Raw genomic sequence first — 177,446 nt, forward strand, 5'->3', positions numbered from 1 at the left:
ATTTGTTTTATTTCGTCATTTGAGTGATAAAAACTCTGTCCCATTCCAACTGCTTGGGAACCTTGTCCCGGAAACATAAATACAATTTTCTTCACGTTATTCCTCCTCGACCTGATGAAGTTCTGCCATGGTTTCTGCAATTGTTTCGGTAACCCGGTGTTCCACCATTGTTACTGTCTGTCTAATTGCACTAAAGATCGCTCGTGGGTTGGAAGAGCCATGCGCCTTTACAACAGGTGCTTTTAAACCAAATAATAAGGCACCACCGTATTCTGCATAATCCAATTCATTTTTCAATGCCTTTAAATCCTTTTTTAACACAAGGGCTGCTATTTTAGTTTTTAACGATGACATAAATGTTTTCTTAAGCATTGAGAACATCATCATCGCTGTACCTTCAACAGTTTTTAATGCAACATTGCCACTAAAACCATCCGTGACAACAACATCAAATTGACCACTCAATAGGTCGCGCGCTTCAACATTCCCAACAAAATTAATGGGTGCCTCTTTTAATAAATCAAACGCTTGTTTCGTTAATTCTGTACCTTTTCCATCTTCAGTTCCCACGTTCAGCAAACCTACTCTTGGTTTGTTGACGCCTCTCACCTTTTCGGCGTAAATAGACCCCATGATGCCGTATTGCATCAAATGTTTTGCTTTTGCTTCAACATTTGCACCAACATCCAATAAAACAAATCCTTTTTTATCAACAGTCGGTAAGGTTGGACTTAGCGCAGGTCTTTCAACCCCTTTTATCCGACCAACTTGGAAGAGACCCGCACTCATAAGTGCTCCTGTGTTCCCAGCTGAGATACAAGCATCCGCACGTTTTTCTTTCACTTCTTTCGCCATTAATACCAGTGATGCATCTTTCTTTTTCCTTACCGCACGCACGGGCTCATCATCGCTTGAAATTACTGTTGTCGTATGTATAATATCTATTCGTGTTTTATCTGTTAGAAAGGGATTAATTTTTTCTTCATCACCCACCAAAGTTATTTCCAATTGTTCAAAGGTCTCAATTGCCATCATGGCACCCTCAACAATTGCTTTTGGCGCATGATCACCACCCATTGCATCAATCACTATTTTCATCAGGTTTACCTCCCTTGTAATCCTTATTATTTTTCTTCTTGTCGATACATGATAAACTGCCCGCTAAAGACCCGTTCAGATTCGACAAAACTGTCCACAATAACCTCTGTACGATGCGGCTTATCTGTTTCAATAATTTGCGCTTTAGCAACCACCCGTTCACCTTCTCTTACTTGGCGGGTAAACTTAATTTCGGCTTTTTCCGTTAAAGCTAGCTCGTTGTCAATAACTGCGACCGCCAATGAGTTTGCTTGCGCAAATAAATGATGGCCCCTTGCAATGTCATTGCGGGTAAACACATGATCTTTCGTAATGTCTAATATCGAGATGGCCCGTTTATCTAACTCAAGGTCAATAATCTCACCAATCACATCATCTAATGGCAAAGCTTTCACCGTTTCATTCCATTGAACGGTGGCGACACTTTTAATTCGCTCCCGAAGTTCCGGGATCGATAGTTCCATCCGGTCAAGTCGAATGGTTTGGATACTGACCTTAAAAAAATCAGCCAGTGCCTCATCTGTAATAAATGGTGTCTCCTCAATTTTATCTTTTAATCGTTCTTGTCTAATTTTTTTAGGTAAACGCATTTTTTCACCACCTAAGTTAGTCCGTTTCATTCATCCTATGACTAGGTACTAATAGTAATATATATGTTTTCCTCGGGTTTTGCAAGTCTAAATTAATCAAAACCCTGTTCGTGCTTGGTCAGGACATCGTTAATGTACTGGCTCAGCGCTTGATATTCAGGATCTGATGTTAATTTATCATGGTGAATAATCAGCGCAGCATCTTTTCTTGCTGTTTCCAGTGCGCGGTAATCTTCAACAAGGTCAGCGATTTTGAATTCAGGTAAGCCGCTTTGCTTACGACCGAAGAAATCTCCAGGTCCGCGGAGCTTTAAATCATATTCTGCAAGTTCAAAACCATCGGTAGTTTCGGTCATGATACGCATGCGTTCCTTCCCAGTTTCCCCTTTAGGATCAGCAATTAAAATACAATAGCTTTGTACATCACTACGCCCCACGCGTCCCCTTAATTGGTGAAGTTGTGAAAGACCGAAGCGTTCAGCATCGTAAATGACCATGACTGTGGCATTTGGCACATTAACGCCTACTTCTACGACTGTCGTTGAAATTAAAACTTGACTTTCATTCTGACTAAACCGACGCATCACTTCATCTTTTTCATCATTACTCAGACGCCCGTGCATTAAATCCAGTTCAATTCGTCCATCATAAAAGACAGATAGTTGTTGAAACAAATCAACAGCATTTTGGATGTCCATTTTGTCTGATTCTTCAATTAACGGAGTCACCACATACGCTTGATGCCCTTTATTTACTTCCTTTTCAATAAACGTTAAGATACGTTTTAACATGTTTTGCTTCACCCAAAATGTTTCAACTGGTTTTCGTCCAATGGGCATTTGATCGATAATTGATACATCCATATCTCCAAAAGCAGTAATTGCAAGTGTTCTAGGAATTGGCGTAGCTGTCATAAACAAGACATCTGGGTCCATCCCTTTTTCTCTAAGCACCTTGCGTTGATTCACACCAAACCGATGCTGCTCATCAATAATCACGAGCCCTAACGCTTTGAAATCGACATCATGTTGAATTAAAGCATGCGTCCCAATTAAAATGTCAACCTTACCTGCTTTTAAGTCATCAAGTAATGCTCTTCGTTTTTTGCCCTTTATTGAACCGGTCAATAATTCAACCTGAAGCACACCCTCAAATAACTCCGATAAAGATTGAAAGTGCTGTTCAGCGAGTATTTCTGTTGGAACCATCAGCGCCCCTTGCTGCTTAGATAGCACGGTTGCATAAAGAGCAATCGATGCCACAACGGTTTTCCCAGAACCAACATCACCTTGCAGTAACCGGTGCATCCGATGCGGTGCGGCTAAGTCACCGAGAATTTCTTGTAATGTTTTATTTTGAGCATCTGTTAACTGAAAGCTTAAACGATCAATGAACATTTGTAGCGTTGACTGTTCGTACTGTTTTTGGTTACCCTTCGTCCGTTCACGATGATAACGCCTAAGGGCTTGCATCTTCAATTGAAATAGCAACAACTCTTCATAAATCAATCGTCGCTTCGCTTGTTTCAAATGACTAAAATCACTCGGGAAATGCATTTGCTTATAAGCAAAACTTCGCGAAAACAATTTGTATTCCGTTAAATAATCAGTAGGCAACAACTCCGTAATTTCTACTTCATATTGTGAAAATGCTTGTTCAATCAATTTTCTAAATCGATTAGAAGGGATAACTTGGCGCAACAAATACACTGGCTCAATTGGTGCATCTTCTTCTTTAATCGCTAATTGATGGTGCTCTACTGTTAGTTGTTGACGGTATTGGTCCCATTTGCCCGTTAATGTGATCTGTTCTCCTTTAATCAGCTGCTTTTTTAAAAAAGCACGGTTAAAAAAGATTGCTTTTACAATGACACCATTGATATTAACCGGAACGGTTAACCGCGACTTCTTTTTGCCGTAAAACGTAACCACACCATCAGCAACAATTTCACCAGCGACAGTTGCTTTTTGGTCGTGAATCACTTCAGCTAGAGGTAAAACTTCATAATGGTCATAGCGTGAAGGAAAGGTCATGACTAAATCCAATACCGTTTCAATTCCGAGCATATGTAATTTTTCAAGTAGTGCATCACCAACGCCCTTCACATTGGACACATTAATATTTTTCATTTATTATTCACTTCTTTCACGACTGTTTTGCGAAAATTTCTTGTTCTAACCGACGGGCTGTTGGCGTATTAGCCAATCCCCCTTCAGCAGTTTCTTTTAATTGCGGCGACATCTGTTTACCAATTTGATACATTGCACCAATGACTTCATCAGCAGGGATTTTACTTTCAACACCGGCTAACGCCATATCAGCAGATACAATTGCCTGTGAAGCCCCCATAGCATTTCGCTTCACACAAGGCACCTCAACAAGACCAGCAACAGGGTCACATACAAGTCCTAACATATTTTTCATCGTGATGCTAAATGCGTGGGCACTTTGCTTTGGTGTTCCCTTTGCCATTTCAACAACTGCGGCGGCTGCCATCGCCGCTGCTGAACCAACTTCTGCCTGACAGCCCCCGCGTGCGCCAGAAATAAAGGCTTGATTTGCTACAACATAACCAAATGCCCCAGATGTAAACAAGAAGTCAAGCATCTCTTCACGCGTGCGCTTCAGTTGCGTTTTCACTGCATCATACCCGGTTAATCCAGAAATTGATGCAACACCTTTAAGTCCGCGATCAATCGCTTCTTCCATTACCGTTAATTGTTCATCCATTCTATTAACGACAGCCTTACGTGATAAACTAAAAACATCCATTTCTCGACGAATCATTATTTCAGCTATTTTCACTTGCTCTTTTTCTGCTAAATCAACCAGTTCTTCTACCGTTCGAAAAACGATCATAACTTCACCTTCACTTATCTCTATTTATCTTCCTTATCCAACAATTTTTGCAACATTAACAATATGCGCCTGTGCGCTTAGTTCCTGTTCCACTTCTTGATCAATGTTTTGATCAAGTTCAATCGTCATTAATGCTTCTTTACCAACATCTCTTCGATTAACTTCCATTCGCCCAATATTGATTTCATATTTAGCCAGAATTTTTGTTACTGCAGCAATTGCACCGAAGCGATCATTGTGTAACACACAAATCGCTGGATGATTACCCGATAAGTGTAAGGCAAATCCATTTATTTCTCGAATTTCTACCTTTCCCCCTCCTAAGGACACACCCAAAAGTTCAAAACTTTGTGTTTGATTGATTAATTCTATTCGCACAGTATTCGGCTCTTCTACAGCCGTATGCGCTTCAATAAATTCATAGCTTAATCCCACTTCTTTCGCAAGCGCAAGTGCATCAATTATCCGCACATCATCAGTCTCAAAACCTAATATCCCAGCAATTAAGGCTCGGTCTGTTCCGTGTCCTTTATACGTTTTTGCAAAGGAGCCATACAAATAAATACGCGCGTGTTGAACCGATCCATTAAAGAGATGTTTGGCCGCTTTTCCAATCTTCACTGCACCAGCGGTATGTGAACTAGATGGTCCAATCATCGAAGGACCAATAATATCAAAAACCGAATGAAATACACTCATCAATATCTCCCTCATTCTTTTAATCATTACTACTGTATCATAATTCTTCAAACTGATGTAGATAATTCAACCGCTCCTAATAATCAAAATGCCCGAGATTTCATTGGCTTCACCATTTTTTTATAAAATCCCATAAAAAAAGTGTTCCGAAGTTAATCGAAACACTTTTGTCGTTAGAGCGATCAATCTTGCATCTATTCCACTGAGAAAATATAAGAATAAATCGGCTGCTTACCTAAATGAACTTCTACTTCAATATCTTCAAATTTCTCTTCAACATAGTCAACCAACGCCGTTGTGTTTTCATCCGTTGCATCTTCACCTTGAAGAATGGTAAGGATTTCATCATCTTCGTCAACGAGTTGATCAAGCAGTTGCTTAATGGCGGACATTTGATCTTTGTCAGTTGCTTTTATTTTCCCATCTAACAGACCCATAAAGTTACCATTTTCAATCTCTAAGCCATCAATTTGTGTATCTCTAACCGCATAAGTGATTTGGCCAGTCTTTACTGCTTTTGTTGCTTTGGTCATATTTTCTTGGTTATTGACTAAACTATCCTCTGGGTTAAAGCTTAATAAAGCGCTCATCCCTTGTGGAATTGTCTTTGAAGGTACCACAACAACATCTGCTTCGCTTAGCTCTGCCGCTTGTTCAGCTGCCATAATAATATTTTTGTTGTTAGGTAAAATAATGACTTTTTCTGCATAAGCCTCTTCAATCGCATCGGCAATGTCTTTTGTGGAAGGATTCATCGTTTGACCACCTTGCATCACCACAGTTGTTCCTAAGCTTTTTAAAAGCTCTTCAATGCCTTCACCAACAGATACAGCAACGATTCCGTACTTAGCTTTTTGTTTCTTTTTTTCTGATTTCGTTTCTTTTTCACCGACAAGTGCGGTATGTTGTTCACGCATATTCTCAACTTTTAACTGAACAAAGCTTCCGAATTTTTGCGCGACATTCATTGCTTCCCCAGGATACTCAACATGGACATGCACGCGAACAAAATCATCATCTGAAACAACTAAGAGTGAATCACCCATTGCACCCAGTGCTTCACGGAATGCTTCTTCATCATAAGGGTGCTCTTTAAGTTTATCTTCTTCAAACTTCACCATAAATTCGGTACAATAACCGTATTCGATTTCTGAGGTATCCATGTAATCTTGGTTTGACTTATGATGTTCAGCACTCACTAAATCATCAATCACCATCTCTTCAACATCTGTTTCAGGTAATGCTTCACCTTTAATAGACGCTAAAAACGCTTCATAAACAACAACAAGCCCTTGTCCACCACTATCAACTACACCAACTTCCTTTAAAACAGGCAACAGTTCTGGGGTGTAAGCCAAAGATTTTTTCGAAGCTTCAACAACTTCTGTCATAAACGTTTCAAAATCTTCAACCGTCTCAGCAAGTTCAACTGCTTTATTGGCCGTATCTTTCGCAACCGTTAAAATTGTGCCTTCAACGGGTTTAATAACAGCTTTATATGCCGTTTTAACACCTTGCTGTAGTCCTTCAGCAAAATCTTTTGGCGTCAAGACATCAAGGTTTTCTATTCCTTTACTAAAACCTCGGAATAGTTGTGACAGAATAACGCCAGAGTTTCCTCTTGCACCCATTAATAGACCACGCGCAAACGCACTACCGACCTCGCTTACCGCTGGTGTCTTTAATTTTTTAACTTCCGCCGCACCTGATGTCATTGATAAATTCATGTTTGTTCCTGTATCACCATCGGGTACAGGAAATACGTTCAATGCATCAATCATGTTTGCATTATTTGAAAGGTGATTGGCACCAAGTAAAACCATCTCTTGGAATTTCTCACCCGTAATTTGTGATAATACCACTAGCTCTTCCTCCTTTGTTCATAACACACAATGATGTGCTTAGTCTTGTTGTACACGTACACCTTGAATATATATGTTTACCGCTTGAATCGGTAAACCTAATGTTTTATCTAGGTTATATTTTACTTGTGATTGTACATTGTGTGCGATCTCAGAGATTTTTGTTCCGTAGCTCACAATAATATACATGTCAATGGTGATCTTTTCATCTTCTTGCGTCACAACGACACCTTTAGAAAAGTTTTCTTTTCGTAAAATTTCTGCAATACCATCTTTAATTTGATTTTTGGAAGCCATTCCTACTATACCATAGCATTCAATTGCTGCTCCACCCGCAACTGTTGCAATGACATCATTGGTAATGGTAACGCGTCCATCTTTAGTTGTTAATTCGATTGTCATACAATAACCTCCTTGATTCTTTTTATATTTATCTGCATTTAAACATCAACGTTTTCATCATTACAATCAAACATGAATAACCATTAAACATTTTACAACACTTTATCCTTTTAGAAAAGGCTTTCCACCAAACTCACTTAATTTCATCTGTGTCTTATGTGGACATAAGATTTAAAACATTTCAAAATTCACTTTTTAACAATGAATGAAAAAGCTTATCGTGTCAAGTGTTTTCCCTTGATTACCTGAGTTAAATGGCGCCATGTTCATATTTTACTTGATATTATTTCATCAGTTCTAATTGCATTTTTATATCATCTATGATAAATTATATGAGTATGAAATGAGATAGATGTAATTGGGAGGGATTAATATGAGTCGTAAATGTGTCGTAACTGGACGTCAAACAAAAGCTGGTAACAATCGTTCGCACGCTTTAAATGCAACGAAACGTACTTGGAAAGCTAATGTTCAAAAAGTTCGCATCATGGTAGACGGTAAACCAAAACGTGTTTACGTATCTGCACGTGCGTTAAAATCTGGTAAAGTTGAACGTGTATAAACGTTATAACTCGTAATAAAAGCGTAGCCTTACTTTAAGGTTACGCTTTTATTATGTCTAAATTATGTTAAATCCGTTCGAATCACAAGCAATACACCTTGTCGAAATGTTAGAATTAAATCGTCTTTAACTTTCTTGTTCGATAAAGTTAAACTATCACCACGTGTTATCGTAGCATCTGTTAGCGGATAATAAGCATTCTCAAGTGTCACACCCTCAACGGTATCACTAAGGGCTAAGAATGAATAATTTTGAAATACTTTATCATCCTTTATTACATGGACCCCCGGAAGAAAAAGATCAATTTGATGATGTTCATCAATAATTGTAATAGGGAGACCTGCTTTTTTTAATCGTTCCATTAAAAAAATATTGCTTAATTCATGATCTAATCGACCACCAGTCACACCAAACAACGTGAGTGAGGCAACGTTAAGGGTTTGAACCACATCAATTGCAAGTTCCAAATCCGACTTATCTTTTTCAACAGGGAAGGCTTGAACCGATGCTGCTTCTTTTTTAATCACTGCAAGTTGAGCGGGCGTAACTGAATCAAAGTCACCAATTGCAATGTCAACCGGTAAGCCTGCCTCAACAAGGAGATAGGCACCATAATCACAGCCAATCCAAGTATCAATTAACGGATAATTCGATAATTGTGGCAGATGAAATGGGTCTCCACCTGCTACAATTGCCACATGTTTTTTCATCGTTAATCGCGTATCGCTTCCCGTAAGGCATCAATCGCTTGTTTACGATCAGCCTTACCAAAAATGTAACTTCCTGAAACAAAAACATCAATCCCCGCTTCTTTACAGAGTGCAGCTGTCTTTGGAACAATGCCTCCATCAACCTCAAATTCAAGATCAAGTTGCATATCTTTGCGCCACTGATCAGCTTGTTTGATTTGATCAAGGACCTCTGGAATAAATGCTTGTCCACCAAACCCTGGATTAACGGTCATAAATAACAATAGATCTAGTTCATGCATAATCGGTCGAATCATCTCCACCGGTGTTGCTGGATTAATGACGAGACCTGCCTTTACCCCTTTTTCTTTGATTGCCATAATTGTCCGGTGCAGATGCGTACAAGCTTCGTAGTGGACGGTAATAATATCTGCACCACTTTCAGCAAATATATCGATGTATTGATCCGGATTATCAATCATTAAATGGACATCAAGTGGCAATGTTGTTACAGGTCGAATTGCCTTCACAATTAACGGACCAATGGTAATGTTTGGCACAAAATGGCCGTCCATGACGTCCACGTGAATATAATCCGCTCCTGCGGCTTCGACTTCGGCAATTTCATTCCCTAGCTGACTAAAATTTGCAGATAATATTGAAGGTGCTATTTTTGACATGTTAATACCTCGGCTTTCTTTGTTTAATTTCTTCATAAAATTGCTGATAATGCTCATAGCGAAACGGGGCAATTTCCCCTTGTTGATAAGCTTCTTTCACCGCACATTTGGGTTCATTTATATGCATGCAACCTCTAAACTTGCATTGATCACGTAACGCTAAAAAGTCTGGAAACAGTTCGGGTAAGGTTGTTAATTCAATTGACTGAAAATCAAGTGAGCTAAATCCTGGTGTATCAGCAACATAGCCACCTAACACTGGAATAAGCTCCACATGTCTTGTGGTATGCTTACCTCTGCCTAAACTATCAGAGATGGCATTTGTTTCGATCGATAAATCCGGATTCAAATGATTGAGAAATGATGATTTCCCAACACCTGATTGGCCCGCGATTACTGATACTTTATTAGCCAATCGCTCGGACAAATGTTCATCATCAAATGGCCAAGCCGTTGATAAAGAAAGACAAGGATAGCCCATTGCTTCATAAGCTGCAATTGCTGCATCTAATTTTTCTTTATCCTTGTCTGTCAGTAGATCCATTTTGGTTAAAAGAATAACCGGTTCAATATGACTTGCTTCCACTAACACTAAAAAACGATCGAGTAATACGGTACTAAAATCCGGTTCCTTTACCGAAACCGCAATCAATGCTTGATCGACATTGGCAATCGGTGGCCGCACAAGTTCGTTTTTACGCGGCTTTAATTTCGTGACCGTACCATCCGTTTTGTTAGGGGCCTCAAACTCAACCCAATCCCCTACCAAAGGCGTCTCTTTTTTCTTTCTGAAAATCCCACGCCCTCTGCACTGATAGACTTCTCCTTCATTGTCTTTTACATAGTAAAAACCACTTAACGCTTTAATAATTTGTCCATCACTCATCTATTAATCTCCTTCTATGTCCTCATAAGCGACTGTTTTTTGCACCAACACTTCATCATCGCGTTCAACACGATACGTTGCAATTTGGTCCGGTTCAATAACCATGCGAATTGTAAACGTCGTATCTTCGACAATCATTTCGGTTTCATACAAATCAGTTAAGGCATGATCGCGATCATCAATGAATAGTCGAACTTCTTGAGGAATGGTTTCAGGTTCCGGTTCGTCTGGATCTTCTGTTGATTCCAGTTCATCTAATGTGTAAGGTACTGTCACTGTTACTTCATGGGTTAATGGCGGTTGTTCTTCTTCGCCAAGAGAAATGACAAGTTCAACAACAGAATCTTCCGCAACTTCGGTTCCCGCTTCAGGTGATTGTGAAATAACATCTCCTTCTTCTATTTCTGATGAATATGTTTCTGACACTTTTGCTACTAAATTTTGATCAGTTAAGTAATCACGTGCACTAAATTCATCCATACCTGCTAAATCATCTAACGTTACCATCCGTTCGCCTGCACTCACCTCAAAAACAACGACCGTTTCACCGGGTCTAACTGGTTCGTCAACAAGTGGAGACTCGTGTGCAATAATTGTTCCGATAGGTTCATCACTGTAGCTATCAATCCGTTGAACATCCTGATAACCACGATTGAGTAACAACCGTTCCACTTGCGAGTATGATCGACCAACATAATCCCCAAACGTTTCGGGTTCTTCTCCTGTTGAAACAAAGAGCGTCACCGTTGACCCCTCCTTAACGAGACGTCCGGCAACAGGTTCTTGACTAATCACTAAATCAGCATCGATTTCTTCACTAAATTGCTCATTGATTTCAGCAACCAATCCTTGTTCAGTTAACCATGTTTCCGCTTCTGTTTGGGTCTGACCGATTAAATCATTTAATTCAATGTCATCAGGTTGCAACATAGCTGGTAAAACGAATAAAGCGAAGAGAAGTGAAAAAAGTAAAACGGTGAAAATACTCATCGTCCAAATCAATACTTTTTTCTTTTTTGTCATCTTTTTCTTCTTTGATTCCTTCTTTGTCTCCGGCTGCGTTTGGCCCGGCACAATCGTGTTCATCTGTCCAGTCTGTGTTTTTTGATGAACAATTGTGTCACCTTCTTTTTCACCAAATGCCGTTGTCTCAGATACAATTGGAATGGCTTTGGTTTCTTCCCCAGCTTCAACCGGCGGATAAAACGGCATTTCATTTGCTCGCTCAACATTTAACGCACTGGATAAATCCTTACGAAAAGCTTCAACAGACGCATAACGGTGTGTCGGGTCTTTCGTTGTTGCCTTTAACACCACGTTTTCTAGGCTTTGTGGAACATCACTTACCCATTGTCTAATTGATGGCAAATCTTGTTGCAAATGCTTAAGCGCGATCGATACGGCCGACTCTCCGGAGAAGGGGAGACGACCCGTTAATAACTCAAATAAAACAATCCCTAAGGAATAAATATCGGATTTTTTCGTTGCAATCCCCCCACGTGCCTGTTCAGGGGAAAGGTAATGGACCGAACCGAGAACCGCGTTGGTCTGTGTCATCGATGTTGCACTTAATGCGAGCGCGATACCAAAATCGGTGACTTTAATTTCTTTATGATTATTCACCAAAATATTTTGCGGTTTGATGTCACGGTGAACAATATGATTGTGATGTGCATGGGTAATCGCATCAGCCATTTGTTCCATGAAATAGACGGCATCTTGAGTGGGCACCGGTCCGTGTAATTGGATATATTTTTTAAGCGTCATCCCCTCGATATATTCCATTACCATGTAATAAATATCATTTTCATCATCAACATCATAAATATTAACAATGTTCGGATGTGAGAGACTGGTCGCATTCTGTGCCTCGCGATGAAAACGCGTGATGAATTCATCATCATTGGCATACTCTAATTTCAAAACTTTGATGGCGACTTCACGATCAAGGATTCGGTCAAAACCAAGGTATACATTCGCCATACCTCCGCCACCAATTAATTGCTTGACCTGATAACGTTCTCCTAATGTTCTACCCTCTAACAAGCTGAATCACCCCGCTTATCCTCAGCATAAGAAAGTAAAAGCGTAATGTTATCTTCACCACCGCGTTGATTTGCTTCCTCAACTAATGCATCAGCGGCTTGGTCAAGGGACGGCTTTTCCATTAAAAATGACTTGATATCCTGATCGGATAACTTATTAGTAAGACCGTCCGTACAAAGCATTATAAGCGAGACACCTTCTAATGTTGTGACATTAATATCAGGCGCGAGATCGCGATCAGTACCAACGGCCTTCGTTAACACGTTACGTTTTGGATGCACTTCTCTTTCTTCACGGGTGATTTCACCTGCATGGTAAAGCGCATTAACTAAGGAATGATCATCTGTAACTTGTGTTAACGAGTCTTCAACCAAAACATAAGCTCGACTGTCACCAACATGAGCAATCACAACATCTGACGTCGTAAACAAAGCCACGACAACCGTCGTACCCATCCCTTGGTATGACTGATGTTCATCAGCATAATTCATTATTTTCTCATTCACACGTTCAACTTGACGCATAAGAAAGTCACTTGCATCTTCAATGTCTAACCACGTATCTGTTTCTTCCCAAACCTCACGGAAATGGGCTTCAACCATTTGACTGGCAACATCTCCAGCAGTGTGTCCACCCATGCCATCTGCGACCAAAACTAAATCCTGGTCTACTTGACTACGAAAGACACCACCAGCATCTTCGTTATGTGTTCTCACTTTACCACGATTTGTTACATAAATATGTTTCATTTTCACTTCACCTCAATTGCCCTTAAGACAGAATATTTCCAAGCTGACCATCATCTTCTCGGCGGCGTAAACGTGTCATAAAAAAACCATCCGTATTAAAATCATCAGGGAAGATTTGCAGGCCAAACTCGGTAATGCCAACGGAATCTTTAAGCTGGACAGGTAACGTTTCAAAAAAGCTTGGGTCAACCTCAAATGCTTGATGACTCGTTAAAAATTCGGCAATAATTACTTCATTTTCGGTTGGGTCAACCGTACATGTACTATATACTATCATACCATCTTTTTTTATTAATGGCGCGATTTTTGTTAACAACTCAAATTGAATGATGGCTAGATTATCAATGTCGTTTTCTGTTTTGGAGTACTTGATATCCGGCTTTGTTCTGATGACGCCGAGCCCTGAACAAGGTGCATCGATTAAAATACGATCAAAGGTTTCTGGTGGATAATTCTCAGTTAATAATCGTGCATCTTTACTTGCGGTTTTAATGTTAATCAAGCCTAGCGTTTCGGCTTTTTCTTTAACGACGCGCATTTTCTTTTCATGGATATCAAAGGCATGAACTTCACCTGTATTGTGTAATTTTTCTGCAATATGTGTGGTTTTGCCACCAGGAGCACTACAAGCATCCAGAACCATCTGATCATCCTCAATTTGCATCATTTCTGTGACTAACATTGAACTTTGATCTTGAATGGTAACAGCCCCTTGCGTGAATAAATCATGTGTTAAAACATTACCTTTTTCGATAACAATGCCCTGATTAGAAAATAGCGATGGACTTACTTCAAAGCCATCTGACCGCAATTGCTCGATGGCTTCTTCCCGACTTATCCTTAACGGATTGACACGGATACTCATGGCTTGGTGAGCTAAGTTCTGACGTGCAATTGCCTCTGCTTTTTCTAGTCCATAACTATCGTCCCAACGTTCAATAAGCCAGCGTGGTGTACTCGTTTCAATGGCTAGCCGTTCGTAAGCATCTTCGATTTCACTATAATCAGTAAAGCCATTGCGCTGCGCTGTTCTAAGGACACCATTGACCAATTTTACTATTCCTTGATGGCCGCGTTGCTTTGCGATTTCTACAGCTTCATTAATAATTGCATGATCGGGTACCTTGTTTAAATACTTCATTTGATAAAACGATAAATACAATAACCATTTCACCCAGCTTTGCAGCTTGTTTTCTTTTTTGACAAACTGTTTTAAGTCGTAGGCCAAAGTTAACTTCCGATTTAAAGTACCATAAACAATTTCTGTGAGTAAGGCAACATCCTTATTATTCAGATTTGCTTTTTTAATTGTTTGGTCAATGATTAAGTGGCTAAAACCACCACCATCTCCTACTTTCGTTAAAACATCCAATGCATGGTTTCGTACAGTTTTTTTAGTCATTTAACTTTCCTAACACCTTTCCAACCTCAAATGGATGGTTACCATTCAGGTAATCTTTAATCGCCATGCGCTTTTTGCCAGCTAACTGCACATCTGTGAGCACAATACTTCCTTGACCCGCTTGGATAACGACTGCATCTTTAGTCACTTCTATAATTGTTCCAGGTGCTTTGCTTGTCTCTTTATCACTTGTGACCACCCACCAAAGCTTTAATGGTGTATGATCAATTGAGGTTACAGCGACCGGCCAAGGGTGAAGACCTCTTACTTGGTTGTAAATCTCCAAATTCGATCGCTGCCAATCAATCACTTCTTGTTCGCGTTTAATGTTAGGAGCAAACGTAATTGCCGCTTCATTTTGCTTTTCAGGATTAATGGTGCCAGCAACTACTTGAGGTAAGGTCTCACTTAATAGCTCACGTCCAACCGTACTTAGTTTTTCAAACATTGATCCAACATGATCATCCTCTTCAATAGGAATTGCTCTCTTAGCAATCATATCACCTGCATCTAACGCTTCAGTCATATACATAATGGTAACACCTGTCTCTTTCTTCCCATCAATGATCGCTTGATGAATGGGTGCCCCCCCACGGTAAGCCGGTAATAGTGAGGCATGGACATTAATACAACCGAGTTCAGGTTCGTCTAAAATTGGATTTGGTAAGATTTGACCAAAGGCAGCGGTAACAATTAAATCTGGCTTTTCGTCTAAGACAACCTGATAATCTTCTCTAATCTTCTCTGGCTGAAACACAGGTATATTTAACTGTTGCGCCGCTACTTTTACAGGCGGTGGTGTTAATATTTTTTTTCTCCCTTTCGGTCGATCCGGCTGGGTTACAACTAAACTAACCTGATAACCATCTTTCACTATTTGTTCTAAGATGGGTACGCTAAAATCTGGTGTACCCATAAAAACAATCTTCGTCATATGCTCCCTACTTTCTACATCAACTGTTGTGGATTTAAATCAATTTGGATTGATAAATTTTCTTTTCGCTTTAACGGTTCATAATGTTCAATGATTTTCTTTAAGACAGCTTTTTGATTCGGTTCATCTTTATATTTTATCATGCATTGATACCGATAACGACCTTTAATCCGTTCAATTGGAGAAGGACTAGGCCCTAATATAATCGCTTCGTCTGATAAATGTTTACGGAGCAGTTTGACGACCGTCCGTGCTACCTCTTCGGTTTTTAATAATTGTTCGTGTGAAATTGTAATCAGTGTTAAAAAATAATAAGGCGGGTATTGATAAGCTTTGCGCAGCGCCATCTCTTGATTAAAAAATGCTTGATAATCATAGGCTTGAGCAAGTTCTACACTGTAATGCTCGGGCGTGTAGGTTTGAACAATCACCTCACCTAATAGATCATGTCGGCCAGCCCGTCCACTTACCTGGGTCAATAATTGAAAGGTCCGTTCGGAGGCACGAAAGTCAGGCAAGTTTAACAATCCATCCGCAGCCAATACACCCACCAAAGTAACTTTCGGAAAATCTAAGCCTTTAGCAATCATTTGTGTGCCTAGTAAAATATCTGCTTGATGGTTATCAAATTGCTTCAGCAAGCGTTCATGAGCACCTTTCTTTCGTGTTGTATCGACATCCATTCGAATCACCCGTGCTTCAGGAAACGTTTGATTGAGTGCTTCTTCAACTTTCTCTGTCCCGGTCCCGAAAAATCGAATTGAATCACTTTCACAAGTTGGACATGTCTTCGGCATCGGTTCTTGATGGTGACAATAATGACACTTGAGTTGATCATGACGTTGATGATAAGTTAAAGAGATATCACAATTCGGGCATTCACTTACATAACCGCAATCACGACACATCACAAATGTTGAGTAACCACGACGGTTTAAAAATAAGACAATTTGTTCCTTACGATCCATGCGTGCTTGAATCGCCTCTTTTAACGCCCCGGAAAACATTGAACGATTGCCGAGATGGAGCTCTTCACGCATATCTTGAATCGATACAGCCGGCATAACACTATCGTTAATACGGTCAGGCATATCAATTAAAGTAAAGACGCCTTTTTTAGCGCGTGCATACGTTTCAAGGTTTGGTGTCGCACTACCTAAAACGACAGGACATTGATGATATTCCCCACGCTTAATAGCGACCTCACGCACATGATAACGGGGATGATCTTCTTGTTTATAGCTCGACTCATGTTCTTCATCAATAATAATTAGGCCTAAGCGATCAAACGGTGCAAAGATTGCTGAGCGTGCTCCCACTACGACACTTACTTCATGACGATGCACTTTACGCCATTCATCAAAACGTTCTCCTTTTGACAGCGCACTATGCATAACAGCAACCGCATCACCAAACCGTTGTTTAAAGCGGTCTACCATCATCGGTGTTAAACTGATTTCTGGTACAAGCACAATCGCCTGTTTTCCATCACGTATCACTGTGTCAATGGCTTGCAGATAAACTTCGGTTTTTCCACTACCTGTCACACCGTGTAAAAGAAAGACATCATTTTTTATAGCCGTAAGCGCTTGATTAATTTTATCCAATGCCTGTTTTTGTTGCGGTTTTAAAGGGAGTGGGGCTGATCGAGTAAAGCGGTCTGCTTGATGAGGATCGCGGTACACTTCACCTTGAAAGAATGTAATACATCCCGCGATTTCTAACTTCGATAATGTTTGTTTCGTTGTTTTATTTTGTTCTAGTACTTCTTTTACTGGGACTGCCTCTTCTAAGCCTAGAAAATAATCAACCAGCTGAAATTGCTTTTTTGATTGACGTGATAAATCAGCTAAATACTGGTCAAATTGATCAAGCGTTCCGACTTTCTTTACCATCTGAATGGTTTTGACTTTTCCTTTTGAGGCAACCTCATAGTCCCATTCAGCTTCGCCACGTTTTATTGCTTCATTAATTTGTCGCAGTGAAACATGTTCAAGTAATTCTAAAGCATCGATATAGTCACGACCATCAAACAACGTGTTTAAGGCATCCTGTTCAATCGGTGCGAGCCGATGAAGTGATTTCTTATAACTGGCCTTTAACGCTTGTGGCAACATGGCTTGAAAACTTGAAATATAATAGCTCATTGTTTCTTCAGACAGCCATTTGCCTAACTCGATAAGCTCTTCAGTTAAAATCGGCTGGACATCTAAAACATTTGCTAGTTCTTTTAAATTGTCTCGCTCTGAGTGATTATGGATTGCCAGGACATAGCCCATGATGGTTCTTGGACCGAAAGGAACAACAACACGCATGCCTGGAACAAGGCCGTCTAATAATTGATCTGGAATCAGATAGTCATAGATTTTATTGGTTTCTTGCGCAGGCACATCTACAACAACTTTCGCAATTCTATCGGTCATTTAACTCAACCTCTTTTAGTATTTCCGTAAATAATTGTTCAGCAATGCGTTGTTTTGATGCTTGTGGCAAGGTAACATTTGCGCCCTGCTTGCTGATGAAGTGGACAGCATTGTCGTCCGACCCAAACCCTGTTTCCATTGATGAGATATCATTGATCACAATTGCATCTAACTGTTTTCGCTCAAGTTTCTCACGGCCATAGCGTTCAATTTCTCTCGTCTCTGCTGCAAAACCAACGAGGTACTGGGTTGTTTTTTTCTCTCCTAACCCTTTTAATATATCCGGGGTACGAACCATCTCTAATTGCAAATCACCAGGCTGTTTTTTTAACTTATGTTGATACTGTTTTTTTGGCATATAATCCGCCACGGCCGCTGTTTTAATAACAATGTCTTGGCCAGCAAAATGATCGAGCATCGCCTTATTCATCTCTTCAGCACTAACGACGTCAATACGCTTAATTCCTTCAACCGTTTCGAGTTGGACAGGTCCAGTGACTAACGTTACCTCTGCACCTAACTGGTGAGCCGCTTCTGCCAGCGCAAAACCCATCTTTCCGGTTGAATGGTTGCTTAAAAAGCGAACAGGGTCAATGATTTCTTTTGTCGGACCGGCTGAAACAAGGACTTTTTTACCTGTTAACATCTTTTTTTCTCGCTGTTTCATCCTGAGAAACGTCACAATATCTTCCGGCTCCATCATCCGACCTTTCCCGACATAACCACAAGCGAGATAACCTTCGTCCGGGTCAATCATGGTAACGTTTCGACGTTTTAATGTCGCGAGGTTAGCTTTGACAGCTGGGTGACTTAGCATATGTACATTCATGGCTGGTGCCAAGTAGACAGGAGCGGTTGTTGCTAGTAAGGTTGTTGATAGTAAATCATCGGCAATCCCGTGCGCGTATTTACCAATCAAGTTAGCCGTTGTTGGCGCGACAACGACCAAATCTGCCCAATCGGCTAACGCGATGTGTTGGATTTCACCAGGGTCCAGCTCATCGAAAGTATCCAAATAGACGGGTTGTCGAGCAATGGCTTGAAATGATAGCGGCGTAACAAATTTTTGCGCACCAGTCGTCAAGATAACTTTAACAATTGCTCCTTCTTGAGTTAATTTGCTCGTTAAATGAATTGCTTTAAAGGCAGCAATTCCCCCAGTCACACCTAAGACGATATGTTTACCCTTTAACATCACACTCACCCTTTCACTTTAAAATGAAACCCCCTTGCCGCCTATATGGCAAACGAGGGGGTCTTAGTACTCCTATTGACGACGTTCTTTATATTCTGTTGAAATGTAAGTCAGTAAACCGGCATTAATCTCTTCTAAAGCAATACCGACTGGCTTCACTGAGTTTGGCTTTTCAATTTGTAATATTTTTTCGTCTTGTATCTGGCGTCCACGACGAGCTGCAAGTGTAGCAAGTGTGTATTTTGATTTAATATGTGTTTGTAATTGGTCAATTGATGGTTCTAACATCATGATTGACTCACCTCCAGTAATTGTTTGTATTGCGATGCAACACGTTCTCTTTTACAGTGTTCACTTTTAACGATGGCTTGTACATTTTCAACGGCGTGATCAACCTGATCATTGACAACGACATAATCATAAGCATCCATCAATTCAATTTCATCTTTCGCCGCTTTTAAGCGGTTCATCACTAATTGTTCTGTTTCTGTTCCGCGGCTGATGATGCGGTTTTTTAATTCCTCTAAACTTGGTGGCGATAAGAAGATAAAGACACCTTCTGGAAAATTCTCCTTAACCTGAAGTGCACCTTGTACTTCAATTTCTAAAAAGACATCATGGCCAGCCTCAATTTGTTCCTCAACATAATGACGCGGTGTGCCATAATAGTTCCCAACATACTTCGCATGTTCTAACAACTGATTGTCTTCAATCATCGCTTCAAATGCTTCTTTGGTACGATAAAAATAATCAACACCTTCAACTTCACCAGGACGTATCGGACGCGTTGTCATTGAAATCGAATACTTAAGCGCAGTGTCTTTATCAAAGAGCGCTTTTCTGACGGTCCCTTTTCCGACTCCAGATGGACCAGAAAGAATAAATAAAATTCCCTTTTGTTTGATTAACACTAAAATCCCTCCAACATTTCTTTCAGTCAATTAAAAAACGCTGATTAATCAACCATTTCTTCTTCGTGTGTAAGTACACGGTTGCCGACTGTTTCAGGTTGAACAGCAGATAAAACAACATGGTCACTATCTGTAATGATTACTGCACGTGTCCGACGACCATATGTTGCATCAATCAGTTTATTGTTATCTCTTGCTACAGATATTATGCGTTTAATTGGCGCTGACTCCGGTGACACGATGGTAATAATCCGGTTCGCTGACACCACATTACCAAATCCAATATTAATTAATCGCAAACTCAAAATGATATCCCCCTAAAAGTTGACATGTTTATCTACACGTCTCTGCCAACATATACGAATCTATATAATTATAGTACAAAAACCACAATTTTGGAATGGTTATTGTATATTTTGCACTTGTTCTTTGATTTTTTCAATTGTACTTTTCAGATTAACGACATGGTTAGCTAATCTTTCATCATTTGCTTTCGCACCGATAGTATTCACTTCACGCATCATTTCTTGTAAATAAAAATCAATTTTCCGGCCAATCATGCCTGATTGACCGAGTAATTCCCGGATATGTTTCACGTGACTTTCAATTCTTACCCACTCTTCTGTCACATCCCCTTTTTCACTCAAACTCGCAAGTTCTTGATAAACGGGTTGTTTGTCATAAATGTTCTGTTTTTGTAATAGACGCTCCGCCCGTTCAACCATTCGTAGGTAATGCTGTTCCCTTAAGCGATCCTGATGTGTTTTCAACCATGCTAAGACGTGATCAAATTCATTTAGTTGCACGCTTAACTCTTCAAACAAGACAAACCCTTCTTTTTCTCGCATCACTAAGACATCAGCGATTGCTCGCTCGATACCTGGGACAAGTGGAGACAAATCTTCAAGTGTTATCCCCTGTTCAGCTTGAGCCGGGTTATAGTCAGGAAAGTGATCAATCATATATGTATAAGTATCTGGATATGTTTGTTTAATCTGTTGAATCTGTTGATCCATCATTTGATACCATGCTTCTCCAGGAGAAAAATGGTCATATTCACTTTCCTTGAAACGGATCGATAGTTCGACACGACCCCGCACGAGCTTTTCTTTTAGATGGCGCTTTAATTGTTCTTCATGGCGCCAAAGATTCATATCTGTTCGTAAATTAAAATCAAAATAGCGATGATTAATTGTTTTGATTTGCACCTCAATTTGATGATTGCCATACTCTATTACCGTTTCTCCGAAACCTGTCATGCTCACAACCATTCGCTTCATTTCCTTCCTTTGTCTGCCTGTGTCTCCACCTTTTTCTACTTCTATTATACACAGGCAAAATCACCGATGTAAACAACCATCACTCTATGTACCCCACACGCTTTATTGATTTAAAAAACAGCTGCGTTTAAATGTCATCTCAAACGTTAACATGTTATAATTATTAATTAGAGGTGATTAAGATATGGCATTTGACGGCATTGTTACACGCGTCTTAGCAGATGAATTAGATGAAGCATTAACATCTGGACGCATTATGAAAATATACCAACCCACAGAAACAGAATTAATCTTAACCATTCGAGCAAAGGGCAAAAACCATCAACTATTGCTTTCGAGCCATCCTGTCTATGCGCGTATGCACTTAACGAATGATCGTTACACAAACCCAACAGAACCACCAATGTTCTGTATGTTGCTTCGCAAACATATCGCAGGTAGTTTTATTGAATCGGTTCATCAGCATGAGAATGAACGAATGATAAAAATAAATGTGCGTGGTAAAAACGAAATTGGTGACGACATCAAAAAACAGTTGATTGTTGAAATCATGGGAAAACACAGTAATATTCTTTTAATTGACGAAGAAAAAGGACACATTCTCGACGCGATTAAACATGTCTCACCGAATCAAAACAGACACCGGACGCTCTTGCCAGGACAACCTTATATTTATCCGCCTGAGCAAGATAAGGTCAATCCCTTTATTCTCTCGGAGACAGAGATTAAGGCGCAGTTACCTGAAAAAATTGAACCGATGGCATTCGTTTCAACCTTCATGGGTGTCTCCCCAATGTTTGAACAGTCATTATTCATTGATGAAGATGCAGCCGACGCGGCGATTATTTCTCAATTTATCACATACATTCAATGCGTCAAATCAAAAACTGTCGATCCGGTGATTCACCATGGTAAAAAAGAAGATTTTTATGTGTTTGATTTAGCAACCTTCACAAGTGAAAAAGAACATATTGCTTCAGTTAATGCCCTACTCGATATTTTTTATTCCGATAAAGCAGATCGTGATTTAGTTAAACAAAAAGCAAGTGATTTAATTAGAATTCTTAAAAACGAACGCGATAAAAACGTTCGTAAAATCAAAAAACAACAACAATCCTTACAAAAAGCCGATCGTGCTGAGTACTTCCAGCGTCAAGGTGAATTGTTAACTGCCCACTTGCATTTAGTTAACCAAGGGGACACCACAGTAAATGTTGTTGATTATTATGATGAAAATCAAGCAAGCATCGCCATTGAATTAAATCCAAATAAAACACCAAGTGAAAATGCACAAGCTTTTTATAAAACCTATCAAAAATTAAAAACATCAAAGGAAAAGTTGGCAAAAGAAATCCGTAAAGCGAACAAAGACATTGCTTATCTCGACCAATTGATTGAACAAGTTGAAAAAGCACGCGTTGAAGATATTGAAGAAATTCGTGAAGAGCTAGTTGAAGAAGGTTATTTGAAGAAAAAATCAACAAAGAAAAATCACAAGAAAAAAAACAAAAAACCAACACCCGATCAATTTTATGCCCCTGATGGGACGCCGATTCTTGTTGGAAAAAACAATAAACAAAATGAATACTTAACGATGAAGCTCGCCCACCGTCGAGATCTTTGGTTTCATACTAAAGATATTCCAGGTTCACATGTGGTGATTCGGGGTGAAAATCCGACAGAAGAGACGATTTTAGCAGCAGCTAAACTTGCTGCTTATTTTAGTAAAGCACAACAGTCTTCGTCGGTACCGGTTGATTACACTGAAATTCGGCACGTAAAGAAACCGAACGGAGCAAAACCTGGTTTTGTAACCTATGATCACCAACAGACCGCTTTTGTTACACCGGTAAAAAAAGAGATTGACCAACTAAAACAACAAGCTCATACGCCTCATTCTGAACAATAGCTTGCTGCAAGACAAAGATAAAAGCATTTCCTGCATGTTTTAATGAGGAGATGCTTTTATTTACGTCTTAATCGTCTTTATTGATGTGACTAAACAAGGCCATTACGCCAATCAAGTAAACTCGCAGCCTCATCTCTAGAGATCGTGGCATTATCCAACATTAACGCTACTAATTGATCAAAATTAGCCAGTGTGTAATAAGGCACATGTTGCGTCTCAAAAGCCACACGCGCTTTATCAAGTCCGTAGCTAAAAATTGCGACAACACCAATCACATCAGCGCCCGTTGCTTCAATCGCTTTAACCGTTTCAATTACAGAGCCAGCTGTTGAGATCAAATCTTCAACCACGATGACTTTATCTTTAGCTTGAACAGTACCCTCAATTTGGTTTTGTTTTCCATGTTTTTTCGCACTTCCTCTAACATAGCTCATCGGTAAGTCAAGCGCATCACTTAACCAAGCTGCATGGGGAATGCCGGCAGTTGCACAACCACTGATGTGTGTTGGTAATAATCCTTCTGCTTCTAGCTTTTCAAGAAATCCTTGGGTAATGAGTGCTCGTACTTTCGGATAACTCATCGTTAAGCGATTATCACAATAGATTGGTGACTTGATACCTGAGGTCCAGGTAAATGACCGGTCCGGTTTTATTTGCACCGCTTCGATGGCTAAGAGGTTTTCTAGTAATGTTTTTGTTAAGGTCATTTACTCCACTCCTTTATAGCTTGGTTGTAACGCTCTTTCGGGTCACTGCTTTCGGTAATGCTGCGTCCAATGACAAGGTAATCTGATCCTTTTTCTTTCGCAAGCCCAGGGGTTGCGACCCGTTTTTGATCATCGAGCGAGGTGTTCTCAATCCTTATACCAGGCGTGACAGTTAAAAAATCCTGGCCACACGCCGCTTTAATATTCGATACTTCATGGACAGAACAAACCACACCATCAGCGGATCCTTGCTTTGCCAAGGAAGCAAGATGTGTGACGGTAGCTTCAATCGTGTCCGGCATTCTAAGTTGCTGATTGACGGTATGTTGGTCATGTGATGTCAGTAAGGTGACTGCAACCAGATAAGGCACGTCCCCTGCATGACTCCCTTCGACTAAACCCTCTTTCGCCCGAATCATCATTTCTTTAGATCCTAAGGCATGAACATTGGTCATTTGCACATCGAGTGAGGCGATATTTTTCATCGCTTTGTAGACAGTTGTTGGAATGTCGTGCAATTTTAAATCAAGAAACACATCATGCCCTTTATCTCGCAAACGTTTGATGCAATCCGGACCTTCTTTATAAAACAATTCCATTCCCACTTTAACAGGCACACCGCCTAAATCATGCTGTGTTAAGAATTGATCTGCTTCGAGATACGAGTGAAAATCGAGTGCTAAGTATATGTTGTTATTCATTCAAGTGCCCCTTTCCTATCACTTCTTCTGCCGAGGTAAAGCCATATTTCTCTAAGGCGAATGGTAATTGATCAATCAGTTCTGAACAAATCATTGGATTTTGGAAGTTTGCCGTTCCAACCGCAACCGCACTGGCACCAGCTAGTAAAAATTCAATCACGTCTTCAATTGTCGTGATGCCTCCCATCCCAATAATTGGTATCTTTACCGCTTGATAGACTTGATAGACCATGCGGATAGCAACGGGTTTAATCGCTGGCCCACTTAGACCTCCGACACCATTAGCAAGCAAAGGACGACGGCTATTTAGATCAATTTGCATCCCTGTTAACGTGTTGATCATGGTGATGCCGTCAGCACCCGCACGCTCGACCGCCTGGGCAATCACCGTAATATCGGTCACATTCGGTGACAATTTGACATAAACAGGTACATCAGCAGCAGCCTTGACGCGTTTTGTCACCGCATAAGCAACATCAGGATCTGTCCCAAACTGAACCCCACCTTCTTTTACATTTGGGCAAGAGATATTTAACTCAATCGCTTGAATGCCACTACCATTTAAAGCTTTCGCTACCGCTTCGTATTCTTCAATCGTACTTCCAGCAACATTAGCAATCACCGGCAATTGTTTATCTTTCAAAAAAGGGAGTTCATTTTTAATAATTGTATCCACACCAGGGTTTTGTAAACCGATCGCATTCAACATTCCTGAATAGGTTTCCGCAACGCGTGGGGTTTTATTTCCTAGCCGTTTCTTTTCCGTCGCCGCTTTAATCATAATTGCTCCTAATTTTTCAATCGGATAAAACTGATCATATTCTTTTCCAAAACCAAAACAACCTGAGGCAGGAATAATTGGATTTTTTAAATCAAGACCCGGTAATCGCACGCTTAGTCGACTCATAAAATCACCTCATTCGCCCTAAAGACTGGGCCGTCATGACATATCTTTACGTTTCCTGAGTCATCTGCTTTATCAATGACACAGGCATAACACGCCCCAATCCCACAGCCCATCCGTTCTTCTAATGAAATGTAACCTGGAACTGCCTGCATTTTTGTTTTCACTGCCTTTAACATTAAGGTTGGACCACAACTAAAATAATAATCACCGGTGAGTTGGCGCTGCTCAATTACATCGGTCACAAATCCCGTATCACCGTAACTTCCGTCATTTGTCGTAATAAAACAGTCGCCTAACGCTTTAAATGCATCTTCATAGAAGACATCCGCTTTTGATTGGAAACCAAGCACAGCTGTGACTTTTATGCCTTGTTCGGTTAGCTTTTTCGCAAGGTAGTAAAGAGGGGGAACACCAATACCACCACCGATTAACAAAACGTGTTCAGCATCGAGTTCATCCAATGGGTACCCGTTCCCACATGGGATCAGCAGGTCAATCATCGTCTCAATTTGTTTCTCTTTTAATTTTGCGGTCCCTTTTCCAACTACTTTAAAGATTAAGGTTAGAAGATTTTTTTCAAAATCAATGTCACAAATAGAGATCGGACGTCTCAGCATATGCGCTGCCGTTTGATCAATCCGCACGTGGACAAATTGACCGGGCTTGATCTCTGTTAACAACGCGGGGCTCAATTCAATCTGATATTGGATTGTGTCTCTAGCAATTAAATCTGTCGCACGCAATAGACCTTTTACTTGTTTCATTAGCGAATCACCTCTTGATTTCTTACAATCGCTTGGGCTTGGAAGGTCGTTTGATCAATCACATCGAGTATCGCCCGGGCAGTATCCAAACTTGTTAAGCAGGCAATTCCGTGTTCAACAGCATCTCGTCTAATTTTAAAGCCATCACTGAGTGGTTTATTTCCTGACGTTAAAGTGTTTATCACAAATTGGACATGATTATCTTCAATCAGTGATAATACATTTTGTTCATTGGCTCCAATTTTACCTACAGTGGTAACCGGGATAGCCTTTCCTGTAAAGAACGCTGCTGTACCTTCTGTCGCAAAAATATCAAAGCCTAGGGCATTGAATCCAGCGGCAATCACAGATGCTTCTTCCTTATCTTTATCAGCTACCGTGAATAATACCGCACCTTCAAAAGGTATCTCAATTCCGGAAGCAACAAGTCCTTTAAATAAGGCCTTTGCTAGTGTTTTATCACGCCCAATTGCTTCTCCGGTCGACTTCATTTCTGGACCTAATATGGTATCGACGCTTTTTAGTTTCGCAAAACTAAATACCGGTACTTTAACCGAAACGTGATCTGCTTCTGGTAGTAAACCACTGGTATAACCCATGTTAGTTAAAGATTGTCCCATAATTGCACGCGTTGCCAGATTTGCCATTGTGACATCGGTAATTTTACTTAAAAATGGAATCGTTCGACTCGCTCTTGGGTTGACTTCGAGTACATAAACCGCACCCTCATGCACAACGAACTGGATGTTAAGGAGACCTTTGATTTTTAAACGTTCAGCAATTTTAATGGTTGTCTCAATTAATTCTTGTTTAATTTCCGGATTGATGCGTTGCGTTGGATAGACAGCAATCGAATCACCTGAGTGCACACCAGCGCGTTCAATGTGTTCCATAATGCCTGGGATAATCGTAGTAACCCCGTCACTAATTGCATCCACTTCGACCTCAATGCCCGTTAAATATTTATCAATTAAGACAGGATGCTTGCGTTTAATATGATTTGTTTTCAGTAAGTAGGCTTCAAGTTCTTGTTTAGTATAAACAATTTCCATTTGACTACCACCGATCACGTATGACGGGCGTACCAAGACCGGGTAACCAATCTTTTCGGCCACCGTTAGTGCTGTTGATAAGTCTTTAACACTTTCTCCCTTTGGTTGCGGAATATTTAAGGCACTAAGAATCCGTTCAAACTTATCGCGGTCTTCTGCTTGATCAATTGCTTCCAGTGATGTTCCTAAAATCGTCACACCACGGCGTTGCAAGCCTTCTGCCAGGTTAATCGCTGTTTGTCCACCAAACTGAACGATTACCCCTTCAGGTTGCTCTAAATTAACCACATGCATAACGTCTTCTAAAGTAAGGGGTTCAAAATACAATTTATCTGAGACACTAAAATCGGTAGAGACTGTTTCAGGATTTGAATTCATAATAATTGCTTCATAACCGAGTTCCTTTAAAGCCAACACAGAGTGGACAGTCGCATAGTCAAACTCAATGCCCTGACCAATTCTGATTGGACCAGAACCAATAACAATTACCTTCTTGCGCTTGGACACGACCGATTCTTGTTCCTCTTCATAACTACTGTAAAAGTAAGGGGTTGCTGATTCAAATTCAGCGGCACACGTATCGACCATCTTATAGACAGGTGTGATTGCATTGTCTAAACGCAACTGATAGATTTCATCTTCTGATTTTTTGGTGATGCGCTCAAGCTGGCGATCAGAAAATCCTAAGGCTTTCGCATGTGCGAGTGATGCAATAGTCAATTCCGCGTCCGCTAACTGATGTTCTAAATCAATCATCTTTTTAAGTTTGTTTAAGAAGAATCGATCAATTTTAGTCCATTCGAAAAGGGTCTCAACATCAGTGTGACGTCTCAGTAATTCACCTAAGACAAAAATCCGACGATCATCGGCTTTTATCACGTGTTCTTTTAACGCTTGGTCATCTAACGCTTCGCAATCAGGCAAATAAAAATCATCATCATTAAAGTCAAGGGAGCGAATACCTTTAAGAAAGGCTTCTTCAAAGGTTCGACCAATTGCCATCACTTCGCCAGTTGCCTTCATCTGAGTGCCAAGCGTCCGGTTTCCTGAAGTAAACTTATCAAAAGGAAAGCGTGGGAATTTGGTAACAACGTAATCTAATGCAGGTTCAAATGCACTGTATGTCGTTTCGGTTACTGGGTTTTTAATTTCATCTAACGTTAAACCAATCGCAATCTTCGCTGCAATTTTTGCAATCGGATAGCCCGTTGCTTTTGATGCAAGTGCACTTGAACGACTCACACGTGGATTGACCTCGATAATGTAATAATCAAAACTATCTGGGTCAAGCGCAAGCTGTACGTTACAGCCCCCCTCAATTTCCAAGGCGCGGATTATCTTTAACGATGCGTTTCTAAGCATTTGATATTCACGATCACTTAGCGTTTGTGACGGTGCAACAACAATTGAATCACCTGTATGAATTCCAACAGGATCAATATTTTCCATGTTACAGACTACAATCGCTTGGTCATTTTTATCGCGCATCACTTCATATTCAATTTCTTTAAATCCGGCAATGTTTCGTTCAATTAAACATTGGTTCACAGGTGATAATTGTAACCCACTACGTGTAATTTCTTTCAAATCTTGAACGTTGTAGCACATCCCCCCACCGGTTCCACCTAAGGTGTAAGCAGGTCTCACGATAAGCGGGAAACCAATCTCATCAGCAAAATCAAGTGCTTGATCGACCGTTTGAACAATCTGGCTTTCCGGCACTGGCTCGTTTAAATCATGCATCAGCTGACGGAATTTCTCTCGGTCTTCGGCCAATTGAATTGCATCTAAACTCGTCCCTAACATTTCCGTTGGATATTTTTCTAAAATTCCGCTTTCCTCAAGGGCAATCGCTAAGTTTAAACCGGTTTGTCCACCAAGTGTTGGTAGAATCGCGTCGGGACGCTCTTTCTGAATTATTTTTGAAAGGTATTCGACCGTTAACGGCTCCATATATACGGTATCAGCAACCGTATGGTCAGTCATAATTGTGGCTGGATTAGAGTTAGCAAGTATAACCGTATAGCCTTCTTCTCTTAAAGCTTGACATGCTTGAGTCCCTGAGTAATCAAATTCTGCCGCTTGACCAATAATAATTGGACCGGAACCAATCACAAGTATCTTTTCTATGTCTGTACGTTTTGGCATTAGAGCGCCTCCTTTGATTGTTGTTTAAACTGTTGGATGTTCGTCATAAATTGATCAAACAAATAGCTAGAGTCTTCGGGACCTGGCGAGCTCTCTGGATGATACTGGACTGAAAAAGCAGGGTAATGGTTATGTTTTACACCCTCAACACTGTCATCATTAATCGCAACGTGTGTGAGTGATAAATCGGTAGCTTTTAACGAAGCTACGCGCACGGCATAGCCATGGTTTTGTGACGTAATAAAAGTTTTACTGCGTGTCAAATCTTTGACTGGGTGATTGGATCCGCGGTGGCCAAAAGACATTTTCTCAGTATCGGCTCCACATGCAAGTGACAGTAATTGATGGCCTAAACAAATGCCGAAAATCGGCACTCGGCTGATCAACGCTTGAATCATTTCGGTTGCTTCAGGAACATCCTTTGGATCGCCTGGTCCGTTTGTCAACATAATCCCATCAGGTTTTAAAGCAAGAATCTGTTCGCTTGTGTAGTTATAAGGCACAACTGTGACGTGACAGTGACGCTTCGTTAAGTCCCGTAAAATACCGTGTTTCATCCCAAAATCAACTAGCACAATCCGATGACCACGACCAGGGGCAACGTAAGGGTTTTTAGTGGACACCCGACTCACTTGATCGGTTAGCGGCTGATTAAAAGTCGGAATGACCGGTTCAATCGATGCCGTTGCCTCTGTTAAGACCGCACGCATTGTGCCATGTTTACGAATAATTTTAGTTAATTTTCGTGTATCTACACCACTAATCGCCGGTATTTTTTTCTGAACGAGAAAATCATTTAATGTGTCTTCTGAGCGAAAATTAGAGGGTTGCTCACACATTTCTTTCACAATTAAACCAAATACAGATGGATCAATCGATTCAAAGTCATCACGATTGATGCCATAATTACCAATCAGAGGATAAGTCATTGTCACCATTTGTCCGCAATAAGACGGATCCGAAAGTATTTCTTGGTACCCGGTCATTCCTGTGTTAAAAACAATCTCACCCTCTTTGTGACCTAAATCACCGAGTGCTTCTCCTGTAAATACCGTGCCATCTTCTAAAATGAGTTGTCGTTTCATGTTATGCCTCCCCAAATACGATTTTTCCATCAACGAATGTTTTGATGACTTTTCCTGAAATTTCTTGTTGGTCAAACGGCGTGTTTTTCCCTTTTGAAACAAATGTGTTTTTATCAATGCTTCCATTATAATCAATATCAAGGACTGTAATGTCAGCTGGTTTACCTACAGCTAAATCCCCTTGCTTTAATTGAAAAACTTCAGCCGGCTTCACGGCTAAATAGTTAACTAATTGTGCCAAGGTACATGTACCCTTTAAGACAAGGTGGTGATATAACAAACCAAAGGCTGTTTCAAGACCGACAATACCAAAAGGCGCTTTCTCAATCGGTAAAGCTTTCTCATCAACATGATGCGGTGCGTGATCAGTTGCGATAAAGTCAATGGTCCCATCTTTTAAGCCTTCAATTAACGCTTGTTGATCCTCTTTCGATCGAAGCGGTGGATTCATTTTAAAATTTGTATCCTTTGACAGCACATCATCTTCATTTAAAAGCAAGTGATGAGGGGTCACTTCCGCAGTCACATGAATACCGGCTCGCTTAGCATCACGAATCACCCTGACACTTTCTTTTGTAGAGACGTGACAGACATGATAGTGACAATCAGTGGCTTCACTAAGTAACACATCACGAGCAATTTGTGTTGCTTCACAGATAGAAGGGATCCCGTTTACACCAAGTCGCTTACTTACTTCTCCTTCATGCACACACCCGTCATGGATTAGAGAGTTTTCTTCGCAATGGGCAACAATTGCTTTATCGTTTCGTTTTGCTTGTTGCATTGCTCGATACATCGCATCTGCAGTTTGTACACCAACACCGTCATCAGTAAACTGAAAACAACCCGCTTTTGTCAGAGCATCAAAATCGACGAGATCTTCGCCCTTTAAGTCATTTGTAATCGAGGCATAGGGGTAGACTTTAACTAACGCATCTTCTTTGATGATTTTCTGTATTGCTGTTAAGCGATTGACCGTACTTGGAACGGGATTTGTATTCGGCATGGCACAGATTGTTGTATAACCACCCTTAGCTGCCGCTCTTGTTCCAGACTGGATTGTTTCTTTATGTTCACCACCGGGTTCACGTAAGTGAACATGGACATCAATAAATCCTGGAGAAACATAATAGCCCGACAAATCATAGACCGTGTCTTCTGCCTTTGAAGGAATTGTTTGACTGATTTCTTGAATGATGCCCGCCTCAATCTTTATGTCTTGGATTATCATCTCTTCATTTTGCGCGAAGTAACCGTTCTTCAATAGGATAGCCATTATTTATTTCCCCTTTCGATAATAATAAATCTAGTATAGCCATTCGTGCATAGACACCATTTTCCATCTGTCTAAAAATCTTTGATTTTGGCGCTTCTACCAGTTCGTCTTCTATTTCCACACCACGATTAACTGGTGCAGGATGCATAACGATGGCTTCATCTTTAAGGAGCTGATAACGCTCAGTCGTTAAACCATACTGCTTTAAATAGTCAACGTCATCACCCACTTCTTTTTCTTCATGCCGTTCACGTTGCACCCTTAAAAACATAGCCACATCGCAAATTTTCAAGCCTTCGTCAAGATCAATATAAGGAAAATCAAGGCGGTCATCTTGCCAGCTTGCTTTCGAGCTCAAGAAGACATTCGCACCTAACGTTTTTAATGCATAAGCGTTTGAACGTGCCACCCGGCTATGCAAAATATCACCAACAATTAGCACATTCAAATCATTGAAGGAATCAAATGATTCATACATGGTGTAAAGATCAAGTAAGCACTGAGTTGGGTGCTCACCACACCCATCACCTGCATTGATGACTGGGATGTCGAGTGTTTCACTTAATTTTCGAGCGGTATGTTCTTCTTGATGTCGGACCACGATAAGGTTCGCACCAATCGCTTGATAGGTTTTAGCCGTATCATAGATGGATTCACCTTTTGTTACACTTGAGGTGTTGACTTCGAAATCAAGCACGTGAAAACCTAAACGTTTTTCAGCTACTTCAAAACTCATTTTAGTCCGTGTACTTGGCTCAAAAAACAAGTTTGCCACAAACAAATCTTGACCTTTGTAATTGGGTTGATAGTTTTTCGTCTTAATCAACTGCACGGTGTGTAATAAGTTGAGTATGGCGTCTTTTTCCATATTTTTCATCGAAACAAAGTTTCTCATCACTGGTTCACCTCATTTTTTTTATTAAAAAAGCTAGCACGTAGGCTAGCTTTTCTTTATAGATCGGTTTCGTCATCACCAAACATTTTTCCGTTGCCAAAGGCAGCTTCTTTTCCTGGTAAAAGCAAATTAAGCAATACCCCAATAATCGCTGCAAGGGCCATACCTTGAATTTCAAAATCAAGACCGAAAACTTGGAAACGCACCATCGCGCCACCAATACCGATAACTAAGATGACTGCAGCAATAATTAAGTTACGGTTGTTACCTAAGTCAATTTGATTATCGACTAACATCCGCAACCCACTTGAAGCGATGATTCCAAACAACAGGATTGAGACCCCACCCATCACAGGCGTTGGGATAGATGCAATCACATCTGAAATAATTCCGATGAATCCAAAGGCAATCGCTAAAACAGCTGCCCCACCGATAACAAATACACTAAAAATGCGCGTGATCGCTAGAACCCCAATGTTCTCACCATACGTTGTATTCGGTGGTCCACCGAGCATTGATGCAATCATCGTTGCAACACCATCACCTAAAATTGAGCGATGCAGACCTGGTTGTTTTAAGAAATTACGACCAACAACTTTAGATAGAACCATTTGATCGCCAATATGTTCGGCAATGGTTACAAGTGCGACCGGAACAATAATTGCTAACACATTTATATCAAGCACCTCGAGGGGTTGGTAATGAACGAACGGAATCAGAAAATCTGGTGCAACAAAGACTGCACTTAGAAATTCACCAAATGAGCCTGCACTAACAATTGCATCAAAGCTTGCTGCAATTGCTGTCGTATCAATTATGCCTGCAAATAGAGCATAGACATAGCCGACCACGATGCCGATAAGAATCGGGATCAGACCGAAGAATCCTTTGAAAAATAGCGATCCTATAATGGTTACAAGTAACGTAACCATCGCCACTGAGAAGTGTTGACCACTGTATTGCCCGTCAACATTCATCGCCATATCAACTGCAGTAGGTGCAAGTCCAAGACCGATGACGATAATAACCGGACCCACAACCACTGGCGGTAAGACTTTCATTACCCAGTCCAAGCCAAAGGCTCCAATCGTTAAAGCAACAATCCCGTAGAATAAACCTGCGACAAAACTACCAACCATGGCAGCTTCGACACTATTCGTTTGTGAGACAATAATAATGGGTTGAATAAACGCAAAACTTGAGCCAAGATAAGCAGGAATTCTACCCTTGGTAATTAACAAGTAACTAAGTGTTCCTAATCCACTAGAAACAAGCGCAACTGAAGCCGGTAATCCTGTTAAAAAGGGAACCAATACTGTCGCACCAAACATTGCGAATAAGTGCTGTAAACTTAACATAAACCATTTTGATTTTTTCGGAACATCACGGATGTCCATGACCATATCTAATCTTTCCATTCTGACTTCCTCCTCTAATTCATCTCTATTTATATGTATCTTGCTGTTGGAAATAACATTTAGGCAAAACAAATGCCCCTCTGCAAGGCTGCAAAGGGGCATACATATAGACCGATTACGGCCTATGTCACCAATCACAACCTTTGAAGTCTCTCTGGACTTCGTTAAAGGTATTTATTTACTTTTCATATATGCTAACCAAGTCAACTGCATCATGTTCTTCCAACTGAACCACAACAACTTCTTCTTGTGATGTTGGAATATTCTTGCCAATGTAATCCGCCCGTATTGGTAATTCACGGTGGCCGCGATCGACAAGTACAGCAAGTTGAATCTGAGCTGGTCTCCCGAGGTCAACCAAAGCATCCATGGCAGCACGAACAGTTCGGCCGGTATAAAGTACATCGTCGACTAAGATGATCTTTTTACCATCAATGATTTCATTAAAATGTGTATGCTTTACTTCAGGTTCTTCTTGTTCAGAAGCATGTGACAAGTCATCACGATATAGGGTAATATCAATTTCACCGGTCGCAATATCAACACCTTCGATGGTCTTAATTTTCTCTTTCAGACGTTCTGAGAGTGGCACACCTCTCGTTTTAATTCCAATCAACATTAAATCGGTCACGCCTTTGTTTCTTTCTAAAATTTCATGCGCAATTCGAGTCAAGGCCCGATTAATCGCTGGTTGATCTAAAATCATTGCTTTTTGTTTCACGTCCGCTGCCCCCTTAACTGCAAAATAACCTTGCTTCATATCGCTTGCATCAGCATCATGAAACACTCTTTTTATATGAGACCATTAAAAAATCCCTTTTCTCCGCGTATGAGAAAAGGGATTGAGTAGACGATATCTAATCAATGCTTACGGTCCTTCTCAGCCTCACGGGACTGTGTTTAAAGGTTATTTTATTGTCTCTAATTATACGTGAAATGCATGATTTGTCAATCCATTTCCCGAACTTTCTTTAAGAGTTCTTGAAAAACAAGCGGTGGCTCCACTTTAAATTGTAACCATTCATCTGTTTTCGGATGAGCAAAACCTAGTTCTTGCGCATGAAGTGCCTGGCCTTCTGCATCAAGTGTTTTTCGTTGACCATATTTAGGATCTCCAACAAGCGGGAACCCGATATATCGCATATGCACACGAATCTGATGTGTCCGCCCCGTTTCAAGAACACACTTGACGAGGGTATACTTTTGATTAATCCGTTCGACCACTTCAAAATGAGTAACTGCCTCTTTGCCACCATCAACAACTGCCATGCGCTGACGGTCTTTAGGATCACGACCTATCGGTGCATCAATGGTTCCATACTCATGAGGAATTGCCCCATGAACGAGGGCTAGGTATGAGCGTTTTAACGTTTTTTCTTTTAACTGTTCAGCTAATGATTGATGAGCCAAATCATTTTTCGCTACCATTAATAACCCACTTGTGTCACGGTCAATCCGATGTACCACGCCTGGTCGTACAACATCATGGATCCCAGATAAGTCTTTCACATGGTACATCAAAGCATTCACAAGTGTTCCTGAACGGTGACCTGCTGATGGATGGACGACCATCCCTTTGGCTTTATTGATTACAACGACATCTTCATCTTGATAAACAATATCAATTGGTAAATCTTCTGCGATAATTTCCAGCGGTTCTGGCTGTTTTTCCGTCAATTCGATGGTGTCACTGCCTTGGACTTTGTGATTAGGTTTAACCTGTTGATTATTAACCAGAATATATCCCTCTTTAATCCATGATTGGATTTGCGCACGCGATAAATCAGCGCGTTGTTCTTTTAAGTATTTATCAATTCTTGTTCCACTATAGTCTTCACTGACAGTAAACTGTTCGTTCATTATTTCTCACTCTTTTCTTTAGTAAACTCTTCTTTCAACGTAATGAATCCAATTAAAATCACACCAACAACTAGCGCTGAATCAGCAACATTAAAGATTGGATAGTTGTAACTACCAATATACACATTCACAAAATCGACAACTTCTTGATATAAGACACGATCAATAAAGTTCCCTATTGCGCCACCTAACACAAGTCCTAAACTGATCCCTAGAAATCGTTGCTCCTTTGCATAGGTGCGCATATAATAGACTATCACACCAATAACAATCAGTGTGATGACGTAAAAGAACCACATTTGACCTGCTAGTATCCCCCATGCTGCGCCAGGATTGCGATGAGAGGTTAAATAAAGAATGTCATCAATCAGTGGAATACTTTCACCAATCTCCATATAATTAATCACCAACACTTTTGTCAATTGATCGATTAAGATAATAAGCAAACTCACAAAATAATACATCAAATGGCCTCCAATTTCTTTACTCTTAGTTGATTTTACCATAATTATCGGCATTTGTTGATGTATTTCTTTGCAACAAACGAACAAGCGTCTAAATTATACGATTTAGACGCTTGTTTATCAATCATTATTCACCTTTACTAGCTCAATTCACATCTTTTAACTATCTTGGTAATGTTTTTTTACAACTGTTGCACAACGTTGACACAAACCTGGATGTGTTTCGTCATTACCAACCGTCTTGTCTGCGACCCAGCAACGCTCACATTTTTCTGCATCATATTTTTCAACCGTTACTTCTACGTAGTCATAAGCTTTCGCTAAATGACCTGTTGTAACAAGTTCTACATGAGAAGCAATAAACAACTGATCAAGGCGATCAATGTCTTTAAGTAAGGCATGTGTTTTCTGATCAAGGGCTTTAATTGTTAGACTTGCTTCGAGAGACTTACCAATTGCTTTGTTAGCACGTGCTTCTTCAAGTGCCTTTAGGATATCGTCACGGACCTCAACAAAATGATCCCATTTTTCTAATAATCCTTCTGATGCAGCAATTTGACGAACCTTCGGCATATCTGTTAATTGAACATACTTTTGGTCAACAGCCGGAATATACGACCATACTTCTTCAGCTGTATGGGTAAGAATTGGCGTAATCAGTTTTGTTAAAGCAATGACTGTTTCATAATAAACCGTTTGGATTGAACGACGACGTGGTGCATCTTCAGCATCAATGTATAAAATATCTTTCGCAAAATCTAAGTAAAACGCACTGAGTTCTTGCGAGACAAATTGATGCACTTTATTATATACCGTTGAAAATTCATAATTTTCATAAGCTGTTGTGACATCCGAGATAACGTTTTGCAATTTCACTAGGATATAACGATCAACTTCATGTAAGTTTTCATCACTTACTGCATCCTGATTTGGATTAAAGTCATGTAAGTTCCCTAATAAGAATCGGAACGTGTTACGGATTTTACGATATCCTTCTGAGGTTTGTTTGATGATGTCATCCGACACACGTACATCGGATTGATAATCAACAGATGCCACCCATAAACGCAAGATATCAGCACCGTATTGCTTCATGATCTTAGAAGGTAGCACAACATTACCAATTGACTTACTCATTTTGCGACCTTGACCATCAAGTGCAAAACCATGGCTTAGAATTCCTTCATACGGTGATTTACCAGTAACTGCTACTGACGTTGATAGTGATGAGTTAAACCAGCCACGGTACTGATCAGAACCTTCTAAATATAAGTCGGCTGGTCGTCTAAGTTCTGGACGCTCTTCTAACACCCCTTGGTGGGATGAGCCAGAGTCAAACCATACATCCATAATATCCGTTTCCTTTGTGAATGTACCACCCGGGCTATGTTCTGATGTAAATCCTTCAGGCAATAGATCTTTCGCTTCTTTTTCAAACCAAATATTCGATCCATGTTCACGGAATAGATGCGCAACGTGCGCGATGGTCTCATCCGTAATAATCGGTGTTCGATCTTCACCATAAAAGACCGGAATTGGAACGCCCCAAATACGTTGACGAGAAATACACCAATCTTCACGATCTCTTACCATATTGAAAAGACGTGTTTCTCCCCATTTCGGCACCCATTTGATTCGATTAATTTCTGAAAGGATTTCTGCTCTGAAATCTTTAATCGAAGCAAACCATTGATTTGTTGCCCGGTAAATGACCGGTTTCTTCGTGCGCCAATCATGCGGATAGGAGTGGGTAATAAAGCTCATGTGTTCAAGTGCACCATTTTCCGATAATTTTTCAGTGACAGCTTTATTAGCTGCATCATAAAATAACCCTTCAAAACCAGGTGCTTCATCTGTAAATACACCTTTTTCGTCAACAGGACAGAGCACGTCAAGGCCATATTGTTTACCCACGATAAAGTCTTCCTCACCATGGCCAGGTGCCGTATGAACAAGACCTGTCCCTCCGTCAGTCGTTACATGTTCACCTAAGATAATGAGTGAATCACGATCATAGATCGGGTGAGTTGCGACTAAATGTTCAGCTTCATGACCCTTAAAGCTTTTAACTTGTGTGACATCTTCCCAAGCTAAATCTTCTTGAACAGCCTCAACAAGGTCTTCGGCAACGATGAACTTCCCTTTATTTGTTTGCAGTACGACGTAAGTTAAATCGGCGTGTAATGCAATTGCTAAATTTGAAGGAATTGTCCATGGCGTCGTTGTCCAGATGAGGAATTTTTCATCCCCCGCTAACAAATCACCTGCCTCTTTCACTTTGAAACTTACATAAATAGATGCTGAACGTTTGTCTTGGTATTCAATCTCAGCTTCTGCAAGCGCTGATTCTGAAGATGGTGACCAATAGACCGGTTTTAATCCTTTATAGATATAACCTTTTTTAGCCATTTCACCAAATACCTTGATTTGGTTTGCTTCGTATTTTTTATCAAGTGTGACATATGGATTTTCCCAGTCGCCACGAACGCCTAATTGTTTAAATTGCGTCCGTTGGTTATCCACTTGCTTTAAAGCATAATCCGCACACTTTTGTCTAAATTCTGCCGGTGTCATTTTCTTGCGGTCTACCTTTTTCTTTTGAAGTGCGTTTTCAATCGGTAACCCATGCGTGTCCCAACCTGGAACATAAGGGGCTTGGAACCCTGACATCGATTTAAATTTCACGATAAAATCTTTTAATACTTTATTTAATGCGTGACCCATATGCAAATCACCATTCGCATAGGGAGGGCCATCATGTAAAACAAATAAGGGACGTCCCGCCGTTCGTTCTTGAACAGCTTGATAAAGGTTCGCTTCATCCCATTCTTCTTGCATTTTCGGTTCTTTGTTTGGTAAGTTCCCGCGCATTGGAAACTCTGTTTTTGGCATCAATAACGTTTGTTTATATTCCATCATAATTCCTCCTCGAAATGTAAAAATAAAAAAAGAGTCTTCTTATCCCAAAAAAGGGACGAGAAAACTCGCGGTACCACCCTAGTTAATGCTAAAAAGCACTCACTCGATGCACGTAACGTGTGCTGATTCCGGTATACCCTTACTGATTGGTTCAGGGATACAGCTTGAAGATGATGTTCACAAATAAGTTCTCTACTGGGCTTTCACCGTTCCCAACTCGCTAAAAAAGAAACAAATTGCTACTGTTCTTCGCATTGCTTATATATATATATCGTCATTGCAAAAAAATGCTCCGTGTCAATGCATTATATGTAATTATTCCATCGACGTCAAGTATTGATGTTAATTATTCCGATAAATCTGGATCTAATTCATTTAGCTCCATGTTTAACAGTTGATCCCAGTCATCTGTTTGGACGAGTTCTAATTGCGCCTCGATTAACATTTTCAAGCGTGTTCTAAACACTTTCCCTTGTTTTTTCAATTCCTCAACTTCAATTTCAATCTTACGTGCTTTTTCTAATGCTTCATTGATGATACGGTCAGCATTTTTCTCTGCTTCTCGAACAATCAGTTTAGATTCTTTATTCGCATTACCCTTGACTTCTTCAGCCGTTTGTTGTGCTATTAAAATTGATTTGTTTAACGTTTCCTCGATGTTGTTAAAGTGCTTTAATTTTTCATCTAATGTTTCAACGTCTCGTTTCAATTCTTTCTTTTCTCGAATAACTAACTCGAAATCTTTAATGATCTGATCCAGGAATTCGTTAACTTCATCTTGATCGTATCCGCGCATGCCTCGTGAAAATTCCTTGTTATGAATATCTAGTGGTGTTAATGCCATTTATTTTCCTCCTCAATATTGTTTAAAAGTTAGTGTATTGATTACTTCGACAAAACTTTAAAAAATCCTGCTTTAAAGAAATAACGTTTGGTAAGTGATTTTGACTTTATCTTTTTTGGTATGACCATTTATCTCAATGAGTTGGCTCCTACCTTTACGTCTTACTGAGATCAAATCGCCAACTGCTAGACTAAAACTCGGATCCTCAATCACTTTGAAATTCACTTTTACTAGTTTTTTTTGAATCATTTCTTTACTTTCTGACCGACTCAAGCGATACATCGTTTTGACTAACACATCTAGACGCATCGATGACACCGTCGTCTCAACAGTTTTCCAAGTTTCTTTACTTTGAAGGTAAGCATCCATGGTAACTTCAGCAAAGGCAAATGTTGCCTTTTTGATTTGGGTCAGTTGGTGAATCACATAGTCACTAATATCCTTGGTCACGTACAGTTGAACGATCCCAGCTTCATGATCAATCGTAATGTCACCTAATTTTTTTCGATCAATACCAAGTGAAATAAAGGCACCTAGTACATCACTATGACGAACATCGATAAACTTAACGGGATAACTTGCTTCTAACAAACAAATTGGAAAATCTGCATAACTGATTTGTTCATAGACCGGCGCGAGAGCTAACATCCGTCGCTCCATGTGTCGCTGATCGAAAAAGCTGATCAGTTGAAAACGCTCGTCTTGTCCAACAATCGATGTAAAAATATGTTGTTCACGAGGATCAAGAAAATCCGTAAACTTAGTCATGTACTGTCGATCTACTTGATCAATGATATCAAATATACTATCAATAAACGGTTGTTCTTCTTTTCTGAAATGTTGGTATACGTCCATAACGACCCCTTAAAACATATTGAGCAAGACTACCAGACCTTGACGCGCAAATCGCAAGACAAACAGCGCAACAAGTGCGGATACATCAAGCATACCAATTGGCGGAATGATTTGTCTAAATGGTTGTAAGTACGGTTCGACAATCGATTCAAGAAATTGACCAATTGCAGAGTGTCTAGCTCCTGGAAACCAAGACATTAAAATGTATGCGATGATCGCAAACTGGTAGGCATCAAATAGCCCTGTTACTATATTATATATCATTCTATTACCATCCTTGTTCTAAATCTTCGTCATCTTGTAACGAGCTAATACTACCGCTAATTTCAACATTGTCTGGTGTACATAGGAAAGTATGCGGCCCTAGTTTTTGTATTTCCCCAGCCACTGCATAAACGGTTCCACTTAAAAAGTCGACAATGCGGGTTGCTTCCTGGTGGTTCACACGTTGTAAATTCACAACAACAGAGCGACGGTTAACAATATGATCAGCAATTTCTTGCGTTTCTTCATATTGTTTCGGCTCACATAAGACCACTTTTGCTTGGGCTTTCACCGCTTGTAAACTCACAACATTTGCATGTTCTTTCTTATCTTTACGATCATATTTTTCACTACGCCGTTCTTTGGGTGATGCATCTTCTTCTGTTTCATAAACTTCCTCGTAGTATTCTTCATCTTCAACAGAAAAAAGGTCTTTAAATTTATTTTTCATGCTCATCATTAATCACCTTACCTTTCTGGTTGAACTAATATGGTTCCCAACCGAATGTGGGTCGCACCTTCTTCAATCGCAATAGCGTAATCATTGCTCATTCCCATCGACAAATATAAACAAGGTGCGTGTGGATGTGCTTGATTTTTGATTTCATCCCTTAATTGTCGCAGACGGCGAAAAACTTGTCTAATCGCTGTTTCATCTTCGGCGTGAGGGGCCATAGTCATCAAACCGACAACTCGGATCTTTTGAAACGGTCGCAGCTGTTCAATAAATGTTAAACAATCATCAACAGTAACGCCACCTTTGCTTGCTTCCCCACTCACATTTACTTGCACAAAACAGTCAACGGGTGTTTCTCTGCGTTTGTTTATTTCTTTGGCGATTTTCAAGCGGTCCAACGCATGAAACATATCCACTTCATTTATAACTTGTTTGACTTTTCTTGATTGAAGCGGTCCAATAAAGTGCCAGTTAATCTCCGCATGATTTAGTGCCTGCTTCTTCTCGAGAAAACCTTGTTCTCGGTTCTCACCTAAATCTTTAATTCCTAAGCGAAAAACCTTTTTTGTCTCTTCTATTGTAACATATTTTGTGACAGCAATGAGCGTTACATCACTCACTTTTCGACCAACTTTAGTACAACTATCTTCAATCACTGTCTTTATTTCATTATATCGCATCTCCATCGCTGACACCTCATTTGTTTTCCGTCACTTTTACCAGATACGCACACATCCGACCTGTATTACTTGCTTTTCGATAAGAATACATCCTTGAGTCTAAATACGTGTCTATCTCAGAAGTAAAGATATTTTCTTCTTGTAAGCCATTATCCAGGGCCAATTGCTTATTCAGAGCCTTTAAGTCTAAAAAATACTCGCTTGTTGTGTGACTGATTTTTTCAACACATTGATTATGATACTTTAAAGCCACCTCAGCAATAACAGCTTCGTCAACACGGTAACTTTCTTTTCCAATCGATGGGCCAATTATCATCACGATATCTCGCGAAGATGACCCATGTTCTATCAAACGTTTTACCATCGTAGCGACTATTCCTTTGACTGTTCCACGCCAGCCGGCATGAGCTAATCCGATAAAACCTGTTACCGGATCAAAAAAATAAAGGGGGACACAATCCGCATAAAAAGCCGCGAGTACTAAGTGGGTTTCGTTTGTGATAACGCCGTCCACCCCAGGAATGGCCGATGCTAAATCATAGACACCACGCCCTCTGTCAATTTGTGTCACAACTTCAACTGTTGTTCCATGTACTTGTTCCAAAAAGACAAAGGCATCGAGCGGCTCACCAATCATTTCCGCTAACATGCGTCTATTTTCAATCACTGTCGTTTCCGTATCACCAACATGAAGCCCTATATTAAATCCATCGTAAGGAACGTTTGAGTGCCCACCTTGACGTGTCGTAATCCCAATTTTGAGGTTGTTGAACGCTTCAGGTAAACCTTGAGGTACCAATACAGCCGCATGCTTTCCGCTAAAAAACTCCATGTTTCACCTACTCGTCAAAAGTTAATTTGTTTTCTAAAAAAGCCAGCCTGCATCAAAGAATGCACGACTGACTTTAATGACTTGACGTATAAAGCCGTTCTTAACGACGACGATTTCTATTTCTTAAAAATGTTGGAATATCTAATGTATCCTCTTCTTCACCAAACGACGCTTGTGCTTGTTCCTTTTCACGTCTTGGTTCTTGTTTTGCTTGTGTTTGTTGATTTTTCGTTTGGGTTTGCGGACGCTGTGGGCGTTCTTCTTTTGGTTTATTATCATCAAATCCAGTCGCAATAACCGTAACAACAATTTCATCTTTTAATTCTTCATTGATCACGGAACCAAAAATCACATTTACTTCTTGGTCAGCTTCATCTGTTACAATCCCTGCAGCTTCTTGGACTTCATACAAACTTAAGTTTTGACCACCGGTAATGTTCATTAAAATACCACGGGCGCCATCAATTGATGTTTCAAGTAATGGTGAAGAAATCGCTTTTTTGGCTGCTTCGGTGGCACGATTTTCCCCTGTTGCAATACCAATTCCCATTAAAGCAGAACCTTTATCTTGCATAATGGTTTTTACATCAGCAAAATCAACGTTGATTAAACCTGGTGTTGCGATTAAATCACTGATTCCCTGGACACCTTGACGTAACACGTTATCTGCTTCTCTAAACGCTTCTAACATTGGTGTATTTTTATCAATAATTTCTAATAATCGATCGTTTGGAATCACGATTAGCGTATCCACATTTTGCTTAAGTCCTTCAATCCCTTCAACGGCTTGCGTTGAACGTTTGCGACCTTCAAACATAAATGGACGTGTCACAACACCTACAGTTAAAGCACCCAGTTCTTTCGCAACTTGAGCGATTACTGGTGCTGCACCGGTACCGGTACCACCACCCATTCCTGCCGTCACAAAAATCATGTCTGCCCCTTCGAGTGCTTCTTCTAACTGTTCTTTACTTTCTTCTGCCGCTTTGCGACCAACTTCAGGGTTAGCACCTGCGCCAAGGCCCCGCGTTAATTTAGTTCCTAATTGTATCTTCACTTCTGCTTTTGATAAGTTAAGGGCTTGTGCATCGGTATTTACCGCAATAAATTCTACACCTTGCACCCCATGTTCAATCATGCGGTTAACAGCGTTATTACCACCGCCACCAACACCGATTACTTTAATAGTTGCTAACTGATCTAATTCTGTGTCAAACTCCAACATTCATTGTTCCTCCTCATCCATTATATCTCATCAAGATTAGACATAATACTGTCATTCGCTTAGTCGAAAAACACTTTAAAGAATTTAGCAATCCCAGACTCTTTCGGGTCATTGCTTTGATTTGTTTTTTTCTGTTCTTTTTTCGGTTTTGCTTTTGGTTTTTGCTTAATCGCTTTCGGTTCACGATCATATGCCGCAATATCAGAAACGCCTGTTTCAAGTCGTTTCCCTTGGACCCGAGCGTTATCATAAGTGAATTTTAAAATCCCCACCCCAGATGCATATTGCGCTTCTCTTACACCAATATAATCTGGAATTGCTACACGTACGTTACCGTGGTATAAGTCTTGTGCAAGTTCCAATGCCCCTGGCATTTGCATGGTTCCACCAGTTAAGACAAAACCTCCAGGTACATCACGATAGCCTAATTTTTTGATTTCTCTTGCGACGTAAGTGAAAATTTCTTCAAGCCGTGGCTCAATAATGTCTGAGAGCTCAAGTTGATTATATGCAAAGGACTGTTCACTGCCAATTGCTTTCACTTCAAATGTTTCGCCTTCATTAGCTTCCGGGTAAAAACCATAGCCATGCTTAATTTTTTTTTTCTCTGCCTCTTCTTGGCTTGTCTTCAAACCGTAAGCGATATCTTTGGTAATGCTATCGCCACCAAGTGGTATTACGCTTGTTCCCGTTAAATGACTGTCCTCAAAGATTGATAGCGTTGTACAACCTCCACCAATATCAATTAAAGCCACACCTAAATCTTTTTCGTCTTCAGACAACGCAATAGCCCCAGTTGCTAGTGGCTGTAAGCAAATATCCGTCACATTTAAATCTGCTTTTTCTACACATTTTAACAAGTTATGTACCATCGTTCTTGATGACGTGATGATTGTTCCTTCCATTTCTAAGCGAACACCAATCATTCCTCTTGGGTCATTAATTTCTTCTAAACCATCAACGATAAATTGTTTTGGAATCACGTCAATGATTTCCCGTTCTGGAGGGAGTGAAATCACTTTAGCAGCATCAATCACGCGCGTCACATCGTCATCACCAATTTCTCTGTTTTCACTTGCAACGGCAACAATTCCTTGACACGGTTGAAGTTCAACTTGATTTCCATTAATACCAACGATTACATTGTCAATGCGCATATCAACCATGCGTTCTGCACTTTCAATCGCCTCTCTAATTGATTGAACCGTCTTATCAATATCTACAATTCCACCCTTTTTTAATCCGTGTGATTTCGCGGCACCGACACCAATAATATTCAGACTCTCACCATTGATTTCGCCGATAATCACTTTCACTTTTGATGTTCCGATATCTAAACCGACTAAAATTTCATTATCCAAATCAAGGCACCTCCTAATCAACCATCAATTTTCCATTCGTTTCATTATCATTTTTATACAAAGCATCAATTTTTTCATATACATAACATAAATATTCCTAAATTTACTTAAAACTTATAGAATGTTCTTTTTCAGTATATCATTTTATTGCCAGTTATTTAATAGCATATTAAAAAAATATTCATAATACTTAAATTCATCACGACAGATTAAAGCCCTCTCTTTTTTTACCGTGAGATTCAATCATGATCGCTCGCTTATTTATTCAGCTTCGCTTGGCGTTTCTTTTGACTAAGGTCAAACAAATAACGACGAATTAATGCGATGTTTTGGAATAAACGCCAACCGAAAGCAAATACTGCCGCTAAGTACAAATCTACCCCTAATTGTGCACCAATAAACGTTAACAGCACAGCGAGCGTGATGTTAAAAAAGAAACCCGTCAAGAAAACTTGTGCATTAAATACCCGTTCAAGATGGGCACGGATGCCCCCTAGTAATGTATCAAAAGCGGCCAAGATCGCAATTGACAAATAATTCGAATAATATTCTGGAATAGTGATATCAGACAGTAAGCCTAGCAACACACCGATTAATAAAAAAATAATTGATAACCACATTACTCATCACCTGTTTCTAAGTCATCTGTAATTGAGATGAACTCTAAATCTAATTGATCCGAAAAAGCTGGTATGTCTAATTCTTCCTTTTCTTCTACATCAATCGTTATGTTATGAAGCAATAAATCCTCACGCGACTGGCTAACTGCTAAATAGTTAGACAGACGTTCAAGGTCATCTGCAGTTACCTTAATGGTTACTGGAAGGTCTCTAATCGGCCGTTGATTAACATAAACACGCCCACTCACGTCTCGTATCGCTGAATGGTTAACAATCCGTTCGTCTTCTACTGCAATAGCTATCGCGCCGTACAAGTTTAACTCATTCAAAAATCGATTGAGCAGCTCAGAGGTAATCTTTGGAAACGGTTCATCAGATTCAACGGCTTGAAAATCGGCTTGCCATGTGATTTCTAAACCCGGTGCCGTTATTCGCGTTAGACCAGCTTGCGCCATTAATTCTTTAATGCTCGATTGTAAGGTTTGAATTTGCGCTAAACGCGAGGTCGTATCGTAATCATTTTTCATCGCTGTTAGCGACTGAAACTCTTCTTGAAGTTCAATCCGACGTTCCTGTTCTGTCTGTAAAGCTGTTCTAATTTCCCAAAGATCACGTGTGTCTCGTTGTTCTGTTTCTGGTTTTATATTCAGATGTAAGCTAATCATAAAACCAATCAATAATGTTGCGAAGGCAAATAGCCAAATCGATTTATTCTTCATCTCTCTAATAACTCCCTTAATTATGTTCCATCACAATCTGATTCATTTGTTTATATTCGACTTCAATTTGGTCATTAACTAACTCATCAATTACACCTTGCGCTAGAGTTAAGCTATTCATTAATGTGTCCTTGTTACCAATCGCTTCAATCTCAAAGGGGGCAGGATAACTTTTACCATCAACTGAAATAACGGGTCCGACACAAACGACATGACTATCTGCATAAATTCGTTGCCCATTAATCGCAATCGCTTCAGCGCCGGCACTATACAGTTCATTGAGAACTAATTGAATATGGTAATCGTGTACAATATAGTCGTTTACATTTTCTTCACTTGGAACAAAGTTTTGATCTTTCAGTGAAAGAAATATACCTTCTCCTTCAATGTTTAATTCACCGACATACGCTTGTAAAGTTTGTTTTAACTCAACAGCTTCAGTTAAGGTCTGCTGTTCATTAGAGAAATTCTCTTCCATCTTCATTAAATCTAAACGTAAGTCATTAATATCTTGTTGTAACGTTTGGTTACGGGCTTCTAAATCAATCAGTTGTTGACGATAATGGAAGGTCCGATCCCATTCTTCATCAGTAATTTCTTCCGTATCATTAAAAAAACTGGTATGTTGGTACCCCACTGCAATAAGGTAGCCAAATACAAACAACACGAATGATAAAATCACGTGTTTTCCATTTAATTTCATTCAACTACATCCTCATCTTCTGTTTCTACATCTTCAAGATAGATTTCTTGGTCTGGATCAACTACTTCTTCACTTGGGTCGAACGCATTAAACACTGCACCACCCGCTCCAATCTCAATTAATCCTGGATCATTGGAATCAAGCTGACTAACAATTGAGGGATAACTCTTTATATGATTAGAAAAATCACGTATTGAGGTTTTTAACTCAAACCCATTCGTCATGTACAAATGAATTTGATACGGATTTGCTTCAGTAGGTGCATAGTGCAATTCAGAAATGTGGTCAACCAACTGTGGTTTCGTTTCTTTAAGTTGTGAAATCAGTAATTCTAGGTATTCATCATCACCAAAGTTAATCATTAGTGGTGCATCTCCTGGGTAACTGTCTAATGATGCATGATCAAGTTGCGTGCCGTTTTCTAATATAGGTATTATTTTGGTATTGTTGTACAAATATCCGACTGTACTGTTTTCGGTAATTTCAATTCGAACATCTTGGGGGAAGTGCCGTGTGACAGTAACACTTTTAATTTCCTTTATTCTCGTGATTTCTTTTTCGATAGCTGCTTTTTCAAAGCTCCAAATACTTAATTCTTCCGTTAATCCGCTCACTTCTAAAATATCTACTTCATCAAGATAATGCTGACCTTCGACTTGAATCGTTCTTATATGACTAAGTGGCGTTTCTAAATAAACCACAATAAGAATTAACAGCAACAATACAGTCAAATAGAACATAAACCGACGCTTTGCTTTTTTACGTCGTGTTTCTTTAAGGTTTGGAATACGATCTTCTATTGAAACGATGTTTTTTTCTCTTTTTTCTCTCATTTTATGCACCCTTTTTCGATAAATGATAACTTCACAGGGTATTGTTTAGTTAGTTAAATTATAGCACAGATTTAACCAGATAAGGGCTTACGACAATCAGACTATCGAACGCTTTTAACGCTTGTTTTTCATGAACACATTGACCGTGAAACGTTTGTTCTTACCGGAAATCATCTCACCTGTTTTAGATTGATAAACACACTTGCTTTTTCTAGCATTTCCTAGCAATGTCGAACGGATTAATCGTCAGTCAAAGCAAAAAATATTCAAATACAACAAAACGGAGTGGATACTTCACTCCGTTTTGTTACACCGTCTATGACTTACCCATCAGTACCTGAACGTTCATTACTCTTATAGTTGTTTAACAGTCGAGATAAATAAATCCCCGCGTTTTTCAAAGGTTGCAAATTGATCCCAACTTGCGCATGCTGGAGACAGTAGTATAACATCACCTGCTTGACTATCGCACCAAGCTGCTTTAATCATCTCATCTAAGGTCTCGCCAGTTGTGATCACTGGGATTCCGGCGTTTTCACCGGTTGCTTTAAGTTTGTCTTTTGTTTCACCATATAAGTATAACCCGACAACTCGGGTTAAATACGGTAACAAATCCTCAAACCCATTTCCACGGTCCAAGCCTCCCGCAATTAATCGTGTTGGTTGTTTAAATGCCTGTAACGCTTTTGTCGTTGCCAATATATTCGTCGCTTTTGAATCGTTATAAAATAACCGCCCTTGCTTCTCACCAACAAACTGCAGGCGATGTTTAACACCATCAAAAGTTGTCAACGTCTGCTTTATCCCAGCAAGGGTTGCTCCTAATAATAGCGTTGCTGCTACACTCGCTAAAATGTTAGCTAAATTATGTTCCCCAACTAAGCGAATGTGTTCAACAGCTATCACTGGTGTCGTTTGAAAATAGACCCAGTCATCTTTTAGATAAGCACCCGTTTCACAAATCTGCGTCGTTGAAAATGGCACTAAGGTTGCTTTACTCGTATTGACTAACTCAACAACATCTTGGTCATCAAGATTGTAAACCAAATAATCCTCTGCCGTTTGATTGGTAAATAGTTTCGCTTTGGCCAACTTATAACTTTCATAAGACCCGTGATAATCGAGGTGTGCTTCTGATAGATTAAGTAACGCAGCTACCTTTGGCTTAAAGGTTTCTGTTCCCATTAATTGAAAAGACGATAATTCCAATACCAACGTAGCATTTTCAGCTAAGTCAGCTGCAATTTCAATGGCTACCTCTCCAATATTTCCAGCTACTGCCACGTTTTGTTCACTGTTTTTCAACATCAGATGACTGAGTGTCGTCGTGGTTGTTTTTCCGTTTGATCCAGTGATTCCTAAAATGTTCTCATCCAACATATATTGTAAACATTCAATTTCAGTCAATATTGGCATCCCTAATTGTTCAGCTTTTTCAATCATAACATTTGAATAAGGAATACCTGGATTTTTAATAACACAGTCAACGTTTTCAAGCAACCGCGTATCATGTTCTCCGACAACAATGGTGATACCTTGTTGTCGAAGACGCACCACTGCTTCGTCATCGTCTGCTGTTTTTAAATCATTGGCATACACGTTTAATCCTTGTTGACTTAATACACACGCCGTTGCCGTTCCACTTTTCGCAAGACCTAACACCAGTACATTCTGATAAGGAAAATGCTTTAATTTATTTTTCATTAGATTATCACCTCATAGATAACAGTCAACAGCGCTAATAGTAAGCCTACCGACCAGAATACACCTACCACTTTCCACTCGGACCAGCCTTTAAGTTCAAAGTGATGATGGATTGGGCTCATTAAGAAGACACGTTTACCACGTGTTTTGAAAGAAACAACTTGAATCATTACGGACAGCGTTTCGATCACAAATACGCCGCCGAGGATTATAAGCAATAGTTCTTGATGCAAGAGGACACTGATTGCGCCTAGCAATCCACCTAACGCTAATGAACCGGTATCTCCCATAAATACTTTTGCCGGATATTTATTAAACACTAAAAACCCAAGTAAGCTTCCAACAATACTTAGACCGACAATTTCAACGGTTTCAAATCCCCCGTAACTACTAGCTAACACGCTAAAGGCAAAGAAACTAATCGCGCCAAGTCCAGCAACCAAACCATCTAGACCATCAGTTAAATTCACAGCATTCGAGGAACCAACGAGTAATACCACTACAAAAACCGGATACAACCAGGCTAAATCTATCGTTAACGAACTAAATGGTACAACAATTTCGCTTACTAATAAATCTTGAGCCATTAAAAAAAACACAGCACCGACAACGATTTGTCCCATTAACTTTTGCAAAGAAGTTAAACCTAGATTTCGTTTTAAGATAACTTTAATAAAGTCGTCCAAAAAACCCAAGGTTCCAAACCCTAAAAACACGAACATTAAAAGGCCAAATTCTTTTAAGAACCAGCTACCGGTTAAAAAGCGATGAGCGAAGAAACTAGTCAACACCGTGGCAATGATAAACAGTATACCACCCATTGTTGGCGTACCTGTTTTTTTCATGTGTGATTGAGGTCCTTCTTCCCGGATGCTTTGCCCGAACTTCAAACGGCGCAATAGTGGAATAACAATTGGACTAAACCCAACCATTATTAAAAAGCTGATAAATATAACAAGTATTCTTGATAATAGATCCATTTATAAACCTCCGTGATTTGTTAAATCATTCATTGTAAGTTGCTCTATTACTTTTTCTAATTGCATGCCTCGCGATGCTTTAAAAGCAAGCAGTGACGGTTTACTTAATTGATTTAAATAAGTAGACAAGGCTGCTCTCGTTTCAAAATGATGGTGTTTAATTTGCTCATTGGTTTTAATATGCCGGGCTGCTTCACCTACTGTCAATAATAGATCAACTTTATCTGTAACATAAGCACCTACCATGCGGTGATAATCCTCTGTCTTTTCACCTAATTCATACATGTCACCCAAAATGAGAACTTTTTGTTTGGTCGTCTCTAAATCACTTACGATGTCAATCAACCCACACATCGATGTTGGTGAGGCATTATATGCATCATTAATCACCTGATGGGGGCCTTTACTAGTTACCTCAAAACGCATGCCAGTCTTAATCATGTTATCAAAACCAGCTTGAATCGCTGCATCAGAGACACCTAAGTGATGAGCAATCGCGACTGCGTAACTCGCATTCTTCGCATGGTGCTTACCCACTAACGGGATGTTAAACGGTGTCTGATGATTCAGTTGGAAAGAGGTCCCATCACTAGTCACAACGACTGCTTCAATTCTGTAGTCATGCCGCTCTTCGAAGCCAACGCGAATGGTTTTGACCGCATAGTTTTTATTTAAAAGTGGTTCATCTCCATCATAAACGAATACACCACCCTTAGTTAACCCGGTCAGAATCTCAAGTTTGGCTTCGCTAATTCCCATTTTCGTTTTTAAAAATTCGATGTGGGATTCACCGATATTTGTGATGACTGCAATATCAGGTCGTGCTAAATTTGATAACACCTCTATTTCCCCTTTAGCACTCATTCCCATTTCTAACACTAATATTTCAGTTGTCGCTGGCATATTCAAGATGGTTAAAGGTAAACCAATATGGTTATTAAAGTTACCTTTTGTCACATGCGTTCGGAAGCTAGCTTTTAAAACACTGGCAACTAAATCTTTCGTTGAGGTTTTACCATTTGAGCCAGTGATGCCAATCACTTTTGGATCAACCTTATCTCGATACACCTTTGCCAACTGTTGTAGTGCTTCTAATGTATCGTCCACATAATAGATGACTGGTTTCGTTGTTAAGTGCTCAGGAAAGGGGTGATCCTTTTGCCAGAAGACAGCAAGAGCGCCTTGAGCTATTGCTACTTCGATAAAATCATGCCCATTAAAGTGATCACCGATTAGCGGGACATATAACTGATTAGTTAAATCTTGACGTGTATCTGTACCTACCCCTTTTAATTCCTGGTTTAATCCACCCTCAACATCAGTGGTGATTTTTTTTAAGTCACTGTCTTTAATCATTTGTCCTCACCTAAGTCTTTCATCATAAATGTTTGCGCAATTTGATAATCATCGAAAGGATACGTCGTTCCGTTAATGATCTGATAGGTCTCATGCCCCTTGCCAGCGATAATGATGACATCACCAGCTCGTGCTTTGCTGATTGCTTTTTCAATCGCCAATCGCCGATCTACTTCAATGGTGAAAGCCGACGATTGCATACCTTTTTTCATATCCTCTATGATCTGCAAGGGATCTTCTGAACGCGGGTTATCTGACGTGAGCAACGTATAATCACTTAGACGATCACTTACTTCCGCCATTAACGGGCGTTTTGTTTTATCCCGATCGCCCCCGCACCCAATCACACAGTAAACCTTTCCTTTTGCAAATGAACGCGCCGTTTCAAGAACATTTTCCAATGAATCTGGTGTATGGGCATAATCAATAATCACCGAATAGGCTTTATTACTATCAACAGCTTCAAAGCGACCTTTAACCCCTTTAATCGTCGCAAAACTAGAAGCAATGACAGCAAGGGGGACGTTTGAAACATAGGCAACCGCAATCGCTGCCAAGCTGTTGTAAACATTAAATTCTCCGATGAGTTTTGTCTCAATCGTGATCGCTTCGCCGCGCACCACCACTGTGTACTTGCTGTGATCGGCGTAAAGTTCGATATCTTTGGCATAGATATCACTTGCTTCGGATAAACCATACGTGATGACTGGTTGTGCTGTTACATCAATAAAACTTGCGCTATGCGCATCGTCTAGATTAATGATTGCATATTTAGGCCGTTCACTGTCATAGCGGTTGCCTAATTGTTGAAACAGGCGCTCTTTAGCGTGACGATAGTCGGCCATCGTCTGGTGAAAGTCCAAATGATCTTGCGTTAAATTAGTTAGTACAGCAATATCATAATCGATGCCACGGACGCGCCCTTCTTTTAAAGCATGCGAAGAAACTTCCATGATGCAGTGATCAACTTCAGCTTCTTGCATTAAAGCAAAATGTTGAAACAAAAAAGATGGCTCTGGTGTCGTATTTTTGATTGGAAACGTTTCTTCACCTATTTTCAACTGAATCGTACCGATTAACGCCGTTTTTTCTTGATGTTGCTTGAAAATGGCTTCCAATAAATACGTAATGGATGTTTTACCATTCGTCCCCGTAATTCCAATCATATGTAAATCATTGGTTGGGAAATTATATAACCGATTAGCTAAGTAGCTCATCACACGCAGGGAATCATTCACTCTGATGACCGCGATATCCTGACGGACTACTTCTTTTTCTACAATAACTGCTACCGCCCCTTGATTTACTGCTTGATCAATATAATCGTGTCCATCAACGGTATAGCCTTTGATACAAATAAACAAGTGACCATCTGCGACATTTCTCGAATCGCTCGTCATTCCTGTAATTGTTACTTCTTTTTCATTTAGCCATTCATATGCATAAGGGAATTGACTAATAAGTTGATGTAAGGATTTCACCTTTCATCACACACCTTTCTCTAAGTTTCCATTCGTAAAAAAAAGGCATTCATAAATGAATGCCTTTTTTTTAATACATTCCGTCTTATTATACCAAAAAATACAGCTAGCTAAAACGATTCAATTGGATTAGTTTAATAACTACACGTTCATATTTGTTTAATCATTAGCCGTTGGCGTTTCAGGTTCTTCCGCTTCAAAATCAGTAAAATCCGCTAAAAGATAGTGCCCCTCTGATAATTCAGTGCCAATTGCAACGCTTTGTTTTTCTAAATAACCCGTACCAGCTACTTCTAAATCTAAATCCATTAAATCAGCAAATTGGGTGACCGTACGGAGTGATTCCCCTTTTAAATTAGGCATGGTTGGTTGGTTTGTCACTAAAATAATTGTTTGAGTTGAAAGGATTTTTTCACCCATTTGCACATTACTGCCGACAATTTCACTACCTTCACCGACAACCAACGGCTTAACACCATGACCTTCTAAGTTTTCAACCACTTCTGCAGTCGCTTGTTTCTTGACCGCAGGCATGATTAGCTCACTTACGTCTTCTTCGATTTCTTTATCAGGTTGAATGTTTAAATAATGCAGGGCGTTCTCCATCACATGATTAAAAATAAAGGATACTGGTTTAGAACCCGATTCGGTTTCTTTAAGTTTAGGTTGTTTCACCGTCACATACATTAATAACTTCGGATCATCACTCGGAGCCATTCCTACAAATGAAAAGATGTAGTTTTCTCGTCCACTTAAATAACCACTAGCACCACCTGAAATTTGCGCTGTACCTGTCTTGCCAGCCAGCGTATACGAAGGTAAGTGGAAAATATTATGCGCCGTTCCCGTGTCGGAAGTAACGACAGACTCCATCGCGCTTAGCACTTGATCTGCAGTTGACTTTGAGATTGGTGTCCCTACCGACGTCGGTTCAGTGTTGCTTATAACTTTATTTGTATTTGGATCTGTTATCTCTTTAATCACAAACGGTTTCATCATCTCGCCGTCATTGGCAATTGCAGTCGCTGCTTGTATTAACTGAATTGGACTTACTGTTGTTCCTTGGCCAAACGCAGCATTTAACTGTTCAATCGGGTAATTAAAGACAATTCTCCCCGCTTGTTCTCGAGGTAAATCAACACCGGTTTCTTGGTCGAAATGGAAAGCTTTCAAGTAATTAAGGAAGGTGCTAGGTCCAATTTTCTCCCAAACAAGTTTCGCCATTGCGACGTTCGATGACCGCTGGAAACCTTCTGCGAAAGTAATACTTCCCCAATGTTTACGATAATCAGGAACCGGTCGATTAATTTCAGGAATCTTATATGTTCCAGATTTGTAATATTCATCTGGATTATAAACCCCTTCTTCAATCGCTGCAGCTAAAGTAAAAATCTTCATTGTTGAGCCGGGCTCAATTGGCGTTGAAACGACATCATTGTACCAATTGCTCACATCCTCTAAATCATTTGGATTATATGAGGGGCGATTACCTAACGCAATAATTTCACCCGTTTTCGGATTGACAACTGTTGCAGTAATCCGCTCAGGCTCAAATGTTTCCTCGACTTGGGATAACGCGTCCTCTAAAATCGTTTGAACTTTCTGGTCAATGGTTAATTTCACATGATAGCCGTCTTTTTTCTCTTCGATCACTTCATTAGCAGCCAACAAGCGGCGGTTATAGTTATCCGTTTGATATGTAATTGAACCATTAATGCCTGCTAGTTGATCGTCAAGTTGTGCTTCTATGCCCGTAATACCGGTAATGTCATGTGTATCGTCTGCTTGTGCTAGTCCAATCACGTGCGAGGCGAACATACCATTTGGATAATAGCGCTTCGCTTCATCTATAAAGTGAATGCCTGGTAACTCAAGTGCTTCAATTGCTAATTTTTGTTCACGTGATAAATTTTGGCCTGTTTGACCAAATTCGACTTGAAAACGTTCATTTTCTCTTCCCTCAATAAGAATCTCTTTTATTTTTACCGTATCCATTTCAAGAATTTGTGACAAACTCTCAGCTGTTTGGTCAATGTCAGCAACATGATTCAATCTTTTTTCGGGGTCAGGTGAAAAATCTTCATCAACGATCGCATAAATACGATGGACGGTTAAATCTTGCGCTAATGCCATCCCATTACGATCAACAATTGTACCACGTGTTGCATGAATCGTGGTATCTGCTTCTCGTTGTTGTGTTGCCCATCCTTCTAAATCAAAACCTTGAACCTGACCTGTTGCTTGAATATAGATAACACGAAAAGATACGATAAGAAAAAAGAGCAGAAAGAGAAACAAGAAAAACGTCACTGTCCAATTTGTCGTGGTTTTCTTTTTCATTCTCATACGCCCTTTTCAAAATAATCTCTTTATTCAATTGTCGTTGCTTGTTTTACTTTTGTGTTTTGAATATCTAAACCATTTTCTTTTGCGATGGCTAGAATACGTTCTGGGTTCGAATATTCCATTTTTTGATAGGTTAAGTTTTCATTGAGCGTCGTCTGTTCAGAAACATCGCCCTTTAAGCTTTCAATGTTTCTGTTTAATTGATCAACATTTGAACTCATATGTACCAACAAGAACAAAGCGACAGCGAACATCGCAGCATATGCACCCCACAGGACATATTCTCCTGTTGTGTACTTTTTAGACTTAACAACAACTTTAACTTGTTTGGACTGTTGGCGTTTAGGTGCTGTCGGTTGATATGATCTCGCATGATTAATACTCATCATTAATCCCGTCCTTTTTGATAGAAGAAGTTTTTGTCCCATACTTTAACTTTTTCAACAATCCGAAGCTTGGCTGAGCGTGATCGGCGGTTTTCTTCTAATTCAGAATCATCAGCGACAATTGGTTTTCGTGTAATCAATTTAAATGGTGGTTGACTTTGTTCTGGTACAACTGGCATGTTCCTAGGTAGTGGTGGGACAGAACTCCACTTTTTAAATGCTTGTTTACAAATCCGATCTTCTAATGAATGGAATGTAATAACGGCAATGCGCCCACCAATCGCACACCTTTCAGCTGCTTGATGCAATACATCATAAAAAGCATTTAATTCATCATTCACTGCAATGCGAATCGCTTGAAAGATACGTTTTGCTGGATGTGGTCCTTTTCTTCTGGCAGCTGCAGGGATCGCTGTTTTAATTAATTCTGCCAACTCCAATGTTGTTTCAATTGGTTTCTTTTCTCGTTCCTGTTCAATCGCTCGTGCGATTTGTTTGGAAAACTTTTCTTCACCATAGGTAAAGAAAATATGAACAAGCGCCTGAAACGTCCATTCATTTACAACTTGATATGCTGATAACTGACTTGTTTGGTCCATTCGCATATCAAGTGGGGCATCATTGTGATAACTAAATCCACGTTCAGTATGATCAAGTTGTGGTGAAGAAACACCTAAATCAAATAAAAAGCCATCTACGTTGTCAATGTCATATGTATGTAACACATCATTCAGATGTCTGAAATTCGAGTGAATAAAGGTAATATTATCGACATAAGCTTCTAGCCGTTTTTTGGCTGCGTCTAACGCCTGTTCATCTTGATCAAAACAAATCAATCGACCCGTTGTTAACTGTTTTGCGATTTCTAATGAATGACCACCAGCTCCCAGTGTGCCGTCTACATAAACGCCAGTAGGGTCAATATTTAAACCTTCAATCGTTTTTTCTCTTAAGACACTTTCATGATTAAACAATGTTTCCACCTCCTCAGTCGTTATAAATCCAATTCCATCATGTTTTCTGCTATATCACTAAAGGTTGAGGCGCTTTCTTCCATATAGCTTGTCCAGACTTCCTCAGCCCAAATTTCAATTCGATTTGATACCCCAACAACTGCGCATGCTTTTTCTATCGTTGCATAACTTGTCAATTGCGTTGGAAGATTGATGCGTCCTTGCTTATCAACTTCACATTCAAGGGCACCTGAAAAGAAAAACCGAGAAAATGCTCGGGCATCTTTTTTAGTTAAGGGTAATTTTTTTATTTTTTCTTCTAGAATATGCCACTCATCGATGGGATACACGAATAGACACTGATCAAGGCCGCGTGTGACTACAAAGCGTTCGCCTAAATCGTCACGAAACTTAGCCGGCATGATTAACCGACCCTTTGAATCTATATTATGTTTGTATTCTCCCATAAACATAATAATCGCCACCTTTTTTTACAGTTTACCACATCCCCCCACTTCCCACCACATATTTTTGGAATATTCCTAGAAGAAATGTAAAATAGTACATGTGTTCGCATAAGCTATGTAAAACAATAGGTTAAGCGCTTACATTAATCCTTCTTTAGTTGCGTACAGTCAGAAACGCATTTTAGTACTATGTATTCATAATCAAGAAATATAGACCCGTCAAACTTCTCATTATTGGTCATTAACATAAAAAAAAGACCCACAAGGGGTCCTAACACTAGTTCATTATAACGGATTTATCACACTTAAGATGAACAATACCAAGTAAGCAGGAAATTGAATCAAAAATAGACTCCGTAAGTATAGCTTGATCAATCGCCGGAAATAAATATCTCCCACCATCCGCCACTGGATAACCATTAATAAGATAAATAAGAATATAAGACCAATCCATAAATATAACAGTTCAAACAGGTGGTAGGATTCTTGCAAGATAATTACATTAGCGATCAAAAAAAACACACTCGATAATTCGATCCCCTGATGAATGGCTTTCTTCTTTTGATGGTGAACACGCTTCATTATGTAATACGTTGCAATGAGTACAACAGGTGGAAAACTTATCAGTACAGCAACAATAGTTGCTAACGCTTCAGTCACAGACATCCCTCCTCATTGATCCTTTTGACTGGCTACAGGCTACTACCGACCAATATGACTTAATCACACGAAAATCGCTGAACGCGTGAGATCAGTAACTTAAATGCAATCGCTCTAGAGCCCTGTTATTAAAGTCCGCCAAAATATTCATTACTAGTTTGCATTAAAACAAACTAGCTGTCAATGACATATCATTACCAACTAATGAAAGTGAAGGGCAAGACTTCCGCTTAAAGATGAGTGCGTTTTATGTTGATTACTTAACCGCAAATAGGTAGCAACCACCAGCGAATAAAAGCATAAAAAAATACTAGCCAATTGGCTAGTATTTTTCAACGCGGTTTTATGCTTCAACCACTTGTTTTCCATCATATTGACCACATGATTTACAAACATGGTGAGACTTAGTAAGCTCGCCACAGTTAGAACATGCTACCATACCTGGCACCTGTAATTTTTTGTGTGTACGTCGTTGATTCTTCACCTTTTTAGATGTTTTTCTTTTTGGTACTGCCATGTCTTACACCTCCTTCACTTCCGAAACGAAAATCCCCTTTATCAGATAAAGGATGGGAAGTGATCTTTACACTTATCCTTATTGATTTTCATTCTTATCATCACGTAATAATGACTGTAATTTAGACATTCTTGGATCGATTTGATCCGTACTATCATTTTCTTCAACTACAGTCCAGCCGTCTCCAGCTGATAAAGCATGAGCCTCGATAACTTCCGGGTCAGCAAAGACACGAAATGGAATCTCTAATAATACATTTTCCTTGATAAAAGGTTCTAAGTCAAGTATTTCTCCATCAACTGGATGAATTTCTGACTCATCTTCCTCCTTGTAGTACGTATCAATGGAAAACACTTCTACAGTATGAATATCAAATGGATAAGGGACATCAACCAATGATCGTGCACATGGCAAAATCATCTTGCCCTTAATTGATAGGTTTACTGTAATTAACTTATTTTGCGCAGTGGCTACACCAGCCACTTCTACTGAACCAACTTTACGGATATCATTATCCATTGATTCGAGCTCGGATACATCAACTTCACCTTCGAAAGGAAAGCCCTCTTCTTGGCGAAGTATCTTCTGAATTGAAATTTTCATATCTCTCACCTCGGAAAGCACAACGTTTATTGTAAAAGGAAACTGACCATTTGTCAATATTTTTTCTTTACAGACGTTGATATTTTTAGAATCGCTTAACTTGCATGTAAATTATGATACAATACCGCTTAGAAGGAGTGAATGATATTGAAAGCTTTAGGTTTAATTGTTGAGTATAATCCTTTTCATAACGGTCACCTCTATCATATCGAAGAAAGCTTGAAAAAGTCAAACGCTGAGGTTGTTATTGCAGTGATGAGTGGTCAATTTCTACAACGCGGCGCACCTGCAATCGTTGATAAGTTCACCCGGGCAAAGATGGCAATTGATCACGGCTGTGATTTAGTGATTGAATTACCAACAATTTTCGCCACCCAACATAGTGATATTTTTTCAACAGCCGCACTTACGCTATTAAATAAATGTCAAATAGACCACTTAATTTTCGGCAGTGAATCAGGGGATATCGATGCACTAATGGGTCTACAAAACAAGTTAGATGCTAACCGTTCAGCGATTAATCAATCGATAAAGCCGTATTTAGATGATGGATTAAATTATCCGCTCGCTTATCAAAAAGCCGTCGTAGCATTGGGACTTCAATCAGATGAAAAATCCACCCCCAATAACATTTTAGGGTTGGGGTATATTAAGGCCCGAAATGCAATAAATCCAGACATCACTATCGGTACGATTAAGCGGAAACAAGCAGCTTATCATGATGGCGTCTTACAAACCCCTATTTCTAGCGCCACAGCTATACGCAATAGCCTCTTTGAAGAAACAAAGCAACCAGAAACGGCGATGCCTAAGAAGGCTTACCATGATTTAATTAGTTATCGAACTCAAACCGGTCGTTACCACAGTTGGGATTTATATTATCCTTACATAAAATACCGTTTACTAACAGATGACTTATCGGAACTGAGAACCATTCAGGGGATGGATGAAGGAATTGAGTACCGACTCGTTCGTGCGGCTAAGCAGGCGACAACGTTTACCGAATTTCTCAAGATGATTCATACGAAGCGATACACCCATACAAGAATTTCACGTCTACTCGTTCAATTACTCTTATCCATTAAAGCAGTTGATGTTGAATCACAATTAAATGCCCTACCAAAGCTTAATCAATTCCGGCTTCTTGGACAATCAAAACAAGGCGAACGGTATCTGAAATACTTAAAACACAGGGCGGATATTTCATTTTTTGGACAAGTAAAAAAAGAGATGCCGCCTCACCTTTCACTTGATGTGACTGCTTCTCGTATTTATTACCAGCCGTTGATGGACACGTTTATCTCTAGAGAATTCCGCCCCCCTTATCGGGGCGATAATGAATTAAACGAAGCCACTACTATTCAAACAGATATCACAAACGACAAGCCCTTTCTATGAGCTTGTCGTTTGTTATTTACTTGCCGTGTGCGATTTGTAAATCAGTTAAATAGTTTAAGGCATCATCAATCGTATCTACCGGCACGATTGCCATGTCTGACCCAATAGCTTCCGCTGTTTGTTTGGCAACCAAATAATTCGAATGTTCACGACCTTCTTCATTCGGCACAAAGAAAATATCACACGCTTGTTTATCAGCGGCCACTACTTTTTTATCCACACCACCAATGCGATGGACAGATCCATCATAATCGATTTCACCAGTAGCAGCGATGTTTAACCCGTGCGTAATGTCTTCTGACGTCAATTGATCATAGACCTCAAGCGCAAGTGCTAAACCGGCGCTTGGACCTCCAATATCGCCACTATCAAATACAACGTCTCTACTTAACTCAACCTCTCGATTAGTTACCAATTGAATACCAATCCCAAAATCATCAGCATCAGTCTCAAAAGGTACGAGTTCAATTATTGTTTCAAATGATTCTTCATCCCTGATTACAGTAAACTTGAGTTCGTCATGAACTTGGTAACTTTCTACTTTTTCGATTAAATCATCAGCATCAACAATGGATTGTCCTTCAATTGCAATAATCTTATCACCTGTTTCAAGCACAGCTTCTGCCGGCATCCCCGCTAAAACATCAACGACATAAACCCCTTCATATTCAACGTGATAGTCAACATTCGCTTGATCAAAAGCAACGAGCACTGACTTTTGTTGGGCGCTTTCCATCATCATTAATTGATTTTTCATATAGTTATCGCGATCATATCCTTCCGGAAAAACTTCTTCAAGCGGATAAATATCTTGATAATCTGAAAATAGCGCAATAATATAATTCAGCGGTGTCGCTCGACCGCCTCTAATGGTTACTAAATGCATGTCTCCTTCACTGTCATAACCCGCTTCAACCGCAACCACAGGGTTTAATGGATCGGCTGATCCAGGCTTATAAATGTAATAAGGTAGTGGTAATAAACTCCCAATCAGAATGACACTAATAAACACTAAAAATATTCCGTGTTTTTTCACCCACTGCATTTGATTCCCTCCATTTCTATGTCGCCGAAAAGGTTAAATCTTTCAATCCCTAAGATTACCCCTCCTAAGCGAATATATGTTCGATTTTTATTTTAAACTTAAACCGAACATAATCTGTTCAGTTTAAGCGCACTCTTTATTGGTCAAATTTTCGTTTTAACGCGAGTTCAACACAAGGCGGCACTAAATCCGCAACATTCGCATTGTATTTTGCTACTTCTTTAACCATACTTGAACTGAGGAAAGAATACTTGTTGTTTGACATAATGAAAAATGTCTCTACATTCTTATTTAACTTGCGGTTCATTGAGGTTATTTGTAGTTCATACTCAAAATCACTGACTGCTCTGAGCCCTCTTACTACAGCTTCTGCTTGCTTTTCACGCGCATAATCCATCAATAATCCGCCGTGACGATCAATCGAAACATTTTCAATGTGAGCAGTCGCTTCTGTTATCAGACGCATGCGTTCTTCCACCGTAAACAATGGTTCTTTTGAATCATTATGAAATACGGCAACAATAACGTGTTCAAATACTTTTGCCGCGCGTTCAATGATATCTAAATGACCATACGTGATCGGGTCAAAGCTTCCTGGACATATCGCTAACTTAGTCATGATCATTTCCTTCTTTCTGATACAATGAAATCACGGTAATGCCACCATATTTTTCACTGCGCAATTGTTTAAAACCATGGATGATTTCTGGTAAAACGACTGATGTATCGTGCTCCAATATTAACAATGTGTTTTCATTCGTGAGATTATATTTGGTAAGCGCTTCAAGAATTTTATCATAAAAGTCTTGTTTATAGGGCGGATCTAAAAAGATATAATCAAAAATAATCTCGCGTTTACCTAATGCTTTTAATGCTCTAAACGCATCGTTACGGTATACTTCTGCTCGCTCATTCAAAGCCAAACTTGTTAAGTTTTCTTTCACTTTTTGAATGGCTTGTAATTGTTGATCGACGAATATTACCTTATCGATGCCACGACTAAGCGCCTCAATTCCTAGACCGCCGCTTCCCGCAAATAAATCCAATGCAACGCCGCCGTTAAAGAAGGGTCCAATCCGATTAAAAAGTGCTTCTTTTACTTTATCTGATGTTGGACGCGTTAACTTATTGGCGACAGTGTTTAATTTTCTTCCCTTATGTTCGCCAGCGACAACTCGCAAACGAATCACCTCTCTCATGCGTTCTTCACTTACTGTTATGTAGATATTTCGATGAATACTTTAGTATCCTATCACAATTTAATCACAATGACAAAAAGACTTATAACCTGTTGTTATAAGTCTTAAATGCCCATCTCATATTCATAATCCTTCTTCTTATCAAGCTTCTTACTCTCAAAGGTTGTCCGAATCATTGGTTTATGTGAATAAGCGACTTTTGAGACATATGCCAACTTCTCAAATTTTTCGTATTTTTCTTCAATTTCTTCTTGGTCAACATAAATAACGGCATAACGAAGCTTTCTGGAAACACTAATTAGATGTCCATAACGTTTCAATTGCTTAATATTTTTCATATGCTGAAACCAAACAATCAACCCTTGCCTTTTAGTACGTATCAAACCATTCACCTCTTTAATTATGCACTACAACCACAACCGCCGCCAGTACTACAACCCTTTTTATGCTCAGTAAACAACGCATGTTCTCTTTCAACAATAATATCTTCACTGATTGTGTGCGCAAGCTGCTCTGTTACATCTTCTAATAAGGTCTGTAATTGACGCTCAGCCTGAGTAAAAGCAGCTACGGTGTCATGCATATCTATTTCACGTTTAAGTAAACGCGTTTCTTTTAAAATTTTGCTGTAATCTGGGTGATAACGTCCAAATCGCTCAATATCTTCATAGTCGATTTTCTTCTGTTCAAACGTCCGAATTAATGCTTGGGCTTCGGAGTCTTTCTTTAATTGTTCTTTTTTATTTAAATAATTAACCATCGCTTCTGAGTGATTAATCATTGAAATTAATTCATCTGTTTCATCTAATAAATCAATAATTTCTATAGTTGCTAACATTAAAAACACCTCCACTTCTCTAACTATACCAGTATTTATTTGGATTGAAAAGCAACAGCTTACATTTCACAGAAAAAAATGTTTCAATCCTCGCAATACAGTAAAATACATTTCATAAAAATAATTATTTTCTAATTTGTTTTTCACTATCAAAATTTTATCATACATGATATATTTCAATGAGAAGCATCATCAAAGACTTACTGGAGGGTTACGCATTGCGCAAATTACTAACAAAACGACAATGGTCGCTGATCTTTGTTGGAATCATATTAATAATTTTCTTCTTATTTATATTCCCGGTTTCGTTACCGTTAGTATTTGGGTTTATTACGGCATTGTTTTTAAATCCAATCATTAATAGTATCGAATCACGATTTAAATTGAATCGCAAACTAAGTACAACGCTTGTTTATCTTGCTTTTTTATTTCTATTTATTTTCATTGGCGCTTACATCACAACCAACGCTATCACACAGTTAATTGATCTTGTAGAAAATGCACCAGAGTATATTTTACAAGTGAACGGTATGGTACTAGAATGGAGCCAAGACTTAGAACGTGTTTTAGAAGACTTGCCCTCTGAATTCATTACAGAAGTACGTGCAAGCATCGAAAGTTCTGTTCAGCAATTAACAACCATCTTAAGAGCATGGGTACGCGTTGATCGTTTAGCTAAGATTGTTGCTGCCATTCCCAATTATATCGTAAGTTTTGTTGTTTATTTGATTGCTTTATTCTTATTCATGTTAGAGTTACCTATTTTAAAAGCGAAATTCTATTCATTGTTTTCTGAAGATACATCTGAAAAAATCCAATTTATGAACAAGCGTTTAAAAAGTGTTCTTGTTGGTTTTTTAAAAGCACAATTCTTTGTTAGTTTAATCATTCTAGCTGTCACACTAATCGGCTTATTTATCATTATTCCAAAATACGCAATGATTATGGCAATAACTATTTGGCTAATTGATTTAATTCCGATTATCGGTTCGATCGCCATTTTAGCCCCTTGGTCAGTTTACATGTTTTTGACCGGGAACATCCTTATGGGGACTCAACTTGCGATTTTAGCAATTATTCTCTTGGCCATTCGACGCACCGTAGAACCGAAAGTAATGGGTCAACACATTGGCCTGTCACCGTTAGCGACGCTTATTGCGATGTATGTTGGCTTAAAATTGTTAGGATTCTTAGGCTTTTTCATTGGACCACTCGTTGTTATTGCCTTCACTTCTGCCAAAGAAGCAGGCATCATTAAATTCAATCTAAAGCTATAATCAAAGTCTTATCATACAATAGACAAAAACACGATCCGAATGGATCGTGTTTTAGCCTAGTTGCGCATTTTCATGCAATCTATTTAATTGTTTCTCTAAATTATCTAGTAACGCTTTACCTTCCACTTCTTCGATTAAATTCAAGCGAACAGCAAAGTCAATTTCACGTGATAACCCAAACATCTGTGTATCTAAAACCTCTTCATATAGAGGACACTGAGGCATCATTAAATTATCCATTTGTACTTGGATTAATTTCAATATTTTATCCGCATCTGCCTTCAGAAGGGCATAGGCTTTGTTAGCATCCGTCAGTATAGCTTTTTCCATCATACAAATCCCCCTCTACAATAGATCCTTCTTTTATTTATATTAAAGGTATTAAATAAAAATTGCAAGTCATTTCAAAAGAAGACCTTGATCAAATGATCACGATTATACAGTCAGTTTCGAATATATTCATCTACAAAAATAACCCTTGTTAACGACATAAACGCTTCGTTAACAAGGGCCTTCTCTTCCGCATTTTAATCTCTCACTTTATTATAATAGTTGACACCAAATTGAGAACCTTCACTAACCATGTCTACATTTCCTACATCTTCACTGTCATAGCCCGCTGCTTCTTCTAATGGAAAATCATCATGTTTTTTTAATTTCAGTTTGAAAAGTAAATCTTCTCCTTTTTCTTTCAAACTTGAACGACGCTCTGAATTAAGTAGTAATAAACCTGCACTTGCAGCCACCCCAGTAATCACGCCTGCAGCCATATATGCTTTAGTTTGTTTATTCATAATTCTCCTCCCTTTCCTTTACTATAAGAATTCCCATTAATAAGCGACACTAAACGTCAAGCTTTTTCTCTTTTTGATGAATTCCTTCTATCTCTTCATTCTCATTTCACTTGATTTATGCTAAAATAAGCAATAATAGCAGAATAAACAAGTGAGCAATTGATTGACAGAAGCGGAGGAATATGAAATGGATGTAAAATGTCCTATTTGCGATCGCATTGATGATATAGATTATAATTCACCATTAGCCAAAAAATTACGAAATAGAAGAAAGCATCTTTATTTATGTACAGAATGCTCCGAGCGTATTGCTAAAAACACTGAAGCGCGCCATCGTTCTGGTGATTTCAAATTATATGAAGAAAAATATGAAGACGACCCTTACTTATCGTAAAGGTCGTCTTCACATTTAGTTAGATATTATTTTAGTTCTAAATAGCGACTAATCACTTCATCTACGATATCTGGGTGACCGGCAACGAGTGGTTCTTGTTTTAAAAAACTAAGTGGTGATCCGTCTGCTTGCTTTATCACACCGCCTACTTCATTATACAAAATGGCTCCGGCCGCAAAATCCCATGGATACAGTTTAAAAGAAACATAACCATCAACAATAGCTTCTGTCAAATATGCAAATTCAAGTGCAGCTGAACCATAGGTTCTAACCCCACGTACGCGCTTCACAAGTTCTCGAACTTTCACATCATCTACATATGGATTTTCGGTCGTCCATAATGTATTCATCATAAAAATTGAAGTCTCTAGCGTTTTTGCGTTAGCTATACGCTGAAGTAAACGCTCATTTTTATAGGCCCCTTGCCCTTTTTTAGCATGATACAATACATCTGCCATGACATCATAGACAAGCCCAATCTCACCTACATCTTCATGAAAAACAGCTAAAGAAATTGAAAACAGTCTTTTTTGATGAATAAAATTCATTGTCCCGTCAATCGGATCAATGATCCACACTGTACCCGTTAGCGCTTCTACTTTGTCGCCGAACCCTTCTTCAGATAAAATGAAGTGACCTGGAAAGTGAGTGCGGATTTTGTTAGCGAAAAATTGTTCAACTGCCTTATCCATCTCTGTTACAAGATCATTTTCATTTGATTTCGTATCAATTTCTCGTGGATCATCAATACGTTTTCGAATCATTTCTCCTGCCTCTAGAACCCAGCTTTTAGCTGCTTGATAAACGGTTTCTGTTTGAAATTTTTCCATAATTATTGTCCCTCTTTTCTTTTTTTAATCCTTCATTTTTCTTTATTTTAGTAATCAACGTTTCACGACGCATTAACAAGGAGAACTTCTGCAATATATGTTAAAATGAAAAGTAGCGTTGCTATCTATGCCGGTATCATTAAGTGAAGCTACAGCCCTAAATCAGGCTGAACGTATTAAATCGATCAGCGATAGATTCTAAGGCTTGTTTCTAACCTGTTAAGGCACGAAAGCTACACTAGAATTTTTCAAATAAACCACAAAAAATATCATAAGTAGTGTCAGCTTTATCAATTGATAATTGTTTTTTTAATAGTTTATTTACCGTTGTTCATTTTCAGGTACATTTTTTCAGTGCGTTTAGCTGTTTCGATGGTCTGATACAAGGAGTAACCGGTATCTTTTTCAAACTTACGCCCTATCTGTTTTTCTTCACCTTTACTGGAAACAACTGTTTTGAACGCTTTATATTTATCGATCAGTTCTTTGGTTGAAACGGCTTGATGATAACTTTTTTCAACAATATCTAAATACTCTACAACTTTTACCATTTCTTCAGTTGACCAATCCAAATCAATTGGGAATGAATAATTCATGTCTTCACCTCTTCAAAATTTTTTATGGCTATTTATATTTTTTTTTGCTATAATTCTTTTGCTTTAACACACAATTTTTTCTATTAAAGGAGTTTATTATGCAATCACATGAAAAAACACCTCTGTTTACGGGGTTAATCAAACACATAGAAAATAACCCGGTGCCATTTCATATCCCCGGTCATAAAAACGGACGCGGTATGGATAAAACATTTCGCGATTTCATTGGTGAAAACACGCTAGCGATTGACTTAATCAATATCGCTCCACTTGATGATTTGCATCATCCCAGCGGTATGATCAAGGAAGCAGAAGCTTTAGCTGCTGATGCTTTTGGTGCAGAGTACACCTTTTTTAGCGTTCAAGGCACAAGCAGCCCTATAATGGCGATGGTCCTTAGTGTATGCCGACCAGGCGATAAGATTATTGTACCACGAAACATTCATAAATCGGTGACCTCAGCCTTAATTTTTTCTGGTGCCATCCCCATCTTTGTTCATCCTGAGCTAGATACTGAGCTAGGCATTGCGCATGGAATTACACCCATTTCTGTTGAACATGCCATACAACAACACCCCGATGCGAAAGCAGTCTTTGTTATAAACCCTACTTATTACGGGGTTTCAGCTGACCTTAAGCATATCGTTGATATTGCTCATAGTCATGGCATACCTGTACTTGTTGATGAAGCACATGGGGTCCATATTCACTTCCATGAAGATTTACCAGTCTCCGCAATGGCTGCTGGTGCTGATCTTGCAGCAACAAGTGTGCATAAGCTCGGAGGATCGATGACTGGTAGCTCCGTCTTAAATGGTCGGACAGGCTTCGTAAATAAAGAACGTGTCCAGACAGTATTGTCAATGCTAACAACGACATCAACTTCTTATGTATTACTAGCATCACTCGATGTCAGTAGAAAATATTTAAAAACACAAGGTTATGATCGATTGAGTGAAACAATTACTTACGCGAATCGCTTGCGCCAACAAATTAATGCGCTTGATTACTTGTATTGTCCTGGCAGTGAAATTTTAGGCACTGATGCTACATTTGACTATGATCCTACTAAAATTTTGGTTTCAGTCAAACAACTTGGACTTACAGGATACGACGTAGAGAAGTGGTTGCGACTTCATTATAATATTGAAGTTGAATTATCAGATATGTACAACATCCTTTGCATCATTACTCCTGGGGATTCTAAAGAAACCATAAATTTACTGCTTATGGCCTTATCTGAACTTGTTAGAACTTATAGCAAAGATGCTACCGAACGTACCGTTCAAGTTAGTCATCCACCTATTCCTACTTTGGCAATGTCACCGAGAGATGCCTTTTATGCTGAAATAGAAGTGATTCCTTTAAAAGCTAGTGCCAACCGCATTAGTGCAGAATCTATTATGATTTACCCACCTGGGATTCCTATTTTTATTCCTGGAGAAATTATTACTACAGAAAGCCTTGATTATATTGAAGCAAATGTTGAAGCAGGGTTACCCGTACAAGGACTAGAAGATGAAACGCTAGAAACCATTCATGTCATTAAAGAAATGCATGCAATTACTTAAAAAATAAACACGTGTCAAACGTTAGGCAGTACTTGCCCAGACGTTTACACGTGTTTAACTTTTATTACCGATTTAGTTGAGTGTCTTAATCAACTTTTTTTATTGCATCTGGATCAACAAAAGAATAGCCTCTCTCTCTTAACCCTGAGACGATATCAGGTAAGGCTTCATTTGTCCACGTTCTGTCATGCATGAGAAGATTTGCGCCATCGCGTAAGAATTCGGTATTTACCATGATATCTGCTAAATTTGTGGCATCTTGATAGTCTTTTTCCCAATCGTAACCATAACTCCAGTTCATCACGACCATATTTTCTTCCTCGGCGATAGCCAGTGACTCATCAGTATTTGCGCCAAAAGGTGCGCGGAAAAACTGCGGACGCTCTCCAATGATTGATTCAATTAAATCATTCAAATCAACCAATTGTTGGCGTTGTTCCTCTCCTGATATATCCTGTAAATTCGGATGATTAAACGTATGGTTCCCTATCGCAAACCCCATATCGTGAATGTCTTTTAATATGTCATGCTTTTCATCCGTAGCTAAAAAATGACCATTAACAAAGAATATAGCTGGTACTTCTAGTGATTTTAATGTCTGCGCCATTTCTAGTGCTTGACCATCAGGTGCATCGTCTATTGTTAACAAAACAACTTTTTCATCAATGCCTTCTTCAATTGGCTCAACTGCCCAATTATTTTGATTCACTTGATAACTTACTTCTGGTTCATCTGGCGTTTCTTCGGTCACTTCTTCATCACTCTCTTCTGAATCTTCAGCTCCGTCATCTGCTGGTAAATCTTGTTCAGCTGAATCACTGTCTTCTGCTTCATTTGAAGGATCAACTTCTTCATTACCTGCTGTTTCAGTGTCGGGTTCATCAACAGATTCGTTATTGCAAGCTGTGATAAATAGAATCAATAATAAAAGGCTAATTCCTGTTGTGATTTTTTTCATATGTACCCTTCCTCTCGTTATCTCTATTCTACAATATTTTGACATAAAAAAACACCAGAAACAAAATGTTTCTGGTGTTTGATAAAATAAATTTGATTATCGAGCAACATGAATCGGTGTACCCATAATAACTTCAGCAGCTTCCATTGTAATCTCCCCGAGTGTTGGGTGAGCATGGATGGTAAGCGCTAAGTCTTCTGCGGTCATACCAGACTCAATGGCTAGACCTAATTCAGAAATCATGTCACTTGCATTAGTACCTGCAATCTGCGCACCAATAACAAGTCCATCTTCTTTGCGGGTAACTAATCGAACAAAACCATCAGAACTACTTAATGATAGTGCACGACCATTAGCTGCAAATGGGAATTTCGCTGACTTTACATCATAACCTGCTTCTTTGGCTTCTTGTTCAGTATAACCTACGGTCGCTAGTTCAGGATCAGAGAATACAACAGCTGGAATGCCATTGTAGTCAATTTCAGATTTATGACCAGCAATTGCTTCAGCAGCAATTTTACCTTCATAAGATGCCTTGTGGGCAAGTGGCGGGCCTGCGACAATATCACCAATTGCATAAATATTATCTAAGTTTGTCCGGCATTGCTTATCAATCTCTATTAAGCCACGGTCCGTCATTTCCACACCGACTTGTTCAAGTCCAATTTCTTTCGTGTTTGGATAACGTCCAACTGTAACAAGTACGTAATCTGCCTCGATTGTTTCTTCTTTACCGTTAGCTTCATACGTTACTTTTACGCTATCCTCTGATTCTTCAGATGATTTAGCCATTGCGCCAGTGACAATTTTAACGTTTTTCTTTTTAAGATGGCGTTTAACTATCGCTGACATGTCTTCTTCAAAACCATTTAAAATGTCATCCATACCTTCTAAGATGGTCACTTCTGTTCCAAAGTTTGCGTATGATGTACCAAGTTCAGTACCGACATAGCCACCACCGATAACTACTAATTTTTTAGGGATTTCTTTCAGGTTGAGTGCACCTGTAGAATCTAAAATACGTTTTGAGTATTTAAATGATGGAATTTCTATCGGTGTAGAACCTGTCGCAATGATACAGTTATTAAAAGTATAGGTTTGAGATTTTTTCTCATCCATTACACGTACTGTATTTTGGTCGACAAAGTAAACTTCACCGGCAACGATATCAATTTTGTTGCTTTTAAGTAACCCTTCAACACCTGAGGTTAACTTATTAACCACACTCGCTTTCCAATCTTGGACTTTACTGAAATCAACCGTAACATTTTCAGTTTTAATGCCCATTTCGTCAGCGCCATGCGCTTCTTCGTAGCGGTGTCCAGCTTGGATTAATGCTTTAGAAGGGATACATCCTACATTTAAGCACACCCCGCCAACTGCGCCTTTTTCTACAACTGTAACTTTTTGACCTGTTTGGGCAGCGCGGATGGCAGCTACATAGCCACCAGGTCCAGCACCAACAACTAGAGTATCTATTTCAATTGGGAAATCTCCTACTACCATATTCGATTACGCCTCCATCATGATTAATTGTGGATCGTTCAATAAACGTTTCACTTGGTTTAAAGCATATTGCGCTGTTGCACCATCTACGATACGGTGATCGAAACTTAATGAAAGTGCAAGCACTGGTGCGACAACAACTTCACCATCTTTAACAACTGCTTTTTCAGCAATACGGCCAATTCCTAAAATCGCAACTTCTGGGTGATTGATCACTGGTGTGAACCACTGACCACCCGCAGAGCCAATGTTAGTAATTGTGCATGAGCCACCACGCATCTCATCATTAGATAATTTACCTTCTTGAGCTTTAGCTGCTAATGTATTAATGTCTTTAGAAATCTCAAAGATTGACTTAGCATCTGCATCTTTGACAACAGGAACAAGTAATCCTTTATCAGTATCTGCAGCAATACCAATGTTGTAATAGTGTTTGTAGACAATTTCATCTGTACTATCATCAACTTCTGCATTTAATACTGGGAATTGTTTCAGCGCTGAAACAAGTGCTTTAACAACATACGGTAAGTATGTTAATTTGATATCTTTTTCAGCTGCTACTGGTTTGAATTTCTTCCGGTGATTAACTAACTCTGTCACGTCAACTTCATCATGTAAAGTTACATGCGGAGCCGTGTGCTTGGAATTAACCATTGCATTAGAAATTGCTTTACGGATACCAGACATTTTTTCACGTGTTTCTGGTAAGTCAGCTGTAGATTTTTTAACACCTTTGTCTGTTGCTTTTTCTTCTTTTGTTGCCGTTTTCGTATCGTCTGCTTTAGTTTCTGATTTCGGCGCTTCAGATGTTTGTTCACCATTCATAAATGCTTCAACATCTGCTTTTAAGATACGACCGCCTTTACCAGTACCTTTTACATTACCAATCTTAACATCATTATCACGTGCGAATTTACGGACTGAAGGCATTGCAATCACACGCTTACTAGCTGCAGTTCCTGATGTGTCTTCGTCAGCATCTTTTGCTTGTTTCGAATCTTCTTTCAGTTCTTCTTTCAACTCTGGTTCTACTTTAGGTGCAGCATCATAACCTTCTGCAAAAATTGAGATAATCACTTCACCTACAGTTGCGACATCACCTTCATTAAAGTGTACTTCTTTTACCGTACCTTCAACTGGGGATGGAATTTCCACCACAGATTTGTCATTTTGAATTTCGCATAAAACGTCATCTTCTTTAACTTCATCGCCAGCTTTTACAAACCATTTAACGATTTCACCCTCATGGATACCTTCACCAATGTCAGGTAAGTTAAATTCGAACACACCTTTTCCATCAGATGTTTCTTCCGTTTTATCTTCTTTTTCAGCTTCTTCTTTAGAAGCATCTTCAGATTCGTTACTTTCATAACCTTCTGCATCAATTGTAAGTAGAATTTCACCAACAGTTGCAACATCACCCTCACCAAAGTGTACTTCTTTGACGGTACCGTCAACGGGTGATGGAATTTCTACTACAGATTTATCATTTTGAATTTCACATAATACATCATCTTCTTTAATCTCGTCACCAGCTTTTACAAACCATTTGACGATTTCGCCTTCATGAATACCTTCACCGATGTCAGGCATTTTAAATTCAAAAGCCATTATAGCTAACCTCCCTGGTTAATTCATTGTTTATTAGTAGTTAATTACGTCGTTTACTTTTGCTACGATATCTTTATGATTTGGTAACCAAACTTCTTCTGCTTGTGTAAATGCATAAACAGTATCCGGAGCAGTCACACGTAGAACAGGTGCTTCTAGATGTAAGATCGCACGTTCTTGAATTTCTGCAACGATTTGTGAAGCAATACCCGCAACACGCTGTGCTTCTTGAACAACAACTGCGCGACCTGTTTTCTTAACCGATTCAACCACTGTTTCCACATCAAATGGAGCAATTGTACGTAAATCAACAACTTCAGCGCTAATGCCATCTTTCTCAAGTTCTTCTGCAGCTTTCACAGAAGCTTGCACCATTGCACCATAGGCGATAAGAGTAACGTCAGTCCCCTCGCGAGTAATTTTAGCTTTACCTAACTCAACTTCATACGAGTCTTCTGGCACTTCATCACGGAATGAACGATAGAGTTTCATGTGCTCTAAGTAGATAACCGGGTCATTGTCTCTGATAGAAGAAATTAATAAGCCTTTCGCATCGTATGGATTAGATGGAATTACAACTTTTAACCCAGGTTGTTGCGCCATTAAACCTTCCAGTGAATCCGCGTGCATCTCTGGTGTGTGAACACCACCACCAAAAGGTGAGCGGATCGTAATTGGTGCATTTTCTGAATTACCTGAACGGTAACGCATACGAGCCATTTGTCCACTAATTGAATCCATTACTTCATAGACAAATCCGAAGAATTGGATTTCAGGCACAGGGCGGAAACCTTGTGTTGCCAGACCGATAGCTAAACCACCAATACCTGACTCAGCTAATGGCGTATCAAATACACGATCTTCGCCAAACTCATCTTGAAGACCTTCAGTTGCACGGAATACCCCGCCATTTTTACCAACGTCTTCTCCAAAAATCAGTACATTTTCATCATCTCTAAGTTCGCAACGTAATGCATCAGTAATTGCTTGAATCATTGTCATTTGAGCCATGATTTACTTCGACTCCTTTGCTTTATATTCTTCCATTTGTTCTTGTAAGTTAGCAGGAAGTGTTTCATACATATTTGAAATTAAGTCAGTAACTTTTTGTTTAGGTGTATCATCTGCTTGCTTAATAGCTTCTTTAATATCAGCTTTTGCTTTTTCGATGATCTCATTTTCCTGATCTTCTGACCAAATACCTTTTTCTTCTAGATATTTACGGAAGCGTACCAATGGATCTTTTTGCTCCCATTCGCTATCCAAATCCTCAGTACGATAACGTGTTGGATCATCACCAGCCATCGTATGTGGACCATAGCGGTAAGTAAGCGTTTCAATTAATGTTGGTCCTTCTCCGTTTACGGCACGATCACGTGCTTCTTTCGTTGCTACATAAACAGCAAGCACATCCATACCATCAACTTGAATACCTTCAATACCCGCTGCAACAGCTTTTTGGGCTAATGTTTTAGCAGCTGTTTGTTTTTCTACAGGTGTAGAAATAGCAAAACGGTTATTTTGAGCAATAAAGATCGCAGGCGCATTAAAAGCCCCAGCAAAGTTCATGCCCTCATAGAAATCACCTTGCGATGTACCACCATCACCAGTATAAGTAATTGCTACACGTTTTTCATTACGTTTCTTTATGCCAAGTGCAACACCAGCAGTTTGGACATACTGTGCACCAATAATAATTTGAGGCGTCAAAGCATTAACTTCTTCAGGCATTTGACTTCCTACATAATGTCCTCTAGACCATAGGAAAGCTTTATATAGAGGTAACCCTTGCCAGATTAATTGAGGAACATCACGGTAGGCAGGTAACAAGAAATCATCTTGTTCCAGTGCGAACTGTGACCCTAATTGTGATGCTTCTTGTCCTGCTGTAGGTGCGTAGAACCCTAATCGACCCTGACGATTCAATGCGATTGATCGTTGATCTAAAATTCTCGTATACACCATTCTTGTCATTAATTCTTTTAATTCATCTTCTGATAAATCAGGCATTTTTTCTTCGTTAACAATTTTACCTTCTTCATTCAGAATTTGAAACGTTGGGAACTGCTCTGCAAACTTTTCGTTAGTACGTTTCAAAAGACTCACCTCTTCCTTTCTTTTCCACTCATATTTTTAATGTATGTGGTTTAATTTTATTCTCATAAAATTAAACTTAAATTGCACCTAAAGTAACAATACCCTTAAATTAATTTTTATAACCTTTTTTTAAAGAGAAAAACAAACTGTTATATAATTAATTTTCGTTCTGATTAGTACAATTTAATTTCTGATTTCAGTTTAGCCTAATATTTAATTCGGGTCAATCACTTTGCACAAATAACTTAACAATTATTTTTACAAAAAGGTTTAAAAAATCCCTTATTGTGAACTGTTTCACTTTAAAAACAACAACTGTATCAGTCCGAATCCAAACTGTGTATTACAGGAGAACGCTTTAAATTCAACCTTTTCTTTTTATGCTCAATCTCTCACAATTTTGTTATAGAATATCTTTTCTTCCGAGTAGCCTCTGGTTTATTAATGTCTCGATTTTTTTCAAGAAAATATTAAGCTTGTTATTGCACCCTTGTCTGAGTGATACTGAAGTAGAATAAATCGTCTATTTTGAAAACCCAATTTTGAGCAGAATACTCTTTCAATCAACTCACTCATTGTTCCAGAAATCTCTTCTCTTAACCAATACGATTTAAAAAAGAGCAAACAAAAAAAGCGCAATGCCCTAAGCCATTGCGCTTTTTAAACTTTAGTCAATTTTATTCATAAGAGATATTTAAATCTGACGCATCATAAAATGCACGTTTCGCTTCATTGAATTGATCAGTCGCATCATTAAATGCTTGATTTTCTTCAATTACCACTTGATACTGTGCATTAACCTTTTCAACTTGTTCAGTAAAGGCTTCTTCTTCTAATTCTTCATCCTTTAGTAATTGATATAACTCACTATCATAATCAAGCGATGTCTGGTAAGCGTCATTCAGTGCGATAAATGCGTTGTAACGATTTTCCATTGCATCAACCATTTCATTAGCACGTGTTTGTAAGGTTTCGTCCTCTAAATCGTCAATTAACGGAATGATATTATCGAATTCTTCCTTAGAAGCTTCAATGCTTTCACGTTCTGTTTCTGTCAATTCACGACGAGATTCAATTGAAGCAATTGCTTCATCAGCAAGTGCTGTAATTTCTTCATATTGATCAATACCTAAATCTTTAATTTCTTGATAAATTGCTTGTTCTTCTTCTTCAAGCGTTTTAATGGATTGCTGTTGTTCAACAAATTCCGTCTCTAACTGAACGGATTCTTCCATATGTTCATACATATCTTCTTGCGTATTTTCTCCTGAGCATGCAAATAAAAACATTGAGCTCAATAAAAGGACTGCTAAAAATTTTAAGCGCACAATCGTTCCTCCATTCACTTTTCACCTTGATTTTTTATTCTAAATTATTATAACATACGATACTGGTGTTTAGACACCCCTTGCTTGCTTTTTTACTATTTTCTTGATCTATCCATTTTTATTTAAACCACTCCGAGCGAAAAGATAACCAAATACCCGAAAAATATGTTACACTATGATACAGTTGAGTGACCGTCGATTTTGATCAGAACATATGCAAAAGGAGTAGACATATCGTGATTACTATGAAAGATATTGTAAGAGAAGGCTATCCAACCCTAACTGAAAGTGCAGCGCCGGTTGAAATGCCTCCTAATAAAGAAGATCAAGAAACATTAACTGACATGCTTACCTTTATTCAAAATTCACAAGACCCGGAAATAAGTGAAAAATACGAATTACGTCCTGGTGTCGGCCTAGCTGCACCACAACTTGGTTTGTCTAAACGCATGATGGCTGTTCATTTTGAAGATTTAAATGGTAACAGTTATAGCGATGGCTACTATAATCCAAAAATAATTAGTCATTCGGTTGAACAAACATACATCTCAACTGGTGAAGGGTGTTTATCTGTCGACCGTGAAGTACCAGGTATTGTACCACGACACATGCGTATCACTATAAAAGCAATTAATCTAAATGGTGAGCCTGTCAAACTACGATTAAAGGGTTATGCTGCTGTCGTCTTTCAACATGAGATTGATCACTTAAATGGCATTATGTTTTACGATCATATTAATAAAAACGATCCTTTTAAAACGCCTGATGGTGCAAAACCTTGTGATATTACTGAGTAGTGTTGCCTAAGTTAATGCCTGACTTCTCTAAAATGCTTGTTTTATGCTGTAAATCTAGTCCCTTTCAGATGTTTCTGTTTTCAAATCCTTTTTTTCGTACTATAATATAGTTATAAGGGTTGGATCGGATGATAAGTTTTTGCTTTTTGAAAGGAGCTGTTTGACATGCTAAGACGGCTAAGAGAAAAGCTTCGTAAGAAATTAAAAAGATTATTAAACCAAAATCGCGTCCCTAATGCTTAGGTTGAATCTCGATTCACTTAAACATCTGTTTACTATGTAAAAAAAGGAAAAAATAAGAAGGAGAGATAAAATGATTTTCAAAGTATTATATCAAGAACATGCTGGCGAAGTGCCAGTTCGTGAGAATACACATTCTCTATATTTAGAAGCAAGTAATGAACGTGAGGTACGTCGTCTCTTAAAAGACCGCGGTATCAATATTGAATTCGTACAACAACTGGATGGCGACCATTTGGCGTATGAAAAACAATCTGAAGATTTTAAAGTGGAGAATGTATAAGCGATGAAATTTGTGAAAAACGACCAAACCGCTGTATTCGCCATTGGAGGATTAGATGAAATCGGGAAAAACATGTACGGGATTCAGTTTCAAGATGAAATTATCTTAGTTGATGCCGGAATTAAGTTCCCTGAAGATGAACTTCTTGGAATTGATTATGTTATTCCAGATTACACGTATCTTGTCCAAAATCAAGATAAAATTAAAGGGCTTTTTGTTTCACACGGTCACGAAGATCACATCGGTGGGATTCCATACTTGTTACGCCAAATTAATATTCCCATTTACGCCGGAAAGTTAGCAATGGGATTAATTAAAAACAAATTAGATGAACACGGGTTATTACGTCAAGCAAAATTGCATGTTTACAATGAAGATGACGTTATTAAGTTTAGAAAAACATCTGTTACATTCTTTAGAACAACACACAGTATTCCTGATTCATATGGTGTTGTCATTAAGACACCACCTGGTAATGTCGTGCACACAGGTGATTTCAAATTTGATTTTACACCAGTAGGAGAACCAGCAAATATCGCCAAAATGGCTGAAATCGGTAAAGAAGGTGTCTTATGTCTTCTCTCAGATTCAACGAACAGTGAGGTCCCTGGCTTCACAATGTCAGAGCGAATTGTCGGAGACAGCATCAACGATATTTTCAATCGTGTAAATGGCCGCGTAATATTTGCAACTTTTGCATCAAATATTTATCGCTTACAGCAAATGGTTGAAGGTGCTGTGAAACACAATCGTAAAGTTGCAGTTTTCGGTCGTAGTATGGAAGCTTCGATTGCGATTGGTCGTGAACTTGGCTACATCAACGCACCTGACGACACATTTATCGATTCATATCAAATCAACAGATTACCTGCTAATAAAGTAACCATTCTTTGTACAGGGTCTCAAGGTGAGCCAATGGCTGCATTATCACGGATTGCAAACGGCACGCACCGTCAAATTTCAATTATTCCAAATGATACCGTTGTGTTCTCGTCTTCACCAATTCCAGGTAACACCATTAGTATTAGCCGGATGATTAATAGTTTATCTCGTGCAGGTGCTGATGTCATTCACGGCCCACTCAACGATATCCATACATCTGGTCACGGTGCTCAAGAAGAACAAAAATTAATGTTACGATTGATGCGTCCAAAATACTTTATGCCGATTCATGGTGAGCACCGGATGTTACAAGAACACGTCAAACATGCGATAGCATGTGATGTTGAAGCAGATAACTGCTTTGTTATGGATAACGGTGACGTACTAGCGCTCGGTAAAGAATCTGCGCAAATCGCTGGTAAGATTCCTTCTGGCGCGGTTTATGTCGATGGTAGCGGTATTGGTGATATTGGTAATATCGTCTTACGTGATCGCCGTATCTTATCTGAAGAAGGTCTAGTCATCGTTGTTGTGAGCATCAACATGAAAGAATTTAAAATCGCATCAGGTCCTGATATTATTTCACGCGGTTTTGTTTACATGCGTGAGTCAGAAGATCTGATTAATGAGGCTCAGAAATTAGTTGAGAAACACGTTTCTAAAGTGATGGAGCGTAAAACAACCCAATGGTCTGAGATTAAAAATGAAATAACAGATACAATCCAACCCTTCTTGTTTGAAAAAACAAAACGTCGGCCGATGATTTTACCAATCATTATGGAAGTATGAGATTAAATACAAAATACCGAGCGCTCAAGTGAGCGCTCGGTATTTTTTGTGCAACGATTAGAATTAATCTTCAATTACTAATTGTTTTTCGAACCTAGAAATATCTTTATCTGCACCAATAATAACTAAAGTATCTCCGTCAAGAATACGTTCTGTTGCCATCGGCGATACATTTATTTCTTTGCTTTCACCCGATTTAATTGCGACAACATTACAACCGTAATTGGCACGAATATCTAAATCAACAAGTGTACGTCCAACAATCTTATTACTAGCTTTAATCTCGACAATACTATGATCATCAGATAGCTCCAAATGATCTAATATATTACTAGATATAATAGAATGCGCAATTTTCTTTCCCATGTCACGTTCAGGGTGAATAACTTGATCAGCCCCAATTTTAATTAATACTTTTTCATGATAATCATTTTGAGCTTTCACAGTAATTTTTTTTATCCCTAATTCTTTTAACATTAGCGTTGTTAATATACTTGCTTGAATGTCTTCCCCGATCGCAACAATTACATGGTCAATATTTCTAATGCCTAATTCTTTTAATACTTTTTCATCTGTTGCATCAGCAATAACAGCATGTGAGGCAATATTTCTAAACTCATTTACCTTACTTTCAGTCGTATCAATCGCTAAAACTTCCATGCCTTCTCTCGATAGTTCACGACAAACACTTCCACCGAAACGACCCAGGCCGATTACTGCAAATTCGCGTTTCAAATCGCATTCCTCCCAACACATTTACATCTTATAGTCTAGCATATTTAAAGAAAATAACAAACAAAAAGTGACTTCAAGCTTTCTTAACTTAAAGTCACCTCATGGTATACAAATTAGAGTTCATCAAGCATCTCAAATTGAGATTTCACAAGTGAGTAATACTCACCTTCTTGTTCAATCAGTTCATCATGATTACCTTGTTCTAGAATTCGTCCATTCTCTAAAACGATAATGTTGTCAGCTTCTCGGATGGTTGATAAACGGTGCGCAATCATAATAGCTGTACGTCCATTTAACAACTTCCTTAAGGCTTCTTGTATTTTCATTTCAGCTTCTGTATCAATGCTAGCAGTGGCCTCATCAAGGATTAAAATCTTCGGATCTGCTAACAAGGCGCGTGCGAATGATAATAACTGTCGTTCACCCGCTGATAAAATATTGCCACGCTCTTCAACTTCTGTATCATAGCCGTCAGCCAATCTTAAAATGAATTCATGAGCACCAACAATTTTAGCTGACTCGATTACCTCTTCGTCGTTGGCTTCAGGACGACCAAATCGAATGTTATCCATAATGGAACCAGAGAATATAAATGTGTCTTGCAAAACAACACTGATATTACTTCTTAAATTTTGTACTTTCATGTCTCTGAGATCATAACCGTCTATTTTTACTTTTCCTTCAGTCGGATCATAAAAACGACTAATAAGGTTAGCAATTGTCGATTTACCAGAGCCTGTGTGACCAACTAAGGCGACCGTTGAACCAGGTTTAATGTCAATTGAAATTTCATGTAAAGCAACACGCTCATCATCATAGGAGAATTTCACGTGATCAAACGCAATATGACCTTGCATATCGTTAAATGTTTTTGCATTCTTCTTTTCTTCAACGTTTGGTTGTTCATCAAGAAATTCAAAGATACGCTCTGATGACGCCATCGCTACCAAGAGCTGGTTATATATTTGGCCTAGCCGTGAAATTGGTTCCCAGAACATACCCAAGTAGAACGCAAAACTAACAAAGGTCCCAATTGCAAATGCCCCATTTATAATTAAATGTGAACCGTAGGCGATTAAAATAACAGTTCCGATCGCATTACTCATTTCAACGAACGGGCCAAAATAAGCACTCTTTTTCATAGCTAAGCGCTCTTTTTCAAAGTTACTTCCATTCACACCCTTAAAGTATTGAGTATTTTCCTCTTCTTGAACAAACGACTGTGTGATGCGGACACCTTGAATACTCTCATTTAAATGTGAATTTAAACGCGATTTTTGAATACGAACATCTTGCCAAGAATGGCGAATGTTTCGGCGTAATTTAGTCGAGATATAAAACATAATCGGTAAGATCACTAAAACAGCTAATGCTAATTGCGGACTTAGTGCGAATAAAATAACAATAATCCCGACCAACATAATAATATCCATCAATAGATTTATAATCCCATTTGTAAAAAGTTCTTGCAATGAATTCACATCATTTAAAATCCGAACGAGAATCGATCCTGCTGATCGATTATCAAAGAAATTATGTGAGAGTCGCTGGACGTGTGAGAACAATTCTTTCCGTAAATCGTGAATGGTGCGCTGCCCGAGAACATTGACTGTACGGATTCTAAAACGGTTAGCAATAAAGTTTGCTAAATAAAGCACAGAAATTCCGATAATCAAATAAGTTAAGAGACTAATATCTCGATTGGCAATCGCTGTGTCCACTACGTATTGTCCAATAATAATAGGTACCGATAAGCGAACAATCATATTAACAAGCATCGCAACGACGGCTGCTGGAACCAGTGTTTTCGTGTAAGGTTTTAAATAGTTAAGGAGTCGTGCCATTTGACTCCAGTTGAACGGTTTTTCGACTGCATTTTCTTGCGGATAATAAAAACGCTTCGTATATGCGCCTTCGCTTGATATTTTTTCGTGTTTAGCCAAAATTATCACTCCTTTCTTAACGTGCTCCCATTATTGCTTCTTTGTCTTGATACTGAATGTCATAAATACGTTGATAAGGTCCACCATTGTCAAGCAACTGATCATGGGTACCACGTTCAACAATTTCTCCTTCATCTAAAACAATGATTTCATCTGCATGTTTAAGTGAAGAAATTCTGTGGGCAATAATAAATGTTGTTCGATCTTGCATCACTTCTTTTAATGCTTTTTGAATGCTAAACTCTGTTTCCATATCAACAGCTGATGTTGCGTCATCAAGTACGAGAATACTTGGATCAATTAGTAACGCTCGTGCAATTGAAATGCGTTGCCGCTGTCCGCCACTTAAACCCATTCCCCGTTCACCTAACATCGTGTCATAGCCCTTAGGCATCTCCATAATAAATTCGTGAGCTTGCGCTCGTTTTGCTGCTGTTACGATTTCTTCTAGTGAGACATCAGGACTACCGTACGCAATATTTTCTTTGATTGTTGTCGAAAATAGAAATGGTTCTTGGAGTACAAAACCAATATGCTGACGTAAATGTTTTAAATCATAAGATGATATATCTTTACCATCAATGAAAACGTGTCCTTCTGATGGCTCATAGAAACGCGTCATAAGCTGAGTGATACTTGATTTACCAGCACCGGTTGCACCGATTAAACCAATAATTTTCCCTTGGGGTACTTTAAATGAAATATGCTTAAGTGCTGGATCGTCGTGTTCTGTGTATTTTAAAGTAACGTCATCAAACTCTACCTCGCCTTTGATTCTAGATGAGGCATGGCCATTATTAGGATCAACAATATCTTCTTCCGCTTCTAATATATCAAGTAGGCGTTCACCAGAAGCTTTAGCTTGTGAGAACTGATTAACAATAAACCCTAAGTGCATTAACGGTCCAACAATATAGTTGACTAAACTAAAGAAAGCCACTAATTCACCCAAACTCATTTGTTCATCAATCACTAACCAGCCACCAAATATAAGTAAGGCAATCATTGCTAAGTTACCGATAAACTCCATAAATGGAAAGTAGCGTGCCCAAATTGAGGCTGTTTTTATATTTACATCCTGATACTTTTGATTATCAACGGTAAATCGGCTGATTTCAAAATCTTCTTTTGATAGTGACTTGATGGTGTTCATACCACTAACATTTTCTTGAATCCGCGTGTTTAGATTACCTAATGATTTACGGATCGATCGAAATGCTGGGTGTACTTCTTTATCGAATTGTTTCACGACAATGATTAGTAATGGCATGACAGCCATTGTTACGAGTGCAAGTGGAATGGAATAATAGAACATAACAATAATACTTGTTCCCATTAAAAAGACGACCCGAATTAATTCTTTAAATCCTGCCGCTAAAAAGAACTTAAAGCCTTCCACATCCATGGTTAAACGAGACATCAAATCACCTGTTCGTGCATTGTCGTAATATGTGAAGGATAACCGTTGCAATTTACGATATAACGCATCACGTAAATGATAAACGCTTGTTACACCAAACAAATCGCCAAGATATTGTTGCGTAAAATTTGCAATCCCTTTTACCATCATTAATAAGATAAATCCTATTGCTAAGTAAGGTATAAGTGCATAATCTTCAGCTATGATAACTTCATCAATTGTAATTTGTAACACCATTGGATAAATAACTGTAATCGCTGTAACTATGAGCACAAAAAAGAGCGAAGTAATAAAATATCTTTTATGTGGCCAATAGAATTCTTTTAATTTTTTAAATATATCCAAGCTTTTCCCTCCTCTTTCTCTTTTATACACGTACTAATATATCGGGTATCGAAATAAATTACCAGTCTTTTGATTTGATTTTTTGAATATTCTTATCTTTTTCATGTAAATTCTTTCGTTTTAACCACATCAATTTTCGACTAGCGTTACCAATCGCCGCTTAAATGATCTATTTTCAGGCAAAATGGTTAACTTTTAACTAAATAGACGTTATAGTATTACTTGTATTACATTTTGAAAGGAGTCTACATATGTCGTCACTTGATTTTGGTGAAATACTAGAAATTGCTCTTGGGATTGGGCTTCAATTCTTAGTATTAGTTATCGCATTCTTAATCGTAAATCCCTTAGGTAAGAAACTCATTTCTAAGCTCTTACACACCTCTACTGAAAAACAAAACGTTTCAGAAGCACGTGTGCTCACCTTAGAAAAATTGCTTTTAAATATTTACTCCTATCTTCTCATTTTTGTTTTCATTCTAATGATATTTGGGGTCTTCAACTTGGAAATCGGACCACTCATCGCTAGTGCTGGTGTTGTCGGTTTAGCGATTGGTTTTGGCGCACAAGGATTAGTAAGTGATATTGTAACTGGTTTTTTCATTTTACTTGAGAAGCAATTAGAAGTTGGTGAATATATCACTGCAGCCGGTTATGATGGCATTGTTGAAGAGGTTGGATTACGCACAACAAAAATTAGAAGTTTTGATGGAACACTTAACTTTATTCCTAATCGTCAATTAGAGGGAATCAGTAATCATTCGCGTGGTACGATGCGTGCACTGGTCGATATTGGCATCAGTTATGATGATAACATCGATCATGCCATTCGTGTATTGCAAGATGTCTGCAATCGTTTCAGTGAGGATGAGCGTTTCATTGAAACACCTCAAGTTTTAGGCGTCCAGCAACTTGGCAGTTCAGATGTTGTTATTCGCGTCATTGGACAAACTCAAAACATGGAACAATGGAGCGCAGAACGCGACATGCGTAAAGCCATTAAAGAGGCATTTGATCAAAACGGTATTGAAATACCATTTCCGCAACAAGTTACAACGATTAAACAAGAGGAAAATGCATAAGAAATCGACAAGGACGCAAGCAGAAAAGTGCTTGCGTCCTTGCTGTTTTAAAACTTCAAATCACACGTTTAGTCTATCATTAACTGCCGAAGTGTATGGGTCACTACATCAACGCCCACTTGCAATGCGTTCTCATCTGGTTGTAACTGGCCATTATGTAAACCAAAAGGTGAATCAACGCCTAGCCAAAACATGAATCCCGGAATCTCTTTTAAGAAGTACCCGAAATCTTCACCTGTCATTGCCGGATCGGCTTCTTTATAAATGATGCCTAGTTGCTCTGTCCACTTTGCAAATCGCTCCACGTAGGACTTGTGATTAAATACTTGGTAATAGTTAGAACCATAATCTATTGAGATCTCACAGTGATGCGCTTCGCTAAAGCCAGCCGCAAATGCTTCAATATTTTCTTTGATGAGCGCGATACTGCTTGCCGCACTCGTTCTAATTGTTCCTTCTAAACGCGCTGTTTCAGCAATACTATTCTGCACTGTACCGGCAGTCATTTTCCCAATTGTTACAACAGCACTTTCAATTGGATTAATTCTACGGGCGACAATTTGTTGTAATTCAGTAACAAAGTAACTGCTCGCAACAGCCATGTCATGTGTCAGATGTGGGTATGCCGCATGACCGCCCTTGCCCTTGAAATCGATAAACAATTCACTTGTATTAGCGAACAACAGGCCAGGGCGACTTGCCACTGTGCCAACCGGTAATTCTGGAGCCACATGCAAACTAAAGATCTCATCAACTTGATGCGTTTTAAAGCTCTCTGCTTCCATTAAAGGTAGTGCTCCACCCGGACCTTCTTCCGCAGGTTGAAAAATAACAAGCACATCATCACGTCCAGGCTGATTAACTAACTGTTCAATCACGCCCAGTGCAATGGTCATATGAAAATCATGGCCACATGCATGCATTTTCCCTGGATGTTCTGATTTAAAATCATAACCTGTTTTCTCTTCAATCGGCAAACCATCAATATCCGCCCGATAAGCAATGGTCTTTTCCGGTCTAAGACCTTTAATCTTCACCAATAGACCTGTGTGCCACTTTTCAATCACCAGGCGTTCCGAATGAAACGAAGCGAGAACCTCCAACAAGAGTGTTTGCGTTTTAATTTCTTTAAAGCCTAACTCTGGTATTTTATGTAGTTCACGTCTTATTTTCACCAAATCCATCAATTATCCCACTCTCTTAAATTTCCATGATGTATAATAAGCTAAAAGACAGGAGACTAGACGCCCCCTGTCTTTCTCATCTAATCATTAAGTTTGCGTAAAGCTTGCATAATCTCCGTTTTTACCTTCGTTTGATCATCAATTTGTTTAAGTACACGTGCTGGCGTCCCACCAACAACGGTGTTTTCCGGCACATCTTTCGTAACAATTGCTCCTGCAGCGACAACTGCACCTTTACCAATCGTTACCCCTTCTAACACAACGGCATTCGCCCCAATCACAACATTATCTTCTACAATAACAGGTTGTGCAGATGGTGGCTCAATAACACCAGCTAAGACAGCACCCGCGCCCACATGACAATTCTTACCGACTGTCGCTCGACCACCTAAGGTTGCGTTCATGTCAATCATCGTTCCTTCACCAATAACAGAACCAATATTAATCATCGCACCCATCATTACTACTGCGCCATCACCAATCTCAACTTGATCACGTATAACGGCACCAGGTTCGATTCTAGCATTGACTTTTTTCAAATCTAGCATTGGAATCGCTGAATTACGACGATCATTTTCAATAACATAATCCTCAATTGCTGCTTTATTGCTTTCTAAATCTTTAGCTATGATGTCCCATTCACCGAAAATAACACCTGTGTTTTTTTCAAGAAAGGTTTGAACCCCTTCACTAAAATGAATAGCATCTACCGCTTCACCTTTTATGTAAACTTTTACAGGTGTCGATTTTTTACTATCTGAAATAAATTTAATAATCTCTTCTGCGTTCATTGTGTTCATTTATACATCCCCCTAATTCCATTGATATTCTATACTGTATCAAATGACTAAAGATTTTGACAAGTATTATTGCTTGGTTCATTCATCCTTAAACAATGCTTTATTGATATGAATGTACTTATTCATTTCTTTTAATATCGCACGGCGTGTCAGAATACCATCAAAATAACCATCTTGATCTACCACACAAACAAACGGATGGTCAATGACTGATTTTAAACAGGTGAGAAAATGATCCGACTGTTTAACAGAAGGAACCTCCACATTCATAACCTCACTGACAGTAATATCTGATAAACGTTCCATCTCAAAGCGTTCGATTCCTAATACATTATTTAATATAACCGTCTTTCCAATAATACCTTTAAATTTATAATGCATGTCTAACACTGGTACGGCGGAATAACCCGACTTCACTAAAATGAGTAACGCGTGTTCAAGTGGATTATTTAATTGGACATGCGCTACTTTTTCAGATGAAATCATCATCGACCCAGCTGTTAAATTTAATAAAGGTAATGGTTTTATTGGGACCATTTGTAACACTCCTTCAATCACTATTAAACAACTATTTAAAACTTTCTCCACCTTCTAGTTTAGCATAAATTGAAAATAATGAAAAAGAATAACCATTCTCAATTAACTATCCGACAGAAAGTGAATATTGTGTGTTTTCAGAAAAATTTTAGGGTGTATTCCACCGTTATTCATGATAAAATATAGAATAGACTACATCTATTTAAAATTGATAAATTGAGGGGGCGACCGCATTTGGAAGCGACAAGTAACGAACTCGCAAAAGCCATTTTTATAATTAACCGCCATGCTAAAACTGCACCTGAACCAAAAGAACTCTATCAGTTAAAAAAACAGGCAATTGACAAGTTGATTGCTGAGAAAAGAGCTAAAAAAATCGGACTACAGTTTTCTGAAAAACCAAAATTAAGTCGACAACATTCGACTGTATTAGTCAAAGTTGGTGACTTCTACTTTCATATCCCTCCGTCAAAAGAAGATTTTAATCAAATTGAACACCTCGGTGCACTTGATCAAAATGTTAGGAATCCTCATGTGAAAATGTCGCTTACTCAGGCAAAGCGAATGATTTGTAAGTATCTTGATATTTCACAGCAAAAAGATAAAAATCAACGTTATTCGAAAACTTACACACAATCTCTGCTTGGCAGATGGAACTATTCTTATTATCATAAAAAGAAATAATTTTTTCATACTGAAGGAGACTATTTTTGCTATGGCCTTACCGATAAATCACCATGTTAAAACCATTGAAATTTCTGGCATCCGTAAGTTTTTTAATCTGGTTGCAGAACGCAATGATATACTTTCACTCACTATCGGACAACCCGATTTCCCGACCCCAGAAATAGTAAAGGAGAAAGCGAAAGCAGCCATTGATCAAAATTTAACAACTTATACGCCTAATCACGGGCTAAAAGAACTTAGAGAAGCCGTAAGTCATTATCTTAATGAAACTTACCTCCTTGAAACTTCTTATGATGAGGTTTTGATTACTGTTGGTGCTTCACAAGCACTTGATATCGCCCTGCGAACCATATTATCACCAGGGGACGAAGTTATCGTTCCTTCTCCCATCTATCCAGGTTATCAACCACTAATTGAAATGCAAGGTGCCACAGTAAAAGAAATTGACACCACTGCCTCACAGTTTAAGCTAACTTTAGAACAGCTTGAGGGACAAATTTCCGAGAAAACACGTTGCTTGATTCTTCCCTATCCGTCTAATCCGACTGGTGTTTCCTTAACACAAACGGAATGTGAGATGATTGCAGCATTTGTTAAAAAACATAATCTTTATTTGATTACCGATGAGATTTACAGTGCGTTGACCTTTGATTTTGAGCATTTCTCAATGGGAAGAATCAAGGCAATTAAAGATCAACTCATAGTTATTAACGGGCTAAGTAAGTCTCACGCGATGACCGGTTGGCGAATTGGATTTTTAGTAGCCAGTCAAGCACTGATCAACCAATGTGTAAAAGTGTTGCAATACAGCGTTTCTTGTGCTTCTTCAATCAGTCAATATGCAGCGCTCGCAGCTGTTACTGAGGCTAAAACAACACCCGTAGCGATGAAAGAAGCTTATAAAGAACGGCGGGACTACGTTTATCATCGCCTCACTGCTATGGGCTTAACCGTCGTTAAACCCGATGGGGCTTTTTATTTCATGTTTAAAATTCCACACCATCTCAATGCTTTTGATCTTGCCCTTGATATTCTTGAACAAGCTAAAGTCGCTTTTGTTCCTGGGTCGAGCTTCGGTCAAGCAGGTGAGGGCTATTTAAGGTTATCCTATGCTTATAGCATGGATACGCTCGTTGAAGGCCTCGACCGCTTAGCTATGTATCTATCAAAATAATCATATGATTATAATGCCCGTTACTAACCATGTAACGGGCATTTTTATGGGAAATAGTCATTTCAGTCAATAATTATCTCCCCTTCGTACTCATTCTTAAAAAATTATGATAAGATAGGGCTAGACTATTTATTAATAATAGGAAAGGATTTATTATATGACCGAAAAAAAGAATAAAAAAGTGCTTTCTTTTTTCGTTCTGTTCATTACTCTCGTGATTACAATGCTGTTTGTTCGACAATATATTTTTAAAACAGCGATTGTAGATGGCAAAAGTATGATGCCGACTGTAAATGATGAACAAACAATTTTGTATAATCGTCTCAGTTATTTATTTAGTGAACCTACACGTGGTGACGTTGTCGTTATTGAAAAAGAAAATCGAACATATATTAAACGCATCATTGGTTTACCACAAGAAACCATTGAAGTAATTGATCAACAACTCTATATAAATCAAGTCCCCTATCAACAAGCCTTTATCACGGATGCACAAAGTTTTTGGACACACGATATTGTTGAAACCATGATTCCTAAATCGTACTACTATGTCATGGGCGATAATCGGCGAAATAGTCGCGATACACGAAATTCTTTAGGGTTTATTCATCGTGATGAAATCATTGGACGAGCAGAATTGATAATATATCCGATTAGCAGTTGGCAAGTGATTTATTAGTTAGGAGGAATCATCTATGGGATACTGTCCGAATTGTGGTAGCAACGTGCATAGTGATGAAGTTTTTTGTGTAACCTGTGGCGAGAAACTCCCCGCTGATTTAGACATGCGCAATACTTCCAGTGGACTAACCAAAAAAAGTCTATGGCTTCCATTCGGTAGTTTAGCCATTATGTCTTTAGTGTTTCTCGTGATTTGGGTAACAGCCTCACACAATAAAGAAGCAGCTATTGACTATTACCACGCTGCAAGTGATGATCTTTTATTAGGAAATTATGCAGAAAGCGAAATAAAATTAGATCGCGCCTTACACATACATCCACAATTTGATGATGCTACTGTCTTAAAGGACGTTGCTGAAATAGGTAGTGCCTATCAGTCAATTCAATCTGAATCCGTTTATTCACATGAAACGATTCAACAGTTAGATAATTATTTAATTGAATTAGAACCTTACCAAGGTGAGATCGCAGATCAATTACGTTTATCAATTAGTGATTTAATTATCAACTTACGATTGGATGATATCGAATTACGTTTGGAATCGACACAATCTGTACCTGGCCTACAAGCCATTCTTTGGGAATTAGAAGGCATCGCTTCACCAAAAGCTTTAGAATTAACACAAACGGTCAAAGAACAGTTAAGTGTCCATATGAGTAGCTTAATTAATAATCATATGACGAACCATCAATTTAATGAAGCCAAACAATTAATTGAAACCGGTTTGAATTATTTACCTGAAGATGACCGTTTATTAAGTTTAAAACAAACCGTTGAGACGGAACAGAAAATTTTCGAAGCATCATTGGAAGAACGGATGGAGCAAGCATTTAGTCAATATTATGAGGATCAAGAAATTAACGCCAATGATGCTGTAGATTTGATAAACATTTCCTTAAACACAAAGGAAAATGGTCAATTATACATTGAAGGCACGATTAAAAGCATTGCCACCGTACCCATTTATAACGTCCGTATTCATTATCAGCTGATTGATGAAAATGATGCGCGTTTGGATGAACATCAAATTTATGTTTACCCTGAAGAATTATTCCCTAATGATGAAGGTCAATTTGATTTCACTTATCTCTCTGATGCATTTACAGATCAAAATCTCGAAATAGAAGTAACCTCGATTACTTGGCTTCTCGATAAAGCGGGTGATGATAATGCATCATAAATACAAAAAAAGACTCATTTTTATCAGCCTTTTGGTTTTATTGCTTGGATCTTATTTGAACTTCCGATATTATCGCCACCACCAACAACTGTCTATCTCTGTAGAGGCGCCTATTGTTACGCATCAGCCTGAACAGTCAAGTGAACGTTCATTGAAACAAATCATTCATGACTTACAGAAAAACGTCATGCAAATATCTGTTGAAACACCTTACTCTAGTCGCGTTGGTTCTGGCTTTTTATACAATAATAAGGGAGACATCGTAACGAATGCACATGTGATTGAAGATGCCACCTCTATTCAAGTGACGTTATCAAACACTGAAACATATCCCGCAGCCATTGTTGGTGTTGGTGAAACAAATGATATTGCTGTCATACGTGTCCCTCAATTAATCAATCAACGCCCTATTAAATTTGACGCAACGACTCGTTTTGATATTGGCAGTGACATCATTGCAGTTGGTTCGCCACTTGGCTTACAAAATTCTGTCTCTGTAGGCATTATTTCTGGTGTTAATCGCTCCTTTGATATCGGCGACTATTTATATGAAAATGTATATCAAATATCTTCAAACATTACCCATGGAAATAGTGGCGGTCCTCTCATTGATCGAGCGTCTGGCATGGTCATAGGGATTAATGCTGCAGGCATTAATGACAGTGATATCGGATTTAGCATACCGCTAATCGATGTGATTGATCAATTAACCGAATGGTCAATGACTGCTAATTATGAAGACTTAACACTACCAAGTCGTTACCAATCCTTTGAGTCATCAATGAGCGATTATGAAGAAGATAGCTATTACTTGGTCCAATATTTTGTGGATAATTTAGCGATTCATGATTACATTAATGCCTATACCTTAATGGGATCAAACTTACAAGAGAATATTAGTTATTCTGATTTCAGAAATGATTATCTATCATTAAAATCCTTGCGCGTAGTCGAAAAGAAAGCGAGTCAGATTCACGATGATTATATTATTTACGACGTAGCGTTAGAAATGGAAACACAAGAAGAAGACTTAATGGTTGTATCCTATCGGTTCAGAATTGCTTTGGAGAATGACCAACTCAAGATCATTGATTATCATGAAATTGATGATTAACCCATTATTTTATGCTGACAGAATCCATCGAAAAGAGTGATGCAATTGATGAAATATATCTTAATGACACTAACAATTATGCTATTGCTAGTGGGATGTCAAAACGATTCACCTGTCATTATGCAAGAACCATCCAGTGAGCCACAAACAGATGATGTTGAACTTGTTGAAGAACAATTAAATGAAGAAATGGTTGAGATGATTGAATTTCAAGTTAATGAGCAAGTTATCCGTCTCGCCATCAAACAATTACCTATTTTGAATCATTACCTAGCACAACATAAAAATCGTAGACAAGCCATTGAAGCGATGACGCTTGAGCCATTAACTCTTGAAGAATCCGATCGCTTTTATCTGTTATCGTTTGCCTGTGATGGGCCAAATTGTTCCTATCTCATTATTGATACAAAAACACAGCAATCACATTTAATTGCAGATCAAACACAATTGAGTCAATTAATTGAAACACCGTTTGATGACACATTGGTTTTTCGTTTTTCAAAAGATATAACTGAATATGATGGTCATTTAATGAAGGATCGACTCGTTGCATTTAATTTTGAGGACTGGGAAGAGAAACCATTTAACGCAAACCAAGAAGATTCAATTGTCAGTAGCATGCAACAATACGAACAAAGCTTATTAAATTTCCAATTCAACGCCCAAGATGAACTGGTCATTGAGACAATCCCAGTAAATCTCGTACAAACACATCACTTGGAATTAACAGCCGAATCATTAGCAGATTACAGTCATCATTACCACCTGACCATTGACTAGGAGGAATAAAAAATGAATGAAACACTAACAACTATCCTTGAGCACCGTTCAATCAGAAAGTTTAAAGACATGCCGATTGAAGCAGACCAACTTGATTTGATCATCGATGCAGCTCGAAGTGCATCGACTTCTAGCTATTTAATGGCCTATTCAATGATTGGCGTGACAGATCCAAAGAAAAAAGAACAGCTCGCTGCCATTTCAAATCAACCTTACATTAAAGACAATGGCCATTTTGTTTTATTTCTAGCCGACTATCACCGTCACATGGTCACCGCTTCTCGAGAAGAAAAACAAGTCATTGCTACGAATGTTCAATCAACTGAATACTTTATGATTGCCACGGTGGATGCCACCATTGCCGCACAGAACATGGCTTTAGCTGCTGAATCATTAGGCCTTGGCATTTGTTATATTGGTAGTATCAAACGCGATATGGATCTTGTTAATCAATTATTTGACTTACCTGAGCATGTGATTCCGTTATTCGGTTTAGCGATTGGCCATCCCGATGAACGCCAAGAAATCAAACCGAAGTTGCCTAAACGCGCCGTCTATTTTGAAAATAGTTATCCCAGCGATGAAGAGCAATTCACTTACCTACAACAGTTTGACAGCGAAACTGAAGCTTATTATCAGTCACGTTCAACCAACACGCGGAGTGACCGCTGGACGCAACAAGTTATTCAAAACTTGCACAATAAGCGTAATGACCGGCTAACTCCATTTGTAAAAGAGAAAAAATTTAATAATCGTTAAAAATAACCCCTGACAAGTAAAACACACACACTCATGTCAGGGGTTATATTGTTATTAAAGTTTTATTGCAATTTTACCAAATTGCGTTGATGCTTCGAGTCGCGCAAATGCTTCTTCATATTGATCCAATGAATACACTGTGTCTACAACCGGTCGCAGTTGATGTTTTTCGATGAAGGTTAATAATGCTCTTAATTCTTCTCGACTTCCCATGGTCGAGCCAATAATCATTTGTTGTTTATAGAAAAACTGGCGTACATTAAAAGAAACGCTATCTTCTGTCGTTGCGCCAAAAGTCACTAATCGTCCGCCAGGTTTTAACACGTCCAAGCATTTTGTAAGTGTTTTCGCACCAATGCTATCAATAACTAGATCAATCGTTTCATTCACTAACGCACTACCCCATTCACTCTCAGTCAAGATACCCCTATCAGCACCTAATTCTTTGGCCTTTCTTAGTTTTGCTTCTTTACGTGAGGTCACAATAACCCGCGCCCCTTGTGCTTTTGCAAATTGAATCATGTAACTACTTACTCCGCCACCAGCTCCTGGAATCAAAACAGTTTCTCCTGGTTTTAATTGACCCTTGGTAAAAATGGCTCGATAACCAGTCAACGCTGATAAGCTTAACACAGCTGCCTCGGTATCGGATAAATAAGCGGGTTTATGCTCTAAGTAATCCTCATCTTGCACATAATATTCAGCAAAAGTTCCGTGATGAGGAAATCCAACGATTTCTAGATCAGGTGCTGAAGCGATGGTAGCTTCGTTCCAATAAAGACCGGGATTTACTATTAACTTATCACCAATTTTAAAACGCGTCACATCAGCACCAATCGCTTCCACCTCGCCGACACCGTCAGAACCTAAGATGACAGGTGGCGCATTTGATTCATGTCGGTCTTTTATGTACAGGTCACGGCGATTTAACCCTGCGACCTTCATTTTAAGACGAACCTCCTTTGAGTTTAATGCTGGTTTCGGCATCTCCATAAGTTTTGTTTGATTACCTTCGTCCACAATTGCACGCAATTTTCTCGCTCCTCTCAGCAAAGTATTTGCTAATTATTTGAGTTGTCTTCATACTATTAGATGAAGGGGTGATTCACATGCTACAGTTATCAATATATCACAAAGAGAAATCAATCAAAAATAATCAGATACACATCGATCATGTCGACAACCAACTTACGTTTAGCGATGGTTATCTATATGCACCTACAAAAACTATTCCTTCTGACTCAATTCGTGATGTGAATTTCCGCTGGTTATCTAAAGATACCTATACCCTTCACCTCTACTTACCCAGCGGTGTCTATACGTTTTTAACCAGACAAAATCCTCGGTCATTTATTCGTGAATTAAAGGAAGCAACCCACTTAAGCTAGTGGTTGTTTCTCATTGATCGCACTTCTTAAACGTTGCTGCATCTCTCCGATCCCTTTTGTGCCTAGTAAAGGATACACATCGTTATCCGTGATACCGCCGAGCGCTTCAATCACGCGTTTATGTTTTTGACCTGTTAAAATAACTGCCCGGTCATAACGGTCAAGTTGTAAAGTAGTTATTTGTTTGCGTAAAGCTTTAGTTGAAATGATTTGATCTTGATCCATTCCAAAAGTTAGATCATAATTTTGTTCAATCATCTCATTTTTAGATCGAAACCCGTGTTTCGCTGACAGAATAACCCAATCATCACAATAAGCTTGCGCATATTCCTTCGTTAACCGGTGCAAGGTCCCAATGTACGCCTCATTAACCTTTGTCGGTCCTCTCTGCGGTTCAACATCCCATATTTTCCGTTTACCACAAGGTAAAATTGCGATTTGACGCATCTTTACACCTCCGCTTCCCTTCTTCCATTATGCAGTAGTTCACTTATCCGTTCAAGATGCCAGTCCCTGTTACCCACTATTTAAAACGCTTACAATATTAAGTATTGCAAAATGTATAAAAAATCAGATAATTTTAACGAAACCTGTTGATTATTTTTGAGATTGATTGTATGATTGTCGACAACATCTAAAATTATTCAGAAAATAAACACGATTTATTTTCGAGTAATTAACAGAATAGTCAACTTTCATCCGACGTGTGATGAAATAGATAAGGAGCGACTGAGTATGAGAAGTGACATGATTAAAAAAGGGCTAGATCGAGCTCCCCATCGTAGTTTATTACACGCAACAGGGGTCAAAACTAAAGATTTAGGCAAACCTTTTATCGGGGTTTGTAATTCATATATTGATATTATTCCCGGCCATAAGCATTTAAACAAATTTGCAGAAGTTGTAAAGGAAGCGATTCGAGAAGCGGGTGGTATTCCCTTCGAATTTAATACGATTGGTGTTGATGACGGGATTGCAATGGGACACATAGGCATGCGTTACTCGCTACCAAGTCGTGAGATTATTGCAGACTCAGCTGAAACAGTAATTAATGCACACTGGTTTGATGGTGTCTTTTACATTCCAAACTGTGACAAAATAACACCTGGTATGCTAATGGCAGCAGTTAGAACGAATGTCCCTTCTGTTTTTGTATCAGGAGGCCCCATGGAAGGGGGCGTCTCTCCTACTGGTGAAACATTAACACTTTCATCAATGTTTGAAGGTGTCGGCGCCGTACAATCAGGAAAGATGACAGAAGCTGAACTTACTGAATTAGAAACACTCGCTTGTCCAACATGCGGATCTTGCTCAGGGATGTTCACTGCTAATTCAATGAACTCACTGATGGAGATGTTAGGTCTTACTGTTCCAGAGAATGGCACGATTGTTGCAACCTCTAATGAGCGGCATCGCTTAATTAAACAAGCGGCTGGTTATTTAATGGAGCTTATTGAAAAAGATATAAAACCGCGTGACATTGTCACTGAAGATGCGATTGATGATGCGTTCGCTCTTGACATGGCTATGGGTGGTTCGACTAATACTGTACTTCATACCTTAGCTATTGCACATGAAGCCGGTATTGAATACGACATTGATCGCATTAACGACGTCGCTAAGCGGATTCCGTACCTAGCGAAAATTGCGCCTGCATCTGATATTACCATGCATGATGTCCACCTGGCAGGTGGAGTCAGTGCAGTCATTAACGAATTATGCAAAATACCTGGTGGCATTAATAAAGATCGTTTAACCATTTCCGGAAAATCCGTTTATGAAAACATCAAAGATTACCAGATTAAAAATCCAAATGTGATTCGTCCATTGGATAATCCGTATAGTCCGGTTGGTGGCTTATCCATCCTCTTTGGTAACATTGCACCTAAAGGTGCTGTCATCAAAGTTGGTGCGGTTGATCCTTCGATTAAAATTTTCAAAGGTGAAGCCATTGTATTTAACTCACAGGACGAAGCGCAAGAGGGTATTCGTAATGGCACCGTAAAAGAAGGCCACGTGGCTGTCATCTTATATGAAGGTCCAAAAGGCGGACCAGGCATGCCAGAAATGTTAGCACCTACAGCAGCAATTGCCGGCCGTGGCTTAGATAAAGACGTTGCGTTAATCACTGATGGACGTTTCTCAGGCGCTTCTCGTGGGATTTCAATTGGTCATATTTCCCCTGAAGCACAAGAAGGTGGACCCGTTGGTTTAATAAAAACCGGTGACACAATCATTATTGATTTACCGAATCGTACAATTAACTTAGACATTAGCGATGATGAATTTGCGCAACGCAAACAAGATTTCGTTGTACCTGATCCAAAAATCACTACCGGTTATCTTGCTAAATATGCAAAGCTCGTCACCTCTGCTAATACTGGTGGCGTAATGAAAATTTAAATCAAAAAACGTTGATAAGATAAAAGAAATAGTTGCAATGTATTTACAGAGAGCCGGGGTTGCTGGAAGCCCGGAAATACATGCTATTTCGACATCGTCTTGGAGTGTTAAATTGAATGGCTTGATGCCTAATAGATTTAGCCGGGTCACTCATTGACCCGTTATCAAAAGAAGCAAGTCAACGCTTGCTTCATGAGGTTAGTGAATTTGCTAACGAATCAGGGTGGTACCGTGAAAAGTAAGATCTTTTCTCCCTTGTAATCCAGCAATAATATGCCGGTTATTTGGAGAGAACTGATCTTTTTTTAATACACTTTTTCATTTATTAACTATTCCATCAATATTAGGAGGGATTCAACGTGGTTATGTCGAATCAAGAACAAGAGCGAGAACGTAAAGCAGAAGCACACACACCAAAAACTGGGGCTGACCTTTTAATTGAAGCACTGATCGAAGAAAATGTCGAAACACTATTTGGTTATCCTGGTGGTGCAGTGTTACCAATTTTTGATGCACTCTATAAGAAGAAACACCTCTTTAATCAAGTATTAGCTAGACATGAGCAAGGAAGCATACACGCCGCTGAAGGCTATGCGAGAATATCAGGTAAACCAGGTGTTGTCATTTCAACCTCCGGTCCTGGTGCAACAAATCTTGTCACTGGAATAACTGATGCGATGATTGACTCCCTTCCCTTAGTTGTGTTCACGGGACAAGTTAATCAACCAGTCATTGGTACTGATGCTTTTCAAGAAGCTGATATTATAGGTATTACTACACCGATCACAAAACATAATTATCAAGTTAGAAAAGTAAGTGACCTACCACGTGTGATTAAAGAAGCATTCCATATTGCGACCACCGGTCGTCCTGGACCAGTTGTGATTGATATACCAAAAGATGTTGCTGCGAATCCTTGCCAAGATTCTTACGATAACAGTTTTCACTTGCCAGGTTACCAACCAACAATAAAATGTAACCCGCTGCAAGTCAAAAAATTAAAGGAAGCGATTCAACAGGCAACGAAACCGGTTATTCTTGCAGGTGCTGGTGTTCAATTCGCTCAGGCATCTAGCGAACTCCTCGAGTTTGCTGAAACACACCAAATCCCTGTAGTGAATACGCTTCTAGGATTAGGAACATTTCCTGGTGAACATGAACTTTCACTAGGGATGGGCGGTATGCATGGCACTTATGCTGCAAATACTGCACTTTATGACACGGATCTATTGATTAACATTGGCGCTCGGTTCGATGACCGACTAACTGGTAACTTGGATCATTTTGCACCATCAGCACTTGTCGCACATATTGATATTGACCCTGCTGAAATTGGTAAAAACGTCAATACACATATTCCAATTGTCGGCGATGCAAAATACGCACTAATTGAGATGAAAAAACAGATTAAAGACTCCCCTACTTTTAAGGCATGGCGCGATGTTTGTCTATCGAACAAAAAAGAATTTCCACTTTGGTACAATGAACCGACTGAAGCTATGATTGGTCAGTGGGTAATTGACAAAGTGTTTAAAGCTACCAAAGGTGAAGCAATTGTTGCAACGGACGTTGGTCAACATCAAATGTGGTCGGCTCAGTTCTATAAGTTCAACAAACCTAATCGTTGGGTAACAAGCGGTGGCCTTGGAACAATGGGCTTTGGCTTCCCCGCTTCGATTGGTGCTCAATTAGCTAAACCGAATGATTTAGTTGTTGCGATTGTCGGCGATGGTGGTTTCCAAATGACTTTGCAAGAATTATCGATTCTTCAAGAACGTCACTTACCGATCAAAATTATCATTGTAAATAATCAAGCACTTGGGATGGTAAGGCAATGGCAAGAAGCCTTCTATTCACAGCGTTACTCTGAGTCAATCTTTAGTATTCAACCTGACTTTGTCAAACTGGCCGAAGCTTATGAAATCAAAGGTGTCAAAATCGAAGATCCTCATGATTTTGAAAAACAACTTGATGAATTAATTGCCTATGATGGACCCGTCTTAATTGATGCGCGTGTCTTGCAACAAGAAAATGTGTATCCGATGATTCCACCAGGTAAAGGATTGAATGAAATGATAGGAGTGAAACCATGAAACGAATAATCACAGCAAAAGTAAAAAATCGCAGTGGTGTACTAAATCGCATTACCGGCTTACTCCAACGTCGCCAATTTAATATTGAAAGCATTTCTGTTGGGCGCACTGAACATGAAGATAATTCGCGTATCACTTTCGTTGTTGATGTTGAAGACTTTCAAAAGCTAGAACAAGTCACTAAACAATTAAACAAACAAATTGATGTGATTAAAGTATCTGACATTACCGATAAGGCGATAGTATCTCGTGAACTGGCGTTGATTAAGATCTCATCAAATGCACAGTTACGAACTGAAATACAAGGCATTATCGATCCGTTCAGAGCTACAATCATTGATGTCAGTAAAGACACCATGTCTGTGCAAGTTACAGGTAAACAAGAAAAGATTGAAGCGTTAATTGAATTATTAAGACCTTATGGCATTAAAGATATTGCCCGTACCGGCATTACTGCCTTTTTACGTGGTCAGCAACCAAGCAATCAAGAACAAACACCCTTTTCTTTATTAAACTAAATTTCGTCCAACATGTTTTAACATGTCGACATAAAAAACAAAACTAATAAACAGTGAGAGGAAGATTATTTATGGCTAAAGTAGTATACAATCAAGATATTAACGAGGAAATTCTAAAAGGTAAGAAAGTAGCAATCATTGGTTATGGTTCACAAGGACATGCACACGCTTTGAACTTAAAAGAAAGTGGTTTTGATGTTATTGTAGGGTTACGTAAAGGTAAATCATGGGATCAAGCCGTTGAAGATGGCGTCGATGTAAAATCAGTTGCAGAGGCAAGTAAGGAAGCAGAAGTCATCATGATTCTTCTTCCAGATGAGTACCAACCTAAAGTTTATCATGAAAGCATTAAAGATAACCTAGAAGCTGGCAATGCCCTTGTCTTTGCCCATGGATTTAACGTACACTTCAGTCAAATTCAACCACCAGAAGATGTAGATGTATTCCTTGTTGCACCTAAAGGACCTGGTCATCTCGTTCGTCGTACGTATGAAGAAGGTGCTGGTGTTCCTGCTCTATTCGGTATCTATCAAGATTACACAGGAAAAGCAAAAGAAATTGCGCTTGCCTACGCAAAAGGAATCGGTGCAGGACGTGCGGGTATTCTTGAAACAACTTTCCAAGAAGAAACAGAAACTGACCTATTTGGTGAGCAAGCCGTCCTCTGTGGTGGTGCAACAAGTCTTGTAAAAGCTGGTTTTGAAACATTGGTAGAAGCTGGTTACCAACCGGAAGTTGCTTACTTCGAGTGTCTTCATGAACTAAAATTAATTGTTGACCTATTGTACGAAGGTGGACTTGATAATATGCGTTATTCAATTTCTGATACAGCACAATGGGGTGACTTCGTCTCAGGTCCACGTGTCATTGATGCAGGAACAAAAGCGCGCATGAAAGATGTATTGACTGATATTCAAACAGGAAAATTCGCTAAAGATTGGATTCTTGAAAACCAAGCAAATCGTCCACAATTTAACGCGATTAACAAAGCTGAGAACGAACACTTGATTGAGAAAGTAGGGAAAGAACTTCGCGACCTCATGCCATTTGTAAAGCAAAAAAAGATGGCTAAAAAGGAAGTGGTTGGAAATGACTCAAATTAAGATCTTTGATACAACCCTTCGTGATGGTGAACAATCCCCAGGGGTTAATTTGAACCAACTCGAAAAACTTGAAATTGCCAAACAACTCGAACGTTTAGGGGTTGATGTGATGGAAGCAGGTTTTCCTGCTTCCTCACAAGGTGATTTTGATGCGGTACAAAAAATCGCACAGACCATAACAAAATCAACTGTTGCCGCACTTGCGCGAGCAAATAAAAATGATATTGATCGTGCCTGGGAAGCGATTAAAGATGCTAAGAAACCTCGTATTCATGTCTTTATTGCCACCTCCCCGATCCATATGCAAGATAAGCTTAAGAAATCACCTGAAGAAGTTGTTCTTATTGCTGAAGAAATGGTACGCTATGCAAAAGAGAAATGTACCGATGTTGAGTTTTCAGCTGAAGATGCCTCTCGTTCAGAGCTCCCCTTCTTAGCAGAAATTATTGAGAAAGTCATTGCTCAAGGTGCGACTGTCGTTAACTTACCAGACACAGTCGGATATACCACACCAAAAGAATATGGTGAGATGTTCAAGTATATGAAGGAACACGTCCCCAACATTAATAAGGTAGACTTATCGACACATTGTCACGATGATTTAGGGATGGCCTTAGCTAATTCCATTGCCGGCGTTCAAAATGGGGCAACGCAAGTTGAAGGAACCATTAACGGCATTGGTGAACGTGCGGGAAACGTTGCCCTTGAAGAACTAGCAGTTACTTTTGAAATTAGAAAGGACTTTTATTCCTTTACTACAAACTTTATTTTAAATGAAATCAAACGTACAAGTGATATTATCAGCAAGTTGACAGGTATGGTTGTCCCCGGTAACAAAGCCATTGTCGGTCGTAATGCATTTGCTCACGAATCAGGAATTCATCAAGATGGTGTTCTAAAGAATGCACAGACGTACGAAATTATTACCCCGGCTCTTGTTGGAGTGACATCAAATAGCTTAGTACTCGGAAAACACTCCGGACGCCATGCATTTAAAGACAAAATTGTTCAACTCGGCTTTGAGTTATCCGAAGATAAAGTAACTGAAGCGTTTCAAAATTTCAAATTATTAACGGATCGCAAAAAAGAAGTCACCGATGATGACTTATTTGTAATACTAATGGATATCCAGACCGATGTACAAACGCGTAGTCAATATCAATTAGAAGCCTTTCAAGTTCACTATCATTCAACAGATGTCCCAACTGCACATGTCACACTAACGACACCAAAAGGTGACACGGTCTCCAAACAAGATGTAGGTAATGGTAGTGTCGAAGCGTTATACAACACGATTGAACATTTAATCGAAGAAAAGATTGAACTCACGGACTTCACCTTAAGTTCAATTGGTAAAGGTAAAGATGCCTTAGCTGAAGTCCATGTCAATATGAACGTAAATAACCAAGCTGTTAGTGGACGTGCAACCGCCCAAGATGTGTTAGAAGCCGCTGCAAATGCATTTATTAATGCAATTAATCGCGCGTTCGTCACAATGAAGAAATAAAGGAGACGATTACCATGGATAAAAATATTCTCGTTTTACCGGGCGATGGAATCGGACCCGAAATTATGGAAGCTGGATTACTTGTTTTAGATAAAATTGCGTCAACATTCAATCATCAATTCACGATTGATAAGGGGCTAATTGGTGGCCATGCCATCGATGAAGAAAATGATCCTTTACCAAACGAAACGTTATTAAAAGCAAAAAACAGTGATGCTGTTCTGCTTGGTGCCGTCGGCGGACCAAAGTGGGATAACAACCCTTCTCATTTACGTCCAGAGCGCGGGTTACTTGCAATACGTAAAGGCTTAGACTTATATGCTAACTTAAGACCCGTTAAAGGCTTTAAACAACTTTTAGACGCCTCTCCGCTTAAACCTGACGTTGTCGGTGGCAGTGATTTATTGATTGTACGTGAGCTAACCGGTGGGCTTTATTTTGGTAGACCGAGCGAACGTCGTGATAACGACCAAACGGTCGTCGATACATTAAGCTACACACGTAAGGAAATGAAACGTATCATTGTTAAAGGGTTTGAAAGTGCTCAACTCCGCAATAAAAAACTTACTTCCGTTGATAAAGCTAACGTTTTAGAATCGAGTAAGATGTGGCGAGAAATTGTTGAAGCTGAAAAAGTTAATTTCCCTGACGTAACCGTTGAACATGTGCTCGTAGACGCCTGTGCAATGAAACTAATTACTGCCCCTACTTCTTTTGATGTGATTGTAACTGAGAATATGTTTGGTGATATATTAAGTGATGAAGCAAGCGTATTGACGGGGTCACTTGGTATGTTACCTTCTGCTTCACTTGCAGAAAACGGTGTGGGTTTATATGAACCCGCACATGGTTCAGCACCTGATATTGCCAATCAAAACATTGCGAATCCAATGGCGATGATTCTCTCTATAGCAATGATGTTGCGTTACTCATTCGCTATGAATGATGAAGCACATGCAATCGAGACAGCCGTTGAAAAAGTCATCGATCAAGGCTATCATACCGGTGATTTAAAAGTTAAGCATGGAACAAAACTTTCTACATCTGATATGGCAGAAATGATTGTCCAAGCGATTTAACTGACAATTTACTATTAATAAGGGAGTGAGAATTGATGACTCAACCAAAAACAATTATTGAGAAGATTTGGGATAAAAATGTCGTTCATGAAGAAGAAGGTAGACCTGGACTTTTATATATTGATCTTCATTTGGTCCATGAAGTCACCTCTCCACAAGCATTTGAAGGCCTTCGTCTTAAAGGACGAACAGTCAGACAACCTAAACTTACCTTTGCGACAATGGACCACAACGTCCCAACCGTCCATACAAATGTCATAAAAGATGAGATATCTAAAATACAAATGGATACTTTGAGAAAAAACTGTGAAGAATTTGGTGTTCCACTCGCAGGTATGGGTCACGAGCATCAAGGAATTGTTCATGTGATTGGACCTGAGCTAGGCTTAACACAACCGGGAAAAACAATTGTCTGTGGTGATTCTCATACCTCAACGCACGGTGCGTTTGGTGCGTTAGCATTCGGTATTGGTACGAGTGAAGTTGAACACGTGCTATCGACACAGACTGTGTGGCAACAAAAACCACGCACGCTTAATGTCAAGATTGACGGTAAGTTAGGTACTGGTGTTACGGCTAAAGACCTTATCCTTGCCTTAATCGCTAAATACGGTGTTAATTTTGGTACGGGGTATGTTATCGAATATACCGGAGAAGCGATCCGCAGTCTATCAATGGAAGGTCGGATGACGATTTGTAACATGTCAATTGAAGCCGGTGCTCGTGCTGGTCTCGTCGGACCGGATGAAACAACAGTCAAGTTCCTTGAGGGACGTCTTCATGCACCGAAAGGTGACACATTTGAGGAAGCGAAAAAGATGTGGCTATCATTACAAACAGATGAAGGTGCCAGTTACGATCATACAGTAACGCTTAATGCAACTGACGTTGAACCCCAGGTAACGTGGGGAACGAACCCTGCACAATGTATTCCGATTAATGGTACCATACCTAATCCAGATCAAGCGAAAACAGAAAACGACAAAAATGAAATTAAACACTCATTAAAATACATGGGCTTAGAAGCAGATGTTAAAATAACTGATGTACCTATCGAACATGTTTTTATTGGCTCGTGTACAAACTCACGCCTAGAAGACTTGATTCAAGCTGCAAGTATAATCAAAGGACGGAAAGTAAATCCGAGTGTTAGCGCAATCGTTGTACCAGGGTCACAAACGGTTAAGCGAAAAGCTGAAGAACTCGGCCTAGATCGTCAGTTTATTGATGCTGGTTTTGAATGGCGCGAGCCTGGATGTAGCATGTGTCTGGCCATGAATGGAGATGCTGTTCCACCGAATGAGCGTTGCGCATCGACTTCAAACCGTAACTTTGAAGGACGTCAAGGGGCAGATGCTCGCACACACCTTGTTAGTCCTGAAATGGCAACAGCCGCTGCAATCGCAGGTCATTTTGTTGATGTTCGTACATTTAATTAATTAGAAGGAGGTCATTAGCTATGGAACCATTAGTAAAACATCTTGGTCTTGTCTATCCACTTAATCGAGCAAATGTAGATACCGATCAAATCATTCCTAAACAGTTTCTAAAACGGATATCACGTCAAGGATTTGGTCAGTATTTATTCTATAACTGGCGTTACGATGAAAAAGATCGTCCGAGAGAAGATTTTTCTTTAAATCAACCCAAATACCAAGATGCAAGCATACTTGTTGGTGGCGAAAATTTCGGTTGTGGATCAAGTCGTGAACACGCACCATGGGCACTAGAAGACTTTGGCTTCCGTGTAATCATCGCACCTAGCTTCGCTGACATCTTTTATAATAACTGTACAAAAAATGGGATTCTCCCTGTCATTCTTAAAGAAGCAGAGACTGAACAGTTGATTAAAAATGCTGAAGCAGACGATTATTTCTTAACTGTTGATTTGGAAGAGAAAAAAATCTATGATAATCAAGGATTTAATGCAACGTTTGATTTAGCAGAGTATTCTCGTGAAATGTTGTTAAATGGTTGGGATGAAATAGCGGTTACGTTAACTTACGAAGACAAAATCAAAGCGTTTGAACAAACACATATCGTTTATTAAACAAATTTAAAAATGCTGATTCCATTTGATGAGAATCAGCATTTTTATTTATACCTTATGCATACAAGTATAGCTCTTGCTTATAAGAATTTAACACAGACGGACTCTGGGGCTTTCACATCGGTTTGTGTACTAATTAATTCCCCACTATTCACATCACGCTTAAAGACCGTTAGCGTCCCCGTATTTTGATTTGCGCAGATGAGGTGTCTATCATCCGGTGTCAAACTAAAATCACGTGGCCAGTCCCCTAACGTGTCTGTATAGTCTATTAACTCTAACGAAAAGGTTTCTTGATTGATTTTGAACGATGTAATTGAGTTATGGCCTCGATTCCCGACATAAACAAATTTACCATCTTTCGTTACATGCACAGCAGATCCATCATTTACCGTTGTGTGTGATTTTGGAATGGCTTTTATTTTACTGATTAATGTAAAAATCCCCGTATCCGCGTCAAAGGCTAACGTAAGCACTTCTGATGTTAATTCCGTCATAACGTAAGCGATTGTTTTGTTCGGATGAAATTCAATATGGCGTGGTCCACTCCCAGCTGGAGCGAGAAAGACAGCTTCTTTTGTCATTTTCCCTTCATCATCAATGCGGTAACTCGTGATTTCATCACTACCTAAATCTACAGCAATAACAAACCGTTCGTCAGGCGAAAATCCTGCATAGTGCATATGTGGTTTTTCTTGACGTTCGTGTGGTCCAGTTCCCTCATGCACTTTAATATCCGCCAGTTGTTTAATCGAACCATCCTCAGCTAATTGATAACTAATGATTTCTTTTGTGTGATAATTAGCCGTAACAAGCCATTGATTATCTTTACTGACACTAACATGACAAGGGGGTGACCCTGCTTTTGCTGCACTGTTCAATTGAATAAGTGCCTGTGTGTTTGGGTCAATTTTAAAAGCTGTAACCCCACCCTCATCTCCTTCTTTAGCTACTGCATAAAGGTATTCTTGATTAAATGATGGCGTTAAATATGTTGGGTTATCGATAGCACCTACTGCTGTGACGTTTGTAATACTCTCCGTTTCACTATCAAAGGTAAAGTGATACACCCCCTCTGATTCTTCTTTTGTATATGTACCTAAATAACCTGTCCACTGTTTCATCAAACTAATCGTCTCCCTTTTCCAAATATTTTAACTCGTCTTTCTATATTATAACAAACCTTGCGCGAATCCCCCAATAAAAAAGACCTTATCCCTTCTGAAAAGGGATAAAGCCTCACTACTTAGCGTTTTTAGTTCGCTCTTAATTGCTTACGTGCACGATGTAACCTTGTTTTCACAGCACTTAGTGAAATGTCTAGTCGATCGGCAATCATCTGATCCGTCAAATCTTCTTCAGCCTTTAACAAAATTACATGACGTAGTTTTTCAGGTAGTCCCTGCACTTTTACGGTCAACTCTTCACAAAGACTCATCAATTCAATCGACTGACAAACCAGATCATCTGTTTTAATGAGCTCAAGTCCATGCTCTAATTTTTCTTCAACAGAAAGCTTCGTGATTTTTTTCTCTTTCCGATAGACATCAATTGCCGTGCGAATAACAATCGTTCTTAACCATGCTCTCAGCTTAGTTCGATCACTTAAGTGTTTCTGATAACGATAAGCCTTGATCATCGCCTCTTGCACGACGTCTTCAGCCAAATAGTGATCATAAACCACTCGCTTTGCAACAAAATACATTTCTTGATAGTAACTATAAAAATCTGTTGTTGATTGTGCTTCAACTTGAAAAGCTATCCGTTGATCTTTCTGATTAATTGCTTCCACTTGACTCGCCTCCTTACCGTGTTAAAACATCTTCAAACGAACGACCAACACTATACATTAAAGGTTCATGGCGTTGTTTTAAAAAGACCATCACCATGTAGTCTGCTTCTTCTTCATAAGCTTCATATTGCCCGATATGTTCAAATATGGTCGTAACCTGCTCCGAATCATCTACTGTGATAATCTGCTCAGGTTCTGTTTTTTGTTGGTATTCATTGTAGTCATAATAATAAAGGTCCTCCAGTATTGGAAATACTTCAACGCGTGCTAAATCATCAGGACCAATCATCGCTTCATCAAGTAACTCATGCGACTCTAAATACTCAATCAAATTGGCGTAATTAAAGCTCAGATCGACGTACACATCTGATTCTCCAGGCATAATTATTTCTAAATAATTATGCGTATAGGTTTCATTCTCATACACTTGTAAACGATCTTCCCTTAACGCTTCAATAATTTTAACGATTTCATCGCGATTCGTAATCGCTAACTCTTTATAGCCATTGCCACCTGAAAAAATAATTTTCTGTGCTTTGCGCTCATTAATGTAATAAAGAGAGTCTGTATAGCGAATATATGTTGACGATTCTTTTATTGAAAGGTCTCTTAGCCAATTCATTTGTTCTTCTTGGACGTAATATTCACGCGTGATACGGTTCCCATTAGTTAATTCATATTGAATGCGTACTCGCTGATAAGCATTATTCATAAAATCATCACGACTTGCTTCATCGAGAAGTTGTTGATGAAGCTCACGAATCCGGTCAATATTCTCATCTTCGGTAAAACCTGATTTCACGCCGTAGTAATCTTGACGCGAATTAAACGTATAAATATCGTCAATGAAGTAAGCTTGTGTTATTTCATCTGTGTCTGGAATACGGTTAACGTAGCCTGTTACATCTAAGGATACTAGTACACCAAAGATCAACATGCCTGCAAAGAAATACGTATATGGCTTAATCTTTGTAAATACGCGCCAACTTTTTTCTACAATCATTTGACTGATATAGTAACCGATGATTGAAAATATAAGATAGGTCACGATTATCAATAACATGTTATGGCGGAAAACAAATGAGTAAAAACCACCGACTAACGTGAAGCAAAATGTAAAGCTATAAATAAAAATTGGTTTTAATAAGGTAAAACTAATCGCTTGTGTTGCCGCTTCAACCGGACGTCGTTTATATAAAAAGTAACTGATTGATAAAATGACGAACGTAACAAAGAAATATATCCATACCTTCGACCAACTTAGTGCTTGAGCGGTATACAACCGTTCCATGTCTGTAATCGGTGATAAATGATGAATATATTGTTCTAACCAATAGTTAGAAGATAAACCGATCAAAGCAAAGTTTAGGTTATAAAAAAGTAAAAACACAAAACCAGCTGGTAAGAATAATAAAATCATCGTGAAGATTAGCTGTATGAGCGTGACACCTGTTAAAATTCCAATCAATATACTCACAGCATAAACAAGTAAGGCAATTGATAATGAATGAAACACCCACTGACTGACTTCAGGTAATGTATAGATCAATGGTGCTCCATCAACCGAATAGTAAATGAACATTAGAATCAGTCCATTAATTAATATTGGAAGAATAAGGGCGATGAAACCAAAGCTTATTTGATTCAGATAAATCATTTTTCGGGTCATCGGGAGACCGTGAATAAAATCACTGGCATCTTGCTTATGTAAAAAGCGTAACAATACCATCCCCGTTAACGTAGGCACACCCAGTAATAAAATGACTTGAATAAAACCACCATAATAAAATAAAGTGTCAAAAGATGTCTGATACATACTAACTGATTCTTTCATTCTATTTATTTCAGAAAAAATGCTCATAATAAGTAACAAGAGTAGGGCAATCGTATAGCCAACACTTAACCATCCTGCTTGCCTAAAGTTTTGTTTGAATAATTCTTTCTTACTCCAAGATGTGTTCCATCGCATAACCGATTCCCTCCATTTCATAAATAAAGATTTCTTCTAACGTTAAGGGTAATACATCTGACAATAAAGGATTATTTGTCGCCAAATGCGATTCAATATCCATCAAGTTTCCCTTTACAATATACAAGTGTACAGATCCTCGTTTTTCTTTATGCAAAACAGTAAAATCAGAAAATAATTGTGGCTTTGTTTCTCTAAAAGCAACTTGGACTTTATGTACATCTGACTTCAAATCATCCAAATCACGTTGTGTAACAAATTCACCTTTATGCAGGATGCCAACGGCATCACATAAATCTTCAACCTCACGTAAATTATGAGAAGAAATCATGACGGTCATTTCTCGTTCAGCAACGTCACTAACAATTAGATTTTTAATCTTTTTTCGAACAACCGCATCTAAACCGTCAAAGGGTTCATCAAGAATCAGTACATCTGGTTGTGCTGCAAGCGATAGCCACAGTGTTACTTGGCGCTGCATTCCTTTGGAAAATTGATGAACTTTCTTTTTCATATCTAAATTAAATACATCTTTTAATTCTAAAAAACGGCGCTCACTAAAGGTTGGATACTGCTCTTTATAAAAATCAGCCATCTGTTTGATTGTATAGTGTTGAAAGAAAAAAGATCTGTCAGGAATAAAAATCAACCGTTGTTTGCTTGATACTTGCTCAAACACTTCGCTTCCCGCTATCAACACATTACCTTTATCAGCTTTAATTATCCCTGCGATTATTTTCAATAACGTTGTTTTCCCAGCACCGTTAGAACCAAGTAAACCATAAATTGAACCTTGGCGAACATTTAGCTTAACTTCGCTAAGAACGGATTCCTTCTCGAACGATTTGGATAGGGCTTCGATTTTAATCATTTGGATTCTCTCCTTTTACCTCTTCTACGGCGTGTGAAATCAAGTCGGTTAATGCTTCTTCATCTATACCTAAAAATAATGCTTCTTTGATATCTTTAAGGATTGTTTGCTTTAACGTGTTAATTTTCTTTTCGTTCTCATCTTTTTCAACGGGCATAACAAAACTGCCCTTTCCTTTAACAGAATAGATATAGCCTTGTATTTCAAGTTCGCGATACGCTTTTTGGATTGTGTTTGGATTAATTGTCATTTCTTGAGCCAGACTTCTTACAGATGGCAATTGCTCATCAGGAATCATCACTTGATTAATAATAAGTGATTTAAATTTCTCAACCAGTTGTTGATAAATTGGGTCTCGACTCCGCATATCTAATTCAAACATTAACATCACCTCGATTTCATTTCTGTATGGTGTGTATTAACTGTATTATTTACCGTAATACAGTTAATAGTATATGTCGAAGTTTTTCATATGTAAAGTCTTTTTTGAAAAACAACTCTTTTATTTTTTGGGGACAACAACGTATAACTGTTCCTGCATAATGAAGTGCATTGCTTTTCTTAATTATTGGTGCAGCACATACTAGCAATCAATTGCATATAAAAAAGCAAGTGACACCAGTTGGTATCACTTGCCTTTTCACAGATCACTTAAGGTTGCTTGTATGCTATTTCTTTCGAATCATTGATTCATACCACTGCTTACTTTTAGCGATTTCATCATGAGTTAATTGATGGCTCCCTGCAGTAATAAGCGCCTCCACTTCGATTCCTTGTGACTGAAACCTTTCAATTAATTCGTTTGTTTCAGCTACATCAACAAGCGGATCTTTTTCACCCGCGCCAATAAAGACATGCATGCCTGTTTGATCAGGGTAAGTTATATCACGAATCGGTACCATAGGATGATAAAGAATTGCTGCTCGAACGCTATGTTTGAAATGCATTAATAAACTACCTGCGATATTAGCACCATTCGAATAACCTAATGCAATTACCTCGTCACGCTTAAATCCATACTGTGTACTTGCTTCATCCAAAAATTCATGCAAGTGCGTTGTTTGCTTGATAAGATCTTCTTCATCAAAAACACCTTCTTCAAGGCGTTTAAAAAATCGTGCCATACCATTTTCTGTCACATTGCCTCTGACTGTTAATATGCTTGCATCAGGATCAATCATCTCTGCAACAGGAATTAGATCATTTTCACTACCGCCTGTCCCGTGCAGCAGTAAAAACACGGGATGGTCTGTTTCTTTTTCAATATACCTGTGTTGCATAGCTAACACCTACTTTCATTTACTTTGAATTCAAGATAAATATAACAGAATGATGCAGTTACGGTCAATGATTCCGCTTATAAGACTCGATTAATGCATCAATTGTGGCAACATCTTCTTTTGAGTAACGCGCTCGTTCATACATTTCAATAAACTGCGTTCGCCAATTATCAATTGTTATTATTTCTGGATTTAATCGGTTGATAAAATCACGTGCTGTCTCACCTTTACAAAACGGATCGTTTACCTTCTCCTGATGAATAATGAAAGCCTGAAAGAGATAACGTACTTTCATCCGATTATCAAGTGTCTGCCACTTAACTTTCCGCCTAAAGGTTTGATTAACACGGTGTTTGAACGGTTGAAAAGGATTCTTAAAGGTGAATACAGATGCTTTTTCATCAATATAAGCTGTTTCGCTAATATCTTGTTGTCTCTTTCGATGAAAGAATAGGACAGCTAGCATACGTTTAAGAAAACGCTGAATCAGGGGTCCTACTTTCGGAATTTGTCTGATTAGTAAGTATAAGAAAAACATCATGGCGATAAACAGGGCACCATAAGCAACGATCGCCAGCATTTGCTCGAATAGTTCAATTAAAGGATGAGGCTCGGCCACTTCCACCTCGGGCATCGGTGGTTGATACGTTTGGTCCTCTTGCATTGATTCTTCTGGTATATCTGATTCTTGATTTAATAACCCAAAAAGAAATCGGAGCGCGTGAATAAGACCTGCAGCAATAAAATTAAAGCGTGTCATGATAATGATCATAACCAGTAAAATGACTAAGTACCACTGATTTTGGCGTTTAATATGGCGCGGTAAGCTACCGCCAGCTTCATCCTTCGATGAAGCTGCCCGTAAATGACTCTTGTTTGTAATAAAGAGTAGAGCAATCATTAAAATGATGGCTCCTAACGTTAGAAAAGAAATATACGGCGTGTCTTGAAAAAGAAAATAGCTAATAAAATAACTTGGGACCGCAATAATCCACATCATTGCGTCTGAAAAAACAGTTTCAAGCTCGACCCGACTATAGTAAAAGCCACGAATGCTCATGACGAAAATCACCACACCAAACAAGACAGCTTGCCAAGTCGAAGGAAGCTCAATCAACGTCGTACTGAGATATGCAATTGAAGCTCCGATTGGGAGTCGCGTCCAGTACCCGGTGAATAGATGGCCTAAAGCGGCTGTACTCATATAAATGATAAACAAACCGAGCATTTCAACACTTGTCACTGCTTGGTCAAAGAACAGATGGTTAAACCATAGAAATAGTGGCGCAATTGTCAAGACTTCGAGGCCACTATAAAACATGGACTGTATGATCTTCATCAGCTTCCCTCCTTTGCATGATTAATCCGAAGTAGCGTTACTGTGTGCCCTTGTTGTTCTAGACGCCGGATTTTTTCATTGATGGTAATGGACTGAAGTGGTGAGAAAATAACAATATCCATCCGTTCTTGTTTCGATGCTAACAATTGATCTAATAAATAATGAAAGTTATGACTTCGCTCAGGAATTAACTGACTTAAGGTCTCCAAGCTTTGTTTAAAGTGCTTTGTGCCTGAACCTTTTTCCTTAAATATTAATGGACGATTTTGTTTGATTCGATCACTATTTAGTACAATGTTTGTCCCAAACCGATAAGGTGCCCCTTGTTGGTTCAAATGATACATGACACTTGCTACTTGAGTAATACTTGACTCAAAAATTGCGTCATTTTCAATCGGTAACCAAATATCTTCTGTTTGATCACCATTCAACAATAAAACGAGGTCTTGATCACGTGTATGATCATGCTGATGAACATGCATGGTATCAGTCTGCGCCGTCTTTTTCCAGTTTATCTTTGCTGCAGAGTCACTTGGCGCTAACTCTCGTGTACCTATCTTCAAGAAAGGATCTTCGATGATCCAACGTTTTACCGACTGTTCACCTAAAAAATATTGCACATCGAGCGGCAATTGATTCTTTTTTAATAACTGTGGATAGACGATTAATTTTGCATCCGTTTCAATTGATCGATATTGTTCGCTAAATCCAAACATGTCACCTAGCGTAATCGCCACAGACTGAAGATGATAAACACCCCGTTTTTTTGCAATCATTTGATGCCGTCGTTTAATTCGTTGATAAGGAATTAGACTAAAGAGCGTTTGATGAAACTGATCGTCTTCCGGGACTTCGGATTGGTCTATTCTTAATAAATGTCGACTAAGTTTGGTCTCAACCCGGACCCAAGGAATCGGTAACCATTGATCGTTAACGAACTCATCAATTAATTCTACTTCTTGGTTGACATACACATGGCTTCGATTAAAGTCGCGGCGATAACTCAATCTTTTTAACGCATATGTATTGTAGATATAGCTTTGTAAATAGATGACTCCAATGGTAAAAACAATAAACCAAGCAATACTCATGCCAAGTCCGATCCTTTGGTTTCCGTTGGCACCTCAACCCGATTAACTAAGGCTTGAAGCAGGGATTCAATGTCCGTTTGCTCTAGCATCGGTCCATAGGCTAGGCGATGATTAACAACAGGTTCAAACATTGCTTTAACGTCATCAGGTGTTACAAAGGAGCGTCCCTGAATAACTGCTCGAGCCTGTGATGCGCGAAGTAATGCTTGACTACCACGAGGGGATAACCCCATATCAATTGCTTCATCTATTCGCGTCTCTTCAGCAAGGTCAATAATATAATCAAAGATACTTTCATCGACGTGAACAGATGTGAAGCTCGCTTGGGCCTCAACTAAGGCACTTTGCGTAGTGACTGCTTGTAATTGATCAAGTGGGTTGGACTGTTGGAAACGTTTTAGAATCGCTTTACCTTCTTTTTTTGTAGGATAACCCATCTGTATTTTAATGAAGAATCGGTCCATTTGGGCCTCTGGTAATGGAAAGGTTCCTTGATTCTCAATCGGATTTTGTGTTGCGATGACTAAGAATGGGGCGGCAAGTACATAGGTGTTATTATCAATCGTCACTTGTTTTTCTTCCATGGCCTCAAGTAAGCTAGACTGAGTACGAGGTGTTGCTCGATTAATTTCATCTGCTAATAAGATATTCGTGAAGATTGGACCTTGTTGAAATTCAAACCGACCTTCATGTTGTCGATAAATTGTTAAACCAATCACATCGCTCGGTAATAGATCTGGTGTGAACTGTACGCGGTTAAATGAACAGTCAATACTTTTAGCTAACACTTTAGCTAACATGGTCTTGCCGGTTCCTGGGACGTCTTCTAATAACACGTGCCGATCAGCCAACATACTAATTAATAACTGTTCAATGGTGTCGTCCTTCCCAATAATCACCTGTTGAATGTTTTGTTTGATTTTATCAAATAGTGGTTTAATTTCCGTTAACTCCATCTTTATCACTCCTTCTCAAATTGTTAGCGATTACATCCTGAAACAATAAATAATGGTGAGAAGACACTCACCATTATTTATTATTCTCTGCTATTCTAAAGTCTCTATAAAGGGTCCATCTTAACTAAAATACAACAATTGCCCAAATGATAAGAACAACAAAGGTTAGTACACCAATTAAGATTTGTTTCGTCCGCGCTGACAAAGGGTTCGGGATTAAAAACAATAGTAATGTTAATGAGAGAATAGTAATTACAATGACTGCCGTTAAGTATATAAATGTTCCCAATAAATTATCAAATGGCGCTTCGATTGCTGCTTCGATTATTTCCATCATTCCACCTCGTGATTTCATTATATTCTTTACTAGTTTAAAGGATTTTAACGTTGAATACAATACTATTTCCAATCTTAACCTTTAATTTTACACAGTAAAAAAGACAGACCCTCGTCTGCCTTTCGCTTTAGATATTATCCGAAAAATTGTGTTTGTTTACGCCGGTTTTCTTCAGTCAAAAAATTAAAGAATAAAGGCAAATCCATTTTAAGCGGTTTAGCTAATCGCTCCACATATTTTTTCTTCACGTGCTCTTCAACAATTTGGCTACGTTTAACGCGTTCGATCATATAATTCTTACCAATTAAATGCATTTGTTTACGTAAAAAGCGCGATTCACGAAACAAGGCAAGTCCAATCGCTGCAATAAGGGCATAAATAATTGGTAATATATACGTTTCAAACATCGCACTCGGATTTATAAACGGCATGATCATATTTAGCGCCCCAACAATTAGCATCGGCAAGCCAATCATATAATAAAGCGAGATCTTTTTCATCAGTGGACGGATTTTTTCCAGAATCTTATCCATTTCTTGTTGAATGAATGGAGGGAACTGGTTTGTTTGTGATAGATTCATTAGATAATCCTCCTTTTCTTAACTTATCTTAATTATAGCTGTTGTCTGAAACAGGGTCAATACATACACCATTGCAAGCGTATATACTTGTAGGTATGCATAAAAAAGCAAGGGGGGTTCACCCCCCCTTGCCTATGTGTTGACTATAATATTTTATCTAAAAATGCTTTGGCGCGTTCTGTTTTTGGTGCTGAAAAGAACGCTTCAGGCTCACCTTGTTCCACTAACAGACCTTGGTCTAAGAACAATACGCGATCGGCAACTTCACGTGCAAAACCCATCTCATGTGTGACAACAAGCATCGTCATTCCTGAATGTGCTAAATCCTTCATAACATCAAGCACTTCTTTAACCATCTCAGGGTCAAGTGCTGACGTTGGTTCATCAAATAGCATCAGTTCCGGCTCCATTGCAAGTGCTCTTGCAATCGCAACCCGTTGTTTTTGCCCCCCTGAAAGACTGTTAGGGTACGCATCTTCCTTATCACTTAAACCGACTCGTTTTAATAATTCACGACCTTTTTCTTGTGCATCTTGTTTCGTCAATTTTTTAACTTTTATCGGCGCATAGGTTAAATTTTCTAATACAGTTAAGTGAGGGAATAAATAAAAATGTTGAAAAACCATCCCAATTGTTTCTCTCGCCTTGGTTACATTCGTTTTTTTAGCCGTTAAGTCTTGGCCCGCTACTGTGATGACACCATCCGTAGGTTTCTCTAATAAATTAATACAGCGAAGAAACGTAGATTTACCTGAACCCGACGGTCCAATAACTGATACTACTTCCCCTTTTTCTATATCTATAGAAATATCAGACAACACTTCATTTTGACCGAAACTTTTTGATAAATGCTCAACTTTAATCACCGACACTCAACCTCCGTTCTAACCATTTACCGAGTAAGCTAAGGACCATAATTAGCCCCCAATAAATGAGCCCTACAAACAGTAAAGGTTCAAAGTTTAAATAGATATTTGCTCCAACAACTTGAGCTCGGCGCATTAAGTCTAAATAACCAATCGTCGAGACAATTGCAGACTCTTTTGTTAAGGTAATAAATTCATTCATTAATGCTGGCAAAATATTCTTTAATGCCTGCGGTAAAATAATATCAATCATCATTTCGCGATAAGGTACACCTAGCGCTACTGCAGCCTCTGTTTGGCCTTTATCTACAGCTAAAATACCCGCCCGAATAATTTCAGACACATAGGCCGAGGAATTTAATCCAAACGCTAAAACGGCTGATAAAAACGGAGAAATATCATAGGCAAATAATTGCGGTGTTGCCAAATAAATAATCATTAATTGTAAAATTAACGGCGTTCCCCGAAACATCGATGTGTACGCATCGGCAAACATCCGTAACGGTTTGATTGATCCAATTTTAAACAAAGCTAAAACTGTTCCAATAATAAACCCAATTATTATCGCAACAATGACAAATTGTAACGTAACCCATATTCCTTCTATCATAAAAGGAATATAAGGCACAATTTGGCTAAAATCCAAATTCATGCCTTACACCTCATTTCATTATTTAATTAGTTTCCCTCAATAGTATAGCATGATTTGCTTGCCTACCTAGATTTTATTCTTCTGAGCTTAACCATTCAGCTTCTAGCTCAGCTAGTTTACCATTCTCCATTGCTTGTTCAATGGCTGCGTTAACGTCCTCAACAAGCGCACTGCCTTTAGGGAACGCTACCGCCATTCCAGGTGAAACTTCAGTAGGATCATCGAATCCAGCAAGGTCTTGCGCTTCAATAAAGCCTTGTGCCACTTGCTTATCTAAGTAGACAACATCAACACGGTTCGTTATTAATTCTTGAATCAACATTTGTGCATCATCAAGTGCTTTAAGTTCGAAATCATAGTCTTCTTGAAGGTTTTGAGCGCCCTCTTCTTGAATGGTACCGAGTTGAACACCTACAGTTTTACCTTCTAAATCAGCAAGCTCTGTCATGGGTTCATCTTTACGCGTGACAAACATTTCACCAGAGTGATGATATTCTGTAGAGAAGTCAACATTTTCACGACGTGAATCTGTTGCTGACATACCTGAAAGTACCATATCAACACGATCCGCTTGTAGTGCACCAATTAACCCATCAAAGCTCATATCACGAATTTCTAATTCCATGCCTAATTCTTCGGCTATATAATGTGCTAAATCAATATCAAAACCGATAAAGTTTCCATCAACATCACGTGATTCAAATGGTGGATAATCGGCTGATGTTGCCATCACTAATGTATTATCCGTATCTTCGTCAGTTGCTTCTGAATCTTCACCTGTTTCGTCTTCACCTTGTGCATCATCCTGTGTATCATCTTCGGTATTAACATCTGGTGCTGTGTCATCTTCACCTGCACCACAACCTACTAAACCAATAACCAGTATACTTAACATTAATAAAACCAATACTTGAATTTTTTTCATTTTCTTTTTCTCCCCTTCAATCAATGATTGTTTTGTATATTTATTCATGATTATGAATTTTATCAAATAATTATGCATTTGGGAAGTAAAAAGTTCAAAAAAATTATTTTTTCTCAAATTCTCTTCGAATAGCCGTTAATAATTCTGGGTTAGTCAGAACATCTACACCTGTTAATGCAAGTGATAAAGCACCTCGACTTAATGCGACTTGACCGTCTTCTGTCATTGTTTGATCTCTAAAATCCGTGGTATGCGCAATCAGTCCTTCTTTATTTAAACCAATATAGGGATGAATGGCGGGGACCCGATAACTAACATTTCCCATATCCATTGATCCAAGTCCACCACGGGCTTCTTCAATTGTCTTTTCCCCTAGTGCATGTAAATTTTTTGTATAAACATGCGATAGTGTTTCATTAGTAATCATATCATCGTAGCTAAGCTCATAATTGCGCGTTGAAAGCTTTGCTCCAGTCATGAGCGCAGCACCTTCAGCAATTCGCTTTACTTTCATTACAACTTCATCTACACGGGCACGCTTTTTTGCACGAACATAAAATTGAGCAATTGCTAAGTCCGGTACAACATTCGCTGCTTGACCACCCTCAGTGATTACCCCGTGAATCCGAACATCATCATGAAGATGCTCTCTCAGTGCGTTAATTCCATTAAACAACTGAATCACACTATCCAAAGCATTGATGCCTTCTTCTGGTGAGGCAGCCGCATGACTTGTTTTACCTGCATAAGAAAATTCAATCGCATCCATCGCTAATGATTCACCGCTTTTTGCTGATAGACCAGCAGGATGGACCATCATCGCTACATCACATTCATCAAAGATTCCTGCTTCTGCCATCGGCACTTTCGCTCCATTGGTCTCCTCAGCTGGTGTACCGAAAACGATAACTTTTCCTCCGGTTTTTTTCAGTACTTTACTCAGTAAAATACCTGCCCCAATCCCCATTGTTGCAATCAAATTATGCCCACAGCCATGGCCCACACCTGGGAGCGCATCATACTCAGCCATATAGCCAATCACCGGGCCGTCTTTCTCGCTTTTAAATGTCGCTTTAAAAGATGTGGGACGGTTGACAAGCCCTTCTTCAACGTCAAAATCATGTTGGCGAAGGTAATCCACCAGCAACTTCTGTGAAGCATATTCCTTATCACCTAGTTCAGGATTTTCGAACAATTGCTTACTAATCGCTAATAGATCCGATTCAATTTCTGGTAGATATTCAATCAATTGTTGTTTCATCGTATTCGCCCCTTTGTCAATTCTTTTTCTTATCTCCCCTGATTCAACGTTCTTAACTGTCGATCCAACGATTAACTTTTGAGTCGGGACAGGTCTTATGCGGTAACCATGCTCTAAATGCTACAAAACAACCACACTGTTTACAGGTGGTTTCTTCTGCTAAATGCGGGCAACGCATGCATTGTTCAATTCGCCTCTGGTAAACGGCAGCCTCCACACGCTCCGGTTCAAATAAGAGTTGTTCATCTACAAGTGCTTTTATCTCATCTTTGGTAAATATCGTTTGATTTAAACAGCCTTTACAAGCCACTTTTCTCACACCTTCACTATGAAATATAAATATCGTTTACAATAGTCCAACTTGCTTTAAACCGTAATAAAGACCATCCTCATCGACATCTTTGGTTACATATCCAGCCACTTGTTTTGCTTCCTCGCAGCCGTTGCCCATTGCAACGCTATGGTCAAACATTGAAAGCATTTCAATATCATTTGGACCATCCCCAAACACATATACATCCGCTTTATCATAACCTAAATAATCCACCAGTTGTATAATCCCAAACGCTTTAGATCCACCTGCTGGCAATACATCAACAGAAAGTGGATGCCATCGAACAAAATCAAAAGCAGGATATTGCTCTCTGAAATAGTCTTCTTCTTTATCATCAATAAAGAATAACGTCTGATATAAGTCACGATCTTTATAGTAATCGGGATCATAACCCGGATCTATGCCTAGTTTTAAGGACTCTATGCTTTCCGTAATGTAGTGATGATGTTTAGTATTTTGTTTCATATGTGTTTCGTCCATGTACATAAGTGGATGTCCTTTTTCTAACGCTTCTGTAGTTAGACGCTCTAACTCACTTTTGTCTAATGGCGAACGATAAATTATCTCATTATCATGAACTACGTAAGAGCCGTTATAACTGACATATGTATCAATAGCCAACGCTTCACGTAGCTGTTCATACATAAATGGCCCGCGACCGGTTGCAATCGCAACAATATGTCCTTCTTCTTTTAATTGGTGGATGGCTTCTTTTGTACGCTTTGGTAATTGTTTATCATGATTTAACAACGTGCCATCAATATCAAAAAATATCAACTTTTGTTCTTTCATTTTGTAATCTCCCCCTAATTATCAATCCATTATCTTTTTGTTAGTATAGCATATTTCCAACCTTTTTCGTTGCTCGAAAGACTTTTTCACTTCACTCTTAAAACACCCTTAATATCGATTTTTAAATAAAATGAGAAATCTTTTGAAAAAGTTTATGCACTTGACTTTACCATCCAGGACAGAAACAGATTCAGGTAAACCTCTCGTACGCTCTCTTTCTTAACATGAAGAAAATTAGTTTGTATACAGCGAGCCTTCTTTTGTTCATCGCAACGATTATAGCCGTGAAAGGAGGTGACAGACATGGCTAATCAAGATATGATTCAAACCCGATTACAGCTCTTTTTTGTGACCGGTGTAGATGCGGATGGGGAAAATATCATTAAAGCGAAGGCATTTAATAATATCAAACCTGAAGCAACTCCTGCAGTCCTACTCAGTGCAAGTCAATTGTTAACCAGTTTACAACAGTATGGTTTATCAGAAATCAAACGAAATGATACGTCACTTATTACGGAGGCGTAATTCAAACAACATCATAAAAATAGGAGGTGAACCATATGAAAGTATTAGAATTGAAATTTAAAAATCAAGAGGACAAAGTTGTCACGCTATCTCTTGAGGCTCCAATCGAGCCAGTCAATCCAGCTTTAATTACCGATGCAATGAATCAGATTATCGCAGGTAATGCCTTCTCATCTTCTGGTGGGGATTTCGTCGAGAAACATAGCGCTAGAATTGTTGAGCGTTATGTCGAAACAATTGAACTCGTATAGGCTAAATGGGGGAAGGCAATGATTGCCTTCCTCTTTTACTTCAATCTTTTTTAAGAAAGGAGCAAAATCGATGGAACCACAATGGTTGGCGTTAATTACTGATCTAGGTTTTCCAATAGCGGTGACTTTTTATTTGTTACACCGCATTGAAACAAAACTCAATACATTAATTGAGTCCATTGTTACCTTACCAGAACGAATCCGAGTGTAATATTCACATCACGCCATGTTAGGAAGTCAAAAGACCATTCGTACTAGTGTGACGTCAAAAGCCTCCTACTTCAAACAGACCGTGAGGTCATTAGTGATGAATAGTTGATGGTCAGTTTTCAATTTATTCGAATAATCAAATAACAATTGAATCCTTCCCTTTTAAACGCTATAATGAACGTTAACTAAAAGAAACAGTTTAAACAGGGGGGATTTTTTTGCCGATTAACGTACCGATTCAATTACCGGCACGACCTATTTTAGAAAAAGAAAATATTTTCATCATGGAGGATATCCGAGCAACAACACAAGATATTCGGCCACTCAATTTACTGCTGTTAAATTTAATGCCTGAAAAAGAACGGACTGAAACACAGTTGTTACGTTTATTGAGTAATTCTCCCCTTCAAGTCAATGTAGACTTTATTCATACTGAAAGTTATAAGTCCCGTAATGTAACGATGTCTCACCTAGAAAAATTTTACCAAACCTTTAATGATGTCAAAGAAAAACGCTATGATGGTTTAATTATCACAGGGGCACCCGTTGAGCATCTTGCCTTCGAAGCTGTTGATTATTGGCCGGAAATCAGTGAAATCATGGCATGGTCTAAACAGCACGTCACTTCAACGATGCATATTTGTTGGGGCGCACAGGCCGGACTTTATTATCACTACGGGATTGACAAACAACCCCGCGATGCAAAGATTAGTGGCATCTACACACATGATCGGGTTGAAGACACCCATAAATTAATGCGCGGCATCAATGATGAATTCTTAGCACCCCATTCCCGCAATACAGATGCCGACTTTACCAGTTTATATGCACACCCTGACCTTACCGTACTTGATGACTCCAAAGAAGCAGGTCCTTTATTAATTGCTTCCAAAGATGAGCGACACTTATTCATTACCGGGCATATTGAATATGATGCCGATACGTTACTGGTTGAATTCATCCGTGACCAAGCAAAAGGGCTTAACATCAACGCACCAGAAAATTACTTTCCGCAAAACGATACAACGCTCGCACCTAAAAATCGATGGCGTTCTTTTGCATATTTAGTCTTCTCCAATTGGCTAAATTATTTTGTTTATCAAGAAACACCTTTTCAGTGGGCATCAAATAAATAAAACAACAACCTTCCCCATCCTTTGGAGGGTTGTTGTTTTTACGTGATGAATTTCACATTGATAAACTCAACCGAATAAGGTAAAATATGTTATTGAACAAAAAATATTAAAGATGGAAGGTTTTTTAAAATGAGAAAGATGGTTTACTTGTTTACTTTATTGGCTGTTGTAACCTTGTTATTTGGCTGTCAATCAGAGGATTCAACCTCACCTGAAGACGCGCCAAATGAAGTGGTTTCATTAAAATTAGGACTTATGCCTGCCGTTGATGCTTTGCCTGTTTTCATTGCGATAAATGAAGGCCTTTTTGAGGACCTGAACGTGTCCGTTGATGTCGAACTCTTTACTAACGCAAATAACCGGCAAACCGCTTTGCAAACCAACGAAATCGATGGAGCCTTAACTGATTTAGTGGCTTTTTTAAATAATTGGCATAACGGCTTTGAAACACAAATTGTAACCAGTACCGATGGAAGCTTCAGCTTTTTGGTTAATGATCAATTTAATCCTGAGGAACCTGTATCCTTAGGTATAATGGAAGTCAGTGTCACAAATTATTTAGCGGATACCTTTATCGCACCTAACTATACTTTAGAAAAGACCTATATCCCTGAAATACCTACGCGATTAGAAATGTTGGCGCAAAACCAATTAGACATGGCCTTAATTCCTGAACCCGTTGCCTCGATTGGTGAACGTAACGGTTTAACAAAAGCAGTTTCTGTGACCGATGAAGAAGGTGAATCTGTACAAGCCATTGTGTTTACTAAAACAGCAATCGAGGAAAATGAAGTTGCGATTAAACGCTTTGTAGCCGGTTATAATGAAGCAATTGAACTCATTAATGCTGATACTGATCTGGCACTTGATACACTGATTGAGGAATTAGATGTCCCCCCAGAAATTAAACCATTTGTTACATTACCAAGCTATCAACCTGCTCGACTTCCAAGTCGCAATTACATGGAAAAAATCACAGCTTGGGTAGAAGACATACAGGGGATTACCATTGACCAAAATATCGATGCATACTTTGCCGACTTTGTAGAATAAGGAAGCACTAGCAATAGACCGATAAGGTTGAGTCACAACACTGACTCAACCTACTTTTCACATATGAAAAAGGAGACTTCTAATAATGATCACATCGGAGAATATATCATTATATTACAATAACACTGAAATCTTATCAGACCTATCGCTTCACATTAATGCTCATGAGTCTTTAGCGATCATTGGCCCCTCAGGTTGCGGTAAAACATCATTACTACATATATTCGCTGGACTGATTAAACCTACCAGTGGATCAATCTTCGTCAATCACACACCTTTATTAAAACCACGTCGAACAACTGCACTTATCTCCCAGCATTATAGCCTACTTCCTTGGAAAACCGTGTTTGAAAACATTTGTTTACCTTTACACATTCAAAAGGTAAAGCGATCTGCGTTTGATGCGCGTACTAAAGCAACTTTAACTATGCTTGGTTTGAATCATGTGAAGTCAAAATACCCGACAGAGTTATCAGGTGGTGAACAACAACGGGTCGCGATCGCAAGAGCTTTAGTTCAAACACCAGATCTATTATTGTTTGATGAAGCATTTTCTTCTCTAGACGCCATCACGCGTGACCGATTACAAAGTGAATTAAAACATTTGCATCAATCAACGAAAACGACGATGATTTTTGTAACTCATGATATTGAAGAAGCATTGTATCTAGGTGAACGTATTTTAGTAATGAGTACCCAACCTGGAACCGTCTTCAAAACATTTGTCAATCCTAGTTATCACAACCCCGATGCAAAAATGTCTCAAGGGTTTCATCAGTTGTCTAATCAATTACGTCAAACATTAAACGAGGTGATGCATGATGCGAATTAACTCATTAAAGTTCTCCACACTCTATGCTCTTCTTATTGTGACTGTTTGTTGGTATGTGATTCACCTTTTACTAAATACCCCGACCGTGCCCGATCCTTTGCTAACTTTTAGTCGATTGGTCAACTTACTCACAGATGATTTACTCTTACATCTACTTAGCAGTTTAGGACGTATCGTGGTTGCCACATCAATTGCGCTTATTCTCGGCATAACCGTCGGTTTAATGATTGGCTTAAGTCAATTTTTTAACACTTACCTTTCGCCAATCGTATTTGTTCTGTTTCCTTTACCTAAAATTGCCTTCTTACCTATTTTAATGTTGCTGTTCGGTCTGGGTAATCAATCGAAAATAATATTAGTGGCACTAATCATTGTTTTTCAAATTATTATCACCGTTAAAGATAGTGTGATGAATTTGAAAAAGGAATACTTTTTATCAATCAAAACAATGGGAGCAACACGGATTGAGTTATTTAAGCACATTATTTTCCCTTCTATCCTTCCCTCGTTATTTACTGCGCTTCGTCTTAGTATTGGTACAAGTATTTCTGTATTATTCTTCGCAGAAAATTATGCAACAACGTTCGGAATTGGTTATTTTATCATGGACAGTTGGATTAGAATTGATTATATTGATATGTATGCTGGCATTGTTGCCATCAGTTTACTTGGACTTGGTTTATTTTTGTTGATTCAATTGATTGAACAACGCTATTTGCCCTGGGTTCAGCTTGAAAAAGGAACACAACAGTCCTTCCTTGATTAATAAACCAATAAGAAAGCCACAAGACTCCTCTGTCTTGTGGCTTTCTTCATAAACTTAGCTTATTTTGATTTAAGATTATAGCATCTTCACTTTATAGACACGTGCTTCAAACGGACGAAGCTTTAATGCTGTCTTGGTCTCGTCTATTCCTGTGTAATTGGACAGAACTAATGATTCAAAAAGATAGTGTTTGCTGAAGTCAATTTTTGTCGGTTCAATAAACATGTTGACGACAACCAAATAATTCGCGTCTTCGCCATGGCGTAAATAACTATACACCTGTTCATGATCACCTTTCACTAAATAATAACTGCCATAAATCAAGGCGTCACTTGATTTACGCAAGTTAATTAATTCTCGATAATAGTGATAGACTGAATGAGGATCTGCTAAATTTTGTTCAACGTTAATGTCCGGGTAATTCGGATTCACTCTGAGCCAAGGTTCACCAGTCGTAAAGCCCGCCATTGGATCCTGATTCCATTGCATTGGTGTCCGAGAATTATCACGGCCGTTCATCCAAATTGAAGCCATGACTTCCTCGTGCGGAACACCTTCTTCAATCTTATGTTTGTAAAGATTTTTTATTGCAACATCGTTATAATCATCAATCGAGTCGAAATGTACATTCGTCATGCCAATTTCCTGGCCTTGATAGATAAACGGTGTCCCTTTCATTAAGAAATATAACGTCGCCAGTGCCTTTGCTGATGTTTGACGCAAATCCGAATCATTGCCCCAGGTTGAGACGGATCGAGGTTGGTCATGATTTTCTAAGAATAGAGCATTCCATCCTTTGTGTTCCAATCCTACTTGCCATTTTGTTAAGGCTTTTTTTAGCGCAGCTAAATCAAGGCCACCTTTTGTTGAAGTTCCCCAAAGGCTTAAATGATCAAACTGAAAAATCATATTGAAATACCCTTGTTCTTCCCCAACCCAATCTTCAGCATCTTCAACCTTAACGCCATTTGCTTCACCAACCGTCATAATATCATACTGCTTCAGTGTGCGATCAGCAAATTCAGATAAAAACTTTTCAATTCCTGGTTGATTCATATGCCCTGAGAAAGAAGGAACATATTTTTTCCGCTCTGGATTCGGCAAGTCAGGAAACGCAGCGGTTTTTTTAATGTGTGAAATCGCATCAATTCTAAACCCGTCGATGCCTTTATCTAACCACCAATTTACCATCTCATATAAAGCATCTCTTACCGCTTCATTTTCCCAATTCAAATCAGGTTGTTTTTTAGAAAAAACATGCATGTAATACTCTTTTGTTTTTTCGTCAAACTCCCAAACAGAGCCACTGAATATTGACTCCCAATTATTCGGTTCTTTCTCACCTCTACCTGGGTGCCAAATGTACCAATCGCGCTTAGGATTCTCCTTTGAACTTGCTGATTCAACGAACCAAGGATGCTCATCAGACGTATGATTGATAACTAAATCCATAATGATTTTCATGTCACGTTTATGTGTTTCCTTCAGTAACTCATCAAAATCAGCCATTGTCCCAAAATCAGCCATAATATCTTTATAGTCACTAATGTCATAACCATTATCATCGTTTGGTGATTGATAAATTGGACTGACCCAAATGACATCAATGCCCAATCCTTTTAAGTAATCTAATTTTTCAATAATTCCTTGAATGTCGCCAATACCATCACCATTTGAATCATTAAAACTACGCGGATATACTTGGTAAGCGACCGCTTCTTTCCACCATATTTTCTTTTCCATCTTCATTTCCCCCACATTTATTTATCAAACAAGTAAACTGCTGCTTGATAAGGTTCAAGCTCGATGCTTGCTTCTTTTTGTTTAATACCTTTACCGATGTTAGCTATTAGACATTGACCTTCAGCTAATGTTACGTCTATATCAACGAACACTTTTTTATCACTAAAGTTAGTCAAGACCCACAATTCTTGCTTATCCAACACCCGTTTATAAAGATAGATATCCTCATGATCAGGATATAGCACTTGATAGCGACCCTCAACAATGATTGGATATTTTTTTCTTAACGCGATCAATTGTTGATAATAATAAAATAATGAATTTTCATCTTCTAGAGCTGCGACGACATTTATGTCCGAATAATTAGGATTTATTGGTATCCATGGCGTTCCTTCTGTAAATCCTGCTTGAAATTCATCGGACCATTGCATCGGTGTTCGGGCATTATCGCGTCCACGTGCGTGAATCGCAGCGAGCATCTCTTCGTTGGTTAATAAATCTTTTCCGACAAGTTCATCATAAGCATTCAGTGTTTCTAAATCACGGTAATCTGCTAAATCATTAAAACTGACATTTGTCATGCCGATTTCTTCACCTTGAAAGATGTATGGCGTTCCTTTCAACATATGCAAGGCTGTAGCTAACATTTTACCTGAGCGCACCCGGTAAGCTTCTGAATCATTACCAAAGCGAGAAATTGCACGTGGCTGATCATGATTGCTCCAATATAAAGAATTCCAACCGACCGCATCAAGCCCTTCTTGCCAAGTAGAGAAAATCGCTTTTAGTTCAATAAGCGACCAATCTTCTGGCGACCACTTACCTAGTTCACCATCCCCTAATCCAACATGTTCAAAATGAAACACCATATCTAATTCTTGTCGGTCTTTTCCTGTGTATTTTTTCGCCTGTTCAACGGACACATTTGGCATCTCGCCAACAGTAATCGTTTGATAGCCGGTTAATGCTTCCTGATGCATTTCTTGAAGATAATCATGTACTTTGGGACCATTAAAATAATAGGGACTTCCATCGCCATAACCTGTTTTTAATAACTTACCATCAGGGAAATGACGATCTTTAGATATCATATTAATAACATCCATTCTAAAACCACTGACTCCTTTTTCTAACCAAAAGCGCATCATCTCATATATATCTTGGCGCATTGCTTCGTTTTCCCAGTTTAAATCAGGTTGTTTTTTACTAAATAAATGGAGAAAGTATTGATTGGTCTTCTCATCATATTCCCAGGCACTCCCGCCAAATGCAGCCCCCCAATTTGTGGGTGCTGAACCATCTGGTAAAGGATCTTTCCAAATGTAATAGTCCCGTTTTGGATTGTCTTTACTCTGTTTTGATGCTTGAAACCATGCATGTTCATCTGATGTGTGATTCACTACCAAATCCATCATAATATGAATTCCTAATTCTTTCGCACGCTTTAACATAAGGTCATACTCGGCCATCGTGCCAAACTCATCCATAATCGCTTGATAATCACTTATATCATAACCATTATCGTCATTTGGCGATTGATATAGAGGTGACAGCCAAATGATATCAATCCCTAGTGTTTTTAAATAATTAAGTTTTTCTGTGATCCCGTTAATATCGCCAATGCCATCATCATTAGAATCATTAAAACTTCTCGGATAAATCTGGTAGACAATCGCATCTTTCCACCAACTCGTCATTGTACCGACGCCCTCTCCTTAAATTTTTTCATTGCGCAACATTTCTATGAAACGTCTTTATTGGATTTAGTCTTCTCGTTTTCTTTTTAGTCTATCATACTTCTGCAATCACTTTCATTCGGACAACCAAAACTTAATAAAATATATTTATTAAAGCAAACGATTGCACTTCTTTTCAAAGAATAGCATACTCTCTTCTCCTCCGCAATATTTTTTATAGTGAAGACTTACCCTCGCCATTTTTCTTAATAGGATGCGAAGTTAAGCTTGACATCCAACCTAGAATTACTCGCTGACCAAAATGTTGGAATGATTCATCAAATACTAGGCATAGATATTTGAATCAAGAGTCCGGCAGTGTGCTCATTTCACTCACCCCTAAAGCCTTTTGGGATTGGCCTTCGCATCAATACAAAGATGCAGCAAGGTACTTTCGTACTCCCCTGCTGCATCTCTGTATTGATATTATTTCATTAAAAAAAGATGTTAATGAACAGCCTTTCAATCGATCACAAAGGATTGATTGAAACACGTTCATTAACACCAACTATTACAGCGCTTCTTTATATTACTTGATATCTTGTTTACTGATTTACCTAAAACGCAATTAATTTCTTTACTTGTTACGCTTTGTCTTTTTGTTTTTGCATTTGTTTACTTCTTAATTGACCACAGGCTGCATCAATATCAGAACCTTGTTCAACACGTACACCACAGTTAATTCCCTCTTTTAATAAGGTTTCATAGAAACCTAAAATCGCTTCTTTTTCACTGCGTTCATATTGATTATGTTCAGCCACTGGGTTGTATGGAATTAAGTTCACATAAGAAAGGTGGCGCTTATCTTTCAAAAGTTGCGCTAATTGCTTCGCTTCTTTTTTATGATCATTTACATCTTTGAGTAAGATGTATTCAAACGTAATTCTCCGGTTCGTTGTTTCTAAATAATAATCGATGGCAGCCATTAACTTTTCAATTGGAAAAGCTTTATTAATTTTCATAATCTGTGTTCTTAATTCATCATTAGGGGCGTGAATTGAAACCGCCAGATTCACTTGCATATTTTCATCAGCAAAGTCACGAATGCGATGCGCTAATCCACTTGTTGAAACTGTAATATGACGCGCACCAATAGATAAGCCTTTTTGGTCGTTTACCGTCCGCAAGAAATTCATGGTATGTTCATAATTGTCAAACGGCTCACCAATACCCATTACGACAATATGACTAACGCGCTCATCCTTACCTACCTGGTCCAAATGGTGTTGCACTTTCATAATCTGTTCAACAATTTCCCCACTGGTCAAGTCACGATCTTTCTTCAATAGACCACTTGCGCAAAATGTGCAACCAATATTACAGCCTACTTGCGTTGTCACACACACACTTAACCCATAGGAAAAGCGCATTAATACCGTTTCAATTAAATTTCCATCTGTTAATTTAAATAAAAACTTAATTGTTCCGTCTTTAGATTCTTGTTTTATTTCTTCTTCTAATGTGCCAATAGTAAAATGTTGGTCAAGTAACTGGCGTGTTTCTTTATTTAGGTTTGTCATATCATTAAATGATTGTACGCGTTTAATGTACAACCAATCCCATACTTGTGTTGCTCTGAATTTTTTCAGTCCGTTTTTCTCAAACCATTCCGTTAATTGATCTTTTGTAAATCCATAAATGGATGTCTTTGTTTCCATATTTTATTCTCCTCACTCATTTAAGCCGTACATTTGAACCCTCTTCATACTATATTTTATCACAAATTTACGCAAGTATTTGTTGCTATATCAACAAAAACTGAAAAATTCTGAATTTTATTAGTATTTTTATTACTTTTATCATCAAATAGGGTTGCAATTCTAAAAATCACCTGCTATAATGAACTTAGCTATTTTGTTCGACAAAACACTTCAAGTAACTTGCAACGTGAACGTTTTCGTTTTGATGCTTGAGCAAGAATAGTAATACAATTGTGTGGAAACACCACACTAGGAGGAAAAGTAATATGGCACAAGGTACAGTAAAATGGTTTAACGCAGACAAAGGTTTTGGATTTATCGAAGTAGAAGGACAAGATGATGTATTCGTACACTTCTCAGCAATCCAAGGCGACGGCTTTAAAACACTTGAAGAAGGACAAGCAGTAACTTTCGACATCGAAGAAGGTAACCGTGGACCACAAGCAGCTAACGTTGAAAAAAACTAATTAGAGCTTAATACAAAAGAGAACGATTCATTCGTTCTCTTTTTTTCTGTCCAAAATTAAAAAGCAACGCCCCTTCTCAGGGGCGTTGCTTTTTGTTACTCTATATTAGTCTTCGTCTTGGTCGTCATCGTCATCTTCATTGTCATCATCATCTTCATCTTCGTCGTCGTCTTCATCTTCGTCTTGGTCATCTTCGTCATCGTCATATTGATCGAATTTTTCATACTCGATGACAATCACTTTTCCACTATATGCATCTATGTCCATCTCTATCTCGTGCGTGGCTGAATATAATTTAATTTCATAATAGTAACGATCATCATCTTCATCCAGTTCAATTTCTTTAACATTTGCACCATTTGCTTTAGTTAACGCAATTTCTATTGCTTGAGTAGCTGAAATTAAAACTGGTTCAGTTTTTTCGCTACTATTTGTTTTTGAATTTTCTTTATTGCTAGCTTGTTCACTGCTCTCCGAACTGGTTGTTGTCTGATTCGATTTCTCTGATTGATTATTTTCTACTGTTTTGTTACTTGCCGTTTGCTCTGAATTAGTTGCTGTTTGATTTTCATCCGTTGTTACATTTTTTTCGACAGCTTCATTATCTACCGTGCTCTCGCTAGGTTGATTATCTTCCGTTGTCGGCTGATTATCATCGACTTTATTTTCTATCACTGAGCTATCAGTAGATACTTCATCTGAAGCAGTTAAGACTTTTTCTTCAAGCTTTAGTATCTCTCCAGTATCCGCATCAATTTCAAGTTCAAAATGCGCCGTTTCTGTTTTAATTTCAATTTCATAGACCCCATCATCTAACTCTAACTTATCAATGATGCCTGGAAACTGTTGTTCAACCATGGCTCGTGCTTCGTCTTCAGATATCTTTGCTTGTGATTGTGATGATGCAAATTGAAAAACAAACACACTAAGCGCTATGACTGTTACACCCCCGATTAAACTAATAATAGCCTTCTGAAAAGATTTTTTCATGTTAATCCCCCCCCCACGTTTTATATACTTATTATATCGAACGATTATGAACATTCTCTATAAATATTATGAGAGTTTGATGAGAAAATTATTGTATAACCTTACACTCATTATGTAAGGACACCTATGATCAATTAAAAATAGAACTAGCCTATTCCTAGCTGACTTAAAACATACCCATTCACACTTGTGCATCGCTCTAACAAGTAACCTTCATTTACTTTGGTAATATCACACGAAACGTCGTCCCTTTTCCAAGTTCACTCATTACTTCTATTTCCCCTGAATGGGCAACGACAATTGCTTTAGCGATAGTTAAACCTAATCCAGTTCCACCAGTTTTTCTATTTCTAGCACGGTCAACCCGGTAAAACCGGTTAAAAATTTGCGTTCGATCTTCTTCAGGTATTCCCTCTCCATAATCAGTAACAGTAATTATAAGTTGTTGATCTTGTTCTGTTAATGTGAGATCAATTTGATTCTCGCTATACTTCCTTGCATTATCTAACAAGATATAAATGAGTTGGTTTAATTGAGATTCATCAGCTGGATAGAAAACTTCTGCTTGGTAATAATTAAAATTCACAGTACGTTCAAAAGCCATCGAAATTGATCGAATCGCTGACTTAATTAATCCGACAAGTTCTACTTTCGCGACAGTCATACCTTCTTTTCGCTCTAGTGTTGATAAAAGTAACATTTGACGAATTAAGTGATCCATGCGATCCGTTTCGCTGTTGATGGTAGCTAATCCCTCTTCTAGCACCTCTGGCTTCTCTTTACCTTGACGTTCAACAAGACGTGCATAGCTTTTTATGACCGCAAGCGGCGTTTTGAGTTCATGTGATGCATTTGATACAAACTGTTGTTGCTGTTCAAACATTGTCTGAAGTCGTGCATTCATCGTGTTATAACGAGCCACGAGTTGTCCAATTTCGTCGTTTTGATGTTTCAGCTTAACCGATTTCCATTCACCATTTCTTTGATTGTCACGCATCGCTTTCGATAAAACGGATAGTGGGCGAATAACTAAGTGACTTAGGGAACGACCAATTAAAACAGCCGGAATAAACATTACAAAGAAACTGATGACTAACACAATCATCAGCAAATCCAACAGATCGTCAACATCCTCTAACGATTGGATCGTTTCAATCATTCTCACCTGATTATCCGTGTAAATCATAGGCATAGAAATTTTAGCAACACGACCGACATCTTCGATTACTTCTGTCTGTTTTTGTGTTCCACTGACAAACTTTACTGGAAGATCGATCAGTCGTTCGTCTCTGGTAACAATTTGAATTGCCTCATCATTCGCATTTACAATGCGGATAAGTCCATTTGTCGGGACATATGCATTTAATAACCTAAAGGGATCGACCTCACTCACTTCTTCCCCAGCAAATGCTTCCATGACAACAGATAAATCATCAGCTACCCGTTCAATTTCTCTGTCAATCAATACGTGTTTAAAGCTGAAATAAATGAACACTTGAATGATTAATAAAAAGGCTAAAAATAGTCCCGCACTCATCCAAGTGATTTTTGTCTTTAAATTCATTGGGATTCGTCCTTAATCATATATCCCACACCACGAACTGTCTTAATTAGATCATAGTTGATTTTTTGACGTAAATAGCGGATATACACATCCACCACGTTTGTTTCTCCGAGGTAGTCAAACCCCCAAACTTGACTTAATAATTGATCTCGACTTATCACTTGATTTTTATGCGTTGCTAAAAAATACAGTAAATCAAACTCTCGTTTGGTCACATCAATGGTATGATCCTTATCTATCACCATATATCGCCTCGAATCGATGATCAACTCGCCTATCTTGATAACACCTTCTGGCTCACCATGCTTCATTTCAGAAGTTTTCCGTTCTCTTAATTGAACACGTATCCGAGCTAATAACTCTTCTATTTCAAATGGTTTTGTTAAATAGTCATCAGCACCATAGTCGAGCCCTGCAACTTTATCGTAGACTTGATCACGTGCGGTCAGTAATATGATTGGTGTGAAAACACCTTGTTTACGCACACGTCGTAATACATCAATTCCACTAAGTTCCGGCAACATAATGTCGAGTAAGACTAAGTCAAATACATCAGACAAAATAAACGCTAATCCTTCTTTACCATCATGGCACACCTCAACATCATAACCCTCGTATTCCAGTTCCAATTCAATTGCACGAGCAAGTTTAATTTCATCTTCAACTACTAATACACGCATATTAGCCACCTCTTTCTTCCTCGTCATTTGTTGTTTTTCATTGTCAGTTATAGACATTTTGCTCATCATAGATCTATGATGAGCAAAATGTGTATTAGTCACAGTGGAAGAAAAGCTAACACTTTTTCAATATGCTTGTCCCAATATCCCCACTCATGTGTACCATGGTCAAATGTTGTCATTGCTGGCACAGATAAATCATCTAATAATCTTTTGAATGCTAGATTCCCCTCAAACAGAAAATCTTCTTGACCGCATGCTAAATATATTTTTGGTAGTGTCCGATTATTGCTCACACATTTTTTCAATAAATAGAAAACGTCTTCTTCTGTATCACTTATTGATTGGTCGCCGTAGACTTGGTACATCACTTCATCAATAGCTTCATCACCATGCTCTCTAGTTGCTAAATCCAGCACACCTGAAAGAGAAGCTACTGCCGCAAATTGATTTGGATGTCTCAACGCCCATTTTATAGCCCCATAGCCACCCATTGAAAGGCCCGCAACATACCGATCAGAACGTGATTGCGAAAACGGAAAAAAACGCTCTGCCTTTTCAACAAGCTCTTCTGATAAAAATGTCCAATATGCTTTTCCGAATTTCATATCACTGTAAAAGCTATGATCAACATCTGGCATAACAACAGCGATACCATAACTTTCTGCATATCTTTCAATCGAAGTTCGTCTTGTCCAAATCGTATGATCATCGGTAAAACCGTGCAATAAATACAATGTTTTCATTGGTTCGGGATTTTTTAATTCATTTATTTTTCCGTATTGATTGTTGCTGCTTTCAGGTAAAATCACCGTCATACTGGTATGTTTTTGCAGGACATCAGAATAGAAATCAACTGTCAATCTTGCCATTGCTTTCACTCCCATTATTTTTATTCAAACAAAACCTTACCGTTTAAAACGTGCTTTGGTGATGCAACGCAATCGCCCCAGCGCTCTCAGCTGAGATCAAAGCAATATGCTGCGCTTCAATGATAGATTGTGATAATTCAACCATTTCATCACTTAAACCCGCGTGATGCGGTAAATAGTCCTGGATGAGAAATTGCATTGCGATTTTTTGAAGTAAGGTATGTTGGTTGCGCCAACCAATGCGTAATTCTAACTCATCAACCAGAGCTTTCAAGGCATCAATGTCTTGTTGTTGAAAACCAGTCAGTGCTAATAAACTAATATTCGCATAATGTTCTGGATGCACCCGATAACCAGCGATTTTAAACTGTTCTAACAAGTGAATACTTCGACTTACTTGTCCTGCTTGTGAGCGCAATACCAATAACTGGCTCATTTGATGAAGTTCTAACCCCGACTTAAACCGGTGTGACTCCAACAACCGATAGTTCTCTTCCACAGCCATTACCGTCTGATCAATCTCTCTTTGTTGTTTCGCAAGAAGCAACACAAAGGGGTAAAGCGTTGTATTCATAATAAATGGATGTTGTTTTCTAAATTGCTTGTACATTTGCTCTGCACGCTCAAGGCAGATCTTACTAGCCTCAGGAGTTTCATCCAACATTAATAAAGCTAGAAAATAGGTTGTTGTTTCTTTTTTAAACCCATAACTTGTTAACAACTCATGGGTTTCAAATAGTCGATTAACCATGGTTAACGGCTCATTCGACTTAACCATCAACTCCGCAGTAATAAAATAGCGTTGCGTTCGCTGTAAGGTCGTAAATGCGCCTGCTTTTTCTTTAATTTTCTCACTGACTTGATGAAACGTCGCTAAATCAATTGTTGTATTCTTTAAGGCGAAATTTGCTGAGACGATTAGAATACTTTGACGATCAAATCGCCATTTATAAACTTCCCGTAATTTATTGACGTTCTCTTCAAATACATCTAACTTTCTTTTCAATTCATCCATTAATAGCCACCTCTTTTTTGCTCGTATTAGTTAACGTATACCCTGAAGCCATACAGTAAAAACACCTTCAAGAAAGTGTAAACTTATAACAAGAAAACAGTAAATAACCAAATGAGTCCAAAACTTATAAAAATTGTCATACTTGAAACGGTTCCAATAAAACGTTTATCGAAGTCGAATTCAACTGCATACGGGATGTGTGATAATGGGATTGGTAATACCGCACCGATTAGTAACGTTAAGCGTGCCATTTCTGGTAGTGGCAATAAGAAATAACTCGATAAGCCAATGATTAAAGCAATACCATAGCGAGCCAATAAAAAACGTAAAAGTTCAATGTATTGTGATTTTTCTAAAACAAAACTAAGGTAGACGCCTAGTAATAACAAGGACAAAGGCATATTCGCTTGCGAGATCGTGCCCGTTACATTAACGACAATCGCTGGAATTGGAATGGCAACTAGTTTAATTCCAAAAATAACTAAATACGTCATAAGCGGAATTGATTGCGCTAACTTTTTTGTCATGATGGAGATGGTAAATGAGGTATCTTCATCGGCATAATAGCTACCAATTAAATAACATAACCCGAATACGATGAAAGCATTACCCCCATCTAACATACCGAAGTAAGTGATACCAGTTTGTCCCCATAACCCTTCGACTAAAGGGAAAGCAAAAAGACCAATGTTAAAACCAGGCATCATCATCACTAACATGCCTTTCATTTGTTTTGGCTTGTTTTTAAACAACAATAAACCAGCGATGACATAGACAAAACCAGATAATAATCCGAAAATAAAAACAGCTAATAAATTCATTTGGAAGTGAAAAGTCGCAAACGAAGTGATAATTAATGATGGCAACGTGACATTAAAGATTAGTCTTGAAATTGCCTCCCCATCTTTTTCTCTAATAAAGTTCAATCGTTTAAGTATGTATCCTAAAAAAATAATGCCTAATGATAAAATGAATTGTTGATTAAAGTCAGTCATGCTTCCCTCCTATTACATACTGCAACATTCTTATTCTTTCATTGTACCATTTATTTAGTCTGCAGATAAATGCTTTCCCTCTAATTAGGCCTGTTCAATAATAGTTGTGAATGCTATACTTTTTTATTTCAATAGTGATAAGATGGAACCATATCTAAATGAATTTGTATTGATAACGAAAGGAAGTATGTAATGACACCTTATAAAGTTTTATTTCTCGATGTAGATGGTACCGTTCTAACCCATGACAATAAAATTTTACCTTCAACAAAAGCTGCGATTCAAGCGGCACAAGAAAAAGGGATTCATGTTTTTCTGGCCACTGGCCGTCCTGCCCATGAGCTCGACACTATTCTTGATGAACTCGGAATAATTGATGTGATTGGTTACAATGGCGCATACGCTCGAACAGGCAAAAACATTATTTATAAGAAAACGATGGATCCAAAGCTAATCGAACAGTTTTTAACTGTTGCTAGCACTCAAGACCATGAACTACTCCTATACAATGAACAAGCGAATTTATTCACCTCTTTTGAACCCGATTATGTCCAAGCCTTTATTAAACATTTCGGTATTAAAAAGAATGAATATTATCGACCGGAATTTATCAATGACGTGTTAGGTATCACCGTGATGCATGCGACGGAGACAGAAATAAAAAATTACAATACACCTGATGATGTTTTCTTTTCTCCCGTAAATGTACCTGGCTTAATGACTAATTTCGATATCATTCAAGGAGCCGTTAATAAAGGGACTGCCGTTCAAGCTGTATTGAATTACTTTAACCTCGATGCATCCGAAGCAATTGCATTCGGGGATGGGATGAACGATCGAGAAATGTTGACCCTTGTTGGTGAAGGTTTCGCGATGGGAAATGCACATCATGATTTACTGCCGTACGCTAATCAAACAACTACCGCGGTAGATGATGACGGCATATATAATGGATTAAAAAAAATAAACGTACTATAAAACAACAACTCAATAATGCATTGAAGAATCACGATTAGGGAGATATTGCTATGATTAAATTAATTGCAACTGATTTAGACGGGACGCTACTCAGTCCTGACGGAACGATTTCCACAAATAATATTAAGACCATAAAAAAAGCCCAAGCCAAAGGGATTGAAGTTATTGTGGCAACTGGCCGTTCTTATGAATCCGCACAGAATGCGATACAAGATGCTGGTCTAACTACAGATATCATCTGTTTGAATGGGGCTAATGTCTATGATTCAAACGGTCAAATTTCGGTGGAAAAACCACTTACGAAAGAAAGTGTCACAGAGATCCTTCATGTTGTTGATACTGATGAAGTATATTTTGAGCTATATACTAATAAAGGCATCTTTTCAACCGATCGAACAAAGTTCATGCAAGTCTTAGTGAAAATTCTAGCAACTGAATATAAGCAATACACAGAAGAAATGATCAAGGAACGTGCTGAGCAACGTTTCCAAGAGGAATCTTTCACTTTCACAACTGATTTTGAAGGGCTATTAAAAGATCCTGCTATTGTTCCTTATAAAATCTTGACCTTTTCCTTAAAACCTGAAGGCTTGTTAAAACTAAGAGAATCTTTTACAGGTCATCCATCAATCCACGTTACTTCATCAGGATTTGATAATGTAGAATTTAACCACCCAGATGCGAAAAAAGGAATTGCCCTAAAAGCATTCGCTGAACAAAAAGCTATCAAGTTAAGTGAGATCATGGCCATCGGTGACAACGAAAACGATTTATCTATGTTAACAATGGTTGGTCGTGGGGTAGCGATGGCCAATGCTAAGCAATTAGTAAAAGACGCCTGCCAGTATCATACGTCTTCACACGAAGAGGACGGCGTAAGTCAGGCCATTGAGACCATGTTATTAGAAAACTAACCCAAACACTTCTAATTATTATGACTATTGATCTGTTTTGTAGAGATACCTTTACCTCATAGCGTATTAAGTGATAAACTTATGACGCCAAGAATGACGAAAGGATCTGTTAGTTATGTATTCTGTATTAATTGTCGATGATTCAGCTTTTATGAGGTCTTGGCTTACACGCTTGATTTTAAAACGCGACTACAGTATTGCCGGTATTGCCGAAAATGGTTTTGAAGCAATATTAAAATATCGGAAATTAAATCCCGACCTCGTTTTACTTGATATTCATATGCCTGAACTAAGCGGCATCGAAACGCTCAAACGTATTCTCAGCATCGATAAAGAAGCAAAAATCATAATGGTCTCCGCCATGGGAACAAGTTTTATCATCTCTGAAGCGATTGAAATTGGCGCAAAAGGATTCGTCAAAAAACCTCACTTTGATGGTCTATTAACACTTATGAGTCAAGCTCTACACCAATCGGATGAATAAAACTAACTTTCTCTTTTACTGGGTATGAAATGAATGCTTCATTTTCATTGATTGGTACCGAACAGTTCCTATTATCATGTCTCGAGGTGCCCGGATCTATTATCATCATTGGATATCAGTTAAACGAACACATAAAAAAACGATGAAGCAAACACTTCATCGTTTTTCTCATTATCCTAAATAATACGTTAACATCCACATATGTTTTTCAATCTCAGTTTTATAGCCTATTAATATATCTTCGGTAATATCATCTTCTGCCTCACCTGCAAGTTCGATACCTTTTTCTAAATCTTTAACAAGGACTTCAAAATCACTCCGTACTGCTTTAACCATATCTTCTGCTTTTATTTCGCTCGTATATGGTACTTCTTTAACAGATGAATGTTCAATGTACTCGCCTAAAGTAGAATAAGGTTTGCCACCAATTGTAAGGAGACGCTCAGCGAACTCATCAAAATGTTCGTTGATTTCATCATATAACTCTTCGAATTTTTCATGTAAAACAAAGAAGTTAGGTCCCTTTACGTACCAATGATGTTGATGTAACTTGGTGAAAAGTACCCCGTGTGTTGCGACTAAATTGTTTAAATGCTGCTGTAGCTCAGTATGTGCCATGAATGAAAAACCTCCAAAAAATATTTGTTTAAAAACTTTTTAATCTTGCTATTACTCGATTTTTACTTATCCTAGATAATATTTAAACATCCACATATGTTTTTCAATTGATGTCTTATATCCAATGAACATATCTTCTGTGATGTCATCATTTGCTTCACGAGCAAGTTTAATCCCTTTTGCCAAATCAGCAGTTAAGATTTCAAAGTCAGCTAGCACTGACTTAACCATATCAAATCCTGACACTTTATCTGTATACGGCGCTTCTTTGATGGAAGCGTGATCAAGGTATTCTTGCAAGCTTGAAAAAGGGGAGCCGCCAATTGTTAAGAGACGTTCAGCAAACTCATCAAATTGTAAATTCACTTCGTTATACAATTCTTCGAATTTTTCATGTAAGACGAAAAAGTTCCCGCCTTTTACGTACCAGTGATGTTGATGTAACTTGGTGAAAAGTACCCCGTGTGTTGCGACTAAATTGTTTAAATGCTGTTGTAACTCAGTGTGTGCCATTTAAAAATTACCTCCTCATATTTGTTTAGCTAAAATACTTTTGTAACTGTGACCCTACTTTATCCTAGATAGTAAGTAAGCATCCATAAGTGTTTTTCAATTGATGTTTTATAACCGATTAGCATATCTTCTGTGATATCATCACTTGCTTCACCAGCAAGATCGATACCTTTTTCTAAATCATTCACTAAGATGTTAAAATCTCTAACAAGTGTTTTAACCATCTCTTCAGCTGGAATAGCACTGTCATAGGCAGCTTCTTCGATGGAAGAATGCTCGATATACTCTGCTAATGTAGAATAGGGTTGTCCCCCAATCGTAAGTAATCGTTCCGCAAATTCATCAAATTGCTCGTTTACTTCACCATACAACTCTTCGAATTTTTCGTGCAAAACAAAAAAGTTAGGACCTTTTACATACCAATGATGTTGGTGTAACTTAGTGAATAACACCCCATGTGTAGCAACCAATTCGTTTAAGTGTTGCTTTAAATTGTTAGTTACCATATACATCCCTCCATTTTAAATAATTAAATCGTTTATTCAGCCTTTAGTCTATTTCCCGAAATTAGGAATTTAAAACATTTTTAAGACTAAACAATGAATAACAATAAATTATAATTGATATTACTTTATAATAATTATAATTTAAATAACCTCTTTAGTCAACCGATGGTTTGTCTACGTAAAATAACTATTGAATTTTAACCAATTCCTTCATATACTTTAAGAAGACATCCGTGAAGTTAGTAACTACTTACATTGTATAATATACCCCGACATCGACAATTTAAACATAATTAGTAGAATTCAGATAATTAATATTCTATAATAATTAGTATAAAAACAGGAGGTGATCCCGATTGAAGATGGGAGCCATTACTTTATCTCATTGTAGCTACACCATCCATCAGACGACTATCTTAAAAAACATCAGTGGCACAATACAAGAAGGGATGATTACCACGTTTATTGGTCCATCAGGTGCCGGAAAATCAAGTTTGTTCCGGTTAATCAATCGATTAAGTCCCTTATCTAATGGATCAATTTTTTTCAAAGAAGAAAACATTGAAACCAGTGACCCAATTTTACTCAGACAAAAGATCGGCATTGTTTTTCAAGAAGCCGTGATGATTAAAGGATCTGTATACGATAACCTGAAGTTAGCGAGCGACCTTCATGGCACTCCATTTTCTAAAGCGGATGCGCGTGATTTATTAAAAAAGGTTGGGTTATCAGAAAAATACTTAGATACATCCACTAAAGAACTTTCTGGTGGACAAAAACAAAAAGTATCCATCGCTAGAACGCTTGCGAATAAACCTGAATTTTTGTTACTTGATGAAATTACAGCTTCTCTTGATCAAGTATCCGCTCAAGCGATTGAAGAATTAATTCTATCACTTAACAAAGAAGAAGGCTTAACAATTCTTTGGATCACTCATAACCTCAAACAAGCACGTGCAATTGGAGATCACACCTGGGTCATGATTGATGGAAGTGTCGTGTTCCAAGGACCGGTTGAAGATTTAGCCAACACACAGGACAAAGCCGTTCTTTCATTTATTGAGGGGGGGCGTAAATCTTGACCTATCTCACACTATCACTCACTTTACTGTTTGTTCTCATTCCATTACTCATTGCTCATTCATTAAAATTAGGCATCGAGAAAGACATGTTGATCGCAACAGTTCGCTCGATTGTTCAACTATTGGTCGTCGGTTATTTGTTGCAGTTTGTCTTTGATCAAGATCACCCTTTATTCATGTTACTTATGATTGCTCTTATTATTGCAGCTGCGACACACAATGCCAGCAAAAAAGGACTCAAAATTAAGGGTGTTACTTGGAAACTTATTGTCACTTATACAACCATTGAAGTCCTCACACAATCCATCTTGCTTGGTTTAGCTATCATACCAGCAACACCACAATACATCATTCCTATAAGTGGTATGGTTGTTGGAAACGCCATGGTTCTATCGATCCTATTTCTCAATCGTTTTATTGCGGAGGTCGAAGATAAAGAAAATCAAATTGAACTTATTTTGTCACTTGGTGGTACTCCCAAACAAGCGATTCACCGCCAACTCATTACCGCAATTAAGACAAGTACAATCCCAACCATTGAAAACCAAAAAACGATGGGACTGGTCCAATTACCAGGCATGATGAGTGGACAAATTATCGCTGGCGCTGATCCCATTCAAGCTGTTCAATTTCAACTAATCATCATCTTCATCTTGTTGACAACTGCCGTTCTAACAAGTGTCATGCTTGGATTTTTATCATACCCCACCTTGTTTAACAAGCAGATGCAACTAGAAAAGCACATCCTTAGAGAATGAATATAAAAACCCGCTCCTGAGATAAGGAGCGGATTTCTTCTATTCCATTTGTTTGAGCGCCTGAACCATCTGTTCATAGTTTAATGCCCCCAAGGCTTTATGTTGAATAATGCCATGGGAGTCAATCATATAAGAAGTTGGTACAGGACGGATTGCATAACGTGTCGATGCAGTTAAGTCCGTATCCAAGAGAATAGAAAACGACAAGTCAAACTCATCGGCAAACTGATGAACATCTTCTTCCCGTTCTTCAGTAGAAGTTAAGTTAACAGCAAGAACCTCAACTTCATTCTGTTGATAGAATTTTTCCATATCAGGCATCTCCGCCCGGCAAGGTGGACACCACGTCGCCCAGAAATTCAACATTACTCGTTTCCCGCGGTAGTCGCTCAAGTTTACCGTTTCCCCCGCAAGGTTCTTCAGTTCAAAATCTGGTGCATATTGCCCGACGCCTAAACCGGTATTTGCTTCTCGGTTTACTGTTTCATCTTCTGTGAACGGATCAACAAACTCATAAAGGCTGTAACCGAACATCAAAAGTAACACAATAGCTATTATTATTTTTTTCATCGTGTCATACTCCTAACCTAAGTTTTGGAACCAACTATTTTCAACAAAGCGTAACAACACATTTGAAAGTCTTGCCAGTTGTCCAGTGAAAAGTAATATACCAAAGAGGATAATAAATGCTCCACCAACCTTAGTCATTGTTTCGCTATATTTCACTAGCCATTTTGCGTAACCTAAGAAAAAGGTAAGCAGCAAAAAAGGAATCGCAAACCCAATAATGTATACTGTCGTATATAGGGCGCCTTGAGTAGGACTTGTTGCTGCTAGTATCAAAATCGAAGCAAATATCGGTCCGATGCACGGTGTCCATCCTGCAGAAAACCCGATACCTACAAAAAAACTGCCAACTACACTGGTTGATTTTCTTTTCATATAGAAACGACGTTCTTTCATTAGGGAAGGAATTTTAACCCATCCTCCAACGAACAGACCCATTAAAACCAGAAACGTTCCGGCAAGACGTTGTATCAACACACCTGACGCCCCACTCAGCAATGATTGTATATAGGAACCAAGCAACGATGCACCGATACCTAAAGCAAAGAAGATCAAGGATACCCCCGTTAAAAATGCGAGGGCATGGATCAGTAAGCGTCGTTGTACATTCACATCACGCTTCCCCTGTAAGTCCTTAACACTTACCCCAGTGATATAAGATAAATAAGCCGGAAAGATCGGTAATGTACACGGCGATAAAAAGGAGAGCATTCCTGCTCCTAAAGCAATAATTAAAGTGATATCTGTCGAGGGCTCCATAAATTCACTCCTTCATAATGCACATGTTAAAAAATGCGATATCTCGACTTACCCGATGATTGGACTAATACCAAGACGCCCAAAATCCCGATAAAGAAATAGTAAGAGGCATGGACATAAAAACCAAATAATGGTGTGCTAATAACAAAGGTAAGTAGACCTAACCCGAAACCATAAACGATAAGGATACTCGGAACAAACCAGTAGAAAGCTGCCTCAGGTTGAATGAGTACAATGCATATTAGTAGAATTGCATAAAAAGTTAAATGGAAAATCGAGACATAATAGTTGGTCGCAATGAGACTAATAAATAACCAAATAAATTGGCTGATAAGTAGATAGCGAATCAAACTATCCACAAATGGGGCTAAGTCTACCTTTCCACGTTTCACCTGACGATAGATCATAAAAGAGGTCACCACGGTTGCAATATAGAATGCGCGTGAATCACTTGGATACGCCAACACAGCTAAAGGATCCGTAAAGAAAAGCGCTAAGTTAAATAATATTTTCCCCAAAAATGTTGTGATCATAAAAACAATTAATCCATCCACAACACGATTTAAATGTGCTTTTTTTTCTTCCTGTTTAAACGGGCTAAGAAACCAATAAAAAATACTGCCGAGTAAAAAAGCTAAAAAAGTTGTAATCATTGTCGCCTTTATCACTAACGGTCCGAGTAAAAAAGCTTCTGGCATTCAGATTTCCTCCTCACTTGTTTATGTACAGCACCTATGTTTCATCCCCTAAGCCATCGTAACCACAATAAACCTCATGACTACCTACATGCATGTCTAACCTCAATATTGAGATAAAATTTATGCATTTGCTTGTTTAAAATAATAGGACAGCTCACTTGAGCTGCCCTACTCACTCGAATTATTATTTAATTTGATCAATCACACCGATAAGAACATCTTCTACTTCTTTTGCCATTTCTTCTAGTTTCTTATCTTCTAGTAATCGCGCTTGTGTCGTCGGTAATGGCAAACCAATATGCGTTACCCCTTCACCTTCATAAATCGCTACCTTACAAGGTAAGAAATAGATTGCGGCTTGATTATGTTCTAACAGTGCTTTTGCTTTTGCAGGGCTACAGACTTCAAAAATCAATGACTTTTTATCATAGTCCAAACCTTTTTTAATTAATGTTGCCTTTAAATCCAGCTCCCATAACACACCGAATTTCACTGTTGGTACTGTTTCAATAAGGGCATCTCTTAATTCTTCGACGGATTTTGTTGAGCTTACTGTGTAATCATACATCTATACATCGCTCCCTTTTCATTCGTTTTATTTAGCAATCGGTCCTTGATAAAACATCATGCCACCAGTTAAATTTACAGCATTAAACCCTTGATTAGCCATGAATTGTACTGCACTCTGACTTCTAGCACCTGATAAGCAGACAACATGGTATTCTTTCGCTTTATCTAATTCATTTAATTTGGCTGGCAAATCACCTAACGGTAGATTAATCGCACCTGGTATTTTTCCTTCTAACAGTTCGAATGGCTCACGCACATCAATAATATTTACGTCTTGATCGTCTTCTAACTTGCTCACTACGTCATTAATGTTAATTGCTTTCATCACTTTCTCCTTCACTTCTCACATTATTTTCTACTTTTAATCAACAAATCCATTGCTTCTTGAATCAATTGTTCATTTTCATCATCTGCACGTGGTTGAATAAGGCATTGTTGCAAATTTTCACTGACTACTAACCCCATCGTCTTGTCAATGGCATTTCTAACGGCTGACATTTGCGTTACAACGTCACGACATGATTGATCATCTTCCATCATCTTGACCAACCCTCGGACTTGACCTTCAACACGCTTTAGTCGGTTGATTAGCTTTTTATCATATTTCATTGTATTTACCCCTAACCGTAAACGTCAGTTATTTCAACAAGGTTACAAGTTTATCTGGATCAAACCCTAAAACCCACTCACCATTCACTTGTGACTGAGGCACTCCCATTTGACCTGTCTTATTCACCACATATTGCATCGCTTCAGGATTCTTTTGGACGTCCACATCTTTATAGTCAATGGACTGTGCTTCCAGATAGTTTTTAAGTATCACACAAAAAGGACACGTATTTGTTGTATAAACAGTCACTTCATTCATCACTATCGACCTCCTCTAATTGAATCTATTACAATTATATACCCCCTTAGGTATTAAGTCAATTGATTGATTTATGAAGTGATCAGAAATTTACGAATATCTGAAATAACCTGCGGTAAGTCTTTCTCACTCACCGGTCTACTGTATAAATAGCCTTGCATATAGTGACAATTAAATTTAGTTAACCATTCTAAATGTTTTTTTGTTTCAATCCCCTCAGCAACAACATCTAAAGCTAACGCTCGACTCATATCCATAATTGCGCTAACAATCGCGGCATCATTATTATCTTCGTCTATATTCTTAATAAATGCCCGATCGATTTTCAAGATATCTACCGGAAACTTTTTTAAATACGACAGCGAAGAATAACCGATACCAAAATCATCAACCGATATCCGAATACCTAACGCTTTTAAAGCGGTTAAGACTTGATTAGATGTCACGATATCTTTCATTAAAATACTTTCAGTAATTTCAAAGACTAAATGATCGGATGGACAATTACCTGCTTTTAATAGCGCTTCTACCCGCTCAAGAAAATGCGCAGCCTCAAGCTGGCGGTAAGAAATATTTACGGACAATGAAAAGTCTTCGTTTTCTTGCTCCCATTGTTTTATTTTCTTACAGGCTTGCTCAATCACCCAATAGCCGATCTCCACAATAGCTCCTGTGGCTTCTGCGATAGGAATAAATTCATATGGCATGACTAAGCCGTAGCTCGGGTGCTCCCATCTCAACAGTGCTTCAAAGCCATAAATATGGGTTTTACTCACATCAACAATCGGCTGATAATAGATTACTAGTTCCTCATTGGTTACCGCATGATACAAGTCATTTTGCAATGCGAGGTAGCGTTGTTGATGTTCAGTAATATCATGACTAAAGATAACGTAGCGTCTACCCTTGTCTTGTGTTGCTTCATTTAACGCTTGTTCAGCCTCATTGATCCATTGGTCAATTGGTTGCTCTTGATAAAAACTTGCCCCCGCAGCCACTGGGATAATAATTTCTAAACCATCTATCAACCAAGGTTCACTTAGTGATTCAACTGTCGTTTCGATTAATTCTGATAACCTATCACGTCCTATGTTGACTAAACAGGTAAAGGTATCCTCATTAGTTTTTGCAATTATCTGAATCGACTCTATGGTTTCTAACCTTTCACTTACCTGTTTCAATATTTCTTCGACAACCGCAACACTATATAACGTTCGAATATTCTTTAATGCTATAAATTGACAAACAACAATACTGTTTCTAGTATGGACCTGTGACTTTTCTTCTAACAATTGCTTAAACCGGAAACGATTGGGTAGCTGGGTTAAATGATCAATATAAAGTGATTTATTCAATGCATCTTCGAATTTTTTTCTGTCTGTGATGTCTCTTGCATTCAACAAAATTTTCTCTTGTTGATCATTTTCATCAATAAAGGTATGCCCCTTTACTTCAATGACACTTAACTGTTTGCATTTATTCTTAATGATTAACTCAACTTCAATAGGCTTGTTTGATTGCTCTACCATTGTTAAAAAAGAATGAAATTCATGTTTTGATTGCTGACTAAGGCGGTGCATAAACAGGTTATAGGTCATTGGTTGATCAGATAATTGTGAAAATGATGGTGAGTAGTATTCAGTCTTTTTGTCTTTGTTTAACAATAAGACCATATCTGAAGAATAGTCTGCGATTAAGCGATACATTTGTTCACTCTCGCGGATGTGATCTAAATAGTTCGTCTTTTGCAGCGCCACCCCAATCAATGATTGGTAATGCTGATATGCCTTATAATCGCTCGTTAAGCGTGTCACGCCAGGTTGGAAATAGGCGATAAGCATTCCAATGATATGCTGTTTTGTCTCAGAATAAATCGGACTCAACCAAATCTCTTCATAGGCAAAGCCTTGACTTTCTAATTCTTGGGTAAGTCGATCGATTAAGCTGTTTTGATCAGTCATTTGATTATTGATAAATTGATGCATCAATGGATGATCTTCTGGAATACTTTCCAACAGATGACGCATCTGATACGGAATGCGATCCGAAGCATATACATTTAATCCTGATTTATCATTCCAATGCATAACGGTTGTATCTGCTTGGAGATGACGAGCCATCATATTGGCAAGTCCAGTGAATAAATCTTTGTCTTGATCATGAATGAAAATATGTTCAAACATATCTAACTGAGTTTGAATCAAACGCCGTTGTTCTTCATGCTCAGTAACATCGCTTAATATCCCCATATAGTAGATGAGTTCCTGTGCTTTATTATATACAGGTGAGAGCTTAATATAATTCCAATAAAAAGTGCCATCTTTTTTATAAGAGGGTAACGTTATTTCTAATGTTTCTCCTGAACTAATCGCCTCGTCAAACACTTCAACTTCTTGATTGTCTGTCGGATGGCCAATTAACCGGGCCGTTTTACCAATTAGATCGTGCTTGTTATGACCAGTAATGTTTTCAAATGCATTATTAGCGTACAAAATAGGGTGATTGGACTTGCTCGGATCAATCAAAATAACGCCTGATGGCATTTGTTCAATAACTTGCTTATACGTCTCATATTGATCGGTCATCTTTTTTAAAGCTTCATTTCGTTCTGCACTTGCATTTTGCAATGCTTGTTGTTTTTCATCAAACCGATCAATCAATATGTAAATAAGACCGGAGGTTAATATAACAAAAGTCAGACCTTTCAACGTTTGTGGCGGGATACTCAAAAAGGCAAAATCCCGTGACAGTACAATATAATCAGAAAACAGAATCCACACTACCGATAAAACCAAATAAATTGATGTAATACGCAAGGCCTGTTTCAACATCTTCACCCCTGTCCATAAATATAAGCAATCGTTTCATTTATTGCTCATTTATATAATTAAAATGGTCTTTATACTTTTTCCCTCATTGTTAGTCAATTAAACGCAGGGCTAAATGCATTTAACTTGCGCCGAACAATTAAAGATGCTTAAATAATCTATGATAAACACACAATCATTATTGACTGTGAAAGGATGAAACAAATGACTGCTTTTAAAACAATTACAACTAGTGCTGAATTAGACGCATTTTTAAACAAAGACGGGTTAAGTTTCTTGTATATCTCTCGGCCGAACTGTAGTGTTTGTGTAAGTCTACTGCCTCAAATTAAAACAGTTTTCGAAGAATTCATTGAGGTAAGAACTGCTTACGTGAATGCTGAAGATGTTCCCGAAGTGGCTGGTCGCTTTAACATTTTCACTGTGCCCGTGTTAATTTTATTTGTAGATGGTCGTGAATATTTACGCGAAGCGCGTATTGTACCTATTGAGCCTTTCAAAGAGAAACTTAAAAAAATCGTAAATGGTTATAACGCAAGGTAACAGCGACTTAAACAGCCACACGCATAATTTTGGCGTGTGGCTGTTTGATTTATTAAGGTATATGAATTAGATCGTTCGGGGTTATCATTCCTAAAAGGCGTTCGTGCGGTTCACCCGTTTCCGTGATTAATAAAGCGTCTAAACGCTTATGTTTTTTAATTGCATTAATAAAAATATCCTCAGCTTGATAAATACTCATCTCTCGTTCAATAAACCGGTAATTCGTATCATAGATTGCGTCATCATCAATCAATTTAATCACTTTCGTACCAAGAAGCACTTCAACATCACCATTCATATGATGTGCAATCCAATGAAGTATCGCTTTATCCGTTAATAACCCTAAAAATTGTTTGCTTCTGTACACAGGAAATTGCGAGAACTCTGTTTCTTTAATAATCGTTAATACTTCTTTAACCGATAAATCAGCTTGGACGGTGCGTAAAGTCTTTGCAAATAACTTCATCACACTTTTTGGTGCCGTTAGTTCATTGGCGATTTTTTCAATTGAGGCAACAATATCATCATGAGGATCAGCGATCGTGTAGTGATGATCCGTGCGCTCATGTACAATCGCATTTCTCAGTTCAGAAAACTCTAATAAATCATTATGGTAGCGATTAATTACCGCATTTGTTTTCCTAAGTCGTTGCACCGCTCGATAAAAAGGAACATAACGACTATCATTTAATTGTTGATCAAAAAATTTTTCTATTTTATTAAACGCTACGATAAACCGCTCATCATTACGCATACGTCTCCCACCTTCTCGTCACACTATTATTTCGTCGCACCAAATCGTTATGATAAATCATAACCATTCACCATCAAACACGTACGTGAAATTAGTATCATTTTAACATAATACAGAACTTTAGCGAATTGATTTCAGGAATTACCCTCTTACTATAAAGGGATTTACTTTTTCATTTAAACCTAAAACTAGCGTATTTAACGTTTGTGCGGCCTCAGCGATTGCGCCGATAGATTGTACTGAAACTTTTTAAGCTACAGTTTTTACAATTCCTGCAGCAGATGCTTCTGTAAGCATGACCATATTTTCAAGGGTTGTTTGAATCGCTACACTTGTTTCGGTCAGTTGTGCAAGATCATAAACACTAAATGATGACGCACTTGTTCCAATAATGCTGCATCTTGATAAGTTACTGCTATCAACATATTCACTTGTAAATTTCTAGCTGAACGAACAATTTGATTGTGCTATTGTGTAAACAATACGATCTGCGCATACATTAAAAATACACCCTCTGTTTCTGGGTGCATTTATCTGGAGAGCTATTTGATATATATCTAATAAACTTATTCAACCACATTCTCATTTTTCTGTTTATGCATCGAGACTAGTTTTTTAAAATAAAAATAAAATACGATATTTAAGCCTATGCCAATTAACAGAATAATCGAAACAGCAGCGGTTACGATTGAAAAATTCGTTCGTGCTAAACTAACGACGAGATAAACCGCTCCTATCACGAACTGAAAAAGTGCTAAATAGAGAAAATAACGATACCTTAACATTTACTCAACTCCTTCCATTATAACTTTAATGACATACTGACTCACTGTCAAATTATCTATCCTTTCGCAAATGATTTTTTGCCAGGAAAAGTACCTTTAGTAAACATGTAGTTTTTATTGTCTATTCATAGTATAATTGACACCTTACAAGAAATACAGGAGTATGATGGAAGTAGAAGGTGATTATAATTTATGTTAACCATTTCAGATCTTTCATATGCGGCACTAACAAGCCTCTTAAATATAAGTGATTTGTCTACCTTTCTCTTTAGCCAAAACACGCTAGACAAGGAATTAGAATTGTCGTACATGAATCAAAAAAGTCATGAAAAAACAGGTCTATCGATTACTAAAAATCGCCCCCTAAATGTGAATGATATTTTTAATATTCACCGTGCGGAAAAAGACCAGTTAATCGAAACCCTTCACACAGGCATAGTTACCCACCAACGGTTACAACTCATACGTAACAAAGATATCACATTAGTTGATGTAAAGGTAGTTCCGCTTACGATTGAAAATAGTCAAACTTTCCTACTAGTAATGGCGACAAACTTAGATCAGGCGATTTTTGATGAAGCTCCTACTTTAATTGATCGCTTAGCGAATCGCTCACTATACATGCATACACCACATGCGATTTTTGTAATGGATGATTTAGGCCGATTGCTGCGAACCAATCCAGCTGGATTGGGCTTACTAGAGTACCGAGAAGATGAGTGTATTAACATGCACTTCACTGACTTTATCGATGAGAGTGACCATTCGCATGGTTTAAAAGCATTCCAAGCGGTTTTAGCTGGTGAAGTCACTGAAACAGTGCTACTCGGTCTTACTAAATCACAAGAACACCGTCATTTAAAAATAAAAGGGATCCCTATTCAAGATGACACTAAAATTGTTGGTATTGTTGGTATCGTTGACGATGTAACTGAAGAAAAAGCGACACAAGATCTTTTGAAATACGCGCAACTACAGTACAAATCATTGTTTACAAATAATATTGAAACCGTGGCAACGTTCGATCTTAACGGGAAATTTGTTGATCTAAATGATGCGACTATCACATTGACAGGTTATCAACGCGAGGAATTACTCGGAAGATCATTTGAATTTTTATTAACATCCGACGTTAAAGCATTGACGTTAGATTTTTTCAATTCTGCTCAAAGCGGTGTAACAAAAGAATATGAAACTAAAATCATTCATAAGCAAGGTAAAGTGTTAAATATATACGTTACATTAATTCCCATTGTTGTCGATGATGACATTAAAGGAATCAACTGTATCGTGAAAGACATGACCGAAAAAATAGAGTTGCATGCTCAGTTACATCATATGGCGTACCACGACCATTTAACTGGACTGAAAAATCAAATGGCCCTGTATCGTGATTTTGATAAGCTTATTAGTGAGCAGCCCAAAGATGCTCATGCGCTCTTGTTCATTGATCTTGATCGCTTTAAGTTGATCAATGATGCACTTGGTCATGCGAAAGGCGATTTGGTTCTAAAACAGATGGCAATGCGTTTAAATGAAAAACTCACCTCTGAAGTAAGTGTTTATCGATATGGTGGTGACGAGTTTATTATTTTATATAAACAAACAACTTTTGAAAAGCTGACTTCATTTAGTCAGGCATTAATAGAAATTATGTCCATCCCTTATTTGATTGATGGGATTGATGTTGTCAACACCCCTTCGATTGGCATCAGTACCTATCCACGTGATGGTATCATGCTTGATGCATTAATTAAAAAAGCCGATAAGGCGATGTACTTTGCAAAACGTGAAAAGAAAAGTACTTTCCAGTTCTATCGCGATCAGCTTCCAGCTGTTACTGAAGGGTATCTGGAAACTGAAGCGCTCTTGCGAAAAGCAATCAAAAAAAATGAATTTGTTTTACTCTATCAACCTCAAATCGATGCCGTAACAAAAGAAATTTTCGGCGTAGAAGCATTGATCCGATGGCACCGTGAAGGGCACGGTATTATTCCACCAAATGATTTTATTCCTTTAGCTGAAGAATCAGGTCTTATTGTTCCGATTGGTAAATGGGTCTTTGAAGAAGCTGTAAGAGCGATAAACTTCTGGAAAGATGCTGGAATTAGCCCCTTACCTGTCAGTATTAATTTATCTATTAGGCAATTCTATCAGGCTGAACTCGTACAAATGATTACTTCAATCTTAACTGAGGCTAACATTGACCCCGCGCTAATAACGATTGAAATTACTGAATCCATTGCCATGGATGCTACGAGTGCACTGCCAATCTTAAAAGAATTAAAAGCTTTAGGATTAACCATTTCAATTGACGATTTTGGTACTGGTTACAGCTCCCTTAGCTATCTAAAGAAATTCCCAATTGATTACTTGAAAATTGACCAATCATTCGTTCGCGATATGACAACAAATAAAGACGATCGTGACATCATTGAATCAATTATCTTATTGGGACATCGTCTTAATAAAGTCTTAATTGCTGAAGGGGTCGAAACACGCGAACATGTTGACGTGTTAGGACAATTGGGTTGTGATATGTTTCAAGGTTATCATTTCTCTAAACCAATTTCTAAAAATGCCATTATCGATTACTATACGACCTTTAATTTTGATCAACAATAAACCCTACCTTTTAAAGACAAACGAAATAAAAGTGCTGTCCAGTTAACAAACTAACTGAACAGCACTTTTTGCTTCTTTAACCTATTACTTATACGATAAATAATGAAACAATAACACCAACAAGACCAATCAAACTGATCGTATGAACGGTTTTAATTGGCATAACACCGCCGTCTTTCATTGCTTTACCAAACATAAAGAACACAACCGGGTGCACGAGGAATGGCATTGAAAAGATAAACGGAATTAAACTCGCAGACTCTGCTCCAAACATTCCACCTTGAATAGCTGCAAATAAACCAAAGTGAGAAATCGCACTTGCCTGTGCCATTCCAGTAAATAAGAATGGAATTTGACTAAAGCTTAAGAGGAGAAGCCCACCAAAAACAGCAACCAATTGCCAGCCAAATGAAAACTGCATCAAAGCTTTAACTTCTTTGGCACTTTCATTGTTAGCTTTTTTCAACTGTTTCAAACTAATAATGGTAAACAGAACACCTACCGCCACAATCGCTATAGATGGTAGTGTCCAAAGTTGTTCTCTTTCAGCACTAATCGCTAGTACTGAGAAAACAAAAATATGCCCAAAGAACGGAATATTAATCATAATAGGCGCACGTTGTGCGGCTTCTTTACCTAAATCTCCTGCGGTACACGCACCCGTCAAACCAGAGTGAGACAGTGCACCTGCCATTCCTGGCGCTAAGTTTCTTACATGATTATTTTTAGCAAAATACATCATTAAACTAATACCACCAAACATAAAGAACAGCTGACCGAAGAACCCATAGAGGATTAAACTGTTAACCCCATCAATTGTAAATGCTTCGCCGATGCGTGAGCCACCAACCATAAAGTTACCCGCAAGAACAACGGGAATCCCTGCAAATAGTAACGCTTTTATCGTTGGACCAAAAGACCAGCGGTACAACAGTGCACCTAGTGCTGCCGATATAATCATCGCAAAGAAGATTTGTGGTAAGGCAATAACTGGCTCAATACCCCCTGCAATCATTGAAGATAAATATAAAACACCGATAATAGCAATAATTTCAATGATCCCTTTACGAATATATAACGATTTATTAGTAATCGTTGCGCGGTTATCGACAAAAATAATTGCACCAACAATTCCTATGTATGCAATCAATGGATAGACGTCACTTAACGCACTTGTTGACGTACCAATAAGTACTCTACTCGCACCCTCAATACCAATTAATAAGAAGAATGAACGAATAATCATAACGATTTGTGTTCGTGAGGTTCCTAACACTGCCTCTTCTTGACTTGGAATAACCATTTCTTCGTTTGTTAAAGGTTTATTAGAGAATATCTTTCGCAACTCTTGTCCCCCAACAAAAAACGAGACGACTAAAGCAATAATCGTAGCTGAAGCGACCATATTAACCATTGGGAATGTATTAATTCCTGGTTCAGCAACACCTGTCTCAACTAAAATGTAACCCATTGATAAACCGAAAATAACAATAATTAAAATCGGGGAGTAACGTGTGCCCGCTACCACTGTTCTTGCAATTAAAACCATTGGTATGATCAAAAAGAGCGTCATCCAAAACTGGTTTAGCAAGTTCAAACTCATAAATTGTTCTAACATTAATTCCATAACTTACCTCCGCATATTTAATAAGAAAATGCTTATGTAATCATTTTCAAAGTAAGCATACGAAAAAAGCACGACTTTGTAAACAGATAATGATAAAAAAGTCTGTAAATACCTGATTAAATTTTGGAGACGCTTTTAAACTCTAGTTAGGAAATTTCCACATTCGTCCATACAAAAACAAAAAGCAGCTAGCTTACCTTAGAGGTAAACTAGCTCCTTTGAATTGTTTGATACATGTCTATCATTTCTTCAATTAATAATAGTATTGTTTCAGTTGACATCAACTGGTCTTCAGCATGCATGAAAATCAAATTGAGTTCTATCTTATTGCCTTTAGCTTCATCTTGGATTAACCCTAAGTGATGCCGATGCGCTTCGTTAAAATGCTCCCGTGCTTCATCTAACATGGCATTTGCCCGATCAATTTCTTCTTTCTTTGCAAATGTTAAGGCTTCTACCGCTAAGCTTTTCGCTGCACCTGCATCTGCGATAATTTTAAAAGCAATTTGCTGAATCGTTTCTGATTGGCCCATCACGTTTCTCCATTTTCAGTTGTGTCATTTTCTTTTAACAGTGACAAAGCAATTTCTAGCACATGCTCACCATTCATCATAGAATAGTCCTTACTCTCAATAACTTCAATTGGTAAATGACTGTATTGCTTTTTCAGCTTATCTTCCATGTAGCGAATCTGTGGACCAATCAATAACACATCTGCCTCATCGATAAATTGTGACAAATCGCCCATTCCTGATCCATGTACTAACACGTCTGTCTTCGTTTTAGTTGCAGCCTTTATCATCCGGTTGACGAGAATAGAACTTGACATACCTACAGCACAGACAAGTACGATATGTTTCATTAAATGACCCCCAGTCATTTATATTATCTTTCTACCAGTCTATTCCACCAAAGATAGCCGCTTAAACACTACAATTGACAAGCATTAGCTAAAGCAAGTTGTAACCATAGGAAATTTCAGTAATCACTTCTTACATTTAATCACACTTTTAAATTATCCATTTACTTTAACCTAACAACCATGACGTTTTAACCATTTCAAAGCTTGAGAAAACCAGACTTGTACTGGCTCATTAATATGGCCTGGATAGCTAGCGCTCGTATGATCAGCTAATGATAAACCGTGTACCCCTTCTTCAAACATGTACAATTCATACGGTCGTTTGAGTTCAGACATTTTTTCCGCAACACGTAAACTATTCTCAGGAAAAACCAATCCATCATCGACTGTATGCCAAATAAAAATAGGAGGGATTGTTTCATCAATATCTTTTACAGGACTCATTAACGCTAACTGTTCACGAGTGGGTTCACTGACACCAAAAAGACCTCGGTTAGAGAAACGCCAAAAATTTGTTAATTCTTGATCATTGATCTTCTGTATTTTTTCTTCCATCAAAGTGTAGTCGGTCACCGGATAACCAAGGATTAAGCCGCTTAAGTTAAAGGCATTTGCTCTGTCCTCATATTGATCTAATATTAGCGACTTGTTACGATGCACTGCAAAACTAAGTGCTAGATGGCCTCCAGCTGAAAATCCAGCCATTACTATTTTGTCCGTATCAATCAACCATTCATCTGCATGATTCTGCAGCTGAATCATAGCTTCAGCTAAATCATAAAGAGCATCTGGCCATACTTTTTGAGCTCTTGTAACTGGTGGATTTGTATCTTCTAAGAGATAAGTCGTATATCTAATAATTGCCACATGGTAGCCTTGAGCCATAAACTTTAGCGCAATTGGCTCTCCTTCACGATCAGAAACATTAAGGTATCCTCCACCAGGCACCAATACAATCAAGGGACGTTTGACTCCTGTTTGAAACTCTTTTGAGTCATCAATTAAATAGGTCGTTAAGGTAACCGCTTGTCGATTTTCACGTAAAGGCAATGTATGTACGTGCATAATTATCTTCCTTTCTCTATAAACCGCTTTCAATGTATACCATTTCATTTTAACAAATCCGAATGATTTTGTTTAGCCTTAAATTAATTGACGTGTTTTCTTTGACAATAACTTTCAATTCATGTATATTACTTTATGGGTATCGAACGTTTATCGGTACTTCATTAAAAAATATTCGTATTTAGAGGGGTTTAGAAATGGAAAACGTATTTGATTATGAAGATATTCAGTTAATTCCGGCTAAATGTATCGTTGAAAGCCGTTCTGCCTGTGACACATCTGTTACTTTAGGTGGGCATACTTTTCGGTTGCCGGTTGTTCCAGCAAATATGCAAACAATTATTGATGAAAACATCGCAAAAACGTTAGCAAAAGATAATTACTTCTATATCATGCATCGCTTTGAGCCTGAAACGCGAATAGCTTTTATTAAAGACATGCAGGCAACTAACTATATTGCATCTATTAGTGTAGGTGTTAAAGAAGAAGAGTACAGATTTATTGATACATTAAAAGCTGAGGAATTAATCCCTGAGTTTATTACGATTGATATTGCTCATGGTCATTCAAATCAAGTCATTCGAATGATTCAATACATTAAAGAACACTTACCAACTAGCTTTGTAATCGCAGGCAACGTCGGTACCCCGGAAGCCGTTCGTGAATTAGAACATGCAGGTGCTGACGCAACAAAAGTTGGCATTGGGCCAGGAAAAGTTTGTATTACTAAGGTGAAAACTGGTTTTGGCACCGGTGGTTGGCAACTTGCCGCTTTGCGTTGGTGTGCAAAAGCCGCTAGCAAACCAGTCATTGCCGATGGTGGGATTCGGACACATGGTGACATCGCAAAATCGATCCGCTTCGGCGCATCAATGGTGATGATTGGTTCACTATTCGCAGGACATGCAGAGTCACCTGGTGAAACCATTGAAGTTGATGGCAAACGCTATAAAGAGTATTTTGGTTCTGCATCTGAGTTTCAAAAGGGTGAGAAAAAAAATGTTGAAGGTAAAAAGATGCATGTCGAATATCGTGGTGCTTTAAAAGACACGCTTACAGAAATGGAACAAGATTTACAATCAAGTATTTCTTATGCAGGTGGCGATCAGCTCTTAGCCATCCGTAATGTTGACTATGTAGTTGTAAAAAACTCCATTTTCAATGGTGACAAAGTTTATTAAACGTTACCTTTAAATACGTTCACAAGAAAAACACCCTTTTATTTGTAAATTAAAAGGGTGTTTTTCTTGCACCTATCTTGTTTTTTTGTTTGACGTTGATTGTTGGGGGCTAAATCCAGAACGGGTCATTTCTCCCCAAGATTTGTTCTTGCGTCGATAACTAAAGAAAGCCGTAAAACGCCACCAAGCCACTAATTGACGGTAGCCAAAATTCTCTAATATACTATACAACATCAGCAACAAATATTCGCCAATGCCTTTGTATTTAGAAAAGTTGTATTCATCCAAGAGAATTGCGCTACTTGATAAAAACACGCCGTATAATAGTGAAACTCCAAGAAAAATCAGAAAGAACTCAAAACTAATGATGCCTAACCAAAACGATAAAATAAATGAAAGGTAGCCAACAATTTCAATCAGCGCACCAAGCATCTCAACGAGAAAATAATAAGGCATGGCTAACAGTCCGACGGTTCCATATTTCGGATTGAATATCATCCGTTTATGATTTAATACAGTATCCATTAGCCCTTTATGCCAGCGTTTTCGTTGACTTTTTAGAATCTTGCGCTCTTCAGGTACTTGTGTCCAACAAACCGGGTCAGGTACAAAAACAATTTTATATCGCTTCTTTTCTTCACGCATTTTTCGGTGAATCTTAACGATCAACTCCATGTCTTCACCAATGGTATCTTCCGTGTATCCACCAGCCTCTATAACAACACTCTTCTTGAAACAACCGAATGCACCCGAAATAATCAAGAGAGCATTCAAACTTCCCCAACCCAGACGTCCAAACAGAAAGGCGCGTAGGTACTCAACTGTTTGGAATCGCACCAAATTATTTTTACTTAAATGCACCGATTCAATAAATCCTTTATCAACAACACAATCATTTACCGGCCTTACCACACCCCCGGAAACAATGACTTCCGGATCCTCAACAAAGGGACGAATGACTTTTGCAAGCGAATCGCGCTCGATGATTGAGTCAGCGTCAATGGCTGTAATAATTGGGTACTCTGCAATATTAATCCCTGCATTTAATGCATCTGCTTTACCGCCATTCTCTTTGTCAACAATCACAATATTGTCAAAGATTGATGATAAATAAATACCTTCAATTTCTTTTGTCTCGATTTTTCTCCGATAGGGCATGTCTATTTTCTCAAGTTTAAATTCTTCTATTAAATGTTCTAATGTTTTGTCTTTAGATCCATCATTTACGATAATTAATTGAAACTCACTATATTCTAAGCTTAACAATGCCTTCACATTATCAACAATTGTTAGTGCTTCATTATAGCAAGGCACAATAATAGATAGGGGTGGAGTGTAACTGGAAGCCACCATATCCTCATAAGACCAATACTTTTTTCGTTGACGATCAATATATAGTGCGCGAATTGAAACGAAAAAGAGTAAGGTGTATATTGTATTAATGAAAATCATGTAGTAAAGAACAAAATAATTAAACTGGTTAACAATCACCACTAAAGAGTCTGTAAGTAAGTTCATCGTGTATTAGGTTGTCGGAGACCCGTGTATATTCACATGGGAGGAGACAGCCTGCCTCCTTTCTGTTTTCGATATTTCACTCCGCTGAGTTATCTTGCTCATTGGAACTCGCTTATGTCACTCATTCTAGATAACGTATTGCTCTTGGGTGCACAAGCAACGTTTCATACTCACTTTTTTCATCATTCTTGATTAATTAGCTAGTTCAATGCCTCTCTTTGTAAAACAGCATTCGCAGCATCTCTCGCAAAGCGGTCTTCTGCATTTAACAAACGCAACAACGCTATTTGACCTTTTTCATCATGACTGAGTAATGATTCGGAAGCGTTATGACGCACATACCAATTCTCATCGCTCATTAACCGCGTTAAAATATCAATTGATTTATCGGTGTTTACCTTTCTTAAAAACTTTGCTAAAAAAGCTCTTACTTCCCAGGCAGTATCGTTTTCAAGTGCCATAATGTGAGATAGGTATTCATCATTTCCGATATTCCCTAATGAATAACTTGCCTTTAGTGCTGCAATCCGTAATTCTTTTTGAGGTTGCTGGGTCATTTCATTGATCCACTTGACACTTTCTTGGTATTGTCTTTTTCCAATTTCCTCTAAGGCAATCATTTGTAGGAACGTATTTCCTGAGTACATAACTGCTTCTAACGTCTCAATAATGTCACCTTGAACCAAATCGATGAGGGATAAGACGTTGTTTTTTGTCATGCGTTCTCGCTTAGCGACTTCGATTAAAATGTCTTTCAGATATAGCTCATTTGAAATCTTAATTAGACTTCGCGCCGTAACAAAAAGCAATTCATTATCAGGTGTCTTTAATTGGCGGAGTAATTGTGGTGTCATCTCTCCTAGTTCATACTCTCCTGCTAAAAAAGTACCTGTCTTTCTTTTCCACATGTTTCTACTTTTCAGATGGCGCTTTACTTTAGTCACAACCAAATCTTTCCCAATGTGTTCTAACAAATGTCTTTTAGTCGCTCCAGAGATAAATGAACCGTAATCAAGGATCATTGACTGCAATACTTTCCTCTCTAAATAGGTTTTAGGATCAAGGGTAAAATCACTGTCTTGATTCGTGATAAAATTTAAAAACTCTGCTTCATAGCGTTGTCTGATTTTTTCTTTTTTGATTCTAATCATTTTCATTGCCGTCTTTTTTATAAGTAAAAAGACAAAAATGACGACATTAATGATCAGCATGACGATTAGTAAAGTCCATATATATTGTCTCATCATTAGTTATCACCTTATGTTGTTAAGATTTTTTTGATTTTATGCTCTAACACATCTAACGAAAATGGTTTCTCGAGAAAATCATCTGCTCCTAACCGTAAACTCTCTAACATTGCTGATTCACTACGTTTCCCAGAAATCATAATAATTTTCAGGTTAACACGAACACTGACTGTTTTAAGTTTTTTTAAAACCTCAATGCCGGTTACTTTAGGCAACATGATATCGAGTAACATCAAATCATATGGATTTTCAGCAAGTTTAACTAATGCTTCTTGGCCGTCCTTGGCGTAATCAACTTGATACCCGAGATAACCTAAACGTGTTTTAATAATATTGGCTAGTAAGAGCTCATCATCAACAACTAAAATACGTTTCTCAGTTATACTCTGCGTATCTTCTTGTAGCACAGTCTGATTTTTGCCGTTTTCCTTCGCAACATATAAGGCCTTATCTGCTTCTTCTAACAGTGTTGTTTTGGTCATGTCTTGCTGATTAAAAACAGCAATACCTGAACTAAAAGAGATGGTCACATCATCTGCTTTGCCAGGAAGAGTGAATGATTTTTGCTCGAGTGCTGAACGAATGTTGTTAATCATTAATTTTGCAGCTTCTCCATTACTATTAGGGATTAATATTAAGAATTCGTCACCGCCAAATCGAAACACTTGCCCGTTGTCACTTAATTCACCCTTCACAACCTCAACAAATCCAACTAAAATCTCGTCACCAAACATATGACCATATCGGTCGTTGATTTGTTTAAATTTATCAAGATCTAAAAAAGCTACCGCAAAGGATTGATTTGTTTTCAAAAATTGTTGTTTTTCATCTTCAAATCGCTTAACAAAGTATTTTCTCGTCAATGCACCCGTTAATTCATCTTTATGATTTAACGAATCATTGGTTTGTTTATTTTTTATCACCCCGTTAACCCTAGCTAATAATTCTTCAGGGTCCACTGGCTTCTGATAAAAGTAGTCCGCTCCTGAACGTAACGCCTTATATTTAAGGTCTTTACTATTCAGCCCTGTCAGAAAAATAACAGGTACATCAATATTTAAATCTAGCATGTGCTGGTGGATATCAAAACCAGAAGTATCGGCGATCAAAAGATCCATAATGGCAAGATCAATAGGGACCGACTGGAGATGTTCAATTGCTTCTTTTGAATTATCGGTAATAAAAACTTCAAATCCTTGATTTTTCAATAATTCTTCTAAGTAACTAAGCATACTAATGTCATCATCCACGACAAGAACTTTTCCTAAGTTTGCGTGTTTGCGATCGATTGTTTTTTCAGAATCTAAGGGCGCGCGCTCCATTAACAGAAAGCGATTAAGCTCCATTTCAATTCGATTAAACAGTTTCCCTGTTTCTTTAAACAACTGCGCCAATAGGTCATCTCTATCGTTCATTGCTTGATGATGATCCTGGAACAATGCTTCTAACTCTGCGGCTATCCGTGAAATATCAGCTAATTCTAACGTGCCGGCAGTGCCTTTGACACGATGATAAAACTGATATAGCACATCAAAATCTTCGTCATTTTCTTGATAAGCAAAGGATAGAATTCTACGTGATATGTGATTTATTTCGTCATTTTTCTCTACTAAGAACTGCCGTTGGCTTTTAGTGATGAGTGCTTGTAATTTTTCTTTATCCAAAGCGCATCCCTCCCACATTTCGTTTTCACTTTATTAAAGTTTTACTTTCTTTTCATCTTTACACGTTGCACCCCGTGATCAATTTATTTTTTGTCGAGTGTTAACATTATATCGGTAAGCACTTGTGGTGAATATGGCTTAACCAGATAATCATGGATGGGATAATTTTCTAACCCCTGAGTCGTTTTATCAATCGCAGATGAAATGATAATTGGTATTGACTTTGTTTTCTCATGTGTGCTTAAGTCTCTAATTAAATCCCATCCAGACATTGATTCCTCTAAGACAAGATCAACTACAATGGCAACGAATGAAATTTCCTCAGCCAACGCCAGTACATTTTGACCACTTAGATAATGGAGCACATTAAACCCATGTTGTTTTAAGGATTCAGATAACAGTAGAGCAAAGCTAATATCATCTTCCACCAACATGACGTTTCCCTTGGTCGTTAACGTGTTAGTTTGATGCTTACTAATCAATTGATCCGGTTGATCACTATTATCATTGATTGGCAAGGAGAATAGCACAGATGTACCTATACTTTCAACGGATTCTATCCAGATCTTACCTTGATGTGCTTCAACGATTGCCTTACTAATGGCTAAACCTAATCCTGTGCCACCAATTTTTTGACTGGCACTATTATCGATACGTTTAAATTTAGTAAACATATGCTTTAATTCATTCTCAGGAATGCCAATCCCTTCATCAGTTACGCTAACGATAATTTCATCTGCTGTGTTACGGATTCGAATCGCGACCTTACCGCCTTCAGGAGAAAACTTCACTGCATTGCTTATCAGGTTTGTAAAGAGTTGAATCAAACGGTCATAATCTGCCCATACTTGTGTAACAACAGCTTCATCTCGTAAGTATATCGCATGAGCATGCTCGTGTTTAAAGCCATTAATAACTTCCATAATCAATTGGTTCAATACAACATTAGTCATCTGATATTCTTGCTTTCCTGATTCAATTCGTTGAACGTCTAAGAAATCATTGATTAATGCGGTAAGACGTTTCGCTTCCTTATAAATCGTTTCAAGGTATTTTTTTTGTTTTTCGGGTTTTAATTCTTTGACAAGTAACATTTCAGTGAAACCTAAAACGCTTGATAGCGGTGTTCTTAACTCGTGACTCACCGTACTAACTAATTCTGACTTCATCTCATCAACTTCATATTCTTTCGTTATATCACGATAAACGAAAATTGTTCCTGTTTTTTCATTGTCTAACAAAACAGGTGATGCATAAAGTTGAATGTAGCGCGGTTTTGATCCATTGGTACGACAGCGAATAGATTTCATATCTTTAAAATCAGGATCAATGGTTTCATTATAAAATTGTTTGATTTCTTCACGATCTTGGCACTGCTTCGAAAAATCATCGATCCATTTTTCCTGATCTTTTCCGTACCTCTGATAGCTGGTTTTAATCCCAACTAATTCTAACAATTTATCATTTGCTTGCAACAATTCACCGTGAAGCGAGACAAGTTGGAGGCCTTCATTAACATTTTGAATGATGCTTTCGTTTAAACTACGCGCATGTTGAACATCTTCATAAATATTGATCCGACTTAAAGCGACAGATAGTTGACCCATCAGTACATTAATTTCTGAGACCTCGTCATTCGTAAAGGGATGACCTATACGGGTAATCGCAAAGACTAACTCGACTTCACCATCATCATCAACAACTGCGGCATAGAGATCATAGCTGTAACTGCTTGATTCCGCCATTCCGGTTTCAGCTGGTGTGATTTCCCGTTTGATTACAAAGAAATGCTCTGATTTTAAACGTATCAGCATCTCTTGGATATAATCCTCTTCTAAAAACTGTTGGGCATGGGAAGCAGACATTCCTTTTTCAGCATATTGCTTCTGTTTAACGCTAACTAAAATACCTTTGTCAAATGAAAATGCACCATTAAAGTAAGTGAAGACACGTGTTAGAAATTCATGACGGTTAACTGTAACGGTTAATTCTTTGTTTAAATTACTGTAATTCTCTGTTTTTTCTTTTGCTTTTTGCGTCTCCGATAATAGGACTTTCAGCTTTTGTTCATTTTGTTTATTCTCAGTAATGTCGATTCCGATTAGGATATAGCGATAAGCATAACCAGACTCATTAAGAAACGGTACAATCGTCGCATTAATCCAGTAGTGCGAGCCGTCTTTTGCTTCATTTTTAAGCTTACCTGTCCAAATCTTACCTTTTTCAATCGTATGCCACATCTCATCATAAAAATCACTTGATTGATAGCCACTCTTTAATATTCGGGTCGTGTTACCTAGTAATTCTTCTGCTTTATACTGAGAAGTCTCACAAAATTTCTCATTTGCACTGATAATAATACCTTTATCATTCGTAATACAAACCAATGCAGATTTGTCTAATGCGCGCTTAATGTGTTCAATTTCAGTTACATAGTCTTGTAATTGTACTTGATTAGCCTGCAATTCTTGTTGTTGGGCCATTAACTTAGCATTTTGATCGACAAGTTCTGATTCTTTTTCTTGCACGTTAACAGCCATATGCTGAAATGATTGGGCAAGATTATCTAATTCCTCCAATTTAAAATGCGGCGCTAATTCGATTGCTTTACCGTCAGCCATTTGAACTGTCGCTGCATTCAGTATGAGTAACGGCGAAATAATTGACCGTAATAAACGACTGACCATAATTATTATAAGAATAAAACTAACCAAGCCTACCAAAATAAAACCGAAGGTAAACTGTGAAATTAGTCGTGACGTATCTTGATAGATTGCCTCACGTTCAGCAGCTGATTCTTCATTAAATGCTTGAGTGTAATTTAGAAACCGATTAACTTCTGCATTGGTCCCCGTACTCGACAGTTCACGAAGGGCTGCATAATTATCCGCTTCAACATAGCCAATCGCTAATGGCAAAATCTCTTCAGTGTAATTGGTATAAAAGGTTTCGAGCGTTTCTTTTAGTTCAAGTTCTTCTGCTGATAAATCAAGGGTGCTAAAATAAATAATGTTTTCCTCAAACGCTTCTAATTGGGTAGCTAGTAAGTTTAGTTCATATTCAGCTTGGAAAGCATAGTAACCCCTTGCACGGAATAACACTTGGGTCAAACTATTTTCTAAATCATTTATTGCGTTATGCTTAATTGTAGTTTCTTCATACCTTTGTGAAATAATTTCTTGGTTGCGAATCAAGGTAACTGATGCGATCACGGTGATAAGGACAATCGCTGTTAGTATCAAGCTTGCCGTTGTGTAAAATTTTCGTTTTATTTTCACAGGCTTTTTCAACATATTAACCATGTAAAAGCTCCTCTATTAAATCGTAAAGCGCTAGTGGACTAAAAGGTTTCTTCATGAACACATCTACGCCTGCACCCTTCGCTTGATCCTGGTCTTTCTCTTGAGTTTTAGCGGTTAACATCACTATTGATGTTTTTTTCATCCGCGTTGGATCGAGTTGATCAAGTAACTCGATCCCTGTCATCCCCGGCATCATATAATCTAAAATAATGATGTCATAATGATTCTCATTAATTAATTTGAGTGCTTGGTGACCATTTTCTGCTTCTGTTATCGGATAACCTAAATCTTCTAAGCTATCTACAATCAACATTCTTAAGACCAATTCATCATCAACAACTAAAATCTTTTTCACAAATAAGCCCCCTTAATTATCAGTTAAATAATCTTGAATAATACCATAGGATTCTTTCAATCGCTCCTCAACGATAGGTAAATCCCAGTTATCCCATGTATATGAAGCCCAAACAGCTTGCTCGGCAGTACCTGCAGGTAGTTGGTCAATCATTTGTTGATTTTCACTTGCTACAACAGTGAGTTCAAGCGCATCAAGGGTAACGGATGCAGATATACCGTCCGTCCAAAAATTGCCGATTATTTCTTTTTGACCGGGTGCTTTCATATTTAATAACATCCAAGGAATGCGCATTTCAATAATACCGTCTGATTGATTGATAAAGTAATCAGCTAATGCATCATAGTTAGGCTCCTCAGGATTTCCTATTCCTTCCCTTAGTAAACCCGTTTCATAATAATCAAAACTTCGTGATTCACCGGTGGATGGTATCGTTAATGGTTTATTTAATGCCAATCGAATTGGGTTGAATTGTCCGTCATTGTTTTCAATGGCTTGATTATCCTCAAGGAAGTTCGCTTCATAGCCGTATTGATAATAAAATGAATCATAATAGTTATCAACGAGCATCCGTCCTTCTCCTTCCGCTGGAAGTTCAATCATAAAATCAATGCCTACATCAAATGTGACGTCTTCAAGTGATGGAATGGATTGATTTCCTTGTTGGTCAATCGTATTTAACAGGACTTGGATATCCGTTTCATCTGTGTATTGATCTGGTTCATATTCCATCATCAGATAGAGATAGGCTTCATCATGGTCAATCGATACCTCGCGCAGCAATCCATTATCTTTCGTTGCGACAGACGCTGTATCCTTCCATTCATCAATCACACCATCTACGGGTTTTTTATGTGTTTCAAAACTTAACAAACCAAAGCGTTGTTCATTCGTTTGAACATTAGACCAATAAGGTCGTCTTTCAGGATTATCCAAATCCATCGTATTCCATGTCCGTTTAAACCATTCATCTTGCCAAGTAAACATCAATCCCCCCATAGCCCCTTGCTCGATAATATCCTCAAACAACCGCACGACAATTTCACCTTGTTCTTGTTCAGTGTGGTGGCCTTGATCCCAACCGAATGGATTCTCATGCGTCAATCCTCTTGAAGCCGGAACACCAAATTCCGCAATCAACACTGGCATCCGGTGCGCCGCAATCAAATCATTCAAATAACCAGCATAATTGTTTGGTTCACCACGATGGTCAATAAAGTTTACATAGGCTGGTTCGAAATTCAAGAAATCTGGATAGTAAGGGTAGACGTGGTAACTAGAAAAATAACCTGTTTTCAAATTATCTTTTGCATATATGTTATTCGGATTTACTGTCGCTAAATCTTCTTCAAAAAATGGTTCTGAAGGATGATCAAATAAATCGGTTGTTGGCCAGTTAGTAAAACTAATTGGATGCATCGTTTGGTATTGATCTATTTGATAGTTCGCTAAGGTATCCATTCTTGCTGCCAACCATTTCTCGAAGGCATTCGCATGCTCTGTCGTAAAATAAGTCCCCTCATATTCAGGTAATGCCGCATGAATATCATTAGTCGCGTCCACCATTAATGGGTACCATTCAATCCCTAATACAAAACCTAGAACATAAGGTGAGACGTCATATTGATAGTCACCAGAAGCATGACCAGGTTTCATTTCTAAGCTCACATTACCATGAATTACATCTACGACATCTTTCATCTCTTGTTCAAACGCTTCTATATGTGTAGGTAAATAAGCATCGAGTGTGTCTTCTAATCCTTCCTCTTCAATCCATACCCCATGCATTAGGTAAAGCGGCGTTTCAGCTTCTTGATTATAAAGCCAGAGCGCTTGATAAAATTCAGGTGGATGAATGGTATAGACCCGAATGGCGTTGGCACCCATCGCTGCAATTTGCTCAATCCACCGTGAATACTCATTAAAAGTAATCGATGCTTCACCGGGCCAATGACCAGCTTTCGCCATCCCCATATTCACACCTCGCACAGTGATCGCTTCCCAGTTTCCATCATGATATATTTCAAGGCTATTTTCACCTACACGACTATGGTAAGTAATCGATTCGTCTTCATATAAAGTCATGTTTTCAGTTTCACTTTGGTTACTCGTATGCCTGTCTGTATATGTTTCTTCTAGTATGGTCTCTAGCATTGGGAGATACGCCCGATAATAAAACGCCTGTGATCCCCCCCGTTGCAAGCGACTTCGTGTTTTATTAAGCCAATCTAGACCTAGGTAACGATGAAAAGATGGCGTGGTGTCTAAATCAGCGTAATCACCAGCAAAGTAATACAGCGGCGTTTCTCCATACGTCATACGCGTGACTGCAGGTATCGTGTTACTGATATTGAATTCACGCATCCGTGTTTCCCCTGTTTCAGTTAAACCCAGGGTATAATTCGCCAAAACTTCTGCATCTGTTGCTTCAATCACATCAAACCAATAAGCATAACGCGAGGTTAATGATTCATTAAAATAGCTTTCACCATCTTCGGTGAAAGAAAAGCTAACTTCTTCACCGTTAAAATCTTCACCCTCTTCCAAAACAACAATAAAATCATCATCTCTAACAAAAATAAGACCCGCCTCAGTGAAATCCCAATCTTCTCCAGTTTGTTGTTGATAGTTTTCAACCATCCAGATCGGTATCTCTGTATTTTCTTCTGGATCTAAAGTTGCAAAATAGCGCGCAATCCATCCGTCCCAATTAATTCCCAATAGTGAAGTGAAACGCTCTCTAGCTTGAGTTTCAGTCGGACTTGCAAAACTATTAAATTCAGCAATTAGCGGCGTTTGATCTTGAAAAACTGCTTTTTCAATAGCCCCCATGTCATCAAGGGTAAGGCCGCCATAAATTAATTCAGATCGTTCTCCGGTTTGATTCTCTCCATAAAACTCTTCTTCATAGACCCCATAAGTGTCAGCGATATAAATTAGATCATACGCTGATACTTCAGTCTCCTGCATCGTCGTAACGTCATAACCTTCATTTTCTTGCGGATGAAAACCGAGGTAATCCGCAGTTAAATCATAAGCTTCATCGTTTCCCTTTACGTATTTGTAGTGATTTAAACCCCAGATGATTCCTTTGTGTTCGCGGTAGCTTTGGTCTGGTACCGTGTTGTCCATAATCAACACATCCAGAGATTGATCCGATTTGATTTGCCACAACAAGTAAGGTAAAAATAATAGCACAACTATTAGAACTAAACCTAAATAAATCAACTTTCTTTTCATCATCCATCACCCTTATCGTTCGAATTTAATATCTATTAATATATGAATTCATTTCAAAATAACCTCTCACAGGTGCGCAATAAATGTGTTAAACTATTTACACCTTGTAATCCTTTATATAGTATTGGTTTCCCTTAATCAAATAGTCTTAGTCCTATTTATTGTATCATAATCGTCAGATTTTTCTCTTTCATTTCGACAAATTCCAGGATAAGGTGTGATCAATCTTGTTTAAGCATTTAACCCATCTAAATAAGCGTACAATCGGTATTTTTATTGTTAGTAGCACCGGATTTATTCTCACCGTCGTTATCGTTATTCAACTGACAGGCATTGGCAGGTCATCTTCACCTTCTGATACGGGTAATCCACTTGAAATTAAAGATGTTGTATTCGTTCTAGATAGTTACGCTCCCAATCAATCACTGGATGTTTCAGTTACAATAGTTAATCATTCCGAGCTTGAAACAGAGCTTTGGCTTGGGCTAAGTTTGCAAAATCCTTTAGGCGAATGGCTTGATATCCCCTTGACAGAAATATCGATGAACTCAACGGATGAACGGACCGTCCAACTAACACCCATCTTAGAAGATTTATCAACAGATCCTTTGATCTCAGGTTCTTATTCTGCAGTTTTTTCTTTATGGGACAGCAACCCTATCACAGACACATCTAATCGCTTGGCGACGTTCGAATCAAACGAAGCTTTTCGCTTATATCAAACCCTTGAAACTTTTGAAACAATCGACGAGAGCATTTGGTTTAGTCGTGAGGGTACCTTAGGACGAACGCATTTAAGTGAAGAAAGAGTAGACATTAAGAATGATTTGTTAACCATTACGATGCCAGAAAATACCCTAAACGGAGGAGAAATCCAAACCCTTGACCTCGTCCATTATGGGTCCTATGAAATCCGAATGAAATTACCTCATGCGCCATCGTCTATCACTGGCTTCTTCTTATACAAAGCACCTGATTTTCATCATGAAATTGACATTGAGGTGTTCAACCAACCGGAAGCTGATGTTCTTTTCACGACATACTCCGGTGGCTCAGTCCAGCATGAGGCCAAAGCACCATTACCGTTTGATCCTACCGCAACATTTCATAACTACCGGATTGATTATTATCCCGATGAAGTTTCCTTTTACATTGATGATCAATTATTCGCCTCGTGGAAGGATGGTTTTTCACAAGAGCCGATGCATCTTATGGTTAATACCTGGTTTCCAAGTTGGTTGGATGGTATACCACCAAGTGAAAATCAAACCTTAGAAATTGAGTGGATAAGATATTAATAACATTAATCGCCTGTTCTAGAACTAAAGATGTAATCCATCGAGAAACGCAACCATTCTATTGAAGATGTCTCTAACCACACCTTAATCTCTATCTCTGTTTTAACCTTAGCTCGTTACTATGTCAGTCCGCTCCCTTGTTTTCATTATCTTGGTTTCATGCGTTACACGTGTTTTTGCTTTAATATCATCGAGAGTAAATCCATAAAAATTCCAACTTTGTTTAATCTCTAATTCGTACGGGTACTGTTAGTTAGTACAACCTATTAAAAAATAAAAAGGAGAGATGGAACATGGAAGATTTCTGGTATTATTTCGATCAAATTTCTGATTTTTTAATTGCGATTCTCGTTTTACTCGTCGGTTGGTTAATTGCTGCCATTATTGCAGGGCTGGTCAAGAAAGCCTTACTCAAAACAGATTTTGACAATAAATTATTCGCAGGGCCGGAGGGTGAGAGTGATAAAAAGTATAACTCCGAAAAGATCATTAGTCAGTTTGTCTTTTGGTTTATTATGGTGTTTGTCTTTGTCGTTTTCTTAAACTTACTCAGTCTAGACTTCATTGCCCAACCGTTCGCAAACATGATTAGTGATTTCCTAGCGATTATCCCGAGCATTATTATGGCAATTATATTATTTGCCGTCGCCTGGATTATTGCCAAAACACTCAGTTTCTTAATTAAGAAGATCGGTAAAAAATTACCGATCGCACAAACATTGAATAAAGTTGGTTTAGAGGAAGAGGGAAGAAATCAAGATAAAATTATTGACGTCATTGCAACATTGGTTTTCTATTTTGTGTTGTTACTTTTCTTACCAGCAATACTCACAACATTAGACTTAACTGGTATTGCTCAACCGTTTATGAGCATGGTTAATTCTATTTTAGACTTCATTCCAACACTCTTTGCAGCAGCACTTATCTTTGTTGTTGGTTGGTTTGTCGCTAAAATCTTACGTGCCTTACTAACCAGCTTTTTAAAAGGTGTCGGTAGTGAAAAATTGGCCGATAAATTAGGCTTAAGTAAATTATTAGATGGCACAACATTGGCTGATGTACTAGGTACTGTATTGTTTGTTCTGATTATGATTCCTGTAACGATTTCAGCACTTGAACAACTAAATGTTCGTGGAATCAGTGAACCAGCTATAAACATGCTAAATGATATCATGGCGATTCTACCTAACATTGCCGTGGCCATCCTACTCGTTGTCGTTGGGGTATGGTTAGCACGTTGGCTTAAACAACTTGTTGATTCATTACTGACCCGTATTGGTTTTAACAATATTATGAGCCATTTAGGACTTAATAAACATTCTGGCAGCACCGGTCGTTTCAGTGCCAGTTATATTGTCGGAATGATTGTAGAAGTTATTGTCATCATTTTATTTGTTGGCGAAGCGCTACAAGTCGTAGAACTCGCATTCTTTGCTGGTCTCGTTAGTGCAATTGTTGCTTACCTACCACATGTTGTTGCTGCAGTGGTTATTTTAGCAGTTGCTTTCTACCTTGGTCACTTTGTCGAGAAAATTGTCTCATCCATGTTAAATGGCGCATTAAGTCATGTTCTTGCTAGTGTCGCAAAATACAGCATTATTACTTTAGCTGTCTTTATGGCCCTTAATCAACTCGGTGTTGCTGATACAATAGTTAACGCTGCCTTCATTCTCATCTTAGGTGGGCTCGCTTTAGCCTTTGGTTTAGCCTTCGGTTTAGGTGGGCGTGAAACAGCCAGTAAGTACCTGAAGAAATGGGATCAAAAAGTTGAAGCAACTCACGTTGAACAAGATGCAAACACAAATCAGCAAGATTCAACATCATTTTAAACTATCCTAAAATAACAACAAAGACCAACCTCATGATGAGGTTGGTCTTTTGTGTATTAGAATGGTAAGAGTCCAAATAGATCTAAACCAATCGTATTAATTGCTAAATTACTTGCAGCATGAATAAAATACGATGCATAAATCGACCCTGTTTTATCATTGATCCAATTGAATAATAGCCCTGCAATAATAAGACTCCCCACCAACAATAGAAACAGCGGAATAGAAAACCAATTGGTCAAAATAGCGACATGATAAAAACTAAATAGACTGGCACTAAATAGGTAAGCAAACGCAGGTCGTGCTGTCTTCTTCAAAGTTAAAAACAAAAAACCACGAAAGAAAAATTCTTCTACAAACGCATTCACAATCGGTATATAAAGCGCAACGAAAATAAAATTATCTTTGTTAATGGCCATTGTTTTGTTTAATGTTTCAGTGACACCACTAAAATCAAACCATCTTCCTAGCGTAAGGTAAGCAATAATGATAAAGCTATAAATCATGAAGCTACCAACAATGATTGTTCGGCGCCCTTTCTGTTTAAAAACCAATAACTCTCGCAGTTTGAACCATTTAAAATAACGATTTAAACCGAGCGGCACCAGAAGAAATAGACAAATCTTAACTAAAGATTTAATCCAGTAGTTTGGCGCTAACCATAAATCCACTGGGGCCATTAATAGAACTATAAGTACCACAGCCGTTATTAGATGTCGTTGATTTCTCACCTAAGCCCCTACTTTCTAAACATGCTCTTTGATTCGCGTTGCTTCAACCGTTCAAACGCTGATGATACTTGTCTTTTTCTTTCTTCTGTCTTCATTTTGTCAAAAGTAATCTCAGTGAGTACCTCTTTTGAGACTTTTAGTTGTAAATAGTCGCCAGGCTTTGCCCCTTCAGGTAATTTTGATTGATGTACAACAAACTCTTTGCCCGTTTTTTCGGCGAGAATCACTGCTTGATTGTTATCACTAAATCGGTCAATCATTGCTTCAATTATCATTCCATTCACCTCACACATGCTTTATTTTCTGCTTTAATATCTTTCAAGCGACTCGGACCAATCCCGCTAATTCTCGTAAGCTCATCAACAGATTGAAAAGGACGAAGGTTCACAAGGGCTTCTGCTCTAACTTCACCTATATGTTTTATCGCAGTTAAGGCTGTTAAAGGGGCTTGATTTATATCAATACAATCCGCCCCCACTTCATTTGCCTTACCAGCATCATCTGAAGGACTTATCTGTTTAGCTGGTTGATTTTCAGTTACTTCTTCTTGCTTAATCTCACCACTATTCACTTCTGTAGATGCTTTATTATCAACACTAACTAACTGATAACTCTCACCCGTTGAACTAAATACAACCGTGCCATGCTTGCTCGTCAGATAAACGTCTGTACCAACTTCACCTAATCGATGGAGTACATCTGGATGTGGATGACCATAACTATTGTTTGCTCCGACTGAAATTACAACCACCTCTGGCTGAACAGCTTGTAAAAACGCAAGTGACGTTGACGTATTTGATCCATGATGACCTAATTGAAGAAATTCACTTTCTACATCAAAATGTTCAATCATTGCTTGTTCTGAAGCAACACCTGCGTCACCGGTCAACAACACATTAATAGCTCCGTGGCTTAATTTAATCGCCAATGAATCTTCATTTGCGTCATTTTTACGATTGACCGGTGCTACGATTTGTATCGTCATATCCCCCAGCAGAGCTTCTTCACCAACATTTGGTTCATGATAGTTTATATCTTTTTCTAAAATTAATTCAATTGTCCGTTCGAATGTACGTGATGTTGATTCCACGCCGTTCATCCAAACTTCATCAACGACTAACTCATTAAAAATTAGCGGAAGTTGACCAATATGATCTGCATCTGGGTGTGAAGCAATTACCAAATCCAGTTGTGTAATGCCTAAGTTATGTATATAGTCAATCGCATCACGGTTGTTCCAATTCCCTGCATCAAATAAAATTGTATGCGTACCCGATTTGATTAGTGTAGCGTCACCTTGCCCAACATCTATAAAATGCACCTGCATGGGTTTGACATCTAATCGATCTGGATTTTCTTGCTGAGCATCATCTTCTATGCGTTGCGTCTCGTCTCTCTCGAGCGCATCATTAGTGATGACGTTTTCGTTATCCTCTGTATTTCGTTCTTGATCATTTCTCTCAACATTTTCATTGTATGTTTTGATGTCTTCTCGATTTGAAGTAACTTCTTGTTCGTTAGAGGTTGCTGGTGTTGTCCCACAACCAACGAGCGTCAAGATGACGACAATTATGATTAAAAAGTGCTTTTTCACGAGTGATTATCTCCCTTTCTTGATATCAACCTTATCTTACCATAAAGTCTGAGCTAATCTAGCGTTTAGTGAGAATTTTTATCGCCTAATGGCAACAGAAAATACTTCCTGAATTGTAAAATCAAATGCATAAACTTTTTTGAATATATCCCAATATATTCAAAAATCTATACTTATACTATTTTAATCGATACGGATGCTTGATTTTTATGCTATACTAGCCACCGCCTTGCGGCGTGCTCTTGACGTAAGTGCCTCTTCTTAGTGAGTCATTTGTTGGGTTCGGGG

176 protein-coding genes and 1 other annotated feature (1 of these 177 cut by a window edge) are annotated in these 177,446 nt (G+C 38.5%); of the genes, 44 read left to right on the plus strand and 132 right to left on the minus strand.

The window, feature by feature from the left end; translation table 11 throughout:
• The 8 genes from fabD to DES38_RS02200 all read right to left on the minus strand — a co-directional run.
• Positions 1-95: the 5' portion of an ACP S-malonyltransferase gene (gene fabD, locus DES38_RS02160; protein WP_110250442.1), read on the minus strand. The gene continues 844 nt to the left of window position 1, outside the view; the window shows 95 of its 939 coding nt (coding positions 1-95); the start codon lies at positions 93-95; its stop codon lies beyond the left edge, outside the window.
• 1 nt (position 96) lies between these two features.
• Positions 97-1,098: a phosphate acyltransferase PlsX gene (gene plsX, locus DES38_RS02165; protein WP_110250443.1), complete on the minus strand. Its 1,002-nt coding sequence runs from the start codon at positions 1,096-1,098 to the stop codon at positions 97-99.
• Between the two features lie 26 nt (positions 1,099-1,124).
• On the minus strand, positions 1,125-1,688 hold the full coding sequence (fapR, locus tag DES38_RS02170) for a transcription factor FapR (protein ID WP_110250444.1): 564 nt from the start codon (positions 1,686-1,688) through the stop codon (positions 1,125-1,127).
• A 92-nt stretch (positions 1,689-1,780) separates the two neighbouring features.
• Complete coding sequence (recG, locus tag DES38_RS02175) at positions 1,781-3,817, minus strand: ATP-dependent DNA helicase RecG (protein WP_110250445.1); 2,037 nt, start codon at positions 3,815-3,817, stop codon at positions 1,781-1,783.
• Positions 3,818-3,833: 16 nt separating this feature from the next.
• Positions 3,834-4,547, minus strand: coding sequence for an L-serine ammonia-lyase, iron-sulfur-dependent, subunit alpha (sdaAA, locus tag DES38_RS02180; protein ID WP_110250446.1), 714 nt, complete (start codon positions 4,545-4,547; stop codon positions 3,834-3,836).
• Positions 4,548-4,580: 33 nt separating this feature from the next.
• On the minus strand, positions 4,581-5,246 hold the full coding sequence (gene sdaAB / locus DES38_RS02185; protein ID WP_110250447.1) for an L-serine ammonia-lyase, iron-sulfur-dependent subunit beta: 666 nt from the start codon (positions 5,244-5,246) through the stop codon (positions 4,581-4,583).
• Between the two features lie 194 nt (positions 5,247-5,440).
• Positions 5,441-7,108, minus strand: coding sequence for a DAK2 domain-containing protein (locus DES38_RS12050; protein ID WP_211305828.1), 1,668 nt, complete (start codon positions 7,106-7,108; stop codon positions 5,441-5,443).
• A gap of 39 nt (positions 7,109-7,147) precedes the next feature.
• Positions 7,148-7,510 (minus strand): Asp23/Gls24 family envelope stress response protein, encoded by a 363-nt coding sequence (locus DES38_RS02200; RefSeq protein WP_110250449.1) that lies wholly within the window; start codon positions 7,508-7,510, stop codon positions 7,148-7,150.
• Between the two features lie 373 nt (positions 7,511-7,883).
• Between DES38_RS02200 and rpmB the strand changes: the two genes are divergently transcribed.
• Positions 7,884-8,072: a 50S ribosomal protein L28 gene (gene rpmB / locus DES38_RS02205; protein ID WP_110250450.1), complete on the plus strand. Its 189-nt coding sequence runs from the start codon at positions 7,884-7,886 to the stop codon at positions 8,070-8,072.
• Positions 8,073-8,134: 62 nt separating this feature from the next.
• Here rpmB and DES38_RS02210 read toward each other — a convergent pair whose 3' ends face one another.
• The 13 genes from DES38_RS02210 to DES38_RS02270 all read right to left on the minus strand — a co-directional run bounded on the left by DES38_RS02210 (position 8,135) and on the right by DES38_RS02270 (position 21,267).
• Positions 8,135-8,770, minus strand: coding sequence for a thiamine diphosphokinase (locus DES38_RS02210; protein WP_170114309.1), 636 nt, complete (start codon positions 8,768-8,770; stop codon positions 8,135-8,137).
• Between the two features lie 14 nt (positions 8,771-8,784).
• Positions 8,785-9,441 (minus strand): ribulose-phosphate 3-epimerase, encoded by a 657-nt coding sequence (rpe, locus tag DES38_RS02215; protein ID WP_110250452.1) that lies wholly within the window; start codon positions 9,439-9,441, stop codon positions 8,785-8,787.
• A 1-nt stretch (position 9,442) separates the two neighbouring features.
• On the minus strand, positions 9,443-10,327 hold the full coding sequence (gene rsgA / locus DES38_RS02220; RefSeq protein WP_110250453.1) for a ribosome small subunit-dependent GTPase A: 885 nt from the start codon (positions 10,325-10,327) through the stop codon (positions 9,443-9,445).
• A 3-nt stretch (positions 10,328-10,330) separates the two neighbouring features.
• Complete coding sequence (gene pknB, locus DES38_RS02225; protein ID WP_110250454.1) at positions 10,331-12,373, minus strand: Stk1 family PASTA domain-containing Ser/Thr kinase; 2,043 nt, start codon at positions 12,371-12,373, stop codon at positions 10,331-10,333.
• Positions 12,367-13,122, minus strand: a complete 756-nt coding sequence (locus tag DES38_RS02230; protein ID WP_110250455.1) for a Stp1/IreP family PP2C-type Ser/Thr phosphatase — start codon at positions 13,120-13,122, stop codon at positions 12,367-12,369. Before DES38_RS02230 ends, pknB begins: the two co-directional genes overlap by 7 nt.
• Positions 13,123-13,144: 22 nt before the next feature.
• On the minus strand, positions 13,145-14,524 hold the full coding sequence (rsmB, locus tag DES38_RS02235) for a 16S rRNA (cytosine(967)-C(5))-methyltransferase RsmB (RefSeq protein WP_110250456.1): 1,380 nt from the start codon (positions 14,522-14,524) through the stop codon (positions 13,145-13,147).
• The gene (fmt, locus tag DES38_RS02240) at positions 14,517-15,458 is read right to left on the minus strand and encodes a methionyl-tRNA formyltransferase (protein ID WP_110250457.1); all 942 of its coding nucleotides are present in this window, start codon (positions 15,456-15,458) and stop codon (positions 14,517-14,519) included. The genes rsmB and fmt overlap by 8 nt, the downstream gene beginning before the upstream one ends.
• 14 nt (positions 15,459-15,472) lie before the next feature.
• Positions 15,473-17,881 carry a primosomal protein N' gene (gene priA, locus DES38_RS02245; protein WP_110250458.1) on the minus strand — a complete coding sequence of 803 codons (2,409 nt, stop codon included), beginning with the start codon at positions 17,879-17,881 and terminating at the stop codon, positions 15,473-15,475.
• A complete protein-coding gene (gene coaBC / locus DES38_RS02250; RefSeq protein ID WP_110250459.1) occupies positions 17,871-19,076 on the minus strand; it encodes a bifunctional phosphopantothenoylcysteine decarboxylase/phosphopantothenate--cysteine ligase CoaBC in 1,206 nt (401 codons plus the stop codon). Before coaBC ends, priA begins: the two co-directional genes overlap by 11 nt.
• 72 nt (positions 19,077-19,148) lie before the next feature.
• The gene (gene rpoZ / locus DES38_RS02255; RefSeq protein ID WP_110250613.1) at positions 19,149-19,364 is read right to left on the minus strand and encodes a DNA-directed RNA polymerase subunit omega; all 216 of its coding nucleotides are present in this window, start codon (positions 19,362-19,364) and stop codon (positions 19,149-19,151) included.
• Complete coding sequence (gmk, locus tag DES38_RS02260) at positions 19,364-19,987, minus strand: guanylate kinase (protein ID WP_110250460.1); 624 nt, start codon at positions 19,985-19,987, stop codon at positions 19,364-19,366. The genes rpoZ and gmk overlap by 1 nt, the downstream gene beginning before the upstream one ends.
• Positions 19,988-20,031: 44 nt before the next feature.
• Positions 20,032-20,292, minus strand: coding sequence for an extracellular matrix/biofilm regulator RemA (remA, locus tag DES38_RS02265; protein WP_110250461.1), 261 nt, complete (start codon positions 20,290-20,292; stop codon positions 20,032-20,034).
• A gap of 99 nt (positions 20,293-20,391) precedes the next feature.
• On the minus strand, positions 20,392-21,267 hold the full coding sequence (locus DES38_RS02270; protein WP_110250462.1) for a YicC family protein: 876 nt from the start codon (positions 21,265-21,267) through the stop codon (positions 20,392-20,394).
• 184 nt (positions 21,268-21,451) lie between these two features.
• On the opposite strand from DES38_RS02270, the gene DES38_RS02275 reads away from it, so the two are divergent.
• Positions 21,452-23,176, plus strand: coding sequence for an Rqc2 family fibronectin-binding protein (locus DES38_RS02275; protein WP_110250463.1), 1,725 nt, complete (start codon positions 21,452-21,454; stop codon positions 23,174-23,176).
• A gap of 89 nt (positions 23,177-23,265) precedes the next feature.
• Here DES38_RS02275 and pyrE read toward each other — a convergent pair whose 3' ends face one another.
• The 36 genes from pyrE to DES38_RS02455 form a co-directional block, all read right to left on the minus strand.
• Positions 23,266-23,883 carry an orotate phosphoribosyltransferase gene (gene pyrE, locus DES38_RS02280; protein ID WP_110250464.1) on the minus strand — a complete coding sequence of 206 codons (618 nt, stop codon included), beginning with the start codon at positions 23,881-23,883 and terminating at the stop codon, positions 23,266-23,268.
• Positions 23,880-24,584, minus strand: coding sequence for an orotidine-5'-phosphate decarboxylase (pyrF, locus tag DES38_RS02285; RefSeq protein ID WP_110250465.1), 705 nt, complete (start codon positions 24,582-24,584; stop codon positions 23,880-23,882). Before pyrF ends, pyrE begins: the two co-directional genes overlap by 4 nt.
• On the minus strand, positions 24,577-25,491 hold the full coding sequence (locus DES38_RS02290; RefSeq protein ID WP_110250466.1) for a dihydroorotate dehydrogenase: 915 nt from the start codon (positions 25,489-25,491) through the stop codon (positions 24,577-24,579). The genes pyrF and DES38_RS02290 overlap by 8 nt, the downstream gene beginning before the upstream one ends.
• Positions 25,488-26,255: a dihydroorotate dehydrogenase electron transfer subunit gene (locus tag DES38_RS02295; protein ID WP_110250467.1), complete on the minus strand. Its 768-nt coding sequence runs from the start codon at positions 26,253-26,255 to the stop codon at positions 25,488-25,490. Before DES38_RS02295 ends, DES38_RS02290 begins: the two co-directional genes overlap by 4 nt.
• On the minus strand, positions 26,255-29,455 hold the full coding sequence (carB, locus tag DES38_RS02300; protein ID WP_110250468.1) for a carbamoyl-phosphate synthase large subunit: 3,201 nt from the start codon (positions 29,453-29,455) through the stop codon (positions 26,255-26,257). The genes DES38_RS02295 and carB overlap by 1 nt, the downstream gene beginning before the upstream one ends.
• Positions 29,455-30,540, minus strand: a complete 1,086-nt coding sequence (locus DES38_RS02305; RefSeq protein WP_110250469.1) for a carbamoyl phosphate synthase small subunit — start codon at positions 30,538-30,540, stop codon at positions 29,455-29,457. Before DES38_RS02305 ends, carB begins: the two co-directional genes overlap by 1 nt.
• Before the next feature lies 1 nt (position 30,541).
• Positions 30,542-31,816: a dihydroorotase gene (locus DES38_RS02310; protein WP_110250470.1), complete on the minus strand. Its 1,275-nt coding sequence runs from the start codon at positions 31,814-31,816 to the stop codon at positions 30,542-30,544.
• Positions 31,776-32,711, minus strand: coding sequence for an aspartate carbamoyltransferase catalytic subunit (locus DES38_RS02315; RefSeq protein ID WP_110250471.1), 936 nt, complete (start codon positions 32,709-32,711; stop codon positions 31,776-31,778). The genes DES38_RS02310 and DES38_RS02315 overlap by 41 nt, the downstream gene beginning before the upstream one ends.
• A gap of 56 nt (positions 32,712-32,767) precedes the next feature.
• A complete protein-coding gene (locus DES38_RS02320; protein WP_146206347.1) occupies positions 32,768-34,129 on the minus strand; it encodes a solute carrier family 23 protein in 1,362 nt (453 codons plus the stop codon).
• A gap of 178 nt (positions 34,130-34,307) precedes the next feature.
• Entirely contained in the window at positions 34,308-34,850 is a 543-nt protein-coding gene (gene pyrR / locus DES38_RS02325) for a bifunctional pyr operon transcriptional regulator/uracil phosphoribosyltransferase PyrR (protein WP_110250614.1), read from the minus strand.
• 227 nt (positions 34,851-35,077) lie between these two features.
• Complete coding sequence (locus DES38_RS02330; protein WP_110250473.1) at positions 35,078-35,989, minus strand: RluA family pseudouridine synthase; 912 nt, start codon at positions 35,987-35,989, stop codon at positions 35,078-35,080.
• Entirely contained in the window at positions 35,989-36,456 is a 468-nt protein-coding gene (gene lspA, locus DES38_RS02335; protein WP_110250474.1) for a signal peptidase II, read from the minus strand. The genes DES38_RS02330 and lspA overlap by 1 nt, the downstream gene beginning before the upstream one ends.
• 156 nt (positions 36,457-36,612) lie before the next feature.
• Positions 36,613-39,369 (minus strand): isoleucine--tRNA ligase, encoded by a 2,757-nt coding sequence (ileS, locus tag DES38_RS02340; protein ID WP_110250475.1) that lies wholly within the window; start codon positions 39,367-39,369, stop codon positions 36,613-36,615.
• A 51-nt stretch (positions 39,370-39,420) separates the two neighbouring features.
• Positions 39,421-39,636 (minus strand) — a binding site (T-box leader).
• A gap of 82 nt (positions 39,637-39,718) precedes the next feature.
• Positions 39,719-40,216, minus strand: coding sequence for a DivIVA domain-containing protein (locus DES38_RS02345; RefSeq protein ID WP_110250476.1), 498 nt, complete (start codon positions 40,214-40,216; stop codon positions 39,719-39,721).
• 72 nt (positions 40,217-40,288) lie between these two features.
• Positions 40,289-41,071, minus strand: coding sequence for a YlmH family RNA-binding protein (locus DES38_RS02350; RefSeq protein WP_110250477.1), 783 nt, complete (start codon positions 41,069-41,071; stop codon positions 40,289-40,291).
• 9 nt (positions 41,072-41,080) lie between these two features.
• Positions 41,081-41,335 (minus strand): YggT family protein, encoded by a 255-nt coding sequence (locus DES38_RS02355; protein ID WP_110250478.1) that lies wholly within the window; start codon positions 41,333-41,335, stop codon positions 41,081-41,083.
• A gap of 4 nt (positions 41,336-41,339) precedes the next feature.
• A complete protein-coding gene (locus tag DES38_RS02360) occupies positions 41,340-41,792 on the minus strand; it encodes a cell division protein SepF (protein ID WP_110250479.1) in 453 nt (150 codons plus the stop codon).
• 11 nt (positions 41,793-41,803) lie between these two features.
• The gene (locus DES38_RS02365) at positions 41,804-42,478 is read right to left on the minus strand and encodes a YggS family pyridoxal phosphate-dependent enzyme (RefSeq protein WP_110250480.1); all 675 of its coding nucleotides are present in this window, start codon (positions 42,476-42,478) and stop codon (positions 41,804-41,806) included.
• A 10-nt stretch (positions 42,479-42,488) separates the two neighbouring features.
• Positions 42,489-43,304: a peptidoglycan editing factor PgeF gene (pgeF, locus tag DES38_RS02370; RefSeq protein ID WP_110250481.1), complete on the minus strand. Its 816-nt coding sequence runs from the start codon at positions 43,302-43,304 to the stop codon at positions 42,489-42,491.
• Positions 43,305-43,404: 100 nt separating this feature from the next.
• The gene (gene ftsZ / locus DES38_RS02375; RefSeq protein ID WP_110250482.1) at positions 43,405-44,529 is read right to left on the minus strand and encodes a cell division protein FtsZ; all 1,125 of its coding nucleotides are present in this window, start codon (positions 44,527-44,529) and stop codon (positions 43,405-43,407) included.
• Between the two features lie 59 nt (positions 44,530-44,588).
• The gene (gene ftsA, locus DES38_RS02380; protein ID WP_110250483.1) at positions 44,589-45,890 is read right to left on the minus strand and encodes a cell division protein FtsA; all 1,302 of its coding nucleotides are present in this window, start codon (positions 45,888-45,890) and stop codon (positions 44,589-44,591) included.
• 257 nt (positions 45,891-46,147) lie between these two features.
• Positions 46,148-46,510, minus strand: a complete 363-nt coding sequence (locus DES38_RS02385; RefSeq protein WP_110250484.1) for a small basic family protein — start codon at positions 46,508-46,510, stop codon at positions 46,148-46,150.
• Complete coding sequence (locus DES38_RS02390) at positions 46,510-47,229, minus strand: DUF881 domain-containing protein (RefSeq protein ID WP_110250485.1); 720 nt, start codon at positions 47,227-47,229, stop codon at positions 46,510-46,512. The genes DES38_RS02385 and DES38_RS02390 overlap by 1 nt, the downstream gene beginning before the upstream one ends.
• 16 nt (positions 47,230-47,245) lie before the next feature.
• On the minus strand, positions 47,246-47,932 hold the full coding sequence (locus tag DES38_RS02395) for a DUF881 domain-containing protein (protein ID WP_110250486.1): 687 nt from the start codon (positions 47,930-47,932) through the stop codon (positions 47,246-47,248).
• Positions 47,929-48,765 carry a cell division protein FtsQ/DivIB gene (locus DES38_RS02400; RefSeq protein WP_110250487.1) on the minus strand — a complete coding sequence of 279 codons (837 nt, stop codon included), beginning with the start codon at positions 48,763-48,765 and terminating at the stop codon, positions 47,929-47,931. Before DES38_RS02400 ends, DES38_RS02395 begins: the two co-directional genes overlap by 4 nt.
• Before the next feature lie 354 nt (positions 48,766-49,119).
• Positions 49,120-50,469, minus strand: a complete 1,350-nt coding sequence (gene murD, locus DES38_RS02405; RefSeq protein WP_110250488.1) for a UDP-N-acetylmuramoyl-L-alanine--D-glutamate ligase — start codon at positions 50,467-50,469, stop codon at positions 49,120-49,122.
• The gene (gene mraY / locus DES38_RS02410; RefSeq protein WP_110250489.1) at positions 50,469-51,449 is read right to left on the minus strand and encodes a phospho-N-acetylmuramoyl-pentapeptide-transferase; all 981 of its coding nucleotides are present in this window, start codon (positions 51,447-51,449) and stop codon (positions 50,469-50,471) included. Before mraY ends, murD begins: the two co-directional genes overlap by 1 nt.
• Positions 51,450-52,805 (minus strand): UDP-N-acetylmuramoyl-tripeptide--D-alanyl-D-alanine ligase, encoded by a 1,356-nt coding sequence (locus tag DES38_RS02415; protein ID WP_110250490.1) that lies wholly within the window; start codon positions 52,803-52,805, stop codon positions 51,450-51,452.
• Positions 52,802-54,286: a UDP-N-acetylmuramoyl-L-alanyl-D-glutamate--2,6-diaminopimelate ligase gene (locus DES38_RS02420; RefSeq protein ID WP_110250491.1), complete on the minus strand. Its 1,485-nt coding sequence runs from the start codon at positions 54,284-54,286 to the stop codon at positions 52,802-52,804. Before DES38_RS02420 ends, DES38_RS02415 begins: the two co-directional genes overlap by 4 nt.
• A 159-nt stretch (positions 54,287-54,445) precedes the next feature.
• Positions 54,446-56,626: a penicillin-binding transpeptidase domain-containing protein gene (locus tag DES38_RS02425; RefSeq protein ID WP_110250492.1), complete on the minus strand. Its 2,181-nt coding sequence runs from the start codon at positions 56,624-56,626 to the stop codon at positions 54,446-54,448.
• A gap of 29 nt (positions 56,627-56,655) precedes the next feature.
• The gene (gene ftsL2 / locus DES38_RS02430; RefSeq protein WP_245881942.1) at positions 56,656-57,021 is read right to left on the minus strand and encodes a cell division protein FtsL; all 366 of its coding nucleotides are present in this window, start codon (positions 57,019-57,021) and stop codon (positions 56,656-56,658) included.
• Positions 57,021-57,992: a 16S rRNA (cytosine(1402)-N(4))-methyltransferase RsmH gene (gene rsmH / locus DES38_RS02435; RefSeq protein ID WP_110250493.1), complete on the minus strand. Its 972-nt coding sequence runs from the start codon at positions 57,990-57,992 to the stop codon at positions 57,021-57,023. The genes ftsL2 and rsmH overlap by 1 nt, the downstream gene beginning before the upstream one ends.
• A gap of 20 nt (positions 57,993-58,012) precedes the next feature.
• A complete protein-coding gene (mraZ, locus tag DES38_RS02440) occupies positions 58,013-58,444 on the minus strand; it encodes a division/cell wall cluster transcriptional repressor MraZ (RefSeq protein ID WP_110250494.1) in 432 nt (143 codons plus the stop codon).
• Positions 58,445-58,723: 279 nt separating this feature from the next.
• A complete protein-coding gene (locus tag DES38_RS02445) occupies positions 58,724-59,098 on the minus strand; it encodes a DUF3397 domain-containing protein (protein ID WP_170114310.1) in 375 nt (124 codons plus the stop codon).
• A 343-nt stretch (positions 59,099-59,441) separates the two neighbouring features.
• The gene (gene rpmF / locus DES38_RS02450) at positions 59,442-59,615 is read right to left on the minus strand and encodes a 50S ribosomal protein L32 (protein ID WP_110250496.1); all 174 of its coding nucleotides are present in this window, start codon (positions 59,613-59,615) and stop codon (positions 59,442-59,444) included.
• Between the two features lie 78 nt (positions 59,616-59,693).
• Positions 59,694-60,218 carry a YceD family protein gene (locus DES38_RS02455; protein WP_110250497.1) on the minus strand — a complete coding sequence of 175 codons (525 nt, stop codon included), beginning with the start codon at positions 60,216-60,218 and terminating at the stop codon, positions 59,694-59,696.
• A gap of 147 nt (positions 60,219-60,365) precedes the next feature.
• Here DES38_RS02455 and DES38_RS02460 point away from each other — a divergent pair, with 147 nt between their 5' ends.
• Positions 60,366-61,616: a nucleotidyltransferase gene (locus DES38_RS02460; RefSeq protein ID WP_170114311.1), complete on the plus strand. Its 1,251-nt coding sequence runs from the start codon at positions 60,366-60,368 to the stop codon at positions 61,614-61,616.
• Between the two features lie 16 nt (positions 61,617-61,632).
• On the opposite strand, the gene DES38_RS02465 is transcribed toward DES38_RS02460, so the two are convergent.
• The 5 genes from DES38_RS02465 to DES38_RS02485 form a co-directional block, all read right to left on the minus strand.
• Positions 61,633-62,661 carry a SepM family pheromone-processing serine protease gene (locus DES38_RS02465; RefSeq protein WP_110250499.1) on the minus strand — a complete coding sequence of 343 codons (1,029 nt, stop codon included), beginning with the start codon at positions 62,659-62,661 and terminating at the stop codon, positions 61,633-61,635.
• Positions 62,662-62,797: 136 nt separating this feature from the next.
• Entirely contained in the window at positions 62,798-63,280 is a 483-nt protein-coding gene (gene coaD, locus DES38_RS02470; RefSeq protein WP_110250500.1) for a pantetheine-phosphate adenylyltransferase, read from the minus strand.
• Complete coding sequence (rsmD, locus tag DES38_RS02475; RefSeq protein ID WP_281267679.1) at positions 63,273-63,860, minus strand: 16S rRNA (guanine(966)-N(2))-methyltransferase RsmD; 588 nt, start codon at positions 63,858-63,860, stop codon at positions 63,273-63,275. The genes coaD and rsmD overlap by 8 nt, the downstream gene beginning before the upstream one ends.
• 104 nt (positions 63,861-63,964) lie before the next feature.
• The gene (locus tag DES38_RS02480) at positions 63,965-64,240 is read right to left on the minus strand and encodes a YlbG family protein (protein WP_170114317.1); all 276 of its coding nucleotides are present in this window, start codon (positions 64,238-64,240) and stop codon (positions 63,965-63,967) included.
• 20 nt (positions 64,241-64,260) lie between these two features.
• Positions 64,261-64,698: a YlbF/YmcA family competence regulator gene (locus DES38_RS02485; protein ID WP_110250502.1), complete on the minus strand. Its 438-nt coding sequence runs from the start codon at positions 64,696-64,698 to the stop codon at positions 64,261-64,263.
• A 218-nt stretch (positions 64,699-64,916) separates the two neighbouring features.
• Between DES38_RS02485 and ytvI the strand changes: the two genes are divergently transcribed.
• Entirely contained in the window at positions 64,917-65,975 is a 1,059-nt protein-coding gene (ytvI, locus tag DES38_RS02490; RefSeq protein WP_110250503.1) for a sporulation integral membrane protein YtvI, read from the plus strand.
• A gap of 51 nt (positions 65,976-66,026) precedes the next feature.
• Here ytvI and DES38_RS02495 read toward each other — a convergent pair whose 3' ends face one another.
• Together DES38_RS02495 and DES38_RS02500 are read right to left on the minus strand one after the other, a co-directional pair.
• On the minus strand, positions 66,027-66,305 hold the full coding sequence (locus DES38_RS02495; protein WP_425450526.1) for an Fpa/YlaN family protein: 279 nt from the start codon (positions 66,303-66,305) through the stop codon (positions 66,027-66,029).
• Positions 66,306-66,502: 197 nt separating this feature from the next.
• Positions 66,503-66,769 (minus strand): hypothetical protein, encoded by a 267-nt coding sequence (locus DES38_RS02500; protein ID WP_245881943.1) that lies wholly within the window; start codon positions 66,767-66,769, stop codon positions 66,503-66,505.
• A 187-nt stretch (positions 66,770-66,956) separates the two neighbouring features.
• Here DES38_RS02500 and DES38_RS02505 point away from each other — a divergent pair, with 187 nt between their 5' ends.
• The gene (locus tag DES38_RS02505) at positions 66,957-67,163 is read left to right on the plus strand and encodes a YlaI family protein (RefSeq protein WP_110250505.1); all 207 of its coding nucleotides are present in this window, start codon (positions 66,957-66,959) and stop codon (positions 67,161-67,163) included.
• A 26-nt stretch (positions 67,164-67,189) separates the two neighbouring features.
• Here DES38_RS02505 and DES38_RS02510 read toward each other — a convergent pair whose 3' ends face one another.
• Positions 67,190-67,993, minus strand: coding sequence for an inositol monophosphatase family protein (locus DES38_RS02510; RefSeq protein WP_110250506.1), 804 nt, complete (start codon positions 67,991-67,993; stop codon positions 67,190-67,192).
• Positions 67,994-68,310: 317 nt separating this feature from the next.
• Positions 68,311-68,589: a UPF0223 family protein gene (locus DES38_RS02515; protein ID WP_110250507.1), complete on the minus strand. Its 279-nt coding sequence runs from the start codon at positions 68,587-68,589 to the stop codon at positions 68,311-68,313.
• A 98-nt stretch (positions 68,590-68,687) separates the two neighbouring features.
• On the opposite strand from DES38_RS02515, the gene DES38_RS02520 reads away from it, so the two are divergent.
• Positions 68,688-70,160, plus strand: coding sequence for an aminotransferase class I/II-fold pyridoxal phosphate-dependent enzyme (locus DES38_RS02520; RefSeq protein WP_110250508.1), 1,473 nt, complete (start codon positions 68,688-68,690; stop codon positions 70,158-70,160).
• Positions 70,161-70,245: 85 nt separating this feature from the next.
• Here the strand turns inward: DES38_RS02520 and DES38_RS02525 are convergent, their stop codons facing one another.
• The 6 genes from DES38_RS02525 to DES38_RS02550 all read right to left on the minus strand — a co-directional run bounded on the left by DES38_RS02525 (position 70,246) and on the right by DES38_RS02550 (position 77,660).
• The gene (locus tag DES38_RS02525; RefSeq protein ID WP_110250509.1) at positions 70,246-71,118 is read right to left on the minus strand and encodes a polysaccharide deacetylase family protein; all 873 of its coding nucleotides are present in this window, start codon (positions 71,116-71,118) and stop codon (positions 70,246-70,248) included.
• Positions 71,119-71,214: 96 nt separating this feature from the next.
• Positions 71,215-72,624 carry a dihydrolipoyl dehydrogenase gene (lpdA, locus tag DES38_RS02530; RefSeq protein WP_110250510.1) on the minus strand — a complete coding sequence of 470 codons (1,410 nt, stop codon included), beginning with the start codon at positions 72,622-72,624 and terminating at the stop codon, positions 71,215-71,217.
• Between the two features lie 6 nt (positions 72,625-72,630).
• On the minus strand, positions 72,631-74,235 hold the full coding sequence (locus DES38_RS02535) for a dihydrolipoyllysine-residue acetyltransferase (protein ID WP_110250511.1): 1,605 nt from the start codon (positions 74,233-74,235) through the stop codon (positions 72,631-72,633).
• Between the two features lie 33 nt (positions 74,236-74,268).
• On the minus strand, positions 74,269-75,246 hold the full coding sequence (locus tag DES38_RS02540) for an alpha-ketoacid dehydrogenase subunit beta (protein WP_110250512.1): 978 nt from the start codon (positions 75,244-75,246) through the stop codon (positions 74,269-74,271).
• A 3-nt stretch (positions 75,247-75,249) separates the two neighbouring features.
• A complete protein-coding gene (gene pdhA / locus DES38_RS02545; RefSeq protein ID WP_110250513.1) occupies positions 75,250-76,332 on the minus strand; it encodes a pyruvate dehydrogenase (acetyl-transferring) E1 component subunit alpha in 1,083 nt (360 codons plus the stop codon).
• 677 nt (positions 76,333-77,009) lie between these two features.
• On the minus strand, positions 77,010-77,660 hold the full coding sequence (locus tag DES38_RS02550; RefSeq protein ID WP_110250514.1) for a YkyA family protein: 651 nt from the start codon (positions 77,658-77,660) through the stop codon (positions 77,010-77,012).
• A gap of 236 nt (positions 77,661-77,896) precedes the next feature.
• Here DES38_RS02550 and def point away from each other — a divergent pair, with 236 nt between their 5' ends.
• The 3 genes from def to rnjA all read left to right on the plus strand — a co-directional run bounded on the left by def (position 77,897) and on the right by rnjA (position 80,651).
• Positions 77,897-78,457 (plus strand): peptide deformylase, encoded by a 561-nt coding sequence (gene def, locus DES38_RS02555; RefSeq protein ID WP_110250515.1) that lies wholly within the window; start codon positions 77,897-77,899, stop codon positions 78,455-78,457.
• A 313-nt stretch (positions 78,458-78,770) separates the two neighbouring features.
• Entirely contained in the window at positions 78,771-78,980 is a 210-nt protein-coding gene (locus DES38_RS02560; protein ID WP_110250516.1) for a DNA-dependent RNA polymerase subunit epsilon, read from the plus strand.
• Between the two features lie 3 nt (positions 78,981-78,983).
• On the plus strand, positions 78,984-80,651 hold the full coding sequence (rnjA, locus tag DES38_RS02565) for a ribonuclease J1 (protein ID WP_110250517.1): 1,668 nt from the start codon (positions 78,984-78,986) through the stop codon (positions 80,649-80,651).
• 63 nt (positions 80,652-80,714) lie between these two features.
• Here the strand turns inward: rnjA and DES38_RS02570 are convergent, their stop codons facing one another.
• The 3 genes from DES38_RS02570 to DES38_RS02580 all read right to left on the minus strand — a co-directional run bounded on the left by DES38_RS02570 (position 80,715) and on the right by DES38_RS02580 (position 85,094).
• Positions 80,715-81,386, minus strand: coding sequence for a potassium channel family protein (locus DES38_RS02570; protein WP_110250518.1), 672 nt, complete (start codon positions 81,384-81,386; stop codon positions 80,715-80,717).
• A gap of 113 nt (positions 81,387-81,499) precedes the next feature.
• Positions 81,500-83,329 (minus strand): ABC transporter ATP-binding protein, encoded by a 1,830-nt coding sequence (locus DES38_RS02575; RefSeq protein ID WP_110250519.1) that lies wholly within the window; start codon positions 83,327-83,329, stop codon positions 81,500-81,502.
• Between the two features lie 16 nt (positions 83,330-83,345).
• Positions 83,346-85,094, minus strand: coding sequence for an ABC transporter ATP-binding protein (locus DES38_RS02580; RefSeq protein ID WP_110250520.1), 1,749 nt, complete (start codon positions 85,092-85,094; stop codon positions 83,346-83,348).
• Between the two features lie 251 nt (positions 85,095-85,345).
• On the opposite strand from DES38_RS02580, the gene DES38_RS02585 reads away from it, so the two are divergent.
• The gene (locus DES38_RS02585; protein ID WP_110250521.1) at positions 85,346-86,176 is read left to right on the plus strand and encodes a mechanosensitive ion channel family protein; all 831 of its coding nucleotides are present in this window, start codon (positions 85,346-85,348) and stop codon (positions 86,174-86,176) included.
• Between the two features lie 68 nt (positions 86,177-86,244).
• Here DES38_RS02585 and DES38_RS02590 read toward each other — a convergent pair whose 3' ends face one another.
• The 3 genes from DES38_RS02590 to cbpB form a co-directional block, all read right to left on the minus strand.
• Positions 86,245-87,360, minus strand: a complete 1,116-nt coding sequence (locus DES38_RS02590; protein WP_110250522.1) for an N-acetyldiaminopimelate deacetylase — start codon at positions 87,358-87,360, stop codon at positions 86,245-86,247.
• A gap of 80 nt (positions 87,361-87,440) precedes the next feature.
• A complete protein-coding gene (gene dapD, locus DES38_RS02595) occupies positions 87,441-88,160 on the minus strand; it encodes a 2,3,4,5-tetrahydropyridine-2,6-dicarboxylate N-acetyltransferase (RefSeq protein WP_110250523.1) in 720 nt (239 codons plus the stop codon).
• Positions 88,161-88,238: 78 nt separating this feature from the next.
• Entirely contained in the window at positions 88,239-88,697 is a 459-nt protein-coding gene (gene cbpB, locus DES38_RS02600; RefSeq protein WP_110250524.1) for a cyclic-di-AMP-binding protein CbpB, read from the minus strand.
• 234 nt (positions 88,698-88,931) lie between these two features.
• Between cbpB and DES38_RS02605 the strand changes: the two genes are divergently transcribed.
• From DES38_RS02605 to nfsA, 7 genes are all read left to right on the plus strand, one after another.
• Entirely contained in the window at positions 88,932-89,381 is a 450-nt protein-coding gene (locus DES38_RS02605) for a YkyB family protein (RefSeq protein WP_110250525.1), read from the plus strand.
• A gap of 31 nt (positions 89,382-89,412) precedes the next feature.
• The gene (locus DES38_RS02610) at positions 89,413-90,558 is read left to right on the plus strand and encodes an aminotransferase class I/II-fold pyridoxal phosphate-dependent enzyme (protein WP_110250526.1); all 1,146 of its coding nucleotides are present in this window, start codon (positions 89,413-89,415) and stop codon (positions 90,556-90,558) included.
• 157 nt (positions 90,559-90,715) lie between these two features.
• Positions 90,716-91,237, plus strand: coding sequence for a signal peptidase I (lepB, locus tag DES38_RS02615; protein WP_110250527.1), 522 nt, complete (start codon positions 90,716-90,718; stop codon positions 91,235-91,237).
• A 16-nt stretch (positions 91,238-91,253) separates the two neighbouring features.
• Positions 91,254-92,420: an FxLYD domain-containing protein gene (locus DES38_RS02620; RefSeq protein WP_110250528.1), complete on the plus strand. Its 1,167-nt coding sequence runs from the start codon at positions 91,254-91,256 to the stop codon at positions 92,418-92,420.
• Positions 92,410-93,534 carry a S1C family serine protease gene (locus DES38_RS02625; RefSeq protein ID WP_110250529.1) on the plus strand — a complete coding sequence of 375 codons (1,125 nt, stop codon included), beginning with the start codon at positions 92,410-92,412 and terminating at the stop codon, positions 93,532-93,534. Before DES38_RS02620 ends, DES38_RS02625 begins: the two co-directional genes overlap by 11 nt.
• Positions 93,535-93,582: 48 nt before the next feature.
• Positions 93,583-94,314: a hypothetical protein gene (locus DES38_RS02630; protein WP_110250530.1), complete on the plus strand. Its 732-nt coding sequence runs from the start codon at positions 93,583-93,585 to the stop codon at positions 94,312-94,314.
• Positions 94,315-94,326: 12 nt separating this feature from the next.
• Entirely contained in the window at positions 94,327-95,073 is a 747-nt protein-coding gene (gene nfsA, locus DES38_RS02635; RefSeq protein ID WP_110250531.1) for an oxygen-insensitive NADPH nitroreductase, read from the plus strand.
• A gap of 54 nt (positions 95,074-95,127) precedes the next feature.
• Here the strand turns inward: nfsA and DES38_RS02640 are convergent, their stop codons facing one another.
• On the minus strand, positions 95,128-96,105 hold the full coding sequence (locus DES38_RS02640) for a zinc-binding dehydrogenase (RefSeq protein WP_110250532.1): 978 nt from the start codon (positions 96,103-96,105) through the stop codon (positions 95,128-95,130).
• 77 nt (positions 96,106-96,182) lie between these two features.
• On the opposite strand from DES38_RS02640, the gene DES38_RS02645 reads away from it, so the two are divergent.
• Positions 96,183-96,461 (plus strand): hypothetical protein, encoded by a 279-nt coding sequence (locus DES38_RS02645; protein ID WP_110250533.1) that lies wholly within the window; start codon positions 96,183-96,185, stop codon positions 96,459-96,461.
• Here the strand turns inward: DES38_RS02645 and DES38_RS02650 are convergent.
• Positions 96,453-96,908, minus strand: coding sequence for a DUF6884 domain-containing protein (locus tag DES38_RS02650; protein ID WP_110250534.1), 456 nt, complete (start codon positions 96,906-96,908; stop codon positions 96,453-96,455). The two genes, DES38_RS02645 and DES38_RS02650, sit on opposite strands and share 9 nt — an antisense overlap.
• A 288-nt stretch (positions 96,909-97,196) precedes the next feature.
• On the opposite strand from DES38_RS02650, the gene ilvD reads away from it, so the two are divergent.
• The 8 genes from ilvD (at position 97,197) to leuD (ending at position 107,214) form a co-directional block, all read left to right on the plus strand.
• Positions 97,197-98,864, plus strand: coding sequence for a dihydroxy-acid dehydratase (gene ilvD / locus DES38_RS02655; RefSeq protein ID WP_110250535.1), 1,668 nt, complete (start codon positions 97,197-97,199; stop codon positions 98,862-98,864).
• A gap of 365 nt (positions 98,865-99,229) precedes the next feature.
• Complete coding sequence (ilvB, locus tag DES38_RS02660; RefSeq protein WP_110250618.1) at positions 99,230-100,957, plus strand: biosynthetic-type acetolactate synthase large subunit; 1,728 nt, start codon at positions 99,230-99,232, stop codon at positions 100,955-100,957.
• A complete protein-coding gene (ilvN, locus tag DES38_RS02665; RefSeq protein ID WP_110250536.1) occupies positions 100,954-101,475 on the plus strand; it encodes an acetolactate synthase small subunit in 522 nt (173 codons plus the stop codon). Before ilvB ends, ilvN begins: the two co-directional genes overlap by 4 nt.
• Before the next feature lie 71 nt (positions 101,476-101,546).
• Entirely contained in the window at positions 101,547-102,578 is a 1,032-nt protein-coding gene (ilvC, locus tag DES38_RS02670) for a ketol-acid reductoisomerase (RefSeq protein WP_110250537.1), read from the plus strand.
• On the plus strand, positions 102,565-104,085 hold the full coding sequence (locus DES38_RS02675; RefSeq protein ID WP_110250538.1) for a 2-isopropylmalate synthase: 1,521 nt from the start codon (positions 102,565-102,567) through the stop codon (positions 104,083-104,085). Before ilvC ends, DES38_RS02675 begins: the two co-directional genes overlap by 14 nt.
• Positions 104,086-104,099: 14 nt before the next feature.
• On the plus strand, positions 104,100-105,164 hold the full coding sequence (leuB, locus tag DES38_RS02680; RefSeq protein WP_110250539.1) for a 3-isopropylmalate dehydrogenase: 1,065 nt from the start codon (positions 104,100-104,102) through the stop codon (positions 105,162-105,164).
• 35 nt (positions 105,165-105,199) lie between these two features.
• Positions 105,200-106,603, plus strand: coding sequence for a 3-isopropylmalate dehydratase large subunit (gene leuC, locus DES38_RS02685; RefSeq protein WP_110250540.1), 1,404 nt, complete (start codon positions 105,200-105,202; stop codon positions 106,601-106,603).
• A gap of 20 nt (positions 106,604-106,623) precedes the next feature.
• Positions 106,624-107,214, plus strand: coding sequence for a 3-isopropylmalate dehydratase small subunit (gene leuD / locus DES38_RS02690; protein WP_110250541.1), 591 nt, complete (start codon positions 106,624-106,626; stop codon positions 107,212-107,214).
• An 80-nt stretch (positions 107,215-107,294) separates the two neighbouring features.
• Here leuD and DES38_RS02695 read toward each other — a convergent pair whose 3' ends face one another.
• From DES38_RS02695 to DES38_RS02775, 17 genes are all read right to left on the minus strand, one after another.
• Positions 107,295-108,338 (minus strand): lactonase family protein, encoded by a 1,044-nt coding sequence (locus DES38_RS02695; RefSeq protein ID WP_110250542.1) that lies wholly within the window; start codon positions 108,336-108,338, stop codon positions 107,295-107,297.
• Positions 108,339-108,469: 131 nt separating this feature from the next.
• Positions 108,470-109,006 carry an RNA polymerase sigma factor gene (locus DES38_RS02700; RefSeq protein WP_245881944.1) on the minus strand — a complete coding sequence of 179 codons (537 nt, stop codon included), beginning with the start codon at positions 109,004-109,006 and terminating at the stop codon, positions 108,470-108,472.
• A 13-nt stretch (positions 109,007-109,019) separates the two neighbouring features.
• Positions 109,020-110,975 (minus strand): hypothetical protein, encoded by a 1,956-nt coding sequence (locus DES38_RS02705; protein WP_110250543.1) that lies wholly within the window; start codon positions 110,973-110,975, stop codon positions 109,020-109,022.
• Complete coding sequence (locus tag DES38_RS02710) at positions 110,950-111,846, minus strand: ABC transporter ATP-binding protein (protein ID WP_110250544.1); 897 nt, start codon at positions 111,844-111,846, stop codon at positions 110,950-110,952. Before DES38_RS02710 ends, DES38_RS02705 begins: the two co-directional genes overlap by 26 nt.
• Positions 111,839-112,228, minus strand: a complete 390-nt coding sequence (locus DES38_RS02715; protein WP_110250545.1) for a GntR family transcriptional regulator — start codon at positions 112,226-112,228, stop codon at positions 111,839-111,841. The genes DES38_RS02710 and DES38_RS02715 overlap by 8 nt, the downstream gene beginning before the upstream one ends.
• Positions 112,229-112,514: 286 nt before the next feature.
• A complete protein-coding gene (locus DES38_RS02720; RefSeq protein ID WP_110250546.1) occupies positions 112,515-113,126 on the minus strand; it encodes an alpha/beta hydrolase in 612 nt (203 codons plus the stop codon).
• Between the two features lie 64 nt (positions 113,127-113,190).
• Positions 113,191-114,465, minus strand: coding sequence for a hypothetical protein (locus DES38_RS02725; RefSeq protein WP_110250547.1), 1,275 nt, complete (start codon positions 114,463-114,465; stop codon positions 113,191-113,193).
• A complete protein-coding gene (locus tag DES38_RS02730; protein ID WP_110250548.1) occupies positions 114,465-115,556 on the minus strand; it encodes a DUF58 domain-containing protein in 1,092 nt (363 codons plus the stop codon). The genes DES38_RS02725 and DES38_RS02730 overlap by 1 nt, the downstream gene beginning before the upstream one ends.
• The gene (locus DES38_RS02735) at positions 115,553-116,512 is read right to left on the minus strand and encodes an AAA family ATPase (protein ID WP_110250549.1); all 960 of its coding nucleotides are present in this window, start codon (positions 116,510-116,512) and stop codon (positions 115,553-115,555) included. Before DES38_RS02735 ends, DES38_RS02730 begins: the two co-directional genes overlap by 4 nt.
• 124 nt (positions 116,513-116,636) lie before the next feature.
• Complete coding sequence (locus DES38_RS02740; RefSeq protein ID WP_110250550.1) at positions 116,637-116,849, minus strand: hypothetical protein; 213 nt, start codon at positions 116,847-116,849, stop codon at positions 116,637-116,639.
• Positions 116,850-116,983: 134 nt separating this feature from the next.
• A complete protein-coding gene (locus tag DES38_RS02745; protein WP_110250551.1) occupies positions 116,984-117,430 on the minus strand; it encodes a DUF5392 family protein in 447 nt (148 codons plus the stop codon).
• A 143-nt stretch (positions 117,431-117,573) separates the two neighbouring features.
• Positions 117,574-118,296, minus strand: a complete 723-nt coding sequence (locus DES38_RS02750; protein ID WP_110250552.1) for an amino acid ABC transporter ATP-binding protein — start codon at positions 118,294-118,296, stop codon at positions 117,574-117,576.
• Positions 118,289-118,948: an amino acid ABC transporter permease gene (locus DES38_RS02755; protein WP_110250553.1), complete on the minus strand. Its 660-nt coding sequence runs from the start codon at positions 118,946-118,948 to the stop codon at positions 118,289-118,291. The genes DES38_RS02750 and DES38_RS02755 overlap by 8 nt, the downstream gene beginning before the upstream one ends.
• Positions 118,949-119,021: 73 nt before the next feature.
• On the minus strand, positions 119,022-119,873 hold the full coding sequence (locus DES38_RS02760) for a transporter substrate-binding domain-containing protein (protein ID WP_110250554.1): 852 nt from the start codon (positions 119,871-119,873) through the stop codon (positions 119,022-119,024).
• Positions 119,874-119,976: 103 nt separating this feature from the next.
• A complete protein-coding gene (locus DES38_RS02765; RefSeq protein WP_110250555.1) occupies positions 119,977-121,134 on the minus strand; it encodes a M20 family metallopeptidase in 1,158 nt (385 codons plus the stop codon).
• Between the two features lie 52 nt (positions 121,135-121,186).
• Entirely contained in the window at positions 121,187-121,444 is a 258-nt protein-coding gene (locus tag DES38_RS02770; protein WP_110250556.1) for a DUF6171 family protein, read from the minus strand.
• A gap of 36 nt (positions 121,445-121,480) precedes the next feature.
• Complete coding sequence (locus DES38_RS02775; protein ID WP_110250557.1) at positions 121,481-122,260, minus strand: Cof-type HAD-IIB family hydrolase; 780 nt, start codon at positions 122,258-122,260, stop codon at positions 121,481-121,483.
• A gap of 303 nt (positions 122,261-122,563) precedes the next feature.
• On the opposite strand from DES38_RS02775, the gene DES38_RS02780 reads away from it, so the two are divergent.
• The 7 genes from DES38_RS02780 (at position 122,564) to DES38_RS02810 (ending at position 127,033) form a co-directional block, all read left to right on the plus strand.
• Positions 122,564-122,785, plus strand: coding sequence for a DUF1659 domain-containing protein (locus DES38_RS02780; protein ID WP_110250558.1), 222 nt, complete (start codon positions 122,564-122,566; stop codon positions 122,783-122,785).
• Between the two features lie 35 nt (positions 122,786-122,820).
• Positions 122,821-123,036, plus strand: a complete 216-nt coding sequence (locus DES38_RS02785; protein ID WP_110250559.1) for a DUF2922 domain-containing protein — start codon at positions 122,821-122,823, stop codon at positions 123,034-123,036.
• A 70-nt stretch (positions 123,037-123,106) separates the two neighbouring features.
• Positions 123,107-123,247 carry a YvrJ family protein gene (locus DES38_RS02790; protein WP_110250560.1) on the plus strand — a complete coding sequence of 47 codons (141 nt, stop codon included), beginning with the start codon at positions 123,107-123,109 and terminating at the stop codon, positions 123,245-123,247.
• A 217-nt stretch (positions 123,248-123,464) separates the two neighbouring features.
• Positions 123,465-124,382, plus strand: a complete 918-nt coding sequence (locus tag DES38_RS02795) for a homoserine O-succinyltransferase (protein WP_110250561.1) — start codon at positions 123,465-123,467, stop codon at positions 124,380-124,382.
• Positions 124,383-124,511: 129 nt separating this feature from the next.
• Positions 124,512-125,435 carry an ABC transporter substrate-binding protein gene (locus tag DES38_RS02800; protein ID WP_110250562.1) on the plus strand — a complete coding sequence of 308 codons (924 nt, stop codon included), beginning with the start codon at positions 124,512-124,514 and terminating at the stop codon, positions 125,433-125,435.
• 85 nt (positions 125,436-125,520) lie between these two features.
• Entirely contained in the window at positions 125,521-126,267 is a 747-nt protein-coding gene (locus DES38_RS02805) for an ABC transporter ATP-binding protein (protein WP_110250563.1), read from the plus strand.
• Positions 126,254-127,033, plus strand: a complete 780-nt coding sequence (locus tag DES38_RS02810; protein WP_110250564.1) for an ABC transporter permease — start codon at positions 126,254-126,256, stop codon at positions 127,031-127,033. The genes DES38_RS02805 and DES38_RS02810 overlap by 14 nt, the downstream gene beginning before the upstream one ends.
• A gap of 75 nt (positions 127,034-127,108) precedes the next feature.
• Here DES38_RS02810 and DES38_RS02815 read toward each other — a convergent pair whose 3' ends face one another.
• From DES38_RS02815 to rlmN, 3 genes are all read right to left on the minus strand, one after another.
• Positions 127,109-128,776: a glycoside hydrolase family 13 protein gene (locus DES38_RS02815; RefSeq protein ID WP_110250565.1), complete on the minus strand. Its 1,668-nt coding sequence runs from the start codon at positions 128,774-128,776 to the stop codon at positions 127,109-127,111.
• Between the two features lie 17 nt (positions 128,777-128,793).
• Positions 128,794-130,473 carry a glycoside hydrolase family 13 protein gene (locus DES38_RS02820; RefSeq protein ID WP_110250566.1) on the minus strand — a complete coding sequence of 560 codons (1,680 nt, stop codon included), beginning with the start codon at positions 130,471-130,473 and terminating at the stop codon, positions 128,794-128,796.
• A gap of 623 nt (positions 130,474-131,096) precedes the next feature.
• Positions 131,097-132,170 carry a dual-specificity RNA methyltransferase RlmN gene (gene rlmN, locus DES38_RS02825; RefSeq protein WP_110250567.1) on the minus strand — a complete coding sequence of 358 codons (1,074 nt, stop codon included), beginning with the start codon at positions 132,168-132,170 and terminating at the stop codon, positions 131,097-131,099.
• A 308-nt stretch (positions 132,171-132,478) separates the two neighbouring features.
• On the opposite strand from rlmN, the gene DES38_RS02830 reads away from it, so the two are divergent.
• A complete protein-coding gene (locus DES38_RS02830) occupies positions 132,479-132,679 on the plus strand; it encodes a cold-shock protein (protein WP_062322196.1) in 201 nt (66 codons plus the stop codon).
• A gap of 105 nt (positions 132,680-132,784) precedes the next feature.
• Here the strand turns inward: DES38_RS02830 and DES38_RS02835 are convergent, their stop codons facing one another.
• The 6 genes from DES38_RS02835 to DES38_RS02860 form a co-directional block, all read right to left on the minus strand.
• Positions 132,785-133,669 carry a PepSY domain-containing protein gene (locus DES38_RS02835; RefSeq protein WP_170114312.1) on the minus strand — a complete coding sequence of 295 codons (885 nt, stop codon included), beginning with the start codon at positions 133,667-133,669 and terminating at the stop codon, positions 132,785-132,787.
• Between the two features lie 217 nt (positions 133,670-133,886).
• Positions 133,887-135,233, minus strand: a complete 1,347-nt coding sequence (locus DES38_RS02840; RefSeq protein WP_110250569.1) for a sensor histidine kinase — start codon at positions 135,231-135,233, stop codon at positions 133,887-133,889.
• A complete protein-coding gene (locus tag DES38_RS02845) occupies positions 135,230-135,913 on the minus strand; it encodes a response regulator transcription factor (protein ID WP_110250570.1) in 684 nt (227 codons plus the stop codon). Before DES38_RS02845 ends, DES38_RS02840 begins: the two co-directional genes overlap by 4 nt.
• A gap of 98 nt (positions 135,914-136,011) precedes the next feature.
• Positions 136,012-136,785 (minus strand): alpha/beta hydrolase, encoded by a 774-nt coding sequence (locus DES38_RS02850; protein ID WP_110250571.1) that lies wholly within the window; start codon positions 136,783-136,785, stop codon positions 136,012-136,014.
• Between the two features lie 43 nt (positions 136,786-136,828).
• Complete coding sequence (locus tag DES38_RS02855; RefSeq protein ID WP_110250572.1) at positions 136,829-137,800, minus strand: DUF4003 family protein; 972 nt, start codon at positions 137,798-137,800, stop codon at positions 136,829-136,831.
• 83 nt (positions 137,801-137,883) lie between these two features.
• Positions 137,884-138,795, minus strand: coding sequence for an AEC family transporter (locus tag DES38_RS02860; RefSeq protein ID WP_110250573.1), 912 nt, complete (start codon positions 138,793-138,795; stop codon positions 137,884-137,886).
• Positions 138,796-138,987: 192 nt separating this feature from the next.
• On the opposite strand from DES38_RS02860, the gene DES38_RS02865 reads away from it, so the two are divergent.
• The 3 genes from DES38_RS02865 to DES38_RS02875 all read left to right on the plus strand — a co-directional run bounded on the left by DES38_RS02865 (position 138,988) and on the right by DES38_RS02875 (position 141,171).
• A complete protein-coding gene (locus tag DES38_RS02865) occupies positions 138,988-139,773 on the plus strand; it encodes an HAD family hydrolase (RefSeq protein WP_110250574.1) in 786 nt (261 codons plus the stop codon).
• A 50-nt stretch (positions 139,774-139,823) separates the two neighbouring features.
• Entirely contained in the window at positions 139,824-140,687 is an 864-nt protein-coding gene (locus DES38_RS02870; RefSeq protein ID WP_110250575.1) for a Cof-type HAD-IIB family hydrolase, read from the plus strand.
• A gap of 115 nt (positions 140,688-140,802) precedes the next feature.
• Positions 140,803-141,171 carry a response regulator gene (locus DES38_RS02875; RefSeq protein WP_110250576.1) on the plus strand — a complete coding sequence of 123 codons (369 nt, stop codon included), beginning with the start codon at positions 140,803-140,805 and terminating at the stop codon, positions 141,169-141,171.
• A gap of 171 nt (positions 141,172-141,342) precedes the next feature.
• Here the strand turns inward: DES38_RS02875 and DES38_RS02880 are convergent, their stop codons facing one another.
• From DES38_RS02880 to DES38_RS02890, 3 genes are all read right to left on the minus strand, one after another.
• The gene (locus DES38_RS02880; protein ID WP_110250577.1) at positions 141,343-141,789 is read right to left on the minus strand and encodes a Dps family protein; all 447 of its coding nucleotides are present in this window, start codon (positions 141,787-141,789) and stop codon (positions 141,343-141,345) included.
• Positions 141,790-141,855: 66 nt separating this feature from the next.
• The gene (locus tag DES38_RS02885; RefSeq protein ID WP_110250578.1) at positions 141,856-142,302 is read right to left on the minus strand and encodes a Dps family protein; all 447 of its coding nucleotides are present in this window, start codon (positions 142,300-142,302) and stop codon (positions 141,856-141,858) included.
• Between the two features lie 59 nt (positions 142,303-142,361).
• Complete coding sequence (locus DES38_RS02890) at positions 142,362-142,808, minus strand: Dps family protein (protein ID WP_211305830.1); 447 nt, start codon at positions 142,806-142,808, stop codon at positions 142,362-142,364.
• Between the two features lie 362 nt (positions 142,809-143,170).
• Between DES38_RS02890 and DES38_RS02895 the strand changes: the two genes are divergently transcribed.
• Together DES38_RS02895 and DES38_RS02900 are read left to right on the plus strand one after the other, a co-directional pair.
• Positions 143,171-143,890 (plus strand): ABC transporter ATP-binding protein, encoded by a 720-nt coding sequence (locus tag DES38_RS02895; protein WP_110250620.1) that lies wholly within the window; start codon positions 143,171-143,173, stop codon positions 143,888-143,890.
• A complete protein-coding gene (locus DES38_RS02900; RefSeq protein ID WP_110250580.1) occupies positions 143,887-144,648 on the plus strand; it encodes an ABC transporter permease in 762 nt (253 codons plus the stop codon). Before DES38_RS02895 ends, DES38_RS02900 begins: the two co-directional genes overlap by 4 nt.
• 39 nt (positions 144,649-144,687) lie before the next feature.
• On the opposite strand, the gene DES38_RS02905 is transcribed toward DES38_RS02900, so the two are convergent.
• From DES38_RS02905 to DES38_RS02940, 8 genes are all read right to left on the minus strand, one after another.
• Positions 144,688-145,218: a redoxin domain-containing protein gene (locus tag DES38_RS02905; protein ID WP_110250581.1), complete on the minus strand. Its 531-nt coding sequence runs from the start codon at positions 145,216-145,218 to the stop codon at positions 144,688-144,690.
• A gap of 12 nt (positions 145,219-145,230) precedes the next feature.
• Complete coding sequence (locus tag DES38_RS02910) at positions 145,231-145,974, minus strand: cytochrome c biogenesis CcdA family protein (protein WP_110250582.1); 744 nt, start codon at positions 145,972-145,974, stop codon at positions 145,231-145,233.
• Between the two features lie 26 nt (positions 145,975-146,000).
• Positions 146,001-146,672, minus strand: coding sequence for a hypothetical protein (locus tag DES38_RS02915; protein WP_110250583.1), 672 nt, complete (start codon positions 146,670-146,672; stop codon positions 146,001-146,003).
• Positions 146,673-146,856: 184 nt separating this feature from the next.
• Positions 146,857-147,240 (minus strand): DUF302 domain-containing protein, encoded by a 384-nt coding sequence (locus tag DES38_RS02920; RefSeq protein WP_110250584.1) that lies wholly within the window; start codon positions 147,238-147,240, stop codon positions 146,857-146,859.
• A gap of 27 nt (positions 147,241-147,267) precedes the next feature.
• Positions 147,268-147,567 (minus strand): rhodanese-like domain-containing protein, encoded by a 300-nt coding sequence (locus tag DES38_RS02925; RefSeq protein ID WP_110250585.1) that lies wholly within the window; start codon positions 147,565-147,567, stop codon positions 147,268-147,270.
• 23 nt (positions 147,568-147,590) lie between these two features.
• Positions 147,591-147,851, minus strand: coding sequence for a metal-sensitive transcriptional regulator (locus DES38_RS02930; RefSeq protein ID WP_110250586.1), 261 nt, complete (start codon positions 147,849-147,851; stop codon positions 147,591-147,593).
• Positions 147,852-147,879: 28 nt separating this feature from the next.
• The gene (locus tag DES38_RS02935) at positions 147,880-148,110 is read right to left on the minus strand and encodes a glutaredoxin family protein (RefSeq protein WP_110250587.1); all 231 of its coding nucleotides are present in this window, start codon (positions 148,108-148,110) and stop codon (positions 147,880-147,882) included.
• 71 nt (positions 148,111-148,181) lie between these two features.
• Positions 148,182-150,941, minus strand: a complete 2,760-nt coding sequence (locus tag DES38_RS02940) for an EAL domain-containing protein (RefSeq protein WP_110250588.1) — start codon at positions 150,939-150,941, stop codon at positions 148,182-148,184.
• Positions 150,942-151,142: 201 nt separating this feature from the next.
• On the opposite strand from DES38_RS02940, the gene DES38_RS02945 reads away from it, so the two are divergent.
• Positions 151,143-151,481, plus strand: coding sequence for a thioredoxin family protein (locus DES38_RS02945; protein WP_110250589.1), 339 nt, complete (start codon positions 151,143-151,145; stop codon positions 151,479-151,481).
• Between the two features lie 52 nt (positions 151,482-151,533).
• On the opposite strand, the gene DES38_RS02950 is transcribed toward DES38_RS02945, so the two are convergent.
• Positions 151,534-152,235 carry a CBS domain-containing protein gene (locus DES38_RS02950; RefSeq protein WP_110250590.1) on the minus strand — a complete coding sequence of 234 codons (702 nt, stop codon included), beginning with the start codon at positions 152,233-152,235 and terminating at the stop codon, positions 151,534-151,536.
• Between the two features lie 566 nt (positions 152,236-152,801).
• The gene (locus tag DES38_RS02955; protein ID WP_110250591.1) at positions 152,802-153,020 is read right to left on the minus strand and encodes a hypothetical protein; all 219 of its coding nucleotides are present in this window, start codon (positions 153,018-153,020) and stop codon (positions 152,802-152,804) included.
• Between the two features lie 192 nt (positions 153,021-153,212).
• Between DES38_RS02955 and DES38_RS02960 the strand changes: the two genes are divergently transcribed.
• Entirely contained in the window at positions 153,213-155,645 is a 2,433-nt protein-coding gene (locus DES38_RS02960) for a sensor domain-containing protein (RefSeq protein WP_110250592.1), read from the plus strand.
• 88 nt (positions 155,646-155,733) lie between these two features.
• Here DES38_RS02960 and DES38_RS02965 read toward each other — a convergent pair whose 3' ends face one another.
• From DES38_RS02965 to DES38_RS02980, 4 genes are all read right to left on the minus strand, one after another.
• The gene (locus DES38_RS02965) at positions 155,734-157,272 is read right to left on the minus strand and encodes a hypothetical protein (RefSeq protein ID WP_110250593.1); all 1,539 of its coding nucleotides are present in this window, start codon (positions 157,270-157,272) and stop codon (positions 155,734-155,736) included.
• Positions 157,273-157,481: 209 nt separating this feature from the next.
• On the minus strand, positions 157,482-157,805 hold the full coding sequence (locus tag DES38_RS02970) for a PTS sugar transporter subunit IIA (protein WP_110250594.1): 324 nt from the start codon (positions 157,803-157,805) through the stop codon (positions 157,482-157,484).
• The gene (locus tag DES38_RS02975) at positions 157,805-158,134 is read right to left on the minus strand and encodes a PTS sugar transporter subunit IIB (protein ID WP_110250595.1); all 330 of its coding nucleotides are present in this window, start codon (positions 158,132-158,134) and stop codon (positions 157,805-157,807) included. The genes DES38_RS02970 and DES38_RS02975 overlap by 1 nt, the downstream gene beginning before the upstream one ends.
• A 171-nt stretch (positions 158,135-158,305) precedes the next feature.
• Positions 158,306-159,199 (minus strand): alpha/beta hydrolase, encoded by an 894-nt coding sequence (locus DES38_RS02980; protein ID WP_170114314.1) that lies wholly within the window; start codon positions 159,197-159,199, stop codon positions 158,306-158,308.
• A gap of 197 nt (positions 159,200-159,396) precedes the next feature.
• Here DES38_RS02980 and guaC point away from each other — a divergent pair, with 197 nt between their 5' ends.
• A complete protein-coding gene (gene guaC / locus DES38_RS02985) occupies positions 159,397-160,380 on the plus strand; it encodes a GMP reductase (RefSeq protein WP_110250597.1) in 984 nt (327 codons plus the stop codon).
• Between the two features lie 72 nt (positions 160,381-160,452).
• Here guaC and DES38_RS02990 read toward each other — a convergent pair whose 3' ends face one another.
• The 6 genes from DES38_RS02990 to DES38_RS03015 all read right to left on the minus strand — a co-directional run bounded on the left by DES38_RS02990 (position 160,453) and on the right by DES38_RS03015 (position 171,706).
• Entirely contained in the window at positions 160,453-161,898 is a 1,446-nt protein-coding gene (locus tag DES38_RS02990; protein WP_110250598.1) for a glycosyltransferase family 2 protein, read from the minus strand.
• Between the two features lie 200 nt (positions 161,899-162,098).
• Positions 162,099-163,145 (minus strand): HEAT repeat domain-containing protein, encoded by a 1,047-nt coding sequence (locus tag DES38_RS02995; protein ID WP_110250599.1) that lies wholly within the window; start codon positions 163,143-163,145, stop codon positions 162,099-162,101.
• Positions 163,146-163,156: 11 nt separating this feature from the next.
• Positions 163,157-164,809 (minus strand): response regulator, encoded by a 1,653-nt coding sequence (locus DES38_RS03000; RefSeq protein ID WP_170114315.1) that lies wholly within the window; start codon positions 164,807-164,809, stop codon positions 163,157-163,159.
• Positions 164,810-164,892: 83 nt separating this feature from the next.
• Entirely contained in the window at positions 164,893-168,111 is a 3,219-nt protein-coding gene (locus tag DES38_RS03005; protein ID WP_110250601.1) for an ATP-binding protein, read from the minus strand.
• Positions 168,104-168,466: a response regulator gene (locus tag DES38_RS03010; protein ID WP_110250602.1), complete on the minus strand. Its 363-nt coding sequence runs from the start codon at positions 168,464-168,466 to the stop codon at positions 168,104-168,106. Before DES38_RS03010 ends, DES38_RS03005 begins: the two co-directional genes overlap by 8 nt.
• A 12-nt stretch (positions 168,467-168,478) precedes the next feature.
• The gene (locus tag DES38_RS03015) at positions 168,479-171,706 is read right to left on the minus strand and encodes a hypothetical protein (protein WP_110250603.1); all 3,228 of its coding nucleotides are present in this window, start codon (positions 171,704-171,706) and stop codon (positions 168,479-168,481) included.
• 227 nt (positions 171,707-171,933) lie between these two features.
• On the opposite strand from DES38_RS03015, the gene DES38_RS03020 reads away from it, so the two are divergent.
• Positions 171,934-173,004 (plus strand): glycoside hydrolase family 16 protein, encoded by a 1,071-nt coding sequence (locus tag DES38_RS03020; RefSeq protein WP_110250604.1) that lies wholly within the window; start codon positions 171,934-171,936, stop codon positions 173,002-173,004.
• A gap of 293 nt (positions 173,005-173,297) precedes the next feature.
• Entirely contained in the window at positions 173,298-174,833 is a 1,536-nt protein-coding gene (locus DES38_RS03025; RefSeq protein ID WP_110250605.1) for a mechanosensitive ion channel, read from the plus strand.
• A gap of 56 nt (positions 174,834-174,889) precedes the next feature.
• On the opposite strand, the gene DES38_RS03030 is transcribed toward DES38_RS03025, so the two are convergent.
• From DES38_RS03030 to DES38_RS03040, 3 genes are read right to left on the minus strand one after another with little or no spacing between them, the layout of a single operon-like run.
• A complete protein-coding gene (locus tag DES38_RS03030; RefSeq protein WP_245881945.1) occupies positions 174,890-175,564 on the minus strand; it encodes a CPBP family intramembrane glutamic endopeptidase in 675 nt (224 codons plus the stop codon).
• Positions 175,565-175,572: 8 nt separating this feature from the next.
• Positions 175,573-175,839, minus strand: coding sequence for a DUF3006 domain-containing protein (locus tag DES38_RS03035; protein WP_170114316.1), 267 nt, complete (start codon positions 175,837-175,839; stop codon positions 175,573-175,575).
• A gap of 5 nt (positions 175,840-175,844) precedes the next feature.
• Entirely contained in the window at positions 175,845-177,158 is a 1,314-nt protein-coding gene (locus DES38_RS03040; RefSeq protein WP_110250607.1) for an MBL fold metallo-hydrolase, read from the minus strand.
• Between the last annotated feature and the right edge of the window lie 288 nt (positions 177,159-177,446).

Origin of the sequence: Streptohalobacillus salinus (genome assembly GCF_003201605.1) — a bacterium.
Lineage (GTDB): Bacteria > Bacillota > Bacilli > Bacillales > Amphibacillaceae > Streptohalobacillus > Streptohalobacillus salinus.

Coding starts and splice junctions, on each gene's coding strand:
- DES38_RS02320 (WP_146206347.1), bottom strand. CDS start 34,129: ATGGAAAGATTAGATATGGTCATGGACATCCGTGATGTTCCGAAAAAA.
- DES38_RS02500 (WP_245881943.1), bottom strand. CDS start 66,769: ATGAATAAACAAACTAAAGCATATATGGCTGCAGGCGTGATTACTGGG.
- DES38_RS02270 (WP_110250462.1), bottom strand. CDS start 21,267: ATGAAGCGAATGGTTGTGAGCATGACAGGTTTCGGAGAAACGGTAATA.
- DES38_RS02910 (WP_110250582.1), bottom strand. CDS start 145,974: ATGGAGCCCTCGACAGATATCACTTTAATTATTGCTTTAGGAGCAGGA.
- DES38_RS03035 (WP_170114316.1), bottom strand. CDS start 175,839: ATGATAATTGAAGCAATGATTGACCGATTTAGTGATAACAATCAAGCA.
- DES38_RS02390 (WP_110250485.1), bottom strand. CDS start 47,229: ATGAAGAATAAATCGATTTGGCTATTTGCCTTCGCAACATTATTGATT.
- DES38_RS02800 (WP_110250562.1), top strand. CDS start 124,512: ATGAGAAAGATGGTTTACTTGTTTACTTTATTGGCTGTTGTAACCTTG.
- plsX (WP_110250443.1), bottom strand. CDS start 1,098: ATGAAAATAGTGATTGATGCAATGGGTGGTGATCATGCGCCAAAAGCA.
- DES38_RS02805 (WP_110250563.1), top strand. CDS start 125,521: ATGATCACATCGGAGAATATATCATTATATTACAATAACACTGAAATC.
- DES38_RS02895 (WP_110250620.1), top strand. CDS start 143,171: ATGGGAGCCATTACTTTATCTCATTGTAGCTACACCATCCATCAGACG.
- DES38_RS02675 (WP_110250538.1), top strand. CDS start 102,565: ATGACTCAAATTAAGATCTTTGATACAACCCTTCGTGATGGTGAACAA.
- DES38_RS02975 (WP_110250595.1), bottom strand. CDS start 158,134: ATGAAACATATCGTACTTGTCTGTGCTGTAGGTATGTCAAGTTCTATT.
- DES38_RS02790 (WP_110250560.1), top strand. CDS start 123,107: ATGGAACCACAATGGTTGGCGTTAATTACTGATCTAGGTTTTCCAATA.
- DES38_RS02955 (WP_110250591.1), bottom strand. CDS start 153,020: ATGTTAAGGTATCGTTATTTTCTCTATTTAGCACTTTTTCAGTTCGTG.
- rlmN (WP_110250567.1), bottom strand. CDS start 132,170: ATGGAAACAAAGACATCCATTTATGGATTTACAAAAGATCAATTAACG.
- DES38_RS02775 (WP_110250557.1), bottom strand. CDS start 122,260: ATGAAAGAACAAAAGTTGATATTTTTTGATATTGATGGCACGTTGTTA.
- nfsA (WP_110250531.1), top strand. CDS start 94,327: ATGAATGAAACACTAACAACTATCCTTGAGCACCGTTCAATCAGAAAG.
- DES38_RS02785 (WP_110250559.1), top strand. CDS start 122,821: ATGAAAGTATTAGAATTGAAATTTAAAAATCAAGAGGACAAAGTTGTC.
- rnjA (WP_110250517.1), top strand. CDS start 78,984: ATGAAATTTGTGAAAAACGACCAAACCGCTGTATTCGCCATTGGAGGA.
- DES38_RS02705 (WP_110250543.1), bottom strand. CDS start 110,975: ATGCGATGGAACACATCTTGGAGTAAGAAAGAATTATTCAAACAAAAC.
- recG (WP_110250445.1), bottom strand. CDS start 3,817: ATGAAAAATATTAATGTGTCCAATGTGAAGGGCGTTGGTGATGCACTA.
- DES38_RS02350 (WP_110250477.1), bottom strand. CDS start 41,071: ATGGACGTATACCAACATTTCAGAAAAGAAGAACAACCGTTTATTGAT.
- DES38_RS03025 (WP_110250605.1), top strand. CDS start 173,298: ATGGAAGATTTCTGGTATTATTTCGATCAAATTTCTGATTTTTTAATT.
- DES38_RS02920 (WP_110250584.1), bottom strand. CDS start 147,240: ATGTATGATTACACAGTAAGCTCAACAAAATCCGTCGAAGAATTAAGA.
- DES38_RS02305 (WP_110250469.1), bottom strand. CDS start 30,540: ATGAAACGACAACTCATTTTAGAAGATGGCACGGTATTTACAGGAGAA.
- DES38_RS02885 (WP_110250578.1), bottom strand. CDS start 142,302: ATGGCACACACTGAGTTACAACAGCATTTAAACAATTTAGTCGCAACA.
- ilvB (WP_110250618.1), top strand. CDS start 99,230: ATGTCGAATCAAGAACAAGAGCGAGAACGTAAAGCAGAAGCACACACA.
- ftsZ (WP_110250482.1), bottom strand. CDS start 44,529: ATGTTGGAGTTTGACACAGAATTAGATCAGTTAGCAACTATTAAAGTA.
- fapR (WP_110250444.1), bottom strand. CDS start 1,688: ATGCGTTTACCTAAAAAAATTAGACAAGAACGATTAAAAGATAAAATT.
- leuB (WP_110250539.1), top strand. CDS start 104,100: ATGGATAAAAATATTCTCGTTTTACCGGGCGATGGAATCGGACCCGAA.
- DES38_RS02940 (WP_110250588.1), bottom strand. CDS start 150,941: ATGTTGAAACAGGCCTTGCGTATTACATCAATTTATTTGGTTTTATCG.
- DES38_RS02645 (WP_110250533.1), top strand. CDS start 96,183: ATGCTACAGTTATCAATATATCACAAAGAGAAATCAATCAAAAATAAT.
- DES38_RS02630 (WP_110250530.1), top strand. CDS start 93,583: ATGAAATATATCTTAATGACACTAACAATTATGCTATTGCTAGTGGGA.
- ilvC (WP_110250537.1), top strand. CDS start 101,547: ATGGCTAAAGTAGTATACAATCAAGATATTAACGAGGAAATTCTAAAA.
- DES38_RS02930 (WP_110250586.1), bottom strand. CDS start 147,851: ATGAAATATGATAAAAAGCTAATCAACCGACTAAAGCGTGTTGAAGGT.
- rpoZ (WP_110250613.1), bottom strand. CDS start 19,364: ATGTTAGAACCATCAATTGACCAATTACAAACACATATTAAATCAAAA.
- dapD (WP_110250523.1), bottom strand. CDS start 88,160: ATGAACACAATGAACGCAGAAGAGATTATTAAATTTATTTCAGATAGT.
- DES38_RS02870 (WP_110250575.1), top strand. CDS start 139,824: ATGATTAAATTAATTGCAACTGATTTAGACGGGACGCTACTCAGTCCT.
- ilvN (WP_110250536.1), top strand. CDS start 100,954: ATGAAACGAATAATCACAGCAAAAGTAAAAAATCGCAGTGGTGTACTA.
- rpmF (WP_110250496.1), bottom strand. CDS start 59,615: ATGGCAGTACCAAAAAGAAAAACATCTAAAAAGGTGAAGAATCAACGA.
- lepB (WP_110250527.1), top strand. CDS start 90,716: ATGACCGAAAAAAAGAATAAAAAAGTGCTTTCTTTTTTCGTTCTGTTC.
- lpdA (WP_110250510.1), bottom strand. CDS start 72,624: ATGGTAGTAGGAGATTTCCCAATTGAAATAGATACTCTAGTTGTTGGT.
- DES38_RS02385 (WP_110250484.1), bottom strand. CDS start 46,510: ATGTGGTTATCAATTATTTTTTTATTAATCGGTGTGTTGCTAGGCTTA.
- DES38_RS02650 (WP_110250534.1), bottom strand. CDS start 96,908: ATGCGTCAAATCGCAATTTTACCTTGTGGTAAACGGAAAATATGGGAT.
- DES38_RS02495 (WP_425450526.1), bottom strand. CDS start 66,305: ATGGAAAAAGCTATACTGACGGATGCTAACAAAGCCTATGCCCTTCTG.
- DES38_RS02365 (WP_110250480.1), bottom strand. CDS start 42,478: ATGGAGATGCGATATAATGAAATAAAGACAGTGATTGAAGATAGTTGT.
- coaBC (WP_110250459.1), bottom strand. CDS start 19,076: ATGTTAAAGGGTAAACATATCGTCTTAGGTGTGACTGGGGGAATTGCT.
- mraZ (WP_110250494.1), bottom strand. CDS start 58,444: ATGTTTATGGGAGAATACAAACATAATATAGATTCAAAGGGTCGGTTA.
- DES38_RS02740 (WP_110250550.1), bottom strand. CDS start 116,849: ATGATGGAAATAATCGAAGCAGCAATCGAAGCGCCATTTGATAATTTA.
- DES38_RS02965 (WP_110250593.1), bottom strand. CDS start 157,272: ATGGAATTAATGTTAGAACAATTTATGAGTTTGAACTTGCTAAACCAG.
- DES38_RS02345 (WP_110250476.1), bottom strand. CDS start 40,216: ATGGCATTAACACCACTAGATATTCATAACAAGGAATTTTCACGAGGC.
- cbpB (WP_110250524.1), bottom strand. CDS start 88,697: ATGGTCCCAATAAAACCATTACCTTTATTAAATTTAACAGCTGGGTCG.
- pyrE (WP_110250464.1), bottom strand. CDS start 23,883: ATGACCTTAACAAAAACATTACTAGAAAACCTCTTAGCCATCGAAGCG.
- DES38_RS02295 (WP_110250467.1), bottom strand. CDS start 26,255: ATGAAACAAGTAAAAGGTCTATTGCGTGCGACAGATTTAATTGCTAGA.
- DES38_RS02815 (WP_110250565.1), bottom strand. CDS start 128,776: ATGGAAAAGAAAATATGGTGGAAAGAAGCGGTCGCTTACCAAGTATAT.
- rsmD (WP_281267679.1), bottom strand. CDS start 63,860: ATGAGAGAGGTGATTCGTTTGCGAGTTGTCGCTGGCGAACATAAGGGA.
- DES38_RS02755 (WP_110250553.1), bottom strand. CDS start 118,948: ATGAATTTGGATTTTAGCCAAATTGTGCCTTATATTCCTTTTATGATA.
- DES38_RS02275 (WP_110250463.1), top strand. CDS start 21,452: ATGGCATTTGACGGCATTGTTACACGCGTCTTAGCAGATGAATTAGAT.
- DES38_RS02830 (WP_062322196.1), top strand. CDS start 132,479: ATGGCACAAGGTACAGTAAAATGGTTTAACGCAGACAAAGGTTTTGGA.
- DES38_RS02395 (WP_110250486.1), bottom strand. CDS start 47,932: ATGAAATTAAATGGAAAACACGTGATTTTATCATTCGTGTTGTTTGTA.
- DES38_RS02610 (WP_110250526.1), top strand. CDS start 89,413: ATGGCCTTACCGATAAATCACCATGTTAAAACCATTGAAATTTCTGGC.
- DES38_RS02950 (WP_110250590.1), bottom strand. CDS start 152,235: ATGCGTAATGATGAGCGGTTTATCGTAGCGTTTAATAAAATAGAAAAA.
- DES38_RS02360 (WP_110250479.1), bottom strand. CDS start 41,792: ATGAGCATGAAAAATAAATTTAAAGACCTTTTTTCTGTTGAAGATGAA.
- DES38_RS02520 (WP_110250508.1), top strand. CDS start 68,688: ATGCAATCACATGAAAAAACACCTCTGTTTACGGGGTTAATCAAACAC.
- DES38_RS02865 (WP_110250574.1), top strand. CDS start 138,988: ATGACACCTTATAAAGTTTTATTTCTCGATGTAGATGGTACCGTTCTA.
- DES38_RS02415 (WP_110250490.1), bottom strand. CDS start 52,805: ATGATTAAAGACAGTGACTTAAAAAAAATCACCACTGATGTTGAGGGT.
- leuC (WP_110250540.1), top strand. CDS start 105,200: ATGACTCAACCAAAAACAATTATTGAGAAGATTTGGGATAAAAATGTC.
- DES38_RS02905 (WP_110250581.1), bottom strand. CDS start 145,218: ATGAAAAAAATAATAATAGCTATTGTGTTACTTTTGATGTTCGGTTAC.
- DES38_RS02960 (WP_110250592.1), top strand. CDS start 153,213: ATGTTAACCATTTCAGATCTTTCATATGCGGCACTAACAAGCCTCTTA.
- rpmB (WP_110250450.1), top strand. CDS start 7,884: ATGAGTCGTAAATGTGTCGTAACTGGACGTCAAACAAAAGCTGGTAAC.
- DES38_RS02485 (WP_110250502.1), bottom strand. CDS start 64,698: ATGTTAGCAACTATAGAAATTATTGATTTATTAGATGAAACAGATGAA.
- sdaAB (WP_110250447.1), bottom strand. CDS start 5,246: ATGAGTGTATTTCATTCGGTTTTTGATATTATTGGTCCTTCGATGATT.
- DES38_RS02330 (WP_110250473.1), bottom strand. CDS start 35,989: ATGAACGAACAGTTTACTGTCAGTGAAGACTATAGTGGAACAAGAATT.
- DES38_RS02765 (WP_110250555.1), bottom strand. CDS start 121,134: ATGAAACAACAATTGATTGAATATCTACCAGAAATTGAATCGGATCTA.
- DES38_RS02505 (WP_110250505.1), top strand. CDS start 66,957: ATGGATGTAAAATGTCCTATTTGCGATCGCATTGATGATATAGATTAT.
- DES38_RS02860 (WP_110250573.1), bottom strand. CDS start 138,795: ATGACTGACTTTAATCAACAATTCATTTTATCATTAGGCATTATTTTT.
- DES38_RS02745 (WP_110250551.1), bottom strand. CDS start 117,430: ATGAATCTATCACAAACAAACCAGTTCCCTCCATTCATTCAACAAGAA.
- DES38_RS02400 (WP_110250487.1), bottom strand. CDS start 48,765: ATGAGAGAAAAAAGAGAAAAAAACATCGTTTCAATAGAAGATCGTATT.
- DES38_RS02945 (WP_110250589.1), top strand. CDS start 151,143: ATGACTGCTTTTAAAACAATTACAACTAGTGCTGAATTAGACGCATTT.
- ilvD (WP_110250535.1), top strand. CDS start 97,197: ATGAGAAGTGACATGATTAAAAAAGGGCTAGATCGAGCTCCCCATCGT.
- DES38_RS02810 (WP_110250564.1), top strand. CDS start 126,254: ATGATGCGAATTAACTCATTAAAGTTCTCCACACTCTATGCTCTTCTT.
- DES38_RS02925 (WP_110250585.1), bottom strand. CDS start 147,567: ATGAAAGCAATTAACATTAATGACGTAGTGAGCAAGTTAGAAGACGAT.
- DES38_RS02715 (WP_110250545.1), bottom strand. CDS start 112,228: ATGTTTGAATTAGATATGCGGAGTCGAGACCCAATTTATCAACAACTG.
- pgeF (WP_110250481.1), bottom strand. CDS start 43,304: ATGGAGTTTTTTAGCGGAAAGCATGCGGCTGTATTGGTACCTCAAGGT.
- DES38_RS02710 (WP_110250544.1), bottom strand. CDS start 111,846: ATGATTAAAATCGAAGCCCTATCCAAATCGTTCGAGAAGGAATCCGTT.
- DES38_RS02310 (WP_110250470.1), bottom strand. CDS start 31,816: ATGGCTATCCTATTGAAGAACGGTTACTTCGCGCAAAATGAAGAGATG.
- DES38_RS02200 (WP_110250449.1), bottom strand. CDS start 7,510: ATGACAATCGAATTAACAACTAAAGATGGACGCGTTACCATTACCAAT.
- DES38_RS02355 (WP_110250478.1), bottom strand. CDS start 41,335: ATGATATATAATATAGTAACAGGGCTATTTGATGCCTACCAGTTTGCG.
- DES38_RS02560 (WP_110250516.1), top strand. CDS start 78,771: ATGATTTTCAAAGTATTATATCAAGAACATGCTGGCGAAGTGCCAGTT.
- DES38_RS03015 (WP_110250603.1), bottom strand. CDS start 171,706: ATGAAAAGAAAGTTGATTTATTTAGGTTTAGTTCTAATAGTTGTGCTA.
- DES38_RS02720 (WP_110250546.1), bottom strand. CDS start 113,126: ATGCAACACAGGTATATTGAAAAAGAAACAGACCATCCCGTGTTTTTA.
- DES38_RS02875 (WP_110250576.1), top strand. CDS start 140,803: ATGTATTCTGTATTAATTGTCGATGATTCAGCTTTTATGAGGTCTTGG.
- rpe (WP_110250452.1), bottom strand. CDS start 9,441: ATGTCAAAAATAGCACCTTCAATATTATCTGCAAATTTTAGTCAGCTA.
- DES38_RS03005 (WP_110250601.1), bottom strand. CDS start 168,111: ATGGTTAATATGTTGAAAAAGCCTGTGAAAATAAAACGAAAATTTTAC.
- sdaAA (WP_110250446.1), bottom strand. CDS start 4,547: ATGATCGTTTTTCGAACGGTAGAAGAACTGGTTGATTTAGCAGAAAAA.
- DES38_RS02855 (WP_110250572.1), bottom strand. CDS start 137,800: ATGGATGAATTGAAAAGAAAGTTAGATGTATTTGAAGAGAACGTCAAT.
- DES38_RS02585 (WP_110250521.1), top strand. CDS start 85,346: ATGTCGTCACTTGATTTTGGTGAAATACTAGAAATTGCTCTTGGGATT.
- ftsL2 (WP_245881942.1), bottom strand. CDS start 57,021: ATGATGAGTATTAATCATGCGAGATCATATCAACCGACAGCACCTAAA.
- DES38_RS02465 (WP_110250499.1), bottom strand. CDS start 62,661: ATGCAGTGGGTGAAAAAACACGGAATATTTTTAGTGTTTATTAGTGTC.
- DES38_RS02980 (WP_170114314.1), bottom strand. CDS start 159,199: ATGCACGTACATACATTGCCTTTACGTGAAAATCGACAAGCGGTTACC.
- DES38_RS02850 (WP_110250571.1), bottom strand. CDS start 136,785: ATGGCAAGATTGACAGTTGATTTCTATTCTGATGTCCTGCAAAAACAT.
- DES38_RS02315 (WP_110250471.1), bottom strand. CDS start 32,711: ATGAGAAACTTTGTTTCGATGAAAAATATGGAAAAAGACGCCATACTC.
- guaC (WP_110250597.1), top strand. CDS start 159,397: ATGGAAAACGTATTTGATTATGAAGATATTCAGTTAATTCCGGCTAAA.
- DES38_RS02890 (WP_211305830.1), bottom strand. CDS start 142,808: ATGGTAACTAACAATTTAAAGCAACACTTAAACGAATTGGTTGCTACA.
- DES38_RS02995 (WP_110250599.1), bottom strand. CDS start 163,145: ATGATGAGACAATATATATGGACTTTACTAATCGTCATGCTGATCATT.
- DES38_RS02730 (WP_110250548.1), bottom strand. CDS start 115,556: ATGAGTATTGCTTGGTTTATTGTTTTTACCATTGGAGTCATCTATTTA.
- DES38_RS02915 (WP_110250583.1), bottom strand. CDS start 146,672: ATGCCAGAAGCTTTTTTACTCGGACCGTTAGTGATAAAGGCGACAATG.
- DES38_RS02880 (WP_110250577.1), bottom strand. CDS start 141,789: ATGGCACATACTGAGCTACAGCAGCATTTAAACAATTTAGTCGCAACA.
- DES38_RS02535 (WP_110250511.1), bottom strand. CDS start 74,235: ATGGCTTTTGAATTTAAAATGCCTGACATCGGTGAAGGTATTCATGAA.
- pyrF (WP_110250465.1), bottom strand. CDS start 24,584: ATGAATAACAACATATACTTAGCACTCGATTTTCACTCGTATCTCGAA.
- DES38_RS02515 (WP_110250507.1), bottom strand. CDS start 68,589: ATGAATTATTCATTCCCAATTGATTTGGATTGGTCAACTGAAGAAATG.
- leuD (WP_110250541.1), top strand. CDS start 106,624: ATGGAACCATTAGTAAAACATCTTGGTCTTGTCTATCCACTTAATCGA.
- DES38_RS02510 (WP_110250506.1), bottom strand. CDS start 67,993: ATGGAAAAATTTCAAACAGAAACCGTTTATCAAGCAGCTAAAAGCTGG.
- DES38_RS02455 (WP_110250497.1), bottom strand. CDS start 60,218: ATGAAAATTTCAATTCAGAAGATACTTCGCCAAGAAGAGGGCTTTCCT.
- DES38_RS02835 (WP_170114312.1), bottom strand. CDS start 133,669: ATGAAAAAATCTTTTCAGAAGGCTATTATTAGTTTAATCGGGGGTGTA.
- DES38_RS02990 (WP_110250598.1), bottom strand. CDS start 161,898: ATGAACTTACTTACAGACTCTTTAGTGGTGATTGTTAACCAGTTTAAT.
- priA (WP_110250458.1), bottom strand. CDS start 17,881: ATGACCGATAGAATTGCGAAAGTTGTTGTAGATGTGCCTGCGCAAGAA.
- DES38_RS02620 (WP_110250528.1), top strand. CDS start 91,254: ATGGGATACTGTCCGAATTGTGGTAGCAACGTGCATAGTGATGAAGTT.
- murD (WP_110250488.1), bottom strand. CDS start 50,469: ATGAAAAATAAATTAAAGCATTTTCCTTATCAGAATGTACTGGTGTTA.
- carB (WP_110250468.1), bottom strand. CDS start 29,455: ATGCCAAAACGTACAGACATAGAAAAGATACTTGTGATTGGTTCCGGT.
- rsgA (WP_110250453.1), bottom strand. CDS start 10,327: ATGAGTGATGGACAAATTATTAAAGCGTTAAGTGGTTTTTACTATGTA.
- DES38_RS02760 (WP_110250554.1), bottom strand. CDS start 119,873: ATGAAAAAAATTCAAGTATTGGTTTTATTAATGTTAAGTATACTGGTT.
- DES38_RS02970 (WP_110250594.1), bottom strand. CDS start 157,805: ATGGGCCAATCAGAAACGATTCAGCAAATTGCTTTTAAAATTATCGCA.
- DES38_RS02935 (WP_110250587.1), bottom strand. CDS start 148,110: ATGAATGAAGTGACTGTTTATACAACAAATACGTGTCCTTTTTGTGTG.
- DES38_RS02695 (WP_110250542.1), bottom strand. CDS start 108,338: ATGAAACAGTGGACAGGTTATTTAGGTACATATACAAAAGAAGAATCA.
- DES38_RS02290 (WP_110250466.1), bottom strand. CDS start 25,491: ATGAGTCGACTAAGCGTGCGATTACCGGGTCTTGATTTAAAAAATCCA.
- DES38_RS02590 (WP_110250522.1), bottom strand. CDS start 87,360: ATGGATTTGGTGAAAATAAGACGTGAACTACATAAAATACCAGAGTTA.
- DES38_RS02845 (WP_110250570.1), bottom strand. CDS start 135,913: ATGCGTGTATTAGTAGTTGAAGATGAAATTAAACTTGCTCGTGCAATT.
- DES38_RS02840 (WP_110250569.1), bottom strand. CDS start 135,233: ATGAATTTAAAGACAAAAATCACTTGGATGAGTGCGGGACTATTTTTA.
- rsmB (WP_110250456.1), bottom strand. CDS start 14,524: ATGACTAAAAAAACTGTACGAAACCATGCATTGGATGTTTTAACGAAA.
- DES38_RS02780 (WP_110250558.1), top strand. CDS start 122,564: ATGGCTAATCAAGATATGATTCAAACCCGATTACAGCTCTTTTTTGTG.
- DES38_RS02525 (WP_110250509.1), bottom strand. CDS start 71,118: ATGAAAAAAATCACAACAGGAATTAGCCTTTTATTATTGATTCTATTT.
- DES38_RS02230 (WP_110250455.1), bottom strand. CDS start 13,122: ATGAAACATATTTATGTAACAAATCGTGGTAAAGTGAGAACACATAAC.
- mraY (WP_110250489.1), bottom strand. CDS start 51,449: ATGGATCTATTATCAAGAATACTTGTTATATTTATCAGCTTTTTAATA.
- DES38_RS02725 (WP_110250547.1), bottom strand. CDS start 114,465: ATGAAGATCATACAGTCCATGTTTTATAGTGGCCTCGAAGTCTTGACA.
- DES38_RS02820 (WP_110250566.1), bottom strand. CDS start 130,473: ATGACGAGTTGGTGGAAAGATGCGATTGTCTACCAGATTTATCCGAGA.
- DES38_RS02735 (WP_110250549.1), bottom strand. CDS start 116,512: ATGGAGTTAACGGAAATTAAACCACTATTTGATAAAATCAAACAAAAC.
- ileS (WP_110250475.1), bottom strand. CDS start 39,369: ATGGAATATAAACAAACGTTATTGATGCCAAAAACAGAGTTTCCAATG.
- coaD (WP_110250500.1), bottom strand. CDS start 63,280: ATGACTAAGTTAGCGATATGTCCAGGAAGCTTTGACCCGATCACGTAT.
- DES38_RS02625 (WP_110250529.1), top strand. CDS start 92,410: ATGCATCATAAATACAAAAAAAGACTCATTTTTATCAGCCTTTTGGTT.
- DES38_RS02425 (WP_110250492.1), bottom strand. CDS start 56,626: ATGAAAAAGAAAACCACGACAAATTGGACAGTGACGTTTTTCTTGTTT.
- fmt (WP_110250457.1), bottom strand. CDS start 15,458: ATGACGAAGATTGTTTTTATGGGTACACCAGATTTTAGCGTACCCATC.
- DES38_RS02540 (WP_110250512.1), bottom strand. CDS start 75,246: ATGGCTCAAATGACAATGATTCAAGCAATTACTGATGCATTACGTTGC.